At 64.3% G+C, this 230,686-nt stretch carries 193 protein-coding genes, 3 tRNA genes and 1 riboswitch (2 of these 197 cut by a window edge); of the genes, 96 read left to right on the top strand and 100 right to left on the bottom strand.

All coding sequences use genetic code 11. From position 1 onward, the window contains the following. Nucleotides 1-637, bottom strand: the 5' portion of a protein-coding gene (locus tag CHB97_RS01220; protein WP_089286112.1) for an SIS domain-containing protein. Its footprint begins 2,726 nt before the window's first position; only the first 637 of its 3,363 coding nucleotides appear in the window; the start codon lies at nucleotides 635-637; the stop codon falls past the left edge of the window. A gap of 84 nt (nucleotides 638-721) precedes the next feature. After that, nucleotides 722-1,339, bottom strand: a complete 618-nt coding sequence (locus tag CHB97_RS01215; RefSeq protein ID WP_089286111.1) for a YceI family protein — start codon at nucleotides 1,337-1,339, stop codon at nucleotides 722-724. 163 nt (nucleotides 1,340-1,502) lie between these two features. Between CHB97_RS01215 and CHB97_RS01210 the strand changes: the two genes are divergently transcribed. The 5 genes from CHB97_RS01210 (at nucleotide 1,503) to CHB97_RS01190 (ending at nucleotide 8,586) form a co-directional block, all read left to right on the top strand. Beyond that, nucleotides 1,503-2,834 (top strand): MFS transporter, encoded by a 1,332-nt coding sequence (locus tag CHB97_RS01210; protein ID WP_089286110.1) that lies wholly within the window; start codon nucleotides 1,503-1,505, stop codon nucleotides 2,832-2,834. Between the two features lie 171 nt (nucleotides 2,835-3,005). Further along, the gene (rpmB, locus tag CHB97_RS01205; protein ID WP_089286109.1) at nucleotides 3,006-3,302 is read left to right on the top strand and encodes a 50S ribosomal protein L28; all 297 of its coding nucleotides are present in this window, start codon (nucleotides 3,006-3,008) and stop codon (nucleotides 3,300-3,302) included. A gap of 250 nt (nucleotides 3,303-3,552) precedes the next feature. Beyond that, entirely contained in the window at nucleotides 3,553-4,332 is a 780-nt protein-coding gene (locus tag CHB97_RS01200; RefSeq protein WP_089286108.1) for a queuosine precursor transporter, read from the top strand. Between the two features lie 162 nt (nucleotides 4,333-4,494). After that, nucleotides 4,495-5,871, top strand: a complete 1,377-nt coding sequence (locus CHB97_RS01195) for a methyl-accepting chemotaxis protein (protein ID WP_160105458.1) — start codon at nucleotides 4,495-4,497, stop codon at nucleotides 5,869-5,871. Nucleotides 5,872-6,528: 657 nt separating this feature from the next. Beyond that, on the top strand, nucleotides 6,529-8,586 hold the full coding sequence (locus CHB97_RS01190; RefSeq protein WP_160105456.1) for a glycosyltransferase: 2,058 nt from the start codon (nucleotides 6,529-6,531) through the stop codon (nucleotides 8,584-8,586). A gap of 207 nt (nucleotides 8,587-8,793) precedes the next feature. On the opposite strand, the gene CHB97_RS01185 is transcribed toward CHB97_RS01190, so the two are convergent. From CHB97_RS01185 to CHB97_RS01155, 7 genes are all read right to left on the bottom strand, one after another. Then, nucleotides 8,794-9,288, bottom strand: a complete 495-nt coding sequence (locus CHB97_RS01185) for a hypothetical protein (RefSeq protein ID WP_089286105.1) — start codon at nucleotides 9,286-9,288, stop codon at nucleotides 8,794-8,796. Between the two features lie 181 nt (nucleotides 9,289-9,469). Then, nucleotides 9,470-13,000: a chromosome segregation protein SMC gene (smc, locus tag CHB97_RS01180; RefSeq protein ID WP_089286104.1), complete on the bottom strand. Its 3,531-nt coding sequence runs from the start codon at nucleotides 12,998-13,000 to the stop codon at nucleotides 9,470-9,472. Between the two features lie 194 nt (nucleotides 13,001-13,194). After that, nucleotides 13,195-13,860 (bottom strand): thioredoxin domain-containing protein, encoded by a 666-nt coding sequence (locus CHB97_RS01175; RefSeq protein ID WP_089286103.1) that lies wholly within the window; start codon nucleotides 13,858-13,860, stop codon nucleotides 13,195-13,197. A 115-nt stretch (nucleotides 13,861-13,975) separates the two neighbouring features. Beyond that, entirely contained in the window at nucleotides 13,976-14,851 is an 876-nt protein-coding gene (locus tag CHB97_RS01170) for a hypothetical protein (RefSeq protein ID WP_143270660.1), read from the bottom strand. A gap of 2 nt (nucleotides 14,852-14,853) precedes the next feature. Further along, nucleotides 14,854-15,894, bottom strand: coding sequence for a hypothetical protein (locus tag CHB97_RS01165; RefSeq protein WP_089286101.1), 1,041 nt, complete (start codon nucleotides 15,892-15,894; stop codon nucleotides 14,854-14,856). A 145-nt stretch (nucleotides 15,895-16,039) separates the two neighbouring features. After that, a complete protein-coding gene (locus CHB97_RS01160) occupies nucleotides 16,040-20,404 on the bottom strand; it encodes a translocation/assembly module TamB domain-containing protein (protein WP_089367381.1) in 4,365 nt (1,454 codons plus the stop codon). Between the two features lie 17 nt (nucleotides 20,405-20,421). Then, entirely contained in the window at nucleotides 20,422-22,233 is a 1,812-nt protein-coding gene (locus tag CHB97_RS01155; RefSeq protein ID WP_160105454.1) for an autotransporter assembly complex family protein, read from the bottom strand. 465 nt (nucleotides 22,234-22,698) lie between these two features. Here CHB97_RS01155 and typA point away from each other — a divergent pair, with 465 nt between their 5' ends. Then, nucleotides 22,699-24,522, top strand: coding sequence for a translational GTPase TypA (gene typA, locus CHB97_RS01150; protein WP_089286098.1), 1,824 nt, complete (start codon nucleotides 22,699-22,701; stop codon nucleotides 24,520-24,522). Between the two features lie 90 nt (nucleotides 24,523-24,612). Here typA and CHB97_RS01145 read toward each other — a convergent pair whose 3' ends face one another. Together CHB97_RS01145 and gor are read right to left on the bottom strand one after the other, a co-directional pair. Further along, complete coding sequence (locus tag CHB97_RS01145) at nucleotides 24,613-25,500, bottom strand: RNA polymerase factor sigma-32 (RefSeq protein WP_089286097.1); 888 nt, start codon at nucleotides 25,498-25,500, stop codon at nucleotides 24,613-24,615. A gap of 365 nt (nucleotides 25,501-25,865) precedes the next feature. Continuing rightward, complete coding sequence (gor, locus tag CHB97_RS01140; RefSeq protein ID WP_089286096.1) at nucleotides 25,866-27,233, bottom strand: glutathione-disulfide reductase; 1,368 nt, start codon at nucleotides 27,231-27,233, stop codon at nucleotides 25,866-25,868. A 203-nt stretch (nucleotides 27,234-27,436) separates the two neighbouring features. Between gor and CHB97_RS01135 the strand changes: the two genes are divergently transcribed. Then, nucleotides 27,437-28,867 (top strand): nucleoside hydrolase-like domain-containing protein, encoded by a 1,431-nt coding sequence (locus tag CHB97_RS01135; protein ID WP_089286095.1) that lies wholly within the window; start codon nucleotides 27,437-27,439, stop codon nucleotides 28,865-28,867. A gap of 48 nt (nucleotides 28,868-28,915) precedes the next feature. Here CHB97_RS01135 and CHB97_RS01130 read toward each other — a convergent pair whose 3' ends face one another. Then, nucleotides 28,916-29,275, bottom strand: coding sequence for a hypothetical protein (locus tag CHB97_RS01130; protein ID WP_089286094.1), 360 nt, complete (start codon nucleotides 29,273-29,275; stop codon nucleotides 28,916-28,918). Nucleotides 29,276-29,626: 351 nt separating this feature from the next. Between CHB97_RS01130 and CHB97_RS01125 the strand changes: the two genes are divergently transcribed. Both CHB97_RS01125 and CHB97_RS01120 read left to right on the top strand, forming a co-directional pair. Then, nucleotides 29,627-30,658: an aspartate-semialdehyde dehydrogenase gene (locus tag CHB97_RS01125; protein ID WP_089286093.1), complete on the top strand. Its 1,032-nt coding sequence runs from the start codon at nucleotides 29,627-29,629 to the stop codon at nucleotides 30,656-30,658. 156 nt (nucleotides 30,659-30,814) lie between these two features. Further along, nucleotides 30,815-32,341: a hypothetical protein gene (locus CHB97_RS01120; RefSeq protein ID WP_089286092.1), complete on the top strand. Its 1,527-nt coding sequence runs from the start codon at nucleotides 30,815-30,817 to the stop codon at nucleotides 32,339-32,341. 51 nt (nucleotides 32,342-32,392) lie between these two features. Here the strand turns inward: CHB97_RS01120 and thiC are convergent, their stop codons facing one another. Together thiC and CHB97_RS01110 are read right to left on the bottom strand one after the other, a co-directional pair. Next, a complete protein-coding gene (gene thiC / locus CHB97_RS01115) occupies nucleotides 32,393-34,243 on the bottom strand; it encodes a phosphomethylpyrimidine synthase ThiC (RefSeq protein WP_089286091.1) in 1,851 nt (616 codons plus the stop codon). Nucleotides 34,244-34,317: 74 nt separating this feature from the next. Beyond that, a riboswitch (TPP riboswitch) is annotated at nucleotides 34,318-34,446 on the bottom strand. Nucleotides 34,447-34,495: 49 nt separating this feature from the next. After that, nucleotides 34,496-35,335 (bottom strand): ABC transporter substrate-binding protein, encoded by an 840-nt coding sequence (locus CHB97_RS01110; RefSeq protein ID WP_089286090.1) that lies wholly within the window; start codon nucleotides 35,333-35,335, stop codon nucleotides 34,496-34,498. A gap of 232 nt (nucleotides 35,336-35,567) precedes the next feature. Between CHB97_RS01110 and pyrC the strand changes: the two genes are divergently transcribed. From pyrC to CHB97_RS01095, 3 genes are all read left to right on the top strand, one after another. Further along, on the top strand, nucleotides 35,568-36,620 hold the full coding sequence (gene pyrC, locus CHB97_RS01105) for a dihydroorotase (RefSeq protein ID WP_089286089.1): 1,053 nt from the start codon (nucleotides 35,568-35,570) through the stop codon (nucleotides 36,618-36,620). Nucleotides 36,621-36,692: 72 nt separating this feature from the next. Next, nucleotides 36,693-37,352, top strand: coding sequence for an orotate phosphoribosyltransferase (locus tag CHB97_RS01100; RefSeq protein ID WP_089286088.1), 660 nt, complete (start codon nucleotides 36,693-36,695; stop codon nucleotides 37,350-37,352). Nucleotides 37,353-37,407: 55 nt separating this feature from the next. Then, nucleotides 37,408-37,788, top strand: a complete 381-nt coding sequence (locus CHB97_RS01095) for a VOC family protein (RefSeq protein WP_200819768.1) — start codon at nucleotides 37,408-37,410, stop codon at nucleotides 37,786-37,788. On the opposite strand, the gene CHB97_RS01090 is transcribed toward CHB97_RS01095, so the two are convergent. Next, nucleotides 37,782-39,101 (bottom strand): chloride channel protein, encoded by a 1,320-nt coding sequence (locus CHB97_RS01090; protein ID WP_089286087.1) that lies wholly within the window; start codon nucleotides 39,099-39,101, stop codon nucleotides 37,782-37,784. The genes CHB97_RS01095 and CHB97_RS01090 overlap by 7 nt on opposite strands. 168 nt (nucleotides 39,102-39,269) lie before the next feature. Between CHB97_RS01090 and CHB97_RS01085 the strand changes: the two genes are divergently transcribed. Then, a complete protein-coding gene (locus tag CHB97_RS01085) occupies nucleotides 39,270-41,594 on the top strand; it encodes an ATP-dependent helicase (protein WP_089286086.1) in 2,325 nt (774 codons plus the stop codon). Nucleotides 41,595-41,696: 102 nt separating this feature from the next. Here the strand turns inward: CHB97_RS01085 and phaP are convergent, their stop codons facing one another. Next, nucleotides 41,697-42,461: a phasin family protein gene (gene phaP, locus CHB97_RS26735; RefSeq protein ID WP_244559339.1), complete on the bottom strand. Its 765-nt coding sequence runs from the start codon at nucleotides 42,459-42,461 to the stop codon at nucleotides 41,697-41,699. Between the two features lie 292 nt (nucleotides 42,462-42,753). On the opposite strand from phaP, the gene CHB97_RS01075 reads away from it, so the two are divergent. Next, entirely contained in the window at nucleotides 42,754-43,479 is a 726-nt protein-coding gene (locus tag CHB97_RS01075; protein WP_089286085.1) for a peptidase, read from the top strand. A 120-nt stretch (nucleotides 43,480-43,599) separates the two neighbouring features. Here CHB97_RS01075 and CHB97_RS01070 read toward each other — a convergent pair. Beyond that, nucleotides 43,600-43,675: transfer RNA gene (locus CHB97_RS01070), tRNA-Ala, on the bottom strand. Between the two features lie 149 nt (nucleotides 43,676-43,824). Next, complete coding sequence (gene maiA, locus CHB97_RS01065) at nucleotides 43,825-44,463, bottom strand: maleylacetoacetate isomerase (RefSeq protein WP_089286084.1); 639 nt, start codon at nucleotides 44,461-44,463, stop codon at nucleotides 43,825-43,827. A 45-nt stretch (nucleotides 44,464-44,508) separates the two neighbouring features. On the opposite strand from maiA, the gene CHB97_RS01060 reads away from it, so the two are divergent. After that, the gene (locus tag CHB97_RS01060; protein WP_089286083.1) at nucleotides 44,509-45,264 is read left to right on the top strand and encodes an SDR family oxidoreductase; all 756 of its coding nucleotides are present in this window, start codon (nucleotides 44,509-44,511) and stop codon (nucleotides 45,262-45,264) included. A gap of 1 nt (nucleotide 45,265) precedes the next feature. Here CHB97_RS01060 and CHB97_RS01055 read toward each other — a convergent pair whose 3' ends face one another. After that, complete coding sequence (locus CHB97_RS01055; protein ID WP_089286082.1) at nucleotides 45,266-46,285, bottom strand: fumarylacetoacetate hydrolase family protein; 1,020 nt, start codon at nucleotides 46,283-46,285, stop codon at nucleotides 45,266-45,268. Between the two features lie 235 nt (nucleotides 46,286-46,520). Beyond that, on the bottom strand, nucleotides 46,521-47,663 hold the full coding sequence (locus CHB97_RS01050; RefSeq protein ID WP_089286081.1) for a homogentisate 1,2-dioxygenase: 1,143 nt from the start codon (nucleotides 47,661-47,663) through the stop codon (nucleotides 46,521-46,523). Between the two features lie 96 nt (nucleotides 47,664-47,759). Here CHB97_RS01050 and CHB97_RS01045 point away from each other — a divergent pair, with 96 nt between their 5' ends. From CHB97_RS01045 to CHB97_RS01015, 7 genes are all read left to right on the top strand, one after another. Beyond that, nucleotides 47,760-48,218, top strand: coding sequence for a MarR family winged helix-turn-helix transcriptional regulator (locus tag CHB97_RS01045; protein ID WP_089286080.1), 459 nt, complete (start codon nucleotides 47,760-47,762; stop codon nucleotides 48,216-48,218). 154 nt (nucleotides 48,219-48,372) lie between these two features. Then, nucleotides 48,373-49,395, top strand: a complete 1,023-nt coding sequence (locus CHB97_RS01040) for an amino acid ABC transporter substrate-binding protein (RefSeq protein ID WP_089286079.1) — start codon at nucleotides 48,373-48,375, stop codon at nucleotides 49,393-49,395. A 31-nt stretch (nucleotides 49,396-49,426) separates the two neighbouring features. Next, a complete protein-coding gene (locus tag CHB97_RS01035; protein WP_244559338.1) occupies nucleotides 49,427-50,647 on the top strand; it encodes an amino acid ABC transporter permease in 1,221 nt (406 codons plus the stop codon). A 3-nt stretch (nucleotides 50,648-50,650) separates the two neighbouring features. Continuing rightward, entirely contained in the window at nucleotides 50,651-51,745 is a 1,095-nt protein-coding gene (locus tag CHB97_RS01030) for an amino acid ABC transporter permease (RefSeq protein WP_089286078.1), read from the top strand. 129 nt (nucleotides 51,746-51,874) lie between these two features. Then, nucleotides 51,875-52,618 (top strand): amino acid ABC transporter ATP-binding protein, encoded by a 744-nt coding sequence (locus CHB97_RS01025; protein WP_089286077.1) that lies wholly within the window; start codon nucleotides 51,875-51,877, stop codon nucleotides 52,616-52,618. A gap of 274 nt (nucleotides 52,619-52,892) precedes the next feature. Then, entirely contained in the window at nucleotides 52,893-54,371 is a 1,479-nt protein-coding gene (locus CHB97_RS01020; protein WP_160105452.1) for a M48 family metalloprotease, read from the top strand. Nucleotides 54,372-54,422: 51 nt separating this feature from the next. Then, nucleotides 54,423-56,360 carry an adenylate/guanylate cyclase domain-containing protein gene (locus CHB97_RS01015; RefSeq protein ID WP_089286075.1) on the top strand — a complete coding sequence of 646 codons (1,938 nt, stop codon included), beginning with the start codon at nucleotides 54,423-54,425 and terminating at the stop codon, nucleotides 56,358-56,360. 214 nt (nucleotides 56,361-56,574) lie between these two features. On the opposite strand, the gene CHB97_RS01010 is transcribed toward CHB97_RS01015, so the two are convergent. The 3 genes from CHB97_RS01010 to CHB97_RS01000 form a co-directional block, all read right to left on the bottom strand. Further along, entirely contained in the window at nucleotides 56,575-57,867 is a 1,293-nt protein-coding gene (locus CHB97_RS01010) for an adenylosuccinate synthase (protein WP_089286074.1), read from the bottom strand. A 77-nt stretch (nucleotides 57,868-57,944) separates the two neighbouring features. Continuing rightward, on the bottom strand, nucleotides 57,945-59,108 hold the full coding sequence (locus tag CHB97_RS01005; protein WP_089286073.1) for an ATP phosphoribosyltransferase regulatory subunit: 1,164 nt from the start codon (nucleotides 59,106-59,108) through the stop codon (nucleotides 57,945-57,947). 236 nt (nucleotides 59,109-59,344) lie between these two features. Continuing rightward, on the bottom strand, nucleotides 59,345-60,103 hold the full coding sequence (locus CHB97_RS01000; protein ID WP_089286072.1) for a carbonic anhydrase: 759 nt from the start codon (nucleotides 60,101-60,103) through the stop codon (nucleotides 59,345-59,347). A 506-nt stretch (nucleotides 60,104-60,609) separates the two neighbouring features. On the opposite strand from CHB97_RS01000, the gene CHB97_RS00995 reads away from it, so the two are divergent. Beyond that, nucleotides 60,610-61,533 (top strand): alpha/beta hydrolase, encoded by a 924-nt coding sequence (locus CHB97_RS00995; protein ID WP_089286071.1) that lies wholly within the window; start codon nucleotides 60,610-60,612, stop codon nucleotides 61,531-61,533. Nucleotides 61,534-61,710: 177 nt separating this feature from the next. On the opposite strand, the gene CHB97_RS00990 is transcribed toward CHB97_RS00995, so the two are convergent. Further along, complete coding sequence (locus CHB97_RS00990) at nucleotides 61,711-62,610, bottom strand: NAD(P)-dependent oxidoreductase (protein ID WP_089286070.1); 900 nt, start codon at nucleotides 62,608-62,610, stop codon at nucleotides 61,711-61,713. A gap of 85 nt (nucleotides 62,611-62,695) precedes the next feature. Beyond that, on the bottom strand, nucleotides 62,696-63,118 hold the full coding sequence (ndk, locus tag CHB97_RS00985) for a nucleoside-diphosphate kinase (RefSeq protein ID WP_089286069.1): 423 nt from the start codon (nucleotides 63,116-63,118) through the stop codon (nucleotides 62,696-62,698). Between the two features lie 139 nt (nucleotides 63,119-63,257). Between ndk and CHB97_RS00980 the strand changes: the two genes are divergently transcribed. Beyond that, entirely contained in the window at nucleotides 63,258-65,165 is a 1,908-nt protein-coding gene (locus CHB97_RS00980; protein ID WP_089286068.1) for an ABC-F family ATP-binding cassette domain-containing protein, read from the top strand. 143 nt (nucleotides 65,166-65,308) lie between these two features. Next, a complete protein-coding gene (locus CHB97_RS00975; RefSeq protein ID WP_089286067.1) occupies nucleotides 65,309-65,908 on the top strand; it encodes a class I SAM-dependent methyltransferase in 600 nt (199 codons plus the stop codon). Nucleotides 65,909-65,927: 19 nt separating this feature from the next. Here CHB97_RS00975 and CHB97_RS00970 read toward each other — a convergent pair whose 3' ends face one another. From CHB97_RS00970 to def, 8 genes are all read right to left on the bottom strand, one after another. Then, nucleotides 65,928-66,257, bottom strand: a complete 330-nt coding sequence (locus tag CHB97_RS00970; RefSeq protein WP_089286066.1) for a hypothetical protein — start codon at nucleotides 66,255-66,257, stop codon at nucleotides 65,928-65,930. Nucleotides 66,258-66,316: 59 nt separating this feature from the next. Beyond that, nucleotides 66,317-66,826 (bottom strand): DUF1993 family protein, encoded by a 510-nt coding sequence (locus CHB97_RS00965; RefSeq protein ID WP_089286065.1) that lies wholly within the window; start codon nucleotides 66,824-66,826, stop codon nucleotides 66,317-66,319. Between the two features lie 78 nt (nucleotides 66,827-66,904). After that, nucleotides 66,905-67,807: a hypothetical protein gene (locus CHB97_RS00960; RefSeq protein WP_089286064.1), complete on the bottom strand. Its 903-nt coding sequence runs from the start codon at nucleotides 67,805-67,807 to the stop codon at nucleotides 66,905-66,907. A 94-nt stretch (nucleotides 67,808-67,901) separates the two neighbouring features. Then, the gene (gene pbpC / locus CHB97_RS00955) at nucleotides 67,902-69,935 is read right to left on the bottom strand and encodes a penicillin-binding protein 1C (RefSeq protein ID WP_200819827.1); all 2,034 of its coding nucleotides are present in this window, start codon (nucleotides 69,933-69,935) and stop codon (nucleotides 67,902-67,904) included. Beyond that, complete coding sequence (locus CHB97_RS00950) at nucleotides 69,932-74,905, bottom strand: alpha-2-macroglobulin (RefSeq protein WP_089286062.1); 4,974 nt, start codon at nucleotides 74,903-74,905, stop codon at nucleotides 69,932-69,934. Before CHB97_RS00950 ends, pbpC begins: the two co-directional genes overlap by 4 nt. A 92-nt stretch (nucleotides 74,906-74,997) precedes the next feature. Further along, nucleotides 74,998-76,239: an adenylate/guanylate cyclase domain-containing protein gene (locus CHB97_RS00945; RefSeq protein ID WP_244559337.1), complete on the bottom strand. Its 1,242-nt coding sequence runs from the start codon at nucleotides 76,237-76,239 to the stop codon at nucleotides 74,998-75,000. Then, nucleotides 76,236-76,952, bottom strand: coding sequence for a COQ9 family protein (locus CHB97_RS00940; RefSeq protein WP_089286061.1), 717 nt, complete (start codon nucleotides 76,950-76,952; stop codon nucleotides 76,236-76,238). Before CHB97_RS00940 ends, CHB97_RS00945 begins: the two co-directional genes overlap by 4 nt. Nucleotides 76,953-76,975: 23 nt before the next feature. Further along, nucleotides 76,976-77,530, bottom strand: a complete 555-nt coding sequence (def, locus tag CHB97_RS00935; protein ID WP_089286060.1) for a peptide deformylase — start codon at nucleotides 77,528-77,530, stop codon at nucleotides 76,976-76,978. A 211-nt stretch (nucleotides 77,531-77,741) separates the two neighbouring features. Here def and pstS point away from each other — a divergent pair, with 211 nt between their 5' ends. The 5 genes from pstS (at nucleotide 77,742) to rpsU (ending at nucleotide 81,973) form a co-directional block, all read left to right on the top strand. Next, nucleotides 77,742-78,797: a phosphate ABC transporter substrate-binding protein PstS gene (gene pstS, locus CHB97_RS00930; RefSeq protein ID WP_200819767.1), complete on the top strand. Its 1,056-nt coding sequence runs from the start codon at nucleotides 77,742-77,744 to the stop codon at nucleotides 78,795-78,797. Nucleotides 78,798-78,904: 107 nt separating this feature from the next. Next, a complete protein-coding gene (gene pstC / locus CHB97_RS00925; protein ID WP_089286059.1) occupies nucleotides 78,905-79,879 on the top strand; it encodes a phosphate ABC transporter permease subunit PstC in 975 nt (324 codons plus the stop codon). 3 nt (nucleotides 79,880-79,882) lie between these two features. Continuing rightward, on the top strand, nucleotides 79,883-80,734 hold the full coding sequence (pstA, locus tag CHB97_RS00920; protein WP_089286058.1) for a phosphate ABC transporter permease PstA: 852 nt from the start codon (nucleotides 79,883-79,885) through the stop codon (nucleotides 80,732-80,734). A gap of 20 nt (nucleotides 80,735-80,754) precedes the next feature. Then, entirely contained in the window at nucleotides 80,755-81,540 is a 786-nt protein-coding gene (gene pstB / locus CHB97_RS00915; protein ID WP_089286838.1) for a phosphate ABC transporter ATP-binding protein PstB, read from the top strand. A 229-nt stretch (nucleotides 81,541-81,769) separates the two neighbouring features. Next, nucleotides 81,770-81,973 (top strand): 30S ribosomal protein S21, encoded by a 204-nt coding sequence (gene rpsU, locus CHB97_RS00910; protein WP_089286057.1) that lies wholly within the window; start codon nucleotides 81,770-81,772, stop codon nucleotides 81,971-81,973. Nucleotides 81,974-82,378: 405 nt separating this feature from the next. Here rpsU and CHB97_RS00905 read toward each other — a convergent pair whose 3' ends face one another. The 3 genes from CHB97_RS00905 to CHB97_RS00895 form a co-directional block, all read right to left on the bottom strand. Then, on the bottom strand, nucleotides 82,379-84,685 hold the full coding sequence (locus CHB97_RS00905) for a TonB-dependent receptor (protein ID WP_200819766.1): 2,307 nt from the start codon (nucleotides 84,683-84,685) through the stop codon (nucleotides 82,379-82,381). A 153-nt stretch (nucleotides 84,686-84,838) separates the two neighbouring features. Continuing rightward, nucleotides 84,839-85,219: an HNH endonuclease signature motif containing protein gene (locus CHB97_RS00900; RefSeq protein WP_089286056.1), complete on the bottom strand. Its 381-nt coding sequence runs from the start codon at nucleotides 85,217-85,219 to the stop codon at nucleotides 84,839-84,841. A 43-nt stretch (nucleotides 85,220-85,262) separates the two neighbouring features. After that, nucleotides 85,263-86,348, bottom strand: coding sequence for a DUF3089 domain-containing protein (locus CHB97_RS00895; protein WP_160105450.1), 1,086 nt, complete (start codon nucleotides 86,346-86,348; stop codon nucleotides 85,263-85,265). A gap of 262 nt (nucleotides 86,349-86,610) precedes the next feature. Here CHB97_RS00895 and CHB97_RS00890 point away from each other — a divergent pair, with 262 nt between their 5' ends. Together CHB97_RS00890 and CHB97_RS00885 are read left to right on the top strand one after the other, a co-directional pair. Next, a complete protein-coding gene (locus CHB97_RS00890) occupies nucleotides 86,611-88,089 on the top strand; it encodes an NAD(P)/FAD-dependent oxidoreductase (protein ID WP_160105448.1) in 1,479 nt (492 codons plus the stop codon). 104 nt (nucleotides 88,090-88,193) lie between these two features. Then, nucleotides 88,194-90,485, top strand: coding sequence for a TonB-dependent receptor (locus CHB97_RS00885; protein ID WP_160105446.1), 2,292 nt, complete (start codon nucleotides 88,194-88,196; stop codon nucleotides 90,483-90,485). Nucleotides 90,486-90,529: 44 nt separating this feature from the next. On the opposite strand, the gene CHB97_RS00880 is transcribed toward CHB97_RS00885, so the two are convergent. Then, a complete protein-coding gene (locus tag CHB97_RS00880; protein ID WP_200819801.1) occupies nucleotides 90,530-91,189 on the bottom strand; it encodes a superoxide dismutase in 660 nt (219 codons plus the stop codon). A gap of 214 nt (nucleotides 91,190-91,403) precedes the next feature. On the opposite strand from CHB97_RS00880, the gene CHB97_RS00875 reads away from it, so the two are divergent. After that, on the top strand, nucleotides 91,404-91,958 hold the full coding sequence (locus tag CHB97_RS00875; protein ID WP_089286051.1) for an rRNA large subunit pseudouridine synthase E: 555 nt from the start codon (nucleotides 91,404-91,406) through the stop codon (nucleotides 91,956-91,958). Between the two features lie 3 nt (nucleotides 91,959-91,961). Here the strand turns inward: CHB97_RS00875 and CHB97_RS00870 are convergent, their stop codons facing one another. From CHB97_RS00870 to CHB97_RS00855, 4 genes are all read right to left on the bottom strand, one after another. Beyond that, the gene (locus CHB97_RS00870) at nucleotides 91,962-92,168 is read right to left on the bottom strand and encodes a hypothetical protein (protein WP_089367379.1); all 207 of its coding nucleotides are present in this window, start codon (nucleotides 92,166-92,168) and stop codon (nucleotides 91,962-91,964) included. Between the two features lie 64 nt (nucleotides 92,169-92,232). Beyond that, entirely contained in the window at nucleotides 92,233-93,648 is a 1,416-nt protein-coding gene (locus CHB97_RS00865) for an NAD(P)(+) transhydrogenase (Re/Si-specific) subunit beta (protein WP_089286049.1), read from the bottom strand. A gap of 11 nt (nucleotides 93,649-93,659) precedes the next feature. Beyond that, complete coding sequence (locus CHB97_RS00860) at nucleotides 93,660-94,094, bottom strand: NAD(P) transhydrogenase subunit alpha (RefSeq protein ID WP_089286048.1); 435 nt, start codon at nucleotides 94,092-94,094, stop codon at nucleotides 93,660-93,662. A 14-nt stretch (nucleotides 94,095-94,108) separates the two neighbouring features. Continuing rightward, nucleotides 94,109-95,266: a Re/Si-specific NAD(P)(+) transhydrogenase subunit alpha gene (locus CHB97_RS00855; protein WP_089286047.1), complete on the bottom strand. Its 1,158-nt coding sequence runs from the start codon at nucleotides 95,264-95,266 to the stop codon at nucleotides 94,109-94,111. 464 nt (nucleotides 95,267-95,730) lie between these two features. On the opposite strand from CHB97_RS00855, the gene CHB97_RS00850 reads away from it, so the two are divergent. Then, a complete protein-coding gene (locus CHB97_RS00850; protein ID WP_089286046.1) occupies nucleotides 95,731-95,943 on the top strand; it encodes a hypothetical protein in 213 nt (70 codons plus the stop codon). An 80-nt stretch (nucleotides 95,944-96,023) separates the two neighbouring features. Continuing rightward, complete coding sequence (locus tag CHB97_RS00845; RefSeq protein WP_089286045.1) at nucleotides 96,024-96,998, top strand: NADPH:quinone oxidoreductase family protein; 975 nt, start codon at nucleotides 96,024-96,026, stop codon at nucleotides 96,996-96,998. A gap of 66 nt (nucleotides 96,999-97,064) precedes the next feature. Here the strand turns inward: CHB97_RS00845 and CHB97_RS00840 are convergent, their stop codons facing one another. Then, nucleotides 97,065-98,375, bottom strand: coding sequence for an ammonium transporter (locus CHB97_RS00840; protein WP_089286044.1), 1,311 nt, complete (start codon nucleotides 98,373-98,375; stop codon nucleotides 97,065-97,067). 502 nt (nucleotides 98,376-98,877) lie between these two features. Here CHB97_RS00840 and glgC point away from each other — a divergent pair. From glgC to glgA, 3 genes are read left to right on the top strand one after another with little or no spacing between them, the layout of a single operon-like run. After that, on the top strand, nucleotides 98,878-100,167 hold the full coding sequence (gene glgC / locus CHB97_RS00835; protein ID WP_089286043.1) for a glucose-1-phosphate adenylyltransferase: 1,290 nt from the start codon (nucleotides 98,878-98,880) through the stop codon (nucleotides 100,165-100,167). Between the two features lie 57 nt (nucleotides 100,168-100,224). Next, nucleotides 100,225-101,067 carry a type I methionyl aminopeptidase gene (map, locus tag CHB97_RS00830; protein WP_244559336.1) on the top strand — a complete coding sequence of 281 codons (843 nt, stop codon included), beginning with the start codon at nucleotides 100,225-100,227 and terminating at the stop codon, nucleotides 101,065-101,067. 32 nt (nucleotides 101,068-101,099) lie between these two features. Beyond that, nucleotides 101,100-102,593, top strand: a complete 1,494-nt coding sequence (gene glgA, locus CHB97_RS00825) for a glycogen synthase GlgA (protein ID WP_089286042.1) — start codon at nucleotides 101,100-101,102, stop codon at nucleotides 102,591-102,593. Nucleotides 102,594-102,715: 122 nt separating this feature from the next. Here glgA and CHB97_RS00820 read toward each other — a convergent pair whose 3' ends face one another. After that, nucleotides 102,716-102,961, bottom strand: a complete 246-nt coding sequence (locus CHB97_RS00820) for a hypothetical protein (RefSeq protein WP_089286041.1) — start codon at nucleotides 102,959-102,961, stop codon at nucleotides 102,716-102,718. Nucleotides 102,962-103,126: 165 nt separating this feature from the next. On the opposite strand from CHB97_RS00820, the gene CHB97_RS00815 reads away from it, so the two are divergent. Both CHB97_RS00815 and CHB97_RS00810 read left to right on the top strand, forming a co-directional pair. After that, nucleotides 103,127-103,564: a thioesterase family protein gene (locus CHB97_RS00815; protein WP_160105444.1), complete on the top strand. Its 438-nt coding sequence runs from the start codon at nucleotides 103,127-103,129 to the stop codon at nucleotides 103,562-103,564. A 28-nt stretch (nucleotides 103,565-103,592) separates the two neighbouring features. Further along, entirely contained in the window at nucleotides 103,593-104,942 is a 1,350-nt protein-coding gene (locus CHB97_RS00810; RefSeq protein WP_089286039.1) for a class I SAM-dependent RNA methyltransferase, read from the top strand. A gap of 60 nt (nucleotides 104,943-105,002) precedes the next feature. On the opposite strand, the gene CHB97_RS00805 is transcribed toward CHB97_RS00810, so the two are convergent. The 3 genes from CHB97_RS00805 to CHB97_RS00795 are packed head-to-tail and all read right to left on the bottom strand — an operon-like array spanning nucleotide 105,003 to nucleotide 106,928. Further along, the gene (locus tag CHB97_RS00805) at nucleotides 105,003-105,938 is read right to left on the bottom strand and encodes a hypothetical protein (protein WP_089367378.1); all 936 of its coding nucleotides are present in this window, start codon (nucleotides 105,936-105,938) and stop codon (nucleotides 105,003-105,005) included. Between the two features lie 25 nt (nucleotides 105,939-105,963). Continuing rightward, nucleotides 105,964-106,377, bottom strand: coding sequence for a phage holin family protein (locus CHB97_RS00800; protein WP_089286037.1), 414 nt, complete (start codon nucleotides 106,375-106,377; stop codon nucleotides 105,964-105,966). Next, a complete protein-coding gene (locus CHB97_RS00795) occupies nucleotides 106,374-106,928 on the bottom strand; it encodes a hypothetical protein (RefSeq protein ID WP_089286036.1) in 555 nt (184 codons plus the stop codon). Before CHB97_RS00795 ends, CHB97_RS00800 begins: the two co-directional genes overlap by 4 nt. 770 nt (nucleotides 106,929-107,698) lie before the next feature. Between CHB97_RS00795 and CHB97_RS00790 the strand changes: the two genes are divergently transcribed. From CHB97_RS00790 to CHB97_RS00715, 16 genes are all read left to right on the top strand, one after another. Then, nucleotides 107,699-108,319 (top strand): hypothetical protein, encoded by a 621-nt coding sequence (locus CHB97_RS00790; RefSeq protein ID WP_089286035.1) that lies wholly within the window; start codon nucleotides 107,699-107,701, stop codon nucleotides 108,317-108,319. Continuing rightward, entirely contained in the window at nucleotides 108,231-109,139 is a 909-nt protein-coding gene (locus CHB97_RS00785; protein ID WP_371332953.1) for a response regulator transcription factor, read from the top strand. Before CHB97_RS00790 ends, CHB97_RS00785 begins: the two co-directional genes overlap by 89 nt. Nucleotides 109,140-109,145: 6 nt before the next feature. Beyond that, nucleotides 109,146-110,720: a sensor histidine kinase KdpD gene (locus CHB97_RS00780; protein ID WP_089286033.1), complete on the top strand. Its 1,575-nt coding sequence runs from the start codon at nucleotides 109,146-109,148 to the stop codon at nucleotides 110,718-110,720. Nucleotides 110,721-110,890: 170 nt separating this feature from the next. Then, the gene (locus CHB97_RS00775) at nucleotides 110,891-111,346 is read left to right on the top strand and encodes an SUF system Fe-S cluster assembly regulator (RefSeq protein ID WP_089286032.1); all 456 of its coding nucleotides are present in this window, start codon (nucleotides 110,891-110,893) and stop codon (nucleotides 111,344-111,346) included. A 35-nt stretch (nucleotides 111,347-111,381) separates the two neighbouring features. Next, on the top strand, nucleotides 111,382-112,863 hold the full coding sequence (gene sufB / locus CHB97_RS00770) for a Fe-S cluster assembly protein SufB (protein ID WP_089286031.1): 1,482 nt from the start codon (nucleotides 111,382-111,384) through the stop codon (nucleotides 112,861-112,863). Next, on the top strand, nucleotides 112,860-113,150 hold the full coding sequence (locus CHB97_RS00765) for a GIY-YIG nuclease family protein (RefSeq protein ID WP_256387108.1): 291 nt from the start codon (nucleotides 112,860-112,862) through the stop codon (nucleotides 113,148-113,150). Before sufB ends, CHB97_RS00765 begins: the two co-directional genes overlap by 4 nt. Nucleotides 113,151-113,336: 186 nt before the next feature. Continuing rightward, a complete protein-coding gene (sufC, locus tag CHB97_RS00760) occupies nucleotides 113,337-114,092 on the top strand; it encodes a Fe-S cluster assembly ATPase SufC (protein ID WP_089286835.1) in 756 nt (251 codons plus the stop codon). 17 nt (nucleotides 114,093-114,109) lie between these two features. Continuing rightward, complete coding sequence (locus CHB97_RS00755) at nucleotides 114,110-114,994, top strand: GNAT family N-acetyltransferase (RefSeq protein ID WP_089286029.1); 885 nt, start codon at nucleotides 114,110-114,112, stop codon at nucleotides 114,992-114,994. Nucleotides 114,995-114,997: 3 nt separating this feature from the next. Next, nucleotides 114,998-116,344, top strand: a complete 1,347-nt coding sequence (sufD, locus tag CHB97_RS00750) for a Fe-S cluster assembly protein SufD (protein WP_089286028.1) — start codon at nucleotides 114,998-115,000, stop codon at nucleotides 116,342-116,344. Then, on the top strand, nucleotides 116,344-117,249 hold the full coding sequence (locus CHB97_RS00745; protein WP_089286027.1) for a GNAT family N-acetyltransferase: 906 nt from the start codon (nucleotides 116,344-116,346) through the stop codon (nucleotides 117,247-117,249). The genes sufD and CHB97_RS00745 overlap by 1 nt, the downstream gene beginning before the upstream one ends. Beyond that, nucleotides 117,246-118,526 carry a cysteine desulfurase gene (locus CHB97_RS00740; RefSeq protein WP_089286026.1) on the top strand — a complete coding sequence of 427 codons (1,281 nt, stop codon included), beginning with the start codon at nucleotides 117,246-117,248 and terminating at the stop codon, nucleotides 118,524-118,526. Before CHB97_RS00745 ends, CHB97_RS00740 begins: the two co-directional genes overlap by 4 nt. A gap of 11 nt (nucleotides 118,527-118,537) precedes the next feature. Then, complete coding sequence (sufU, locus tag CHB97_RS00735; protein ID WP_089286025.1) at nucleotides 118,538-119,020, top strand: Fe-S cluster assembly sulfur transfer protein SufU; 483 nt, start codon at nucleotides 118,538-118,540, stop codon at nucleotides 119,018-119,020. A gap of 52 nt (nucleotides 119,021-119,072) precedes the next feature. After that, complete coding sequence (locus CHB97_RS00730; protein ID WP_244559393.1) at nucleotides 119,073-119,423, top strand: SUF system Fe-S cluster assembly protein; 351 nt, start codon at nucleotides 119,073-119,075, stop codon at nucleotides 119,421-119,423. 17 nt (nucleotides 119,424-119,440) lie between these two features. After that, nucleotides 119,441-119,785 (top strand): iron-sulfur cluster assembly accessory protein, encoded by a 345-nt coding sequence (locus CHB97_RS00725; RefSeq protein ID WP_089286023.1) that lies wholly within the window; start codon nucleotides 119,441-119,443, stop codon nucleotides 119,783-119,785. 179 nt (nucleotides 119,786-119,964) lie between these two features. Continuing rightward, a complete protein-coding gene (locus tag CHB97_RS00720) occupies nucleotides 119,965-120,792 on the top strand; it encodes a ferritin-like domain-containing protein (RefSeq protein WP_089286022.1) in 828 nt (275 codons plus the stop codon). 81 nt (nucleotides 120,793-120,873) lie between these two features. After that, nucleotides 120,874-121,218, top strand: a complete 345-nt coding sequence (locus tag CHB97_RS00715; protein WP_089286021.1) for a hypothetical protein — start codon at nucleotides 120,874-120,876, stop codon at nucleotides 121,216-121,218. A 14-nt stretch (nucleotides 121,219-121,232) separates the two neighbouring features. On the opposite strand, the gene CHB97_RS00710 is transcribed toward CHB97_RS00715, so the two are convergent. After that, nucleotides 121,233-121,775, bottom strand: a complete 543-nt coding sequence (locus CHB97_RS00710; protein ID WP_160105442.1) for a peptidoglycan-binding protein — start codon at nucleotides 121,773-121,775, stop codon at nucleotides 121,233-121,235. A 201-nt stretch (nucleotides 121,776-121,976) separates the two neighbouring features. On the opposite strand from CHB97_RS00710, the gene CHB97_RS00705 reads away from it, so the two are divergent. After that, the gene (locus CHB97_RS00705; RefSeq protein ID WP_089286019.1) at nucleotides 121,977-123,806 is read left to right on the top strand and encodes a DUF885 family protein; all 1,830 of its coding nucleotides are present in this window, start codon (nucleotides 121,977-121,979) and stop codon (nucleotides 123,804-123,806) included. Nucleotides 123,807-123,818: 12 nt separating this feature from the next. On the opposite strand, the gene CHB97_RS00700 is transcribed toward CHB97_RS00705, so the two are convergent. The 6 genes from CHB97_RS00700 to CHB97_RS00670 all read right to left on the bottom strand — a co-directional run bounded on the left by CHB97_RS00700 (nucleotide 123,819) and on the right by CHB97_RS00670 (nucleotide 134,372). Beyond that, nucleotides 123,819-125,384, bottom strand: coding sequence for a PAS domain-containing sensor histidine kinase (locus tag CHB97_RS00700; protein ID WP_089286018.1), 1,566 nt, complete (start codon nucleotides 125,382-125,384; stop codon nucleotides 123,819-123,821). 202 nt (nucleotides 125,385-125,586) lie between these two features. Then, nucleotides 125,587-126,709, bottom strand: a protein-coding gene (gene prfB, locus CHB97_RS00695) for a peptide chain release factor 2 (RefSeq protein WP_143270659.1) whose coding sequence is annotated in 2 segments (ribosomal slippage) — nucleotides 125,587-126,639 and nucleotides 126,641-126,709 — 1,122 coding nt in all. Because the reading frame shifts where the segments join, the coding sequence is not laid out codon by codon here. Between the two features lie 191 nt (nucleotides 126,710-126,900). Next, complete coding sequence (locus tag CHB97_RS00685) at nucleotides 126,901-127,557, bottom strand: OmpW family protein (RefSeq protein WP_089286016.1); 657 nt, start codon at nucleotides 127,555-127,557, stop codon at nucleotides 126,901-126,903. A gap of 136 nt (nucleotides 127,558-127,693) precedes the next feature. Continuing rightward, nucleotides 127,694-129,940, bottom strand: a complete 2,247-nt coding sequence (locus CHB97_RS00680) for an ATP-binding protein (protein ID WP_089286015.1) — start codon at nucleotides 129,938-129,940, stop codon at nucleotides 127,694-127,696. Nucleotides 129,941-130,156: 216 nt separating this feature from the next. After that, on the bottom strand, nucleotides 130,157-131,374 hold the full coding sequence (odhB, locus tag CHB97_RS00675; RefSeq protein WP_089286014.1) for a 2-oxoglutarate dehydrogenase complex dihydrolipoyllysine-residue succinyltransferase: 1,218 nt from the start codon (nucleotides 131,372-131,374) through the stop codon (nucleotides 130,157-130,159). Between the two features lie 58 nt (nucleotides 131,375-131,432). After that, the gene (locus CHB97_RS00670; RefSeq protein WP_089286013.1) at nucleotides 131,433-134,372 is read right to left on the bottom strand and encodes a 2-oxoglutarate dehydrogenase E1 component; all 2,940 of its coding nucleotides are present in this window, start codon (nucleotides 134,370-134,372) and stop codon (nucleotides 131,433-131,435) included. A gap of 244 nt (nucleotides 134,373-134,616) precedes the next feature. Here CHB97_RS00670 and CHB97_RS00665 point away from each other — a divergent pair, with 244 nt between their 5' ends. From CHB97_RS00665 to CHB97_RS00640, 6 genes are all read left to right on the top strand, one after another. After that, nucleotides 134,617-135,228 (top strand): TetR/AcrR family transcriptional regulator, encoded by a 612-nt coding sequence (locus CHB97_RS00665; protein ID WP_089286012.1) that lies wholly within the window; start codon nucleotides 134,617-134,619, stop codon nucleotides 135,226-135,228. Nucleotides 135,229-135,267: 39 nt separating this feature from the next. Continuing rightward, nucleotides 135,268-136,071, top strand: coding sequence for a hypothetical protein (locus tag CHB97_RS00660; RefSeq protein WP_089286011.1), 804 nt, complete (start codon nucleotides 135,268-135,270; stop codon nucleotides 136,069-136,071). Continuing rightward, complete coding sequence (locus tag CHB97_RS00655; protein ID WP_089286010.1) at nucleotides 136,065-137,339, top strand: hypothetical protein; 1,275 nt, start codon at nucleotides 136,065-136,067, stop codon at nucleotides 137,337-137,339. Before CHB97_RS00660 ends, CHB97_RS00655 begins: the two co-directional genes overlap by 7 nt. A gap of 62 nt (nucleotides 137,340-137,401) precedes the next feature. Next, entirely contained in the window at nucleotides 137,402-138,307 is a 906-nt protein-coding gene (locus tag CHB97_RS00650; protein WP_089286009.1) for a peptidylprolyl isomerase, read from the top strand. A gap of 78 nt (nucleotides 138,308-138,385) precedes the next feature. Beyond that, nucleotides 138,386-138,973, top strand: coding sequence for a Uma2 family endonuclease (locus CHB97_RS00645; protein ID WP_160105440.1), 588 nt, complete (start codon nucleotides 138,386-138,388; stop codon nucleotides 138,971-138,973). Further along, entirely contained in the window at nucleotides 138,973-139,272 is a 300-nt protein-coding gene (locus tag CHB97_RS00640; protein WP_200819763.1) for a DUF6429 family protein, read from the top strand. Before CHB97_RS00645 ends, CHB97_RS00640 begins: the two co-directional genes overlap by 1 nt. An 11-nt stretch (nucleotides 139,273-139,283) precedes the next feature. Here CHB97_RS00640 and CHB97_RS00635 read toward each other — a convergent pair whose 3' ends face one another. The 4 genes from CHB97_RS00635 to ggt all read right to left on the bottom strand — a co-directional run bounded on the left by CHB97_RS00635 (nucleotide 139,284) and on the right by ggt (nucleotide 145,261). Beyond that, nucleotides 139,284-140,318, bottom strand: a complete 1,035-nt coding sequence (locus CHB97_RS00635; protein ID WP_256387107.1) for an ABC transporter substrate-binding protein — start codon at nucleotides 140,316-140,318, stop codon at nucleotides 139,284-139,286. Between the two features lie 218 nt (nucleotides 140,319-140,536). After that, nucleotides 140,537-141,469 carry a 5'-methylthioadenosine/S-adenosylhomocysteine nucleosidase gene (locus tag CHB97_RS00630; RefSeq protein ID WP_089286006.1) on the bottom strand — a complete coding sequence of 311 codons (933 nt, stop codon included), beginning with the start codon at nucleotides 141,467-141,469 and terminating at the stop codon, nucleotides 140,537-140,539. Nucleotides 141,470-141,530: 61 nt separating this feature from the next. After that, complete coding sequence (locus CHB97_RS00625) at nucleotides 141,531-143,399, bottom strand: DUF885 family protein (RefSeq protein ID WP_089286005.1); 1,869 nt, start codon at nucleotides 143,397-143,399, stop codon at nucleotides 141,531-141,533. A 77-nt stretch (nucleotides 143,400-143,476) separates the two neighbouring features. Next, entirely contained in the window at nucleotides 143,477-145,261 is a 1,785-nt protein-coding gene (gene ggt / locus CHB97_RS00620) for a gamma-glutamyltransferase (protein WP_200819762.1), read from the bottom strand. A gap of 179 nt (nucleotides 145,262-145,440) precedes the next feature. On the opposite strand from ggt, the gene CHB97_RS00615 reads away from it, so the two are divergent. The 3 genes from CHB97_RS00615 (at nucleotide 145,441) to CHB97_RS00605 (ending at nucleotide 148,600) form a co-directional block, all read left to right on the top strand. Then, nucleotides 145,441-146,286, top strand: a complete 846-nt coding sequence (locus CHB97_RS00615; RefSeq protein ID WP_089286004.1) for an alpha/beta fold hydrolase — start codon at nucleotides 145,441-145,443, stop codon at nucleotides 146,284-146,286. Between the two features lie 115 nt (nucleotides 146,287-146,401). Beyond that, nucleotides 146,402-147,445: a lipid A deacylase LpxR family protein gene (locus CHB97_RS00610; protein WP_089286003.1), complete on the top strand. Its 1,044-nt coding sequence runs from the start codon at nucleotides 146,402-146,404 to the stop codon at nucleotides 147,443-147,445. A 141-nt stretch (nucleotides 147,446-147,586) separates the two neighbouring features. Beyond that, nucleotides 147,587-148,600, top strand: coding sequence for a LacI family DNA-binding transcriptional regulator (locus tag CHB97_RS00605; protein ID WP_200819761.1), 1,014 nt, complete (start codon nucleotides 147,587-147,589; stop codon nucleotides 148,598-148,600). A 179-nt stretch (nucleotides 148,601-148,779) separates the two neighbouring features. On the opposite strand, the gene CHB97_RS00600 is transcribed toward CHB97_RS00605, so the two are convergent. The 5 genes from CHB97_RS00600 to CHB97_RS00580 all read right to left on the bottom strand — a co-directional run bounded on the left by CHB97_RS00600 (nucleotide 148,780) and on the right by CHB97_RS00580 (nucleotide 153,213). Continuing rightward, nucleotides 148,780-149,106 (bottom strand): RebB family R body protein, encoded by a 327-nt coding sequence (locus CHB97_RS00600; protein WP_089286002.1) that lies wholly within the window; start codon nucleotides 149,104-149,106, stop codon nucleotides 148,780-148,782. Nucleotides 149,107-149,174: 68 nt separating this feature from the next. Further along, complete coding sequence (locus CHB97_RS00595) at nucleotides 149,175-149,603, bottom strand: thiol reductase thioredoxin (RefSeq protein ID WP_089286001.1); 429 nt, start codon at nucleotides 149,601-149,603, stop codon at nucleotides 149,175-149,177. Between the two features lie 62 nt (nucleotides 149,604-149,665). Beyond that, nucleotides 149,666-150,748 (bottom strand): peptide chain release factor 1, encoded by a 1,083-nt coding sequence (gene prfA / locus CHB97_RS00590; protein WP_089286000.1) that lies wholly within the window; start codon nucleotides 150,746-150,748, stop codon nucleotides 149,666-149,668. A 203-nt stretch (nucleotides 150,749-150,951) separates the two neighbouring features. Next, nucleotides 150,952-151,416, bottom strand: coding sequence for a spore coat protein U domain-containing protein (locus CHB97_RS00585; protein ID WP_244559335.1), 465 nt, complete (start codon nucleotides 151,414-151,416; stop codon nucleotides 150,952-150,954). A gap of 306 nt (nucleotides 151,417-151,722) precedes the next feature. Further along, nucleotides 151,723-153,213 carry a HAMP domain-containing sensor histidine kinase gene (locus CHB97_RS00580; protein WP_089285999.1) on the bottom strand — a complete coding sequence of 497 codons (1,491 nt, stop codon included), beginning with the start codon at nucleotides 153,211-153,213 and terminating at the stop codon, nucleotides 151,723-151,725. 279 nt (nucleotides 153,214-153,492) lie between these two features. Here CHB97_RS00580 and CHB97_RS00575 point away from each other — a divergent pair, with 279 nt between their 5' ends. Both CHB97_RS00575 and CHB97_RS00570 read left to right on the top strand, forming a co-directional pair. After that, the gene (locus CHB97_RS00575; protein ID WP_089285998.1) at nucleotides 153,493-154,497 is read left to right on the top strand and encodes an NAD(P)/FAD-dependent oxidoreductase; all 1,005 of its coding nucleotides are present in this window, start codon (nucleotides 153,493-153,495) and stop codon (nucleotides 154,495-154,497) included. Continuing rightward, complete coding sequence (locus CHB97_RS00570) at nucleotides 154,494-154,673, top strand: DUF1289 domain-containing protein (protein WP_089285997.1); 180 nt, start codon at nucleotides 154,494-154,496, stop codon at nucleotides 154,671-154,673. The genes CHB97_RS00575 and CHB97_RS00570 overlap by 4 nt, the downstream gene beginning before the upstream one ends. Nucleotides 154,674-154,720: 47 nt before the next feature. Here CHB97_RS00570 and CHB97_RS00565 read toward each other — a convergent pair whose 3' ends face one another. Further along, on the bottom strand, nucleotides 154,721-156,301 hold the full coding sequence (locus CHB97_RS00565; RefSeq protein WP_089285996.1) for a lysine--tRNA ligase: 1,581 nt from the start codon (nucleotides 156,299-156,301) through the stop codon (nucleotides 154,721-154,723). Between the two features lie 198 nt (nucleotides 156,302-156,499). Here CHB97_RS00565 and CHB97_RS00560 point away from each other — a divergent pair, with 198 nt between their 5' ends. Further along, nucleotides 156,500-158,302, top strand: a complete 1,803-nt coding sequence (locus CHB97_RS00560; protein ID WP_089285995.1) for a patatin-like phospholipase family protein — start codon at nucleotides 156,500-156,502, stop codon at nucleotides 158,300-158,302. Between the two features lie 39 nt (nucleotides 158,303-158,341). Here the strand turns inward: CHB97_RS00560 and malQ are convergent, their stop codons facing one another. After that, a complete protein-coding gene (gene malQ, locus CHB97_RS00555) occupies nucleotides 158,342-159,850 on the bottom strand; it encodes a 4-alpha-glucanotransferase (RefSeq protein WP_089285994.1) in 1,509 nt (502 codons plus the stop codon). A 190-nt stretch (nucleotides 159,851-160,040) separates the two neighbouring features. On the opposite strand from malQ, the gene CHB97_RS00550 reads away from it, so the two are divergent. Continuing rightward, nucleotides 160,041-163,262, top strand: coding sequence for a glycoside hydrolase family 15 protein (locus CHB97_RS00550; protein WP_160105438.1), 3,222 nt, complete (start codon nucleotides 160,041-160,043; stop codon nucleotides 163,260-163,262). 15 nt (nucleotides 163,263-163,277) lie between these two features. On the opposite strand, the gene CHB97_RS00545 is transcribed toward CHB97_RS00550, so the two are convergent. After that, nucleotides 163,278-164,171, bottom strand: a complete 894-nt coding sequence (locus CHB97_RS00545) for a LysR family transcriptional regulator ArgP (RefSeq protein ID WP_089285992.1) — start codon at nucleotides 164,169-164,171, stop codon at nucleotides 163,278-163,280. Between the two features lie 75 nt (nucleotides 164,172-164,246). Here CHB97_RS00545 and CHB97_RS00540 point away from each other — a divergent pair, with 75 nt between their 5' ends. Then, a complete protein-coding gene (locus CHB97_RS00540; protein WP_089285991.1) occupies nucleotides 164,247-164,867 on the top strand; it encodes a LysE/ArgO family amino acid transporter in 621 nt (206 codons plus the stop codon). A gap of 17 nt (nucleotides 164,868-164,884) precedes the next feature. On the opposite strand, the gene CHB97_RS00535 is transcribed toward CHB97_RS00540, so the two are convergent. Both CHB97_RS00535 and CHB97_RS00530 read right to left on the bottom strand, forming a co-directional pair. Next, nucleotides 164,885-165,769: a prephenate/arogenate dehydrogenase family protein gene (locus CHB97_RS00535; RefSeq protein ID WP_089285990.1), complete on the bottom strand. Its 885-nt coding sequence runs from the start codon at nucleotides 165,767-165,769 to the stop codon at nucleotides 164,885-164,887. A gap of 150 nt (nucleotides 165,770-165,919) precedes the next feature. Further along, entirely contained in the window at nucleotides 165,920-166,786 is an 867-nt protein-coding gene (locus tag CHB97_RS00530; protein ID WP_089285989.1) for a chorismate mutase, read from the bottom strand. Nucleotides 166,787-166,967: 181 nt separating this feature from the next. Here CHB97_RS00530 and CHB97_RS00525 point away from each other — a divergent pair, with 181 nt between their 5' ends. The 14 genes from CHB97_RS00525 (at nucleotide 166,968) to CHB97_RS00465 (ending at nucleotide 178,830) form a co-directional block, all read left to right on the top strand. Continuing rightward, nucleotides 166,968-168,188 carry a homoserine O-acetyltransferase gene (locus tag CHB97_RS00525; RefSeq protein ID WP_089285988.1) on the top strand — a complete coding sequence of 407 codons (1,221 nt, stop codon included), beginning with the start codon at nucleotides 166,968-166,970 and terminating at the stop codon, nucleotides 168,186-168,188. A gap of 3 nt (nucleotides 168,189-168,191) precedes the next feature. After that, a complete protein-coding gene (gene metW / locus CHB97_RS00520) occupies nucleotides 168,192-168,812 on the top strand; it encodes a methionine biosynthesis protein MetW (RefSeq protein WP_089285987.1) in 621 nt (206 codons plus the stop codon). A 207-nt stretch (nucleotides 168,813-169,019) separates the two neighbouring features. Then, nucleotides 169,020-169,160, top strand: a complete 141-nt coding sequence (locus CHB97_RS26280; RefSeq protein WP_160105436.1) for a hypothetical protein — start codon at nucleotides 169,020-169,022, stop codon at nucleotides 169,158-169,160. 159 nt (nucleotides 169,161-169,319) lie between these two features. Further along, complete coding sequence (locus CHB97_RS00515) at nucleotides 169,320-169,649, top strand: lipopolysaccharide assembly LapA domain-containing protein (protein ID WP_160105434.1); 330 nt, start codon at nucleotides 169,320-169,322, stop codon at nucleotides 169,647-169,649. Between the two features lie 76 nt (nucleotides 169,650-169,725). Next, a complete protein-coding gene (locus CHB97_RS00510) occupies nucleotides 169,726-170,196 on the top strand; it encodes a MaoC family dehydratase (RefSeq protein WP_089285985.1) in 471 nt (156 codons plus the stop codon). A gap of 162 nt (nucleotides 170,197-170,358) precedes the next feature. Further along, a complete protein-coding gene (locus CHB97_RS00505; protein ID WP_089285984.1) occupies nucleotides 170,359-170,679 on the top strand; it encodes a multidrug efflux SMR transporter in 321 nt (106 codons plus the stop codon). A 74-nt stretch (nucleotides 170,680-170,753) separates the two neighbouring features. Continuing rightward, a complete protein-coding gene (locus CHB97_RS00500) occupies nucleotides 170,754-171,926 on the top strand; it encodes a winged helix DNA-binding domain-containing protein (protein ID WP_160105432.1) in 1,173 nt (390 codons plus the stop codon). A 153-nt stretch (nucleotides 171,927-172,079) separates the two neighbouring features. Beyond that, nucleotides 172,080-173,198 carry a DNA polymerase III subunit beta gene (gene dnaN, locus CHB97_RS00495; RefSeq protein ID WP_089285982.1) on the top strand — a complete coding sequence of 373 codons (1,119 nt, stop codon included), beginning with the start codon at nucleotides 172,080-172,082 and terminating at the stop codon, nucleotides 173,196-173,198. A 64-nt stretch (nucleotides 173,199-173,262) separates the two neighbouring features. After that, nucleotides 173,263-173,487, top strand: a complete 225-nt coding sequence (locus CHB97_RS00490) for an antitoxin MazE-like protein (protein WP_089285981.1) — start codon at nucleotides 173,263-173,265, stop codon at nucleotides 173,485-173,487. Beyond that, nucleotides 173,474-173,803, top strand: a complete 330-nt coding sequence (locus CHB97_RS00485; RefSeq protein WP_089285980.1) for a type II toxin-antitoxin system PemK/MazF family toxin — start codon at nucleotides 173,474-173,476, stop codon at nucleotides 173,801-173,803. Before CHB97_RS00490 ends, CHB97_RS00485 begins: the two co-directional genes overlap by 14 nt. Nucleotides 173,804-173,856: 53 nt before the next feature. Further along, the gene (gene recF, locus CHB97_RS00480) at nucleotides 173,857-175,023 is read left to right on the top strand and encodes a DNA replication/repair protein RecF (RefSeq protein ID WP_089285979.1); all 1,167 of its coding nucleotides are present in this window, start codon (nucleotides 173,857-173,859) and stop codon (nucleotides 175,021-175,023) included. A gap of 53 nt (nucleotides 175,024-175,076) precedes the next feature. After that, nucleotides 175,077-177,626: a DNA topoisomerase (ATP-hydrolyzing) subunit B gene (gyrB, locus tag CHB97_RS00475; protein ID WP_089285978.1), complete on the top strand. Its 2,550-nt coding sequence runs from the start codon at nucleotides 175,077-175,079 to the stop codon at nucleotides 177,624-177,626. A gap of 153 nt (nucleotides 177,627-177,779) precedes the next feature. Beyond that, nucleotides 177,780-178,658: a DNA repair protein RadC gene (gene radC, locus CHB97_RS00470; RefSeq protein WP_244559333.1), complete on the top strand. Its 879-nt coding sequence runs from the start codon at nucleotides 177,780-177,782 to the stop codon at nucleotides 178,656-178,658. A 95-nt stretch (nucleotides 178,659-178,753) separates the two neighbouring features. Beyond that, a tRNA-Arg gene (locus CHB97_RS00465) sits at nucleotides 178,754-178,830 on the top strand. A gap of 279 nt (nucleotides 178,831-179,109) precedes the next feature. On the opposite strand, the gene CHB97_RS00460 is transcribed toward CHB97_RS00465, so the two are convergent. The 5 genes from CHB97_RS00460 to argH all read right to left on the bottom strand — a co-directional run bounded on the left by CHB97_RS00460 (nucleotide 179,110) and on the right by argH (nucleotide 186,746). Next, complete coding sequence (locus tag CHB97_RS00460) at nucleotides 179,110-180,600, bottom strand: DUF5677 domain-containing protein (protein WP_089367376.1); 1,491 nt, start codon at nucleotides 180,598-180,600, stop codon at nucleotides 179,110-179,112. Nucleotides 180,601-180,949: 349 nt separating this feature from the next. Continuing rightward, nucleotides 180,950-183,583 carry a TIGR02302 family protein gene (locus CHB97_RS00455; RefSeq protein ID WP_089285976.1) on the bottom strand — a complete coding sequence of 878 codons (2,634 nt, stop codon included), beginning with the start codon at nucleotides 183,581-183,583 and terminating at the stop codon, nucleotides 180,950-180,952. A gap of 77 nt (nucleotides 183,584-183,660) precedes the next feature. Next, a complete protein-coding gene (lysA, locus tag CHB97_RS00450; RefSeq protein WP_089285975.1) occupies nucleotides 183,661-184,950 on the bottom strand; it encodes a diaminopimelate decarboxylase in 1,290 nt (429 codons plus the stop codon). A 12-nt stretch (nucleotides 184,951-184,962) separates the two neighbouring features. Next, nucleotides 184,963-185,130 carry a hypothetical protein gene (locus CHB97_RS26605; protein ID WP_200819759.1) on the bottom strand — a complete coding sequence of 56 codons (168 nt, stop codon included), beginning with the start codon at nucleotides 185,128-185,130 and terminating at the stop codon, nucleotides 184,963-184,965. 191 nt (nucleotides 185,131-185,321) lie between these two features. Next, complete coding sequence (gene argH / locus CHB97_RS00445; RefSeq protein WP_089285974.1) at nucleotides 185,322-186,746, bottom strand: argininosuccinate lyase; 1,425 nt, start codon at nucleotides 186,744-186,746, stop codon at nucleotides 185,322-185,324. A 108-nt stretch (nucleotides 186,747-186,854) separates the two neighbouring features. Here argH and CHB97_RS00440 point away from each other — a divergent pair, with 108 nt between their 5' ends. Beyond that, complete coding sequence (locus tag CHB97_RS00440; RefSeq protein ID WP_089285973.1) at nucleotides 186,855-187,439, top strand: TlpA family protein disulfide reductase; 585 nt, start codon at nucleotides 186,855-186,857, stop codon at nucleotides 187,437-187,439. Nucleotides 187,440-187,463: 24 nt separating this feature from the next. Here the strand turns inward: CHB97_RS00440 and CHB97_RS00435 are convergent, their stop codons facing one another. Both CHB97_RS00435 and CHB97_RS26275 read right to left on the bottom strand, forming a co-directional pair. Next, nucleotides 187,464-188,015 (bottom strand): DUF1003 domain-containing protein, encoded by a 552-nt coding sequence (locus CHB97_RS00435; protein WP_244559332.1) that lies wholly within the window; start codon nucleotides 188,013-188,015, stop codon nucleotides 187,464-187,466. Between the two features lie 142 nt (nucleotides 188,016-188,157). After that, nucleotides 188,158-188,331 (bottom strand): hypothetical protein, encoded by a 174-nt coding sequence (locus CHB97_RS26275; protein ID WP_160105431.1) that lies wholly within the window; start codon nucleotides 188,329-188,331, stop codon nucleotides 188,158-188,160. 247 nt (nucleotides 188,332-188,578) lie between these two features. Between CHB97_RS26275 and CHB97_RS00430 the strand changes: the two genes are divergently transcribed. Beyond that, nucleotides 188,579-189,643: a hypothetical protein gene (locus CHB97_RS00430; RefSeq protein WP_089285971.1), complete on the top strand. Its 1,065-nt coding sequence runs from the start codon at nucleotides 188,579-188,581 to the stop codon at nucleotides 189,641-189,643. Nucleotides 189,644-189,649: 6 nt separating this feature from the next. Here the strand turns inward: CHB97_RS00430 and CHB97_RS00425 are convergent, their stop codons facing one another. Then, nucleotides 189,650-190,168 (bottom strand): GNAT family N-acetyltransferase, encoded by a 519-nt coding sequence (locus CHB97_RS00425; protein ID WP_089285970.1) that lies wholly within the window; start codon nucleotides 190,166-190,168, stop codon nucleotides 189,650-189,652. A 150-nt stretch (nucleotides 190,169-190,318) separates the two neighbouring features. Here CHB97_RS00425 and CHB97_RS00420 point away from each other — a divergent pair. Further along, nucleotides 190,319-190,404: transfer RNA gene (locus tag CHB97_RS00420), tRNA-Leu, on the top strand. A 168-nt stretch (nucleotides 190,405-190,572) separates the two neighbouring features. Here CHB97_RS00420 and bcsD read toward each other — a convergent pair. The 5 genes from bcsD to CHB97_RS25715 form a co-directional block, all read right to left on the bottom strand. After that, nucleotides 190,573-191,103, bottom strand: a complete 531-nt coding sequence (gene bcsD, locus CHB97_RS00415) for a cellulose biosynthesis protein BcsD (protein ID WP_160105430.1) — start codon at nucleotides 191,101-191,103, stop codon at nucleotides 190,573-190,575. Between the two features lie 28 nt (nucleotides 191,104-191,131). Then, entirely contained in the window at nucleotides 191,132-194,809 is a 3,678-nt protein-coding gene (locus CHB97_RS00410; protein WP_089285968.1) for a cellulose biosynthesis protein BcsC, read from the bottom strand. Further along, on the bottom strand, nucleotides 194,809-199,167 hold the full coding sequence (gene bcsA / locus CHB97_RS00405) for a UDP-forming cellulose synthase catalytic subunit (protein WP_160105429.1): 4,359 nt from the start codon (nucleotides 199,165-199,167) through the stop codon (nucleotides 194,809-194,811). Before bcsA ends, CHB97_RS00410 begins: the two co-directional genes overlap by 1 nt. Before the next feature lie 145 nt (nucleotides 199,168-199,312). Continuing rightward, nucleotides 199,313-199,699, bottom strand: coding sequence for a hypothetical protein (locus CHB97_RS00400; RefSeq protein WP_089285966.1), 387 nt, complete (start codon nucleotides 199,697-199,699; stop codon nucleotides 199,313-199,315). A gap of 352 nt (nucleotides 199,700-200,051) precedes the next feature. Further along, entirely contained in the window at nucleotides 200,052-200,270 is a 219-nt protein-coding gene (locus tag CHB97_RS25715; RefSeq protein ID WP_089285965.1) for a hypothetical protein, read from the bottom strand. Here CHB97_RS25715 and CHB97_RS00395 point away from each other — a divergent pair. Next, the gene (locus tag CHB97_RS00395; RefSeq protein WP_089285964.1) at nucleotides 200,269-201,366 is read left to right on the top strand and encodes a glycosyl hydrolase family 8; all 1,098 of its coding nucleotides are present in this window, start codon (nucleotides 200,269-200,271) and stop codon (nucleotides 201,364-201,366) included. The two genes, CHB97_RS25715 and CHB97_RS00395, sit on opposite strands and share 2 nt — an antisense overlap. Before the next feature lie 171 nt (nucleotides 201,367-201,537). Here CHB97_RS00395 and CHB97_RS00390 read toward each other — a convergent pair whose 3' ends face one another. From CHB97_RS00390 to CHB97_RS00355, 8 genes are all read right to left on the bottom strand, one after another. Next, nucleotides 201,538-202,197, bottom strand: coding sequence for a DUF882 domain-containing protein (locus tag CHB97_RS00390; RefSeq protein ID WP_089285963.1), 660 nt, complete (start codon nucleotides 202,195-202,197; stop codon nucleotides 201,538-201,540). Between the two features lie 203 nt (nucleotides 202,198-202,400). Next, the gene (locus CHB97_RS00385) at nucleotides 202,401-204,173 is read right to left on the bottom strand and encodes a murein L,D-transpeptidase (RefSeq protein WP_160105428.1); all 1,773 of its coding nucleotides are present in this window, start codon (nucleotides 204,171-204,173) and stop codon (nucleotides 202,401-202,403) included. Nucleotides 204,174-205,047: 874 nt separating this feature from the next. Continuing rightward, entirely contained in the window at nucleotides 205,048-207,183 is a 2,136-nt protein-coding gene (locus tag CHB97_RS00380; protein WP_089285961.1) for a TonB-dependent siderophore receptor, read from the bottom strand. Between the two features lie 159 nt (nucleotides 207,184-207,342). Beyond that, a complete protein-coding gene (locus tag CHB97_RS00375) occupies nucleotides 207,343-208,215 on the bottom strand; it encodes a 3-hydroxybutyryl-CoA dehydrogenase (protein WP_089285960.1) in 873 nt (290 codons plus the stop codon). A 144-nt stretch (nucleotides 208,216-208,359) separates the two neighbouring features. Beyond that, nucleotides 208,360-209,301, bottom strand: a complete 942-nt coding sequence (locus tag CHB97_RS00370; protein ID WP_089285959.1) for an electron transfer flavoprotein subunit alpha/FixB family protein — start codon at nucleotides 209,299-209,301, stop codon at nucleotides 208,360-208,362. A gap of 257 nt (nucleotides 209,302-209,558) precedes the next feature. After that, a complete protein-coding gene (locus tag CHB97_RS00365; protein WP_089285958.1) occupies nucleotides 209,559-210,308 on the bottom strand; it encodes an electron transfer flavoprotein subunit beta/FixA family protein in 750 nt (249 codons plus the stop codon). Between the two features lie 389 nt (nucleotides 210,309-210,697). After that, on the bottom strand, nucleotides 210,698-211,291 hold the full coding sequence (locus CHB97_RS00360) for a cob(I)yrinic acid a,c-diamide adenosyltransferase (RefSeq protein WP_089285957.1): 594 nt from the start codon (nucleotides 211,289-211,291) through the stop codon (nucleotides 210,698-210,700). A 68-nt stretch (nucleotides 211,292-211,359) separates the two neighbouring features. Further along, nucleotides 211,360-211,551: a twin transmembrane helix small protein gene (locus CHB97_RS00355; protein ID WP_089285956.1), complete on the bottom strand. Its 192-nt coding sequence runs from the start codon at nucleotides 211,549-211,551 to the stop codon at nucleotides 211,360-211,362. 120 nt (nucleotides 211,552-211,671) lie between these two features. Between CHB97_RS00355 and CHB97_RS00350 the strand changes: the two genes are divergently transcribed. Together CHB97_RS00350 and CHB97_RS00345 are read left to right on the top strand one after the other, a co-directional pair. After that, nucleotides 211,672-212,928 carry a TCR/Tet family MFS transporter gene (locus CHB97_RS00350; RefSeq protein WP_200819758.1) on the top strand — a complete coding sequence of 419 codons (1,257 nt, stop codon included), beginning with the start codon at nucleotides 211,672-211,674 and terminating at the stop codon, nucleotides 212,926-212,928. 14 nt (nucleotides 212,929-212,942) lie between these two features. Further along, complete coding sequence (locus CHB97_RS00345; RefSeq protein ID WP_089285954.1) at nucleotides 212,943-213,794, top strand: DUF4743 domain-containing protein; 852 nt, start codon at nucleotides 212,943-212,945, stop codon at nucleotides 213,792-213,794. Between the two features lie 12 nt (nucleotides 213,795-213,806). Here the strand turns inward: CHB97_RS00345 and CHB97_RS00340 are convergent, their stop codons facing one another. From CHB97_RS00340 to CHB97_RS00330, 3 genes are all read right to left on the bottom strand, one after another. Beyond that, on the bottom strand, nucleotides 213,807-214,280 hold the full coding sequence (locus CHB97_RS00340; protein WP_089285953.1) for a low molecular weight protein-tyrosine-phosphatase: 474 nt from the start codon (nucleotides 214,278-214,280) through the stop codon (nucleotides 213,807-213,809). A gap of 19 nt (nucleotides 214,281-214,299) precedes the next feature. Then, complete coding sequence (locus CHB97_RS00335) at nucleotides 214,300-214,668, bottom strand: winged helix-turn-helix domain-containing protein (protein WP_089285952.1); 369 nt, start codon at nucleotides 214,666-214,668, stop codon at nucleotides 214,300-214,302. A gap of 80 nt (nucleotides 214,669-214,748) precedes the next feature. Next, nucleotides 214,749-215,486, bottom strand: coding sequence for a TerC family protein (locus tag CHB97_RS00330; protein WP_089285951.1), 738 nt, complete (start codon nucleotides 215,484-215,486; stop codon nucleotides 214,749-214,751). Nucleotides 215,487-215,668: 182 nt separating this feature from the next. Between CHB97_RS00330 and CHB97_RS00325 the strand changes: the two genes are divergently transcribed. Together CHB97_RS00325 and CHB97_RS00320 are read left to right on the top strand one after the other, a co-directional pair. Continuing rightward, on the top strand, nucleotides 215,669-217,261 hold the full coding sequence (locus tag CHB97_RS00325; RefSeq protein ID WP_089285950.1) for a peptide ABC transporter substrate-binding protein: 1,593 nt from the start codon (nucleotides 215,669-215,671) through the stop codon (nucleotides 217,259-217,261). Nucleotides 217,262-217,365: 104 nt separating this feature from the next. Then, nucleotides 217,366-218,964, top strand: a complete 1,599-nt coding sequence (locus tag CHB97_RS00320; protein ID WP_089285949.1) for a peptide ABC transporter substrate-binding protein — start codon at nucleotides 217,366-217,368, stop codon at nucleotides 218,962-218,964. 284 nt (nucleotides 218,965-219,248) lie between these two features. Here the strand turns inward: CHB97_RS00320 and CHB97_RS00315 are convergent, their stop codons facing one another. Further along, nucleotides 219,249-219,731 (bottom strand): DUF721 domain-containing protein, encoded by a 483-nt coding sequence (locus CHB97_RS00315; RefSeq protein ID WP_089285948.1) that lies wholly within the window; start codon nucleotides 219,729-219,731, stop codon nucleotides 219,249-219,251. Here CHB97_RS00315 and mutY point away from each other — a divergent pair. Both mutY and CHB97_RS00305 read left to right on the top strand, forming a co-directional pair. Then, nucleotides 219,730-220,860: an A/G-specific adenine glycosylase gene (mutY, locus tag CHB97_RS00310; protein WP_089285947.1), complete on the top strand. Its 1,131-nt coding sequence runs from the start codon at nucleotides 219,730-219,732 to the stop codon at nucleotides 220,858-220,860. The genes CHB97_RS00315 and mutY overlap by 2 nt on opposite strands. A 17-nt stretch (nucleotides 220,861-220,877) precedes the next feature. Further along, nucleotides 220,878-221,576, top strand: a complete 699-nt coding sequence (locus CHB97_RS00305; protein WP_089285946.1) for a DUF1194 domain-containing protein — start codon at nucleotides 220,878-220,880, stop codon at nucleotides 221,574-221,576. Here the strand turns inward: CHB97_RS00305 and mutS are convergent, their stop codons facing one another. The 3 genes from mutS to CHB97_RS00290 form a co-directional block, all read right to left on the bottom strand. Further along, complete coding sequence (mutS, locus tag CHB97_RS00300; RefSeq protein ID WP_089285945.1) at nucleotides 221,577-224,237, bottom strand: DNA mismatch repair protein MutS; 2,661 nt, start codon at nucleotides 224,235-224,237, stop codon at nucleotides 221,577-221,579. Between the two features lie 118 nt (nucleotides 224,238-224,355). After that, nucleotides 224,356-224,889 carry a PAS domain-containing protein gene (locus tag CHB97_RS00295; RefSeq protein WP_160105427.1) on the bottom strand — a complete coding sequence of 178 codons (534 nt, stop codon included), beginning with the start codon at nucleotides 224,887-224,889 and terminating at the stop codon, nucleotides 224,356-224,358. Between the two features lie 98 nt (nucleotides 224,890-224,987). Further along, nucleotides 224,988-226,169, bottom strand: coding sequence for an acyltransferase family protein (locus CHB97_RS00290; protein WP_200819757.1), 1,182 nt, complete (start codon nucleotides 226,167-226,169; stop codon nucleotides 224,988-224,990). A 14-nt stretch (nucleotides 226,170-226,183) separates the two neighbouring features. Between CHB97_RS00290 and CHB97_RS00285 the strand changes: the two genes are divergently transcribed. After that, on the top strand, nucleotides 226,184-227,128 hold the full coding sequence (locus CHB97_RS00285; RefSeq protein ID WP_089285943.1) for a LytTR family DNA-binding domain-containing protein: 945 nt from the start codon (nucleotides 226,184-226,186) through the stop codon (nucleotides 227,126-227,128). A gap of 65 nt (nucleotides 227,129-227,193) precedes the next feature. On the opposite strand, the gene htpG is transcribed toward CHB97_RS00285, so the two are convergent. The 5 genes from htpG to purC all read right to left on the bottom strand — a co-directional run. Next, nucleotides 227,194-229,074 carry a molecular chaperone HtpG gene (htpG, locus tag CHB97_RS00280; RefSeq protein ID WP_089285942.1) on the bottom strand — a complete coding sequence of 627 codons (1,881 nt, stop codon included), beginning with the start codon at nucleotides 229,072-229,074 and terminating at the stop codon, nucleotides 227,194-227,196. A 116-nt stretch (nucleotides 229,075-229,190) separates the two neighbouring features. Next, a complete protein-coding gene (locus tag CHB97_RS00275; RefSeq protein WP_089285941.1) occupies nucleotides 229,191-229,691 on the bottom strand; it encodes a hypothetical protein in 501 nt (166 codons plus the stop codon). Nucleotides 229,692-229,872: 181 nt separating this feature from the next. Next, complete coding sequence (gene purS / locus CHB97_RS00270) at nucleotides 229,873-230,115, bottom strand: phosphoribosylformylglycinamidine synthase subunit PurS (RefSeq protein ID WP_089285940.1); 243 nt, start codon at nucleotides 230,113-230,115, stop codon at nucleotides 229,873-229,875. A 56-nt stretch (nucleotides 230,116-230,171) separates the two neighbouring features. Further along, the gene (locus CHB97_RS00265) at nucleotides 230,172-230,594 is read right to left on the bottom strand and encodes a hypothetical protein (RefSeq protein ID WP_089285939.1); all 423 of its coding nucleotides are present in this window, start codon (nucleotides 230,592-230,594) and stop codon (nucleotides 230,172-230,174) included. Nucleotides 230,595-230,611: 17 nt separating this feature from the next. Next, nucleotides 230,612-230,686, bottom strand: the 3' portion of a protein-coding gene (gene purC, locus CHB97_RS00260) for a phosphoribosylaminoimidazolesuccinocarboxamide synthase (protein WP_089285938.1). Its footprint extends 690 nt past the window's final position; the window shows 75 of its 765 coding nt (coding positions 691-765); its start codon lies beyond the right edge, outside the window; it ends in the stop codon at nucleotides 230,612-230,614.

Raw genomic sequence — 230,686 nt, 5'->3', positions numbered from 1 at the left:
GCACCGTCGCCCCGCCATCCGGCAGGGCATGGGCAACGAAGGCGCCGTCCGTATCATAGCCATCGCGCCCCAACGCTGCCGCCTGCCGGCGCCAGCCGGCCAGCTCGGCATCGGCCAGCGGACCGGGGATGGCAAGCTGCACGGAAATGCCGGCGCTGTCGCGGCCCCGCACCTCCAGCCGGTCCAGATTCTCGATCACCTGTTCCACGGTCCAGGCGGTGAAATGCTGGGCGCGCAGCGGCTGGGCCACACCGGCCAGCAGCGACAAGGTGCGGTCGATATTGGCCAGCACCTCATGCGTCAATTGCCAGCCATAATCACGCAGGCGTTCGGCCGTGCGCTCCACCCGCGGGTCACGCGCATTGTCGGCCACTTTCAAGGCTGCTTCCAGGGCCGCGACATAAGCTGCCGCCCGTTCCACATGGCCGCGCAATGCGGGCTGTTCCACCAGCGCCATGTGCGTGGCAAAGGCCATCAGATCGTTGAAACGGCCATGCAGCGCATCCAGCGCCGTATCGATGGCGTCCAGGTCCGTGGCCTTGGCCGCCAGCAGGCTGGCCGCGATACCATCCACCCAGGAGGCATCCCCCACCTGACGCCAGGAACGACCGGAGAGAAGGCCAGCGATGCCGCACATGGTGATCACCCGAAAGCTGAAGAACAGAAACCTAGATACGCCACCCCGGCACCGGGGTGCAAATGGCTTGGCGGTATGGCCCGATCAAGGCGGGGTGGGTTCCGGCATCAAGCCGGCCGCATCAATCCGCAATGCCACCTTATTGGCAATGAACAGCCCGGCCACCCCATCCACCATGCCGTAATCCCGCCGGTCCAGGGCCCCCTTGGCGGTGATGAACAGCCGGCCGGACGCGGCATCCTGATCCGGGGTGATGGCCACATCCAGCACCAGCGGCCGCGTCACCCCGCGCAGGGTCAGTTCCCCCCGGATGATGCCGCTGACGGGGCCGGTGCGCTCCACACTCAAGCCCTTGAAATGCATGGTCGGGTAGCGCTCGGTCCAGAAAAACCCTTCCCCGCGCAGCCTTGCGTCACGCGCCGGCTGGCCGGTATCCACGCTGTCGGTGCCGATGGTGACATCGATATCGGCCACCTGCCCGCTGTCAGGATCAAAGGTCACATCGCCCTGTACGGCCGGAAAGCGCCCCTCTGCCTTGGCCACCGCCAGATAGCGCACGCTGAAGCCGACGCGCGTATTCTCCGCCCCCAGCCGATAGGCACGCAGGGCCGCCGGTGCCGTTTGCCAGGGCAACAGCGACAGCAGGGCCAACCCCAGGGCAGCGCTGGGATGGCGGACGGTGGAACGGGCGATCAGCCCCATGGCGGCATCCTGGTGGAAGGGCGGTCCATTTTACAGCCTCTGACCAAATCATGTTCCCAGTAAAAAGACCATTATGGCGCTGTCACGGCAAAGACACTTGGCCCGACCCCCCACGCATGACAGGCTGCCCACCCAGCCCACGAAGACGCCAAGGGGATGCCATTTGGAACAGACGCTGAAGGGACGCAAGGCGGCGGTGGCCGGCTGGTGCCTTTATGACTGGGCCATGTCGGCCTTCAACACGGTGATCGGCACCTTTGTCTTCAGCGTCTATTTCACCAAGGGCGTGGCGGCCGACCCCGATTCGGCGTCGGCCGACTGGGCTTTCATGCTGGGCCTCTCCGGGCTGGCCATTGCCGTGCTGTCGCCGGTGCTGGGCGCCATCGCCGACAAGGGTGGGCGGATCAAGCCCTGGCTGGGCGGCTTCACCGCCATTGCGGTGGCGGGGGCCGCCCTGCTGTGGTTCGTGCGACCCGACCCATCTTATGTACTGCTGGCCCTGGTGATTGTCGGCGTCGCCAGCACGGCCTTTGAACTGGCCAATGTCTTTTATAATGCGCTGCTGCCCGGTATCGCGCCGCCCAGCCATCTGGGCCGGGTTTCCGGCTGGGGCTGGGGGACGGGCTATATTGGCGGGCTTTTATCGCTGATGGGCTGTCTGCTGCTGTTGTTGCAGACGGACACGCCATTGTTCGGCCTGCTGGACAAGGCGGATGCCGCCCCGGTGCGCGCCACCTCCGTGCTGGTCGCCCTCTGGTATGGCCTGTTCGCCCTGCCTTTGTTCCTGCTGGTGCCGGACCGGCCGGGCAATGCCGCCCCGCTGGGGCAGATCGTGCGCGACGGGCTGGCCACGCTGGGCCGCACCCTGCGCAGCCTGCCCGGCCATGGCAATCTGCTGCGTTTTCTGGTGGCATCGGCCCTGTGGCGGGACGGGATCAACACCATCACCGCCTTTGGCGGCATTTATGCCGGCATTGTTTTCGGCATGACGGAAGCGCAGCTGATTCTGTTCGCCATCCTGCTGAATGTCTCCGCCGGGCTGGGCGCCATCGGATTCGCCTGGCTGGATGACCGGATCGGGGCCAAGCCGACGCTGATCATTTCCATCATCGGGCTGATTCTCTCTGGTGCCGGGCTGATCGCCATCGGCACACCGGCCTGGGGCTGGGCCCCGGCGCTGAACCTGCCGCTGGATTTCACGCCTGATCAGCAATGGCTGCTGGCCCTGGGTCTGGTACTGGGCTGTTTCTTCGGCCCCGCCCAGGCCGCCGCCCGGTCCATGATGGCGCGGCTGGCCCCGACCGGGCTGGAAACGGAGTTTTTCGGCCTTTACGCCCTGACCGGGCGGGCCGTGGGCGTGCTGGGACCGCTTTTCTATGGGCTCGCCGTCAGCCTGTTCGCCACCCAGCGGGCCGGCATGGGCACGGTGGTGCTGCTGTTCCTGCTGGGACTGGGCCTGCTGCTGCTGGTGCGGGAGCCGGGTCGCCAGGGCTGAAAGCGGCTATGCAGCAATGAAGGCGGCCCGCAGGCTTGACTCAGGGGCGGGTGTCGTCTATCAACGCGGCTTCATCGGCCAGGGGTCGCCCTGGCTGGATTGGTTTTATCGTGTCCGGTGCGCCCGGTAGTTCTCTCGCGGGCCGCCAGCAGCTTAAAGATAGGTGTTTCGATGTCCCGCAAGTGCGCCGTGACCGGCAAGGGTGTGCAGACCGGTAACAACGTCTCCCACGCCAACAACAAGTCCCGTCGGCGCTTCCTGCCGAACCTGCAGGAAACCTCCCTGCTGTCCGACGCGCTGGGCCGCATGGTCCGCCTGCGTCTGTCCACCAACGGCATCCGCACGATCGAGCACAAGGGTGGCCTGGACGCCGCCCTGCTGGATATCGCTGACGCCAAGCTGGACGTTGATGCCCGCAAGGTGAAGAAGCAGATCCAGAAGGCACTGGCCGCCAAGACCGCCGCCTGATTCGGCGTCTGACGGTACCAGTTCGCTGCTGACGGTATTGTCGGCCCCGCGAAACCCCATCCGGGCGTTTCGCGGGGCCGCTGCCGTTTGGGGTTCTGGTATTTACCTGCCCCCTCAAGCGCCGGGCGCTGCCTCCGGCAGCTTGGCTTACGCCGCACGAGCGGCGGGCCGGCGGTCGCCGGCCTCCAACCCGCCGAAAGGTCAACCTTTCGGCGGGTTGGCATCAGTCACCCTTGCCGGTTCGCCTGCCATGTCGCTCTCGCCCGCCGATCTCATCGCTTTCCTTAATCAGGTGCCGCCGGAAGCACTGCTGCTGTTCCAGGCGCTGTTCTGTTTCGGGTCCATCCTGCTGATGGCGCGGCTGTTCGGGGCGGCGGGGCTCTATCTCTACATCGCCGTTGCCGTGATCGGCGCCAATGTGGAGGTGCTGAAGGCCGTGCAGTTTGGCTTCTATGACCATCCCGTGGCCATGGGCACGGTGCTGTTCGGCTCCACCTATCTGGCAACCGATATCCTGACCGAACATTTCGGCCGCGCTGCTGCGCGCCGCGCCGTGTTCCTGTCCTTTGCCGCCTATCTGCTGTTCACCTTGCTGATGATGCTGACGCTGGGTTTCCGGCCCATGAATGCGGAACAGGCCGGCACGGACATGGCCTGGGCTTTGGGGATGCAGGACCATATCGCCGCCCTGTTCACACCGGCCCCGGCCCTGTTCGCCGCCGGCATGACCGCCTATCTCACCAGCCAGCTGTTCGATGTCTGGGTCTATCAGCGCATCCGGGGGGCCACCGGCGACCGGCACCTGTGGTTGCGCAATAATGGCAGCACCATGCTGTCATCGCTGGTGGATAATGTGATGTTCAGCGTGCTGGCCTGGGTAGTGTTCGCGCCGGAGCCGGTGGGCTGGGAGGCGCTTTTCTTCACCTATATCCTGGGCACCTATGGTTTACGTGTCGCCTTGTCTTTGCTGGACACGCCGTTCATGTATTTGTCGCGCTGGGCGCTGGGAAAGCATCTTCCCTCCCGGTGAGATTGCCTTGCGCTTCCCTTTCCATGTCGCTGCGCAACAAATGGGGGGCGGCCCAGCATTCCGAGCAATAGTATAGTTCGATTTTATAAATTTAATTGCCTTAGATAGCGCTACCTTAAAGTGGCGTCAAAATGGGGCAAGAAATTGATGCAAAAAGATAAAATGCTACAGATTGGGGTGGCCGTCGCGGGTTTGGCCATCGCCCTTCTGGTGGGTGGGGGCAGCCTGTCCAGCGGGCTCTTCTGGCTGGGTCTCTTCATCGGGTTGGCGGCCATTCTGGCGGGGTTCTGGATCAAGCCTACAACCCAGACCACGCCTGTCATCAGCGATGATGAAGCGCTGATGGAGACTTTCCGGCGCATTGCCTTTGACAAATCGCCGGACCCGATGCTGGTGGCCAACACCAGCAGCTTCGTCGTCTCCAACGACGCCGCACTGAAATTCATCAAGGCCAAGGATGCCAAACAGCTGCGCGGCGTGCTGCCCGGCGCCTTGTCCCCGGAACGGCAGCCCGACGGCCGCGTCTCCGCCGAGGTGGCGGGCGCCTATCTGCATGAGGCGATCCGCGATGGCTTCCGCCGATTCGAATGGATGCACCGGGCGCTGGATGGCAGCCCGCTGCCGGTGGAAGTGACCCTGATCCCCTTCCCGTTCAAGGGGGAAACCCATGTTCTTGTATATTGGAAGGATATTGCCGACCTCTGGCAATCGCGTGAACGCAGCGGCAAGCTGGCAGAGGAAGTGAATATTGTGGTGGATGGCTTCGCCACCGCATCGGCCGCCCTGCAGGATGCCGCCACCCAGAATGCCGATCTGGCTGAACAGAGCAAAGCCCAGATGGGCGCGGCCAATGCTGCCGCCCGGCGCGTCTCCGCCGACACCCAGGAAGTGGCCGCCGCCGCCGGCCAATTGTCCGCGTCCATTGACGAGATCAACCGCCGCGTGGCAGAGGCGACCGGTATCTCCCGCACGGCGGAAGGGGAATCGCATCACGCCAATGAACTGATCCAGGGTCTGGCCGACATGGCCGGGCAGATCGGCACTGTAGTCAACCTGATCAATGAGATTGCCAGCCAGACCAATCTGCTGGCGCTGAATGCCACCATCGAAGCCGCCCGCGCCGGAGAGGCCGGCAAGGGCTTCGCCGTGGTGGCCGGTGAGGTGAAGAGCCTGGCAACCCAGACCGCCCGGGCCACCGGCGAAATCGCTGAGCAGATTGCCGCCATCCAGAACCAGTCGCAGATGAGTGTGGATGCCATCCGGACCGTCACCAAGGTGCTGGGCCAGATGAACGAAATCTCCAGTGCGATTGCCGCCAGCACCGAAGAACAGGGTGCCACCACGCGCGACATTGCCAGCCGCGCCGACAGCGTGGCCGCCGGTGTCAGCCAGCTGGCCAAGAATGTGGAACAGCTAGGCGAGATGGCGCAGCAGAGCGGGGCGGGCTCTGAAACCATGCTGATGGCGACCGCCGATCTGGACCGCAATTTCCGTCAGTTGCGGGAAAAAGTGTCGGCCTTCGTCGCCGGCCGCCGGTAACACCCGTCCATGAAAAAGGCCGGGGAGGGCGCCCTCCCCGGCCTTTTTTCTGCTTTGCTAGTCCTGATTACAGGCACCACTCCAGCACTTTGATGATATCGCCCAGCAGGATGGTGACATCCGGACCGTGACCGGAAGAGAAAATACCGGCCATTCCCCCAATCCTTGCTTGCGATTTTTGCTTTCATGTTGTTGAAGCATACATGTCTTTTCTTTAAGGTGATGCAAAAATACGGGTGTAAGATAGCGGAGCTTGCTGTCATGTTGTTCCGTCAGATATCCAGAAGGATAACGCTGCGCGCGGTGGAACACCAATCCGCAGCCGATAGTGGCTGAACGACCAATCAGGAATATCACCCCCCGCTGACCAGACTTCGATCAGGTCAGGGGCCCATATTTTTACACTGATTGGATTTTCTATAAATGTCCCAAGTTTTTTGTCATGGCCAAATTGAGCATTATACGGCAGGAGAGCTTGTAGGATGGGCCTGTTGGCCCGACGCGCCGGAGCGACCCATTTTGCTGCTGGCCGTCGTCGATGGATTGCCGCGGGCCGCTTGTTTGGCCAATCTTAAGCGGGGCGATCTGATCGCCGCCGGGATTGGCAATGGTTATCATGGTTTTCGCGTAGCTCTTCGTCTGGTCCCGGGTGAGACGGTGCGCCTGATATCGCCCCATAACGGCCAACCCCTGCTGCCTGCCTTCACCTATCAGGATGAGCTGAATCTGCCGGTTGATGCAGAAGATCAGGCCCCATCCGATCATGGCAATATTGATCAGGTGCAGGGAAGCGTCATCAAAGGCTGGTGCTGGCAACCGGGGGAGCCTTCCCGTCACCTGCGGGTTTCGGCATTGGTGGATGGGGTCGTCGCCGCGCAAACCATCGCCAATGAGGAACGCGGCGATCTGGTCGAAGCCGGGATTGGCATTGGTGACCATGCCTTTACCCTGGAGATGCCTTATGGGTTGCTGGATGGCCGGAAACGACAGGTCGAGATCACGGCCGAAGGCATCGGCAGGCTGCACAATAGTCCGGTAAGCTTTTGCTCCACCGACCAGGGGCCAAACCAGCTGCTGGCCCGGTTGATTGATGCCATTCCGGAGGAGCGGCGGGCTGAGCTGGCGGGCAATTGCCAGCTCCTCACCGCCTATCTGGAAGCAACCGCCGTCACGCATCCCCGTTCCATCGGCTGGGCCCAGTATGAGGACTGGTTGCGCGCGACGCGGGCAATGCAGGCGGCCGCCCCGGAACCTGTGTTGGTATGGACGGCGGAGGGGATCACCCCGCAGGATTGTGCCCTGCGCTATCAGGGACCGGCGGGCGATATGCTGGTTCTGGTGGATGGCGGGGTCCGGCTGCATCCCGGTGCGCTGGATCGAGCGCGGCTGGTTTTCGAGCAAAGGGATGCCGATTTCCTTTATGCTGATGCTGACATGGTGCAGGCGGGGCAGCCTCCCCGCCCCTGGTTCCGCCCGGACTGGAATTATGACCTGTTCCTGGCCCAGGATTATACACGCGGGTTGGTGCTGATCCGCGCCAGCCTGTTTGCCGATGGGATCATTCCGCCGTCGCTGCCGGCCATCAAGATGGCGGCATTGGAACGGGCGCGGACCGATCGCATCCTGCATCTGCCCGAAGTGCTGGCCAGTATCGAACAGCCGGCAGAGAATGCGGCCCTCTGGCAAGAGATCGTCGCCGCCCACCTGCGGGCGCGCGGCTTTGGCGGCGCGGGGGTTGCGCCGCATCCGCGCTGGCCGGATCTGCGGACGATCCACTGGCCCCGGCCTGCCATGACCCCGCCGGTCAGCCTGATCATCCCCACCCGCGACCGGCTGGACCTGTTACGGCCCTGTATCGACAGCATCCTGTCGCGCACCCGCTATCAGTCGTTCGAGATCATCATTATCAATAATCAGAGCCGGGAGGCCGAAACCCTGGCCTATCTGGAACAGGGCCAGCGGCTGGGCTGGTTCCGCGTCATGACCTATGACGCACCTTTCAATTATGCCGATATGAACAACAGGGCCGCAGATCTGGCACGCGGTGCCGTGCTGGGCTTCATCAATAATGATGTTGAGCTGATCACGCCGGATTGGCTGGGCGAAGCGATCAGCCTGCTGTCACGGCCGGAAGTGGGGGCTGTCGGCGCCCGGCTGCGCTTCGCCAATGGCATGATCCAACATGCAGGCGTGATCTTGGGCACCGGTGGATTGGCGGAGAATGCCTTTCAGCAATATCATGTCGATGACGAGGGATATTTCGGCCGCACCCAGGTTGCGGGCAATTATTCCGCGGTCACGGCGGCGTGCCTGTTCTGCCGGCGCCAGGATTTTCTCAATATTGGCGGTTTTGATGCGCAAAACCTGCCGGTAGCTTTCAACGATGTCGATCTTTGCCTGCGTTGGCGTCAAAAGGGTCTTTTGATGGTCTGGACCCCGCGCATTGAACTATACCATTATGAATCGGTCAGCCGTGGACGCGACATGAGCCCGGACCGCAAGGCGCGGTCGGACAAGGAAATGCATTACATGCGCAATCGCTGGTATCGGCAGGCCATGGCCGATCCCTATTACAACCCCAATCTCAACCTGGATGGGCGCCCCTTCCGCGGGCTGGCCCTGCCGGCGCGGCATCAGTGGGGGGGACCGGTGCCGGAAAGCGCCTTTCCGCTCTGGCCTGTTCAACCGTCTCCCGCCTCCTCCACGAAGGCGTAATATCAATCTCCCTTGATCGTGACCGATCCAGGGAGATTTTGCGTTCCCTCAGGCGCCGGGCGGCGGCATCCGCCGCCTTGGCTTACGCGGGCACGAGCCCGCGGGCCAGCGGTCGCTGGCCTCAAATCCGCCAAGGGTCAAACCCTCGGCGGATTGGTATCATCCGCCAGGGAAGGGGCCTGCTGCCCCTTCCCTGGCGGATGCCGATCAGCGCTGCAACTGGCCTTGCTGCGGGATCAGCGCCAGGCAGTTTTCCACGATGCGATAGCACTGGCCCAGCCGCGCGCTCGGCCCCTGGCTGGCGCCGCCATAGACGATGCGCTGCACCACGCCATCCTTCACCGTGAAGGTGGCCTGACAGTCGCGCGTCTCCGTCTCCGGATAATCGAACGGGCCCGGCCCCCAACCATAGCCATACCAGGGCGACCAGGGCCGGTAATAGCCATAGGCGGCGGAGAAGCGCGGGCTGCCCGGAATGGTCACCAGCCGCTCGCTGGTATAGGTGTAATATTCCACATTATCGACCGTGGCTGTCCGCGTCGGCACCCCGGCGCAGGACAGCAGGGTCTGTTTGGGCATACCGACAAAGGCCTGCTGTGCGTAAAGCGCCTGATCGGCCTGCGGGTTGGCGCAGGCGGCAAGGCCCAGCAGCGCGGCCGCGCCGGCGGCCAAACGCACGCCCGTCTTCAGACGAGAAACCATGGTGCATACTCCTCAACATGCGTCCGGGGCCCGATCAGCGGGCCCTGTTTCTGCCGCCCCGTCCGGCCAGCAGACCGGAAAGGGTTGATCCCTCTCCTGATACGCTGACCGACCTGTTTTCCTGTCATGGTAAAATGGCATCGCCAAGGCGGCGTTGCAATGTGACGAAAAGGAATGGTCGTCAGCTCTCCACCATTTCCGCCGCGCGGGCCAGATCGACCGACACCAGTTTGGAAACGCCGCGTTCCATCATGGTCACGCCAAACAGCCGGTCCATGCGGGCCATGGTCAGCCGGTGATGGGTGACGATCAGGAAGCGCGTGGCGCCACTGCGGGCCATTTCTTCCACCATGTCGCAGAACCGGCCAACATTGGCCTCGTCCAAGGGTGCATCCACCTCGTCCAGCACGCAGATGGGGGCGGGGTTGCACAAGAACACGGCAAACAGCAGGGCCAAGGCCGTCAGCGCCTGTTCCCCGCCCGACAGCAGCGACAGCACCTGTAATTTCTTGCCCGGCGGGCTGGCATAGATTTCCAGGCCGGCATCCAGCGGGTCTTCGGCTTCGGTCAGCTTCAGATGCGCTGAGCCGCCGCCGAACAGGCGGGTGAACATATCCTGGAAATGCGCATCCACCTTGGTGAAGCTGGCCAGCAGCCGTTCCCGCGCTTCCCGGTTCAGGCCGTTGATGCCCTGGCGCAGGCGGGCGATGGCGGCGGTCAAGTCCTCTTTCTCCGCCGTCATGGTGCCGATCTGCGCTTCCATCTCCGCCACTTCCTGCTCGGCGCGCAGGTTGACGGGGCCGATGCGCTCCCGCTCCTCCAGCAATTTCGATAGGCGCTGTTCCAATGCCGCCGGGTTGGGCCGTTCATCATCAGCATCGAAATCAATGCCGGTGGCGGCGGCGATCCGATGCGGCTCGCAATCCAGCTTCTCAGCAATGCGTTCGGCCAGGGCCCGCATATGCTGCACCGCCTGGGCAACGGCGGCCTCGGCATGGGCGCGGGCCTCCCGCGCGTCGGCCAGGGCGGTTTCAGCCTTGGTGCGGGCCCCTTCAGCCTCGGCCAGTTCCGCCTCCGCTGCCTGCAAGGCGGCCAAAGCCTCGGCCCGGTGGCGCTCGGCGGTCTGGATTTGCGCGGCCAGCAGGCGGCGTTCCTCCTGGATCGCCAGGGGGCGCTCGGCCAGGGTTTCTAACTCCTCCCGCCCCTCGGCGGCGCGCTGTTCCAGTTCGGCCAGCCGGCTGGCTGCCCCCTCCACGCGCGCGGCCCAGCCCTGTTCTTCCTGTTGCAGCAGCGACAGGCGGCGGCGGCGCTGTTCAGCTTCGCGCAGCAACTGGTCGGCGCGGGCCTGCCGGTTGGCCAGGGCGGCGCGCAGTTCCGACTGGCGGGCGCGGGATTGGGCGATGGCATTGCGGGCAATGGCGGCATCCGGCAGCGCGTCCAGTGCCGCCTGCGCTTCCGCCTCCGCCGTTGCGGCCTCTGCCCGGTCGGTTTGCAGCGCCGTCAGGCTGCCCAGCAGGGCATCCAGCTTGGCCGCAGCGGCGTCTGCCTCCGCCTTGCGCCGGGTCAAACCTTCGCGCGCCTGTTCCACGGCGCGGAAGCCGCCGCGCACGGCCTCGCGCGCCTGCCGGTCACGTTGGGCGGCCTGATCCTGGGCCTGCCGCGCCTCCCCTTCCCGACGGGCCGCCTGTTCGCGCGCACTGGCATGGGCCTCGCGCGCGCTGGCCAGTACCTCCTCTGCCGCATCCAGCTCCATTTCCAGTTCGGCCAAGCGGTTTCGCTGGGTCAGGCGGATGGCGGCAGCGGTAGGGGCACCGGGCTTGCGGGTCAAACCATCCCAGCGCCAGGCCCCGCCATCGCGGGTGACAATCATCTGGCCGGGCAGCAACAGCGCCAACAGGCCTGCAGCCTGGGCGGCATCCTTCGCCACGCCGATCTGCGGCAGGCAGCGGCCCAGCGCCGCCGGGGCCTTCACGAAATCCGCCAAGGCCGACAGCCCGCCCGGCAGGGTCGTGCCATCCGGCAAAGGCGGCAGGTCGCGCCAATAGACATTGGCGGCGGCATCCAGCGGGGCGGTCAGATCATCGCCCAGCGCGGCCGCCAGCGCCTGTTCATAGCCTGCGGTCACCGTCACCGCATCGATCAGCGGCGGGAACAGGTCAGCCTCATCCAGCCCCAGCAGGGCGCGCAGGCCATCGCATTCCGCCTTGATGCGGGTGAAGCGGGATTCCGCCTGGGTCAGCGCGTCGCGGCTGCGCGCCTGGGCGCTGGCGGCCTCTGCCCGCACCCGCTCCAGGGCGCGGTCAGCCTCGCCCTTGGCGGATTCGGCGTTCTCCGCCTCCTCCCGCGTCAGTTCCAGCCGTTCCTCGGCGAGCGCCAGCGCCTCCTCGGCGGCGGCCAGGGCCAGCCCGTCCTCCAGCCCCTGGCGCAACTGCTCGGTCTGGGCCTGCTGGTCGGCCAGCCGGCGGTCCAGCGTGGCCAGCCGCGCCTGCTGGTCGCGCAGGCGGCTCAACTGGGTATTGCGTGCCGTTTCTTCGGCGCCGGCCTGTTCCAGCAGGGCGGCCAGGGCCAGATCGGCCTGTTCCACCGCATCGCGGGCGGTCAACAGGGCTTCCTGCGCCTCCTCCTGGTCCAGCGCCTCCTCGGCCTGGGCATCCAGCAATTGCTGGCGTTCTTCGCGCAGGCGCAGCAGGGCATTATCAGCATCGGTGGCCAGTGCGCGTTCGCGCGACAGGTCGGACGCGATCTGGGCCAGCCGGCGCTGGGTGGCAGATTGGGCTTCGGCAACGCGCGCCTCTTCCGCCGCCAGTTGTTCGCGCGCCAGCACCAGCCGTTGCAGGGCCGCCGCGGCGTCGGCCTCCGCCTGGCGTTTGGGCGGCAGGGTGGCGGCGATGGCGGCCCTGCTTTCAGCCAGGGTCGTGCCCGCCAGCATGGCCTGTCGCACCGCCTCATCCGCGCGGGCATGGCCGCTGCGGGCGCGGGTCAGCGCCCCTTCGGCATCCTGCCAGCGGATATGCAGCAGGCGTGCCTCCGTCTGGCGGATATTTTCCTGCACATTGCGATAGCGGGCGGCCTGCTTGGCCTGTTTGCGCAGGGTTTGCAGCTGGGCATCCAGCGTGCCCAGCACATCTTCCAGCCGGGTCAGGTTGGTTTCCGCGGCGCGCAGGCGCAATTCCGCCTCGTGCCGCCTTGCGTGCAGGCCGCTGATGCCGGCGGCTTCTTCCAGCAATTGCCGCCGGTCCGCCGGCTTGGCATTGATCAGCGCCCCCACCCGGCCCTGGCTGACCAGTGCCGGGCTGTTGGCGCCTGAGGCATTGTCGGCAAACAGGATCTGCACATCGCGGGCGCGCACCAGCTTGCCATTGATGCGGTAATCCGACCCCGACCCCCGTTCCAGCCGGCGGGTGATTTCCAGCTCGTCAAACTCGTTGAAGGGCGGTGGCGCGGTGCGGCCATCATTGCCCAGCACCATGGTCACTTCGGCGATATTGCGCGCCGGCCGGGTGGCGGTGCCGCCGAAAATGACGTCATCCATATCCTCCCCGCGCATCCGCTTGGCTGAGGTCTCCCCCATGGCCCAGCGCAGGGCTTCCAGCAGGTTGGATTTGCCGCAGCCATTGGGGCCGACCACGCCGGTCATGCCCGGCTCGATCAGCAGTTCGGTCTGGTCAACGAAGGATTTGAAGCCGGTAAGGCGAAGCTTGGTGAACTGCACGGGCTGTCGGATTCGCAAAAACGGGAAGGGATGGAACGCAAACGGGGGTGGTGCCAGCGGGCACCACCCCCGTCAAACTATCTCATACCAAGAGCCATGATTCATGGCTCTTGGTATTTGCCAATTCCCTCAAGTGCCGGGCGGCGGCATCCGCCGCCTTGGCTCACGCCGCACTGAAGGCGTTTGAGGAAATGTTAAGAAGCCTTGCGCTTGGCCCCGGCCTTTTGCACGGCCTCCGTCAACTCATCCAGCTTGGCACCCATGACGACGTAATTGTCATCGACGATGAAGGTGGGGGTGGAGTTGATCTGCTTTTCCTGGCTGGCCGTGTACTGGCTCTTGATCAGGAAATCTTCCAGCTGCTTGTTGCTGGTGCAGGCATCGAACTGTTCCTGGCTCATCCCCGACAGCCGGGCGATCTGGGACAGGTGCTTCAGATAATCCTGGTTCAGCCAGCTATGCTGCGACTTCATGATCGCCGTCTTCAGCGCCAGCCCCTTGGCCCCACCGGCACAGCGCATCAGCATATGGGCGCGCAGGCCTGGCGCATTCATCGGGAAATCCCGGAACACCAGCTTCACCTCGCCGGGATCGATGAATTCCTTCTTGAAGGTGGGCAGCATGTTGATTTCAAAATCGGCGCAGTGGGAACAGGCCAGCGAGGCATATTCCACCACCGTCACCTTGGCCTTGGGATCGCCATAGACGATTTCCGCAGTGGCGGCCTTGATGTCAATCGCGGCGGCAGGGGCAGCGGGTGCCGTCTGCGCCCAGGCCGGCAGGGCCGACAGCACGGCGGCACCGGCACCAAGGCCCAGCATGGAACGGCGGGAGAGCGGGGAAAGGTCAAGGCCGCGCACGTCGGGGTGTCTCCTGATCCAAAAAGTCGGCACGACTATAGAACCAGCTTTGCGGCGGCGGCAAGGCGATGTGTGCCGGAACCACCCGCCGGAATCGTGGCTGCGGCGAAACGGATCAGCGCAGTTGCCGCAGATATTCGACCATCATTTGCTTGGTATCCGCATCGCTCTGCGCGGCAACGGCAGCAACCAGGGCCTTGCGTTTGGCCTTGCCCAGATCGCTGTTATAGAAATCCTCCAAAGCCTTCAGCGACGGTTCCGGGAGCCGGAGCAGGATGATCGTCAGCCGCTGTATGGCCAGGAACCGGGCAATCTCGTAACGCGGGGGCGAGTGATTTGCATCCCCTTCCGCGCGCGTCCGACGGGTGAACTGGTCTGCGTAGCGGTCCCGCCCCTGATCGTCCAGCCCCTGCCAAAGGACAGGCTTTTCCAGATGGCGCAAGGCGGCGGCCCCCTGCAGGCGCAGCCCTAACAGGGTGCCTTCCACCTGAATATCCGCCGCTGCCATGGCGCCGGCCAATGCATCAATCCGGCCTTTATCCGCCCGAACCTCATAGGCATCGGTGGCGGACTGTATCACTTTGCCGGGATCAACCCTGCTTTCCGCTTCAACAGCTGATTGAGTCCGGATGAAGTCATTTGCGGCAGCCAGAAATGCGGGAACCTCAGCCCCTCCACCAGCATCCACAGCCTTCAACTCCCGCCGCACCCGCGCCAGCAAATCTGCCGGATCAAAGGCTTTCACCACCGACTGACGCAACAAGGGCAGATCGGCATCAACACCGGCTCCGAATTCCTTCCGGACGTCCCCGCCAACAATATCCACAAGGCCCGGCATGGACTGGTAAAGCGATGCAACCTGCTCCATTTGCATCATCGTTTCATCGGACTTTTCCGCTTCCCCTGAACGGGAGCAGCCGGCCAGCAGCAGGGCCGTCAGCACCAGCAGCAGGCCGGACCATTTCAATAGTGACAGCTCCTGCCCCCGCATATTCATACCCGGGCCGCATCAAGTTGCAGCGGACGCGACGCCTCTGCCAGCCGGTTCAGCGTGGTTTCCGCCCGCACAAGCGCAGGCATCGGACCATTCTGCCCGCCTTGCCAACTGCTGGCAGAGAAGAATTTCTCATTGAAGATGCGGCCGTTCAGTTCATCGATCTTGGTCTGCACAATTGGTCCGGGGCGCTCCACCCGAACACTCTGCTGAGCATGAACCACCCCCAGGGAAGTACGAAACGGTGTCCCTCGCGGATAGTCCGACGCAGAGGGTAATTGTGGTATCGGCCGCTCCTTCGCGCCGAATACAGAGCCAAGTCCCCCAGCCGTGCTCATTTCATGCATCGGGATATCAACCAGAAAATCAGAATCCAGCATGGCCGACATATGCAGCGACAGCTCGATATGGTCGGTCAGCCGTTCCCGCTTGATCTCGTTGACCGGCGGCTTGAACAAGGGCGCCCTCTTCAGGCTGCCCACCAGGATGGCGCGATCCGCTTCCGACAGGGATTTGTCGTCGCGGATGGCAAAGGCCACCTCCATGGCGTAGAGCTGGTTGCTCTCCACATAATTGATCAGATCATTCTGGAGGACGGCCGGATTGGTGACCGCAGGCGTGGGTGCTGAGCGGGTCAGCGTGCCGGCCTTTTCCTCGATATATTTCTTGGCCTTGGCATCGGCGGCATCCATCACCGCCCCCAGGGCGAACATGGCCGCCTTGTTGTTGCTGACCAGATGCAGCGCGTTGAAAGTACGGTTCAGGTTATTGTTGCAAATCACATTCAGGGCGGCCCGGCTGGCCAGCACGCGCAGGGAATTGGTGGCAAAGGCTGCCATCAACACCGTGCTGGAGGCGACCGACAGGGCCAGCACGATCATCTCCGCCTTTTCCTTGTCGCTCTTCTCCTGCGCTGCCCAGGTGGCCTTATACTGGTCATGGGCCAGATGATAGGCGCTGGCATAATCGCGGCAGAAAATCCGCCAGCGTATGGCCTTGGCCTCCAGCTCATCCAGATAATTGCGGATAATATCGCTCATGGCGGTTCCCCGTCCTGAGAAGGCGCCGGGCTGGCGCAGGTGAAGGGCTCTTGCCCTTTATTCCTGCACCAGCGACGGGGGAGCAAGAAGGCGGGGGCGGTACAGCCATTTGGGGCCGCCCTACCCCTTCCGGTGCAGCCCCCGCTCAGTAATCCCACTCAAACTGCACGCCCACCTTGCTTTCCGTGCCCAGCTCACCGCGCGCCTTGATATGCTGGGTGATGCCATATTCAACCGTGGCCTTGCTTTCGCCCGTGCCCAACTGCTGCTCCACCCCGACATAGAGATTGTCGCCGATATAGCGGCCGGCGGCCACCGTGCCCGCCCCGGTGCCATCCTCCGATCCACGGAATTCCAGCCGGTCGACGCCCAGGGAACGCTTCACATTATCCACCAGCCCCGGCCCGCCGCCGAACAGGCCGGTCAGCTGGGCGGCACTCTGGGCCAGTTGCAGCGCCTCCAGGGCCGACAATTGACCGGCGCCCCGGTTGAACAGCAGCCGGGCCAGCACCTCATCCTCCGGATAAGGCGGCTGGGAGCTGAGCTTGACGCTGGGCTTGGACGGGCGGCCGCCGATGGCGACAATGGCCGTCAACTCACCGCGCTGGGTACGCGCCTCCACATCCAGGGTCGGGTCCAGGCTGCCATCAAAGGTGATGTTGGAGCGGGCGATGGTGAAGGTCTGGCCCAGCAGGGCCAGATCGCCCTTCACCAGGGAGATGGGGCCAGCCACGCTGGGATCATCCAGCGTGCCGCGCACCTTCAGGGAGGCTTTCAGTTCCGCATCCAGCCCCCGGCCTGAAACATAAATGCGGTTGGGCGCCTCCACATCCACTTGCAGTTTTACAATCAACGCTTTGGCTGGGGCATTGGCCGGCTGCGCCACCGCAGAACTGGCCCCCGCCGGCGGGGCGATGCGGCGGGGATGGTTGATCTCCACCACCGGCAGGTCAGCCACAGACGTTGGCAGCTTGTCGGGAATGCGGACATGCGCCTCCTCCACATCCACCCGCCCGGCCACCAGAATGTCGGTCAGCGTGCCGGTAACGGCGATTTCCGCCCCGGCCGTCGCCTCCACCATGTCGATCTGGGCCAGCCTGGCCTTGCGCGCCGTCAGTTTCAGGTCGATCTGCCGGTCGCCCCGCTCCGGCCGGAACCCGATGGAGCCGGCCAGGCTGACCTGCCCGCCGCCCGGTGTCTTGCCATCGAAGCTGCGGATCACCAGCCCTTCCGGATCGCCCTGCAAAATGGCCGCAATATCGGTGACCCGCGTGCCCCATTCCTGGTTCTCGTAAGAAGCCTGCAACAGCTCCACGGTGCCGGACAGTTGGCGCTGGGCCAGCGTGCCGGCCAGCGCCAAATCGACCTTCATCTGCCCACCCAGCCGATCCCCGCTGCCAGCCAGGAAATCATTGAAGCGGCGCAGGGCCAGATTGCCTTGCAGCCGGCCGCTGATCGGCAGATCGGTGGGGATAGTTATGGCGGTGGCGCTGCCTTGCATCACCAGCGGCAATTCCCCGCGCGCCGTCAGCCCCACACCGCTGCCCTGGCTGTCCAGCTTGGCAGTCAGGGCCACGCGGCCGTTACGCCAGTTGGCCGCCAGTTCGGCCCCCAGCGGCGTCGGCCCCTTTTCCACCGGCGGGGTGATGGCAAAGCGGTCCAGCTTTAGCGACAGGGTGCCTTCCGGTGCCGCCACCGTACCGCCAATGCTGGCCGTGCCGTTCAGTTCACCATAAAGCGTCAGGGTGGGGTCGATGATGCGGGCCCAGGTCAGCGGCACCTTCACCAGCTCCGCCCGCGCCGACAGAGCGCGCCGGTTCAGGTCGGCATTCATCACCACCCGGCTGTCGCCGGAGACGATAGCCAGATCTTTCACCCGCACCACACCGGTGCCATAGGCCAGCTCCGCCGGCTGCGCCGTCTGGAACCCGGTATCGCCATAAGAACCGGCAAAGCGCGCCAGCAGCAGGCGCAGGATCACCCCGCCGCCTTCCTTATTCTCCGGGGTGGAGAAGGTGCCGGCCAGGGAGACCTTCACCGGGGCCGATGCCTTGCCCGCCAGATCCAGCGTCACCGCCGTGCCGGTCAGCGGCCCCTTGGCGGTGGCGATCAGCGTATCGACATGGGCGTTGCCGGGATCAATGCCCTTGGCCTGCAGGCTGACATCCAGCACCGGCTTGGCCAGCGCATCCTCCACCTTGCTGTCCACCGCCACGGCGGCGATGCGCTGGCCGTGCCAGCGGCGCCAGATTTCCTTGAAATCGGCATTGAACGAAACCTGCTGCTGCCCGCGCACAACGGCCAAATCCAAGCTGAACCGGCCATTGCCCCAGACCTCATCCCCGGCGATGAAACCGATAATGCCTAGGTCCGGCACTGTGCCGGTCAGCTTTCCTTCGGCCGTGCCGGTGGCAAGGTTGGTGCGGATGCCGCCATCGATACGGTTGATGCCGATCACGGCGGACAGATTGTCCAGCGCCAGCCGGTCACCCTGCAGCGCGATATCACTATTAACGGCCAGCCGCTGGCCGATGACGCTGGTTTCCGCCGCCAGGGTGCCGCGCGCTGCTGTCGGCCCGCCCTGACCGGTGAAGGTGACCTGCGCCGCCCCCATCTGCAAACCATCCAACACCAGATTGCTGCCATCCAGCCGCAGGGCCAGCCGGGTCGCCCCCTCCGGCCCCTCCGCCTTGATGCTGGCGGTGACACCGCCCGCCATAGCCATGCCCAGGGCCGGCCCCAGGGGGGAGAGATCATCGATCTTCGCTGTCAGATCACTGGTCAGGCGCTGGCCTGCCAGGGCCACGCCGCCGCGCACATCCAGATGCGGGCTGGTCAAGACCAGATCGCGCAGCTGGATTTCCTTACCCGCCGACAGGTTAACCGACAGGTCCGTCACCGCCCCCAGCAGCGCATCGGCGGCCGGGGTGGCGGTTTTCAGGTTGCGGCCCCGTGCCTTGATGCTGGCCGTCAACTCCCCGCCCGCCCGTTTCAAAGTGACATCCGCCGCCAGTGCCCCCGACAGGTCGCGCCCGACCAGGGGGGACAGGGTGGCAAGATTGGGGCTTTCCAGCACCAGATCGGCTTGGCCCGCCGCCCCCCATTGGCTGAAGGCGCCCTTGCCGCTGGCCTTCAGCAGCGGGCCATCCAGGGACAGGCTGGCAATATTGATGCTTTGCTGCGGCACCCGGATATCGCCCGTCAGGGCCAGGGTACCCCGCTGGTTGGTGATGCCGCCGCCGCGCATCCCTTCCAAGGCACTGGTCAGATCCAGCACGATGCGGTCCAGCGACCCTTGCGCTGCCGCCGTGCCCTTCAGGGTCACGCTGTCAGCGCCGAACTCAGCAAAGCGCGGTGCCTGCACGGTGACATCCGCCGCGACCTTGGGCACCTGCGGTGTGCCGGTGATGGTGATGGTGCCGCGCGCCGTATCGAAGAAGCGGGTCTCCCCCAGGAAAGCGTGCAGGGCCGATTCCGCCGGCACCTGAATCAAGGTGCCGAGATTGACCGCCTTGGTTGTCAGATCATAGGCCCCCCCGCCGGCCAGCGTACCGGCGGCGATCTGGATGGAAACACCATCCAGCACAATCTCCTTGCCGGGATGGATCAGCCCGCCGGCCCCCAGCTTCAGTTCAGGCCCGACCAGGGCGCGCCAGTTGGCCGGCAGCAGCGCCTGGATATTGCCATCCGCCTCCAGCCCGAAGGTCAGCTTGTCGGCCGCCGGACGAATGCGGGCCTGGGCCCGGCCATTCACCACATCGCCCGCCTTGGCGGACAGGTTGCCGGTCCAATCAGTCAGCGGGCCATCGCCCTCCAGCGTCACGGTGAAGGCGGGGCGGCCGGGAATATCCAGCAATTCCGCCACCAGACCATTTTCCGGTTCCGCCGCCACGGCGGCCAGTTTCAGCCGGCTGCCGGGCTGGTAGAAGGCATCCAGCGTCAAGGTGCCCGGCCGGTCATCGATCCGGGCCACGTCCAGATGCACCGTGCCGCCCGGTGCCCCCGCCGGGATATCGGCGCGGCCATCCAGCTTCAGCACCGCCGCCGCTCCCCCCAGCAGATCGGCCCCCAGTTCGGCCCGGCCCACGGCCAGCTGCCGCAGATCAATGGCCACCGGCAGGCGGAAGGGGGCGGCATTGGGGTCAACCGGTTCTTCCGGTCCGGGCAGGGGCTGGCGGGCCACCGCCACCTTGTCGGCCGTCAACAGCTCCACCGACACCCGGCGGGAGAACAGCGCCCAGGGCGACCAGGACAGCCGGGCCCCTTCCACATTTAGCCAGACGCCCTGGGCATCGGCCATGGTCAGCCGGGTCAGGCGCAGGTCGAACAGGTTGCCGCTGGCCCCTTCCAGCCCTAGGCCAGGCACGGACTGGCGCGCCTGCGCCAGCACGAAATCCCGCCCCGATCCGGTGCCCAGCCAGATGATGGCGGCGGTGAAAATCAGCAAGGCCAGCCCGATCAGGCTGGCGAAACCGGCGGCAATCCAGGCCAGCGGTGAGCGCATGTTCATTCCCTCCCCGCCTTTGCTTAGAATGCCTGACCGATGCTGACATAAAGCTGGAAGGCATTATCACCCTTCCGGCGGTTCAGCGGCACGGCGGCATCCACCCGGATCGGGCCGATGGGGGTGTAATAGCGCCCGCCAATGCCGGCGGCATAGCGAAGCCCCTCCCCGAAATCGGGATATTCGGTGGTGTAGACATTGCCGGCTTCGACAAAGGGCACGATGCCGATATTTTCCGTCACCTTGACGCGCATCTCCGCCCCCAGTTCCAACAGGGAGACGCCGCCGGTGGGCTCCCGCTCCGCGTCCAGCGGGCCAACCTTCTGATAACCATAGCCGCGGATGGACCCGCCACCGCCGGCATAAAAACGCTTATCGGCGGGCACATCCAGCAGCCCGCCGCCAATCACTGCGCCATAGACACCGCGCAGCGCGCCGACATAGCGGCCATTGCCGGAAAAATCATGATAGGCCGACCCGTTCAGCCGCCCGATGACAAAGCTGTTGCTGTCCCCCAGCGCTGCCCAATAGGGGGTGACCGTGCCGGAGAGGCGGAAGCCCTCGGTCGGGTCCAGCAGGTTGTTGCTGCGATCCCAGGTCAGCACCAGGGGAAAGCCGATCAGGGTATTGGTGGTGGTCTGCAGATTCTCTTTGATCTTCGATTGTTCGGCGGTGACGCCCAGGCTGCCGGTCAATTGTTTGGAGAAACGGCGATTGACGGCAGCGGTGAAGACCAGCGCGTCGCGGCGATAGGCATCGGGCCGTTCCGACACCGCCTCTGCCGTCAGGTTGAGTGACTGGCGACGGGAGAGGAAATCCGGCTGCTTATAGGTGGTGATCAGGCGGTAATCCAATTCCTTGACGTCGGTGGTGGTGCCGCGCCGGCCGACGCCGGCGATCTCCGCCCCCACCCGGAACTGCTCCGCCCCGCCCAGCAGGTTGCGATGGCCCCAATAGGCATTGGCACCAAAACCATCCTCGGTGGAATAGGCTGAGCCGAAGCCGACATAGCGCATCTCCCGTTCCTGCACATCCACCAGCACGGGGGCCTGGTTCTGCGCATCGGGCTGATCCTCCAACCGCATCCGGACAGAGGAGAAGACGCCCAGTTCCGCCAGGGCCTGGCGCCCCTCCTCCATGGTGGCGGGGTTATATTGGTCGCCCTGGCGCCAGGGCAGGCGGCGCATCACGGCGCGGTTCTCCACCTCCTGCAGCCCGGTGATGCTGACCGGGCCGAAGGCGACGCGGGGGCCGGGATCGACCTTGAAATTCACCGCCATGGTCTGGCTGGCATGGTCCACCACCAGCTTGCGATCCAGGGTACGGGCATAGGCATAGCCCTTTTCGGCGAAACGGGGGACAATGCGCCCCTCTGCCTCCAGGATTTGCGGGCCGTCCGCCGGGGCGCCCTCGGCCAGCCCCAGTTCTGCCGCCGTCACCGTCTGTTCCGGCAGCGGCGCATCCGTGGGACCGGACAGGGTGACCTTGGCGATCTTGTAGCGCTCCCCACGTTCCACCTGGATCACCACCTTGGCGGGGCTGTTCTCCACATCAATTTCCAGATCCAAGATGGCATCGTAATAGCCGGTGGAGCGCAGGGCGGCCACCATGCGGTCCAGATCGGCATCGGCCCGCCGGCGCAGGCCGATGGGCGATGGCGGCGGCTGATCCTTCAGGGAGACCAGGCGGGAGACGTCGTTCAGCAGGTCGCGCAGCGCCGGACGGTCATCAACCCCCTTGATCTCCACCTCATAGGGCGTCTGCTGGGCCATGACAGGCGCGACCGCCAACAGCGATACACCGGCCAGGGCCGACAGCAGGAACCGTTTACGCATCTTCCACATTTCCCAATGGCTTCGGGCTCGGGCCCCATGGTGGCAGGTGACGACCGCCGGCACCAGACGGAACCCGTAACGCCTTGGGGCTACATCTTGTTGCATAAGAGAATAGCGGGGTGCGACTTAAGGTTAGGTATTTCCGGGTGTCCCTGAAACTGCTCCACCGTCTGCGCGCCCGTACCTCTGGAGAGAGGTTCGTGGGATCCGTTGAGCGCAATATTCGAAATGCCGCCCTCCCCGTCGTCACAGAAATTTCACCCACGCGGCGCGCAAGGCAGCCCGGCAGGATGCGCCCTATGCGGCGGCCGGGCGCTTGATTATATTGCGCCGCGACAGACACGCCCGACCCCTGACCTGTGGCCATCGATGCCGCCGGCCCGGTGGCGGGCATTTTTCATGCGCGAACCTCTTTCCGGCGGATCAGGAATGGGCGGCGCGCTCAGGACAGATTCAGGGCCCCACATGGAATTGCGCAATATCGCCATCATCGCCCACGTTGACCATGGCAAGACCACCCTGGTGGACATGCTGTTGAAGCAGTCGGGCACGTTCCGCGAAAACCAGCAGGTCGCCGAACGCGCCATGGACAGCAACGATCTGGAGCGTGAGCGCGGCATCACCATCCTGGCCAAGTGCACCTCCGTCGTCTGGAACGACGTGCGCATCAACATCGTCGACACCCCCGGCCACGCCGATTTCGGCGGCGAGGTGGAGCGTATCCTGAACATGGTGGACGGCGTTTGCCTGCTGGTGGACAGCGCCGAAGGCCCGCTGCCGCAGACCAAGTTCGTGCTGGGCAAGGCGCTGAAGCTGGGCATGCGCCCGATGGTGATCGTCAACAAGATCGACCGTCAGGACGCCCGCCCCGACGAAGTGCATAATGAGATTTTCGACCTGTTCGCTTCGCTGGACGCCACCGACGAACAGCTGGATTTCCCCACCCTGTTCGCCTCTGGCCGCAATGGCTGGGCCGTGAACAACCTGGATGACGAGCGCAAGGATCTGACCCCGCTGTTCGAGCTGGTGGTCAACCATGTGCCGGCCCCGAAGGTGGACAGCGCCGACGCCCCGTTCAAGATGCTGGCGACCACCCTGGAAGCCAACCCCTATCTGGGCCGCATCCTGACCGGTCGTATCCAGTCCGGCCGCATCAAGACCAACATGGCCATCAAGGCGCTAAGCCGTGACGGCAAGCTGATCGAGCAGGGTCGCGCCTCCAAGGTGCTGGCCTTCCGCGGTCTGGAGCGCGTGCCGGTGGATGAGGCGCAGGCGGGTGACATTGTCGCCATCGCCGGTCTAACCAAGACCACCGTGGCCGACAGCATCGTGGAAATGAGCGTCGATGAGCCCTTGTCGGCTCAGCCGATCGATCCGCCGACGCTGGCCATGACCTTCTCGGTCAATGACAGCCCGCTAGCCGGCCGCGAAGGCGACAAGGTCACCAGCCGCATGATCCGCGACCGCCTGATGCGCGAAGCGGAAGGCAATGTCGCCCTGCAGATCCGCGAAACCGCCAATGCCGACGCTTACGAAGTGGCCGGCCGTGGCGAATTGCAGCTGGGCATCCTGATCGAAACCATGCGCCGCGAAGGGTTCGAGCTGTCGATCAGCCGTCCGCGCGTGGTGATGCAGACCGACGAGAACGGCCAGAAGCTGGAGCCGATTGAGGAAGTCGTCGTTGACGTGGACGAGGAATTCTCCGGCGTCGTCGTTCAGAAGCTGAACGAGCGCAAGGGCGAAATGCTGGAAATGAAGCCCTCGGGCGCCGGCAAGCTGCGTCTGGTGTTCCATGTGCCGTCGCGCGGCCTGATCGGTTACCAGGGTGAATTCCTGACCGACACCCGCGGCACCGGTGTCATCAACCGCCTGTTCGCCGATTACATGCCCTATAAGGGCGCCATCCCGGGCCGCCGCAACGGCGTGCTGATCTCCAACTCCGATGGCGAGGCCGTGGCCTACGCCCTGTGGAACCTGGAAGATCGCGGCCCGATGATGATCGAACCCGGCTGGAAGGTTTACGAAGGCATGATTGTGGGTGAACATACCCGCGAGAATGACCTGGAAGTGAACGTCCTGAAGGGCAAGAAGCTGACCAACATCCGCACCACCAGCAAGGATGAAGCCGTCGTTCTGACGCCGCCCATCCGCATGTCGCTGGAAAAGGCCCTGTCCTACATCCAGGATGACGAGCTGGTGGAAGTGACGCCGAAGTCCATCCGTCTGCGCAAGAAGATGCTGAACCCGAACGACCGCAAGCGCGCCGAGCGTGCGGCCGAAGCCGAGTAAGGCTTACCGGTTCTGCTGAAATGAAAAGCCCCCGCCGGAGCAATCCGGCGGGGGCTTTTTCTTTGGCGTAAAAGGAAATGACTGGGGTGCTCACGCCTCCAGCAGCAATTCCCCATGGTCGCGCACGCGCTTCATCATGCTGGCTTTCAGCTTGTTGAGCGCGCGGGTTTCCAGCTGGCGCACGCGCTCCTTGCTCACACCCAGCACGCGGCCCAGTTCCTCCAGCGTCGCCCCTTCATCGCGCAGGCGGCGTTCGGCGATGATCTGGCGTTCACGCGGGCTGAGTTCGCCCAACGCTTCGGCCAGCCAGTGGGAGCGCATCCGGCCGTCGCGCATCCCGATCACCACATCTTCCGGGGAGGGGCGCTGATCGGCCAGCAGATCCTGCCACTCCCCCTCACCGGCCTCGCTCAGCGGATTGTTCAGCGACTGGTCAGCGGCGGCCAGCCGCTGTTCCATTGTCTCTACCTCATGGGTATCGACATTCAGGGTCTGGGCGATCTGGGCCCGGTCCTCATCGCTCAACCCCGTGGCAGAGGGGTTGCCGGCGATGCGTGCGCGCAGGCGGCGCAGGTTGAAAAACAGGGATTTCTGCGCCGCCGTGGTGCCGGTGCGCACGATGGACCAGTTGCGCAGCACATAATCCTGAATGGCGGAGCGAATCCACCAGGCGGCATAGGTGGAGAAACGCACATCGCGTTCCGGTTCAAACCGGCTGGCCGCCTGCATCAGCCCGACATTGCCTTCCTGCACCAGATCGCCCATCGGCAGCCCGTAATTGCGGAAGCGCGTGGCGGTGGCGATCACTAGACGGGTGTAGGAGCGCACCAGCTCATGCAGGGCCCGCTGGTCCCCCTTTTCCCGCCAGCGCCGGGCCAAATCCAGCTCATGATCGCGTTCCAGCAGCGGTTGTTTCATCGCCTGGCGGATGAAGGCGACATTGGCACGCTGGGTTTCGGGATCGTCGATATGGGCCACAGGGAACCTCCGCTCGTATCCGTGTCGCGGCGGGTTGGCCGCCGTCAGATGCGATTGATACGGGGGGAGATTCCGGCTGGATCACCTCTGTTACAGAAAAATTATTCCGAGAGCCATGATACATGGCTCTCGGTCTGTGCATTTTCCCTCAGGCGCCGGGCGCTGCCTCCGGCAGCTCGGGCTTGCGCAGGCACGTGCCTACGGGCCAGCGGTCGCTGGCCTCCAAGAGCCATGAAATATGGCTCTTGGTCTGTGCATTTTCCCTCAGGCGCCGGGCGCTGCCTCCGGCAGCTTGGCTTGCGCAGGCACGTGCCTGCGGGCCAGCGGTCGCTGGCCTCCAAGAGCCATGAAACATGGCTCTTGGATTACTCCGGGTCCGGTGCCTTGGTGCGCATGGTGACGAATTCCTCCGCCGCCGTCGGGTGCAGGCCGATGGTGCGGTCGAAATCCTGCTTGGTGGCGCCCATATTCATCGCCACGGCGATGGCCTGGATCATCTCCGGCGTATCCGATCCCACCATGTGGCAGCCGATCACCTTCTGCGTGGCCCGGTCCACCACCAGCTTCATCAAGGTGCGCTGGTCGCGGCCGGAAAGCTGGTGGCGCATCGGCTTGAAGCTGCTGCGGTAAATATCCACCTCCCGCCCCAGCTTGGCGCGGGCCTGTTCTTCCGTCACGCCGATGGTGGCCACGGGCGGGATGGAGAAAACGGCGGTGGGGATATTGTCGTAATTCACATCGCGCGGGCGGTTGCCATAGAGCCGGTCGGCCAGCACATGGCCTTCGGCCAGGGCCACCGGCGTCAGGTTGATGCGGTTGGTGACATCCCCCAGGGCATAGATGCTGGGCACGCTGGTCTGGTACTGGTCATTCACCTTGATGGCGCCATTGCCATCCAACTCTACCCCGACATTTTCCAAGCCCAGCTTGGCCGTCATCGGCTTGCGCCCGATGGCATAGATCACCGCGTCGCAGGGCAGCGGGGTGCCATCGCTCAGGGTGGCAACCAGACATTCGTCCGTCTTCTCGATCCGCTCCACCACCGTGTTCAGGCGCAGGTCGATGCCGGTCTTCACCAACTCATCCGTCACGAAGGTACGCACATCGCCATCAAAGCCGCGCAGAATCTGGTGCCCGCGGTAGAGCAGCGTCACTTCTGCCCCCAACCCCTTGAACAGACTGGCAAATTCCAGGGCGATATAGCCGCCGCCGGCCACCACCACCCGGCGGGGGAAGCGGGGCAGTTGGAACACCTCGTTCGACGTGATACCATATTCCTTCGCCCCCGGCTGGCCCGGCAGTTCCGGCCAGCCGCCCGTGGCGATCAGGATACGTTCGGCGGTGATATGCTGGCCATTCACCGCCACCGTATGTTCATCCACGATGGTGGCGCGCCCGTCAAACAGGGTGACGCCGGCCCCTTCCAGCAGGCGGCGATAAATGCCGTTCAGCCGGCCGATTTCTTTATCCTTGGCGGCGATCAGGGCTTGCCAGTCATGCACCGGCTTTTCCACCGTCCAGCCGAAACCCGCGGCGTCTTCGAACGCATGGGCATATTCGGCGGCATAGACCAGCAGCTTCTTCGGCACGCAGCCGACATTTACGCAGGTGCCACCATAATAGCGCTCCTCCGCCACCGCCACGCGGGCGCCATGCTGGGCGGCGATACGCGCAGCGCGCACCCCGCCGGAACCGGCACCGATGGTGAAAAGGTCGAAATCATAGCTGGCCATGGCGGGCGTTCATCCTTGGGGTCGCGTCGGGAAGCGGGAATCCTCAATGCGCACAATTGGTCAACCGGGCAAGCGCTTTCCAGCCCCGCAGACCGGATTTGCGCCAACGGCGCCCTGCCTCGCGGGGAAAAAACCAATTGTATGACATATTGCCTGCCCGTACCTTGCCCCCAGCACCCAGAACAAGAATGGCGGGAGGCCCCATGTTGCGATGTCTGTTTCTGGCCCTGGCGGGGCTTCTGGTCCTAGTCCCGGCCAGCCCTGCGCCGGCCCAGGAGGTCACCCCACGCCCTCGCGTGCTGGTGCTGACCGATATTGAGAATGAACCGGATGATGCCCAGTCGCTGATCCGCTTCCTGACCTATGCCAACCAATGGGACATTGAAGGGCTGATCGCCACCACCTCCATTCATCTGCCCGACCATGTGGCGCCGGACCGCATCCGCCAGATCATTGCCACCTATGGCACGGTGCGGGACAATCTGCTGCGACATGAACCGGGATATCCCACAGCCGAACAATTGCTGGCCGTGGTCAGCCAGGGGCCGCCCGTCTATGGCATGAAGGCGATAGGCCAAGCGCTTTCCCCCGGCGCCCGGCAACTGATCGCGGCGGCGGACAAGGCGGATGACCGCCCCCTCTGGGTGCTGGTCTGGGGCGGGGCGAACACCCTGGCCCAGGCCCTGGCGGAGGTGAAACAGCAGCGCAGCCCGGCAGAGCTGGACCGCTTCATCGCCCGTCTGAGGGTCTATGCCATTTCCGATCAGGATGATGCCGGCCCCTGGCTGCGACGCAGTTTCCCCAACCTGTTCTATATTGCCAGCCCCGGTATGCATAAGGGCGGCGGCTATCACATGTCCACCTGGGTGGGCATCAGTGGCGACCGGTTCCTGGGGCGGTTCGCCGGGGGCGATTTTTCCCTGGTATCCCTGGAATGGCTGGAAAAAAACATCATGGCCAAAGGACCGCTGGGGGCGATCTTTCCCAAACCGATCTATATCATGGAGGGGGACACGCCCAGCTTCCTCTATCTGATCCAGAATGGCCTGGGTGACGCCGAGCATCCTGATTGGGGAAGCTGGGGTGGCCGCTATGAATTCTATACCCCGCGCCTGCGCAAATGGTTCCTGGCACCAGAAGAACGCCCTTTCTGGACCGACGCAGAAGATGAGGTGCTGGGGGCGGATGGCCAATGGCACACCAGCAACAAGGCCAGCATCTGGCGCTGGCGCGAAGCCTATCAGAATGATTTCGCCGCCCGCATGGATTGGACCCTCAAGCCCTATGATCAGGCCAACCACCCACCCAAACCGGTTCTGAACCATCCGGCCCGACTGACAGCACGGATAGGCGACCGTGTGACCCTGGATGCCAGCGCCAGCAGCGACCCCGATGGCGACAGCCTCAGCTATCAATGGTTCATCTATGGGGAGGCGGGCAGCTTTACCACCGCCACTGACCGTACCGGCAGCCTGGGCAGCATTGAAAATGCTGACAAGCCGCAGGCCGTGCTGGTGGTGCCATCAAAGCGCGTGGCGCGGACGGGTGACCTGCATGTGATCCTGGCTGTTACCGACAATGGCAGCCCACGGCTGACCCGCTACAAGCGGGTGATCATCGCGGTGACGCCCTAAGGGATGAAGGCTGGTCGGTATGGCAACAGCCGTACCGACCGCCCATCACTACCATTTGCGCTCGGTTTTCAGGCCACCGGAATTCAGCGCATCCAGAAAGGCGTTGCCCGTGCTCTTGCCCGCCCCCCGCACCATGCGCGGGTTGGGGCGACGTTGCGCCTGTTCCATCACCTTTACCGCCGTAGCAGTGGCATCATTTTCCACCCGGCGGCGCACATCGCCATCCAGCGATTCGAAAGCCTGACGGGCGAACAGCAGGGCGTTTTCCGAGCGGCTTTCCACCACCTGGCGCAGCGCATTGGCCGCCATCAAGCATTCCAGCCGGTCAGGGCCTGTCACATCATCCAGCACGCCAGCCAGAATCCCAATCGCCTCCAGGGTCTTGGGATCGTTCAACTCCACAGACATCGCTTCATCACAATGGTTGGGCCCAGGGGCACAGCATATAGTCCCATTCTGTGGCGAAATACGCAACGGACTCTGTGCCGCGCAGCAAAGGCATGGCAGGGTTGGCTTAAATCGCTGCTTTACAAGGGGCGGGCTTCGCGGCATCGTCCCGCCCCATGTTCACCAAGCGCCCCACCACCACTACCACCAAAACCACCACCCTTCGGGGCGGTGCTGTTGGTGTGCGCGTGGCCGGATAAGGCCAGTGACATAACGCCAAACGGTCCCGCCGGGTAAGGTCGGGGCCGCTTCACAGGCGAAACGGAACCCCGACCAGACGGCGACCCAAGCCAAACTGAAGGGTTCCTGATCATGAACAGCCAAGCACAATCCGCCCGCCCCCTGAATATCGCCGTTGTCGGCGCCACCGGTGCTGTGGGCGTTGAAATCCGCAAGTGCCTGGAAGAAAGCGGCCTGAATTTGGGCGAAGTCCGCCTGCTGGCCTCCCCCCGTTCCGCCGGGCAGAAGGTGCCGTTCGCCGGGGGGGAACTGGTGGTACAGGCGCTGGATGAGAACAGCTTCCACGGCATTGATTACGCCCTGTTTTCCGCCGGCAGCGGCATTTCCAAGCAATATGCGCCAGCAGCCGTGGCGGCCGGTGCGGTAGTGATCGACAATTCATCCGCGTTTCGCATGGAAGAGGCCATCCCCCTGGTGGTGCCGGAGGTGAACCCGCAGGCCATCCCGGCCAAGCCCGGCGTCATCGCCAACCCCAATTGCGTGGCCATCATCGCCACTGTCCCGCTGGCGGCCCTGGAACGCCGCTACCGTATCCGCCGGCTGAACATCGCCACCTATCAGGCATCCAGCGGGGCCGGGGCGGCGGCGATGGAGGAATTGCGCGCGTCAACGGCGGCCTATCTGGCCGGTGAGGCCTATCCGCCGCGGGTGATGAAGCACCCCTATGCCTTCAACCTGTTCAGCCATGATGCCGGCATCAACCCTGATACCGGCTATAATGGCGAAGAGGAAAAGGTGGTGGAGGAGACGCGCAAGATCCTGGCCCGCCCCGATCTGGCCATTTCCATCACCTGTATGCGCGTCCCGGTGCTGCGCGCCCACACCATGGCCATCAGCGTTGAGTTTGAAGAGGTGGTGTCGCCGGAAACGGTGAAGACCCTGCTGGCCGATGCGCCCGGCGTGCGGTTGGTGGATGATTGGGCCGCCAACCATTTCCCCATGCCCAACGAGGCTTCCGGCCAGGGCGATGTGCTGGTGGGCCGCATCCGCCGCGACATTGGCGACCCGTCCGGCCGTTCCGTGGCGTTGCTGCTGGCCGGCGACCAACTGCTGAAGGGGGCCGCACTGAATGCGGTGCAGATCCTGCAGCGGCTGGTGGGCTGATCCACCTGATCCGTAGGGGTGGCAGGGGGGCGGCCTGGCACCGCCCCCTTGCGGGAATTATGATGAAAACTACTTATTGGTGTAAATTGATTGCACTTAAAAGTTTTACAGGTTACACTCTCCGCATAATAAAACATTCCAGGAGAGAGGTTCCTCATGTCTTTCTCTCGTCTCACGCTGGGCAGCCTGCTGCTGCCGGCACTGATGGCGTTTGCCCTGCCGGTCGGCGCTGCCGATACCCCGTTTGGGGTCACGCTGCCCAACCCGAATATTCCCGGCTATAATTTCCCAGAGCCGGAGCCGGTGATTCTGGGTTGGGTGAACAACCAGCCCGCGAAATCGTCGAATATCTATCTGCATGGTTGGGGGTTGTGGACATCGCTGAACATGCCCAGCGGCCAATCTACCTTCGGCCTGAAAAACGCCCCGGTCTATCTGACCTGGAAGTCCAAGCAGGAGCTGGAGGCCTTGACCGTGGAGTCGGTGGCAGCCAATGGTGAAAAGGCGGCCAAGCAGAAGCCCGCCCCCCGGCAATTGTCACTGGGGCCGGTGTCCCAGCACCTGAAGTTCGGCATCAGGACCACGCTGGACAAGGCCGTCAAGGCAGCGACATCCACAGCAGCCGAGGCGGCGCCCGTTCCCGCCCCAGCCAACGGGACGACGCCCACCACGCCGGATGCCACGGTGTTTGAAACCGTCTCCTACAGCCCGGATGCCTCTCAGTGGATTCTGCAAGGCGGGCTGTTCAAGCTGTCGACCTTCAAGGCGCTGTACGCCCAGAACCAGAAGGAAATCCCGGTTTTCCCCAACACGGCGGTTTCCCTGAAGCCGGTCTACAAGGTAATCTCCAAAAATGGCGGGCACCTGATCAATGGGCGTTACTACGCCATGCCGGCTTGGCCCGGCACGCCGGAAGTGACGCAGGAAATCATCGATAACGGCTTCCCCGAGCAGAGTTGGAATGCCGGCTGTGTCTATGTCGATATTCAGAACAAAGGCCCGTCGGCCGCCAAGGGCACCGATGCCAGCTGCAAGGTGCCAACCCCGGACAGCACCTATGGGCTGGGTGATTTCGTCACCATTCCCGTCACCGCCGACAATCTGTCCCAGTTGAAGGTGGACGGGCTGGATGTGGCGGTCGGCGACACGCTGATCCTGGTGGCCATGCATGTCACCTCCCGCGAGATCGCGGAATGGACTTGGCAGACCTTCTTCTGGACGCCCGATCCGGCCAATCCGCCCACCCCCAGCGACAAGGCCGTCGCGGCCGCCCGTCCGCTGGGTCAGCTGAAGGGTGCGCCGGCCCATTATGCGGCCAGCTTCGCCTATCAGATGATCGCCCCCAACCAGCCGGTGGATGGCGGCAATAATGTCGGCAAGCCGGTGATCGGCTATAATCCTTACCTGGAGTCGGGCTTTAACGGGGCCGTGTTCGGGGTGAAGGTGCCGGTGATCGATCCTGCCACCAAGGTGGCCTGGGTCGGACAGGTGGGTGTGCAGACCAACTGCATGACCTGCCATGCCATGGCAACCGTGGCCATGGCGCCGGGCGCGCAGAATTACTACACCACCAACTTCTGGATCGGCCGTAACGACCCGCTCTATAATGGTACGGTGCAGGCTGACTTCCTCTGGTCCATCGCCGATGTGGTGGGCTCACAGCAGGCGAAGCAGAATAATTAAGGATAAGAGACGGGCGGCAGGTTACCCCGCCGCCCGTTCTTGCCCCCAACGTCAGTGATGATCGTCGGGCACCGGTCGGTCGGACAGATAGACCTGCCCGCCATTCTCCTTGAATGCCACCGACATTTCCGCCATGCCGGCCTCGGCCTCCTGCGCCGCTGCATAATCACGCACTTCCTGAGTGATCTTCATGGAGCAAAATTTCGGCCCGCACATGGAGCAGAAATGCGCCAGCTTGGCCCCTTCCGCCGGCAGAGTCTGGTCGTGGTACTTCTCCGCCGTTTCCGGGTCCAGCGACAGGTTGAACTGGTCGCGCCAGCGGAATTCAAACCGGGCGCGTGACAAAGCATCATCGCGCTCCTGCGCCCCCGGATGGCCCTTGGCCAGATCGGCAGCATGGGCAGCCAGCTTATAGGTGATCACGCCCACCTTCACATCATCGCGGTCGGGCAGGCCCAAATGTTCCTTGGGCGTGACATAGCAAAGCATGGCCGTGCCGAACCAGCCGATCATCGCCGCCCCGATACCGCTGGTGATATGGTCGTATCCCGGCGCGATATCCGTGGTCAGCGGCCCCAGCGTGTAGAACGGGGCCTCACCGCAATGGGCCAGCTGTTTGTCCATATTGGCCTTGATCTTGTGCATGGGCACATGGCCCGGCCCTTCGATCATCACCTGTACATCATGCCTCCAGGCGATCTGAGTCAGCTCGCCCAGCGTTTCCAGCTCCGCGAACTGGGCGCGGTCATTGGCGTCAGCGATGGATCCGGGGCGCAAGCCGTCGCCCAGGGAGAAGGCGATGTCATACGCCTTCATGATCTCGCAGATTTCCTCAAAATGCGTGTAGAGGAAGTTTTCCTTGTGATGGGCCAGGCACCATTTCGCCATGATGGAGCCGCCCCGGCTGACAATGCCGGTCACGCGCTTGGCCGTCAGCGGGATATAGGGCAGACGCACCCCGGCATGGATGGTGAAATAATCCACGCCCTGTTCGGCCTGTTCGATCAGCGTGTCGCGGAAAATCTCCCAGGTCAGGTCTTCGGCCTTGCCATTGACCTTCTCCAGCGCCTGATAGATCGGCACGGTGCCGATGGGCACGGGGGAATTGCGGATGATCCATTCGCGGATCGTGTGGATATTGCGGCCGGTCGACAGGTCCATCACCGTATCGGCCCCCCAGCGGGTGGCCCAGACCAGCTTGTCCACCTCGTCCGCCACGGAGGAGGTGACGGCGGAATTGCCGATATTGGCGTTGATCTTCACCAGGAAATTCCGCCCGATGATCATCGGTTCGGTTTCCGGGTGGTTGATATTGTTGGGGATGATGGCGCGGCCACGGGCGATCTCATCGCGCACAAATTCCGGCGTCACATAATCGGGGATCGACGCGCCGAAATCCTCCCCATCGCGGGCGGCCTGTTGGGCCAGCTTGGCGCGGCCCAGATTCTCGCGGATGGCGACATATTCCATCTCAGGCGTGATGATGCCGGCCTTGGCATAATGCATCTGGCTGACATTGCGGCCGGGCTTGGCGCGCAGCGGCTGGCGGCTGGCGCGGTCGAACAGGGGCACGGGGCTTTCCTGGCCCACGCGAAGGCCATTATCCTCCGGCTTCACCTCCCGTCCCGCATAGGCTTCCACATCGCCGCGCCCTTCGATCCAGGCGCGGCGCAGTTCGGCCAAACCCTTGCGGATATCGGTCTTCACGGCCGGATCGGTATAGGGGCCGGACGGATCATAGGCCCGCACCGGCGGCTCATTGGCGCTGGGCGACAGGTCAATTTCCCGCATGGCGACGCGGATATCGGGGAACAGCGTGCCCGGCACATGCACCTTGCGGCTGGCCGGCAAGGGCCCGGTGGTGACGCTGAAATCCTGGGGAATGGAAAGACTATCTGGCATCTGGACCTCCCTCGAATGATGGAGATCCGGGCAGCGCGCGTGGCGGCTCTCATAGGCGGGGCAGATATATATGGCCCCTATATGAATCCCATCCCTACGCCGGTACGACCCGGATCAGGTTCTAAGGGTTCCCGCGCCAATGCCGGTTGAACGGCACCATAGCGGTATCTCAGCCCCTTGCCGGGGCTCCCCTTGGACGGTTCGGAAAGTGAAGAATTGCCTTGGCTATGTCAAGCAGATGGGTGGGGCCGGTCAGGGGCCGGATGGCACAAACTGATGGGCGCGGGCGGCCACTTCCGTCACCATACCTTCCATGGGGCGGTGACGGGCCAGCAGGTCGGCATAGAACGGGCTGGCCAACAGGGCTGTATAGGCTGCCTCGAACGCCGTGCGGACCGGGGTGGAGGCAAAGGCGATGCCATAGCCCATATAGGAACGCTGCTCTGAAAGCGTGGGGCCATAGGGCTCAAAACGCAGGGAGGGACGGGACTGCTGAAACCGCGCCACAGCACGCGCATGGGCAACCACCCCGTCCAGCCGGCCATTTGTCAGCAGGTTAAAGGCGATATCGACATTGCGCACCGGTTCCACCTGCGCCCCGGTGAGGCTGGACAAGCCATCCAGCACCGCCCAACCCAAGGGAACGCCTATTCTGCCGGACGGTGGGGGGGCTCCCCCATCGGCCCTTTGCAGCCGGAACAGGCTGATCTGGTCGACATAGAAATAATCGCTGGAAAACACCATCCAGCGTGCGCGATCCGGCGTGAAATAGGGGCCGATCAGAATATCGGCCTGCCCGGTTTCAACTTCCTTTTGCGCGCGGGGCCAGGGGAATTGTTCGAACTGGCAGGAAAGGCCGGCATCCTGGCAAGCGCGACGCGCCAGCTCCGCGCCGATGCCGCTGTCACACCGCTCCCCATCGGACACATAGGGCAGCGGACCGCAGACCACCCGGATGACATCCCCCACCCCGCCCCCCTGGGGCGGGGTGGACGAGGCCATGGAAGGGCGACCGCGCGCGCCAAGCAGCACGGCCGCACAGATCAGCACCACCGCCATGCAAACCCGGCCCCGCCAGACAGGAAGGCGCATCTTCCCCCCATCATCCAAACGCCCATCCCCCGATACGCGCCTTAAAGTTGCAGCGTAAGCATGTGTAAGTAGCTGGTCAATAAGGGTGACCGGAATTTTGCCCCGGCGCGGGCCTGCTCCCCCCGCCGCCGTTCCGTCACTGCAAACCCGTCCTTCCGTGGCGGCGCTTGAGCCGGCGATCCATCCGCCCTAAACATCGCCAGCCCGCCCACCCAAGGATGCAAGCGCCGCCATGACCGATCAGCCCCAGCGTATCACCCTGCGCCGCCCCGATGACTGGCACCTGCATCTGCGCACCGGGGCCATGCTGAAGGTGGTGCTGCCGCACAGTGCCGCCCAATTGGGCCGCGCCATCGTGATGCCAAACCTGGCCCCGCCGGTGGTGGATACGGCACGCGCAGAGATTTACCGGGATGAAATCCTGGCAGCGCTGCCCGCCGGCAGCAGCTTCCGCCCGCTGATGACCGCTTACCTGACCGATGGCACCGACGCCGATGATATTGAAGCCGGCCATGCCAAGGGCGTGTTCACGGCAGTGAAGCTCTACCCCGCCCACGCCACCACCAATTCCGCCCATGGCGTCACCGATTTCGACAAGGTGGCCCCGGTGCTGGACCGGATGGCCAAGATCGGGATGCCGCTGCTGGTGCATGGCGAGGTGACGGACCAGAGCGTCGATATTTTCGACCGCGAGGCGGTGTTCATCGACACGGTGCTGCCCAAACTGATGGGCCGGCACCCGGACCTGAAAATCGTGCTGGAACATATCACCACGGAAGAGGGCGTGGCCGTGGTCCACCAGCATGGGCCGGGCGGCAAGCTGGCTGCCACCATCACCGCACACCATCTGATGATCAACCGGTCCAGCATTTTTGTCGGCGGCATCCGCCCGCATCTTTATTGCCTGCCCATCGCCAAGCGGGAAAAGCACCGGCTGGCCCTGCGCGCCGCCGCCACCTCGGGGGAGCCCTGGTTCTTCTTCGGCACCGACAGCGCGCCGCACCCGATCGGGGCCAAGGAAAGTGCCTGTGGCTGCGCCGGCATCTATACCGCCGCCACGGCGGTGGAGCTTTACACCCAGGTGTTTGACGAGGAAGGGGCGCTGGACAAGCTGGAAGCCTTTGCCAGCCTGAACGGCCCTGCCTTCTATGGCCTGCCGGTGAATGAGAGCTTCATCACCCTGGAAAAATCCGGCCTGATCGTGCCGGACGTGCTGGATGTCGGCGGCAATATCGCCGTGCTGCCCTTCCGGTCGGGGGAGCGGCTGGATTGGCGGCTGGTGTAAAACCGCCGCCACAGCACCCCCGCTTTTCTGCTATTTTCACCCCCAACCCGCCCATCCTTGGAGCCATTTGACATGATCGACGCACAGACCGCCGCCACCCAGGCGGCCCGTATCCTGATTGAGACCAAGTCGGTCCTGTTCAATGCCGAAAAGCCCTTCATCTTCACCTCCGGCCGGGCCAGCCCGGTCTATATCGATTGCCGCCGCCTGATCAGCTTCCCGCGCGCCCGCCGCTTCCTGATGCAGGCAGCCAAGGATCAGCTCTGCCGCGAGGCGGGGTTTGAGGCGTTTGACGTGGTGGCCGGCGGGGAGACGGCAGGCATTCCCTATGCCGCCTTCGTCTCCGACGTGCTGGACCTGCCGATGGTCTATGTCCGCAAGAAGCCCAAGGGTTTCGGCCGCAACGCCCAGATCGAGGGCAACCTGCCCGAAGGCCAGCGCGTGCTGCTGGTGGAGGATCTGGCCAGCGAAGGCACCTCCAAGGTCAATTTTGTCAATGCGTTGCGCCAGGCCGGCAGCATTGTCGAACATATCTGGGTGGTCTTCCATTACGGCATCTTCCCGCAGTCGGAAGCGACCATGGCCGATATGGGCGTGAAGCTGCATTCGCTGGCCAATTGGTGGGACGTGCTGCGCGTGGCCCGCGAAGGGAACTATTTCGACAGCTTCACCCTGAATGAGGTGGAAAAGTTCCTGCACAATCCCGAATCCTGGGTGGCACCCAAGGTTTAAGGGTCATCGGGGCCGGTGCGAAAAGCCGGCCCCCGCTTTCTGGAAATAGACCGCCATGCTGGTGATCGACCGTATCGATCATTTCGTGCTGACCGTGCGCGATATCGACCGTACATGCGATTTCTACAGCCGGGTGCTGGGAATGCAGGTTGTCACCTTTGGCCAGGGGCGCAAGGCGCTATCCTTTGGCCGGCAGAAGATCAACCTGCATCAGGCAGGGCGGGAGTTTGAGCCCAAGGCCAAGGCCCCTACCCCCGGTTCAGCCGATTTCTGCCTGATCACCGAACAGAGCCTGGACAGCGTGCGGGCGCATCTTGATGCCTGCGGCGTGGTGATTGAGGAAGGCCCGGTGCCGCGCACCGGCGCCACCGGCCCCATCACATCCTTCTATCTGCGCGACCCGGACGATAATCTGGTGGAAATCGCAGTTTATTGAGCCGCCGCCTCCCGCTTCTCCGCCTCCGTTGCCTTGGGCAGATAGCGGTGGGCCAGCGCGTGATAGACGGCGGGCGCCCCCGTCATCCGCGAAACGGAAAAGCCGATCAGGCTGGCCATCATCACCGGGGCCGCCATGGCATGATTGCCGGTCATTTCCAGCACAATGACAAAGGCAGTGATCGGCGCCTGCACCACCCCGGCGAAATAGCCCGCCATGCCCAGCAAGGCGGCCGCGCCCAGGGCGTGGCTGTCCAGCAGGCCGGCAATGCTGGTGCCCATGCCGGCCCCGATGGCCAGCGAGGGGCTGAAGAAGCCCCCCGGCACCCCGGTGATGCAGGAAAGCAGCGTGGCCCCGAACTTGGTCAGCATGAAGAGCGGGGAGACATCGCCCCGCCCATCCAGCATCGCCTTGGCCTGTTCATAGCCGGTGCCATAGCTGGCCCCGCCAGAGGCCAGCCCCAGCAATGCCACCAGCAGGCCACAACCGGCGGCGAACAGCACCGGATAGCGCTTGAACCAGCGCCCCACCTGCCCCGGCAGCCCATAGGCGAAGGCCACAACCAGCCGGCTGAACAGCCCGCCCAGCACCCCGCCCAGCAGCCCGCAGGCCAGCACCAGCGACCAATCCTGCCAGCCATGCAGCACGTCCCGCGTGGTGCCGAAATAGGTGTAATCCCCCTGCATGGCCAGCGACGCGATACCGGCCAGCAGCACGGCAGACAGGATCAGATGGGCGGAACGGACCTGAAAGGCGCGGCCCATCTCCTCAATGGCGAAGACCAGCCCGGCCAGCGGCGTGTTGAAGGCGGCAGCCACACCGGCGGCCGCCCCCGCCACCAGCAGGCCGGGCATCCGATCACCCAGGCGGCGGCCGATGCTGTTCATGATGGCAGCACCCACCTGCACCGTCGGCCCTTCCCGCCCGATGGAAGCACCGACGCCCAGCGCCAGCAGCGTCAGCCCCATCTTGCCGGCGGCAATGGGCAGCGCCACCAGCCGGTCACGCAGTTCCTGCACCTTGGTGGCGCGGGCGGCCACCGCCTGGGGAATGCCGCTGCCACCGGCCATGGGGAAGAAACGGCTGGTCAGCCAGGCCGACAAAGCCAGCCCGGCAGGGGTGAGCAGCAGCGGGGCCAGCGGCCAGCGCTGCACAATCTGCTGAAACAGGTGGGAGGCCGCATCCGCCCCCCAGGCGAACAGCACCGCGACCACACCGATGCACAGCCCCCCGCCCCAGAAGACCAGCCGGCGCCGCCAGATATGCGGCGCCACCCATAATTGCCGCCCCCGGCGCGCCACAGCATTCGGCATCACCCCGATCCTTCCATTATGCCAACCATTCACAGGCTTAACGCCGGGCGGCGGCGGCGGGCATCGTTGATCGGGCATGGCAAGCCTGTGCCGGGCGGGAAGCGGCGGATTGGCGCAGCCCCAGCCCCCCTTTCCCATCGGCCTGATTCTGTATATGTTCTCCCTACCATGAGCGATCTCTTCTCCCCTCCCCCGCCGCCGCCCACCCCGGCCCCGCAGCGCCGCCCCTATCTGGACGGGTTGAACCCCGTGCAGCGGGAAGCGGTGGAGGCGCTGGACGGCCCGGTGCTGGTGCTGGCCGGTGCCGGCACGGGCAAAACCCGCGTGCTGACGACGCGGCTGGCGCATCTGCTGCTGTCGCGCCGCGTCAGCCCGTGGAATGTGCTGACCGTGACCTTCACCAACAAGGCCGCGCGGGAGATGCGGGAGCGGGTGGATAATCTGCTGGGCAGCCAGTCGGAAGGCTGGTGGATGGGCACCTTCCATTCCCTGGCCGCCCGCATCCTGCGCCGCCATGCCGAGTTGATCGGCCTGAAACCCAGCTTCACCATTCTGGACACTGACGACCAGATCCGCCTGCTGAAACAGTTGATGGAGGCGGAAAATGTCGATGCCAAGAAATGGCCGGCGCGGATGCTGCTGTCGATCATCGAGCGCTGGAAGGACCGGGCGCTGACACCCGACAAGCTGAAACCGGAGGAGGCGGGCGATGCCGCCAATGGCCGCATCCTGACGCTCTACCGGCAATATCAGGACCGGCTGAAGGCGCTGAACGCCTGCGATTTCGGCGACCTGCTGCTGCACAATATCACGCTGTTCCAGCAGCATAATGATGTATTGATTGAATATCAAAATCGATTCCGCTATATTCTCGTAGATGAATATCAAGATACGAATGTCGCTCAGTACCTTTGGCTAAGACTTCTCGCCCAGTCTCACAGAAATATCTGCTGTGTTGGCGATGACGACCAGTCGATATACGGTTGGCGTGGCGCTGAAGTTGGAAATATACTTAGATTTGAGCATGATTTCCCCGGCGCCACCATCATCCGTCTGGAGCAGAACTACCGTTCCACTGCCCATATCTTGGGTGCTGCCCACGGCATCATTGCCCATAACCAGGGCCGCCTGGGCAAGCAGCTCTGGACGGAGACGGATGGCGGCGAAAAGGTGAAGGTCCGCGGCCTGTGGGACGCGGAGGAGGAAGCCCGCTGGGTGGGCGAAGAGGTGGAGGCCTTGCAGCGCAAGGGCGCCAGCCTGGGCCAGATGGCCGTGCTGGTGCGCGCCGGCTTCCAGACCCGCGAGTTCGAGGAGCGCTTCATCACGCTGGGCCTGCCCTATCGCGTGGTCGGCGGCCCGCGCTTCTATGAACGCCAGGAAATCCGCGATGCGCTGGCCTATCTGCGCGTGCTGGTCAGCCCCGAAGATGATCTGGCGTTTGAGCGCATCGTTAATGTGCCAAAGCGGGGCGTTGGGGCCGCCACCATCCAGCAGCTTTATGTGGCAGCCCGCACCTTGGGTGTGCCGGTGACGGAGGCCGCCTGGAAACTGTCGCAGACGGATGAGCTGAAGCCCAAGATGCGCACCACGCTCTCCGGGCTGATGCAGGATTTCTTCCGCTGGCGCGGGTTGATCGACCGGATTCCCCATACCGAACTGGCCCAGATGGTGCTGGACGAATCGGGCTATACCCGCATGTGGCAGGAGGATAAGACGCCCGAAGCACCGGGCCGGCTGGAGAATCTGAAGGAACTCATCAACGCGATGGGGGAATTCGAGAATCTCACCGGCTTCCTGGAACATGTCTCCCTGGTGATGGAAAATGCCGCCGGGGCCGATGTGGAACAGATTTCCCTGATGACCCTGCATGGGGCCAAGGGGCTGGAATTCGATGTCGTCTTCCTGCCCGGCTGGGAGGAAGGGGTTTTCCCCAGCCAGCGCACCCTGGATGAGAACGGCATTGCCGGGCTGGAGGAAGAACGGCGGCTGGCCTATGTCGGCATCACCCGTGGCCGCCAGCGCGTCTATATCAGCCACGCCGCCAACCGCCGCATCCATGGTACCTGGGCCACCTCCATCCCCTCGCGCTTTGTCGAGGAACTGCCGGAAGAGCATATCGAGACGGAGAATAACCCCGGCATTGGCGGGGCCGGGTTCGGCGGCGGGCGTGGCGAGGGCGGCTATGGCGGTGGATATGGCGGCGGCTGGGGCGGGGGCGGGGGCGGCTTTGGTGATCGCTTCAACCGCATGGGCCAGAAGGCGGCCCAGGCCCCGGCGCGCGGGGGCCGGCTGATCGAGGGCACGGCCCTGGATGTCACGCCGCGATCACGGCCCAACCGGGCCTATAATCCGGGCGACCGGGTTTTCCACAGCAAGTTCGGCTATGGCACCGTGAAGATGGTGGAGAATGACAAGCTGGAGATCAGCTTCGACGTCGCCGGCATCAAGAAGGTGATGGACAGCTTCGTCGTACCCGCCGACAAGGCGGGCTGACCGCAAGTGGACAAAAGAAAACCCCGCGCCAAGGGGGGCGCGGGGTTTTCCATTCTGCCGGGCCGATGCTCCTGAAAGCACCGGCCCGGTATCAGCAGCAGATCAGGCAGCGGCCTTGATCTTGGACAGCTTTTCCACCGTGGCGTTCACGCGGGCGGTGATCGGCTCGGCCGCCTGATTGGCGACCTTCAGGCCGGCTTCCGACACCTTGGTAGCTTCGGCCAGGGCGGCGTCAAAGCTGGACTTGGCGAATTCGGTCTGCAGATCGACCAGTTCCTTCACCGACTTCACGGCCAGCAAGGCCTTGGCGGTGCTGACCGACTGTTCATACTGGCCCTGGGTGAAGGCCAGCAGTTCCTTGGACAGGGCCTCAAAGCCCTTGGCCAGGATGGTGGAGGAAGCCACGAAAGCATCCACATTTTCCTTGTGGAAGCCGGCGACGTCGTCGAATGCGGTGAAGACTTGCTTGCTCATTTTTTCCACCTGCTCCTTGGTATAGGCAACAGCCTGTTCAACAGATTTGGGTTCGAAAGCAGCGGCCAGAGGCTTGGCCGCCTTGGTGATGACGGGTGCGGGCACGGCCTCAACCGCGGCCTGCTTCGTCTCTTCCACAGCGTCGGCGACGATCTCGGCCGTGGCTTCCACCACGGGCGCGGAGTCGGTCACGGGTGCTGCTTCAGCAGACGTGATTTCGGGTACCGGATCGGCCGGCGGGGCAACGGCGGCCGCCGTCTCCTCAACCACCTTTTCTTCCGGCGTCTTGGACGCGGGGGCTGCCGGTGTCCGGCTGGTCCGTCCCGCTGCACCTCTGGGCGTGCGCGTCACCATCATCTTCTCCTTATGCGCGCTGGTGGAGCCGGCCCGCATCAAGCAGCCCCGGCCCCGGTAGCCGCCATTGATCCAGGTCGCACCAGCGGGAAACCTTCCCGCAGACGGCATGGGTCTGCTGCACCGCAGCATTAGCAATGTATATCGGAGCGATTGTTGGTGCGTCAAGCCCCTTTTGTGCAGTGCAACAAGATTATCACGTGTGTCGGCGCCCCAACTCATACAAGTTCAGGAGGTAGCCGCCTTGAAGCGGTCGCACTTTGACCGGCGCGAAAGATCATGACAGGATGCGCCGCCCAGAAGCAAAAAATGGAACGGTAGCGGCTTCATCATGACTTATTGTCTCGGCATCAAGATCAAGGAAGGGCTGATCGCCCTGTCCGACGGACGCATCACCGCCGGCACCCAGGTGACAGCGGCGCGCAAGGTGACGTTGTTGCCCAATGGCAGCGACAAGTTCTTCGTCATGACCTCGGGCCTGCGCAGCGTGCGCGACAAGACGCTGGCCTATCTGCGCCGCGACATGCAGGCGGCCGGACCGAAGCCATTCGACAGCATGTTGGAAGCAGTGAACAGCTTCACCCGCTGCCTGCGCGTGGTGGCCAAGGAAGATAAGGAAGCGCTGGAGGCTTCCAAGCTGACCTTCAACCTGCACGCCATCATCGGCGGTCAGTTGGGCAGCGACCGGGAACCGACCATGTATCTGGTCTATCCGGAGGGCAACTGGATTGAGGTGGATGAGCGCACGCCCTACCTCTCCATCGGTGCCACCGCCTATGGCAAGCCGATCCTGGACCGGGCGCTGAAATTCGACACCAGTATGCCGGCCGCCCTGAAGCTGGCCTATCTGTCGTTTGACAGCAGCCGCTACAGCTCCGCCGATGTCGGCTATCCCATTGATCTGGTGACCTACCATCAGGCCGACCGGCAATGGCGGGAAGACCAGTTCGATTATGATGATCTGGTTGAACAGCGCCATTGGTGGAACCGGCACATTACCGGCCTGGCCGCCCAGCTGCCCGACGGGCCCTGGGTAGAGACGCTGCTGCCGAAGTGATAACCACCCGCCTGAAGCATAAGCTTCAGGCGGGTCGCGGGCCGGCGGATGCCGCCGCCCGGCGCTGAGGGAACATGAAATGCACAAAGGCCCGGTCATTGCTGACCGGGCCTTTGAATTTGGTGGAGCCAAGCGGGATCGAACCGCTGACCTCTACAATGCCATTGTAGCGCTCTCCCAGCTGAGCTATGGCCCCTTAACTCGGTAGCGCTGCCTGGGTCGTCAGCGCTGTGGGCGGGTTTATGGAGAAACTCCGCCACGGATGCAAGGGGAAAATCATGCACCCCCGACAAACCATCTCCGCCCTGCCCCGCAGCCACCGCATAGGTACGGCCGCAAGCGTCCTCATTCCCAATCCGGCTGCTTCTCTGGTGCTGCTTTCTGAAAGGCCGGCAGGGTGCGGCAGCGGGCGTCGATTTCCACCAGACGCGGGAAAGGCGTCAGGTCCAGGTTGAAACGGCGGGCATTATACATCTGCGGCACCAGATGGAGATCGGCCAAGGTGACGCTGTCGCCATGGCAAAATGCCCCCTGTGGCCCCACCAGCCGTTCCAGGGCGGTGAAGCCCCGGCCCATCCAATGATGCATCCAGCCGGTCACCGCCGCATCATCCAGCCCATGTTCCCGGCGCAGGCGGCTGACGACGCCGGAATTATTCAGCGGGTGGATATCGCAAGCCACCACCTGCGCCATGGCCCGCACCTGCGCCCGGCCCAGCGCATCGCTGGGCAGCAGCGGCGGGGCCGGGTGGGTTTCATCCAGATATTCAATGATGGCCAGCGACTGGGTCAGCAGCGCACCATCATCGGTGGCCAGTGCCGGCACCAGCCCCTGGGGGTTGATCGCCAGATAGTCGGGCTGGCGCTGCTGCCCGCCATCCTTGACCAGATGAATCGGCACCGACTCGTAATCCAGCCCCTTCAGCGCCAGCGCGATACGGACCCGATAGGCGGCAGAGGAACGGAAATAGGTGTAAAGGCGCATGATCTGTTATCACCCTTCCTGTGAACCAACAGAGGGACTTTCGGCATGGATCGGCCGCTTCTGGGCAAGGTCGCCCTTGTCACCGGCGCGTCGCGCGGGATCGGCCGTGCCATTGCCGAACGGCTGGCCCGCGATGGCGCCGATATCGCCATCCATTACGGGTCCAGCCGGCTGGATGCGGAGGCGCTGGCGGTCTGCTGTGACAGCATGGGCGTGCGTACGGCGGTGATCCAGGCCGATCTGACCGACCTGTCTGACCAGGGCGGGGCCGTGCGGCTGTTTGCGGAGACGGTGCGGGCGCTGGGCGTGCCGGATATCGTGGTGAATAATGCCGGCACTGGCCGTTTCGGCCCGGTCAGCGACATCACGGCGGACGATCTGGCCAATGTGCTGGCCGTCAATGCCGCCGCCCCGCTGCTGATGGCGCGCGAAGCGGCGCGCCAGATGCGCCCCGGCGGCCGCATCATCAATATTGGCAGCGTCATCACCGACATGCCGGCGGCCAAACGCGCCGTCTATGCCGCCTCGAAGGGGGCGGTCCATGCCATGACGGGCGTACTGGCGCAGGAGCTGGGGCCGTTGGGCATTACGATCAACACGGTGGCACCGGGCGTCACCAATACCGACCGCTTCAAGGTCGGCGATGCGTCCCGTGTGCCCGAAATCACCAGCCGCACGGCGCTGGGCCGGATTGGTGAGCCGGCGGACATTGCCGCCGTCGTCGCCTGGCTGGCCGGCCCGGACGCCGCCTGGATCACCGGGGAGGTGATCCGCGCCAGCGGCGGGCTGCGGGGGCTTTGATTTAAGGCCCCTCATATTTCTGAACCACCTGATCAATCGCCCCGAAAATGCTGGCCCCGTTGCGGTCCTGCATTTCGATTCGCACCCGGTCGCCAAAGCGCAGGAAGGGGGTGCGGGGCTGGCCGTCGCGGATGGTCTCAATGGTGCGGATCTCGGCAATGCAGCTATAGCCCAGGCCGCCTTCCGCCACCGGCCGCCCTGGCCCGCCATCGGCATCCTTGTTGGACACCGTGCCGGACCCGATGATGGTGCCGGCGCACAGCGGCCGGGTGCGGGCGGCATGGGCGATCAGGGTGGGGAAATCGAAGGTCATATCCACCCCGGCATTAGGGCAGCCGAAGGCTTGGCCATTGATCTGCGACAGCAACGGCAGATGCAGCCGCCCGCCATCCCAGGCATCGCCCAGCGCATCCGGCGTCACCGCCACCGGGCTGAAGGCCGTGCTGGGCTTGGACTGGAAGAAGCCGAAGCCCTTTGCCAGTTCCGCCGGGATCAGCCCGCGCAGCGACACGTCATTCACCAGCATCACCAGCCGGATCAGCCCGCGCGCCTGCTCTGGTGTGGCCCCCATGGGCACATCGCCAGTGACCACCGCCACCTCCCCTTCCAGGTCGATGCCGAAGGCTTCATCCGCCATCAGGATGGGATCATGCGGGGCCAGGAAACTGTCGGACCCGCCCTGATAGATCAGCGGATCGGTCCAGAAGCTGGGCGGCATCTCCGCATGGCGGGCCTTCCGCACCAGCTCCACATGGTTCACATAGGCCGAGCCATCGGCCCATTGATAGGCGCGCGGCAGCGGGCTGGCGCAATGCGCCTGCTCAAACGGCAAGGCATCGGCCAGATCGCCCCGGTTGAGGGCCACGGCCAGCTCGGCCAGCGCCGGGGCCACGGTTTCCCAATGATCCAGCGCCTGTTGCAGGGTCAACGCCAGATCGGGCACGGGCAGGCAGCGGGTAAGGTCATCCGACACAATAACCAGACGGCCATCACGGCCCTGCTGCAAAGAGGCGAGTTTCATCGGGGGATCTCTGTGGGGTAGGGGAGGAGTGAGGAACCCAGGGGCAAGGGCAACAACCTTTCCCATCACCACCTGCCTCCCCCGCGAAAGCGGGGGTCCAGGGGCCAAGCGCACCGCGATGTGGGTACTGCCGGCCCCTGGATCCCCGCTTTCGCGGGGGAGGCAAGTCGCGGCAAAAAGTTCAGGTAGCGCCCATAAGTCATTACCAAAATGACCGAAAGGGCAGTTCACCCCCTCACGGCTTCACCCGCCAGCTATCGGCATAGGCGTGGTTTTCCACGCCGTCCGGCAGGGGGGCCACTTCCAGGGCGTCGCGGGTGTCGATCATCACCGCATATTCATCGGTGGCGGGCTTGCTCTGCACAAAGGCCTTTTGCAGCGCCTTGGGGTGGGGGCCGTGGGTGAAGCCGCTGGGGTGGAAGGTCATCATGCCGGCATCGATATTGTCCCGGCTGAAGAAATCCCCCGCATGGTAGAACAGCACCTCGTCATAATCGTCGTTATTGTGGAAGAAGGGGATTTTCAACGCGTCGGCATCCGTTTCAAACGGGCGGGGTGCGAAGGTACAGACGACGAAGCGGTTGGCAACGAAGGTGGTATGGGCGCTGGGCGGCAGGTGATAGCGATGGCTCATCACCGGGCGCACATCCTTCACATTCAGCCGCACCGGGGCCAGATCGCCCTTCCAGCCCACGGCATCCAGCGGGTTGAACGGATAAGTCACGGTGCTGATCGCCCCGCGCCGCTTCACCAGCACCCGCCAGACCCCGCCGGGGCCGGCATCGCCCTGCTGGTCGCGGAAGGCCGCGTCGATGGCGGGCGTATCCAGCATGGCCGGATCGAAAAAGGCGTGCGGCCCCAGCAGGCCCCGGTCGGGCAGCTGATAGCTGGAACCGGTGGCCTCCACCAGCAAAGCGGTCACCGGCTGGCTGGGTGACAGGCGCCACATGGTGCCGCGCGGCAGCACCACATAATCGCCCGCCGTTACCGCCAGATGGCCATAGTCACAGTAAAGCGACCCGGCCCCGGCATGGATGAAGATCAGCTCGTCCCCATCACCATTGCGGGCCAGATGATCCATCGGCGTCGGGCAATGCCACAGGCGCATACGGCAATGCGGGTTGAACAGCACCTCTCGCGCCGCCCAGGGGCCACCGCTGGCCGCGTCATTCAGCCGGTTCAGGTCAAAGGCGCGCGGCCGCAGCGGCCCCTCCCAGCTGATCCAGCCGGTCGGCGGGTGGCGGTGATACATATGCGTCGCCGGCCCAAAGAACCCTTCCCGGCCCATTTCCCGCTCATAGCTGCCCGGCGGCAGGTTGGCATGGGCCTGGCGCGAGGCCTCGCCTTCGATGCGGGGGAAGGAAATGGGACGACGCATGTTTGGCCTCCCTGGCCAACTCGTTTCAACTGAAACAGATATGGGGGATCACGCGACCTCTTGCAAGTCCTGCGTTGTCGGGTGACTTTATGTCCTATGAACGATCTTGATCTCGACCTTGACGGGTTTCTGCCCTACCGCCTGAACGTGCTGGCCAAACGTGTCAGCAAGGAATTGTCGCGCCGCTATCAGCAGGCGTTCGGCATCGCCATTCCGGAATGGCGGGTGATGGCCATTCTGGGCCGGGAACAGCCCTTGTCATCCAACGACATTGTTGAACGATCCCATATGGATAAGGCCAAGGTCAGCCGGGCGGTGAACACGCTGGTGGGGCTGGGCCATCTGTCGCGCGATGTGCATCCGGGTGACCAGCGGCTGCTGCGCCTCTCCTTCACCCCATCGGGCCGGTCGCTCTATCAGCGAATCGCCCCCCTGGCTTTGGAGTGGGAGGCGCAATGGCTGACCTGCCTGCAGCCGGACGAATTGGCGCATTACAAGGCGCTGTGCGATCGTTTGGAGCAGCAGCTGGACGATATGGGGGCAGAGGAGGCGTAAAACGTCGCCCTTTGGTCACGTGCCGCGAAATTTCCATGCGCCTTGCGTGTAACAGGGTTGTTTCAGCGTCGGGTCCGATGGTTAATTGGCGGTCATAAGGGGGCGGCGTCTGACGGATAGGACGCCCCAAACCGTCAACAGGGGACCATAAACGATGAAATCACGCCTTTGGGGTGCCGCACTGGCCGTGACCTGCCTGACGATGTTCGCCGGGACTGCACAGGCCGGGCCGACATTGGATGCCGTCAAGGGCCGTGGGCAGCTTTTCTGCGGCGTGAATGCCGGCCTGCCGGGGTTCAGCAACCCGGACAGCCAGGGCAAATGGACCGGGCTGGATGCCGATACCTGCCGCGCCGTGGCCGCCGCCGTGCTGGGTGATGCCAACAAGATCCGCTTCACGCCCCTGTCCGCGCAACAGCGCCTGACCGCGGTGCAGACAGGTGAGATCGATGTGCTGGCCCGCAACACCACCTGGACCCTGACCCGCGACGCGCAGGGGCTGAATTTCGCCCCCACCACCTATTATGACGGCCAGGGGCTGATGGTGCCGAAATCGCTGGGCGTGACCAGCGCCAAGCAGCTGGATGGTGCGACCATCTGCGTGCAGATGGGCACCACCACGGAACTGAACCTGTCGGACTGGTTCCGCACCCGCAATATCAGCTTCAAGCCTGTGGTGATCGAGGCGCTGGACGAGGTGAACGCTGCCTATTTCGCCGGCCGCTGCGATGTGATGACGGCGGATATCTCCGCCCTGGCCGGCACCCGCGCCACCGTGGCACCCAAGCCGGATGATCATCTGATCCTGCCAGAAGTGCTGTCCAAAGAACCCTTGGGCCCGGTGGTGCGCCATGGCGATGACCAATGGCGCGATATCGTCACCTGGACCATCTATGCCCTGATGGAAGCAGAGGAAAAGGGCGTCACCGCCGCCAATGTCGATGCCAAGCTGAAGGACCCCGATCCCGGCATCCAGCGCCTGCTGGGCGTGCAGGGTGACATGGGGCCGCTGCTGGGGCTGGATAAGCAATGGGCCTATCGCGCCATCAAGGCGGTGGGCAATTACGGTGAAATCTTCGACCGCAATGTCGGCAAAGGCTCGCCGCTGAAACTGGACCGGGGGCTGAACGGGCTCTGGACCAATGGCGGCCTGATGTACGCCCCGCCGATCCGCTAAGCGGCGGCCCCTTACAGCAACGGGGTGCCCGATGACGGATGATCCGCGTATGCAATCGTTTGATGGACGCGCGAAGGCGGATGCCGCGCCGCGCGCCCATCACCTGACGCTTTCCATCAACAACCCGACCGTGCGTGCCATCTTATGGCAGGTCGGGCTGGGCCTGCTGGTGGCCCTGGCCGGCTGGTATCTGGCCAGCAACACCATGGCCAATCTGGCCCGGCTGTCCATCGCATCGGGCTTCGGTTTCCTGGATCGGGAAGCCGGGGTGCAGATCGGCGAATCGCTGATCGCCACCGGCCCGCGTGACAGCTATGGCAATATCTTCGTCGTCGGGCTGCTGAACACCCTGAAAGTATCGGGTGTGGGCATCGTGCTGGCCACGCTGCTGGGCATTCTGCTGGGCATTGCCCGGCTGTCCCGCAACTGGCTGGTGGCCCGCTTTGCCGCCTTTTATGTGGAAACCATCCGCAATATCCCGCTGCTGCTCCAGCTTTTCATCTGGTACGCCCTGCTGACCGAGGGGCTGCCCGGCCCGCGACAGGCGTTGGAGCCGCTGCCGGGCATCTTCCTGTCCAATCGCGGGCTGAAGCTGCCGGCCCCGGCCGATGATCCCGTCTGGGCCTGGGTGGCGGTGCTGTTCGCCCTGGGCGTGCTGGTCACCCTGGCCCTGTCGGCCTGGAACCGCAAACGCCAGCTGGCCACCGGCCAGCGCCTGCCGATGGCCCCCATCGGGGCGGCGCTGATCCTGCTGCCGCCCTTGCTGGCCATTCTGCTGGCCGGGGGCGGGGCGCTGGATGTGCCGGTGCTGCAGGGCTTCAACTTCAAGGGCGGCATGACGCTCAGCCCGGAATTTGCCGCCTTACTGTTCGGTTTGACGCTCTATACCGCTGCCTTCATCGGGGAGATCGTGCGGTCGGGCATTCTGGCCGTGCCTAAGGGGCAGACGGAGGCAGCGACCGCGCTCGGCCTGTCGCGCGGCACCGCCATGCGGCTGGTGATCCTGCCGCAGGCGCTGCGCGTCATCATCCCGCCCACCACCAGCCAGTTCCTGAACCTGACCAAGAACAGCAGTCTGGCCGTGGCCATCGGCTATCCGGATTTCGTGGCGGTGGCGAACACCGCCATCAACCAGACCGGTCAGGCCGTGGAAGGCGTGCTGTCGATCATGATCGTCTATCTGGTCATCTCGCTGGCCCTGTCCGGCTTCATGAACTGGTACAATCGCCGCGTGGCGCTGGTGGAGCGGTAAGCCATGACAGAGATCGTCAACAAAGCCGCCAGCCTGCCCCCCCACCGCCCCCGGTTGGGCCTGTGGGCCTGGGCCAGGGCCAATCTGTTTTCCAGCTGGTACAATACGGCCCTGACACTGGCCTTCGCCTATATCGCCTGGCTGGTGATCCCCGGTCTGGTGAAATGGGGGTTCATCAATGCCAGCCTCAGCGGTGATGCGGCGGCCTGCCGCGCCGCCGGGGGCGCCTGCTGGTCCTTCATTGCCGAGAAATGGCGTTTCATCCTGTTCGGCACCTTTCCGGATGATCAGCAATGGCGGCCGACGCTGGCCATGCTGGCCACCATCGCCACCCTGGTGATCAGCGCTGACCGGCGCACCTGGGGCCGGCCGCTGCTGTTCATCTGGGGTGGTGGGCTGGGCTTTGCCGCGCTGATGATGTTCGGCGGCGTGCTGGGGATGGATTTTGTCCCCACCGGCCTCTGGGGCGGGTTACCGCTGACCCTGGCCCTGTCGGTGGTGGGGCTGGGTGCCTCCTTCCCGCTGGGGGTGCTGCTGGCGCTGGGCCGCACATCCGACCTGCCGGTGATGCGCGGCCTGTCGGTGGTCTATATTGAACTGGTGCGCGGCGTGCCGCTGATTTCCATCCTGTTCATGGCCTCGGTGATGCTGCCGCTGTTCCTGCCGCAGGATGTGCCGATCGACAAGCTGCTGCGCGCCCTGATCGGCATCACCCTATTTTCCGCCGCCTATGTGGCAGAGGTGGTGCGCGGCGGCCTGCAGGCCATTCCGCGCGGTCAGGTGGAAGCCTCCAAGGCTTTGGGGCTGGGGTATTGGCAGCGTCAGCGCCTGATCATCCTGCCCCAGGCGCTGGCGCTGGTGATCCCGCCGCTGGTCAACAGCTTCATCGCCATTTTCAAGGATACCAGTCTGGTCATCATCATCGGCCTGCTGGACCTGCTCTCCACCGCCAAATCGGCGCTGACTGATCCGGCCTGGCGGGGCTTCTACAAGGAAGCCTATCTGTTTGTCGGCGTGATCTACTTCCTGTTCTGCTACGCGCTTTCCCGTTACAGCCGGCATCTGGAAACGGTGCTGGGCCAGGGACGCAAGCGGTGATGTCAAGCTGTCCCCTGCCCCCAAACCCGATTGCCATTAACGTGTCCCTGCCCCCGCAGTTGGAAGCCTATGTCCGCTTGGTCATTCGCATCCTGCACGCAGCCCGAGATATAGACGCGGAGTTCCCCCATGACTGACGCCCCCGTCATTGAATTGAACGCCGTCAACAAGTGGTACGGCGAATTCCATGTGCTGCGCGACGTGAACCTGACGGTGGCCAAGGGGGAGCGGATCGTCGTCTGCGGCCCGTCCGGCTCCGGCAAATCCACCATGATCCGCTGCATCAACCGGCTGGAGGAACATCAGGCCGGCGAGATCAAGGTGAAGGGCGTGCCGCTGGATGATGATGTGCGGCATGTGGAAGCCATTCGCCGCGATGTCGGCATGGTGTTCCAGCAATTCAACCTGTTCCCGCACCTGACCGTGCTGGAAAACTGCGTGCTGGCGCCGATCTGGGTGAAGAAGCTGCCCCGCAAGGAGGCCGAAGAGCGCGCCCGCCATTTCCTGAAGCGGGTGCGTATCCCCGAACAGGCGGACAAGTTCCCGGGCCAGCTTTCCGGCGGCCAGCAGCAGCGCGTGGCCATTGCCCGCGCGCTGTGCATGGAACCGTCCATCATGCTGTTCGATGAGCCGACCAGCGCGCTGGACCCGGAAATGGTCAAGGAAGTGCTGGATGTGATGACCGATCTGGCCGAAGGCGGCATGACCATGCTGGTGGTGACCCACGAAATGGGTTTTGCCCGCCGCATGGCGTCGCGTGTCATCTTCATGGATCGGGGGGAGATTGTCGAACAGGGCCCGCCGGCCGATTTCTTCGACAACCCCAAAAGCGACCGCACCCGCGCCTTTCTGGGGCAGGTGCTCAGCCACTGAACCGACAACCCGCCCCTACCTTTCCCCTCCATCCGCCGAAGGGCAGCATCCCTTCGGCGGACTAGGCTGTTATGCTTCACTTTGCCATCATGGCGTCACAGGTTGCCTGTCTTATCCCGGTCATGGGAATAGAGCGGATCGCCAAAAGGTGAAATCACCTTTTGGCGTGAATCTGCTCGCAGGCAGACTCATCTAGAGCCACCTGCGTTCGACTAAACGCAGGTGGCTCTAGACAGCCCCCGCGCGACAGCCGAGGCCAAGGACAAGAATGCATATGCGCCGCCCCCGCCTTCTCCCCCTTTTGCGCCGCACCGCCCCGCTGGCCGTGGCGGCCTTCCTGCTGCCCGCCTGCACCACCAATCCGGTGACGGGCGACAGCCAGTTCACCGCCCTGATGCCGCCGGAAAAGGAAGCCGCCATCGGTGCCCAGCAACATCCGGAAATGCTGCGGGAGTTCGGCGGCCGCTATGAGGATGCCAAGCTGCAATCCTATATGGACGGGCTGGGCCAGCGGCTGGCGCAGAAGACGGAAAATCCCAATACCCGTTATACTTTCACGGTGCTGGACAGCCCCATCGTCAATGCCTTCGCCCTGCCCGGCGGCTATGTCTATGTCAGCCGGGGCCTGATGGCGCTGGCCAACAGCGAGGCGGAGCTGGCCGGCGTGGTCGGGCATGAGATCGGCCATGTCACCGCCCGCCATTCCGCCGACCGCTATGGCCGCGGCGTGCTGGCCCAGGGCGGCGCCGTGCTGGCCGGCCTGCTGCTGGGCCAGCAGGCGGGACAATTGGCCCAGTCTGGTTCGCAAATGGCGCTGGCCGGGTTCAGCCGGTCGCAGGAAACCCAGGCCGACGGGCTGGGCATCCGCTATATGACGGCCGCCGGCTATGATCCGCAGGAAATGGCCGGGTTCCTGTCCAGCATGGGCCGGCAGGCACAGCTGGAAGCCTTGCTGGCCGGCAAGCCGGGGCAGGCCGACCAGTTCAGCTACCTGCAGACCCATCCGCCCACGGGGGAACGCGCCCAGCAGGCGGCCATTGCCGCGCAACAGGCCGGCGGGGGCGCCAACCTGATGGTCAAGCGCAATGAATATCTGAAAGCCATTGACGGGATGATCTATGGCGACAGCCCGGACCATGGCTATGTGCGTGGCCGGGTCTTCGTGCATCCTGGCATGAATCTGCGGTTCGAGGTGCCGGAGGGGTTCCGGCTGGTGAACAGCGAGGATGCCGTGGTCGGCGTCGGGCCGCAGGGATCGCAGATCGTTTTCGATCAGGTGCCGGGCCAAGGGGCCGCGACGCCGCAGGAATTCATCGCCCGCATCTGGGCCGCTAATGCGCCGCTGGGCCCGCTTTCATCACTGACCATTGACGGGCAGCCGGCGGCCACGGCAGCCACACAGTTGAACACCAAGGCCGGCGCCATGGATGCGCGGCTGGTGGCCATCCGCGCCGGGGGCGACAGTTTCCGCCGCTTCCTGTTTGTCAGCCCGCCCGCCCTGTCCGGCCCGCTTTCCGGCGATTTCCAGGCAACGGCCATGAGCCTGCGCAAACTGACGGCGGAGGAGAAGGGCCGGCTGAAACCCTACCGGCTGCGGCTGGTGCAGGTGAAGGCGGGCGACAGCATGGCCGGATTCGCCAGCCGCATTCCCCTGCGCGACCATGCAGAGGAACGCTTACGTGTATTGAACAATATCCCGCCCGGCACGGAACCACGTCCGGGTGAGTGGATCAAGACCATCGTGGAGGGCTGATCGGGTAGCGGTTGTACAGAGCCTCGGCTCTCCTGTACCGTCCCGGCCATCATGAGTGACCTTGCCAAGATCATCGACACGCAATGCGGCGTGGAGGATTGTCCCGACCGGCGGCGCTGGCGCCTGCCCATCGCCTGGGTGCTGACCCTGGGGTTCGGCGGGTTGATGCTGCTGGCCGTGGCCAGCGTCTTCTGGCTGGGCATCCAGACCTCGGGGCGCAACACCTACAGCCTGCTGCTGGACAAAGCAGAGCTGGCCGTGGGGATCGCAGAGGCACGGGTACGCGCCCAGCTGGACCCCGCCCGCACCCAGGTGGACAAGCTGACCGAACTGCTGGGCCGCGGCGTCGTGGACCCGGATGATGAGCCGCGCCTGGAAGATCTGATGCGCGGCATGGTGGTCACCACGCCGCAGGTGGCCGGCATCGCCCTGATCCGGCCCGACCGCTATCCGCTGGCCGTGCCACAGGAAAACACCCCCCAGGCCGCCACCGCCATGAATAATGGCGCGGAGGCACAGCGGATCATGATGGAGACGATGGGCACCAAGAATGCCCATTGGATTGATCCGGTCTGGGCCGATGGGCTGGGTGCCACCGTCATGCTGGTGAAAGGCCCTGCCCGGCGGGAGGGGCGCTTCCTGGGGGCGGTGCTGTCGGCCGTCAGCTTCACCGGCCTGTCCCGCTTCCTGGCCGACATGGCCAAGGAAAGCGACCTTAACAGCTTCCTCCTGTTCGATGATCATTATGTGCTGGCCCATCCGGCCATGGCGGGGCGGAAATTCAATTTCGCCCATGTGACAGACCGCCCGCCCTTGCCGACACTGGAGGAGCTGGGCGACCCCATTGCCGCCGCCATCTGGTCAGAGGTGGATGCCAATGATATCGCCACCGGCAAGGGGGAGGGCAAGGCCGGCGAAAAGATGGATACCAGCATCGACTGGTCGGGCCGGCGCACCGATGTCAGCTTCCGCCGGGCCCTGGTGAATGGCACCGAATATATCTATCTTCTGAAATCCATCCCCGATTACGGGGAACATCCTTTCACGCTCGTCGTCTCCATGCGCGGCGACGATGTGGATCAGGAAATCGGCCGCTTCACCCATTTGCTCTGGGTCGGGTTCGGCATTCTGATCGTGTCGGTGCTGGTGGCCCTGTGGCTGGGCAAAATGATGAGCCGGCGCATCCGCCGGCTGTCCAAGGCGGCCGTGGCGCTGCGCAACCTGGATTTCCAGAATGTGCCGCGCCTGCCCGACAGCCGGTTCCGGGAACTGTCGGACGCCGCCTTGGCCTTCAACACCATGATCACTGGCCTGCGCTGGTTTGAAACCTATGTGCCCAAGGCCCTGGTACTGCGCCTGATCCAGCGCGATGGCGGCCGCGATCTGGTCTCCGAAGAGCGGGAAGTGACGGTGCTGTTCACCGACATCAAGGGCTTTTCCACCCTGGCCCAGACCATGTCGCCGCAGAATACGGCGGAATGGCTGAACCGGCATTTCACCCGCATCGCCGCCTGCATTGAGGCGGAGGGCGGCACGGTGGACAAGTTCATCGGCGATGCGGTGATGGCCTTCTGGGGCGCGCCCGACGACCAGCCCGACCATGCCGCCCGCGCGCTGCGCGCCGCCCACGCCATCGCGCGGGTGGTGGAGGAAGAAGGGGAGGAAGCGCGCCGCCACGGTCTGCCGCCCGTCTGCCTGCGTGTCGGCCTGCATTCCGGCCCGGTGATCGTCGGCAATATCGGGGCGGCCAGCCGCATCAATTACACCATCGTCGGCGACACGGTGAACATGGCCGCCCGGCTGGAGGCGCTGGGCAGCGAGCTGATCGGCGATGAATGCTATGTCGTGCTGGTCAGCGATGACACGGTGCTGGCCGCCGGCAGCTGCACGGTGGACATGCCGCTGACCCCCATCGGCGCCTACAGCCTGCGCGGCCGTACCGGTCAGGTGGATGTCTGGCGGCTGGTGATGCCGTGTGAGGGGGAATAGGGGCCACACCCCTTAATGAAAAAGGGGGGCGGCCCTTGCCACCCCCCTTTTTTACTTCACACTATGTTGCCTTGATCAGAACCGATCGGTTCTGATCATGGCCCTCAATCGCCGGCGCCAACCTCCGTTGGCTTGGCTTCACGCGGCACGGGCCGCGCGGCGGCAGTCGCCGCCGTACCAAGTTGCAATGAGGTCACCTCATCGCAACTTGGTATCAACCCTCAAACGGGTCTTTCATCAGGATCGTGTCGTCGCGTTCCGGGCTGGTGGACAGCAGCGTCACCGGCGCTTCGATCAGTTCCTCGATCCGGCGGACATATTTCACCGCTGCCGCCGGCAGGTCGGCCCAGGAACGGGCCCCCTGGGTACTTTCGCTCCAACCCTCGAACGTCTCATAGACCGGCTTCACCTCGGCCTGCGCCGTCTGGCCGGCGGGCAGGTGCTGGATCACCTCCCCCTGATAGTCATAGCCGACGCAAACCTTCAGCTCGTCGAACCCATCCAGCACGTCCAGCTTGGTCAGGGCGATGCCGGTGATGCCGCCGGTCTTGATGGCCTGACGCACCATCACGGCATCGAACCAGCCGCACCGGCGCTTGCGGCCGGTAACGGTGCCGAATTCATGGCCACGGATGCCCAGCTTCTCCCCCGTCTCATCCAGCAGTTCCGTGGGGAACGGGCCGGAGCCGACGCGGGTGGTATACGCCTTGGTGATGCCCAGCACATAACCGACCGAACCCGGCCCCATACCCGAACCGGCGGCGGCATTGCCGGCCACGGTGTTCGACGAGGTGACGAACGGATAGGTGCCGTGATCCACGTCCAGCATGGCGCCCTGGGCGCCCTCGAACAGGATGCGCTTGCCCTGGCGGCGGGCTTCATCCAGCCGCTTCCAGACCACGGCGCTGTAGGGTAGCAGGCGCGGGGCGACCTCGCGCAACTGGGCCAGCACCTCTTCCTGCTTCAATTCCTCGGCACCCAGACCGCGCAGCAGGGCATTGTGGTGGAACAGCAGCTGTTCCACCTTCTGTTCCAGCACGGCTTCGTCAGCCAGATCGCAGACGCGGATGGCACGGCGGGCCACCTTGTCTTCATAGGCAGGGCCGATGCCGCGACCGGTGGTGCCGATCTTGTTGACGCCGCGCGCTTCCTCGCGCGCCTTGTCCACGGCGCTGTGCAGCGGCAGGATCAGGGCGCAGTTTTCCGCCACCAGCAGGGTTTCCGGCGTGATGTCCACGCCCTTTTCCCGGATGGCGTCGATTTCCCGCAGCAGGGCCCAGGGATCGACCACCACGCCATTGCCGATCACCGACAGCTTGCCGGGGCGGACGACGCCGCTGGGCAGCAGCGACAGCTTGTAGACGACGCCGTTGATCACCAGCGTATGGCCGGCATTGTGGCCGCCCTGGAAGCGGACCACCACGTCGGCCCGGCTGGACAGCCAGTCAACGATCTTGCCCTTGCCCTCGTCGCCCCACTGGGAACCGACGACCGCCACATTGGCCATGATTCTCTCCGCTCTTTTCGCAAGGGAACAGCCCCCTCGCACCTGGGAGGGGACCGCTCCATGGACATTAAATCAGGTTATAACGCTTCCGGCACGCCCTGGCGCAGCAGGTGGGAGCAGCCCAGCCGCTTCGCCTCCGCCACGGGATCATCACAGGCATCCATGGCCGCCACCGTGTGCCAGCCCTGGGCGCGCAGGGCCGACGCCTCAGCATAATCCGTGCCCAGCGGCAGCAGCACGCGGCGCACCGGCTGGGGGCCGGGGATGGCGCGCAGCACCGTGTCGGTGAAGATGGTGAAACCGATCGCGGGCTCGCCCACCGGGCTGTCGCCGCCGGTGCGGTAACGCCCGCCGCGCCCCACCTCACCGCGCACACCGCGCGCGAACAGGGTGAAGCTGACACCGGTTTGATATTCAAAGCCGCGCATTTCCACCGGATCGATGGTCACGGCCAGATGCGGGGCGGCTTGCCCGATGAGCGCCACCACCTCGGTCAGGCGCTGACGGGCGGCCTCCGCTACCGGCGGCAGCGCGATAGCGGCCAACCGTTCAACAGCGGCCGGGGCCGGACCGCTGGCGCCCAGAATGGCGCTGAACAGATCGGCATGGGGGCCGGCAGCCTCTGCCAGCGCCTTGGCATCCCGGTGATCCAAGGCGGAACGCAGACGGGCGTAATCATCCCCGGTCAGGCTCAGGGCCTGGGCCACGGCCGGCACCAGGGTGGGCACGGTCAGATCGATGGAAACGCCCTTGGCACCCACGGCAGCCAGCGCCGAGGCGGCCAGCAGGACGATTTCGGCATCTGCCTCGGCCCGGTCGGGGCCGATCAGTTCCACGCCCACCTGACCGAACTGGCGTTCCTGGCGCAGGCTGCTGCCCTTCACGCGCAGCACCTGGCCGGCATAGGACAGGCGCAGCGGCCGGGCGGCCTTGCGCAGCCGCGTGGCGGCGATGCGGGCCACCTGGGGCGTCATATCGGACCGCACGCCCATCATGCGCTGGGAGACCGGGTCCATGATGCGGAAAGTCTGGTTGGCCAATGCTGCGGCGGAACCGGAAAGCAGCCCCTCCTCAAATTCCACCAGCGGGGGTTTCACCCGCTCATAACCATGGCGATGGAATTCCTTCAACAGGCGGCCGACAATCTGCGCCTCATGCTCCGCGTCCGGCGGCAGCAGGTCACGCAATCCGGTAGGCAGCAATGCCTTGGCGGCCAGCGCCTTGGTGGGCGTATCGCTCATGGGGCAGGAACCGATGTTTCATACATGCCAATGGCCGGGGGTGGCCCCCCAACACCGGTAACCGGTCTTAGCCCACACCCCGCCTTCACGCAAACGCAAAGGAAGCCCGGTATAGCGCGGCTGCCCTGCGTGCGTGCGGGGCAGATTTGGCGCGCGCCCGCCGTTTCCTGTTTGACACAGATGAAGCCGTAGGTGGGGCCGGCACCGCATGGTGGAGGCCGGCCCCACGTCCCCGATTATTTCTTTTCCGCCGTCTGCAACACGAACCGGCGGTTCTGCGGCTGTATCGGACGGGCATTGTCCGGGAACAAGGCGGCAAAGGCGTCGATCTGCGCCTGCGACAGGGTGATGGGCTGCTTCAGCACCACCCAATGCACCACCTCTGAACAGGGGGGCGTGGTCAGGGAGCCTTCATAGCGGAAATAATCACGGTTGGCCGGCACCAGCTTGGCCAGGTCCAGGGTCAGTTCCTTGTCAGCCTTGCCTTCCTTGGCTGGCATCGCGGCCCAGACGGGGGCCAGGGTGGTGTTTTCCGGGCCCGGTACGATCATCACCCCCAGCACCGCCAACTGGCCGGTCTGGGCATTTTTGTGGACCAGATGCAGTTCCATCGGTGCCTTCTTGTCCGCCACTTCATGCTCACTGGGGTGGTGGAAATGGAACTGCACAAGATCATAGCGCTGGCCTTCCAGGTCGATGGAGGCACCGGGCTGGATATTGGCCTGGATGGTATGGCCATTATTGATGATGCTGGCCGCTTGCTTGGGATAGCTGATGCCGATCGGTCCCAGTTGCGCCGGTACCGCCCCGACAATGTCGATCGGTGATTGGGCTTGACCGGCTTCGCACGCCGCGAAATCGGGCGAAAGCTTGCCCCACGCGGCAGGGCCTTCCGCCCCTTCATAAGTCCAATGGGTATGCGCCCCTTCGGCAAAGGCTGGAGCAGCAAAGGTCAACATCAAGGAAGTGAAAGCGACTGCGAGACGTGGAGACATGGCACACCATCGGCGTGTTAATGGGGAACCTGTTTTAATTCCCCAGACTCATTATGTTGCTGGTTATAATGGTCACACATATTTGGGTTGAACATTTTCATAAGGAAAATTTTTCATTAATTTAGGAATTTTTGGGATAAAATTTGGAATTTTATAGAAAAATTGAATATATTTATGATAATTAAAAGTAACTACAATTAAAAATTAAAATTTAATTTCAATCAGCATACACCAAAAAATCAAAATTTTGCCAATAAACAATATATTGCAGTACGATATTTTTTACCTCAACAGGAGAACAGGCACTGGAATAGTGCCAGCGATCTCCATACGGCAGGTGAGCAGCTCCCCCCAGGGTGCAGCGGCGCTATGGAGATTGTCCCCCCGCCCCCGCCACCGTGCCCCCCACAATCGAGACGGACTGATGCCGGATCGGAAACATTGCAGCAGAATCCCCTGCCCTGCTAATAAGATCACCACATACGCGTGAATGTCTTTCGGAAACAATGATGCAGGGCCGGGTGGTCGCTTTCGTAGGGCTGCTGCTGCTGATCACCGGCCTGGCGGGCTGCCGCCGGGCGGATGACCATGTGGCAACCCCACAGCAACAGGCGGCCGTGGCCGGCGTGCTGGGCGGCAGCTGCGATGGTGTGCGCCCGCAGCCGGAGCAGCTGGAAGGCGCCATCAGTGTCACCTATGCCCATCCCGGCAACCGGGATTTGCAGCTGCATATTTTCCAGCCGACCGAAGCCGCCGGGCCTTCACCCCGGCCGGCCATCCTGTTCTTTTTCGGCGGCAGCTGGCGGGTAGGGGAAATCACAGCTTTCCAGGAACAGGCCGATGCCTTCGTGGCAGCCGGATTCGCTGCCATCCTGGCGGATTACCGGGTGAAATGCCGGGATGGCAGCAACGCATGGCAATCGCTGAATGATGCGGAAGATGCCTATGAATGGCTGCGCCATCATGCCGGCACCTATGGCATCGACCCGAAAAAACTGATCCTGGCCGGCGGATCGGCCGGTGGGCATCTGGCCCTGGCCACAGCGCTGAAAGCGGATGAGGGCGAAAAGCCGGCCGCCTTGGTGCTGTTCAACCCGGTGGTTGATCTGGCCACGCCCGCCCCTTTCTATCTGAAACCGCTGGCCTGGTGGATTTCACCCATCGCCATGGATGTGGGCGCCCTGCCCCCGACGCTGATTTTCCATGGCACCGCTGACAGCAAGGTACCCATCGCCAGCATCCGCCATTTCTGCGCCAATGCGCAGGCTGAGGGGCGCACCTGTCAGGTGATGGAATATGAAGGGGCCGACCATAGTTTCTATACCAGCCACGATCCCGATCCCCGGCTGGGCACCTCCCCCCATGCGCATACGCTGGCAGCCGCACTGGCGTTGGGGCAGGCTGTTGCCCAGGGAATCCGCCGGCCATAAAACAAAAAGCACCTTGTCGTCAGGCTGAAATCAGCCGACGATCTCCGTGCTGGAGAAGAGGTAAACGATTTCGATCTCGGCGCTGTTCGGGCTGTTACAGAGCAAGGCGGGATAACCGGCACTTGGTATCACAGAGGAGAACGGTTGTCGGGATCTTGGTATGAGCAATAACCCTGGTTACTCTGATGTAACATTTCCCTCGGCTCCGGGGGGAAGAACTTCCGAGCTGGCCCGATCCAGTTCTGCCAATACTTCATCCCACCGATAGCGGGGCATCCAACCCAATTCGCTGATGGCCTTGGCCGGATCATAAAGACGGTCAATCCGAAGCGGCAGCCGCCAACAACGCTGGGAAAAGGCGGCTGCGAGATCAGGCGCTGCCTGGGTCAATACAGCCGCCGCGTCGCTACCCAATGACGCCATATCCCCAGGTTCGAATATCGGCTGACCGGATATGATGTAACGCGCGATGTCAGACCCGGTTCGATGCAAAGCCGCGACATGGGCGCTGGCCACGTCGCGTGCATCAATGCCGCGATGCAGACGATAAACCGCCATGATCGGTGCGCTTTCAGGAAAACATCGGGACATGCGCAGTATCGTGACTGTCAGCCCACCATCTTGGGCCATTGCTGCTAAGGCTTTCTCCGCCTGCAACTTGCTGTGATGATAGATACTACGGGGTTGCGGCACCGTATTCTCATCAATCCACAGCGCCGGTCCTTTGCTCGGCACTGCGGAGCCGTAAAGGGCGGTGGTGCTGGTGAATATGAAGGGGGCTATGCCCCGTTGGCGGGCCGCATCCGCAAGGGCAACCGTTGCATCCACATTGATGCGCCGAAAATGATCGTCGGTCACCAACCCGACATGGGGGGCATGAAGGGCGGCCGTATGGATAACGGCCCGCACACCTGTCAACGCCCGTGCCACCAGCGTCGGATCGCCAACGTCCCCAACAAAGGCTGTGGTAGAGGCTGGTGCTCTGTCCAGTCCGACAGGACTGTACCCAGCCCGCCCAAGGGCACACCAGATGGCCCTGCCGATGCGCCCGCTGCTTCCGGTAACCAATACTCGCATGTGCGCCTCCAAAAGCAAAAAGCCCGCCGGGGAGATACTCCCCGGCGGGCTTTTCACCAAAACGCACCTTGTCGTCAGGCTAAAATCAGCCGACGATCTCCGTACCAGCGAAGAAATAGGCGATTTCGATCTTGGCGTTGTCCAGGCTGTCGGAGCCGTGAACGGAATTGGCCTCGATGCTCTCGGCGAAATCCTTGCGGATGGTGCCGGGGGCGGCGTTGGCCGGGTTCGTGGCGCCCATGATCTCACGGTTCTTGGCAACGGCGTCTTCGCCTTCCAGAACCTGCACCACCACCGGGCCGGAGATCATGAAGGACACCAGCTCGCCGAAGAAGGGGCGTTCGCGGTGAACGTCGTAGAACTGCTCGGCCTGCGCCTTCGACAGCTGAACGCGCTTCTGCGCAACGATACGCAGACCGTTTTCCTCGAAGCGGGCATTGATCTTGCCGGTGAGGTTGCGGCGGGTCGCGTCGGGCTTAATGATCGACAGCGTCCGTTCGACAGCCATGGGAATCTCCTGGGCCTAAGCGGTTAAACTTGCGCGGCCTTATACCGATGTATAGGTCCGTCCACAACGTCCAATCTGTGAAAGCTTATATGCGTGCCGCTTCTGCACAGACAGCACCTGTGGTAAAGCCCACCCCATCATGCTGCAGATCACCGACCTCACCTACCGTATCGCCGGCCGGCTTTTGCTGGAAGGCGCCAGCGTCACCATCCCCGCCGGCCACCGCGTGGCCCTGGTGGGCCGCAACGGCACGGGCAAATCCACCCTGTTGCGCCTGATCGCCGGCGAAATCCACGCCGATTCCGGCTCCATCTTCCTGCCATCGGGCCTGAAGATGGGCTGGGTGCGGCAGGAGGCACCGGCGGGATCGACCACGCTGATCGAGGCGGTGCTGGCCGCCGATACCGAACGCACCGCCCTGCTGGCGGAGGCCGAAACCGCCACCGACCCGGAACGGATCGGTGAGATTCATGCGCGGCTGGCGGATATCGGCGCGCATTCGGCAGAATCGCGCGCCGCCCGCATCCTGTCCGGTCTGGGCTTCAATGCCGAGGCGCAGCAGCGCCCCTGTTCGGATTTCTCCGGTGGCTGGCGGATGCGCGTGGCGCTGGCCGGCGTGCTGTTCACCGAGCCTGACCTGCTGCTGCTGGACGAACCGACCAACCATCTGGACCTGGAAGCGACCCTGTGGCTGGAGGAGTACCTTAAGAATTATCCGCACACGATGCTGATCGTCAGCCATGATCGCGGCCTGCTGAACAAGGTGCCGACCAGTATCGTGCATCTGGATCAGCTGAAGCTGACCTCGTACGGCGGCAATTACGACACGTTCGTGCAGGTCCGCTCCATGCGGATGGAACATGCCAAGGCCATGGCCGCCAAGCAGGATGCCCAGCGCGCACACCTGCAATCCTTCGTGGACCGGTTCCGCGCCAAGGCCAGCAAGGCCACCCAGGCGCAAAGCAAGCTGAAGGCCATCGAACGGCTGGGGCCGCGCATTCAGGTGATCGACGACACGCCGGTCAATTTCAATTTCCCCTCGCCCGAGGAACTGGCCCCGCCGCTGATCCGGCTGGATAATGCGGTGGCCGGCTATGGCGACAAGGCGATCCTGAAACGGCTGAACCTGCGCATTGACGGGGATGACCGCATCGCCCTGCTGGGTGCCAATGGCAATGGCAAATCCACCCTGGTGAAGCTGTTGTCCGGGCGCATGGCGCCGCTGTCCGGCGAGGTGTTCCGGTCGGGCAAGCTGCGCGTCGGCTATTTCGCCCAGCACCAGTCGGATGAATTGAACATGGGCTGGACAGCCCTGCAGCAGATGCAGGCGGTGATGCCGCCCGGCACGCTGGAAGGCCAGGCACGCTCGCATCTGGGCCGGTTCGGCTTCACCCAGCCCAAGGCGGACACCAAAATCTCCGGCCTGTCGGGCGGGGAAAAGGCCAAGCTGCTGCTGGCCATGATGACGCGCGACGCGCCGCATATCCTGATGCTGGACGAACCGACCAACCATCTGGATATCGACAGCCGCGAGGCGCTGGTGGAGGCGCTGAATGAGTATGAGGGCGCTGTCATCGTCATCAGCCACGATCCGCATCTGGTGGAACTGACGGCGGATCGGCTGTGGCTGGTCAATGACGGCACCTGCCAGCCGTTCGAAGGCGACCTGGAGGATTACAAGCGCCTGCTGCTGGACAAAAGCCGCGCCGAAAGGGCAGCGGAGAAAAGCAGCGGCAGTGCCGCAACCGCCCCGGCGCGCGACCGCAAGGATGAACGCCGGGCTGCTGCCGAGCTGCGCCAGCAACTGGCCCCCTTGCGCCGCAAGATCGAGGATGTCGACAAGCGCATGGCCAAGCTGACCAAGCGCAAGACGGAACTGGAAGCCAAGCTGGCCGACCCGAAGCTGTATGATGGGCCATCGGACAAGGTGACGAAGATCCAGATTGAGCTGGGGGGCGTGACCGCCGAGCTGGAAGAGGCGGAAATGGAATGGCTGGACCTGTCCGAACAGATGGAAAAGGCAATGGCCGAAGGGCTGGGGGGTTGAGACAAAAAGGGTAAAGCTCTGCCCGGCCACTGCCAGACGGTGTTCTGCCTTAAAGATAACGCACAGCCTTGTCATTGCATTGCGGCAGGGCACATGCCATGTGTGCTGTCCAAACGGTTCAACCACGAGGGTTCAGACCCGAAATGCCGCTAGACCGCGCCGAGGCAGCCGCCCTGCCCAAGGAGCCGAACGCCGCCTGGCTGTTTTTCAAGCGCTGGATGGCGCGGCCGCTGCAAATGGCCTCCATCACGCCATCCTCGCCGCAGCTCTCCCGGCTGATTGCCAGCGAAGCTGTTTTTGGTCCGGATGAGGTGGTGGTGGAGTTCGGTGGCGGTACGGGTGCGATCACCCGCGCCCTGCTGGAACATGGTGTGCCGGCCAACCGGCTTTATACGGTGGAACGCGACCCGGAACTGGCGCCTTATCTGCGCCGGCATTTCCCGGCGGTGAACATCCTGGAAGGCGATGTGGTGGATGTGCGCAAGATGCTGCCGCCGCATCTGGTGGGCAAGGTGGGCAGCGTTATCTGCGGCATCCCGATGATCCTGATCCCCACCGAAGGCCAACGCGCCATCGTGGAGGAGATTTTCGCCATCATGCCCAAGGGTCGGCGTTTCTACGCCTATACTTATTCCGCACGCTCCCCCCTGAAGCGCAAGGAACTGGGCATCCAGGGTGAACGGGTGGGCTTCACCATCGCCAATGTGCCACCGGCCAGCGTCTGGGGCTATTGGCGGGATTGATAAAAACGGACGGGGGCCGTCAGCGCTGGCGGTGCCGCAATGCCGCCAACCCGAAGGGGCGACCCAGCAACCGCGCCCAGATGCTCCACCCCGTCAGCGCGGTGCCCAGCACCAGCAGCAGCGACAGGCCCGCCACCTCCCCCGCCCTCTGCGCACTGGCGGCGGCAGCAAGCGCGAAGGCCACAGCCAGAACGCCCGACAGTTTGGATGTGAAGTAAAGGGCGCTGTGCCAGGGGGCACGGGCCAGCATGTCAGGCTGTTTGGCCGCCTTCAGCAACAAGGGCAGCGGCAGCAATTTCAATGCTGCGAAAACCAGCGTCATCGCGGTGAAGAAATCGGCCATATCCATCCGTTTGCCCCATCAGCGAGGGGCGGCGCGTATGCCGCCCCTCGCTGACTATTTTCCCCTCAGCCCAATTGGCCGATGAAATCACGCTTGCCGATCGCCAGCCCCTGCTGACGCAGCAGATCATAGGCGGTGGTCAGGTGGAAATAGAAATTGGGCAGGGCGAAGCCCAGCAGATAGGTCTGGGCGGTGAACGGCACCTCCCCGCTGGGCAGCTTCAGCACAATGGTCCGCCCGGCATCATCGGAAATATCCGCCGGCTGCACCGTGTCCAGAAAGGCTATGGTGCGGGCAATACGCTGGCGCAGCTCTCCCAGGCTCTGCTCCTCATCCGCCATGGCGGGCGGGACAATGCCGGCCAGCCGGGCGACCGCCCCCTTGGCATTGTCGCTGACCATCTGCACCTGCCGGGTGAGCGGGTGCATATCCGGGGCAATGCGGGCATTCAGCAGGGTGGCCGGGTCGATGCCGGTTTCGGCCACATGGGCCTCCGCCTTGGCCAGCAGATTATCCAGCACCAGCAGGCCCCGGCGCAGGGCAGGCACAGAGGCATCGTAGAAGGAGAGGCTCATTTGGGGCGTTTCCTCAACAGGATGAAGATATGACGCCCGGATGATGCCCATTGCCGGTGGGTTGTAAAGTGGCCGCCATCACTCCCCCGGTGGTGGCGCGGAAACAATGCCCCGCTTGGCCAGTTCATCCACCAGCCGCAGATAATCGCGGACGCGATCATCGCGTTGACGCCACAGATCAGCACGGGGCATGGCGCGCAGCGACTGACAGGCGCGGATCGCGGCCTGCCGGTCATCCTGGCCCGGCAAGGGGCGTAAATGAGCGGCGGCTGCATCCCGAAACGCATCGACGACCGGGGCCGGCGCGGGCGGGCCATTGCGCAGCCAGTGTTCCGCCATCTGAAAACGATCCAGCAGCATCAAGGCGATCATGTAATCCGAGGCTGATTGCAGACAGGGCTCACCGGTTTTGTAAATGCCGATCATCGGCATGAAAGGGGCCAACCCCGGCAGCGCATGGTTGGCGTAAATTTTCATCTGCCAATAATTGTCCGCCGTGCGAATGAAATGGTCGATATCGCGGATCGCCACCAACCCGGATTGGGCCATCGGCAATATCTCAACCTTCGGCTTGGTCGGGGTCACGGTATCGTTGGAGACATCGATATAGAGGTCGCCGAACTGCATGGCGTTCTGAAAATAAGACTCGCGCAGCACCCCCCAGATGCTGCGCACCTTGCCCCCCGCCGTCACAAAGGCGCGGATAGCCGCGAGACCGGCATGGGTCGGGTTATGGATTCGCTTGTTCAGCTCCCCCACCACCCTATTGCTGATTTCCAGGCAGCAGCCCAGGGGATAGGGCTTGCCGAAACGCATGGGAAAGCGCTGGGACAACACCGGATCGAGCTCCGCCCGCAGCCCCAGCAGATAGTCATAGATTGCATCCTGCGCCGGCAGCAGATGCTGCCGTGTCAGGGCTACCTGCTCCGGAGAGGCCGAAATCGGCTGCTGCGGCAATATGACCTTGTCACGATCCATCATCCCCCCTGTCCCGCCGCTCTAATTCAACGGTGGCGCCAGGGAGTTCCCATGTTTCAGCGCAACAGGCAAGGCGGGATCAAAGGGGAACAGGCCATTATTCACCCGGCAAATGCACCCGAATGGCGGCGCTGGCGCGCTGCCCGGTGGCATCCATCACCGTCAGGCGGGAAAAGCCGGCACCCGGCGGCTGCCAGAACCGGCTGTCATCGGGCAGCGGCACATTATCGGCCACCCAGCGGTAAGGCGGGCGACCACCGGATGCGGAAAGCGACACCCCTTCCGCCAGCGCTTCCACCTCCGCGCCATCGGGCGGGAACAGGATACGCAGCGGTTCGGTGCGGGTATTGGCCGCCATCCCGCCGCTATCCAGGCGGGTCAGGGCTGACGGTGGCGGGTTGCGGAACAGGGCATGGTCGGGGTTGGGCAATGGCTTTCCTGCCCCATCCGGCGGCAACAGATCGAAGACGCGGAACATGATGGGGGCGGCGGCCTGCCGCCCCGCCGCACCGGGCCGGGGTGCGCCATCGGCCCGGCCTACCCAGACGGCCACCGTGTAATCATTGGACACACCCACCGTCCAGGCATCGCGGAAGCCAAAGGACGTGCCGGTCTTGAACGCCACCCGCCGCCGGGCGATGCCGGCCCCGCCGGCCAGCCCGTCCGGCATCGGGCTGTCGCGCAGCACGGCCAGCACAGCGCGGGCCGCATCGGCCCCCACCAGCCGCCCGACAGGTGCGGGGGCCGGCTGATCGGCGCGCAGGCGCAACGGCCGGGCCAAGCCATCATCCGCCAAGGCGGCATAGAGCATGGCCAGATCGCCCAGCCTGATCCCGACCCCGCCCAGTGCCAGCGGCAGGCCGGGTTCGGCGGCGGGCGGCAAGGCCAGATCGGCCCCAGAAAGGCGCAGCAATGCCGCCAGCCGCCCCGGCCCCACCCGTTCCAGCACCCGCACAGCGGGGATGTTCAGCGAACGCTGCAACGCCTCCCGCGCCGTCACCACCCCATGGAAGCCATCATCGAAATTATTGGGCAGCCAGTCGCCAAAACGCTGTGGCGCATCATCAATCAGCGTGCCGGGATGCAGCGACAGATCATCAAAGGCCACCGCATAGATAAACGGTTTCAGCGCCGATCCGGGGGAGCGGACGGCGCGCGACAGATCCAACTGGCGCTGTTTCCAGTCAGCGCTGCCGATCTGGGCCAATACGCTGGCATCCCTGTTATCCAGCACCAGCACGGCCATGTCGCCGCCCTTCTCCAGCCGCGCCAGTTCCGCCCGCCCCACCCCTTCCAGGGCGCGCTGCAGGTCGCTGTGCAGGGTGCTGCGGATGCGGGCACCGCCCGGCTGATCCGCCGCCAGCTTTTCCGCCAGATGCGGGGCCAGCATCGGCAGCGGCAGCATGGTTATAGGCAGCGGTTCGGCCTTGGCGGCGTCGGCCACATCGGCGGCGATCAGGCCTGCAGCCACAGCGCGGTCCAGCACCTTGGCCCGCGCCGCCTTGGCCGCCGCCGGGAAGCGATCCGGCCGCAGCCGTTCGGGCGATTGCGGCAGGGCCACCAGCAGGGCCGCCTGGGCCGGGGTCAATTGCCCCGGCTCCCGCCCGAACCAGGCAAGGCTGGCCGCCCGCACCCCCTCCAGCGGGCCACCGAAGGGGGCGAGGGTCAGATAGAGGGACAGCACGCCATCGGCACCCAGCCGCCGGCGCAACTGTAACGCCCGCCCCGCCTCTGCCAGCTTGGCACCGATGGTGCGCGGGCTGGGGGACAGCAGGCGGGCCGCCTGCATGGACAGGGTGGACGCACCGGAAATCACCCGCCCATGCCGTACCCCCTGCGCCCCCGCCCGCAGAATGGCCAGCGGGTCGACACCGGGATGCCAGCCATAGCGGCGATCTTCCACCGCCACCAGCATGGCGCGGTAAAGCGGGTCCACCTGATCGGGATTGGTGGTCAGCCGCCACGCCCCCTCCGCCGTGGGGAAGGGGCGCAGCAGCCGGCCTTCATGATCCAGTATCTCCACCGACCGACCGTCCCAGCGGGACAGGTCGGGCGGCAAGGCCAGATCGGTGGCGAGCAGCCCCAGCGCGAGCACCCCTGCTGACGCTATCGCCACCCGACTTTTCTTCACTCCGCAATCTCCAGCCGGCCCATCGCCGTGCGGGCCTTGATCTTCGGCAGGTACATATGTTCGGCCACTACTGCCGGCATGGCGAAGGAACCGGGCGTCACCGCCCGCACCGCATAGGCAATGCGGAAGCCCCATTTGCCGTTCAACCGCACGCCGTTGGGGCCGGGTGTCGTTTCATTTTCCTCATAGGTGGGCAGGGAGAGGGCAGCAACGAAACGGTCGTCGCGGCCTTCAGCGATGTTGGTGGAGGATATCCGCCCCAGCCAGCCATAGCCGGCCTGTTCCGGGCGGATCACGCCCTCCACCTCCAGCCCGGCGGGCAGCAGGTCCAGCAGGGCATAATCGCCGCTGGCCATTGCCTCTCCGGCATCGCCTTCCAGCACCACGATGATGCGGTCATTCTGCTTCACCTGCGACAGGTCCAGCGCCTCCCCGCTCATGGAGAAGAAGGATTTGCTGACACTGATGCCCGAGGCCTGGGCCGGCACCGGTTCCACCGGCACGCCTTCCACCGACAGGGTGCGGTAGAGCCCGGTTTCCCCCTGATTGGCCAGCACCAGCCCGGTGCGCAGCCGGTCCTGCGATATCGGCAGGGATACAGGGTCACCGGCCCCCGCCGGTTTGCCATCCACTGTCACCGCCAGCTTGGCATTCTTGCCGGTCAGGGCGGATGCGGCGCGCAGCATCCAGGCCTTTTCCTGGGTGTTGGTCTCCTCCGCCCGCGTGTCAAACAATTGGGCCGTGTTCAGCAGGGCCGGCACGGCCGCCCCCCGCCCATCCAGCGCCAGCAGGGAGGCGATGGCATAGGTATCGCGCAGCCGGCTGCCATAGGCATCGGTGCGGGCCGGCAGGTTGGCTTTCTTGCCGGTACGGCGGGCCTGTTCCTGCGCCTGCTGGTCGGCCTCCGCCCGGGCTGCCCATTGCGCCAACTGCTTGCGGGCGGTGTCAAACGCCTGTCCGGCGCGGGCGCGTTCGCCCACGGCATCCAGGGCGGCGGCCAGATGGGCCGAGGCCAGTGCCTGATCCGGCATCCGGCTGTCATGGAAATAACGCAGGTCGCCGGCATTGGCCTGCCCCTTGCGGGCCAGTACCCAGGCGGCATAGGCCTGCACTTCCGCCGGATAGGAGCGGGTGGTGGCCCCGGTCAGCCATTGCCGGCCCAGCGCCAAGGCATCCCCCGGCACCACATAGCCCTGATCAGCGGCCAGGTTCAGGAAATCGAGCGCAAAAACCGACAGCCACGGATTGGCCGCATTGCCATACTGTCCCCACATGCGGAAGCCGCCTTCCGGGTCCTGCATGGTCAGCACACGGTCGATGGCATCCTGGATACGGTCGGCAATCGCCTTATCCTGCTTCACCTCTGTCAGCAGGGCCAGATCGTTGAACCAGAGCAACGGCATGGCGCGGCTGACCGTCTGTTCCAGACAGCCGAACGGGTACCGGTCCAGCCAACGCAACATGCCGGGCACATCCATGCCCTGCCAGCGGGAGATGGAGAGCGCCACCTTTTCCGTTCCGGGTATCAACCCTTCCAACAGGTCCGGCGGCAGGTTGGAAACCTCCCCCGGTGCCAGGGTGGCCACCATTTCGCGCGTCACCGGCAATTGCGGCGGACGCACCTGGATGGGCCAGCTGCGCTGCACCTGGAAGCCGCCCGGCCCGCTGACGGCCAGCGTCACCGTACCGATACCGGCACTGCTTCCCGTCAGCGGCACGGTGAAGACCTGCCGCTGACCGGCAGCCAGATTAATCTCCCGCGTCTCCTGCCCGCCGGAAACGGCATCCTTGGCGGAGATGGTCAGGCGATAGGGGCCCGGCTGGCCCTCCACATTATGCAGCAGCACGGTGGCGCGGCCCTGGTCGGCCGGCGACAGGAAGCGCGGCAGGATCAATTCCGCCACCACCGGATCACGCACCGTCAGCCGCTTTTCGGCCGAGCCCAGCTTTGTCGTGTCCCAGGCCACGGCCATCAGGCGCAATTCACCCTGGAAATCGGGGATATCCAGCGAAATGGTCGCCTCGCCATCGCCATCCAGCGCCACGATGCCGGAGAACAGGGCCACCGTGCGGGTGGGCACCACATCCAGCCCCTTGCCGCCGAACCCGTCGCCGCCCTGGTCATCGCCCTGGCCCTGGGCGCGGATCAGGCGGCCATAATCATCGCGCATGGACACGCCCAGCTCGCGCTTGGTCAGGTAATAATCCTGCGGCTTGGGCGTGGGGAAGCGGGTCAGTTGCAAAATGCCCTGATCCACCGCCGCCAGGGTGAGATAGGCCGACTTGCCGGCCCCCTTCACCGTCACCGGCACCTTGATGGACTGGCGCGGCAGGATCTTGTCCGGCGTGCCGATAGAAACATCCAGGGTGCGGCGCGCCGGGTCCAGCCCCAGCCAGGCCACCCCCACGGCGCGCACCGGCGCATGGCCCAGATCGGCCGTCAACGGACGGTAGAGCGTCACCAGGGCATAGGCCCCCGGCCCCCAATCCGCCCCGATGGGGATATCCACATCCGCCCCACCCGCCGGGACGCTGACGCTGCGGGTTTCATGCACGGTTTCATTGGCGATGACGATCAGCGCCTCGCCCGCCGCCTCGCTGTCAATGCGCAGCCGGGCCGTGTCGCCGGGCTTATACCCGGCGCGGTCCGCGGCCAGCTTCAACCGGTCGGGCCGGTCCGGCCCGCTTTCGCCATACCAGCCGCTGTAAAAGTCGAGAGAGGTGGCCGCCCCGCTGGCGGCATCGGTGACGATCAGGCGGTAGCTGCCCCAACTGACATTTTGGGCCAGACTGGCCGGCTTGTCGGTGCCGATATCCAGCGCCCCGCTGGCAATCACCTTTTCCCGTGGCACGCGCTGATATTTCCAGGTGCCGCCGCTGCGGAACCATTGCCAGGTGGAGCTATCCTTGACCAGCCGCCAGGACAGGCCCTTGGCGGCCACCGCTGTGCCCGCCTCATCCACCGCGATCACATCGAAACCGGCCTCCGCCCCTTCCGGCACCGCATCCTGGAAACGGGGGCGGATGCCGATGCTGACCGGGGTGACCGGCACCGGCACATAAACCTGTTCCGATGTGGCGCGGCCCCCCGGCTCCCGGATGGCGACGGAAATCGCCGCGCGCAGCGGCTGGGTGCCCAGCGGGCCGGCGGGCAGCGACCCCGTGACCACAGTGTCGCCCTTGGCGTCGGTATTATCGACCGACAGGTCCACCGGCTCCACATCAAACCGGTCGGCTTGGATGCCCCAGGTGAAGCCCTTATGGGCCGGGAAGGGGGCCGGGTCCGGCTCCAGCGTCAGGCGCGCTTCACCGGCCAGATCGGCACCGGGCGCGCCATAAAGGAAGCGGGCATTGACATTCAGGCTCAGCTCACCGCCCAGGGCCAGCCGTTCCGGCTTGTTATTGATGGCCAGCGCCAGCCGTTGGGGCACGAAATCCTGCACCTGGAAGCGCACGGAACCCACCGCCGGCCCTTCCGGATCGGCATGGGCGGTGGCTTCCCATTGGCCCCGGCTGGCACTGACCGGCAGCACCACGGACAGGCTGCCCGCCGCCCCGCCCTTGTCGGCCAGATCGAAGCGCTGATGTTCCTTACCGTCGGGGCGACGGATGCGGATGGTCAGATGCCGGCCCGGCAGGGCCGTCGCCTCCCGGTCGCGCAGCAGGGCCGTCAGCTGCACCGTCTCGCCAGGGCGATAAATGCCGCGTTCGGTATAAAGGAAGGCGTCGACAGCGGCAGAGGGGCGGCGGCCCTCTACGCCGCGATCGGACAGGTCAAAGCCGGGACGGCGCAAATCCAGGAAATTGAAATCGCCATCATTTTGATAGGCCATGACCATGACGGGGGCCATGCCGCCTTCCCCGCGCAGCAGCCCGGCATCAAAGCGCACCAGCCCCTTGGCGTCCGTGCGCGCCTCCCCCAGCACCTCATTATTGCGGGCGATCAGGGACAGGCGCACGCCGGCCAGCGGCTTGGCGCTGCCCAGCGACCGGACGGAGAGCGTCAAGCCATCATCGCCGCGAAAGCTGGTCAGCCCCAGATCGGACTGCACCACCCATTGCCCCGCCTGCGGGCGGTAGCTTTCAGAGTAATAATATTCATCCTCCCCGTCATTGCGGGGCGCATCGGGGTTGCGCGCGGTCAGCAGATAGGCGCCGGGTTCGCGTTTGCCGATGGCATCGGCCAGCGGGAACAGGGTGGTGACGGCGGTATTGCGCGGCCCCTTCACCGCCACCTCCCCCTGCCAGACCAGCTTGCCCGTATCCTCCCCCACCTCCCGCGCGGCATAGGGATAGAAGGTGCGTTCATCGACGAAATCCTGCCGCATCCGGGCCAGCATCCGGTCGCCGACACGGTAGAGCTTCACCTCCAGCCGGTCGACATTGACGGTGGTGATGGGCAGGCCGTCGCCCGTTTCGCGCGGCAGGATGAAGCCCTGGCCCAGCGCCACCGCCGGCGCCCGGTCGGAGAGGCTGACGGTGACATTCTGATCATCGGCCAGCTTGGCCCCATCAGCCGCCGGCAGGCCGGCGCGCAACGTCACCTCATGCTCCGCCCCGAAGGCCAGACCGGACAGGCAGAGCTTCGGCCCATCGACCCGGAAACCGGCCGTCACCCCCTCCGGCAGTTGCACATAATCGGCATAATTGACGGCACGGGTGCTGTTCAGGGGGCGGTTGAACACCAGACACGCCTCTGCCACCGCATTGGCGGATTCGGTGGACAGGCGGGCGAAACGGAAGGCGGGGGAATCGGGAACCGGCTGGCTGCTGACGGTCAGCGGCCGCGAATCGGGCGCTGTCGTTCTGGCCGGTTCAGCGGGCGATGCGGCAGGGGGTGGGTTGGTCCCGGTGGCCACCACGCCCCCCCGTTCCCCTGCCGATCCCAGCCAATGGGCAACGCCCCAGCCGGCCACACCCAACAGAATGACGGTGACGGCCGCCAGGGCCATCTGCATCCAAGACCGCATGTTTTCCCACCCCCCGCTTCAGCGTGACAACAGAGTGCCAATCCCATTGTGGCGACACAACGGTCAGTGGTGCCAACGAAGGAGGTAATTCGTCAGATAAGAGCAGGATCGAGCGTGAACAGCTCCTGCGCCCGGCCGACGCCGCGCAGGGCATAGCGCCCGACGGAAACCAGCCGCGCCCGCGCCTCAGGCGGGCTGCTGGCGGCAAAGGCATCGGATGTCACCAGCGACCGGTCCACCGACCGGCACATGGAAACAATACGCGCCACCTCATTCACCGCCGGGCCGACGACGGTGAAATCCAGCCGGTCCTGCCCGCCGATATTGCCATAGAAGACATCGCCGATATGCAGGCCCAGATAGATATCCGTCACCGGCTGGCCCGCCGCCGCCCGGCGCTGCTTCAACTCCCGCAGACGGATGCGCAGATCGGCCCAGGCATCCAGGGCGGCGCGGCAGGCATCGGCCGGATCGTCCGCCTTGAAAATGGCCAGCGTGCCATCGCCGATCAGCTTCAGCACATCCCCGCCGGCATTATGGATGGCAGAGACGGTGACATCGGCATAATCATTCAGCAGCGGGATGATGGCGTCCGGGGCGGCGCTGTCGGAAATGCGGGTATAGCCGCGCAGGTCGGAAAACCACAGCACGGCATTGATCCGATCCGCCACCCCGCGCGAAATCCGGCCCGACAGCACGCGCTGGCCGGCATCGCGGCCCAGATAAACCTGGGTCAGCGTGCCGGCGATGCGGGCCAGCGACAGGGTTTTCAAGGACAGGGCCAGAAGCGGCATCAGCCGGCGCAGCGCCGCCTGTTCGCCGGCGCTGAACCCGTCCATCTGCCGCGTCAGGCAATAGGAATAGACGCAATCCATCCCGCCCATCACCCCATCGGGCGCGAAATGGTGGATGAAGGCCAGGCAGTCGGTGGAGCCGGTGGCCCGCATATCCTCCATATGCGAATAGTCGGGCAGGTCCGGCCCGATCAGCGGGCAGCGCAGTTCCGACAGCGACCGGTTCAGCATGTCCTGAAACATGCTGCGGCGCCATTTCTCCGCCAGTTCCCCGTCGGTGGTGGGGCCATATTCGATCAGCCCCTCTTCTTCCACCCCATCATCGCGCCAGCGGAAGGCGCGGCCTTCAAAGATCGGGTGCAGCGTGTCGATGATGGCCACAGAACGACTGACCGCCACGCCAGCCGCACAGAGCCGCTGGCAGAAGCCTTCCAGCAGTGCCATTTCCGTCAGGCCCGTCAGCCCGGCGGAAACCAGCCAGCCGGCCAGCGCCTCCAGTGCTGCCGCATCGGGTTGCTGTCTTTCCGAACGCCCGTTCAATGGCTGAACGCGCCGCGCAGATGGCGCATGAAGCGGGCTGGTGAGGGCAGATGCACCAGCAGGTCGCCAGCCTTGCCGCTGCTGCCCTTCACCTTGGCAATGCCCTGGCCCACCCACATCACATCATTGATGCGGCGATCCAGGAAGGCCCAGGTATCGGCATGGCCTTCCGAGGCATCATCCAGCCAGTAAAGGGCTGTGGAGCTGACCACGCCGGAGAGCAGCAGTCGCTTGGTGTAGAAATTGAAATCGTTGGACTGGTCGCCCACCGCCTTCCACACCGCATCCACCGTGGCATAAAGCAGGCGGGGGGCCAGGGGCAGGCCATGGGGCATGGCCAGCAGGGCGGCCGCCCGGCGCAGCGCCTCCTTATGGGGTGTCAGTATCTCCAGCCGGGTGCGCACGGCCAGCGCCACGCGCTGGCGCACCTTCAGGGCCGACAGGTCGGTGGTGGCCAGCTTGGCCGCCATCTGCCGGTTGGCCCAGTCGGCCAGATGGGCCACCACCTGCAAGGGGCCGTCGGGGAAGGCTGCTTCGGCTTCCCGCGGGTCGAACCCGGCCTGTTCGGCCCCCCGGCGCATGGCGGCCGGTGTCCAGCCGTCAAAGGTCACATCGGGCAGCATGGCCAGCAGGATGGCATCCCGGCGGGCCTGCAATTCGGCCGTAACACCCGCCAGCGGCGATTCCCCGGCCGTCGTCTCAGTATTGGTCATGGCATTCGGCTCCAGCGCGGGATTCAGCCCTTCAAGGCATCTGCCGTGAAATGGACCATTTCCTCGGTATAGGTCAACTTGCCCAGATCGGGCATCCGATCGAGATAGAGCACACCATCCAGATGATCCAGCTCATGCTGGATGACGCGGGCATGGGTGCCCGTCGCCTCCCGCTCCACCAGATCGCCATCCAGATCGTACCCCCGATAACGGATACGGACGTGGCGTGGCACAATGCCGCGCAGGCCGGGGATGGAGAGACACCCCTCCCACCCCAGCTTTTTTTCATCTGTCAGGGCGACAAATTCCGGGTTGATCAGCACCTGATTGCCCAGTGAGGTGTCACCATCGGCCCCGCTGGCCCGTTCCGCCGGAACGCGGAAAACGATGATGCGCTGGCTGACATCCACCTGCGGGGCGGCCAGCCCGATGCCGGGGGCCGCCAGCATCGTTTCAATCATATCGCCCGCAAGCCGTTGGATTTCTTCCGGGAAAGGCAAACCAGGCCGCACCGGCAGCGCCGTGGCAACGGTGCGCAAGGTGGGATGCCCCATGCGGATGATCGGCAGGACGGCCACGATGCAGGCTCCAGCAATAACGGGAAGGAGGGGATCGACGGGGGCCGATTGTGCCCCGCCACCGCCCGCCGCGCAAGCCACCGACAGGGCCGAAAACGCCGCCCCCAAGTGACAATCACATTAAAGAATGTTTAGGCAAAGGTCACCGAAAGGAAACATTGCGGTCCTACATGAAGCCCTGTTCCCCCTTGTTTCATCCTGGAGAATTTCCATGGGCATCATGTCGCGTTTCCTGGCGGCGCCGGTCCTGGCGGCGCTGGTCGGGTTCGGCATTGCCGGGGTTGCCCCCGCCGCCGATATCAGCGGTGCGGGCGCCACCTTCCCCTATCCCGTCTATGCCAAATGGGCCGACAGCTACAAGAAGGAGACGGGGACCGGTCTGAATTACCAGTCCATCGGTTCCGGTGGCGGGATCAAGCAGATCAAGGCCAAGACCGTGACCTTCGGCGCCTCTGACGCCCCCCTGAAGGAGGAGGAGCTGAAACAGGACGCGCTGGTGCAATGGCCGATGATCATGGGCGGTGCCGTGCCAGCCATCAACGTTCCGGGGCTGAACCCCGGTGAACTGACCCTGGATGGCCCGACGCTGGCCCGCATCTATCTGGGCGAGATCACCAAGTGGAACGATCCGGCCATCGCCGCCCTGAACAAGGGCGTGAAGCTGCCCAACACCGCCATCGCCGTGGTCTACCGTTCCGATGGGTCGGGCACCAATTTCCTGTTCACCAACTACCTGTCCAAGGTGAGCAAGGATTTTGAAGGCAAGGTCGGGGCTGCCGCCTCCGTGCAATGGCCGACCGGCATTGGCGCCAAGGGCAATGAAGGCGTTGCCAACATGGTCAAGCAGACCGCCGGCGCCATCGGTTATGTGGAATATGCCTATGTGAAGCAGAACCACATGAACTATGCCGGCCTGATCAATCCCGCCGGCAAGAAGGTGCAGCCGGAGGCCAAGAGCTTCCAGGCCGCCGCCGCCAATGCCGACTGGGCCCATACACCGGGCTATGCCGTCATCCTGACCAACCAGCCCGGTGCCGAGAGCTGGCCGATCACCGGTGCCAGCTTCATCCTGATGCATGAGAAGGTGGAAGACCCGGCCGCTGCGGCCGAGGCGCTGAAATTCTTCGACTGGGCCTACAAGAAGGGCGGCAAGGAGGCTGAGGCGCTGGATTATGTGCCGATGCCCGCCAGCGTCGCCGACATGGTGCGCAAGACCTGGGCCGAGCATATCAAGGATGCCAATGGCAAGCCGGTCCATGCCGGCTAAGCCGCTGTTGCGGACATCTTGATTGCAGAGGGTTTTCGGGGGTGAGCCGCTGCCACGGCTCACCCCCGGCCTTGTTTTCACCCCAATGACAGCGGGGAGCGGCAGCGATGGCCGATCTGATCATTGCCGAGCCGGCAGCGACCCTGTCCCGTGCAGGACGCTATCAACGCCAGGATCGGTATTTCCAATGGCTGACGGGCGGTTTCGCCCTGTTCGTACTGTTGCTGCTGGGCGGCATCGTGCTGTCCATTCTGGATGGGGCCTGGCCGGCCCTGCGCCAGTTCGGCTTCGGCTTTCTGGTGACGGAGACCTGGAACCCGGTGACGGAGAAATTCGGCGCACTGGCGCCGATCTTCGGCACCCTGGTTACCTCCATCATTGCCATGCTGGTGGGGGTGCCGCTGGGTTTCGGCATCGCCCTGTTCCTGACCGAACGCTGCCCGCCGGTGCTGAAACGCCCGCTGGGCATTGCGGTGGAACTGCTGGCCGGCATCCCCTCCATCATCTATGGCATCTGGGGCCTGTTCGTGCTGGCGCCCTTTCTGCAACACCATGTGCAGCCCTTTCTGATCGACACGCTGGGGGAATTGCCCTGGATCGGGGCGCTTTTCCAGGGGCCGCCCTATGGTATCGGCGTGCTGACGGCGGGGTTGATTTTGGGCATCATGGTGCTGCCCTTCATCACCGCCATCACCCGCGACGTGTTTGACACGGTGCCGCCCCTGCTGCGCGAAAGCGCCTATGGGCTGGGCTGCACCACCTGGGAAGTGGTGTGGAACGTGGTGCTGCCCTATACGCGGGCCGGTGTGGTCGGCGGCATCATGCTGGGCCTGGGTCGGGCGCTGGGGGAGACGATGGCCGTCACCTTCGTCATCGGCAATGCGCACCGGATTTCCGGGTCGCTGCTGGCCCCCGGCACCACCATTTCCGCCGCCATCGCCAATGAATTTACCGAGGCGACAGGGGATCTCTACACCTCTTCCCTGATCGCGCTGGGCTTGCTGCTGTTCGTCATCACCTTTGGCGTGCTGACGGCGGCCCGGCTGATGCTGCGGCATCTGGAACGCCGGCGGGGGGCCTGAGCCATGCAACACAACACGCTCTATCTGCGTCGCCGCATCATCAATGCCGTGATGATGGGGCTGTCATTGGTGGCCACCCTGATCGGGCTGGTCTGGCTGCTGCTGATCCTGGGGATGCTGGTGGTCAAGGGGGCTGGCGCCCTCAACCTGGCCCTGTTCAGCCAGATGACGCCGCCGCCCGGATCATCGGATGGCGGCTTGCTGAACGCCATTTTCGGCAGCCTGGCGATGAGCCTGATGGCCATGCTGATCGGCCTGCCGGTGGGGCTGCTGGCCGGCACCTGGCTGGCCGAATATGGCCGCAAGCAGCCCCTGGCGGAGCTGGTGCGCTTCGTCAATGACGTGCTGCTGAGCGCGCCCAGCATCATTGTCGGCCTGTTCATCTATGAAGTGCTGGTGATGCGCATGGGCCATTTCTCCGCCTGGGCCGGTGCCTGCGCCCTGGCGGTGATCGTGGTGCCGGTGGTGGTGCGCACCACGGAAGATATGCTGCGGCTGGTGCCGGACACGATCCGGGAGGCCGCCGCCGCCCTGGGCGCGCCGCGCTGGAAGGTGATCACCCTGATCTCCTACCGCGCGGCGCGGTCGGGGCTGGTGACGGGCGGGCTGCTGGCCTTCGCCCGCATCAGCGGGGAAACCGCCCCGCTGCTGTTCACCGCGCTGAACAACCAGTTCTGGTCCACCGACCTGAACGCCCCCATGGCCAACCTGCCCGTCACCATCTTCCAGTTCGCGCTCAGCCCCTATGAGGGCTGGCAGCAGCTGGCCTGGGCCGGGTCGCTGCTGATCACCATCGTTATTCTGGCCCTGAACATCCTCGCCCGCGCGCTGTCCGCCGGCGGAAAGGGAAAATGATGCAACAGACAAGCTTGCAGATGGCGCCCCCCGCCCCGGCCACCGGTGCCACCAACGCCAAGGTCAGCATCCGCCGCCTGAACTTCCATTACGGTAGCTTTCATGCGTTGAGAGACATTAATCTCGACCTGCGGGAACGGGAGGTGACGGCCTTCATCGGCGCGTCCGGTTCCGGCAAATCCACCCTGCTGCGGGTGCTGAACCGCATCTATGATCTGTATCCGGGCCAGCGGGCGGAGGGGGAGGTGCTGCTGGACGGGCAGAATATCCTGTCCCCCCGGCAAGATCCCAACCTGCTGCGCGCCCGGGTGGGCATGGTGTTTCAGAAACCCACGCCCTTCCCCATGACCATCCATGACAATATCGCCTTTGGCATCAAGCTTTATGAGCGGCTGGGCCGGTCGGAGCTGGAGGCCCGGGTGGAACAGGCGCTGCGCGATGCCGCCCTGTGGGACGAGGTGAAGGACAAGTTGCAGCAATCCGGCCTGTCGCTCTCCGGCGGGCAGCAGCAGCGGCTGTGTATTGCGCGGGCCATCGCCACCCGCCCCGCCGTGCTGCTGCTGGATGAACCGACCAGCGCCCTGGACCCGATCTCCACCGCCAAATGCGAGGAGTTGATCGACCAGTTGAAGGACCGCTATACCATCGCCATCGTCACCCATAACATGCAGCAGGCCACGCGAATCAGCGACTGGACCGCCTTCATGCATCTGGGCGAATTGGTGGAATTCGGCGATACGGAGCAGGTTTTCACCCGCCCCCGCGAGCGCCGGACAGAGGATTACGTCACCGGCCGCTTCGGCTGAACCGCAGAAAACCGGCTTTCACCCCCCGCATGTCGGCCATTCCGCATGAATCTGACGGGGAACCGCCGCAAGCCCTTCACAAGCGCGGCGGGCATGTGTATAACCCCGCCGACTGGATCGGGCGATGGCACGACCTGAAAGGGTTCCCATTGCCGTTTCTTTCTATGATCAACCCTATCGCGTGACGCCGGCTTGCCGGATGAGCGCATCCATTGGAGTGGAAAGTCCCGTGCAAGTTCTGGTTCGTGATAACAACGTCGATCAGGCCCTGCGCGCGCTGAAGAAGAAGATGCAGCGTGAGGGCATCTTCCGCGAAATGAAGCTGCGCCGCAATTACGAGAAGCCGTCAGAGAAGCGCGCCCGCGAGAAGGCTGAAGCCATCCGCCGTTCGCGCAAGCTGCTGCGCAAGCGTCTGGAGCGCGAGGGCTACTAATCGCCCTTGCGGGTTCCGCCCGCTTGAATTCGTAGCGAAGTTATTCGCATACGGGATTGATCGCCGCCCAGGAATTTTCCGGGGCGGCTTTTGGTCTTTCTGGGGTGGGTGTATCGATTGGGGCGGAAGAGCGGTTGGCTGATCCTCATCCCCCCACCGTCACCCATGACGCGGCCGCCCATAGGTGCGCTAAGTTAATCTCTTGCACCGACCTGCTTTCCCCGCGAAAGCGGGGATCCAGGGGCCGCAAGAACCACGTTTCAGTGCCCTTGGCCCCTGGATCCCCGCTTTCGCGGGGGAGGCAAGGAAGGTACTAACCGCTAACTTAGCGCCTATGGGCCGCAGTATGGGTGACGGTTGAAGAGATCGGGGCGGCAACGTCACCGTCACCGCCCCCTCCCCCACTCAGAACTTCACGGCAAAACTCACCCCCCATTCGCGGGGGCGGCCGTAACTCACCTCTGCCAGGCCGAACGCGGCACTGGCATTGCCAGAGACGAAATAGCGCCGGTCGGTCAGGTTGGTGACAAAGGCCGCCGCCGTCCAGCCATCATCGGCCGAGGTGTAGGTCAGCCGGGCATTGGCAATGCCATAGCCGTCCTGGGCGATCAGTGCGGTATTGGCGACGTCGTTATAGAATTTGCTGTAGGCGGACAGGTCACCGCGCAGGGCCAGCGAGCTGTCATCGGGCAGGATAAAGGTATATTGCAGCCCCGTGGAGACGGTCCATTTCGGCGTCTTCACGAACTTGGCCGTCTTGGTGATGGGCAGAATCTGGGTCGGCCCCAGGCCAGACCCCACCTCATCATAAGAGGCATCGGTGTAGCCGACGGCCAGATCGAAATCCAACCCCTTGGCCGGCCGCGCCCGTACCTCAAGCTCAGCACCCTTGATGGTGCCCTTGGCGGCATTGGCCACGAAGTTGCGCGGCGTCTGGTTCACCGTCAGCTGGATATTGTCATATTTGGACAGATAGGCGGCGGCGTTCAGGATCAGCCGGTTATCGAACCAGCCGGTCTTGGCCCCCGCCTCATAGGTCCAGATGGTTTCAGGCTCATACTGCGTCACCTCTGAGGCATCGACCAACGGGCGGGCATTGAACCCGCCGCTCTTGAAGCCCTTGCCGGCGGAGGCATAGAGCAGCACATCGCGGGTCGCCTTATATTCCAGCCCCGCTTTGGGCGTGAAGGCGTTCCACTTACTGGAGCGCTGCACGTCGGTGAAAATCACATTGTCACGCTGGCGTTGGTTGAAGACGGAAATCCACTTCTTATCCTGGTTCCAGCGGGCCCCCAGCGTGACGCTCAGCTCATCGGTCAGCTTCACATTGCCCTGGCCGAAGGCGGCATAGGAGCTGTTGTCGATATCGTTGCGGATAAGGGTGGCCGGCGACAAAGGCGGCCCCAGCGGCGGCCAGAGGCCCATGGCCAGATCGGCCCGCGCCTTGTCGCTGCCTTCCTCCTTGAAATAATAGAGCCCACCCACCCAGGTGACACGGCCATCGAAACTGTCACCACTGAGCTGAAGTTCCTGGCTGAACTGCCATTGATCATCATCATTGAAGGTTTCGCGGTACACAAAGGGCGTATTATCGCCATCGCGGCCGAATACGGCCGCCAGCTTGCGATAGGCGGTGATGCTTTTGATCTCCGCCCCGCCAACATCCCAGCTCAACGTGCCGGCCACGCCCCACAGGTCCAGATCATTGACATTGGGGCCGGTGCCCCAGCTGGTGAAGGGGCTGTCGGTGACAAAGGAACTGTTCAGCGTGCGCTGGCCATTGGGCGCCACCACCCCGCGCGACGGGGCCACCAGCTGGTTATAATTGGTCAGGAACGGCACACCGGTCAGGCCCGGTGCGGGGGCCACGGCCAGCAGCTTGTTCGGCGCGGAATGCTCGCGCGCGCGGGTCACATCGCCAACGATATGAAAGGTAACATTTTCCGCCAGCTCCGCCTGCATCTGCAGCCGGGCGCTGTCGGCATTGCGGTTGCCCATATCCTGCCCATCCGACAGCCGCTTGGCATAGCCGTCGCGGTTGAGCGAGGAGGCGGAAATCCGGGTCAGCAGCTTGCCATCGGCCAGCGGCACATTCAGCGTGCCCTTGGCATCGAACCGGTTGAAGCGGCCGCCTGTCAATTCCACCCGGCCGCCGAAATCCTCCGTCGGGCGTTGGGTATTGATCAGCACGGCACCGCCGATGGTGTTCTTGCCGAACAGGGTGCCCTGCGGCCCGCGCAGCACCTCCACGCTTTGCAGATCGACCGCATCCATGATGCCGCCGATGGAGCGGGCATAATAAACCCCGTCGACGTAAAAGCCGACGCCCGGATCGCTGAAAATGGCAAAGTCATTCTGGCCGATACCGCGAATGAAGACGGTGGCATTATAATTGCCGCCGGACAGGGCGGCCGCCCCGTCGAAGCGGATATTGGGGGTGAATTTGGCAATGTTATCCAGCGTATCGACATTGCGCGTTTCCAGCGCCTCCGCCGTGAAGGCGGTGACGGCCACCGGGGTGGCCTGAATCGATTCCGACCGGCGGCGCGCGGTGACGACAATTTCATCCAGCGCGCCCTGATCGGCCTGCTGCGCGCCCACCGGGGCAGCGCTGGCCAGGGCCAGACCGAGAATAATCGCTTTGCGGGATGTCATGGCAGACGCACGCGCCCCACCCCCCACCGGCGGGCGCCGATGTTGCCAACTGAACATGATGATCCTCCCTGGACCCTGTTTCTTAATTCAGGCCTCGGCAGACCAGCCTTTGCGGCCGGCCCGATATTTTTGCATAACCATCATGCTTCATTACTATTTACCCCGCAACGGGGTTTGTAGCGGACCAATAGATCAGCCGGTGAGTGTGGCTTATTTGTCCCGGTAGCGCTTACCGGCCTTCACATGATCCTTGGCGCGGAAGGTGACGGCGGTGAATTCCGGCGGCTTGCGCACCACCCAGCGGATGAAGTCGGCAATGTCGGGATGGGCCCGCAGGGCCTCCAGCGTGGTGTATTGCCGCGCCAGTTCCTTTTCCGACAGTTCGGCGTGGATCTTGCGGTGACAGACCCGGTGCAGCATCACCGTATCCCGCCCGCCCTGGCTGCGCGGCAGCAGGTGGTGGGCATCCACGCTGGGACCATCCAGCATGGGCCGTCCGCACAGCCCGCACGGCCCAAGCTCTCGTGCCGTCGGGGCGGCACGGGCGCGGGGCAGCAGATCGGGCGGCGGCAGGGGCTTCAGGCGGTCCATAGGGCTGATTCTGGATCGCCCGGACCGCCCGTCAAGGGGAAGCTTATTTCTGCTTCAGGAACGTATCCACCCGCAGCTTCACATTGGCGCGGATATCGGCATAGAACAGGCCGTAATCATGATAATGCATGGACCCGCCGGGCAGCGGCTGCAGGTCCAGCGCCGCCGCCGGTTCCACAATCAATTCCCCCCGGTCGCACCGCGCGGCCACGGCTTTGGCCTTCAGCGGTTGCAAGCCCCCCTCCCCCGGTGCGCCGGGCACGGCACCCAGCGCCTTGTCGGCCGGTGCCGCAGGCTGATCGGCATCGAAGGTGAGGGGGTTGATGCAGAGAAGCTGCTTGCCGGCATCATCACCATGGCGCTGCACATAGCGGCGTTGGCCCATAGGCAGGATCGCCTCCAGGTTGGCGGTCGGCAACAGGGCGTTCCAGGCCACCACGCAGTTGGTCTGCGCTGGCTTGGCACAGATTTGCAGGTTCTTGTAAGTCTTGGGGAAATCGCCCACCGACAGGTTCACGCCGATAATATAGGCGGCCACCATGCGGCCCTTCAGCGGCGTGCCATCAATCCGGCTTTCCAGCAGCCGCATCAGGTGAAAGCTGCCCTGGCTGTGGCTGGCCAGGATGAAGGGCCGGCCGTTATTATAATGCGTCATATAATAATCGAAGGCCCGTTCCACATCCGTGGTGGCCAGATCGAACGCCTTGCCGCCATCGCCTTCCATGCTGGTGAAGGACAGGGTGGAACCCTGGCGGTAACGCGGGGCGAAAATCCGGCAGCAGCCATTGAACACACCGGCCTGCCGGGCAATCACGCTGGCATCGGTCCAGTCATTGGCCGCCTTGTCGGCAATATCCTGGTTCCAGCGATCCTTGGAGCGATAGGTGGTGGGGTGGACATAGAACACATCCACCACCGCATCCTTGGCCAGGGGCGTGGCCCCCGCCGGCAGTGCCGCCGCAGCGCCCAGCCCATTGGGACCGGCGGCCCAGGATTCCGCCTTGGCATAATCCGGCACCGGCGGCGGGGTCTGCTGGGCGAACGTTTGTACCCCATCGGCGGCCATGGCAGCCCCCGCAACGGACAGGCTGAACCCAAGGGCAAAAAGGCGGACGAAGGCGCGTTTCATGACAGTCCCCGGCATTGTACAGGGGCAGGTTTACCATGCGGCAGGCCCTGGCGGGGCGCCGCAACAGTGAAGCGACCATCTGGCGGTTGTCGTAATGCTGACAAGAATTGATACATTCTCCACACTTCGACACAGATAAATAAATAATGACATTATTTGCGCGACCACCAAATGGATAAAGAAAAAGAATTCTCTTCGATTCAAAAAACAAAGACATGAACCTATGGTCAACAAGAAATTATTTTCAGAACAGAGGCGACATATGTTCTCACGACGCGGATTCCTGGCTGCCACAGCGGCGGTATCGCTCGCCCCCCGCTTCGCCCTCGCCAATGAGCCGGCGGATGTCATCATCATCGGTGGCGGCCTGTCCGGACTGAATGCGGCGCTGATCCTGCGGGAACAGGGGTTGCGCCCCATTGTGCTGGAAGCGGCTTCGCAGGTGGGTGGGCGGGTGCGCACCCACCAGACCGCCGAAGGCCCCATCGATGTCGGTGCCAGCCAGATCGGTCGTTCCTATGCCCGCGTGCTGGATGCCTGCTGGCGCTATAAACTGAAACTGATCCCGGAAGACCGCGACCTGCTGACCTTCGGCACCCATTACAAGGGTGCCTGGATTGATAACGCCACCTGGGAAAGCAACCCGCTGAACAAATGCGTGGGTGAGGAGCGCAAGATCGCCCCCATGATGTTGGGATCACGGCTGTTGGGTAAATACAACCCGCTGAAGGAGTTGGACGACTGGCTGAACCCGAAATTCGCTGACCTGGATATCAGCCTGCGCAGCCTGATGCAGCGCCATGGCCACAGCGAACAGGCCATTGAACTGGCCAGCCTGTCGGCCCCCGGTATCGGTATTGATGAAACCTCCATTCTGCGCATGTGGCAGGAAGAGACACGCGGCGCGCTGGACCGCAAGTTCGGGGCCCCACCGCCGGCAGGGGAAAGCGAACGGTTGCACCCGTTCGGTGAACAGCATCACCGCGATCTGGTAAACGGCCTCACCTCCACGTCCAATATTGAAGGCGGCTGCCACCTGCTGCCCGCCGCCATGGCCGCCGACCTGGGTGATGTGGTGCGGCTGAACAAGCATGTCGCCGCCATTGATCTGACCGATAAATCCGGCACCGTGCGCTGTACCGACGGCAGCACCTATAAGGGCCGTTTCATCATCTCCGCCGTGCCCTTCACCCTGCTGCGCAAGGTGAAGATCACCGGGGCCCCCGGTGGGGCCGCCGCCCAGGCCATCGCCCAGATGCCCTATGCCAACACGGCGCGGGTTTACATGCATGTGGAGCCATTCTGGCTGGAAGATGGCCTGCCGCCATCCTTCAACAGCGACGGGCCGCTGGGCATGTTCTGGGCCATCGACAACCACAAGGGCACCGGCATCCACCGCGCCATGATTGTGATGGTGGGCAGGCGCGCGGCGGAAATCAGCCAGCGCGACCCGGCCCAGGTGGTGCCGTTCCTGGTGGACGAACTGGCCCGCCTGCGCCCGGCGTCCGCCGGCAAGGTGAAGGTGGCCACATACAAGGACTGGGCACGCGACCCGCTGCAACTGGGCTGTGGTTTCAGCCTGGCCCCCGGACAGATCAATGCCTTTGCCCGCGACATGAACAAGCCGTGGCAGGTGATGCATTTCGCCGGCGAACATACCCGCCGCACCGATTTCGGCATGGAATCAGCAATGGAAAGCGGCGAACGCGCCGCCCTGGAAGTGTTGACCCGCGCCGGTTAAGGCTGCGGGCAAACGAAAAGAACCGGTGGCAAAAGGACGGATAAGCCCAGCGCCGGTTCTTTGGAAACAAACTGACCATGTACTTAGGAACAGAAGGGGACATCATGGGATACGCAAAGAATCTGGCCATCGGCACCTGCGCCGCCGCCATATTGTGCAGCAGTCCGGCGCTGGCCCAGCAAAGCCAGGGCGGGGATCTGCTGCTGGAAGAAATCGTGGTGACGGCCCGTCTGCGCAGTGAAACGCTGCAGAATGTGCCGCTGTCCATCTCCGCCGTGACGGAGAAGGAGATTGAGCGGGCGGGCATTGTCGATCTGACCAGCCTGGCCGGCAACACAGCCGGCCTGCAGATCGACACCACCGGCGGCAAGACCACCACCACCCCGGTGGTGCGCGGCCTGTCCCAGGTCTCCCGTTCGGATGACGAGAACAACACGCCCATCTTCATTGATGGCGTCTATGTCTCCGGTCGCGATGGCATTGACGGCAGCCTGCTGGATGTGGAGCGAATCGAGGTGGTGAAGGGCCCGCAAAGCGCGCTCTATGGCCGCAATTCCTATGCCGGTTCCATCAATTATATCACCAAAAAGCCGACCAACACGCCCGCTGGCAGTGCGTCGGTGACCGTCGGCGATGATAACCGCTTCACCGCCAAGGGCTCCGTTTCCGGCCCGCTGGTGGAAGATAAGCTGTTCGCCCGTGTGGCCGCCGCCTATGACCAATGGGATGGTTCCTATGGCGACAGCGACCTGAAGATCGGCGGTTACAAGTCGCGCTTCACCTCTGGCGGGTTGCGGCTGGTGTTGGACAGCGGGTTCGAAGCCAACGCCAATATCTATTATTCCAATGATGATATCGGCCCCGCGCCGCAGATCATGTTTGCCGGCAACTGCCAGACGATTTCCGGTGCCCTGGGTGCCTGGTGCGGGGCCTATCCCACGCCCAGCAACCCGGATTTCAGCGGTTATGACCGCCGGGCCAAGGGCACGGAGCGGGAAGCCATGCGATCCAGCCTGACCATGACGCAGGATCTGGATGGCGTGCGCCTTTCCTCCATCACCGGGTATAACCGGCTGGACACGCGCAGCTATACCGACCTGGACCGGCAATATAAAGGCGTGCCCTTCAACTATACCCTGAATGGCCAGACCGGTACGGTGAACCTGACGGCATTGCAGGGATCGGGTGGCAACAGTTACGACGTTTCCCAGGAATTACGGGTAGAATCCAGCGATGACAGCCCGTTCCAGTGGATTGTCGGTGCCTCCTATTATGGCTACCGACTGAATACCGATTCGCCCTATGCCATCGACACCACGCCGGTGCCGACTGGCGCGCGCCTGACCTCGCTGGGGGCTATCGCCCTGGCGGCGGGGCTGAAAAACATCCCCGACGCCACCTTGCAGGATAGTTTCTTCAGCGCCTATTTCAGCCGCAACCGCAAGGAAACGCAAACCTATGCCGCCTTTGGTGCCGTGCAGTACACCTTTGCCGAGGTGCTGACCGCACGCGCCGAACTGCGCCATACGGACGAATCCAAGACGCTGTACCAATATGCCGCAACCACCACCAAGGTGGACAAGACCTTCAAATACCTGACCCCGCGCTTCACGCTGGATTACAAGGCGGATGACAATGTGCTGCTTTATGCCTCGGCGGCGCGCGGTGCCAAGGCGGGCGGCTTCAACGCATCGGCCCCCACCGCCGATGAAATGCCCTTCGACCCGGAATTCAACTGGACCTATGAGCTGGGCGTGAAAAGCGATCTGCTGGATCGCAAGCTGCGCCTGAATCTGTCCGTCTTCAATGTGGAGATGGAGGGCATCCAGATCACCAACCCGTCCGCCACCTCCCCCACCATCTTCCTGACAAAGAATGCAGGCACCGGTCGCAGCCGTGGCTTTGAGCTGGAAGTGACGGCCAAGCCGGTAGAGGGGCTGACGCTTCAGGGTGCCTATGCCTATGCCGACTCAAAGTTTGTGAATGCCAAGGATGGATCGCTGCGTTCCTACCCGGCCTTTGTCAGCAATTACGATGTGTCCGGCAACCCGCTGCCGCGTCAGGCCAAGCATCTGGCCAATGCCAGCATCCAGTATGAAACGGCGCTGACAGCAGCGCTGGATGGCTATATCCGCACCGATATCCAGTATAATTCAAAGAAGAACGGCTTCACCACGCCGGACCTGGGCTATGTGAAGGGGCGCACGGTGGTGAATGCCAAGGTGGGCGTGATTTATGATCAGGTGGAAGCATCGTTCTGGGTGCGCAACCTGTTCAACAATGACACGCCGGTTCTGGCGCAATCCGCCCTGATCTTGAACACGCTGGGCCGGCAGCCGGTGATGCTGTTGCCCGACCTGCGCAGCCTGGGCGTCACCGTCAGCTACAAGTTCTGATAGTCCGGCGGGCGGCTGCCCATCCATGACAGCCGCCCTTGCGCTCAAATCAACTCACCCCGGCGGATGGCGGCATAGCGGTCATTCACCGCTTTCCAGTTCACCACATTCCACCAGGCCGCCAGGTAATCTGCCCGGCGGTTCTGGTATTTCAGGTAATAGGCGTGTTCCCACACGTCATTGCCCATCAGCACCGCCTTGCCTTCCATCAAGGGCGTGTCCTGGTTGGGGCGGGCAACGATTTCCAGCTTGCCCGCCTTGTCGGCGGTGACGAACACCCAGCCGGAGCCAAACTGCTTGGTGCCGGCTGCGTTGAATGTCTTCTTGAAATCCTCAAACCCGCCCAGGTCGCGGGTGATGGCCTCTGCCACCGCACCGGTGGGGGTACCACCAGCATTGGGGCCCATGATCGACCAGAACATGGCGTGGTTGGCGTGGCCGCCGCCATTATTGCGGATGGTATTACGCACCCCCTCCGGCACCTCTGGCAGGCGGCGCAGCAGTTCAGGCAGGGTCAGGGTTGCCAGTTGGCTATGTTCCGACAGGGCCTTGTTCAGGTTGGTGACATAGGCCTGATGGTGCTTGTCATGGTGCAGCGACATGGTCTGCGCATCAATATGCGGTTCCAGCGCTTCCGGCGCATAGGGCAGCGGTGCCAGGGAAACCGGCCCGCCCGCCGTCTGGGCAAAGGATACGCGCGGCATGGCACCGACAGCCGCCAACACCAACCCGGCAGCCCCGGCCAGCATCATTTCACGGCGTCCGGGTTCCAGGACAAACCGCTTCACTTTGGCATTCATCATCAACCTCTTTGTCCAGTGAACAAAATTAAGGTGGCGTCGGGGGCCGCCGGCTCCCACTATCACGTCCGGTCAGGACCTTCCTGACGAGATTGTAGCTGATTGGGAAACATGGCAGATGGGACGCGTTGTCCTGTTCAACAAGCCTTACGATGTTTTGTGCCAGTTCACCGATGAGGGGACGGGGCATAAAACGCTGGCGGATTTCATCAAACAACCCGGCATCTATCCGGCCGGGCGGCTGGACCGCGACAGCGAAGGGCTGGTGGCGCTGACCGATGATGGCGCGCTGATCGCCCGCATCAGCCAGCCGCGCCATAAATGGCCGAAAACCTATCTGGTGCAGGTGGATGGCGCAGTAACGGAAGAGGCTTTGGCGCAATTGCGCGGCGGGCTGGACCTGAAGGACGGCCCCACCCTGCCCGCCGAGGCCCGCGCCGTGCCGGAACCCGATTGGCTATGGCCGCGCGACCCGCCGGTGCGGTTCCGCAAATCCATTCCCACCAGTTGGGTTGAAATCGTGCTGCGCGAAGGACGCAACCGGCAGGTCCGCCGCATGACCGCCGCCGTGGGCTTCCCCACCCTGCGCCTGATCCGCATCGGTATCGGCGACTGGCGGCTGGACGGGCTGGCACCGGGGGAATGGCGGGTGGCACCGCCGCAATCCCGATAAAAATCAGCCGAAGATGGCCTTGTGGAATTGCGGCAACAGCGGCCCGATATGTTCGGGCCGATAGCCCTTCACGTCGGTCAAATAGGTCTCCAACGACATCTCCCCCCGACGGACACGCGCGCGCATCTCCTCTTCCAGCACCTCGCGGGAGAGGGTAAGCCGCACCATCAAAGGGGTCGGCGCATCGGAGTTACGGGCATTCACGCCCATGATCAGAGCCTCTGTATCAAACAAAAAGGGCCGACCCTGCGGCCGGCCCTTCCTTGGGGACAGATCAATGCCCGCCGCCTGACAGCGCCTTGACGATTTCTTCCGTCATCTTCTTGGCGTCGCCCAGCAGCATCATGGTGTTGGGGCGGAAGAACAACTCGTTCTCCACGCCGGCATAACCGGCACCCATCGACCGCTTGATGAACAACACCGTCTTGGCCTTTTCCACATCCAGGATGGGCATCCCGTAAATGGGGCTGGACGTGTCGGTCTTGGCCGCCGGGTTGGTCACGTCATTGGCACCGATGACATAGGCCACATCCGCCTGGCCGAAATCACGGTTGATCTCATCCAGTTCGAACACCTCGTCATAGGGCACATTGGCTTCGGCCAGCAGCACATTCATGTGACCGGGCATGCGGCCCGCCACCGGATGGATGGCGTATTTCACCTCCACCCCTTCCTTCTTCAGCAGGTCGGCCATTTCACGCAGCGCGTGCTGGGCCTGGGCCACCGCCATGCCGTAACCGGGCACGATGATAACCTTGGCCGCGTTCTTCATAATGAAGGCCGCATCATCGGCCGAACCGGCCTTGAAGGAACGATCCGCCGCCGCACCGCCCGCCGGGCCGGCCGCTGCGGCATCACCGCCAAAGCCACCCAGGATGACGTTAAAGATGGACCGGTTCATGCCCTTGCACATGATGTAGGACAGGATGGCACCCGAGGCACCCACCAGCGAACCGGTGATGATCAGCAATGGGTTTTGCAGCGTGAAGCCGATACCCGCCGCTGCCCAGCCGGAATAGCTGTTCAGCATGGACACGACCACCGGCATGTCAGCGCCGCCGATCGGCAGGATCAGCAGCAGGCCCAGCGCCAGCGCCACGGCCACGATCAGCCAGAAGATCACCGGGCTCTGCGTGATGCAGAGCAGCACGATCAGCAGCAGGGTGGCAATGCCCAGCCCGGCATTCAGCATATGCTGGCCGCTGAACTGCAACGGCTTGCCCGAGACCAGCCCCTGCAGCTTGGCAAAGGCCACCAGGGAGCCGGTGAAGGTGATGGCACCGATGGCCACCCCCAGGCTCATTTCAATCAGGGAGCCGACATGGATGTCCCCCGGCTCCCCGATATTGAAGCTCTCCGGCGAGAAGAAGGCGGCGGCAGCTACGAACACGGCGGCCAGACCGACCAGGGAGTGGAAGGCCGCCACAAGCTGCGGCAGCTCTGTCATCTGGATGCGCTTGGCGATGACATAACCAATGCCGCCGCCGATGGCCAGACCGGCCACGATCAACAGCCAGGCCAGCCCGCCAATATCGGGGGTGACCACCAGGGTGGTGACGATGGCCACGGCCATCCCGACCATGCCGAACCGGTTGCCGGATTGCGCCGTGGCCGGGCTGGACAGCCCGCGCAGCGCCATGATGAAACAGACCGCCGCCGCCAGATAGGCGAGCGAAGCAACGATAACCATGAATCGCCCCCTTACTTGGCGTTGCCGCCGGCAGCCGGCGTCTTTTTCTTGTACATGGCCAGCATCCGCTGGGTGACCATGAAGCCGCCGAAGATGTTCACGGCGGCCAGGATGGTGGCCAGGAACCCGAAGAGCATCGACCAGCCGGAAATCGCAGACCCGGTGGCGATGAGCGCGCCGACAATGATGACGGAGGAAACAGCGTTGGTGACGGCCATCAGCGGCGAATGCAGGGCCGGCGTCACCCGCCACACCACGTAATAGCCCACAAAACAGGCCAGCACGAAGATGGTCAGCCCGGTGACGATGAAGGGCGGGCCGGCGGCCATGGCGGCATGGGTAGCCACGGAGGCGGCCTGATTGGCAATATCGGCGGCATTGTCGGCCAGGGCCTTGGCCTGGTTGGCCAGTTCCGCCGCGTCCTGGGCGTGCTTTTGCGGATCCATATTATCCCTCCCGATCAGGCGGCGGCCGGCTTGAAGGCGGAATGGACGATGGTGCCGTCACGGGTCAGGCCCGTGCCCTTCACCACCTCATCCTCCCAGTTCAGCTTCAGGGTCTTCGTCTCCTTGTCGACGAAGGGGGTGATGAAATTCAGCAGGTTCTTGGCATAAAGCGCCGAGGCATCGACGGCGATGCGGCTGGGCATATTGATGCGGCCGACAATCTTCACGCCATATTTCTCCACCACCTCACCGGCGACGGAACCTTCGACATTGCCACCCTGCTCGCAGGCCAGATCCACCAGGATCGCGCCCTGCTTCATGGTTTTCAGCATCTCGTCCGTCACCAGCACCGGGGCCTTGCGGCCGGGGATCAGTGCGGTGGTGATGACGATATCCTGCTTTTTGATCGTCTCCGCGATCAGGGCCGCCTGCTTGGCCTTGTATTCCGCGGACATTTCCTTGGCATAGCCGCCGGCGGTCTGCGCCTGCTGGAATTCCTCATCCATCACGGCAACGAAGGTGCCGCCCAGGCTTTCCACCTGTTCCTTGGTGGCCGGGCGCACGTCGGTGGCCGAGACCACGGCACCCAGACGCTTGGCCGTGGCGATGGCCTGCAAGCCGGCCACGCCGGCCCCCATCACCAGGGCGCGGGCCGGCGGCACGGTGCCGGCGGCCGTCATCATCATCGGGAAGGCGCGGCCAAATTCGTTGGCCGCCTCAATCACCGCGCGATATCCGGCCAGATTGGACTGCGACGACAGGATATCCATGCTCTGCGCGCGGGTGATGCGCGGCATGAATTCCATGGCAAAGGCATCAACCTTGGCATTGGCATAGGCCGTCACCGATTCCGGCGCGCCATAGGGGGACAGGCCGGCGATCAAGATGGCGCCGGGCTTCAGCAGCGCCAGTTCATCCACCTCGCCTTCGCCGGCGGTCAGCGGACGCTGCACCTTCAGCACGATATCGGCACCGGTCAGGGTGGTGGCGACATCCGGGGTGATCTTGGCGCCAGCCAGGGCAAAGGCATCATCAGTGATGGCGGAGCCAAGGCCGGCACCGGTTTCCACCACCACCTCAAACCCCAGCCCGATATATTTGCGTACCGTTTCCGGCGTGGCCGCAACGCGCAATTCATGCGCACGGCGTTCCTTCGGTATGGCGATCTTCATTGCGATCCGATTCCCCCTCTGGCTTCAGTGACGCCCGGCTTGGCCGGAACCCCGGAGACGGTTGGCCCGCCTGCGACATGATCGGTCCCGGCCGGATTTGTTTTGCATCGGCACGATGCCTGATCCGGTAATCTTTGTGAAGCTTCGCGGGACGTCCGCGCAGTTTCACATCGGCAGAATGGCGGGGCAAAAATACCCATGTCCGGCGTGCGAACACCAGCCGGCCAAGTGTCGCGGTGGACAGGCGGGCGGATCAGAAAGCAAGGATTTACGCCAAATTTCATTGTTCCACCGGTGTCATAGGTAATTTTGCTGCCGAAAATGGGCATCGGCGACGGCCGCCCGCTATGCGCCCATGTGGAACCGGCCCCGCGTCCTGCTGGTTGCTGCAACGGCGAAGACTGGACCAAAGGGGGCGTTACAGCGCAGATTGGACCGCAGGAACCGACAAAGGTGATCAGAGCATGAGTGACGCGACCAACACGGAAAAGCACCCGGTGGCCGAAGCCGCCCGCAGCCTGTTCAAGGAACTGACCGACGCCGGCAAACCCGTTGTCGGCACCGGCATGGGCGAAGGCCGCATCTATCTGCGCGTGGCCGGCCCCGACCATGGCGCACCGGCGGAATATCGCGGCTACCCGGTGGTGGTACTGACGGATGAGGGCATCAAGCGCTGAAAACAACCTTCCCTTGACGGGTCGATATATCCGCCGCACCCTCAAACATGCGTTTAAAAATAAGCATGGAGAGGAAACGGATGCGCGCGCTGTTGTGCAAGGAATATGGGCCGCCCTCGCGGCTGGCCATTGAACCGGTTGCCCCGCTGCCCCTGGGGCCGGGGCAGGTAAGGATTGCCGTTCACGCCGCGGCGATGAACTTCGCCGACACGCTGATGATTGAGGGGAAGTACCAGGAAAAGCCGCCCTTCCCCTTCACCCCCGGCCTGGAATGCGCCGGTGAGGTGGTGGAGGTGGCGGCCGATGTGACCCATCTGCTGCCCGGCCAGCGGGTCATGGCGCTGGCCGCCCATGGCGCCTTTCGCAGCGACACGGTGGCCGATGCCAGCCTGACCCTGCCCTTGCCCGATGGCATGGATTTCCCAAGTGCCGCCGCCTTCCCTGTCGCCTATGGCACTTCGCATCTGGCGCTGACGGTGCGGGCCGGGCTGAAGCCGGGGGAAACGCTGCTGGTGCTGGGGGCAGCCGGCGGCGTGGGGCTGACGGCAGTGGAAATCGGCAAGGCACTGGGCGCACGGGTGATCGCCGCCGCCTCATCTGACGAAAAGCTGGCCCTGGCCAAGGCGCACGGCGCGGACGAGCTGGTGAATTACGCCAGCGATGATCTGCGCGCCCGAATCAAGGAACTGGCACCCAAGGGCGTGGATGTCGTTTACGACCCGGTGGGCGGCGATCTGTTCGACGCTGCCCTGCGCTGCCTCGGCTGGGGCGGGCGCATTGTCACCATCGGCTTTGCGTCCGGCCGCATCCCGCAGGTGCCGGCCAATATCCTGCTGGTGAAGAACTGCGCCGTGCTGGGCCTGTTCTGGGGCGCCTATCGCCAGTATGACCGCACCACCCTGACCGACAGCCTGCGCGATCTGCTGGCAATGTGGGCGGCGGGAAAGCTGCGCCCCCATATCAGCCACCTGCTGCCGCTGGAACAGTATGAAGCCGCCTTTGCCCTGCTGTCGGGCCGGCAATCCACCGGCAAGGTGGTGATGACGGTGGGCTAAAAAAACAACCGCCGCACCGGTTGCCCGGTGCGGCGGTCAAATCAAACCCCGAAGAGGGATCGTTCCTTACTGGATCGATTCGCCATGCAAGGCGATGTCCAGGCCGTCACGCTCGGCATCTTCGTCCACCCGCAGACCGATGGTGAACTTGATGGCATAGAGGATGATGGCGGAGACGACACCAGACCAGACCAGGGTGATCAACACGCTGTAAATCTGGGTCCAGACCTGACCGACATTGCCTTCCAGCGCACCGGCGGTGCCACCGATGGCGGCCTTGGCGAACACACCGGTCAGCACGGCACCGACGATACCACCCACGCCATGCACACCCCAGACGTCCAGGCTGTCATCATATTTCAGCGCGTGCTTGATGGTGGTGGAAGCAAAGTAGCAGATCACGCCAGAGGCCAGACCGATGGCCAGGGCGCCATCCACACCAACGAAGCCGGCGGCGGGCGTGATGGCGACCAGACCGGCCACTGCACCGGAAATGATACCCAGGATGGAGGGCTTGCCCTTCACGCCCCATTCCACAAACATCCAGGCCAGCGCGGCGGTGGCGGCGGCAACCTGGGTTACCAGCATGGCCATGCCCGCACGGCCATCAGCGGCCACCGCGGAACCGGCATTGAAGCCGAACCAGCCAACCCACAGCATGGACGCGCCGATCAGCGACAGCACCAGATTGTGCGGCTTCATGTCAGAGGTGCCATAGCCCTTGCGCTTGCCCAGGATGATACAGGCAACCAGACCAGCGATACCGGCATTGATATGCACCACGGTGCCGCCGGCATAATCCAGCACGCCGTCCCCGAACAGGAAGCCATTGGCCTGCCACACCCAGTGGCAAACCGGGCTGTAGACCAGCAGCGACCAGAGCACGGCGAAAACCAGCAGGGCCGAGAACTTCATCCGGTCAGCAAAGGCGCCGGTGAACAGGGCCGGGGTGATGATGGCAAAGGTCATCTGGAAGGTGATGAACACCGATTCCGGGATGGTGCCATTCAGGCTGCTCACTTCCAGGCCGGCCAGGAAGGCGCGGCTGAGATCGCCGATATACGGGCCGCCGGCCCCAAAGGCCAGGCTGAAGCCAACCACAACCCACAGCACAGAAATCACGCAGCAGATGGCGAACGACTGCATCATCATCGTCAGCACATTGGGCTTGCGCACCATGCCGCCATAGAACAGCGCCAGACCCGGAATGGTCATGAACAGCACCAGGGCCGTGGAAACCAGCAGCCAGGCCGTATTGCCGCTGTCCAGGGTCGGGGTCGGTGCCGGTGCCGCGTCCTGAGCGAGGGCCACGCCTGGCATCATCGCCACGCACGCCGCGAAAAGAAGTTTGTTCAAACGATTCATGTGGCTCCCCATTCTTGTGGGCACGGGGCCGACCGGCCGCCGCACACGCCGTGCTCCCTCTATTCAAAGTCCGTGCCGTCCGTGGAAGCGGCGGAATCCCTTGCGTGCTACCCCCGATGAATCGGCGTCAGCACAGCAGAGAACCGCCCGAAAAGCTCCCATTTGCACAAAAAATAGGCCGTTTTTCTTGTCACAAAAAACGCGGAAACCCCTTGTTTTCTGCGAATAGCTTCCCAGGCGACCAGGGACGAGGCGAATGATTCACCCTCCGCAATTGTCACTGATTATAATTTAGGCAAAAAATCGGGTGATTTGGATCATTGCCAGCCATGCCCGTTGGGGATGACATATTGCCGGAGCCATGCAACCGACCATGGAAGGCGGAACCGATCTGTGCCAGCATCCGTTCCGGTTCAGGTTCCCATCTCATCCAAGCCCACCAACGGGCAGATGCGGCGGGCCGGAACCATGCGCTTGTGACGAGAGGCGTGCATCAGGGGGGAAAGGATCAAAAATGATCAATCATCAGACAGAACAGCGCCTCGACCAGGAACTGCGTCAGGCCCCGCGCAATGCGCTGGCCCTGGTGCTGGCCGGCGGCCGTGGCAGCCGGTTGAAACAGCTGACCGACCGCCGGGCCAAGCCGGCGGTGCATTTCGGCGGCAAGTTCCGCATCATTGATTTTGCGCTGTCCAATTGCATCAATTCCGGTTTCCGCCGCATTTCGGTGCTGACGCAGTACAAGTCCCATTCGCTGCTGCGGCATCTGCAGCGCGGCTGGAACTTCCTGCGCGGGGAAATCGGCGAATTCATCGATCTGCTGCCGGCACAGCAGCGCATTGATGAAACAAGCTGGTATCAGGGCACGGCCGACGCCGTGTTCCAGAATCTGGACATCCTGCGCAGCCATGAGGCCGAATGGGTGCTGATCCTGGCCGGCGACCATATCTATAAAATGGATTACGCCAACATGCTGGCCCACCACATCCGCACCGGTGCGGATGTGACGGTGGGCTGCATTGAGGTGCCGCGCGCCCAGGCCAGCGGGTTCGGCGTGATGGCGATTGATGAGAGCAACCGCATCACCAGTTTCCTGGAGAAGCCGGCCGACCCGCCGCCCATGCCCGGCAAGCCTGATATCTCGCTGGCCAGCATGGGCATCTATATTTTCAATGCCGAGTTCCTTTACGAACATCTGGAACGCGACGCGGGTGAGCAGACTTCGTCGCGCGATTTCGGCAAGGACATCATCCCCTACCTGATCGACAAGGCCAAGGTGATGGCCCACCATTTCAGCGAAAGCTGTGTGCGCAACCGCGCCCAGCCGGGGGAGGCCTATTGGCGCGATGTCGGCACGGTGGATGCCTATTGGGAGGCCAATCTGGACCTCTGCCACGTCTCCCCGTCGCTGGATATCTATGATCCAAGCTGGCCGATCTTCACCTATCAGGAACAATTGCCGCCGGCCAAATTCGTCTTTGATGATGATGACCGGCGCGGCATGGCGGTGGACAGCATGGTGTCGGCAGGCTGCATTCTGTCCGGTTCCGTCGTCCGCCGCTCCCTGCTGTTCAACAAGGTGCGCATCCATTCCTATTGCGAGTTGAACGACGCGGTGATCCTGCCGGAGGTGGAGATCAACCGGAATGTCCGGCTGACCAGGGTGGTGGTGGATCGCGGCTGCGTCATCCCCGCCGGTCTGGTGGTGGGGGAGAATGCGGAGGAGGATGCACGCCGCTTCTATCGCAGCGAACAGGGTGTGGTATTGATTACCCAGGCCATGCTGAAAAAGCTGGAAAGCTGATCAGGATGGGCGGCGACGGCCCGGGCCTTCGCCGCCCCCTGGCGTGGGAGGGGCGTGATGAAGACCTATCCGGGTGATTTCGTGCTAGACCCGATGGGTCGGCGGGTTCCCCTGCATGGGGCCGACGGCTTTGCCGCCATGCGCGCGGCGGGCCGCATCGCCGCCGCCTGCCTGGACCATCTCACCCCCTATGTGCAGCCGGGTGTCAGCACCGGGGCGCTGGACCGTATCGCCGATACCTTCATGCGCGACCAAGGGGCCATTCCCGCCACGCTGGGCTATCACGGGTATCCCAAATCCTGCTGTATTTCCCCCAACCATGTCGTCAATCACGGCGTGCCCGATGATAAGGTGCTGCTGAAGGATGGCGATATCGTCAATATCGACGTCACCGCCATTCTGGACGGCTGGTATGGCGATACCAGCCGCATGTATCTGGTGGGGACGGTGAACCCGCGCGCCGCCCATCTGGTGCGCACCACCTATGATGCCACCATGGCCGGCATCAATGAGGTGGCGCCGGGCAAACATCTGGGCGATGTCGGCCATATCATCGACCGCATGGCCCGCGCCGTCGGCTATTCCAGCGTGCGCGATTATGTGGGGCACGGCATCGGCCGGGTGTTCCATGATGCACCCGATGTGATGCATTGGGGCAAGCCGGGACGCGGCATGAAGCTGGTGCCCGGCATGATCTTCACCGTGGAACCGATGCTGAACCAGGGCGGCCCCGGCCTGCGGCAGCTGGATGATGGCTGGACCAACATTACCCGCGACCTGTCCTTGTCCGCCCAGTTCGAACATACGGTGGGGGTGACAGCGAACGGGGTGGAGATTTTCACCCTGTCGCCGGCCGGGCTGGATTGCCCGGTGGGGGCGATCAAGCCGTTATCCCGATAACGCAACCCGTTTCACAGGCTCTCGGAATCATCATGCGCGTTCTTTTCGTCACGTCGGAATGTCTGCCCTATGTGAAGACCGGGGGTCTGGGGGATGTGGCCGGGGCCTTGCCCGCCGCCCTGCGCGCCGAAGGGGCCGATGTGCGGCTGCTGCTGCCGGGATATCCCGGCGTGCTGGAAAAGCTGGAAAATGTGAAGCCGCTGCGCGACCTGCGCGGGATGCCGGGCCTCACCTCCCAGGCGCCGGCCCGGCTGTTGTCCGGGCGTGGGGTGGATGGCAGCACGGTTTACGCGCTGGATGTACCCTCTTTCTTCGGGCGCAAGGGCAACCCCTATCTGGGGCCGGACGGCAAGGATTGGAGCGATAATCACCTGCGCTTCGCCGCCTTGGGCCGCACGGCGGCCCTGATCGGGCTGGATGGCGATGGCGGGCGTGGACGGGCCGGCTGGAAGCCGGAGGTGGTGCATGGACATGACTGGCAGGCGGGTTTGGCCGCCGCCTATCTGCGCCATCCGCTCTGGCCCTTTGGTGATGCCAAGCGCCCCGGCACCGTCTTCACCATCCATAACATGGCCTTCCAGGGCCTGTACCCGCCCGACCTGCTGCCCACCCTGGGCATCCCCTGGGACAGCTACACGCCCAATGGCTTGGAATTCCATTCCCAGCTCAGTTTCCTGAAGGCAGGGTTGGTCTATTCCGACCGGCTCACCACCGTCAGCCCGACCTATGCCACCGAAATCCAGGGGGAAACCATGGGGTTCGGGCTGGACGGGCTGTTACGCGCCCGCGCCGCCGCCCTGGAAGGCATTCTGAACGGCATCGATACCGATGCCTGGGACAGCCGGCATGACCCGCTGCTGGTCAGCCCCTATGATGCCGACCAGTTGGGGGCGAAAATCCCCAACAAGGCGGAATTGCAGCGGATTTTCGGGCTGGCGCCCGACCTGCACGCCCCCCTGTTCGGCATTGTCAGCCGCCTGACCGACCAGAAGGGCATCGATCTGGTGGTGGAGGCACTGCCCTATCTGGTGGAAAGGGGCGCACAACTGGTGGTGCTGGGCACCGGCAGTGCGGCGCTGGAACAGGCGCTGGCCGGGGCCGCCCGCCGCTTCCCCGGCCGGGTGGGGCTGGTGCTGGGCTATGACGAGGCGCTGTCGCACCGGCTGCAGGCCGGCGTGGATGTGCTGATGGTGCCGTCACGGTTTGAGCCCTGCGGCCTGACCCAGATGTATGCACTGCGCTATGGCAGCCTGCCGCTGGTAGCCCATGTCGGCGGGCTGGCCGATACGGTGACGGATGTGACGGAGGACAGCCTGGCCGCCGGCACCGCCACCGGCTTCACCTTCGCCCCCGTCACCGTGGCGGCCATGCTGCCCGCCATTGACCGGGCGCTGACCCTTTATCACCGCAGCGACCTGTGGCGGCAGGTGCAGCGCAACGCCATGGGGCGCGATGTCTCCTGGGCGGCATCGGCCCGCAATTATGTGGCCACATACAAGGCCGCAATGGAAGCGGCGGGGCAGTAAGGCCCGGATAACAAAACGCCCCGCCGAAAATATCGGCGGGGCGTCACAGCGCGCGTCAGCAACACCCTGACGGGTGCCCATAACGCCTGTCGTTCAGCCTTGCGGCCGTTGTCCGTCGAGGATTACTCCTCGTCACCTTCCTCGGCGTCGGCTTCGATCTGGTCGGCCAGATCGCGCAGCATGTCGGCCACATCTTCATGGCTGGTCTCTTCAACGGCCTGGTTCACCGCTGCTTCGATCATGGCAATCGCCACATAGCCGGAAAGTGCACCACCTTCCTTCATGGCCGCTTCAAGATGCTTCTCGGCCAGGTCGAGCGCCTTGTCGAAAAGCTGCTCGGCGGCGCTGGTGTTGGTCGGTTCGGACATGGATGGACCCCTTCCGGGATTAGAGATTACCGGTAAGCCCCCTTCTAACATCCTTTGCCGCGTCCTGCTTGCCGAAATGTGGGTCACCACCTATGCCCGGGCGGGGCACGCCCCCCGACGTAAGCGGGCTTGACCCGGACGGTGGCTGCCTCTATGCGCGGTGGGATGACGACGATCGATCTGAACCTGTTGCGCGACCCGGCCCGCTTTCGGCACTGGGTACAGGACCATGTGCGCTTTGGCGACCTGGACCCGCTGGGCCATGCCAACAATAATGCCATCAATATCATCATGGAGAATGGCCGGGTGGCGCTGTTGGACCGGATGGAAATACGCCCGCTGGTGCCGGGCGGCCTGATGGTGATCAAAACCACCCGGACCGAATTCAACGCGGAGGTGCATCGCCCCGCCCGGCTGGATATTGGTGTCGGCATCGGAACGGTCGGCACCAGCTCCTTCAGCATCCTGGCCGGTCTTTTCGTAAACGGAACGAACGCGGCCACGCATGAGGCGTGGATGGTGCTGATCGACCGGCAGAGCCGCCGCCCCATGCCGTTGCCACCGGAAGCCCGCGCCATTCTGGCCGACAACATCATTCTATAATTTCGCCCCCGAAACGAAAGTCACCCAAATGGCCGCCCCCCGCCGGCACACCAGCAAGCCCCGCCCCAGCCACCGCCCGCCCGCCAAGGTGCGGCAGGAACCGCCCACCCATGGCCCGGTGGAGGTGACCATCACCCGTGTCGGCGGGCGGGGTGACGGCTTGGCGGAATGGCAGGGCCACCGGCTTTATGTGCCGCAGACGCTGGCGGGCGACCGGCTGATGGTGAAGTTCGGGGAGGCGCGGGCCGATGGCTGGGAGGGCGTGCCCGTCAGCCTGCTGGAGGAGGCACCGGGCCGGACGGATCCGGCCTGCCAGCATTTCGGCAGTTGCGGCGGCTGTGTCGCCCAGCACATGGATGAGGCAACCTATACCGCCTGGAAGCTGGAAATGCTGACCAGCATCCTGGGCCGGGCGGGGCTGCTGGGCGACGATGTAACCTTGCACCCGCTGGCGCGCACAGGCCCCGGCGGGCGGCGGCGGGCCAGCCTGGTGGCGGCCCAGCGCGGCCGGCGGACCTGGCTGGGCTTCAACGAGGCGCATTCGCACAAGCTGGTCGATCTGGCCGAATGCGCCGTGCTGGCCCCGCCGCTGGTGGCCCTGCTGAACCCGCTGCGCGCGGTGCTGAGCCAGATTCTGGCCGATGGGCAGCAGATCGATGTCTCCCTGACCCTGCTGGATGACGGGGTGGACATGGTGCTGGAGGGGCTGCCGGAGCCCGATCTGCGGGTGCTGGAAACCCTGGCCGCCTTTGCCGAATCCGCCGATCTGGCCCGGCTGTGCTGGAGGGCCAAGGAAGGGCGGCCGGCGGAACCCATCGCCATGCGCCGCCGGGGCAGCATCACCTTCGGCCCTGTCTCCCAATCCCCCGCCCCCGGCAGCTTTTTACAGGCCAGCCCCGCCGGGGAGTCCGCCATCATCGCCGCCGCCCTGGCCGGGATCGGGGAGGCGAAAGAGGTGGCCGACCTGTTCGCCGGCAGCGGCACACTGACCTTTCCGCTATCGCAACAAGCCCGTGTTCATGCGGTGGAAGGCGATGGCGATGCCGTGGCATCGCTGCAGGCCGGCGCCCGTATCCGCCCGCCGGGGCAGGTGACGGTGGAACGGCGCGACCTGTTCCGCGACCCGCTGCCCCCCTATGACCTCAATCGTTTCGACGCCGTATTGTTCGATCCGCCGCGGGCCGGGGCCCAGGCTCAGGCGGCCGAACTGGCGAAATCAACGGTGCCGGTGCTGGTCGCCGTTTCCTGCAACCCCGCCACCTTCACCCGCGACGCCGCCTTGTTGATCGAGGGTGGCTATCGGTTGACGGATGTCTGGCCGGTGGACCAGTTCCTCTGGTCCTCGCATCTGGAACTGGTCGGGCGGTTTGTGCGGTGATGCGCATCCCCTTGCCTGCATCCCGGCATCGCCCGGGATACAGGCAAGGGGGAAGAGAGTTTATACCACCCCCGCCTTCAACCCCTGTTCATCGGCCACCGTCTCCGCCTTGCGCGCGGCGGCATCGGCCCCGGCATGGGCGGCTTCCTTGGCCACTGTCGCGGCCTTGTCCGCCGTGCGCCGACCCTTGGCCAGGGCTTCTTCCAGCAGGTCGTCGCGCTGCTTGCCCATCAACTCATCCTCGGTGCGGGTGGCGGGCAGGCAGGCGCCGATGGCCGCCCCCACCGCCAGCCCTGCCAGCCCGGCGGACAGCGGATGGTCATCCACCATGTCCCAGAAGCTGCGGTTGATACGGGCGGCCCGGCGGCGGGCGCGCTGGGCCATGGCCTCGCTTTCGGCGATGATGCGGTGATAGCGGCGGTGGCCCTCCGCATCATCCTCGTAATCAAAGCCATAGGCGCTGTCGCCATAGCTGGCATAGCGCTGCCCCAGCTCGTGCAACTGGCGGGAATGGCGCATCCGGTTCAGCTTGCGCGTGGCGCGGGCCCGCAGGTCAGCGGCCTTGTCGGAAAGCTCATGCGCCGTCTCCTCAATCCGGTGGCCGGCCTCGTGCAGCCCTTCCTCCACCCGGTGCGACAGGTCTTGATACTGGTGGCGCAGCCGGTCCCGCGCCTGGGCCGTGCGCTTCTCCGCCCAATGGGCGGCGCGGTCATAGGTGTCGGTCTTGCGGGCGGCGGAGAACAGCAGCCAGCCGATGCCGACGCCGATCACCCCCAGGGCGATCTTGTGTTCCGACAGCATGGTGCCGATGCCGCGCCCGTGCGGCCGGTGGTCTTCGTCCGCCGCATCGGCCGGATGATCCGGCACGGCACCGTAACTGGCCATGGGATCGGTATAGTTCAGCGAATCGGTATCCGCCTGCGCCTGATTAGAGGAACGGACGGTCCCGGCATAGGCGCTGCCATTGCCGCCATTGGTGCTGCCATAGGTCATCATTGTCTCCTTGCAGAAATCCAGGGGCTCAGCGGGACACCGCGTCAGCCACCTCGTGCGCGTCGGTGCGCAGATTATTCAGGGTCCGGCGGGGGGAGAGGGTCAGCGCCTGCAGCTTGGCCCGCCCCGCCATCATCAGGACCAGACCCAGCAAGATCACCGCCCCGCCCACCACCAGGGCCGCCGCCCAAGGGGGCATCACATGGGCCAGCCCCAGGGTGGCCGCCGCCAGCAGCAGCAGCAGGCCGCAAAAGGCAAAGGCCCCGCCGCAGAGGATCTGCCCCACCCCGCGCCCGGCGGATGCGGCCTTTTCCATCAGCTCGGCCTTGGCCAGCTCCACCTCCTTGCTGACAAGAGCGGTCATGCTGGCCACCAGATCGGTCAGCAGGCTGGTCAGCGGCTTGTCCGCCGGGGCCGTTTCATCCGGCGCATCCATGCTCATGGCATGGCCTGCGGGCCGGGCGCGGTGTCGGTGACGGTGTAATCAAAATTGCCGGTGGTGGGCACGTCGCCCACCGGCGGCACGGGCCGGGCCGGGGGCGCCTCCGTGCGGGGACGGGTGGCCAGATCAATATCACCGGCCATGCGGCGGCGGTTGCTGCTGGCCTTCAGGAAACGGCCGATGGCCACACCGGCCAGCAGCGCACCGCCGACAAACAGTTCCGGCTGGCGCCGTGCCAGCCCTTCCGCCCGGCTTACCAGATCATCCAGCCCATGGTCGCGGACCTGATCGGCCAGCTTGGCGGCCTGATCGGCGGCGGCCTTCACATAATGGGCGGTGCCGCCGCGATCTTCCGATTTCAGCCGGTCGGCGGCATCCTTCAGGGCGCCAGCCACGCCGGAGATTTCATCCGCCGCGCGGCGCTGCTGCTTTTCAAAGCCGCTGCGCACCTTTTCCCGCGCGGCATCCACCATCTTGGCACCAACCTCCTTCACCTGTTCGCCCAGTTCGGCGGCGGTTTTCTCGCTGGATGGGTTCGTCTGGTCCGGCATCTGGCCCTCCTCACCATGGTTGTTGTGCAAAACAAGAAGCCTTGGATAGAGAACAGCCGGACCCGCCCCTCTTGTTCCCTGGCAATTGCAGGCCAAGCCATGTGGCAGGCGGGATGCTTTCGCACCGCGCCATGTGCCGGACCGGGTTGACCGGGAGCCGGCAAGGGCGCACCATTTCTTCATGACGGGGACGGTTTGGATGGCCGGCCCCGCCACCAGACCGACCAGACCGGGGCTTCCCGTGGCTGGCCGGACATTCGGTCGGATCGTTCTGTGGCGAAGCCACCGCGCTGAGGCGGGTTACGAAGGTTTGCGCCCATCCGGCTGAGGCCGACAGGCCGTACAAGAAGAAAGCGGCGGGTGCGTCCCTTGTGGACGCCCCGCCGTTTTCATGTCTGGAACGCGCTTCATACCAATCTCCCCTGATCGTGACCAATCCAGGGAGATTTTGCGTTCCCTCAGGCGCCGGGCGCTGCCATCCGGCAGCTTGGCTTCCCGCGGCACGTGCCGCACGGCGGTCGCCGCCGTGCCAACGGTCATCATGCATGACCGCTGGCATCGCCCTACCCCCAGGGTGGTGCCGGTGGATAAGCGTTACCCCCATCGCCCCGGCCCGTTCCCCCACCCCTGCCATTTTTTCGTCTTAGCTGAACCATGGTGATGCCGTTTCGCGGCGCGATGAACCGTTTTGCGGTTCCGGTTGTTACAGCTTTGTCGCACGTCGGCCGGATGGCCGGCTTGTTAGACGGGATGGATGGAAAGGGCAGATCATGTCGGGCTTGGCCTGGAAGGGCAGAGGCAGGGGAACGGGGCAGGCCCTGCCGGTGGCGCTGCTGGCCCTGCTGCTGTCTGCCTGCGCCACGCCGAAGCCGGACCCGGCCCCCGCCGCTAAACCCAGCCCGCCGGCCCCTGCCGCTGCCACCGCACCGCAGCCATTGGTTCCCGCCACCCCGCTGCCCAAGGTGAAACCGAAACCACCCGCCAGCAAGCCGGCGGCCAAGCCCGCGCCGGTGGTCCCCGACAGTGCGCCGCAGGTGGCGGCCCTGCCGCCGGCTCCCCCCGTTGCTCTGCCACCGGAGCCCGCCCGCCCCGCCTTCAACCCCGACCGGCTGATCGGCCTGTCGGAGGAACAGGTAGAGGCGGCCCTGGGCCAGCCGGGCCGGGTGGAGGAAAGCCCACCCTCGCGCACGCTTCATTACGCGGAGGGGCGCTGCGTTCTGCGGCTGCACCTGTTCATGGAAATGACCAGCCGCAGCTTCCGCACCCTCTCTTACGATCTCAACAGCACGGGAGTAGGCCCCGATGTCGATCAGCAATGCCGTGACTGGCTCCAAGCTCGCTTCAAATCCGCAGCCGGCAGCCCCGACGGGCACGCGGCCAGCCAGCCGTGACGGCACCCTCATGCAGACGGAAAACCCCATCGCCCGTGTGGCCCTGGTGGATGATGACGATCTGTTTCGTGAAAGCCTGGGCCTGAACCTGGCCGATGAAGGCTATGAGGTGATGCCCTTCGACCGCGGCCATACCGCGCTGGATTATTTCAGCAATGGCGGCACCGCCGACCTGATCCTGCTGGATTGGCGAATGCCGCGCATGGACGGGATCGAAACCCTGCGCCAGCTGCGGGCCCGCAATATTGATATCCCGGTCATTTTCCTGACCGTGCTGTCCGACCAGATTTATGAGGAGACGGCGCTGGGCGGCGGGGCGGTGGATTTTGTCGAAAAATCCCGCTCCCTGCCCATTCTGCTGAAGCGGATGCAGTTGATTGTGCAGGGGCGCAAGCCGCTGCCGGAAGAATCCGCCGCCGCAAACGGGGCCGATCCGGCCGGGGCGGGCGGCCAGATGTTCCGGCGCGGGCCGCTGGAACTGCGCCTGGATGTGGCCCGCGCCTTCTGGGCCGGCCAGCGGATCGACCTGACCCTGACCGAATTCAACATCGTCAAGCTGATGGCCACCCGGGCGGGGGAGGATGTCTCCTACCGCGATCTTTATGATCTGGTGCATGGCAAGGATTTCGTCGCCGGCTATGGGCCGGCGGGCTATCGCGCCAATGTCCGCGCCTTCATCAAGCGCATCCGGCATAAATTCCGCGCCGCCGACGCGCATTTTGATGAGATCGGCAATTATCCCGGCTTCGGCTATCGCTGGTCGGACCGCCATCCGGCGGAACTGACCGGTGAGGCGGTGGCGGTCCCGGCGGCCCGGTAACGTCCGATGGCGGCGGCAACCCCCTTTCCCCGTAAAAGGCCCGGCGGGCGGGGCCGCTGGCTCTGGCGGTCACTGGCGACACGGCTGGTGCTGGTGCTGCTGGTTTTTCTGGCCGTGCCGCTGCTGATCTATGAACAGTTCCGCAGTGCCGATGCCGAAAAACAGTCCCTGTTGCTGCGCAGCGCCCAGCAGCAGGGCCAGCTGGTGGCCCGTGCGCTGGAACCGCTGCTGGCCGGGCTGGACAAGCGCGGCCTGACCGGGTTGGGGGAGCGGTTGGCACCTTATGCCGACAGCAACACCTCGGTCCGCCTGCTGCTCAGCCCCTCCATGGGGCCGGCGGTGGCCTCGGCGGGTGCCGCTGCGCCGCTGCCGCCGGCGGGGGCAGAAGGGTTCTTCTATGTCGCCGCCGCCCCCGCCATCCCCACCGACCTGCTGGACCTGGAACGGGACCGGCTGATCGAACAGGGGGTGCTGGACAAGCTGGCCGGCAGTTGTGCCGGGAATTATCCGCTGGCCATCCCGGTGTCACAGGGCGGCGGGGGTTCGGAACTGCTGACCTCCATCACGCCGGTGCGCACGCCGATGGGCTGCTGGGCCGTCATCACCTCCCACCGGGCGGAGGCCTATCTGGGGGCCGGGGCCGGCCGGCCCTATTGGCAGAACCCGGAAGTGCAGGTGGCGGCCCTGATCTATCTCGCCATGGCAGCGCTGGTGATGCTGCTGCTGGTGGAGGTCTGGCGCAACCTGCGCCGTTTCGGCGATCTGGCCCGCGACATCGTGCAGAAAAGCGGCCCCGCCGGCAGCTTTGCCGACCAGAACACCGTGCCCGAGCTGGCGCCGGTGGCAGAAGATTTCGACCGGCTGGTTGCCACCCTGCACAGCAGCGCCAGCAACCTGCGCCGCGCCGCCGAGGATAATGCCCATGCCTTCAAGACCCCCATTGCCGTCATCCGCCAGTCACTAGAACCGCTGAAAAAGCTGGTGCCGGCAACGGAACCACGCGGCCGCCGGGCGCTGGACATGATCGAAGGCTCGGTGGAAAAGCTGGACGGCCTCGTCTCCTTCGCGCGGCGCATGGATGAAACGGCGGCCGACCTGCTGGAACCGCCGCGCCAACGGGTGGACCTGTCCGCCCTGCTGGAACGGGTGCTGAAGGGCTATCGCGGGCTGGTGGAGGAACGCGGGGTTGAGCTGCTGACCCGTGTGGACCCGGACATTGCCGTGCGGGCCGGGGAAGACCTGCTGGAAACGGTGATCGAAAATATCATCGACAATGCGCTGTCCTTCTCCCCCAGCGGCGGGGTGCTGCGCGTCACCCTGCGCCGCCGCGCCAAACAGGCGGAATTCTGTGTGGAGGATGAGGGGCCGGGCGTGGAGCCCTCCAGCCTGGACCGGATATTCGAACGCTATTTCTCCCAGCGGCCGCCCGATTCAGGTGCCGCCGACCCGATGCCGCATTATGGCATCGGCCTATGGATCGTGCGCCGCAATGTGGAAGCCGTGGGCGGCAAGGTGGAAGCCATGAACCGCGCCGGCGGCGGGCTTTCCATGCGAATCACCCTGCCGGCCCTCGCTGGATAGGGGCAGCCGCAGCCGGCTGCCCCCCTTTCTGCATCCCCCCTGCCCGCTTTTCCGCCCATGCATGTCACCTGTGACAAGGCCATGCAGCGTGGTGCTTGACTATCGCCCCTCAGCGGCTCACTTAATCAGTACCAGATTGGTACTGAATTGAGAAGGACTCGCAACAACCCATGCTGAGGCTCAGCAAAATGACGGATTATGCCGTGGTCGTCCTGGCCACGCTGGCGCATGCCGATGGTGCGCTGCATACCGCCACGTCGCTGGCCGACCGCACGGGTTTGCCGATGCCGACGGTCCAGAAGCTGTTGAAGCTGCTGGCACGCGGCGACCTTCTGCAATCCCATCGCGGGGCCACGGGCGGCTATACGCTGGCCAAGGCCCCCACCGCCATCAATGTGGTGGATATCATCGAGGCGATCGAGGGTCCGATCGCCTTGACCGATTGCGTGGATGGCGGCAGCGGGTCGTGCGGGGTGCTCAGCCTCTGCGCCCGCAAGAGTGCGTGGGACAAGGTGAACAGCGCGGTCCGCCGCGCGCTTCAGGATGTGACGCTGGCCGATATGGCCGCACCGTCCACGATTGACTTCATCCACGCCCCGGTCCCGCCGGCGGCGCTGGCCGGTTGATCGGGAACGGAACAGTTTAGGGGAGCTTTCAGGCCATGGCCGCCACCGAACAGACCATCGAACAGGTCCGCAATCTGGCGGAAGCGAAGTACAAGTACGGCTTCTTCACGGATATTGAGGCGGAAACCGCGCCCAAGGGCCTGTCTGAGGAAATCGTCCGCTTCATTTCCGCCAAGAAGGGGGAGCCTGAATGGCTGCTGGAATGGCGGCTGAAGGCCTATCGCCACTGGCTGACGATGGAAGAGCCGGATTGGGCCAAGCTGCACTATCCGCCCATCGACTATCAGGACAGCTATTATTACTCAGCGCCCAAGACGACACCCGGCCCGAAATCGCTGGATGAGGTCGACCCTGAGCTGTTGAAGACCTATGAGAAGCTGGGCATCCCGCTGAAGGAACAGGCCATCCTGGCCGGTGTCGAAGGCGCTGGCGACAGCCCCTCCATCGCCGTGGATGCCGTGTTCGATTCGGTGTCAGTGGCCACGACCTTCAAGAAGAAGCTGGAAGAGAAGGGCATCATCTTCTGTTCCATCTCTGAGGCCGTGCAGAACCACCCGGAACTGGTGCGCCAGTATCTGGGCTCCGTCGTGCCCTATTCGGATAATTACTTCGCCACGCTGAACTGCGCCGTCTTCACCGATGGCAGCTTCGTCTATATCCCCAAGGGCGTGCGCAGCCCGATGGAACTGTCCACTTACTTCCGCATCAATGCGAAGAATACGGGGCAGTTCGAACGCACGTTGATCATTGCCGACGAAGGTTCCTACGTCTCCTATCTGGAGGGCTGCACCGCCCCGCAGCGGGACGAGAACCAGTTGCACGCCGCCGTGGTGGAACTGGTGGCGCTGGATGACGCCACCATCAAATATTCCACCGTCCAGAACTGGTATCCGGGCGACGAGAACGGCAAGGGCGGCATCTATAATTTCGTCACCAAGCGCGCCGCCTGCCGGGGCCGTAATTCCAAGGTAAGCTGGACCCAGGTGGAAACCGGGTCGGCGATCACCTGGAAATACCCGAGCTGTATTCTGCAGGGTGATAATTCGGTGGGCGAGTTCTATTCGGTCGCCATCACCAACAATATGCAGCAGGCCGATACCGGCACGAAGATGATCCATATCGGGAAGAACACCCGGTCCACGATCATCTCCAAGGGTATTTCGGCCGGCAAGGCGCAGAACACCTATCGCGGTCTGGTCCGCATCCTGCCCAAGGCGCAGAACGCCCGCAACTTCACCCAATGCGACAGCTTGCTGATCGGCGACAAATGCGGGGCGCATACCGTGCCCTACATTGAAAGCAAGAACCGCACGGCGCGGGTGGAGCATGAGGCGACAACGGCCAAGATTTCCGAAGACCAGCTCTTCTATTGCCGCCAGCGCGGCTTGAGCGAGGAAGACGCGGTCGGGCTGATCGTGAATGGCTTCTGCAAGGAAGTGCTGAAGGAACTGCCGATGGAATTCGCCGTGGAGGCGCAGAAGCTGGTGGCGATCAGTCTGGAGGGGAGTGTGGGGTGAGCCGGACGTACCACGTTTACATTATGGCGAGTGACCGTAATGGGACGTTGTATGTCGGTATCACCTCCGATCTGGCCCGGCGGGTTTACGAACATCGCCAAGGTGCCATGGCTGGTTTCACAAAGCGCTATGGCGTCAAGCGGCTGGTTTATCTGGAACCCTTCGATGATGTCGAACACGCGCTTCAGCGCGAACGGCAGATCAAGAAGTGGAACCGGAATTGGAAGCTGGAACTGATCGAAAAGACCAACCCGCAATGGTTGGACCTTTATGACCAGTTGGCTTGAATGGGTTGAACGGTGCCTTTGGCGCAAACCTGCCTCCCCCGCGAAAGCGGGGGTCCAGGGGCCAAGGGCACCAAGCGTGGTGATAATCCCCCTGGACCCCCGCTTTCGCGGGGGAGGCAGGGAGAGAGGAGGGGAAAGGTAGTGCCCCTCTCTCAAGCACATTAGGTACGGAGCAGCGTTATGTCCCTGATCGAAATCAAGAATCTTCATGCCTCGGTCGATGGCAAGGCGATCCTCAAGGGGGTTGATCTGACCATCAATGCCGGTGAGGTCCATGCCATCATGGGCCCCAACGGGGCGGGCAAAAGCACGCTGTCCTATGTGCTGGCCGGCCGCGAGGGCTATGAGATCACCGAAGGCAGCGTCACTTTCGACGGCCAGGACCTGCTGGCCCTGGAAGTGGAGGAGCGTGCTGCCGCCGGCCTGTTCCTGGCCTTCCAGTATCCGGTGGAAATCCCCGGCGTCACCAATGCCACCTTCCTGAAGGAAGCGCTGAACGCCATCCGCAAGACGCGCGGCGAATCCCCGCTGGATGCCATGCAGTTCCTGAAGCTGATCCGGGCCAAGGCCAAGGATCTCTCCATGACGGATGAGATGATCAAGCGCGCCGTCAATGTCGGCTTCTCCGGTGGTGAGAAGAAGCGCAACGAGGCGCTGCAAATGGCCGTGCTTCAGCCGAAGCTGGCCATTCTGGATGAGACCGACAGCGGCCTGGATATCGACGCGCTGAAGATCGTGGCCGAGGGCGTGAACAAGCTGCGTTCCCCGGAACGCGGGATGCTGGTGATCACCCATTACCAGCGCCTGCTGGATTACATCGTGCCCGACGTGGTGCATGTGCTGGCCAATGGCCGCATCCAGAAGACCGGCGGCAAGGAGCTGGCGCTGGAACTGGAAGCCAAGGGCTATGCCGAATTCGGCATCAGCGACGCGGCAGCCTGAGGGAAAAGCGACACGCCATGGCCGCCCCCGACACCTATATCAGCCTGGAACGGGATGTGACGGCCTCCAGCCCGGAGGCCGAACCGGTGATTGCCGGCCTGATGGCCTATAACACGGCCCATCTGCCGCCCAGTCACAACCGCTTCATGCTGGTGATCGGTGACCCGGAGACGGGTGCCCCCGCCGCCGGCATGACACTGATCGGCTGGGGCGATACCGCCTATTGCTTCTGGGGTGTCTGGTCCTTGCCCGATGCGGTGGACCATCCGGGGGCTGTGGCCGTGCTATTGGGGCTGGCGGAGCAGGAACTGGCCCGGCGTAACATGGTGCGGATGGAATTCTACATCCGCGCCCATGATGATACCGCTCCCTACCGTGCCTATGGTTTCACGGTGCGCCAGCAGGTGGATGGGCATGTCAATGGCCGGCCCTTCACCGTGATGGAAAAGCCGGTTGTCTACCCGGACAGCCCGCCGAATGCCGAGGGCCTGTCCATTGCCCTGCACGCGCCGCCGTCCCGCCAGTTGGGGCGGGATGCCTGGGCCGTGACCGACCGGCGGCGGCGCGTGATGCTGGCCCAGCCGCTGACCCTGGTGGCAGCCATGGTGCGTGACCAGGCCAGCCATGCCGTGCTGGGCGGGGCACTCTGCTACGCCACCCAGGGCGACTATATGGTCGATATGGTCTGGCTGGATGATCGGCTGCGCGGCACGGGTGTCGGGTTCGACATGCTGGCCCGCGCGCTGGATGAGGGCCGGGCCCTGGGTTGCACGCGGGCGGGGGTGGAAACGATGGATTGCCAGGCCCCCAAATTCTATCCGAAGCACGGTTTCCAGCGCTTCGCCTATGTGGCGAGCCCGGTGCCGGGCATGGGCATGAACTTCTATGAAATGCGGCTTTGAGAGATGAGTGGCGAACTGACCCCGACCCACAGCCCCCAGGGCACCGGTGCTTCCTTCATCGAACAGGTGAAGCAGGCGCAGCCTGCCCTGGCCCCGGTGGCACATCCCTGGCTGGCCTGCTTCCGGGCCGAGGGGATGGAGCGTTTCGCCAAGGCGGGCCTGCCCACCACCCGGAATGAAGCGTGGAAATTCACCAGCCTGCGCGGGCTGGACAAGCTGACCTTGTCGCCCGCCCCGGACGCCAAGTCCGTGCCGGTGGATGCCATCCCCACCGCGCTGGAAGCGCCGGGGCCGCGTTTGGTCTTCATCGGTGGGCAGTTCCGCGCCGACCTGTCACGCACCCAGGGTCTGCCCGATGGCGTGCTGCTGGATGCGCTGTCGGCGCAGATGGCCACGGACCCGCAGGGGCTGGCCGACCGGATGGAGGGGCTGCTGGCCCGCTTCCCCGGTGCCGATCACCCGATGCGGTCGCTGAATGCCGCCTTCCTGGCCGATGGCGCGCTGCTGCATGTGCCGGCGGGCGTGAAGCTGGCACAGCCGGTGGAGCTGGTATTCCTGGCCCCGCCCGGTGTGGCGGCTGCCTGGCATCCGCGTCTGCTGGTGCTGGTGGAGGATGGGGCGGAAGCCACCATCGTGGAACATCATGCCGGCCAGCCGGGGGCGGCCTACCTGTCCAATATCGCCGCCGATGTGGCGGTGGGCACGGGTGCGCGGCTGCACCATTACAAGATCCAGCGCGAAGGCACGGACGCCTTCCACATCGCCACGCTGAACACCCATCTGGCCGATGCCAGCACCTATGACACGTTCGTGCTGAACCTGGGCGCACGTCTGGCCCGGCATGAGGCGCGGCAGGTGCTGGGCGGTGAGAAGATTGAGGCGCGGGTGTCGGGTGCCTATGCCATTGGTGGCGATCAGGTGAGCGACATCACCACCCTGATCGACCATGCCAAGCCCAATTGCACCAGCCGCGAGGTGGTGAAGGGCGTAATCGACGGCAAGGCGCGCGGCGTCTTCCAGGGCAAAATCATCGTCCGCCCCGATGCACAGAAGACCGACGGTTACCAGTTGAACCGCGCCCTGCTGCTCTCTGAAACGTCGGAGATCAACAGCAAGCCGGAGCTGGAAATCTATGCCGATGATGTGAAGTGCAGCCATGGGGCCACGGCGGGGGAGCTGGACGAGGACCAGATGTTCTATCTGCGCGCCCGTGGCGTGCCGCGCGATGTGGCGCGGGTTATGCTGATCGGTGCCTTCCTGGATGAAGCGATGGACGAGATCATCGACGAACAGGTCCGCGCCTATTTCCGTGCCGCCGCAGCGGCCTGGATGGGAACGGAACGCGCCTGATGAACGCCGCCCCCCACCCCGCTTCCCTGGCCGATCTGGCGCTGGAAATCCGCCACCCGGCGGATATGTCGGCGCTGCGCTGGCTGCACGACCGGGTGTCGGCAGCCGAGCGTTCGGCCCTGGGCGTGGGGCGGGAAGATGCGGGCCTGTTCATCAAGGATGAGGCCGGGCACATCGTGGCCGGGCTGGTCTGCTGGCTGCGCGGGCAGGATGCCTATCTGCACATGCTGTGGGTGGATGCCCCCTGGCGTCGCCACGGGCTGGCCGCCACCTTGATGCGCACAGGCGAGGCCCTGGCCGCCAAGCGCGGCTGCAGCCGCGCCCTGGTGAACACCATGCAGTTCCAGGCCCCGGATTTCTATCCCCGCCTGGGCTATGTGCCCATGGGCGTGATGGTGGATTTCACCGGCGGGCATGACCGGCTGTATTTCCGCAAAACCCCGCTGGCCGAGAAGGCCCCGGCACCGGACCTGCCGCCGGGCCTGCGGCTGGAGGTTTCCGCCCCGCCCGCGCATGAGGATGTGCGGCTGGTGGAGGAAGGGCTGGATGCCCATTGGCTGCTGCATATCGACCGGCTTTATACCGAACTGACGGTGATGGCCCGCGATAGCGCGGGCGACCCGCTGGGCGGTGTGATGGGCGTCGTCGACAATGGGTACTTTACCGTGGTGGATTGCTGGGTGGAACCCGCCCAGCGCCGCCAGGGTCTGGGCCGCCGGCTGCTGGCCGCAGCGGAAGCGACGGCGGCGGAGGCCGGCTGTCGTTGGGCCACGGCCTGCCCGATGGCATTCCAGCATCCGGGCTTCTTCCAGGCCCAGGGCTATATGCCCGCGCTGCATATTGAGGATTATCTGTTGGGCCATGGCCGTTACTGGCTGCGCCGGCCCCTGGGGACGACACCATGAGCGATACCGCCACCCTTTCCCCCGCCAGCCTTGGCAATGCGCCCTATGATGTGGAGCGTGTGCGCCAGGATTTCCCGATCCTGACCCGGCTGGTGCATGAACGCAAAGGCCGGCCCGGCAAGCCGCTGGTCTATCTGGATAATGGTGCCTCGGCCCAGAAGCCGCGCCAGGTGATCGACGCCATGTCGCACCTGTTGGAACATGATTACGCCAATGTGCATCGCGGCGTGCATTTCCTCTCCCAGCGCGCCACCGACCTGTATGAGGGCACGCGCGACAAGGTGGCCGCGTTCCTGAACGCGCCCAGCCGGGAGAATATCGTTTTCACCCGCAACGCCACGGAAGCGTTCAACCTGCTGGCCCAAAGCTGGGGCCGGCGGTTCCTGAAGGCGGGCGATGCGGTGCTGATTTCCTGGATGGAACATCACGCCAATATCGTGCCCTGGCAGTTGCTGCGCGACCAGATCGGCATTGAAATCAAGGTGGTGCCGGTGCTGGATGATGGGTCGCTGGACATGAGCGCCTATGCCGCCCTGCTGACCGACAATGTGAAGTTGGTATCCATCACCCATGCCAGCAATGTGCTGGGCACGGTGAACCCGGCCAAGCGCATTGCCCAACTGGCCCATGCCAAGGGCATTCCGGTGGCGTTCGACGGCAGCCAGGCCGCCGTGCATATGCCGGTGGATGTGCAGGCCATCGACGCCGATTTCTATGTCTTCACCGGGCACAAGCTGTACGGCCCCACCGGCATCGGCGTGCTGTATGGCAAGATGGAGCATCTGAACGCCATGCCGCCCTGGCAGGGCGGCGGCGACATGATCTCCACCGTCAGTTTCGCCCACACCACCTACCGCGAAGCCCCCTATCGGTTTGAGGCGGGGACGCCGGCCATTGTGGAAGGTATCGGCCTGGGTGCTGCGATTGATTATGTGACGGCCCTGGGCATGGATGCCATCCACGCCCATGAACAAAGGCTGCTGGCCTATGCCACCGGCCGGCTGTCAGAGATTGAAGGCGTGCGCATCATCGGCACCGCGCCGGACAAAGCCGCCATCATCAGCTTCACCATGGATGGCATCCATCCGCATGATATCGGCACGCTGCTGGACAGCCGGGGCGTGGCGGTGCGGGTGGGCCGGCATTGCGCCGAACCGCTGATGGACCGGTTCGGCGTGGGCGCCACCGCCCGCGCCAGCTTCGCCGCCTATAATACGGAGGCAGAGGTGGATGCGCTGGTGGATGCGGTGTTGGCGACCAAGAGTTTCTTTGGGTAAGGGCTTCCCCCATGTTTGATGAATTGCGTGACCTTTACCAGGAAGTAATCCTGGACCACGGCAAGAACCCGCGGAACTTCGGCAAGCCGGAGACCTATAACCGCACCGCACGCGGCGACAACCCGATGTGCGGCGACAAGATCAATGTCTATCTGACCGTGGACGGGAACGGCATCATCCAGGATCTGCGCTTTGACGGGCGCGGCTGCGCCATCAGTCAGGCCAGTGCCAGTTTGATGACGGAAATCCTGCGCGGCAAGCCGGCGGCGGAAGCCGAAGCCCTGTTCGAGTATTTCCATGATGTCTGCACCAAGGATGATGATGAACAGGGCGTCCATGAGAATCTGGACGAGGATGCGACCGACAAGCTGGCCGTGCTGTCGGGCGTGCGCGAATTCCCCATGCGGGTGAAATGCGCCACGCTGGCCTGGCACACGATGAAGGCCGCCCTGCATGGCGACCCTGTCACTTCCACCGAAAATTCCGCCTTCTGAGGGGGACGAAAAAATGAGCAGCAATCCACGCCCCATCGCCCCTGGCGTTTTCATGGGCAGCCCGGCGGAAGTACCGGAAGATGAGAAGCTTCCCCCCGACGCGCCGCTGGCCGACCGTGTGGTGGAAGCCCTGCGCACGGTCTATGATCCAGAGATCCCGGTGAATATCTATGAACTGGGCCTGATCTATCGCTGTGACGTGGATGGCGAAGGCGATGTTGAGATCGAAATGACCCTCACCGCCCCCGCCTGCCCGGTGGCCGGCGAAATGCCGGGCCAGGTGCAGCAGGTGGTGCAGGCCGTTGACGGTGTGCGCAGCGCGCGGGTCGATCTGATCTGGGAACCCGCCTGGGACCCCAGCCGGATGAGCGACGAAGCGCGCATCGCGTTGAACATGTTTTGATGTGAAGGAGCCCGACCATGGCCCGTCCCCTGCCCAAGGCAATGACCATCACTGACGCCGCCGCCGAGCGGGTGAAGGAACTGATCAGCCGGTCCGACAAGCCGATCATCGGCCTGCGCGTGGGCGTGAAGGCGCGCGGCTGTTCGGGCATGAGCTATTTCGTCGAATATGCCGAGGAAAAGAAGCTGTTCGAGGAGGTGGTGGAGGATAAGGGTGTGACCATCCTGATCGACCCCGCCGCCACCATGTTCCTGATCGGGTCGGAAATGGATTACAGTGACGATAAGTTCCAGTCCGGCTTCACCTTCAAGAACCCGAACGAGAAGGCCCGCTGCGGCTGTGGTGAGAGCTTCATGGTGTGAGTGGGAAGGTAGAGACTTTTACCTTTTTCCGTCATCCCGGCGAAAGCCGGGACCCAGGGGGCAAAGGCCCGACATCTCACCTGTTTTGAAGAACCAGATAATTTCTGGTAGTGCCTGTGGCCCTGGGTCCCGGCTTTCGCCGGGATGACAGAAGGAAAACGAACCTTCATAGGGCACACATGACCCCCACCCTTGCCGACGCCGCCATCGCGGTGCTGACCACGCCGGATGCCGCCGACAAGGTGCGCCTGTCCCGTGCCTTCGCTGCCGACTGGCGCGAGGGGCGGATCAGCGAAATCGGCCAGGGCAGCCCGCCCTCCCGGCCCGCGCGCCCGGCCCATCCGGAACTGCGCCACCCCAAGGATATGCCCAAGCGCGGCAAGGGGCAGAGCATTGCCAACCGCATCGCCCTGCTGCACGCCATCGCCCATATTGAGCTGAACGCCATCGATCTGGCCTGGGACATTGTCGCCCGGTTCCGCACCCTGCCCGATGGCACGGCCCTGCCGCGCGCCTTTTACGATGATTGGGTGCGGGTGGCGGATGAGGAGGCCAAGCATCATGCCCTGGTCGCCGACCGGCTGGCCCATTTCGGCGCGGCTTACGGCGACCTGCCGGCCCATGATGGCTTGTGGCAGGCCAGCGAGGCGACGGCACATGACCTGCCGGCCCGGCTGGCCGTGGTGCCCATGGTGCTGGAGGCGCGCGGCCTGGATGTGACGCCGGCCATTATCGACAGCCTGACCAAGGCCGGCGACCGGAACAGTGTGGCGGTGCTGGAGATTATCCTGGCGGAAGAGGTGGGGCATGTGGCCGCGGGCCGCCGCTGGTTCGAGGTGGCAGCCCGTTGCCTGGGCCAGGATGCCGGCCCTTGGTGGCAACATCTGGTGCGCACTCATTTCAAGGGGGAGTTGAAGCGTCCCTTCAACGGCCTGTCGCGCGAACTGGCGGGCCTGCCATCGGACTGGTACGAACCGCTGGCCTGTGACCCGGCCCACAGCGCATGAACCCTGTTCGGCCCCATGATCTTATGGCAGGGTGAAAGAAAGGCCCAATCATAGGGCCTGTGCGAGACGGCGGTGACAAGAATGACGAAACGGGTGCTGTTCCCCCTGGTGCTGGCCGCCCTGGCCTGGTGCCCGCCCGTGCTGGCAGAGCCAGCGGCAAAGGGCGACAAGAAAGCCGAACAACCCGCCCAGGAAGAGGAAATCATCGTCCGCGGCCGCCGCAATGGGGAGCCCGACTATCAAGAACAATATGAATTCCATCAGAAGGAATTCGAACGGCTTAACAAGATTTACGGCAAGGAAGCCCCGCCCAACCGCCGCCTGGACCGCATGACCGACACGCCCGACCCGGACGCCGGCAAAACCGTTGTGCCCAGTGCGAATAGCGGCACAGTACAGGGCCAGCCCAATGCCCGGCCCTGGTAACGAGCGGCGGAGGTTCAGTTCCGCCGCTTGGACAGGTCGCCCGTCTTCAAATCCCGCAGCAGGGTGGAACTGACCTCCCCGGTCAGCGGGCGGTCATTATCCAGCTCAAACTGGCGGATTGCCTCCACCGTCGTCTTGCCCAGCCGCCCATCCGCCGGACCGGCCCAATAGCCCCGGCGCAACAATTCTTCCTGCACCTGCACCGTTTCCGTCGGCATGGCCGGGCGACGGTCACTATAGACCTTGGGCAGGCCAAAGGACAGGCGCTGCAACAGCGCCTCTGACGGGCAGCCATCCGGCTTCAACCCTGCCAGCTTCTGATAATCACGGATGGCCTGGCGCGTGCCCCGGCCGACGGTGCCATCCGGCTTGCCGGCATCGAATCCGGCAATGGCCAGTTCGGTCTGAATCTGTTTGATCACCGGCGCCGATTGCAGCGGCACCACCCCTTCGGCGGCACAGGCGCGGTGCCATTCCGGCTGGGGGGCGGCCAGGGCGGGGCTAGCCAGCAGGGGGGCGGCGAACAGGGCCATCAGGGCAAGGGACAGGCGGCGCATGGGATTGGGTCCGGCATATTGTGACATCCGATGGCGCCCATGCTGGCCGCCAAGGGTGGCAAGAGAATGGCGAAGAAACGCCCCGCCGTTACAGGCCCGTTACAACAGCAGGCTTGGCGTAAAACCCGATCCGGCTAGGATGGGCGGCATCTGTTCAGCCACCGGCGCCGCTGGCCGCCGTTTCTTGGAGTGAAACCGCCGATGTTGAGCCGCCGCGCCACCCTTGCCGGTCTGTTCGCCCTGTCCGCCACCGCTGCCGCCCTGGATGGGGTGATGGCGCGTCTGGCCTTTGCCGCCGCCCCGGAAGCGGCCACGGACAAGGCGTTCAACGCCTTTCTGGAAAAGGCCTGGCAGGATGAACTGGCGCGCAGCCCGGAAATGCGCACCCGGTTGGGCCTACCCGGCCGCCATGATGCCTGGACCCTGCCCGATGAGGGCTATCAGCAGGAAAGCCTGCGCATCGCCGCCGCCACGCTGAAGGAACTGCGCGGCTTTGACATTAACAGCCTGTCGCCATCGGCCCGGATCAGCCACCGGCTGCTCGAACAGAAGCTGACCACCGGCATTGAATTTTATCGCTGGCGCTTCCACCAGTTCGCCGTCAGCCATCTGGAAGGCGTGCATACCAACATCCCCTCCTTCCTGATCGGCTATCACGCCGTGGAGAAGAAGGAAGATGCCGAGGATTATGTCACCCGCCTGAACGGGGCCGCCACGCTGATCGATATCACCATCGACCAGATGGGCCGGCAGGCGGAAAAGGGCGTGCTGCCGCCTGCCTTCAGCTTCCCCCGCATCCTGACGGCTGCCCGCAGCGTGGTGGAAGGGGCGCCCTTCACCAAGGGGCCGGACAGCCCGCTGCTGGCCGACCTGACGGAGAAGGTGGCCAAGCTGTCCATCCCCGCTGCGGAGAAACAGGCGCTGATCCGTGCCGGGCGCACGGCGCTTGCCGACAAGCTGAAGCCCGCCTATGCCCGCTTCATCGCGGCCGTTGAAAAGTTTCAAAAGCAGCAGACCGCCAATAACGGCGCCTGGGCCCTGCCGGAAGGCGATGAATATTACCGCGCCCAAATCCGTTTCCATACCGGCCTGCTGATGACAGCGGACGACATCCACGCCCTGGGCCTGTCGGAAACCGCCCGCCTGCATGGCGAGCTGCAGCAGGCCATGGCCAAGCTGGGCTTCAAGGGCAGCGTGCAGGATTTCTTCCAGCATCTGCGCACCGACCCTGCCATGCGCTTCCCCGACAGCGAGGCGGGGCGCAAGGAATATCTGGCCACCGCCACCGGCTATATCGAGGGCGTGGCCGCCCGCCTGACGGAGATGTTCGGCACCCTGCCCAAGGCCAAGGTGGTGGTGAAGCCGGTGGAAGCCTATCGGGAAAAGGCCACGCCCAGCGCCTTCTATGAACAATCCTCCCCCGATGGCTCCCGCCCCGGCGTGTTCTATGCCAACCTGTCCGACATGTCGGTGCAGACGCGGCATGATCTGGAGGCTTTGTGCCATCATGAGGCGCTGCCCGGCCACCATATGCAGATCGCCATCGCCCAAGAAACCGACGGCATCCCCACCTTCCGCCGCTTCACCTGGGACACCGCCTATGGCGAAGGCTGGGCCATGTATACCGAGCGCATGACCAAGGATTTCGGCTTCTACAAGGAACCTTTGTCAGAGGCCGGGCGCATTGTCTCGGAACTGTTCCGCGCCGGGCGGCTGGTGGTGGATACCGGCATCCATGCCAAGAAATGGACGCGCGAACAGGCCATTGCCTGGATGGGCGAGAATACCGCCAACCCCATTGCCGACAATGAGAACGAGATTGAACGCTATTTCGTCTGGCCAGGCCAGGCCTTGGGCTACAAGATCGGCATGAACAAGATCCTGGACCTGCGCGAACAGGCCAAGGCCAGCTTGGGCGAGAAGTTCGATATCAGGGGTTTCCACGACACGGTGCTGCAGAACGGCCCCGTCACCCTGCCCATCTTGGAAGAGGTGGTGGCGCAGTGGGTGGACAGCCGCAAGAGCGCCTGAAGGAGATTGCTGTCACGCCGCCGGGCGCTCGCCCGGCGGTTGGGCGATGGCAACGTTGCTGGCCGGGAAGCGGAAGCTGAAGGCCGTGCCTTCGCCCGGCCGGCTTTCCACGGAAACGCTGGCCCCATGCAGTTCCGCCAGCGCCCGCGCGATGGACAGGCCCAGCCCCGTGCCATGCTGATGGTCCTGTACCCGGCCCACCTGTTCAAACGGCCGCCAGATGCGGTGCAGATCATCGGGCTGGATGCCCACCCCGCTGTCGGCCACCACGATGGTCAGGTCGCCATCCGCCTCCAGCCCCACCTTGATGCGGATGGAACCTCCATCAGGGGTGAATTTCACCGCATTGCCGACGATATTCAGCAGCAGCTGGCGCACCGCCCGTTCATCGCCCAGCAGCTGCACCCCCTCCGCCCCGGTCATCTCCAGATCAAAGGCCAGTTCCTTGGCGCGGACCAGCCCCTGGGCGATGCGGCGCACCTGGCGCAATTCATGTTCCAGCGGAATCCAGCACAGGTCCAGCACCAGCCGCCCCGCCTCGATCTTCGACAGGTCCAGCATGTCATTGATCAGGGAGAGCAGATGCCGGGCCGCCATGATGATATCGTCGGCATATTCGGCATGGGGATCATCCGGCCCGGCATCGGCGGCGATCATGCCGGCAAAGCCCAAAATGGCGTTCAGCGGCGTGCGCAGCTCATGGCTCATGGTAGCGATGAAAGCGGATTTGGCGCGCGATGCCTCCTCCGCCGCCAGCCGGGCCGCCTCTGCCGTGGCGGCCTGGGTCTGCGCCGTCACATCCACCAGCGTGGCCTGGATGGCCTTATGCCCATCCCAATCCACAGCACGGGCCAGCACATCGACAAAGATCAAGGCGCCATCCTGACAGCGCAGCATCCGGTTGCGCTGCACCGGCAGCTGATCGCCCGCCAGCAGCCGCTGCCATTCCATCTGCGCGGTTTCCAGCTCGCTGGTCAGGATGATGCTGGAAATACCGGCGCGCCGCAGCGCGCCCAGATCGGCATAGCCGGTCATTTCCAGAAAGGCCGGGTTGGCGAACAGGATATGCCCGCCCTGATGCACCACAATGCCCTGCACCGAGCCTTCCACCATGTCGCGCAGGCGCTGTTCATTGGTGCGCAGGGCGGTCTCAATCTCCCGCGCCTCCGTCACGTCGCGGCCTTCCACCATCAGGCGATGAACGCGCCCGCGTTCATCCAGGATCGGGGTCAGCGCCAGATCGAAGATCAGCGGCGCCATGAAGCCGGGGCCGGTCTGCAAATCCATGCGGATGGTGGCGCCGCGCCGGGCAGAGGCCAGAATGGCGGCGCGCAGCCGTTCCTGTTCCAACGCTGCCCCCTGCCACCAGGGGGTGGACCAGAGGGGACGGCCGATCAGGCTTTGCAGCAGCAGACCACCACTGCGCAGGGCGGCCCGGTTGGCAGACAGCACCAGCCCGTCCGGGTCCAGCAGGATCAGCATCTGCTGGGTCGATTCGAAATAGGCAGCCATCAACCGCCCGTCACCCAGGCCGAACCCGGTCGGGTCAGGAAACCCGCTCGTATCCGCTGCGATCATGCGGCAATCCCTGCGCAAAGCCGAAGACGCCCGCCAGGGGCGACATTCGATGAATTTCGTTTGAAATTTTCCGGACCGGGAACGGAAACCGACAGATTCCCCGGGAAACTGTCAAATGTTGTGCGGCAAAAACAGTCACCCGGCAACATTTTGTTGCCGGGTGACCATCATATCGGATTATGGCCGTCGGAATCAGGGACCGTCAGCCGGCCTGCTGATCCCCATGGCCCTGGATGCGCTGTGCCAGGGCCGCCTGCAGGAACCGGTCCAGATCGCCGTTCAACACGCCGGCGCTGTCGCTGGTTTCCACATTCGTGCGCAGATCCTTCACCATCTGATAGGGCTGCAGAACGTAAGAGCGGATCTGGTGGCCCCAGCCGATATCGGTCTTGGTGGCTTCCAGGGCGCTGGCCGCCTCTTCGCGCTTGCGCAGTTCCATCTCATAGATGCGGGCGCGCAGCATGTCCCACGCCTTGGCGCGGTTCTTGTGCTGGCTGCGTTCCTGCTGGCACGACACCACGATCCCGGTGGGAATGTGGGTGAAGCGCACCGCCGAATCGGTCTTGTTGACGTGCTGGCCGCCGGCCCCGCTGGCGCGGAACGTATCGACCTTCACATCCTTCTCGTTGATCTCGACATTGATCTTGTCGTCGATCACCGGGGTGACGGACACGGAGGAGAAAGAGGTGTGTCGCCGCGCCTGGCTGTCGAACGGGGAAATGCGCACCAGACGGTGAACGCCCGTTTCCGACTTCAGCCAGCCATAGGCATTGTGCCCCTTGATCTGGATGGTGGCGGACTTGATGCCGGCTTCTTCGCCGTTCGTCTCGTCCAGCAAATCCACCTTATAGTCATGCTGTTCAGCCCAGCGCGTATACATACGCAGCAGGATCAGGGCCCAATCCTGGGCCTCCGTGCCACCGGCACCGGCATTGACTTCCAGGAAGGCGTCGTTGGCATCCGCCTCACCGGAAAGCAGGCTTTCCAGCTCCATCTTGGCGGCGCGGTCCTTCAGGCCCAGCAGAGCGGTCTCCGCCTCGGTGATCATATCCTGATCGCCCTCGGCCTCGGCCATCTCCAGCAGTTCCAGATTATCCTTCATGTCGCGTTCCAGCTGCCTGGTGCCGTTCAGGCCCGAATCCAGCTGGTTTTTCTCCCGCAACAGCTTCTGGGCACGCTCAGCATCGTTCCAGAGGTTGGGGTCTTCACAAAGGGCGGTCAGTTCGTCGAGGCGGAAAAGGGATTTCTCCCAGTCAAAGATGCCTCCTCAGCAGGACCAAGGACTGTTCAACAGCCTCGATCACCGCCTGGATCTCGGCACGCATGGGCGGCTCCTGATGATCACAAGGGTGGACCACCCGGGGGCGGCCAACATTTAGGGAGCACTGTATGTAGCGGCGCACGCCCGCCGCGCCAAGCCCTATCACGCCCATGACCGGGCATAGCCGCTGCCCTGAACGCGAAAAGGCCGCAGGGAAAGCCCCTGCGGCCCTTCACATGGCTTAACCCAGCCAAATCAGAAGCGGTAGCCGACGCCGACGCCGATGATCCAGGGGTTGATATCAACATCGGCATTGATCAGGGACGGCAGGCCGGCATTGACCTTCACGTCCGTGTTCAGCCACAGCTTCTTGACGTCCAGGTTCAGCGACCATTTCTTGGTCAGCTCCACATCCACACCGGCCTGCAGGGCATAGCCAAAGCCATTGTCATACTTGGTATCCAGGGCCTGGCCCGGATCTTCGCCATAGAAGAAGGTGTAGTTCAGGCCAGCGCCGACATAGGGGCTGATCTGGCCCTTCGGGTTGAAATGGTACTGCAAGGTCACCGTCGGCGGCAGCAGCCAGACATCGCCCAGATCAACCGAGGCGCCCAGCGGGGTGGCCTTGGCCTTCGGATGGTGATGAGTGGTGCCCAGGATCAGCTCAGCGGCGATATTGTCGGTGAAGAAATAGCTGAAATCCAGTTCCGGCACGACGGACATATCCAGGGAGGCATGGCCGGGAATGGCGGCGTTGCCCAGCTTCAGATCGCTGCTTTCATCCGGCGACACGAAAATCACGCGGCCACGAACGAGCAAATCCCCGGCGGCCTTCTCCGCCATGGCGGGGGTGGCGGCGGACATCAGGAGGGCGGCGCCACCAATGGCGGCAGCCAGGGCAGTCTTTTTCATAACAGAGGCTCCTATATCATGTGCCGGGCGAATATTTCATCTTCCCAGCGGCGCGCTCTCCTTGGCGCGTCCTACAGGAGCTTTTCTATAACTTCATGAACGCTGTTTCTCTGACTTGGATCAATTCGGCGTTTGTTTATGCCGCCGCCTGTTGCGGCCGGGGCAGCCGTGCCTGGGCACCGGCCAGGATGGCATCCATGGCGGCCTGCCCCGTGCCCAGCGGCTGATCGCCACGCAGCAGGGCCAGACAATCGCGCAGGGCCTGCGCGTCTGTGGCCAGTTCCACCACATCCAGCGCATCGGCCAGCCGCAGGGCGATGCCTTGCAGTTCCACCCGATCGGGTGTGGCATCGAAGGCCAGCGCCCGGCGGGCCTGCGCCACCTGTTCCCCGGCGAGCGCCAGCAGCTGGTCGGTGGGGCCATCGCCCAGACGGCCACGCAGGGCGGCCATGGAAGCCGGTGGCGGGGCCACCACGGGGGCCGGCATCTCCACCGGCCCCAACCCGTCCGGCGGCATCACCCCGGCCAGCGCCGTCAACAGCTCCTCCAGCCGGATCGGCTTGGCGATGAAGCCCTGCATCCCGACAATGCGGCTGCGGGCCACGGTTTCCGGCAGCACATTAGCGGTCAGCGCAATCACCGGCACATGCGCCATGGGCCCACCGCCGGCCCGCAGCCGGGCCGTGGTTTCGAACCCGTCCAGCCCCGGCATTCCGATATCCATCAGCACGGCGGAAACGGGCTGCTGGCGCAGCAGCGCCAGCGCCGTTTCCCCATCAGGGGCCTGGATCACCTCCACCCCATGCCGGTTCAGCAATTGCTGGGCGACGAAGCGGTTCACCTCATCATCTTCCACCAGCATCACCTGGGGCCGCCGGGTCCAGCGGGGCAGGCTGCGCGCCGTGGCGCCACCCTGTTGCGGCATCATGGCCAGCGGCATCGGCAGATCGACCGTGAAAACGGTGCCGTGGCCAAGGCTGCTGTCCACGCTGATATTGCCCCCCATCATGCGGATCAGCTTATGGCAGATCGACAGGCCCAGGCCGACGCCGCCATGGCGGCGGCTGTCCCCCGCTTCGGCCTGATAGAAGGGCTCAAACACATGGGCCAGCTTCTCTGGGGCGATGCCGATGCCGGTATCGGCCACGGTGATGCGCAGCGGCACGCCATGCGCCCCGGCCTTGTCGCCCACCGGCAGGGGCTGGCGGGTCACAGCGACATGGATGCCGCCTTCTTCAGTGAATTTCACGGCATTGCCGATCAGGTTCAGCAGAATCTGGCGCAGTCGCGCCGGATCGGTGCTGACATAGCGCGGTACATCGGGCGCGATGGCGATATCCAGCGACAGCCCGTCGGTTGCCGCCCGCCCGGCCATCAGCTCCACCGCATCATAAAGCCGCTGGTGCAGATCGACCGGTTCGCTGGACAATGACAGATGCCCCGCTTCCATCCGGCTGAGATCCAGCAGATCCTCCAGCAGTGACAGCATGGATTGCCCGGCCTTCTCCATCACCGACAGCGCGCGCCGGGTGGCCAGCCGGTCACCCCCGGCCCCGTTCAGAATTTCCAGCCCCCCCATCATGGCATTGATCGGGGTGCGGATTTCATGGCTGACCGTGGCCAGGAACACCGATTTGGACCGGCTGGCCGCTTCGGCCCGCTGGGCCGCCTGATCGCGCTGGCGGGCATAGCGGGCCGAGGCGGAGACCTGCAATTGCAGGCGTCGCTGCAGCCATTCATTGGTCACCCCCATCATCGCCAGACAGCCCAGATTGGCCCCGACGGTGGAGAGCAGCAGGTTCAGCCCATTGCTGGGGCTGGGTGAGAAATAGAAGAGCTGACGGGGACTGAAGACAAGGTCGGTCAGCCGCGCCACCATCACCAGGGCCATGATGACGAAAATGCCGGTCGGCAAAATCCACAGATGCTGACGGGTACGGCGGCCGGAGCGCCAGCTTTCCCAGGCATTGGCGCTGTTGATCCCGCACAGCCAGATGGAGGCCAGGATGGAGCGCAGCACCAGATCGTCCCGCGTCAGCACATCATAAACCAGCACGCCGACCAGCATGAAAAGGGTCCAGAGCGGTGTGGCCCAGCCCGGCGGTCGGCCGGAAAAGCGGCGGATGCCCACCAGCACCAGCACCAGGGCGAACCCCACCAGCAGGTTGCCCAGCATCACCGAGAGCCAGAGCGGGATATAGCCGCGCGCGATGAGGAAGCTGAACCCCAGACAGCCAACGATGCTGGACAAGGTCCAATAGCCCAGGCCGGGGATATTGCGCTGCCGCCACCAATAGACGGCCATGACAATGGTCAGCGACAGGCTGGTGGCGATGAACACCAGCATCAATGTCGGGACATGCAGCTGCTTCAGCAGTTCCATGATGCCGCTGGCCTTCCCCTGAAATCATCCTGCCGATAAAGCGGGTCGCCCGAAGGCGGGCGGGTCCATCTAACCCTAATCGATGCTTCAATCATGTTAACGCATGAATGTCACGGGGACAAAATGATCGGGAGCCTCTCATAAAAGAAGAGGCAAAAGAAAAGGGCCGCCCCTGCGGACGGCCCCTTCCCCACTCACCTGCGACAAGCGCCCGGATCAGACATCCAGCAGGATGCGTTCCGGGTTCTCGATGCATTCCTTGACGCGCACCAGGAAGGTCACGGCCTCGCGGCCATCGATGATGCGGTGATCATAGGACAGCGCCAGATACATCATCGGGCGCACTTCGACCTTGCCATTGACGACAACGGCGCGGTCCATGGTCTTGTGCATCCCCAGAATACCCGACTGCGGGGTGTTCAGGATCGGCGTGGACATCAGGGAGCCATAGACACCACCGTTGGAGATGGTGAAGGTGCCGCCCGACAGGTCTTCCATCGACAGCTTGCCGTCACGGGCCTTCTTGCCCAGTTCGCCAATGGTCTTTTCCACGCCGGCGAAGGACAGCTTGTCGGCATCGCGGACCACCGGAACCACCAGACCCTGCGGCGTGCCGACGGCGACACCGATGTCGTAATAGTTCTTGTAGACCAGATCGGTGCCGTCGATCTCCGCATTGACCGCCGGCAGCTCCTTCAGGGCCACCAGGCAGGCCTTCACGAAGAAGGACATGAAGCCCAGCTTCACGCCGTGCTTCTTCTCGAAAGCGTCCTTCAACTGGTTGCGCATGGCGATCACGTTCGTCATGTCCACCTCGTTGAAGGTGGTCAGCATGGCGGCGGTGTTCTGCGCTTCCTTCAGACGCTCGGCGATGCGCTGGCGCAGGCGGCTCATGCGCACGCGCTCTTCCAGGTCGGCCTTGCTGCGCGGACCGGACGGGGCGGCAGCCTTGGGGGCCGGGGCTGGAGCCGGGGCAGCCTTCGGGGTTTCCAGATGCTGGATCACGTCGCCCTTGGTGACACGGCCATCCTTGCCGGTGCCGGCGAGCGTGGTCGGGTCGACGCCGTTATCCTCGGCCACCTTGCGGGCGGCCGGCATCACGCCGGCGGCGGCGGCGGCCGCAACCGGGGCCGGAGTGGCGACCGGGGCCGGCGCCGGAGCAGCGGCGGCAGCCGGCTTCGGCGCGGCGGCGGCACCGCCCTCGCTGATGGTGCCCAGCAGGGCGCCAACGGCAACGTTGGCACCTTCGCCGGCCACGATCTCCGTCAGGGTACCGGCGGCGGCGGCGTTGACTTCCAGGGTAACCTTGTCGGTTTCCAGTTCAACCAGCGCCTCATCCACCTGAACCGTGTCGCCGACCTTCTTCAGCCAGCGGGCAACGGTTGCTTCCGTCACCGATTCGCCGAGGGTCGGCACCTTGATTTCCGTCGCCATGACTGCGGACCTTTGTCGTTTGCCGTGAAAATACGTTGGATAGGTTGATTGGGATCGATCAGACCGACAGCGCGTCGTTCAGAAGCTTCGCCTGCTCCTGGTTATGACGGCGCAGCAGACCGGTGGCCGGGGCCGCCGATGCCGCACGCCCGGCATATTTCGGACGACCGGCCTTGTGCCCGATGGCCGTCAGCACCTTTTCGATGCGGCGATCGGCGAAGTTCCAGGCACCCTGGTTCTCCGATTCTTCCTGGCACCAGACCACATCGGCGTTCGGATACTTGGCCAGTTCCACCGCCAGCGCCTCATGCGGGAAGGGATAGAGCTGTTCCAGGCGGACGATGGCCACATCTTTGATGCCGCGCGCCTCGCGTTCCTGGAACAGGTCGTAATAGACCTTGCCGGAGCAGAGCACGACGCGGCGCACCTGCGCGCCCGCCACCAGATCCGGGGCGGCATCGCCCAGCACGCGGTGGAAGGTGCTGTCGCCGGTGAAATCGGCCAGCGGGGAGACGCACAGCTTGTGACGCAGCAGCGACTTCGGCGACATCACGATCAGCGGCTTGCGGAAATCGCGGCGCAGCTGACGGCGCAGGGCGTGGAAATAATTGGCCGGAGTCGTGATGTTGCAGACCTGCCAGTTATCTTCCGCCGAGTTCTGCAGGAAGCGTTCCAGGCGGGCGGAGCTGTGTTCCGGACCCTGGCCTTCCATGCCGTGCGGCAGCAGCATGACCAGACCGGACATGCGCAGCCACTTCGATTCGGCCGAGCTGATGAACTGGTCGATGATGACCTGCGCGCCGTTCACGAAGTCACCGAACTGGGCTTCCCAGATGGTCAGCGCGTGCGGTTCGGCCAGGGAGAAACCATATTCAAAGCCCAGCACGGCGGCTTCGGACAGCGGGCTGTCATGCACCTCAAACGTCGCCTGCTGGCCGGGACGGATATGGTTCAGCGCGACATACTTCTCCTCATTGACCTGATCGGTCAGCACGCAATGGCGCTGGGAGAAGGTGCCACGGCCCACATCCTGGCCCGACAGGCGAACCGGGTTGCCTTCCACGGCCAGCGTGCCAAAGGCCAGGGCTTCACCGGTGGCCCAGTCAATGCCTTCACCGGTTTCAATCGCCTGCTGCTTGGCCTTCAGCTGGCGGGCAACCTTGGTGTTGGTGTTGAAGCCGTCCGGCGTGCGGGAAATGGCCAGCCCCACTTCCTTCAGCACATCCACCGGCACCGCGGTGGTGCCACGATTATACTGGGCGCCAGCGGCGCTCAGGCCCGACCACTTGCCTTCCAGCCAGTCGGCCTTGTTGGGCTTGAAGGAGGTGCTGGCCTGGAATTCCTGGTCCATATGGCCCATGAATTCATTGACCATGCCGTCGGATTCTTCCTGGCTGACCACACCCTCGGCCACCAGCTGCTTGGCATAGAGCTGGCGCGTCGTCTCCTGCTTGGCGATGGTCTTGTACATCAGCGGCTGGGTGAATGCCGGCTCGTCGCCTTCATTATGGCCCTGGCGGCGATAGCAGACCACGTCGACCACGACATCCTTCAGGAACTTCTGACGGAATTCGATGGCGATACGGCTGACATGGATGACGGCTTCCGGATCGTCACCATTGACATGGAAGATCGGCGCCTGGATCGACTTGGCCACTTCCGTCGGGTACGGGCCGGAACGGCTGTACTGCGGGGCGGTGGTGAAGCCGATCTGGTTGTTGATGATGAAGTGGATGATACCGCCGGTGCGGTAGCCCTTCAGTTCGGACAGCAACAGCGTCTCGGGCACCAGACCCTGGCCGGCAAAGGCGGCATCGCCATGCAGCAGCACGCCCAGAACCTGGTTGCGGCTTTCGTCCGACGGCGGCACCTGGCCGGAAATCTGGCACTGCTTGGCGCGCACGCGGCCGCAGACAACCGGGTTCACCACTTCCAGGTGGGACGGGTTGGGCGACAGCGACAGGTGGATGGTGTTGCCATCAAAGTCACGGTCGCTGGAGGTACCCATATGGTACTTCACGTCACCGGAACCCTGCACATCTTCCGGGTTGGCCGGGTTGCCCTGGAATTCGCTGAACACGGCCTTGAAGGGCTTGCCCAGCACGTTGGTCAGCACGTTCAGGCGACCGCGATGGGCCATGCCCAGCACAATCTCCTTCAGGCCCAGCTGGCCGCCGCGCTTCATCACCTGTTCGATGGCGGGCACCAGCACCTCGCCGCCTTCCAGGCCGAAACGCTTGGTGCCGGTATATTTCAGCTGCAGGAACTTCTCGAACCCTTCCGCTGCCGTCAGGCGCTGCAGAATGGCCTTCTTGCCCAGGGTCGTGAAATCCGTCTGATTGCGGATGCCTTCGATGCGTTCCTGAATCCAGGCCTTCTGCTCCGGATCCTGGATATGCATGAACTCCACGCCGATATGACCGCAATAGGTGCGCTGCAGCGCATCCACGATCTGGCGCAGCGTCGCCGTTTCCATCCCCAGCACATTATTGATGAAGATGGGGCGGTCCAGGTCGGCATCGGTGAAGCCGTAATGGCGGTAATCCAGCTCCGCGTGCTGGGCGCGCTTGTCCATGCCCAACGGGTCCAGCTTGGCCAGCAGATGGCCACGGACGCGGTAATTGCGGATCAGCATCAGGGCGCGGATGCTGTCCAGCTGGGCCTGACGGACCTGCGCCGGGCTGATGCCGGCAACCGGGGCCGGGGCAGCAGCGGCAGCCTTGTCCCCCTTCGCATCCCCCTTGCCCGGCTTGGCAACGGGCGCATCCGGATCGGCGGCGCCGATGACCTTGGCGGTATTCTTCGCCCAGGAGGCACCATTCAGCTCTGCCAGGATGGCCTGGCCTTCATCGCCCAGCTCGGCGAAGAAGCGCTGCCAGCTGGCATCGACGCTGTTAGGGTCCTGCTGATACCGGGCGTACAGTTCCGCGATGAAGGTGCCGTTGGCGCCAAAAAGGAAGGAATAGCGCTCGCTCGGGGCTTGATCGTAGGGGGCCATTGGGAGTTCCGGTCGATGCGCCCGACATTTTTCGTGAATGCCGGGCCGGGTGCAGTAGCGTAAAATTCCGCGATGGGTTTTACGTCAGGGTTCGCGTGGCTTCAATATGCAGCTCTGCGGTGTCTGCCTTCTGTCTGTAGCACGGTCAGAAACGTTACATTTTTCATTAAACCTTGCTGCCACGGTCACGCGGTACAGATAATGTCGCTTCGCAGAAGGTCCAGGATTTTCGGGAAAAAATCACATGAGCCGTCCGCCGCGTGCCGAACTTGCCCAGGTTGTGCTGCAGGAGGCAAGGCGTCTGGTTGCCGACCAAGGTGTGGGTGCCCTGACGGCGCGGCAACTGGCACTCTCCGTCGGTTGTTCTGTCGGCACGCTGTATAATCTCTACCCCAACCTGGACACGGTAAAGCTGCATCTGAATGCGGCACTGCTGGAACAGCTGGCGACGGCGGTGGGCGCGGCCGATCTGGCGGCGGGTGGTCCCCAGGCCAGTCCCGAACAGCGGTTGCTGGCGCAATCGCGTGCCTATCTGGCCTTCGCCTCTACCCATTTGAACCTGTATCTGGCCCTGATCGATAACCGTCCACCGACAACGGATGAGCCTGCCCCCGACTGGTTTCTGGAAAAAGTGGCCCGACTCCGACGCGGGGTGGAGGCCGCCATCGCCCCGCTGATCCCCGATGGGGACGAGGCGCGGCTGGAACGCGCGGCGACCACCATCTGGGCCTCCGTGAATGGCCTGTGCGAGGGGATCGTGTCCGGCAACCTGGCCCGTGTCTCCCGCACCGATCCCGATCTGTTGATGGAAGAGCTGGTCGCCACCCTTGCCGCCGGGTTGCGGGCGCGGGGATAATGGCGGACGGGCCCTTACCTTGCTGAAGGATTGTCATTGATGCGCCCCATGATCACCCGGCTCGCCTTGCTGCTGTCGCTGCTGGCCGCACCCGCCGCCCTGGCGCAGACGAGCACGGTTCGGGAGGAAATTCAGGTTTCCGTGGCGGGACGGCCCGAGACATGGCGGCTGGTCTGGGATGGGCCGACCCGTCCCTTCTGCGGGCTGGATGATCTGGCAACGGCCGATACAGGCCCCTGCAACGGTTTCGCCTATGGCGAACAGGGGGCGCTGTTTCTGGAACGGCGTGGGGCGGATGGGGGGCTGCTGGATCGGTTGGGCCTTGGCCCCGCCTTCCGGGACAGCGACCTTGCTGGGCTGGATATCGGCAATGCCGCCCTGCCCCGCTGGCCAGTGCAAGACCGGGATGGGAATTTGGCAAAGGCCGGAGCGCCGGAAATCGCCGCCTTCACCGCCCGCGTCCAGGCCCGCCCGCCGGTCCCCATCATGGCGCTGGCTGATTATGACGGCGATGGCAAGGCCCTGGAATTCCTGTTCCAGACCAATGTGCTGCCCACTTCCAAACAATATTACGCCGCTGCCGGCATCGACCCGACCACGGGCCGACTGCACCTGCTGCACTCCACCGCCCGGCCCGACCGCGCCCTGGTGTTGAGCAAGGCGGCCTGGCAGGCCCTGGCCCGGGGCGGGCCGCCGGCGGAAGTCCCCTTCTGGGCCTGCGACGATCATGGCGCCGACATCCGCCAGACCTATTGGCTGGCGGCACAGAAGGGGCAGATTTCCGTGACGATACGCGACTATGATTGCGCCAGTTCAGCCTTGCAGAAGGAAGAGGCATGGTGAGGTTCCGGCAATCTCTAGCGCGGGCGCTGGTCTGTGGCATCACCCTGGTGGCGGCTTTGCCGGTGATGGCGGCGGAACGGCCGGTGGATGCGGCCAAGCTGCTCTCCAACCGGCTGTGTGGTTCGCTGTCCATCGCCGTGGACAGCATCCCCGGCAAAGGCCCCGCCTTCCTGCGCAGCTATGATGCCGCCAGCGGCAGCGGCGCGCCGGCGGAACCGGCCTTGAAGACGGCCGCCTTCACCTATGACAATGCCCTGGCCGTCATTGCGCTGACCGCCTGCGGTGAACGCGCCCAGGCCCGACGGATTGGGGAGGCGCTGCTGGCCGCCACGCTGGAGGATCGGGCCGGGCCGGTGGCGGGGCGGCTGCGCACCGCCTATCGCGCCGGGCCACAGCAGGAACGGCCCATCCCGCCCAATGGCTGGTGGCAGGAAAAGCCGGGCCGCTGGGCGGAAGACGCCTATCAGGTGGGCACCAGCACCGGCAATGTCGCCTGGGCCGGGCTGGCCCTGCTGACGCTGGCGGAATCGACGGGCGACCAGCGGTTTCAGGAGGGGGCCGCCAAGCTGGGCCGCTGGGTGCTGGACAATGCTGCTGATACGCGCGGCCAAGGAGGCTTTACCGGCGGGCTGCATGGCTATGACGTCCAGCCGGTGAAGCTGAACTGGAAATCAACCGAGCATAATACCGATCTGCTGGCCCTGTTCGGCTGGCTGCAACGCGCCGGCACCCCCGGCCCCTGGGCGGATGGCACGGTCAAGGCGCGCGGTTTTCTGGATGCCATCTGGCGGGCGGACAAGGGCTGGTTCCCCACCGGCACGCTGGAGGATGGCGCCACAGTGAATGAGGGCAATTCCGGCCTGGATGCCCAGCTCTGGCCCCTGCTGCTGGCCGATGCGCCGGCGGAATGGCAACGCGCGCTGAGCTATGCCGAACAGGCGCACGGCGTAGAAGGCGGGTTTGATTTCAACGCCGACCGCGATGGCGTGTGGGTGGAGGGCACGGCACAGGCAGCCCTTGCCTATCGCGCCACCGGTCAGGCGGAAAAGGCGGCCGCGCTGCTGGAAAGCCTGACCGGGGATATCAGCCCCGGCGGCTATCTCTGGGCCACGCGGGGGGCGAAGCTCAGCACCGGTTTTGCCATCGGGCCGGACAGCAAGGAGGCGGATTTCTTCTATTTCCGCCAGCCGCATCTGGGGGCCACCGCCTGGGCCGTGCTGGCGGCCAAGGGCTGGAACCCCTTTACCGGCAAAAAGCTGGAACCTTGAGGGAAACCGCCGCTTCTGGGACAGTGGGCAGCACAGCAATCCCGACGGAAAGAATAAACAAAATGCGCCTTGCCCGTAGCCTGCCCCTGCTGACCCTGGCCCTGGCTCTGGCGGCCCCTGCCGATGCGGCCGAAACGCGCCATCCCACGCCCAAGGAGGTGCTGGACAGCTCCCCCCTGGCGGACTGGCGCGAACCGGTGCCGGAGAACACCTTATATATAGAGCTGCCAACGGGCCGGGTGGTGGTGGAACTGGCCCCCGGCTTCGCGCCGGCACATGTGGAGAATATGCGCAAGCTGGCGCGCGAACATTGGTATGACGGCACCGCCGTGGTGCGGGTGCAGGATAATTACGTCACCCAATGGGGGATGCCGGAAGAAACCCCGCGCCCGATGAAAACGGCCAAGGACAAGCTGGCGCCGGAATTCACCGTGCCCGGCGGCGTGGCAAGCCTGCCCTTCACCCCCCTGCCCGACCCGGATGCCTTCGCCCCGGAAGTAGGGATTTCCGATATTTTCCCCGCCGCCCGTGACCGGCAGACCGGCGAAGCCTGGATGACCCATTGCTATGGCATTGTCGGTGTGGGCCGCGACATGGCGGTGGATAGCGGCAGCGGGGCAGAGCTTTACACCGTCATCGGCCACAGCCCCCGCGCCCTGGACCGGGTGATCACCGTGGTGGGAAGGGTGCTGTGGGGGATGGAACATCTGACGGCCCTGCCCCGCGGCACCGGCAATCTGGGCTTCTATGAGAAGCCGGAACAGCGCACCGCCATCAAATCCGTGACACTGGCCGCCGACGTGCCGGCGGCGGCGCGGGAGAGAATCCACGTCCTGTCTGGCCAAAGCGCCAGCTATGGCCAGTGGCTGGAGGCGCGGCGGCAACGGCAGGATGATTTCTTCATCCGACCCGCCGGCCATATCGACCTGTGCAACGCCATGCCGCCGGTGCGGCGGATACCGGGGTAACGCACGTGGCGCCCTTCAGCCTCCCTTCATCCCGGCCCGGTTTCGGCCTATGATGGGGCGAGGATGAGGGAGGCTGGCATGGCCGAGGCACGACGCTACCGCATCAACAGCCGTGATGAGTTCCTGGCCTGGGAAGCCCAGGCGGAGGATCGTTACGAATTTCTGGGCGGCATCATCCGCATGATGGCGGGTGGGCAGGTGGTGCATAACCGCATCGCCGGCAACCTGTTCCTGCTGCTGGCCCCTGCCGCCCGCCAGCACGGCTGCGAGGCGTTCCAGCAGAACCAGAAGCTGGCCCCCGATCACGCCCAGGATGTCGTCTATCCGGATGTATTTGTCACCTGTCGCCCGGTGCGCGATGAAGACCAATTCATCGGCGGCGCCGGGCTGGTGGCGGAGGTTCTGTCAAAATCCACGGCGGAGGATGATTACAGCTGGAAATGGGAACTGTACCGGGAAATGCCGGAGCTGCGGCATTATCTGGTGCTGGACACCAAGGCCGCCCGCATCACCCATTATCACCGCGCCGAAGCGGGCGGCCCCTGGCATATTGATCTGGTGACAAGCCGCCAGCCGCTGCTGCCCCTGGCCCTGCTGGATGTTCAGCTGTCCCTGGCCGATATCTATGCAGGCACCAGCCTGCTGACCGCAGAGGGAGAAGCCTGATGTCTCGCTTTGAGCCCTGGATGACACCGGAAATACAGGCGCTGGTCGATCAGCACCGCGTTGACTGGGACCAGATTGATGAGGAGGCGGTGGCCAAGGCCGCCCTGGCCCTGCTTTATCTGGGGCGGGAGGGGTTGCATCAGACCTGGAAAGGCTATGACTGGTCGGTGCTGGATAAGCTGCACGCCATGGGGCTGATCGATGATGCCCGCAACAAACGTAAAAGCCTGTACCTGACCAATGAGGGATTGGCACAGGGCAAGGCAGCGGTGGCGGCGCTGTTTCAGCGCCGCGGCTGACCCCGGCCCGTTCAGCCGCGGAAATCGCCCAGCGGTTTGGCTGGCGGCAATTGGGCCAGCAGCGGCTCCACCGCAAAGCCGGGGGCGGCGTCGCCCTGGCGGAAACGCCGGTAATCCAGCCTTTCCCAGCCGCCGCCCCCGAAATGCTGGCGGTAAAGGGCCACCCGTTCCCGATCCATCACGGCCAGCTTCACCACTTCACGCACGCCGGTAATGGGGGCCTTCCCGCTGTCATAATGGTCGCGCAGCAGGGCCAGCGCCCAGGCGCCGACCAGGAAATGGCCACCCATGGAAAGGCGCATCCGCCCGTCAGCCACGGCATCCAGCGCTTCCCGCTGCCAGTTCAGGCCGACGAAGAAAATATCGCCGCCGGGGCGCCGGCCCAGATCAATGGCGGCCTGCATGGCCCCCAGCGCCATATCATCATTGGCCGCCCAAACAGCGGTGACCTGCGGCTGGCGGCGCAGCAGGGCCAGCGTGCGCTGATAGGCCTCCTCCCGGCTCCAGTTCACCGATACCTCATCCAGCAGCTGGGCGGCGGGATCGGCGCGTAACACCTGATAAAGCCCGGTCAGCCGATCCAGCGCCGAGGAGGTGGAACGTGTGCCCCCGATGGCAATCAGTGGCACCTTGCCATCCCTGGACAGGCCGGCCCGCCTTGTTGTTTCGATCAAGGCGCGGGCCATGAAACGGCCAGCCCCGAGATTATCCGGCATCAGGGAGCCCAGCAGATAGTGAATCCCGCCGCCATTATTCAGCATGGCAACATCTTCTTCCATCAGGCCGCTGAAGGTGAGAAGGCAGGGGATGTTACGGCGCTGCGCCGCCTGGATGATGGGGACGGCCGTGCGATATTCATTGACCACCAGCAGATAATCGGGCTGCTGATCGACCAGCGCTTCGCCCAAGGCAATGATTCGGCTGCGGTCGCGTTCGCCCCATTCGATGATCAGGTCAATATCCAGATCGCGGGCCGCCGCCCGCATGATCGACGCAGACATTTGCCAAAACGGGTCGGACTGCCGGCCCGGTGCAGCCAGGGCCACCCGCAGGCGGCCCGCATGGGCCCGGGCCGGCAGACCGGAACAAATTCCGGCTGCCGCACCCGTAGCGAGAAAAAAACGGCGGGAGAGGACGGATTGCAACAATTCAACCAGCTTCGCTATTTGTCACCATAGCTTCATTGACTGATTGTAGATCGTTCCCGCCCGGTTTGAAGCCGGGTTTTCCCACCCAATCGGATAGGTAGACACATCTTTACGGATTAGTTCTTACGATCTATGGGCGGCATTTCTGCCAGGAACGCGGTTAGTACCTTGGCGGCATTGCTGGCCGCCAGCCCCAGGAAGGTGTTGATCCGATTGGTATCCGGGTCTGCCCCCGCCAGGTCGGAGACGCTGCGGAAGGCGATGAAGGGCAGATGGTTCTGTTCGGCCACCAGGGCCACGGCCGCCGTCTCCATATCCACCACCCGCGCCTGCATGGTGCGGGAAAGATAGTCCCGCCAGGCCGCATTATCCATGAACGCGGGGCCGGAGACGGCATCGCCGCCCACCACACCCTTGGGCGTGGTTTCCAGGCAGGTTCTGTTGGCGGCACAGCGATCCAGCACCACCGTCGGCACCAGCTTTTCCGCCAGTGCCAACAGGGCGGGATCAACGGCGAACCAGAATTTGCGCTCCGGTTCCGCCTTGCCTTCCCGCCTTACATAGGCGTTGGACGGCTGGAAGACGCCCATCGGCGGATAGGGCAGGCTGGCCCAGGGCACCGGCGCCAGGGAACCATCCGCCGTCTGTCGCACGATATGGGTTTCCAGATACTGGCCCCAGCGGCCGGGCACGGCCACATCGCCAATATGCAGGCCGCCATCCACCCCACCGGCGACACCGCTGAACAGCAGGGCCCGCACATCGAACCGGTCCACCAGCATCTGCGTCGTCATGGCGGCATTGACCATGCTGATGCCGGACAGCACCAGCACCACCTGTTTGCCGCCCAGCGTGCCGGTGGTGAAGTCGATGCCATTGACGCTGTAGGTCTGCTTGTCCCGGGTCGCCGCCAACAGCACCACCAGTTCCGGCGCATAGGCCGACATCACGGCAATGCGCGGTGTGGTGTCCAGCGCCGGGGCGGCAAAGCCAGTTGTCGGCAGGAAAAGGGCCGCCAGCAGAAGAACAAAAGCAAGCAGACGTCGCATCCCATACCCCATAGAAGAAAAACGGCGGGCAATCTGATGCCCGCCGCGTCTGGTTCAATCCTTACGCTTTCTGCGTCTTGATCCAGTCTTTCACCTGTTCGGCCAATATTTCCAGCGGCACGGCCCCGGTGCGCAGCACCAGATCGTGGAACTGGCGCAGGTCGAATTTCTTGCCCAGTTCCCGCTTGGCCTGTTCGCGCAGCTCCATGATGCGCAACATGCCAACATAATAGCTGGTGGCCTGACCGGGGCTGACGATATAGCGGTTCACCTCCCGCTCCACCTGATCGCGGTTCAGCGGGGTGTTGGACACGAAATAATCGATGGCCTGCTGGCGGGTCCATTTCTTGGCATGGATGCCGCTATCCACCACCAGCCGCACCGCCCGCCAGATCTGCGTCGTCAACCGCCCGAAATCGGCATAGGGATCCTGATAGAACCCCACCTCCTTGGGCAGCATCTCCGAATAGAGCCCCCAGCCTTCCACATAGGCGCCATAGAGGCTGAAGCGGCGGAAGCTGGGCACATCCCCCAGTTCCTGGGAAATGGCGATCTGCATGTGATGGCCGGGAATGCCTTCATGATAGATGATGGCATCGGACTGCCATTTGGCCATTTCCTGCATGTTGGACAGGTTGGCATAGAAGATGCCGGGCCGTTTGCCATCAGGCGAGGGCTGGTTATAGAAGGCCGGCGGGGAGGTCTTTTCCCGGTAGGGCTCCACCGCCTTCACCACCAGCGGGGCCTTGGGCTTGGTGATGAACCATTCATCCAGCCGGGCGGTGAAATCGGCCAGCACCTTCTCGCAATGGGCCAGATAGCCGGCGCGGCCGGCCTCATCATTGCTGAAATAGAATTTCGGATCGGTGCGCAGATGCTGGAAAAATTCCTGCAGGCTGCCCTTGAAGCCGACCTTTTCCATGATGCCGCGCATTTCCGCCTGCAACAGGCCGACATGCTTCAGGCCCAGCGCGTGGATCTGGTCCGGCGTCATGTCGGTGGTGGTCTGCAGCTTCACGGCCAGCCGGTAATAGGCATCGCCATCCGGCAACTTCCAGACACCATCCGCTTCGGTCGCCTGTTCCTCCAGCTTGCCGGCGGCCACGTCCAGCGCCTGATAGGCGGGCTTGACCTTTTCCACCAGGATGCGGCGGCAATCGGCCACCAGCTTGTCTTTCTCCGCCTGGGGAATGCTCAGCGCATCCACCTTGGCCTTGAAATCGATGAACAGCATATTGTCATCGCCGCTGTCATCGAAGGGCACGCCGCTGATGATCGACCGGATATCCGGCCGCATCCGGGTCAGGGAGAATTTGGGCGGGATGATGCCCTTGGCGGCACTGTCATAGCCACGATCGATGGTCTGCTGGATCAGCCGGGGAATCCCCTCCAGCCGGGCCAGGTAGGCCCGCGCATCGCCGATATCCGCCACCTGATGGGCATTCACCAGGAAGCTGGGGATGCCGGTATGCCGGCCCCAGAGATGGTTCAGCGGATAATTCCAGGCCCGCCAGCGGTGGGCCGCAATCTCCATCTCGCACTCATTCTCATAGAGCCGGTAATTCAGCCGCGCGGCCGGCGGCAGCTTGGCCGGGTCCCAGCCCTGGCGCAGCAGCTTCAACGCCTGGCGGGTACGGTCGACGGCCAGATCGGCAAAGGCGTCGCTGTCATCATCCCAGCGGTCATAATTGGTTTTGCGCCCGCGATAGGTCTGCGTTTCCGGCGACAATGACAGCGCCGCCTCATACACCTCTTCCAGGAAAGCATTCAGGGCGGCCACATCGCCCTTGTCCTTCGGCGTGGCGGCGGGCGACAGGGTCAGCGGACCGGGGCCGGCGGCCTGGGCAAGGGCGGGAAGCGCGCTGCCGAGGCCCAGCGCCACCGCGGCAACGCCGCCCAGCATGGCGCGGCGGGAGGGGGAAATGACCATGGATTGCCTTCTGTTCTTTATGGTTAACCCGTTACTTTGGCGACAAGATAGCGCAAAGCCGCGCCCCTTGGCGTGCCTCAATAACCCGCCGCGTTGCCATCCACGCGCATTTCCGTGCCGGCATGGTAAACGCCATTGGCATGGTCGCGCAGAATGGCTTCGTAGCTGCCATAATGCAGGCCGGGCTTGATCTCCACCTTATGGCCGCGCGCCTTCAGCGCCGCCACCACATCGGGTGCGATCCCCTGTTCCAGATAAAGCGTGCCGACGCCATCGCCCTTTTCCCCCGTCGGTTCGGGGGAACCTTCATGCTGCCAGCGGGCGGCGTCGCCCGCCTCCTGCACATTCATGCCGAAATCGATGATGTTCACCAGCACCTGCACATGGCCCTGCGGCTGCATCGCCCCGCCCATCACGCCATAGGAGAGGAAGGCCTTGCCATCCTTGGTCACCATGCCGGGAATGATGGTGTGGAAGGGCCGCTTGCCGGGCGCATAGACATTGGGATGCTTGGGATCGAGCGCGAACTGTTCGCCGCGATCCTGCAGCATGAAGCCCAGCCCGTCGGGCACCAGCCCTGATCCCATGCCGCGATAATTGGACTGGATCAGCGCCACCATCATCCCGTCCTTGTCGGCCGTGGTCAGGAAAATGGTGTCGTGGCTTTCCGGCATGATGCCGGTTTCAGGGGCACCCGCCTTGGCCATATCGATCAGGCCCCGGCGCTGCGCGGCATAATCCTTGGAGATCAGCTTTTCGATGGGCAGCTTCACGAAGGTCTGATCGGCATACCAGCGCGACCGGTCTGCGAAGGCCAGCTTCTTGGCCTCTACCGAGACATGGATGAAATCGGCGCTGTTATGGCCCATCGCCTTCAGGTCGTACCCTTCCAGAATGTTCATCATCTGCAAGGTGGCCAGCCCCTGGCCATTGGGCGGGATCTGCCACAGATCATGCCCACGGTAACTGGTGGTGATGGGCTGTACCCAATCGCTGTGATGGGCAGCGAAATCCTCGTAGCGCAGCGGGCCGCCGATGCGTTTCATATAGGCATCGATGGTGCGGGCGATTTGGCCCTTGTAATAGGCATCGCGCCCGCCCTTGGCCACCAGGGACAGGGAATTGGCCAGATCGGGATTGCGGAAAATCTGCCCCGCCACCGGGGGCTTGCCATTGATCAGATAGGTCTTCTTGGCGTTCTCCAATTCCTCGATCACGCTGCCCAACTGGTCGAACCGGCGGAAATTCCCGGCCCAGCCCTTGGCGATGAAAGGCGACAGCGGGAAGCCGTCGCGGGCATAGTTGATGGCGGGGGCCAGTACCTGTTCCATCGACAGCTTGCCGAACTTGCCATGCAGTTCGAACCAGCCATCCACCGCCCCCGGCACCGTGACGGACAGCGACCCGTGCGACGGGATGGGCTTGCCGGGCCCCAGCCGCTGGGTCAAGGCTTCCAGGCTCTGCCCCTTGGGCGCGCGGCCAGAGGCGTTCAGCCCATGCACCTTGTTGGTCTTGGGGTCCCAGACCAGGGCGAACAGGTCGCCGCCCATGCCGCTGCCGGTCGGTTCCATCAGGCCCAGCGTGGCATTGGCGGCAATGGCCGCATCCACGGCCGAGCCGCCCTGCATCAGGATGGCAATCGCCACCTGGGTAGCCAGCGGCTGGCTGGTGGCCGCCGCGCCATTGCGGGCGATCACCTCTGACCGGCCGGCGAAATTGGCCCCGACCAGCCGGTCACCCCGGCCTGCCTGGGGAATGCTCCCCGCTTCGGCCGCGACGGCCAGATCGCCCATGATGGTCGGCATGAATGTCGTCGCCCCCAGCAGCAACAGCGCCCGCCGGCGCGAATGGATGGATTGCATCGTCCGAAAAACCTTCCCTGTGCATGGACGGGGCTGTGCCCCTTTTGTGATTATGAAAGCAGTTGTGCAGATTTTACGGTGCCGCCTTGGGTGCTGCAACCATTGCCCTGCCCAACGCGCTGTGCCAGCCTGTCCCCTTGGCAATATGACCGATTGCAGGAGTATGTCCCGTGCGGGTGATGGTGAATGGTGCGCCGATCTGGTTCGATGTGGAAGGCGCCAAGCTGGTGCCGGATGGCGAGACGATGCGGGCGCGGCCGACCCTGATTCTGCTGCATGGCGGGCCGGGGTTCGACCATGCCTCCTTCAAGCCGGCCTTCGGGGCGTTGGCGGACGTGGCGCAGGTGATCTATATCGACCATCGCGGCCAGGGGCGCAGCGGCGGGGATGATCCCGCCACCTGGACGCTGGCGCAATGGGCCGATGATGTGAAGGGCTTCTGCGACGCGCTGGAAATTGAGAAGCCCTATGTGCTGGGCAACAGTTTCGGCGGCTTCGTCGCCCAGGCCTATATGGAACGCCATCCCGGCCATGCGGCGGGGGTCATCCTGTCTTCCACCGCCGCGCGGATGCGGCTGGACCTGATCATCAACGCCTTTGACCGCCGCGCCGGGGCAGATGTCGCCGCCGCCGCGCGGGATTTCTGGACCGACGTGCGGGCCGACAAGGTGGCCGCCTACAGCAACAGCTGCATGGGTTGTTACACGGTCAACCCCGCCCCCGGCGGCATTATCGGGCGTGCCCGCTCCATCGTCCGGCCGCAGGTGCTGGAACATTTCTCCGGCCCTGATGGGGAGATGTGGGGAATGGATTTCCGGAAAAGCCTGGGCAAGGCGCAATCCCCCGTGCTGGTGCTGGCCGGTGACGATGACCCCATCACCCCCTGGGAAGCGGCGGAAGAGCTGATCGCCCATCTGCCCAAGGCGACATCGACGCTGAAACGGTTTGCCGCCTGCGGGCATGGCACCTTCCGCGACCAGCCGGCGGGAACCTTCGACCTGCTGCGGGAGTTCATGCAAGTCTGACGGCGGCAGCGCTGCTGCGATGGCAGTGCAGTGATGCCGGTCATAGCCCTGGACCGGCATTACCCGCATTGCCGTTACCTGAACAGCGCTCAAAATCACGGAAGTGACGCCGACCATGCGCCAGCGCCCCCGCCTGCCCGCCCTCCTGTCCTGCGCCCTGCTGCTGGGCACGGCCCCTGCCCTGGCGCAAAGGGGACCGGCAGACCCGGCCGCCCCGCAGATCAACACCCCCACGGCGGGGGCGGAAACAGGCACGCTGACGCTGATCCTGGAAAACGATCTGTTCTATAATATCGACCGGCACTACACCAACGGCGTGCAGGCGGTCTGGACGACGGCGCGCGACGGGGTGCCGGACTGGACCAAGGATTGGGCCCGGCTGGTGCCCTTCTTTGCCCAGGATGGCCATTTGCGCGCCGTCTTCGCGCTGGGCCAGAACATGTACACCTCCAGCGATATCAAGATCGCCGATCCGCCCCAGACCGACCGGCCCTATGCCGGCTGGCTGCATGGCTCGGTCGGGCTGATCAATGAGAACAACAAGCGGATGGACCAGTTGCAACTGACGCTGGGCGTCATCGGCCCGGCCTCGCTGGCGGAGCCGGCGCAGAAATTCATCCATAAGCTGATCGATTCGCCCAAGCCCATGGGCTGGGACACCCAGTTACATAATGAACCGGGGCTGGTGCTGACCTATCAGCGCAGCTGGCGGCAGGATCTGTTGGGCGGTGCTGGATTCGGCATCGATATGATGCCGCATGTCGGCGGGGCGGTGGGCAATGTCTCCACCTATGCCGATGCCGGGCTGATGTTCCGCGCCGGCTGGCACCTGCCGGCCGATTTCGGCCCGGCGCGCATCCAGCCATCGCTGCCCGGCAGCGGCTTCTTTGAACCGGATGCCGCCCATCCCATCGGCTGGTATGTGTTCTTCGGCGCGTCCGGCCGGGGCGTGGCGCGCAACATCTTCCTGGATGGCAATACATTCCGCGACAGCCGCAGCGTCGACCGAAAATTCTGGGTCGGCGACCTGCAGGCCGGCATCGCCATCAATATTTATGATGTGCGCCTGACCTATACCCATGTGTTCCGCAGCCGCGAATTCACCACCCAGGATAAGGGTGACCAATATGGTGCCGTGGCGCTGACCTGGCAGTGGTAGCAAACTTCCAGAATCATCTGGCAATTTTTCGCAATAAAACTACCGAATCGGACCTAGCGATCGGTAACTTCCGGCGACATCCACCTGATCTGGTTGTATGCTGTTTAAAAAGGGTGGAACGCGAAGAAGGCGGCAACAGGCATGGCAGTACCGATCAAGATGGCGGATATCGCCCGGCTGGCGGGGGTATCGGTGTCCACCGTTTCCCGCGCGCTGGCGGGCAGTTCCCTGGTCCCCGCCGCAAAGCGGGAAGAGATATTGGCCATCGCCCAGGCCCAGGGTTACGTCATCAATGAACAGGCCCGCAACCTGCGCCTGAAGAAAACCCGCACCATCGGCGTCGTCATCCCGCTGGGGCATGAGGTGGGGCAGCTGATCTCCGACCCGTTCTTCATTGAACTGTTCGGCCGGCTGGCTGATGAAATCACCGCGCGCGATTATAATGTGCTGCTGAGCAAGGTGGCCAAGCCGGAGCCGGGCTGGCTGGACCGGCTGATCCAGTCGCAGCGCACCGACGGGCTGATCGTCATCGGGCAGAGCGACCAGCATGAGGCACTGAACAACACCGCCCGCACCCATCTGCCCCTGGTGGTCTGGGGGGCGCATATGCCCAACCAGCTTTATTGTTCGGTCGGGTCGGACAATATCGGCGGCGCCTATACAGCGGTCAGCCATCTGATTCGCCAGGGGCGCCGCCGCATCGCCTTTCTGGGCATGGCCGATGTGCCAGAGGTGAGCCTGCGCCGCGAAGGCTATCTGCGCGCCCTGGCCGAAGCCGGGATCGCCGCCGATCCCGCCTTGATGGAACCGGCGCATTTCACCCTGGATACGGCCTATGACAGTATGCGCCATCTGATTGACAGCGGTATCGGCTTTGATGCCGTGTTCGCCGTGTCGGACGTGATCGCCATTGCCGCCATGAAGGCGCTGGCCGCCGCCGGCCGCCGGGTGCCGGACGATGTGGCCGTCATCGGCTTTGACGATATCACCGTCGCCGCCTATAGCAGCCCGCCACTGACCAGCGTGCGCCAGGATCTGGCGCGCGGGGCCCGGGTGATGGTGGACCTGCTGTTCCGCCGGATGGAGGGGGAGGACACACCTTCCGCCACCATGCCGGCCGAACTGGTGCTGCGCCGGTCCTGCGGGGCGGCGTGATGCCGCCCGGCCTCAAAGTTCGTCCAAGAACTTTTATTTCTTTTCCAATCTCTTAACCGTCATTCCCGCGAAGGCGGGAATCCATACGACAGCTCGGATTTTGGATTCCCGCCTTCGCGGGAATGACGGTGGAGAACGGGCAAGGTTTCGAAAGTCTGGATAACTTTCCGGACAGACTCTCAGGACTGGCCGTTGCCCCCTTTGAAGGCATTCAACACAGTCAGCAGGCTGGTCAGGTTATCGGCAACCCCGGTCTGCGCCACCCTTTCGGTCGCCGCAGCGGCTGCTGCCTTATCAATGCTGTAAATCTCCGTGACGCCCATGGTGTCCATCGGGATCTGCATGTTCTGCTGCGCGCTGGCGGCATTTTCAAACTGGATGCCGGTGGAATGGGCCTCGACCTGAGAGAGGCTGCCCAACGCCACGGCGGGGGCGTCCCCCACCACCTTCACATTGCTCTGCGTCACGGCATCGGTGATCTGCGCATTAACCGGCTGACCGGACATGGTTACCCTCTTTGGCTGTGTGGCATCTGCCATTCACCATCTTAGCGGGATTTCAGCCGTATGTCTGCCTATCCTTTCACCAGGGTCAGATAGGGCCGGTGCCCATCATGGCTGGCGGGCGGATGGGCACCCAAAGCGGCAATCTGCCGCCCGATGGCCTGGGTGAATTCCCCCAGACCGGGCCAGCTGGTGATGCGGCCCATCAGCTTGGCCCCCCGAAAGACGAAGAAGACCGGGATGCCGTGCAGGGCGAACCGGTGCGCCATGTCTAGGTCGTCATAGACATTATCCTGCAGCCAGCGCACCTCCGGCCAGGTAAAGCGCTGCGGCGCCGACAGCATCGCCTGCTTGGCAATATCGCAATTGGGGCAATCGCGGCCCCAGAGGAACAGAATGGTCAGCGGCGGGGCATCGGCCTCCGCCAGCGCCGCATCCAGTTCAGCCGCCGTCACGCGGCGCATGGGAAATTGGTCAAAAAACAGCGGTACGGCGGACATGGGCGTGTCTCCCCATTTGGGACAGGGTGTTACCAGGGTCGCCAACGCCGCGGCAGGGCCGCCTATTGCAGTTCGGCCAGTCGCTCCGCCTCTTCCTGGGCGATCAGCGCATCGACCACCTCGTCGATCTCGCCAGCCATGAACCGGTCAATCTTGCCATAAAGCGTTAAATTAATTCTATGGTCGGTGATGCGTCCCTGGGGAAAATTATACGTCCGGATACGTTCGGACCGGTCGCCGCTGCCGACCTGGCTTTTGCGGTCGGCGGCACGTGCGCTGGCCAGCCGCTGGCGCTCCGCCTCATAAAGCCGGGCGCGCAGCACCTTCAGGGCCTTGGCCTTGTTCTTGTGCTGGCTTTTCTCATCCTGCTGGCTGACCACGATGCCGCTGGGCAGGTGGGTGATGCGCACCGCACTGTCGGTGGTGTTGACCGACTGGCCGCCGGGGCCGGAGGAGCGGAACACATCAATGCGCAGGTCGCGTTCATCGATCTGCACATCCACCTCCTCCGCTTCCGGCAGCACGGCCACGGTGGCGGCGGAGGTGTGGATACGACCCTGGGTTTCAGTGGCCGGCACGCGCTGCACCCGATGCACGCCGCTTTCGAATTTCAACTGCCGGAAGACGCTGCGCCCGGTGATGGTGGCGCTGGCCTCCTTATAGCCGCCGATACCGGTCTCGCTGATCTCCATCACCTCGAACCGCCAGCCGCGCAGGCCGGCATAGCGCTTATACATCTCGAACAGCTCAGCGGCGAACAGGGCCGCCTCATCCCCGCCGGTGCCGGCCCGCACTTCCAGGATGGCGTTCTTCTCGTCCGCCTCATCCTTGGGCAGCAGGGCCAGCATCACCTGGCGTTCCAGTTCCGGCAGACGGCGTTCAGCGTCGGCCAGTTCTTCCTGCGCCAGGGCCCGCATCTCCGCATCCTCACCTTCCGCCATGGCGGCAAGGTCGGTCAGGTCGGCACGGGCGCGGCGCATCTCGGCAATGGCGGCGGCCACCGGTTCCAGCTCGGCATATTCCTGGCTGGCCTTGACGAAGGCATCGCCCACCAGGGCACCCGTGGCCAGCCCGTCGCGCAATTCATCAAAGCGCATCATCACGCGGGCCAGCGGCTCACCAAATCTCTGTTCAAAATCGGACAAGGAACGGCCCCCGGACACGGCAACAGCAAATGACAAAGCGGTGACTGGATATAGGCGATCCGGCGGCCCCGGTCACGCCCCTTGGCATGGCATGTGGCTTGGCCCTGTCTTCCAGCACGAAAAAACCCCCGTCCTGGGCGGGACGGGGGTGAAGGGATCCACGCGGCACACCGGCCGCATGGCCGATGGAGACCGGGGGCGCCTTACTTGGCGGCGATGGTGACGGTGATGGTGTCGGAATAGTCGCCGGCAATGTACTGGTCAGAGGCCGGGACGGTAACCTTCAGGTCGGACTTCTTGTTGAACTGGGCGTTGGCGCGGTCGACCACCATCTGGGAGGTCAGGCCACCGCCCTGGTTGTCGTAATTGACCTGATAGGTGATCTCGTTATTGCCGGACTTCAGCTTGCCGGCATTGGTGGAGGCCAGCGTGATCTTGTAGCCATTGCCGGAATTGCAGGTCTCGGTGACATTGCCGACCGTCTTCTGGTTCTCACCATTCTTCAGGGAGAGCGACTGCGACAGGTCGGTAACGGCGATGGTGCAGGACAGGGCGACATTGCCGCGCAGCTGGATGGTGCCGTTGGCATTCTGCGCCAGGGCCGGGGCGGCGAAGGCAGCGGCGGTGGCAACGGTCAGGACAGCGGCGCGGGCGAAAGTCTTCAGCATGGTCAGCTCCATCGGTTCAGTGTGTCTGAGGCGTTATCGCCTTCATGCCGAGGAAGGATTGCACCTGCGATGCCAAGAGGGTGGCACACCATAAACGATTGAAATTATGCATGTCTCCAGATAGAAACGCTAAAGGGAAAGTATTGCAATATGCAAATTGTTGAATTTTGCAATTGCATGAATATAAACTTTGCTAAATGCAACGGGTCATACTCTGTTGTCACTGCGCGTGGCACAGGGGTATAACCTAACCTTTCAGTTAGGTATTGGCGTTCAAGAGGCTTTTTGGGACAGGTGGGGCGGGTTTCAGCCGCCAATGCCGGCCAGGAACAGATGCGGCTGATCCTGCACCCGGTCGGCGGGCAGCCAGACGGTGACGGTGGTGCCCTGGCCCAGGCGGCTTTTCACCAGACAGCCGCCGCCATGCAGCCGGGCCAGCGCCTGTACCAGCGGCAGACCCAGCCCGACACCGCCAGCCTGGCGTGACAGGCTGCCTTCCACCTGGCGGAAGGGTTCCAGGGCCTTGGCGATATCTTCTTCCCGCATCCCGATGCCGGTATCGCGTACCACCAGTTCCAGCCGCCCGCCTTCCCCCAGCCGGGCGCCACAGGTGACGGTGCCGCCGGCCTTGGTGAATTTCACCGCATTGGTCAGCAGGTTGGAGAGGATTTGTTTCAACGCCACCTCATCGGCGCGCACGGGCGGCAGGCTTTCGGTCATGTCGGTTTCCAGGGCCACCCCGCCCTTTTCCGCCCGTTCGCGCACCAGCCGCAGGCTGGCCCGGACGATGCGGGGCACATCCACCACCCGTTCCTGCAATTCTTTCTTGCCGGCCTCGATCTTCGACAGGTCCAGAATGTCGTTGATCAGTTCCAGCAGCATCAGGCCGCTATCATGAATATCCTGGGCATATTCAACATAATTGGCATTGCCCATCGGCCCCAGCGCCTGGGTGCCGATAATCTCGGAAAAGCCGATGACGGCATTCAGCGGCGTGCGCAGCTCATGGCTCATATTGGCCAGGAATTCGGATTTGGCGCGGTTGGCCATTTCCGCCGCCGCCAACGCCTGTTCCAGGGCCAGACGGTCCAGCCGGCGTTCGGTGATGTCGCGCGCCGCGCCCTGAAAGGCGATGGGGGTGCCGGCAGCATCGCGGATGATGCGGGCCGTCAGGGCCACCCAGATGGGGGTACCATCCCGCCGCCTGACCTCCAGCTCCATACTGCCGGTGAAGCCCTGCTTCAAGACGGTGCGCGTGATCTCCGCCCGGTTTTCCTGATCGACATACAGGTCGGCGGAAGCATTGGCGATGCGGCTTTTCAGTTCCGCCTCGCTCTCATAGCCCAACAGGCTGACCAGGGCCGGGTTGGCGGACAGGAAGCGGCCTTCGGTGTCGGTGATGAACAGCCCTTCCAGGGCGCTTTCATACATGTCCCGATATTTGCGCTCCGCCGCGGCCAGTTCGGCCTTTTCGGCCTCCAGCTGGGCGATGCGGGCGGCCAGTGGTTCCAGCGCCGCTTGTGTCCGCGCCTGGGCGCGGGTGGCCAGTTCCAGCCTCAACCCATGGGCCAGCACCGCCACCAGCACGCCCAATGCCAGACAAAAGAAAATATCGGCCAGCGGATGCCAGCGCAGCAGGTCCGGCAATTCATGGCCGCCTGACGGGACTAGCGGCACGGGGATCAGCCCCTGCACTGCCACCCCATGGGCCGCCACCAGGATCAACAGGGCCAAAGACAGCGCCAGCCCCACGGCCAGCCCGACAGGGTGTCCGATCAGGCCAAACAGCCGCGACACGGGCCGGGACCCGTTCCCGCGATCGGTCCTACGCTTGTCCTGCAACGGAAAGTTCCTGGGACGGGGGGTGGGAAGGCGGGGTATCTGGAATTATAAGTAGCACTCAATCGGGCTTCGGTTAATGCCCATGCGTATCCACAAAGTAGAAAAACCATCGCCCCCGTTTGCCACAGTGGAAAGTCAGTATGCAGCAGCTGGCGGTCACACACGGGCGACCTATTATCAGAATATGCGCGGGGCTTGCCCCTATCATATGGCTCCCCTTAAAGGACATGCACCATGCCGCACGCAATCGCCATCATCGGGGCCGGTTTGGCCGGTCTGGCCGCCGCACGGCGGCTGGCGGCGGTGGGGCACGCGGTGTCGCTGTTTGACAAGGGGCGCGGGCCCGGCGGGCGGCTTTCCACCCGCCGGGCCGGCGATTGGCGGTTCGATCATGGCGGGCAGTTCGTCACCGCCCGCGATCCGGCCTTTCAGGCCGTGATGGCCGGGCTGCTGCGCGCCGGCCATGCCGCCCGCTGGGAGGGGCGCATCGTGCGGCTGGAAAGCGATGGCGGCATCAGCCCGCATCCGGTGGAACGGTTTGTCGGCACGCCCGGCATGAACGGGCTGATCCATGGCTTGGCCGCCGACCTGCCGGCCGCCTGTGCCCCACGCTGGGGCACGCGGGTGGCCGCCATCAGCGGCGGGCCGGGTGACTGGCACCTGCTGGGGGAGGATGGCGGCGATCTGGGCCATTTCGGCCGGCTGGTGCTGGCCATCCCGGCCCCGCAGGTGGTGGACCTGCTGCGTGCCCCCGCCCCGGCCCTGGCCGAACAGGCGGGAACGGCCATCCTGGCCCCCTGCTGGGCGCTGATGCTGGGCTTTGCCGGGCCGGTGCCGGATATTGGCTGGGATGCCGCCTTCATCGCCGCCGCCGGCGGGGAGAATCGGCCGCTGTCCTGGATCGCCCATGATGGCGCCAAGCCAGGGCGCGGCGGGGCTGCCAGTTGGGTGGCCCATGCCAGCCCCGACTGGTCACAGCGCCATCTGGAAGAAACCGCCGAGCAGGTGACAGGGCCGCTGCGGGCCGCCTTTGCAGCCGCCACCGGTATTGACGCCGCACCGGCCTTCATCGCCGCCCATCGCTGGCGGTATGCCCTGCCCAGCCGGCCGCTGCGCGATGGCTTCCTGTTCGATGAAACACTGGGCATCGGGGTGGCAGGGGATTGGTGCCTGGATGCCAGGGCAGAGGCCGCCTTCCTCAGCGGCCATCACCTGGCCGGGGCGATGGGTGCGGCATGAACATCCCCGACCCGGATGATTATGTGCCCAGCCCCTGCCAGCGCCGCTGCGCCCTGGACCGCCAGGGCCGTTTCTGCACCGGCTGCCGCCGCACGGTGGCAGAGATCACCGGCTGGGGCAGCATGACCCCGGATGAACGCCGCGCCGTCTGGGCGGCGCTGGAAACACGAAAGTAGAAAACACCTCCCGGCGGGGTAAACCCCCGCCGGGAGGGGATGAACACTCAGCCCAGCGTCTTGTCGATCAGGGCGACCGTTTCAGTCACGCCATAGAGCGCGATGAAGCTGCCCATGCGCGGACCAGTGGTCTGGCCCAGCAGCACCTCATACAGGGCCTGGAACCAGGTGCGCAGCTCGGTGAAGCCGTGCTTCTTGCCGACCTCGAACACCTGATTTTGCAACTGGTCGGCCGGCGTGTCGGCAGCAAGCCCGGCCAGCACACTGCGCAACTCGGCAATGGCAGCGCGTTCCTGTTCCGTCGGGGCGCGGTACTGTTTCGTCGGCTTGACGAAATCCTGGTAATAGGTGACGGCATAGCCCACCAGCTTATCCAGGAACGGTGCCGTCTCCGGGCTGGCACCCGGCGCATAGCGACGGATGAAGCCCCACATCACATCGGCACTTTCGGCATTGGCCGCACCGGCCAGATTCAGCAGCAGGCCAAAGGTCAGGCCCGCCGTGCCCTTCACCGCGTTCGGCACCATGCCGTTATGGATATGGTGGACAGGGCTTTCCAGCTTCTGCGCCGGTTCGGCCGCGTCGAACTTCTCCACAAAGGTCAGGTAATCATCCACGGCGCGCGGGATGACATCGAAATAGAGCTTCTTGGCCGCGCGCGGCTTGTTGAACATGTAAAGCGCCAGGCTCTCCGGCGGGGCATAGCGCAGCCATTCCTCCATCGTCAGGCCATTGCCCTTCGACTTGGAAATCTTCTGGCCCTTCTCATCCAGGAACAGCTCGTAATTGAAGCCTTCCGGCGGGGTGCCGCCCAGGATCTTCACGATCTTGCCGGCCAGTTCGACGGACGGGATCAGATCCTTGCCGGCCATTTCATAATCAACGCCCAGCGCGAACCAGCGCATGGCCCAGTCCGGCTTCCATTGCAGCTTCACATGGCCGCCGGTAACCGGCACCTCAACCTTTTTGCCGTCTTCATCCTCAAACACGATGGTGCCGGCATCCACATTGCGTTCCAGCAGCGGCACCTGCAAAACGCGGCCCGAGGAGGGGCTGACGGGCAGGAAGGGGCTGTAGGTGGCCTGACGTTCAGCACCCAAGGTGGGCAGCATCACCGCCATCACCTCGTCATAGTGGCGCAGCACGGCCAGCAGGGCATGGTCGAAGCGGCCGGACGTATACCAGTCGGTGGCCGACTGGAATTCATATTCAAAGCCAAACCGATCCAGGAAGTCCCGCAGCATGGCGTTGTTATGATGGCCGAAGCTTTCATGCGTGCCGAACGGGTCCGGCACCTTGGTCAGCGGCTTGCCCAGATGCTGGGCCACCATATCGCGGTTGGGGATATTGTCCGGCACCTTGCGCAGGCCGTCCATATCATCGGAAAAGGCGAACAGGCGGGTGGGCACGCCAGGGGCCATGCGTTCAAACGCGCGGCGCACCATGGTGGTGCGCGCCACCTCGCCAAAGGTGCCGATATGCGGCAGGCCCGACGGGCCGTAACCGGTCTCGAACAGGACATAGCCTTTGGACGGGGCTTTGCCGCCAAGGCGCGCGACCAGTTTGCGCGCCTCCTCAAACGGCCAAGCCTTCGCCGCCAATGCCAGTTCCTGATCGCTCATCGTCATCACCAATGACCAAGGGGTTGTACATAACGCCCGCACCCTAGGTCGGCTGCGCCCGACGGTCAATCACCGCCCGAGCCGGGGCGGGCATACCCGGACAAGGGGTACAGCATGACCAATGATTATCTGGGGTAGCAAAAATATTGCAATCATTCCCGTCTTATAAAAGAATGGAAAGCAGATTGAAGGGGAGGGACCACAATGTCCGGGGTTATTCTTCGCGCATCAGAACAGGAACGTGATTTCCCCGTGGCGGAGCTGTCGCCGCCGGTACGGCCACAGCCCAACCTGCCCGACGATCCCTATGAGCTGGGGTTGACCAGTGCCGGGGCGATCTCTGCCGGGGCCTATATTGCCGGGGTGATGGATTTCCTGGTGCAGGCGCTGGATGCCTGGCAGGCGGCGATGGACGATCCCGCCATGCGCGATCTTATCCCCGACCATAAGGTGCTGGTGCGGGTGCTGACGGGGGCATCGGCCGGTGCCATCAACGCCGCCCTGCTGGCCGTGCTGCGCGACCGTGATTTCAAGCATTTCGCCAGCGACCCCAATCCCGGCGGCGGGGAACAGCCCACCGGCAACCCGATCTTTGATACCTGGGTCAACCGCATCGGCATCGCCAATCTGCTGGCGGACACGGATATCGCCAAGGGACAAGCGCCGCAGTCGCTGCTGGATGGCAGCGTCTTGCCCATCATCGCCCAGCGTGCCCTGGCCGATGCCAGCACCCTGCCCCCCATCAAGCGGCGCTGGCTGGCCGACCCGCTGCGGGTGATCCTGACCCAGACCAACAGCCGCGGCGTGCCCTATTTCGTGCCCTTTGCCAACAGTACCGCCGGCCAGGGCATGATGCAGCATGGCGATCAGGCGCGCTTTGCCGTGGCGGTGCCGGGCAGCCCGCAGCAACAGCCGGCCTTCCCCGATGAACAGCCCCTGTCCGGCCCGCCCAGCCCCGGGGGCGACTGGACCCGGCTGACCGATGCGGCCATTGCCAGCGGCGCCTTCCCCATCGGCCTGCCGCCGCGCCAGATGCAGGCCAAGCCGGAAGATTACACCTATCGCGTCTATTTCCCCGACGGCGATGATCTGGTGGTGGTGCCGCCGCAGGGCAATGACTGGCCGGGCCGGACAGACCCCGCCTATACCCAGCCCCGCCCCTATGCCGGCATTGATGGCGGGGTGATCGATAATGACCCGTTCGGTGTGGCACATGATATCCTGGCCGGCGGCTGCGGGCAGAACCCGCGGGAGGGGAACGAGGCGACGCGCAGCGTGCTGATGGTGAACCCCTTCCCGGAAGTGCCGAATTACGGCCCGGCAGAGGCGTCAGCCCTGACCGTCACCCGTGCCCTGGTCAATCTTCTGTCGGTGATGAAGGAACAGGCCCGCTTCAACGCCAAGGATCTGATCCTGGCCAATGTGGAAAATGTCTTCAGCCGCTTCATCGTGGTGCCCAAGGCGGGCAAGCCGGTGAAGGGAAAATACAGTCTGGCCTGCGGTTTTCTGGGCGGGTTCGGCGGCTTTATTTCCCGCCGGCAGCGGGTGCATGATTTTATGCTGGGCCGCCGCAACGCGCAAAAGCTGCTGCTGGATCATATGGTCCTGCCGGAAGACAATCCGCTGTTCAAGAACTGGAAAGACAAGCCCTTTGCCGCCGCCTATTACGCGCTGGATTATGATGGCAAGGTCGCCTTGAACGAACATGGCAAGCGCTTCCTGCCCATCATCCCGCTGCTGCGCGATGGCGGCGGGGTGAGCATCGATCCCCGCTACAAGATACCCGAACAGAAGGAAGAGCCTTGGCCGGTCGGCGCCGTCGACCCCGCCGCCGTGGCCAAACAGGTGGAACGGCGCGCCCGCGCCCTGGGTACGGCGCTGACGGCCGGCTTCGGCTGGCTGACCCGCACCCTGGTGCGCCTGGGCCTGTCGCTGTTCGGCTATGGCGCGTTGCGCCGCGAGGCGGAGGAATATCTGACGGCGCAGAAAAAGGAATGGGATCTGTGATGCCGTAGAGCCGGGGGCCGGGCAGCCGGCCCCCAGCCCTCACACCCGCCCGGCCGCCGCTGTCAGCTGGCGCAGATATGTCAGGTGCCCGTCGGTCAGCAATTCCGCCTGCAACCGCCAGCCCCAATTGCCATCGGGCAGGCCCGGTATATTCATCCGCGCCTCTGTGCCCAGGCCCAGCACATCCTGCAAGGGCGTGATGGTCAGGCGGGAATTCACGCCCAGGGCAAAGCGGATGAAATCCCATTGCGGGGCCCAGGCGTCGCTGCCCAGATAATGCAGGATGGTGCGGCCGCGATCACTGTCGCGCCCGCCCAAACTGTTGAACCAGCCCATGATCGTGTCATTGTCATGCGTGCCGGTATAGAAGACGCTGTTGGCGCTGTAACGGTTGGGATCGTACTGGCCGGGATCGAAATGATCGCCCCATTCAAAGGGCAGCACCCGCATTCCGGGGAAGCCGAAATGGTCGCGCAGCCGCTCTACCTCGGCGGTGATGATGCCCAGATCTTCGGCGATGATCGGCAGTTCGCCGAACCGGTCGCGCAGGGACTGGAACAGCTCATAACCCGGTGCCGGCACCCAACGGCCATTAATGGCGGTTTCCTCTGATGCCGGGATTTCCCAATAGCTTTCGAAGCCCCGGAAATGGTCGATTCGCACCATGTCCACCGTTTCCAGCGTCTTCAGGATGCGGCGGTGCCACCAGGCGAAACCCTCTGCCCGGTGCGCGTCCCAGCGGTAGAGCGGGTTGCCCCAGCGCTGGCCGGTGGCGCTGAAATAATCGGGCGGTACACCGGCCACCAGGGTGGGGCTGCCATCCTCTGCCATCTCGAACAGATGCCGGTTGGCCCAGACATCGGCACTGTCGCCGGCCACGAAAATCGGCAGATCGCCCATGATGCGGATGGATCGGCGGTTGGCCTCCGCCTTCAGCCGCTGCCATTGGCGGAAGAACAGGAACTGGATCACTTTCACCTTGGCCAGCTCATGGCCCAGCGCTTCCCGCGCCGCGTCCAGTTCCACCGGATCGCGCGTGGCCAGCAGCGGTTCCCAGCCCATCCAGGCGGAGCCGCCATGGCGTTGCTTCAACACGGTGTAAAGCGCGAAATCATCCAGCCATTCAGCCTCGTTGCGGGCCAGGAACAGCTCAAAATCGCCCCATTCCGCATCTTCCGGCGGACGTTTCAGAAAGGCATCGGCCACCTGATCCAGGGCTGCCAGCTTGGCACCGGCCACCCGGTCATAATCCACGCGCGGGGCCTCATTCCCTGGCAGCCCGTCCAGCAGGCTGGCAGGGGCAAAACCATCGGTCACCAGATCGTCGAAACTGATCAGCAGCGGGTTGCCGGCAAAGCTGGACAGGGCGGAATAAGGGCTGTTGCCCATGCTGGTGGGGGCCAGCGGCAGGATCTGCCAGACCGTCTGCCCCGCCATTTCCAGCTGTTCCAGAAAGCGCCGGGCCGCCGGCCCCAGATCGCCAATGCCATGCCCGCCGGGCAGGGAGGTCGGATGCATCAGGATGCCACTGGCGCGCTGGTCGATCATCTGCGGGCAAGCTTTCCGGGACAGGGGGAAGGGAGGCGGATGAATGAACGCTGCCGGCGCGCGATCCGCCCCGGCACCCCATGATTTCGTATCGCATGGTGCAATGCAACGGTTGCACGCATCGGTTTCCTGTTACAGTCTTCTTTACAGCCGGAATAATGGTACCGGAACGGGTTTGAGGGGATGGGGAATGGTGGATGGACCCTTGCCGCGTGGGGTGGGCAAAGCCGGGGTTGAAGCGTCTAAGCAGGCGCTGGACCGGCTGTTCGACCATGTGAACCGGGTGATCTTGTCCCGCCAGCACCCGGTGACCGGCCTGCTGCCGGCCAGCACCGCCATTACCGTGCATGGCAATTACACCCATGCCTGGGTGCGCGATAATGTCTATTCCATCATCGGGCCCTGGGCCTTGGCGCTGGCCCTGCGCCGCCGGGGCGACAGTGCCGCCCGCGCCCGCCTGCTGGAACAGAGCGTCATCAAGACCATGCGCGGCCTGTTGCAGGCCATGATGAAACAGGCCGCCAAGGTGGAGCGGTTCAAACATACCCAGGCGCCGCTGGACAGTCTGCACGCGATATATTCCGCCGCCACCGGGGAAGCGGTGGCGGCCGATGATGGCTGGGGGCACCTGCAGATTGATGCCACCTCCCTGTTCCTGCTGATGCTGGCGCAGATGACGCGCTGTGGCATGAACCTGATCTACACGATGGACGAGGTGGCCTTTGTCCAGAACCTTGTGCATTATATCGGCCCGGCCTATCGCATCGCCGATTTCGGCATCTGGGAGCGGGGGCGCAAGATCAATGACGGCGCGGTGGAGCTGAATGCCAGCTCCATCGGCATGGCCAAGGCCGCCCTGGAGGCCATTCAGGGCCTGGACCTGTTCGGGGAGGATGGCGGCCGCGTGGCGGTGATCCATGCCGTGCCGGATGAGATCGCCCGCGCGCGCGCCACGCTGGAAGCCCTGCTGCCCCGCGAAAGCGGATCGAAAGAGGTGGATGCCGCCCTGCTGGGCGTCATTGGCTGGCCCGCCTTCGCCGTGGATGTGCCGGAGATTGTGGAGCGTACACGCGCCGAAATCCTGGGCAAGCTGGCCGGCCCCTATGGCTGCAAGCGATTCCTGCGCGACGGGCACCAGACCGTGCTGGAAGACCATGCCCGCCTGCATTACGAGGCGGGCGAACTGGAGCGGTTTCGCGGCATTGAAAGCGAATGGCCGCTGTTCTTCACCTATCTTTATGTCACCGCCCTGCTGACGGGCGATGCCCGCAGCGCCGCCGATTACCGGGACAAGCTGGAAAAGCTGCTGGTGCAGCGCGACGCTGACGCCCTGCTACCGGAACTGTTCATCGTACCGGAAGCAGCGGTGGAGGCTGAACGTGCCCATCCCGGCAGCCAGGCGCGCATCCCCAATGATAATGTGCCCCTGCTCTGGGCGCAGAGCCTGTTCATCATGGGGCTGCTGCTGGATGAGGGGTTCCTGTCCGCCAGCGATATCGACCCGCTGAACCGCCGCGCCAAGCTGAAGCCCAAACCACCGGTGCCGCTGCGTCTGGTGGTGCTGGCCGAGGATGCGGAGGTGCGGGGCAAGCTGCGTGACCATGGGCTGTGGTGCCAGACGCTGGATCAGGCCGGCCAGTCCATCCATATCTGCCATGCCGATGTGCTGGTGGGCGCGCTGGCGGAGCTGGGGAGCTGCCCGCCGCTGGGCCTGTCGGGCCGGCCGCCGCGCCGGCTGGGCACGCTGATCACCGGCTGCGGCTATCGCTTTGCCGGGCAGCCCACCGTCATCATCCCCACCTTTGTCGATGAGCAGGATGGGTTCTATTTCACCTTCGATAACCGCTTCCTGGTGGAACGGCTGCTGTCGGAGGTGGCCTATATCAACCGCACCTGGACCTTCACCAAGCCGCCGCTGATGGTGTTCCCCGTCACCCGCGCCATGGCGACTGGGGGGGCGTTTGAGGAGCTGGCGCGCACCCTGACCGACCTGTGCAACGGCAATGTGCCGGATACGTTTGTGCGCGGCGGCGATCTGGCGGACAGCTATGCCGCTGCCCGCATCGTCTCGCTACAGGATACCGCCCCCTCCTGCCCGGTCACCGCGCGGCCGGTGCGGCCGGCGCCGGTGGGGGATGTGTTTGATCTGGCGGCCCCGGCGCTGACGGCGGAGGAAAAGACCCGGCTGGAGGAGGCGGATACGCCCTGGCTGGCCCATAACCTGCCGGAGGAACGGCATGTCGGCCGGCACTTGGCGATGCTCAGCCTGCTCTGGCACCGTCAGGGGCGGGATTTCCAGCCGCATCCGGGTGGGCCCAGCCTGCTGGTCATGGCCGAACGGCTCTACCGGGCGGCCGGCGGGGCCGACCGCTGGGATATCGTGCGCCCGCTGGCCTTCCTGCTGGGCCGCCATGATGAGCGGTTGCAGGATGCGGTGAAGGAAATCGTTGTCCGGCAGAAACATGTGATGTTCGGGGCCTGGCACGATCACGGTTCCCTGGTTGACCGGCCGGTGGACAATGCCACCATTGCCAACCGGCTGGCGGCCCTGGGCGGCGATGGTGCCACCATCATGCTGCGGGAAGAAATGCTGCTGTTCAGCGGCATGTTGATCAAGGCCAGCCCGGAACTGTTCCGCTACACGCTGTCGGCCCGCCCGGCGGAGCTTTTGGGGTTGCTCTGCCGGTCCCTGGCCCGCCAGCGCGGCCTGTCGGACGCCCAGGCTTTGGAGCTGCTGAAGGCGGAGGGGCCGCACGCCATGCTGACGCGGCTGCGCCGGCTGATTTCCCGCTGCCCTGGCATGACGGGGGATTTCTGCCTGCCGGTGCTGGCGCGCAATTGCGCGGTGGAACGGCCGGAATTCGCCCTGGAAAGCGACCATTGGGCCGCCCATGCCCTGGCCGGGGGCGATTGGTGGGGCTGGCGCGATGTCACCGGCACGCTGTTGCCGGTGCCCGATGAATTCTTCATGCGCGTCTGGGCCGTGCTGCGCCATTGCGAGGAACTGGCCATCGCCGACGCCTCCCAGCCCGACCACCGGTTGAGCAGCGCCACCCTGCGCGCCGACAGCACCCCGGCGGAACGCGATTTCGCGCGGGAGGTGGAATGGCGGCTAGACCGTATCCTGAACCCCGAATACCGGCAATTGACGGTGGAGGCGCTGTGGGCCATGTCGGAAGTGCTGGCCGTGCATCAGGCGGTGCGCTGGCCCGGCCTGCTGTCAACCGACAAGGTAATCGCCGAGGCGGTGGCCCGCCATTGGCGCCTGCTGCACCCGCGCCATGACGATCCCCTGGGCGCCCTGGCCTGGAAGTCCTTCTACAACCTTTCCCCCGTGCTGGCCGCCGAACATCTAGCCATGGCCGCCTTGACGCTTGCCGGCGTGGTGGCGCCGGTGGCCAGTGCGGCGTGAAAGCGGGGCTATGACCTACCCCTCCAGCCCCTCCCCCGCCGCCTTGCGCACGGCGGCGGTCAGGGCCCGCAGGGGGGCGGCCTGCAGGCGGGTGACGGTCCAGTAAAGCTGCACATGCACCGGTCGGCGCGGCGGCAGTTCCACCAGCCGCCCAGCGGCGAGATGCGGGGCGGCCAGCATCAGTGGGTGCATCCCCCAGGCCAGCCCCGCCAGGGTGAAATCCAGAAAGCCTTGGGTGGAGGGCACCCAGTGCGGCGGGGCGGAAAGCTCCATGCCATAGGCATCGCGGGCCCAGCGCGCCTGCAAATGGTCCCGCCGGTCGAACCGCATATTAGGGGCCTGGGCCAAACTGGCGGCATCCACGCCCTGGGCGAAATAGCGCGCCATGAAGGCGGGGCTGGCACAGGCGATATAGCGCAGACGGCCCAGCGGCAGGGTCTTGCAGCCCTGCACCGGTTCCGGGTCGGCGGTAACGGCGGCCAGCACGTCGCCGGCGCGCAGCCGTTCGGCCGTATGCGCTTCATCATCCAGGGTCAGGTCCAGCAGGGCGGCATTGTGGCAGGCGAACAGGCCGGCGGCAGCGGGGAACCATGTCGCCAGACTGTCGGCATTCACCGCCAGCCGCAGCGTGGGCGGGGCGGCCGCCCCCTGCACCTCCGGTTTCAGCAAGGGGGCCAGATCGGCTTCCAGAAGGCGCACCTTGTCCATATGGGCAACCAGGGCGCGGCCCAGATCGGTGGGAATGCAGGGCTGGCCGCGCACCACCAGGATGGTGCCCAGCCGTTCCTCCAGCCCGCGCACGCGCTGGGACACGGCGGACGGGGTGATGCCCAACGCCGCCGCCGCGCGTTCAAAGCTGCCTTCATGGATGATGGCGGCCAGAGCGGCCAGGGCCGGGTAATCAAGCATGGATGAAGCATGGCTTCATCAGGGTAAGAAAAACAAGTTTTACTGAACCACTCTGTCGGCATTACCGCTGGGGTCATGACATACAGCCTCGCCCCCTTCCTCACCGGTTTCGCCTTGTCCGCCGCCCTGATCATGGCGATCGGGGCGCAGAACCTGTTCGTGTTGCGCCAGGGGTTAAGACGCCAACATATCGGCCCCATCGTGCTGTTCTGCGCGGCGGCGGATGCGCTGCTGATCACGGCAGGTGTGTTGGGGCTGGGGGCTTTCCTGGCCGCCTTGCCACAACTGGCCGACCTGCTGGCCATCGCGGGCGCGGGGTTTCTTGGCTGGTACGGGCTGCGCGCCCTGGGCCGGCTGCGGGCGGGGGAGGCCATGGCGGTGGGCGAGGGCGATGGGGTGACGCTGCCCCGCGCCCTGGCCGCCACCGCCGCCTTCACCCTGCTGAACCCGCATGTCTATATGGATACGGTGCTGCTGATGGGCGCCGCCGGTTCCGCCCAGCCGGAAGCACTGCGCCCCCTGTTCATTGCCGGGGCGGTGGCGGCCAGCTTCTGCTGGTTCACCGCCCTTGGCTATGGGGCGCGGATGCTGACACCGATGTTCGCCCGGCCAGCGGCGTGGCGGGTGCTGGATGGGCTGGTCGGGCTGACCATGCTGGTACTGGCAGCGTCGCTGGTCTGGCGGGTGGTCGGGTAAACGCCCTGCCTGCAACTTCACGCCTGCTTTGCGTCGATGATCGACCGACGGATGGCGCGGGTGCGGGTGAACAGTTCTTCCAGCTTCTCCCCCTCGCCCCAGCGGATGGCACGCTGCAGGGCGGTCAGGTCTTCGGTGAAGCGCTGGATCACCTCCAGCACGGCTTCCCGGTTATTCAGGAAAATGTCGCGCCACATCACCGGATCGCTGGCGGCGATTCGGGTGAAGTCGCGGAAGCCGGAGGCGGAAAACCGGATCACTTCCGATTTCAGATGTTCTTCCAGATCGGTGGCCGTGCCGACAATGGTATAGGCGATCAGGTGCGGCAGGTGGCTGGTGATGGCCAGCACCCGGTCATGGTGGCCCGGTTCCATCAGCTCAATCTGGCTGCCACAGCCGCGCCAGAAGGCGGCCAGCTTTTCCACTGCCGCCGCATCGCTGTCGGGTACCGGGGTCAGGATGCACCAGCGATCCTTGAACAGGCTGGCAAAGCCGGCATCCGGGCCGGAATGTTCCGTACCGGCCAGCGGGTGGCCGGGCACGAAATGCACACCATCGGGCACATGCGGGCCGATATCGCGCACCACCGACTGTTTCACCGAGCCCACATCGGTCAGGATGGTGCCGGGTGTCAGATGCGGGCCGATAATGGCCCCCAGATCGGCAAAGGCCCCGATGGGGGTGGCCAGCACCACCAGATCGGCACTGGCAACCAGGGCCGGATCGGTGCTGGCGGCCGCCGCAATGCCCAGTTCCATCACCCGGTCGCAGACGGTCTGCGACCGATCAATACAGACCACATCCTTGGCCAAGCCCGGATATTCCGCCACGCACCGCGCGATCGAGGAACCGATCAGGCCAAAGCCGACAATGGCAACGCGGGAAAAGAGCGGGCTGGTCATGGGAAAACGCCTGGTGGGAATGGAGCCATGGTCAGTACCATGGGCGACAGGCGGTCTCAAGCAGGCTGGCAGGTGACCAGCAACCTCAACCCAGGCTTGGCCCTGTTCTGAAAAGGGGTGGTTGCCTTTGCAACCAGCCCCGTTCTCACATCACCCCTTGGGCAGGGTGATGGGGGTGGCATAGGCGCCGATGGGCAACATGCGGGTGGCGCTTTCGCCCAGCTTCAGCGTCGCCGCATCCAGGCGCGCGTCCCCGGCATCCACGAAGCCCTCCACCTCCACCAGATGCACGGCACCGCCGCCACCGGGTAGATGGTGGGTGCGCAGCTGCAGGGTGGCAAAGCCGGCCGCTTCCAGCACATCCTTCAGCCGGCCACGGCTGACATCCTGGCCCACTTCCACCGCCAGCAGGGTGCGGTCATCGCCCGTGGCTTCCGCCGGGACGGCGGCCAGCACCAGGGCGTCGCCGCCCTCACGGCCAACCTGCTGCCCGGCTTGGCGCAGGAAGGGCAGGCGGGCAATGATGCGCGGGGTCTTGGGATCGGGGGAGACGAGGAAACGCCACCAGGCGTCGTTATCATCCTCTTCCGGCCAGGGCACCACAGCGACGGTCGCCGTCCCCTCCGACACGGCGCGCAAGGCGGCCATGGGGGTATTGACGGCGATGGTGGGGGTGGCGCTGCCGAAATGGTCACGCGCATTATCCCAGAGCGGGCTGCGCTGGTCATCCGGGCAGACCACGGCGACGCCCAGCGGCCCCTGCACGCGGGTAAAGGCCGATACCATCTCCCGCCAGATGCGGATCAGGGCCTGCAACGGGAAGGGGCCGCTATGGCGGGCCACCAGGGTGCGGATAATCTCCGCCTCCCGTCCCGGCCGGATGAAGGGACGGCCCGGAGGCTTCACCCGCCCCACCTCCTGCACCACCTCGGTGCGACGCAGCAAAAGGGCGTGAATCGCCGCATCGATCTCATCGATCTCGCGGCGCAGATCATCAAGCGTGGGGGTCGGGGACATGGATGGCCGGAAATTTGTCCGTGCAGGGCCGGATAGTAGTAGTCGCCACCCCCGGTAAAATCAAAGAAAACATTGACACCCGTGCCCCCCCTTTCTAGCTCTACTTGCCCAACCGGACCCGTGCATCCCCTGCCCGGCCGGCCCTGCCCGTTATCGCCGCCGCTTTTTGCGTGCGCCTTCGATGGAACGCCCGGTGACTGAAACGCCCGCCCTTTTCCGCGATTGTGGCCCGGCAGAACCCGCCCGTTCCATCGTGCTGGGCAAGGATACCCCGCTGAGACTGGATAGCGGGGTGGAGCTGGGCTGCTTCCGTCTGGCCTATCAGACCTATGGCACGCTGAATGCCGACCGCTCAAACGCCGTGCTGGTCTGCCATGCGCTGACGGGGGATCACTTCGTCGCCGAAAAGCATCCGGTGACGGGCAAGCCCGGCTGGTGGAACCTGATGGTCGGCCCCGGCAAGCCGATTGATACTGACCGATTCTTCGTCATCTGCTCCAACGTCATCGGTGGGTGCCTGGGCAGCGAGGGGCCGAAGGAGATCAATCCCGCCACCGGCCAGCCCTGGGGCCTGTCCTTCCCCGTCATCACCATCGCCGACATGGTGCGGGCGCAAAAGATGCTGGTGGAGCATCTGGGCATCCGCCAGCTGTTCTGCGTCATCGGCGGCTCGATGGGCGGGATGCAGGTGCTGCAATGGGCCGTCTCCTACCCGGAGATGGTTTATTGCTGCCTGCCCATCGCCACGGCGGCCCGGCACAGCGCCCAGAACATCGCCTTTCATGAGGTGGGGCGACAGGCCATCATGGCCGATCCGGAATGGCGCGGCGGGGACTATCTGAACCAGAATACAAGGCCCACCAAGGGGTTGGCGGTGGCGCGTATGGCCGCCCACATCACCTATCTGTCCGAACCGGCCCTGCATCGGAAATTCGGGCGCAATCTGCAGAACCGGGCCGCCATCACCTTCGGCTTCGATGCGGATTTCCAGGTGGAAAGCTATCTGCGCCACCAGGGCATCAGCTTTGTTGAGCGGTTTGACGCCAACTCCTATCTCTATATCACCCGCGCCATGGATTATTTCGATCTGGCCGCCGACCATGGCGGGGTGTTGGCCAATGCCTTCCGGGTGAAGGGGGCAGACGGGGTGGAACGGCCCACCCCGGTGCGATTCTGCCTGATCAGTTTCTCCAGCGACTGGCTGTTCCCCACCAGCGAAAGCCGTGCCGTGGTGCACGCGCTGAACGCGGTGGCGGCCAATGTCAGCTTTGTGGAGGTGGAGACAGACAAGGGCCACGATGCCTTCCTGCTGGATGAGCCGGAATTCTATCAGGTCGCGCGCGGTTTCATTGAAGGCAACGCCCAGCGGCGCGGCCTGACCAGCACGGCCAAGGGGGCCTGAGCCATGGCGATTTCCGGTCCCCATATTCGCACCGATCTGGAAAGCATCACCGCCTGGGTGGATGAAGGCGCCCGCGTGCTGGATGTCGGCTGCGGCGAAGGGGAGCTGCTCTATGCCCTGGTCCATCGCAAGAAGGTGGATGGGCGCGGGCTGGAACTGTCGATGGACGGGGTGCGCCGCTGCGTCGGCCAGGGGCTGGCCGTCATCCAGGGCGATGCCGATACGGATCTGAAGGATTACCCGTCCAACAGCTTTGATTATGTGATCCTGTCACAGACCTTGCAGGCCACCCGCCAGCCACGGGAAATATTGGAACAGCTGGTGCGCATCGGCCGGCACGCCATCATCTCCCTGCCCAATTTCGGTTATTGGCGGGTGCGGATGGAATTGCTGCTGAAGGGGCGGATGCCGGTTACCGATCGGCTGGGCTATGATTGGTACAACACCCCCAATATCCATTTCTGCACCATCCGCGACTTTGTGATGCTGTGCCGGGAGATGGGCATCCGCATCGAACGCAGCCTGATTTTAGGCGCCGATGAAAAGGTGATCGACGCCCCCGCCGATAGTGGGCGGGCCAATTGGTGGGGCGAACAGGCCCTGTTCCTGTTGCAGCGCACATAATATCATTTCGTATAGTCCATACAAAAGGTCATGTTCGAACCCTTGCCGGGGGCCGGGAATGGGCGCACAGTTCCATTACGGTCTGGTTGCAGTTGGGTGACAGGTTAGGCCCCCCAGCAACTCCCCTCCCTCCTGTGGCCAGACCGCCATTTATTTCCCGCCATGACCGGCGCAGGCCGACATGGCGGGGTGGAAGGGAGGTTCAGGATGCGTCGTCACGCTTATGCTTACACCGAAATCACCAGCTCGCTGCGCCAGGCGCGGGAGCGCCTCGAACGTCTGGAACGCATCTCCACCGCCCTGCTTGGTCTGTCTTTCGCCCTGCTGATTGGCGCGGCGATCATGTGACAATCCGCCTGTCCCCCATGGGCGGCATTGACCGGGGTATGCCGGTTGTCTCCGTACCGAGCGTATTTCCTGGAAACTTTCGACGGCCCCGGCGTTATGCTCGGGGCCGTTTCTTTTGGGCCGTTCCGCCGGCCCCGTCCAAATGGGGAGCATGAACCCGTGCGTTATCTTTCCTGGATCGTCACCTTGCCGCTGGCGGTCATCGCCATTTCCTTTGCTGTCTCCAACCTGACCCCGGTGCAGCTCAGCCTTTGGCCCCTGCCCTTTTTCGTGGAAGCACCAGCCTTTGCCCTGGTGCTGGTGACCCTGGTGGTGGGTTTCCTGCTGGGCGGGCTGACGGTGTGGATCGGCCAGCATGGCCACCGCAAGGCGGAGCGCAAACATCAGAGCCGGGCCGACAAGCTGCAAAAGGAACTGGATCTGCTGCGGGCGGAAAAGGCGGCTGGCACGCCGGGGACAACCATCGGCCAGACCTTGCCGCACGCCTGATCCCCCTTTTCGCCCCATCCGATTTCGCGTCATAGTGCTGGCTTGAGGCAAACAAACGTTTGAGCGGAGAGGCATCATGGCGGCACCGGTTATTCCCCTGGCCGATTATCCGGGGCTGGTCGGCACGGAGGTTGGCGTGTCCACCTGGGTGACGGTCGATCAGGCGATGATCGACCGATTCGCCGATCTGACGGGCGACCGGCAGTTCATCCATGTCGATCCGCTGCGGGCGGCCCAGACGCCGCTGGGCGGCACCATCGCCCATGGTTTCCTCACCCTGTCCCTGCTGGGCGGCATGGGGATGGAGATCATCCCATTGCCCGCCGGCATGGCGATGAGCATGAATTACGGTTTCGACAAGCTGCGTTTTCTGGCGCCCGTGCGCAGCGGCGCCCGCGTGCGCGGGCGTTTCACCCTGGCGGGTCTGGAAGACAGGGGCAAGGGCCAGCATATGCTGCATTATACCGCCAGCATGGAGATTGAGGGGGAGACCAAGCCGGCCCTGGCCGCCGACTGGCTGATCATGGTGGTGATGGCCCCCCGCTGAGGGCAGACCCGCCCCGCCGGTCACCGGCTTGACCTGGCAGAAGTCTGAAACCATATGGCAATCACGACATTTCCCCTGCACAGGCGATCCGGGACGGCCCGGATCGCCGGGGAAAGCGCCATAGCGGGGACGGCCCCTTCAACAAAGGGGGAGGTTCCCTCCATGGCGTGGTTTTACCTGCTGGCCGCCGGCCTTGCCGAAATCGGCTGGGCCATCGGCCTTAAATATACGGACGGTTTCACCCGTCCACTGCCAACAGCCCTGACGCTGCTCTCCATGCTGGTCAGCATCCTGCTGCTGGGGCTGGCGCTGAAGACATTGCCGCTGGGCACTGCCTATGCAATCTGGACCGGGATCGGCACCGTGGGCACGGTGCTGGCCGGGATGCTGCTGTTCGGGGAACCGACCGATGCCCTGCGGCTGGGCTGCATCGCCCTGATCGTGGCGGGCATTGCCGGGTTGAAATTTCTGGCCCCTGGGTGATTTGTTCCCCCATTGTTCCAGCCCCTGATTTACGTCATGCTGCACCGATACAGGGAGAACAAAAGGCCACCCACGTGACAACCACCCAGCTTGCCATCGGCCTTGAACAGGCGCTGGCCTTTCGTCTGCACCGACAGCATCTGCTGGAACCGGCGGCGGATGGGCTGGCGGCGGCGGGCAGCCTGATCGGGGCGCAGGCGCAGGTTCATTCCGCCGCCCTGTTGCAACTGCGTGCCCGCGCCGCCGCCGGGGTGGATGATGCGGCGCTGGAGCGGGCCCTTTATGCTGACCGGTCGCTGGTGAAGCTGTGGGCCCACCGGTCCACCCTGCATTTGTTGCCCGCCACCGACCTGCCCATGGTGCTGGGGGTGCGGGGGCTGCACAGTGACGCCTATCAGAAATGGTACAGCCGGGAGGGGCTGCCGCCGGAACAGGTGGCGGTCTTGATCGCCGCCATCAGCCAGGCCCTGGCCGACGGGCCGCACAGCCGCATGGATCTGTCGCGCCGGCTGGTGCCGCAACTGGGCGATTGGGCCAAGCCGTGGCTGGAACATAGCTGGGGCGGGGTGCTGAAACTGGCCTGTGCGCTGGGCCATCTCTGTCATGGTCCGGCCATGGGGGCGGAAAGCGAGGGGGAAGCCGGCCTGCGGGAAGCGCGTTTCGTGCGGCTGGAAAGTTGGCTGCCACCCGGCACGCCCATTACCCCGATGGCGGGGCGGGCGGCGGTGGCAGCCTTGCTGCGCCGTTATCTGGCCAGTTTCGGCCCCGCCAGCCCGGCGGATTTCCGCAAATTCAGTGGCCTGCCCGCCGGCCCGGTGCATCAGGGCTTTGCCGATCTGGCGGGAAAGATCACCCCCGTTGCCATCGCCGGCAAGCCCGGCTTCTTCATCCTGGTCGATGATGGGGAGGCGTTGCACCAGGCCGAGCATGTGCCCGGCCACCTCACCACCCTGCCCTTGTTCGATCCCTGGCTGCTGGGCCATCAGGATACCGGGCAATATCTGGACGACCGGCACCGCCCCGCCATCTATCGCACCGCCGGCTGGATCAGCCCGGTGGTGCTGCGCCAGGGCCGGGTGGTGGCGCATTGGAGCCACCGGCGGGTCAGCGGTGGCAGGCAGAGCAAACCGCACTGGCAGGTGACACTGACCCCGCTGGAAAAGCTCTACAAGAAAGAGATGCCGGCCATCACCCGGGCCCTGCGGCGGCTCTCCGGCGGGCTGGCGGTGGATCTCGTCAATCCATAAGCCATGCGATGCAGCAAAGCCCTGTCATGCGCGCAAGCTTGTGCTATGGTGTCGCCCCCTTCTCTGGCCGCCGGGGTGGCCGGGTGGGGATTCGTGTAACCATTCCCCTGTCCCTTGGACCGACCATGGGGCGACAAACCGACCGGGTTCAGGATGAAGATCACCATCGAACGTGCCGCCCTGCTTCGCTCCCTCGGGCATGTGCAGAGCGTTGTCGAGAGGCGCAACACCATCCCGGTCCTGTCCAACGTGTTGCTGCGCGCGGAAAATGGCGAGCTGTCGCTGACCGCCACCGACATGGATCTGGAGATTGTGGAAAGCGTGCCGGCGGATATCACCCGCCCCGGCTCTGCCACCGCCCCGGCCCACACGCTGTATGACATCGCCCGCAAGCTGCCCGATGGCAGCCAGGTGGAGCTGGATGCCTCAGGCGATGTGCTGACGCTGCGCTCCGGCCGTTCTAACTTCAAGCTGGGCACCCTGCCGGTGGATGATTTCCCGCAGATGACCCAGGGCGACCTGCCCCACCGGTTCAGCCTGACGGTCGCCGCGCTGAAGGGGCTGATCGACAAGACCAAATTCGCCATCTCCACCGAGGAGACGCGCTATTACCTGAACGGCATCTATATCCACGCCACCAAGCCCAAGGCCGGTGAAACCGCCGCCCTGCGCGCCGTCGCCACCGACGGCCACCGGCTGGCGCGGGTGGAAGTGGGCCTGCCGGCAGGGGCGGAGGCCGTGCCCGGCGTCATCATCCCGCGCAAGACCGTGCTGGAAGTGCGCAAGCTGCTGGACGAAGCCGCCGACAGCATCGAGGTGCAGCTGTCCGACACCAAGGTGCGCTTCGCCTTTGACAGCATCACCCTGACCTCCAAGCTGATTGACGGCACCTTCCCGGATTATGAGCGCGTGATCCCCGCCGGCAATGACAAGACGCTGGAAGTGGATGCCAAGCTGTTCGCCGCCGCCGTGGACCGCGTGGCCACCATCTCCACCGAAAAGTCGCGCGCCGTGAAGCTGGCCCTGGGCAAGGGCGTGCTGACGCTCTCCGCCACCTCCCCCGATGCCGGTTCGGCAACGGAAGAGATTGAAGTGGTCTATGAGCAGAGCGCGCTGGAGATCGGTTTCAACAGCCGCTACCTGCTGGATATCACCTCCCAGATCGAAAGCGGTGTCGCCAAATTGCAGATGGCCGACAGCGGTTCGCCCACCATCGTCCGCGATGCGGCGGATGGTTCGGCGCTGTATGTGCTGATGCCGATGCGGGTGTGACCCGCTGCTTGCCCAGCCCCTGCGTTACGCGTTACACTAATGCGTAACGCAGGAGACTCTTCTGATGGGACAGGCGGCTGAACGGGTAAAGGCGTTTCGGGAGCGCAAGCGGGCGCAGGGGTTGCGGGAAATCCGGCTGTTCATCCCGGATGCCCGTTCCCCCCAGTTACGTGCCCGGATCGCCGAACAAGTGGCCCGCCTTGATCCGGTCGCCGAGGCTGATGCCATGGACTTGATCGAGTCTGTCAGCGATTTTGATAATGAAGACCTGACGGATGCAACGCGGTGATGTGGTGGTGGTCGCCACCAATGGCGACGATGGGAAGCCGCGCCCGGCGGTGATCCTGCAAACCGATGCGTTACCGCCAACCCATCAGTCCGTTATCCTTGTTCAATTCACCAGTGATTTGGCAGACGCCGATTTCCGGGTAACGATTGAACCCCATGCTGATAACGGATTGCAATCCCGTTCCCAATTAATGGCAGATAAGCCGATCACGGCGCGCCGCGACCGCATTCAGCAGGTAATCGGACACTTATCACGGGAAGAAATGGCGGAACTGACACGGGCCGTCGCCTTTGTGATCGGTCTGGCAGACGCATGATGCAAAGCCACGCCCATCATCACTCCGCAGCCGCCAGCGAATAGCCACCCTTGATGCCAGCCCACCCCACCCTCGCCGTCACCCGCCTGACCCTGACGCGCTTCCGTTCCTACGCCTCTGCCCGGCTGGAATGTGATGCGCGGCCCGTTGTGCTGACGGGGGAGAATGGGGCCGGCAAGACCAATCTGCTGGAAGCGGTCAGCTTCCTGGCCCCCGGTCGCGGGATGCGCCGGGCCAAGATTTCGGACGCGGAGCGGATCGGTGACAGCAGTGCCGCCGACTGGACCGGCGGCCCCGGCTGGGCCATCGCCGCCCAGGTGCAGACCCCGCTGGGCCCGGTGGAAATCGGCACCGGCCGCGACCCGGCAGGCGGGGAGAGCGAGCGGCGGCTGGTGCATATTGATGGACGCCCGGCCAAAAGCCAGATCGCGCTCGCCGACCATGTTTCCGTCGTCTGGCTGACGCCACAGATGGACCGGCTGTTTCAGGAAGCGGCATCGGGCCGCCGGCGCTTCCTGGATCGGCTGGTCTTCGGCTTTGATCCCGGCCATGCCGGGCGGCTGACCAAATATGAAAATGCCCTGCGCGAACGCGCCCGCATCCTGCGCGACGGGCCGGTTGATCCGGCCTGGCTGTCCGCCTTGGAAGACCAGATGGTGGAAACCGGCATCGCCGTGGCCGCCGCGCGGGCGGAAATGGCGCGGCGGCTGGAAGCGGCGGCCGCCCAGGGCGTCGGCCCCTTCCCCTCCCCCGGCATCCGCATGGATGGCGGGATTGATGAGCTGCTGACCGACCGCCCGGCGCTGGAAGCCGAAGAGGGCTTCCGCCGCGCGCTCGCCGAGGGGCGGCGGGTGGATGCGGTGGCCGGCGGTGCCGGCATCGGCCCGCATAAATCCGACCTTGCCGTCACCTATCGCGCCAAGAACATGCCGGCCGAACTGGGCAGCACGGGCGAGCAGAAGGCCCTGCTGATCGCCATCGTGCTGGCCAATGCCCGGCTGATGAAGGCCGAAACCGGCACCCCGCCGCTGCTGCTGCTGGATGAGGTGGCGGCCCATCTGGATGAAGGCCGCCGACAGGCCCTGTTTGACGAGATTCTGGCCACCGGCGCGCAAGCCTGGATGACCGGGACGGATGCCGAAATCTTCCGCCCGCTGGGGGAACGCGCCACCCATATCCAGGTCGCCCAATCGCAGCTAAGCCATGCGGAAATTTGGTAGGCTGAATACGCTTTTACCCCTCTTTTTGCGCCCTTTCTGATAAACTCCGCCCCATGACCCAGACTGATCTCCCCCCCAACGAACCCACGGCCCCGCAGCAGTCGGAGGAGTATGGCGCAAGCTCCATCAAGGTCCTGAAAGGCCTGGATGCGGTGCGCAAACGCCCCGGCATGTATATTGGTGACACCGATGACGGATCGGGCCTGCACCACATGGTCTATGAGGTGGTAGACAATGCCATCGATGAGGCATTGGCCGGCCATGCCGACAAGGTGGAAGTACGGCTGAACGCCGATGGTTCGGTGACGGTGCGCGACAATGGGCGTGGCATCCCGGTGGATATCCACAAGGAAGAAGGCGTGTCGGCGGCAGAGGTCATCATGACCCAGCTTCACGCCGGCGGTAAGTTCGACCAGAACAGCTATAAGGTGTCGGGCGGCCTGCATGGCGTGGGCGTGTCGGTGGTGAACGCGCTCTCGGAAATCCTGGACCTGCGCATCTGGCGCCAGGGCCGGGTCTGGGCAATGCGCTTTGCCCATGGCGATGCCGTGGCCCCGCTGGCCGATGCGGGCGAGGCGCCGGTGGTAGCCGAGGGCCCGCGCAAGGGCCGCCACCTGACCGGCACGGAAGTGACCTTCCTGCCGTCCAAGGCCACCTTCACCAAGACGGAATTTGATTTCCAGACCCTGGAACATCGTCTGCGCGAACTGGCCTTCCTGAATTCCGGCGTGCTGATCCTGTTCACCGACGCGCGCGGGGCCGAACCGCGCACGGTGGAACTGTATTACGAGGGCGGGCTGGAAGCCTTTGTGCAGTATCTGGACCGGTCCAAGACCCCCCTGCACAAGCCCGGCATCTATGCCAAGGCCGAACGCGCATCGGAAGCGGGCGTGCCCATCGGGGTGGAAGTGTCGTTGCAGTGGAACGACAGCTACCACGAGACGACTTTGTGCTTCACCAACAACATCCCGCAGCGCGATGGCGGCACCCATCTGGCCGGCTTCCGCGCTGCGCTGACCCGCACGGTCAATAAATATGCGGAAGAAAGCGGCATCCTGAAGAAGGAGAAGGTGGCGCTGGCCGGCGACGATATGCGCGAAGGCCTGACCTGCATCATCTCCGTCAAGGTGCCGGACCCGAAATTCTCCAGCCAGACCAAGGACAAGCTGGTCTCGTCCGAAGTGCGCCCGGTGGTGGAAGCCATCTGCGCCGACGCGCTGTCCACCTGGTTTGAGGAACATCCCGCCGATGCCCGCAAGATTGTGGGCAAGGTGGTGGAGGCTGCCGCCGCGCGCGAAGCCGCCCGCAAGGCCCGCGAACTGACCCGCCGCAAGGGCGCGCTGGACATGGCCAGCCTGCCCGGCAAGCTGGCCGACTGTCAGGAACGCGATCCGGCGCTCTCCGAACTGTTCATTGTGGAGGGCGACTCGGCCGGCGGTTCGGCCAAGCAGGGCCGTTCGCGGCAGAATCAGGCCATCCTGCCGCTGCGCGGCAAGATCTTGAATGTGGAGCGGGCGCGCTTTGACAAGATGCTGTCCTCGGCCGAAATCGGTACACTGATTGCGGCCCTTGGCACCGGTATCGGGCGCGATGAGTTCAACATCGAAAAGACGCGCTATCACAAGATCATCATCATGACGGACGCCGATGTTGACGGCGCCCATATCCGTACCTTGCTGCTGACCTTCTTCTATCGGCAGATGCCGGAGGTGATTGAGAAGGGCTATCTCTATATCGCCCAGCCGCCGCTTTACCGGGTGAAGCGCGGTACAGCCAAGGAACGGTATCTGAAGGATGACCGGGCGCTGGAAGATTACCTGATCGGCCAGGGCACGGATGACGTTTATCTGGTGGGCCCGATGGGCGACCCGCGCGGCGGCGATGATCTGCGCGGGCTGGTGGAACAGGCCCGCGCCGCCCGTGCTTCGGTGCAGACGCTGGCCCGCAAGGCCGGCAACCGCGATGTGGTGGAACAGGCTGCCATCCTGGGCGCGCTGACGCCCAAGCTGCTGGATGACATGCCGCGCGCGCTGGAACTGGCGCAGAATCTCGCCGGCCGGCTGAACGAGCTGGCCCGCCGCCGGGCGGTGACCAGTGGCGACGCCCTGGCCAGCGACACCAACGCCGCCGCCATTGGCGGCTGGACGGGTGATGCCGGCATTGACGGGCTGATCCTGTCGCGCACCCGCCGGGGCGTCACCCACCGCCATGTGCTGGATATTGACCTGCTGAAAAGCGTGGAGGCCCGCCGCCTGGACGCGATGCAGGAGCATCTGGCCGCCACCTATACCGATGAAGCCACCCTTCGCCACCGGTTGAAGGATTTGCGCGCAGTCACCGGCCCATCTTCCCTGTTCGAAGGCGTGATCGACCAGGGCCGCCACGGCCTGACCATCCAGCGCTATAAGGGCCTGGGCGAAATGAACCCGGATCAGCTGTGGGAAACCACGCTGGACCCGTCCAACCGCTCCCTGTTGCAGGTGAAGGTCAGCCACGCTGACGAGGCGGAGGATGTGTTCAGCACCCTGATGGGCGACGTGGTGGAACCCCGCCGCGCCTTCATCCAGGAAAACGCGCTGAAGGTGGCGAATCTGGACGTTTGATGGGGGGAACCGCCCCAAACCCGCTGCATCGGCTGACCGGGCGCTACACCTCTGCCGGGTAACCAGCGCGGTTTTTACACCTACCCCCTTGCCCGTCCCCGCCGACGCTTGTAATCAAGTATGCAGCGGGGCGGGCAAGCTGGGGTTTTGCGCATGACGGGCAAACAGGGTGCGCTGGGCGAGGCGATGGCCGCGTCGGTGGAAGCGGACGATGACCTGCTGGCCCGCATGTTGGCCGGCGGCGGCGATGCCCCCGCCCGCCGCAAGGCGAAACCCGCCAAACCCGCCGCGGCTGCCAAATCCCCCCCGCCAGACCCGGCCGCGGAACCCGCCGCCGATACCGGGGCAGAGGCGGAAAAGCCGCATTATCACGGTCACCGCGACCGGCTGCGGGAACGGTTCCTGTCCGCCGGGCCGGATGCCTTGCCGGATTATGAATTGCTGGAACTGCTGCTGTTCCAGGCCATTCCCCGCCGGGATGTGAAGCCGCTGGCCAAGGAACTGCTGACAGCGTTCGGCAGCCTGTGGGCCGTCACCCAGGCCAGCCCGGAACAGTTGAAGGCCCGCTTCGGCTTTTCCGATGGCATCATCGCCGCCTTGCGGGTGGTGGGGGCCATTGGGCTGCGCATGGCGCGCCAGCAGGTGATCGGCCAGCCCATCCTGTCATCCTGGCAGAAGCTGCTGGATTACTGCGCCGGGGCCATGGCGCATGAACCGGTGGAACAGTTCCGCCTGCTGTTCCTGGACCGCAAAAACACCCTGATCGCCGACGAGGTGCAGCAGCGCGGCACGGTGGACCATACGCCCGTCTATCCGCGAGAGGTGGTGCGCCGGGCGCTGGAACTCAGCGCCTCCGCGGTGATTCTGGTTCACAACCACCCCAGCGGCGACCCCACGCCCAGCCGGGCGGATATTGAGATGACCAAACAGATCATGGCCGCCGCCACGGCCCTGGGCGTGGTGGTGCATGACCATGTGATCATCGGCAAGGGTGGCCGCTATGTCAGCTTCAAAAGCGCCGGCCTGATGTGACGCCGGGGCCGCCGCTGCGGCAGGGAAGGGTGATTTTTTGACAGTTTCACCCTTTCGTCCCCCGCCGAATGACGCTATATCGTCCCTCGTGGTTTGCGTCCGTAGCTCATCAGGATAGAGCGCCGGTTTCCTAAACTGGAGGCAGCAGGTTCGAGTCCTGCCGGGCGCACCACGATTTTTCTGACATGGTTGGCGGCTGGGGTGGGGCGGGCTTTACCGCCAGTTGGAGGTATTTGCGTCTGACGGATGGACGCGGCAATGCTGAAAGCCATGGAGATCGCTGCGCCGTTCGGACCTCAGGGGTAAATCTGTGTAGCTGGTGATGAGAGGGAGAAAAGGGCCCCATTCCCGTCAATCTGCGGGGCAGGTTCCTGATAACGGCCCTTACTCCTAAGGCGTTGACTGCGGCCATCTAATGCGGGAAACGACCTGCGCTGTGGACAAATGGCTTCTAGCCTTCAACAGAGCCTTCTTTGTCGGAGTCTAGCGGAGCCTCACTCTTGGCCGGCCCCGGCTTTTTCACCCGCGACTTGAAGCTCGGGTACGCCATGTTGAGACTGTCTAATAGCATATTTACAAGGTGGAGGGCGTCTATAGCTACGCTACCCATGAGCCTTTTAGGAAGTGAAGGAATTCGGTGGTAGCGGTGCAATGGATTGAGACACAGGTCGAACACAGTGTCTCGTAGTGCGCCCCACTGACCATGAACATATCCAGAAGGCCAGCCATAATACTTATCATATACGTCTATGAGACCAGCCTCTTCGCTCATTTTGCGCAAATCCATACCGGCCCAGTTGCCTAGTTCGATAGACGTAAATTCTTGCCAAATGTCTTCATTAGCAAACATCTCAATTTCATCGAGGTCGATGTAATCAGGGAGTTCCGATTCAAAGTCTATCATTTTGAGAAAAGTTAGTTTTGCCTGACCGCTACCATGTGAACGAAACTTCTGCCAAAGATTCGGGTTGTCTCGTTTTAGCAGAAAGCTAAGAGTGATCACGATCTCGGTAAGGGTTCGAATGGCCAAGCGTCCTTCAACTCGCCTATGCGCCGTTCCATGGTTTAGGGTCATGGCAAGATTGATGCCGTAGAGAACCATGCCGAAAACCGCATCCAATCTTGGGTTGATATCGGTTGTTTCACACACCGAAAAGAAATGATCCCCAACTAGGGCATAAAGTTCGATGAGTTGACGCGCCACCCCTTCGGCTTGGCCCGACTCTGGCTCGCGCTGCGGCGCTGGTACACAGTCTGTCTTATCCCAGCACTCTTTCCAAAACGCTGCCGGCCACTGATTCTGCTCCTTGTCTGGCATACTGCTAAGCGCAATCTCTGCCGCCCTGATAGATGGTCGTACGCTCCGCATGTCACCAATGCGTGGGAATCCGATGATTGGCCGCGCCAACTCGGTTGGCATTTGCATCATGCCAGCTGCCATCATGAAGACAAGCTTAAGCCAGCGACAATCCGTGGATGCTTCAGATTGATGGTCGAGAGTGCGCGCGACAGCCTGAGCAAGACTTTGCAGCGCTTGCTCATAGTCAAGGAGCGTTAAGTGCCTCATCCAATGCTGGCGGTCAGGCAGGTTCTCAAACAGAAGTAGGGGAGTCAGTGCGTTTAGGACACCGGCATCTGCAAACAGTGGGGCGAACAAGGAGTCAAACTGTCGTTCTGTAAGCTTTGCGCCATCGGAATGGAGAATGCCCATCTTCAAGTCAGACTTGTAAGCCGCGTCAACGACCAATCTGAAATACGAAAGGTACTCGTCTCTCGGCAGAGCGCTAGTAAGCAGCACGGCCCACAGGACATCGGGCATTCGTTCGTCCCGCCATGACGAAGAGTTCATGTTCGGGAGAGAAGCGAGCGGCGGCGTCAGGGTCTTTCCCGACTGTTTATGCTGCTTGAGGGTGGAATAGTTACCTTTTTTCTTCTTAGACATTTCATCGCCATAGGTAACTTGTCATCGGTAGTAAGTAATTACTATAAAACAATTATATGAACAATTGGGAAAAATTGCAATGGAATTCGCTCGCTTTTCCGGAGAGTAATTAGTTTACGCCACGCCTTGAAACTTGTTTGTGGGCGCGTTTTAAAATATTTTTTCTTTGGAAAAACCTCTATAGGTTGGGGGTTTGCCCAGCTTCCCCCATCCGCGCTCGGAATCCGACCGACCACTTCCAGCCCCAACTCAGCAATAATTTATACTACCCCTGACTGCTGTGTTAAGTGTTCCAGAGTCAAACCACACACCTGCGGCGCTGAGTAAATCAGGCGTAACTGCCCCCCCATCACCCCCCATTAAACCGGTTCAGCAACCGGTCAATATAATCCCGCTCCTGCTTCGGCCGGTTCTGTTCCCCCGCACGCCGACGCAGTTCTTCCAGGATTTCGCGGGCGCGCTGTACATCGCCCTGGGTGGGGATTTTCACGTCTTCGCCGCCCATATTGCCATTGCCGGGCAGCGGGCGGCCCAGCGGGTCGCGGCCTTGCTGGCGGCCGGTCTGGGTGCGCTGGCCGCCGGATTGGCCCTGCTGGTTGGCCATTTGCTGCTGCATGGCTTGCAGGGTTTCCTGCAATTGCTGCAGGGCCTGATTCTGTGACGGGATGGCCTGGGCGGCATTGCCCTGGCCCAAGGCCTGCTGGGCCTCCCGCATCGCGCGTTCGGCATCGCCCAGCGATTGCGGGATTTGGCCGTTGCCCATCTCCCCCAACTGGCGCATCACCTCGCCCAGTTGCTGGCGCAGGGCCTGCTGCCGGGCGGCGGCATCGCCGGTTCCCTGGCCCTGGCCTTGCGCCCCCTGGCCGGGTGGTTGGCCACCGGGCTGGCCCTGCTCCCCCTGTTGCGGGCTGGGGCGGCGGCCCTGGCGGTTGGGCAGGCCGAAGCCCGGCATCTGCATGTTCTGTTCTGGCGGGGCGGCTTCCTGCGCCTGCCGGAATGTCTCATCCAGCAATTCGCGCTGCTGGCGCTGCACGTCCTGCAGCTTCTGCGACAATTGCTGCATGGCCTGCTGGCGGGCGGCATCTTCCGCCGTCTGCGGCGGCGGGGGCGGGGCGCCGTTTTGCAGATTTTCCATCATCTGCTGCAATTGCGACAGCATTTCCCGCGCCGCCTCCCGGCCGCCGGCCCGCGCCATGTCGCGCATCTGCTGCACCATCCGTTCCACATCCTCCCGGCTCATCACCTGGGTGTTGGGATCGGTGGGGGCCTGGGCTTGCGGCGGGGGCTGGCCGTTGCGGGCCTGTTCCAGCGCCTGGCGTTCCAGCGCGTCCATGAATTGCTGCATCGCCTGTTCCAGGCGCTGCATGGCCTGTTCCACCTCTGCGTCAGAGGCGTTGCGGTCCAGTGCCTCCATCAATTCCTGCTGGGCACTGCGCAGGTCGCGTTCGCTGAGCGCCACGCCGCCATCTTCAATCCGCAGCGCCACATCCCACAGCAGGGCCACCGTGCTGGGCAGCGCGCCGGGCGACTGGTTCAGCATCAGCCGGGCAATGGCGGCGCGCAGCCCCATGAAGGCCACCGGGTCGCCATTATAGGCACCGGGGCGGGCGGAAATCTCGTTCAGCTCCCGTGCCGCCATGGGGCGGGCGGCGTCGCCGGCCTGGATCAGCGCCTTGCGCTGGTCGATGATGGCGCGGGCCACCGGGTGGTTGAACACCCGTTCCGGCAGCACCAGCTTGCGCTCACTGCTCTGCCCCGTCTGCCCGGCGCCATCCTGGGCGCGCAGGCGAATCTGCACCGGCAGCCCGGCCCAGGGATGGCCGGTCAAATCCTCATAAGCCACGCCGGAGACTTCCCGCTTGTTGCGGGCCGGCACGGGCAGGGTGATGTCGATGGGGGTGCGATCGATGGTGGGGGCGATATCGTCGCTGTCCAGCGTCACCGTGGCGGTGACGCTGGTGATGCCGTAATCATCGGCGGCCGTATAATCCAGCCGCACGGCTTGGCGTTCCGTCACCGACGGCGGGGTGCGGAAGGCGATGCCGGGGCCCGTATCGGGCACCACCTGGATATCCCAGCCCGCCACCTCCCGCCCGGCCTGACGGATGGCGATACGCTCGCCCTCCCGGACGGCCTGTTCAACCTGCCAGCCGCCACCGGCCACCGGCTGGAACGGCACCTCTTCCCCATTGACCTTCAGCTTGGGCGTGCCATAGCCGCCGGTCAGCCGGGCGGTGAAGGTGCTGCCCTGCGGCAGCGCCACCGGCCCCGGCTCCCCGCCATCGGCCGGTTTCTGCCGGGTCAGGAAGATCGGCGGCTGGCCGGTATAATCGGGCGGTTTCACCCAGGCATCCAGCGTGGTGGGCACGCCGATCTGCGACAGGCCGACACTGGGCAACAGGGCGGATGTGAAGCGGCTGCCCAATTCCCCCCAGCCCAGCGTGGCACCCACGGCCAGCAGCAGCACGGGGATGGCGCGCAGGCCCCAGGGGTCGCGCGCCGTCACCACCGGGCGGGGGGCGCCCAGCTTTGTATGGGCCGCCTGTTTGCGGGCGCGTTCCTGTGCGGCCCGCCACAGGGCATGGGCCAGCGGATCGCCGGCCCCGCCGGCAATGCCGTCATTCAACTGGGTCAAGGGCCGGTGCGGCAGGGCGCTGTCCTGCTCCAGCCGGCGGCGCGCTTCCTCCACCGTGGCACGGCGGACTCCGCGCAGGTCACGCCAGCCCAGCCAGCCGATGCCGCCCAGCGTGCCCAGCAGCATCATGGCGTGCAGCCAAGCCGGCATGGCGATGAACAGGCCCATCCAGGCCAGGGCCAGAAACAGGCCGCCCGCCGTCAAAGGCCGCCAGAGGCCGCGCCACAAAGCCTCCGCATCCAGCACCAGCCGGGCCAGACGCAGGCGGCGGACCGCCGGATCGCGCGGGGCCTTTGCGGGCGTGCGCGTGATGCTGGCGGCCTTTTTATCTTCGGGGCGACGGTCCATTTCGATCCGGCTGTCATGGGCTGCCGGTTTGGCACCGACAGCCCCTTATTACGTACCGAAACAACCTACCGCGCTTTTCAGCCGCGCGGCGAGAGCCATTCCGGCATTTTTTCCAGCGACAGGCTTTCCTGGAAGCTGGGGCGGCGGCGAACGACCGCATATTCCGCCCCGGATACCAGCACCTCTGCCACCAATGGACGGGAATTATATGTCGAAGACATGGCAGCGCCATAGGCACCGGCCGTCAAAAAGGCCAGCAGGTCGTCCGGTGCCACCGGCGGCATCGGCCGCTGGCGGGCAAAGGTGTCGCCCGTCTCGCAGATCGGGCCGACAATATCCGCCGGTTCCAGGGCGGCATCGGCGGCGGGCTGGGCCACCGGCACCACACTGTGCCATGCCTCATACATGGCGGGGCGGATCAGGTCATTCATCGCCCCATCCACCACCAGGAAGCGGCGATGCAGCCCTTCCTTGACATGGATGGTGCGGACCAGCAGCAGACCAGCGGCGGCCACCAGCGACCGCCCCGGCTCCAGCGTCACCCGGCAGCCCAGATCGCCCACCGTGTCCGCGATGGCCTGGGCATAGGCCGGGTAATCCGGGCTGGCATCGTCAGGCTTGTAGGGCACGCCCAGACCGCCACCGAGATCGATGCGCGACAGCGGTACGCCCTGGGCCTGCAGCTCCCGCACCAGCCCGGCCAGCTTGCCAAAGGCCTGGCGGAACGGCGTGGTCTTCAGCAATTGGGAACCGATATGCACGGCAATGCCCACCGGGTTCAGCCCCGGCAGCGCCATGGCCTTGGCATAGGCGGCAGAGGCATGGCCGTAATCGATGCCGAACTTGTCTTCCTTGCGGCCCGTGGCGATCTTGCCATGGGTTTCGGCATCCACATCCGGGTTGATGCGGATGGCGATGGGGGCCTCAATGCCCAGTTCCACCGCCACGGAGGACAGCATGTCCAGTTCGGGCAGGCTTTCCACATTGATCTGGTGGATGCCGGCGCGCAGCGCCTCCGCCAATTCATCCCGCGTCTTGCCGACGCCGGAAAAGACGATCTTGTCCGCCGGGATGCCGGCGGCCAGCGCGCGGTGCATTTCGCCCGACGACACCACATCGCCGCCCGCCCCCAACTGGGCCAGGGTGCGCACGACGGCCAGATTGGAATTGGCCTTCAGCGCGTAGCAGATATCCACATCCCGGCCGGCAAAGGCATCGGCATAGGCGCGCCACGCCGCTTTCAACCCTTCGGTCGTATAGACATAGGTGGGCGTGCCGATCTCCGCCGCGATGCGGGAAAGCGCCACGCCCTCGGCATGAAGGGTGCCGTCGACATAATGGAAGCCGGGGGTGGGGAAACAGGTCATTGCGGCAGTACCTCAGTCGGCTTGGGACGGGTTGGTCGGGCTCTTGGCCGGCTTGGGATCGGTGGCCGGATCGGGGTAGGTGCGCGGCGGCGGGCTGCCCGGCGGCGCCTTGGGGAAGTTGGGTTTCATGCCGCAACCGGCCAGCGCCAGCAGGGCGATGAGGATAAGGGTGGTGCGCATGGGCGGGTTCCTGGTTGGGGGGTAAGAGAGATAGCGATCAGGCCGGCTGACTTCATCATCACCGTCACCCCGGCGAAGGCCGGGGTCCAGTTCGTAGAGCAAAGCGCCCTTTGAGTCTGGACCCCGGCCTTCGCCGGGGTGACTGTGGTTAATTACTCAACCCTTGTCCCGAACGCCTAGGGAGCAAACCCTCACAAAAACCGCGCCTTCGCCATCGCCACGGCGGCCTTCACCCGCTCCGGTGCAGTGCCGCCAAAGCTGGTGCGGCTGTTGACGGAGGCTTCCAGGGTCAGCACGGCGTAAACGCCTTCATTGATGCCGGGATGCACCGCCTGCATCTGGTCAAGCGGCAGATCGGCCAAGCCGCAGCCGGCCTGTTCCGCCAGCTTCACGATGCGGCCGGTAATATGGTGGGCATCGCGGAAGGGAATGCCCAGGCTGCGCACCAGCCAGTCGGCCAGATCGGTGGCGGTGGGGAAGCCCGCCTCCACCGCGCGGCGCATGGATGCCGGATCGGCCACCATGTCGCGGATCATGCCGGTGGTGGCGGCCAGACACAGGGCCAAGGTCTCATCGGCCATGAAGACCGGTTCCTTATCTTCCTGCATATCCTTGGAGTAGGCCAGCGGCAGGCCCTTCATCACGATCAGCAGCCCGTTCAAGGCGCCGATGACGCGGCCCACCTTGGCGCGTACCAGTTCCGCGGCATCCGGGTTGCGCTTCTGCGGCATGATGGAGCTGCCGGTGGTGAACGCATCGGACAGGCGGATGAAGCGGAACTGCGTCGTGCACCAGATGACAATCTCTTCCGCCAGCCGCGACAGGTGCGTGCTGGCGATGGAGGCGACCGCCAGATATTCCAGGGCGAAATCGCGGTCGGACACGGCATCCAGCGAATTGGCGGTGGGGCCGTTGAAGCCCAGCAGGCCGGCCGTCATCTCCCGGTCAATCGGATAGGGCGTGCCGGCCAGGGCCGCACTGCCCAGCGGGCATTCGTTCAAACGGGCGCGGGCATCGCGGGCGCGGGACCGGTCGCGGCCCAGCATTTCCACGTAGGCCAGCAGATGGTGGCCGAAGGTCACCGGCTGGGCCGTCTGCAAATGGGTGAAGCCCGGCATGATCGTGTCGCAATATTCTTCCGCCCGGTCGATCAGGGCCGCCTGCAAGGCCTTCAGGTCGCCATCCAGCCGGTCCAGCGCATCGCGCACCCACAGCTTGAAGTCGGTCGCCACCTGATCATTGCGCGAACGGGCCGTGTGCAGCCGGCCCGCCGGTTCGCCGATAATCTCCTTCAGGCGGGATTCCACATTCATGTGGATATCCTCATTCTCCACCGTGAAGGTGAACTGGCCATCGGCGATTTCCTTGGCCACCTGATCCAGCCCGGCCAGGATGGCATCACGGTCGGCGCCGCTGATGATCCCGCGAGAGGCCAGCATGGTGGCATGGGCCTTGGACCCGGCAATATCCTGCGCCCACAGCTTCTGGTCAAAGCCGATGGAGGCGTTGATCTGCTGCATGATGGCGGCGGGGCCGCTGGCGAATCGCCCACCCCACAGCGCATTGGCATCGGCTGCATTGGCGGCGGTCGGGGCGGCTTTGCTCTGGTCAGACATCGGGATCGGTCGCTTCCGGGGTTGACGTCGGGGGACGATGACACGAACTCTGTCACGCGGGCAGGCCAAATGGTTCGGCCCCCCGCGCAACGGTTTCAAGAGGGCAGAATGGCGATTTTCCGACGCATCGCAACAATCGTGGCTGCGGGTACAGCAATTCTCTTAGCGGGGGGCTCTGCCCTGGCGGCGGAAAATTCCACATCCGCCGGCCCGCTGCCGGCCTTTCAGGGGGAATCCCGACCCTTCGTGCCCAGCCCCGACCGGCCTGCCCTGCCGGCGCTGACGGTCAATGATGCCAATGGCCAGCCCATCGCCTGGGACGGGTTCAAGGGCAAGGTGCTACTGGTCAATCTCTGGGCGACCTGGTGCGCCCCCTGCATCAAGGAAATGCCGTCGCTGGATAGATTGCAGGGCGAATTGGGCGGCGACCGGTTCCAGGTGGTGGCCATTTCCGTGGACCGTGCCGGCATCAATGTGGTGAAGCCCTTCTTTGAGAAGGCGGGCATCCAGCATCTGCCGGTCTATCTGGACCAGAAAATGACCAGCATGAAGGCCTTCCCGGTGAAGGAAGGGCTGCCGCTGACCATCCTGGTGGATGCCAAGGGGAACGAGGTCGGCCGTCTGGCCGGCGGCGCCCATTGGAACAGCGAGGAAGCCAAGGCCCTGATCCGCAAGGTAATGGCAGAGGGTTAAGTATAATGGGGGGCGTGGCCCCCCTCACCCCAGATGCAACCGTTCCACCGCCGCCCGCAGCAGGGCGATTTCTTCCTGCTGCTGGCTTAACATCTGCTCCACCTGATCGGTGCGCATCCGGTCCAGCTTTTCATGCAGGGCCATGATTTCCAGCTCGGCCTTCAGGTTGATCTCGTAATCCATATTGGCTTGCGCCCGGTCCTTGGCGGCCTGGCGGTTCTGCGACATCATGATGATGGGTGCCTGCAGGGCCGCCAGGGTAGAAAGCATCAGGTTCAGCAGGATATAGGGATAGGGATCCCAGTCGAAACCCAGCCAAGCCGCGTTCAGCGCTATCCAGGCCAGCATGAAGATGCCGAAGCCGATAACAAAGGCCCAGGAACCGCCGACCCGGGCCACCTGATCGGCCATCCGGTCGCCCAGCGGCATCGTGGCTTCGAACTCCCCCCGGGCATTGCGGCTGATGGCGCGGCGATGGGCGATGCGGGCCAGCACCCGCCGCTCCTTCTCGGATAGTCCCGATTCACCGTTTTCCAGAAGCTGTTCGGCCAATTGCCGGATTTCGCCATTCATCATTGCACCTTGGGGCTGATTTCCGGGACCACATCATCGGTCGAAAATCCCGACCGGTGGCATCACTCTATCAGTGGCCTTGCCCGATACTGTGTCGAAACGCACAGGCAAGACCCGGCAATGTGTGAACGCAGCGGCTCACCATTCAGCTCAAGGGCCCCACAAAACGATAGAGCAAGCCAGCCCCCAGAAACAGCACCAGCCAGGCGACAATCTTCCACAATAATCCTTCCCGTGGAAAGCTGCGCCAATTCCTGAATAGCAGGAAGGCCAGCAGGGCCAGGGAGGAAACAAGGGCGAGTATCTGGTTTTCGGTCATGGCCCTGATGTGGGGTGCCCCGCCTCTCCCATCAAGCCCGCGCCACCCGAAAACCCTGGTCAGCAAACGGCATGTGGGTTGCATATCCCGATTCATCCTCCCCGTCAGAACGGGGGTCCGGGACAAGGTCTTTATGGGGGAAGCCGCCGGATCAGCTGAAATCTCCCCCTTCCCCGCCAGGGTGTGGCCGGCAAAGCCTGCCCCCTGGTGATGGGCAGAATTTGCCCGGCAGCAGCAGGAAATGACCATGGATATCCGGTCCTTGCTCGCCAGCCGCACGCGCTGGCAACCCGCAACGGAAACCGCCGCCACCAAGGCCAGCCAGGGGGTGGCGGATACCGGCACCAGTACGGGCCCCAGCAGCACCAGCGGCGTGAGCGGTGACACCAGCAAGACGGGCCAGAATGGGGGCGTGACCGGCACCGGTGGCAGCACACTGGGGCCCTTGACGGCGCTGGCCATGCCCTCCGCCGACAGCGTCGCCGCCGATAAGAAGCAGCTGGGGGATGAGCTGAGCATGACGCTGGCCATAGCCGGCATCAAGACCAGCCCGCCCATTGAATTTTCGACCGACCCGAGCGGCAATGTCACCGTCTCTGACAGTGACCCGCGCGCCGGTGACATCCGCAAGGCGCTGGACAACCAGCCGGAGCTGAAACAGCGCCTGAACAAGCTGGTTTCCGACGCCCAGTTGATGGAACATGGCGATGCTGTTCTGGGTTGGTACAAACAGGTAAACGCTGGCACTTCCGGCACCCAGGCCAACAAGAACCTGATCGCCGCCGCCGAACGCATTGATGCGGCTAAAGGCTTCACCCTGAACAGTGAAGGGTTGACCCTGGATGTGGAGGGGTTGGGGGCCAAGCTGATGCAGCCCGACAAGGTTCCCCCATCCGATGATGAAAAAATGTGGCGGGAAACCCTGCGCCTGACCAACCGGGCAAGCGGCGGTGTTGTCGCAGCCGCCGCCCAGGATCGGGAGAGGGAAGCCGCCGAGAGCAGAAACCCCGAACCCAGCACCAAGGGCAGCAACGTTACCACCACCGCAGAACAGGAAAGCGACCTGCAGGCCGCCCAGCGCAGAAATCAGGCCCGCCAGCAGGGCCTGAATATTGGCGATGATGAAGATAAACGGTTCGGGGACAGGAAGGACGGCACAGAAGCCGAACAGCTGCAAAAAAGGGTTAACGAGATTTTCCGCAAGACCTCGCTGGGGTTAGCTGCCATAGGCCCCGCCCCCCTTCCCGCCACGCCCGCCGAAACCGGGGAAGGCGCAACCGCCCCCAGCGGTGGCAGCAATACCGCCGGCTGATCGCCATCAACCCAGCGGCTGCGGATTCTCATCCAGCAGCAATTGCAGGAAGGCCAGGTCCAGCCAGCGGCCGAACTTGACCCCCACCTGCGGCATCAGCCCCACCTGGCGGAAGCCCAATTCCAGATGCAGGCGGATGGAAGCGGCATTGCCCGCCTCGATCCCCGCCACCATCACATGTTTGCCCAGATCCCGCGCCCGCCCGATCAGGGCCAGCATCAGGGACCGGCCGACGCCGCCACGCCGCCGGTCACTGCGCACATAGACGGAATGTTCCACCGTGTGGCGATAGCCATCAAAGGCCCGCCAGTCGCCGAAAGAGGCATAGCCCAGCACGGCGCCATCCGTTTCATCCACTGCCACCAGCACCGGATAGCCCAGCCGCTGCCGGTCTGCCATCCAGGCCACGCGATTGGCCGCATCCACCAATGTTTCATTCCAGATGGCGGTGGTATGGGCCACGGCATCATTATAGATGGCGGCAATCGCCCCGGCATCCGCCGGGTTGGCATCACGAATCAACATGGTGTTGGGGGCTCCCCGGTTGCTGGCCGATGCCCCATCTACCCCGGCGGGGCGATGGATGCGACGGGAAAACGAGGGTTGCAGCACTTTCCCCCATCACACGCTCTTGCCATCGCCCCACCGGTTCGGCTACGGTCCCGCGCCATGGATGCCCGCTTGGCGGAATGGTAGACGCCAGAGACTTAAAATCTCTTGCCCTCCGGGGCGTGCCGGTTCGAGTCCGGCAGCGGGCACCAGCCTTCTTCTTATACCAATCTCCCTTGATCGTGACCGATCCAGGGAGATTTTGCGTTCCCTCATGCGCCGGGCGCTGCCTCCGGCAGCTTGGCTTACGCCGCACGTGCGGCGGGCCGGCGGTCGCCGGCCTCCAACCCGCCAAGGGTCAAACCCTCGGCGGGTTGGTATTATACCTCCTCAAACCGCCCGACATCGAACAGGAAGGGCGTTCCCGCTTCGGCGTCCAGGTTGCGCCAGCGGGCGACAAGGCCATCGCCGCCCAGCTGTTGCAGCCAGCGCGAATAGGTGCCTTCCAGCACATGGGCCAGCCAGGATGGCATCTCGGCCGGCTGGTCGGGCAGCATCGGCACCGGATAGGCACCATGGGTGATGTGCAGCACATTGCCCGCATCGGTGAATTCCACCCAACCCCAGCCGATTTCCCGCCACAGCACTGATGCCGCCATCTGCACCTCTGACAGGCTGGTGCAGGGCGGCAGCGGCGTGACATCGGCCAGCCGCGTGCCCACTGTGCGGTAAAAGCGCGTCTGCGCCTCCGGCAGGTCCAGCAGCAGGGCGACATCCTGGGTCAGCACGGCCAGCAGCGTGCGCCATTGCGGCGAGCAGGAATGACTGACGAAATGCGCCAACGTGCGAACGCTCCCCTCATCCAGCGACGGGACGGTCGGGCGCTTGTTGAACAGCATCTTCTCAAACATTCCCTGCATCCTCATGTGACCATGACCGTCAATCCCCGATGGAAGCGCGCAGCCCGACCAGCCCCGCCCCTTCCGTCCAGTCGGCGGCCCGGCGCAGCTTCACCGTGCCGGTCAGGGCAATGCCCGTGGCCAGACGATATTCCAGCGAGCCTTCCAGATTATAGCCGATACCGGTGCTGGATTGGCCAGCATAGCCGGTGGCAAAGGCCGGGTCGGTTGTCACCCGGTCCGGCACCAGGGCCAGCAGGGCCTTCTGCCGGTTGCTGTCGGTGGGGAACAGTTCCACCCCATCTTCGCGGAAATAGCGCATCCCGATCCCGGCCCCCAGCCGGTATTTCAGATCGCCTTCCTGGCCGCGATATTCCACCGGGAAGGTGACGGCATAGAATTCCTGCGGGCTGAAATAGCCGCCATGGCCGAAGCTGAAATGGCGCAGATTGCGGTCATAGGCCATGCTGGTCAGGTTGGCGCCCAGCGTCAGCTCTGAAGTGGGCGTGCGCAGCAGGCGCAGGAAGCCGCCCAGACTGGCCTCCAGCTTGTCATTGTTGGCGACATTGATCCCCTTCAGGCTGGCATAGTTGATATCAGCATAGAAGCCGATCAGACCGGTATCATAGACCGCCCCGATGCTGCCGCCCGTGCTGTCGATGGCACCCCAGCGTTCCCCTGTCAGCGGGTCACGCGCGCCACCATAGGAGAGCAGACTGTCGGTCACCGGGCGGCGTTCGGCCTTCAGCCGCAGCTGCAGCGCGTCCGTCAGGTGCGGCTGCCAGCTGATCCCGCCTTCCAGCCGGGTCTTTTCCAGCCCCAGCGGGGTGGAACCGACATCCAGCTGGAAGCTGCCACGCTGATAAGCCAGATTGAAGGCGACACCCTGATCCTGCTGATCGGCCGGTTTCAGGGCATTGTCAACATCCCGGAACATTCCGCTGCCGAAAAGACGCCAGGCTTCCGCCCCATTGCCAAAGCCGCCGGCATCCAGCCGCACGGCGGTTGCCTTGGCGGTCAGCCGGTCACCGCCGAACAGCGGCAGGGAGGCGCCGGCCGTGGCCGTCATCTCCATCAAACGACTGCTGCCGCCGCTGCCGGACCGGGTGCGCAAGCCCCCTTCGGCGAAAAGCTGCGGGGCCAGGGCGGAACGGGTGGCCTCCCGTTCCGTTTCGATGGCCACCAGCAAGCCATCTTCCGGCACGGCGGCCGCAACGGATTCCGCCTTGTTGCGGAACGGGTTATTGGGGGCGCTCTGTGGTGTCGCCCCCGTATCGGTCAAGGTTGCCAGCCGTTCATTACGGGCCCGGTTCAAACTGGCCAACGCCGCCCGGTCATTGCCATCGGCGCGCAGCAACTGGGCCTGACGCAGCATCAAGGCGGCATCATCCGGCGCGCGGCGCAGGGCGGCGGTGACGATGGCCTGGGCGCGGGCCGGCTTGCCCGCAGCCAGCGCCGCGTCGGCGGCGGCCTGGGCGGCATCCACATTATCCGGTTCCCGACGCAGCAGCCCTTCATACAGGGCCAGCGCGTCGCCCGGCCGATCAGCACTCTGATACAGCCGGGCCAGGGCCTGGGTCAGCACCGGATCGCCGGGCCGGTCGCGGAACAACGGGGCCAGCGCATCAAAGGCATCGGCGTAATTGCGCTGCTGGCGTGCCTCGTCGGCACTGTCCACCGCCATGGCCGTGCGCAGGGCGTCCACCGCCTCCCGCTCCGTGGCAGACAGGTCAGCGCGGGCATCCAGCTGGCGCAGGATGGCGGCAGCATCCGGCCGCTGTTTCGCCTTCAACAGCAGCAGCGCATATTGCACCTGTGCCGCCGGGGAGACCTGGGGCCGCAGCAATTCCGGCCGCAGCAGGGCCAGCCCTTCCGGCATAGCACCGGCATCGGCCAGGGCTGCCGCCAGGGCGCCGCGCGTTTCCGGCCCCGTGGCCTGGGCGCGCAGGGCCAGCAGCCGGTCACGGGTCATTGGGCCAAAGCGCTTGGCCTCAGCAATCGCCGCTTCCATCTGGGATCGCTGGCGCAGGTCGCGCAATTCGGGCGTCATTTCACGGGCTGGAATCCGGTCCAGCAGCGGCCCGACGGCGGCCCAGTTGCGCCGCTCGCTCTCAAACAGCGCAACGGCGTGCAGGGCGGCGGCATCAGCGGGCCCGCTTTCCGGCAAGGCCAGCGCCATCAGGTTTTCCGCCATGGCCGCCTCATTCTGGCGCAGCAGCAGGCGGGCATAATCCAGCCGCAGCCAAGCGTCACCCGGCGTGATGGCCAGCGCCTCGGCATAAAGGCTGCGCGCCCCGGCCGCATCACCAGCCGCCGCCTTGGCCATGGCATCGGCGCGGATGATGCCGGCCCGCATCCGTGGATAGCTGGGCAGGCGGGCGGCAACAGCAGGCGACAGGCTGGCCAGCAGGTCGCGCGCCTCCCCGTCCCGCCCTTGCCGCAGCAGGCTGCCGCTCAGCCCGTTCAACGCATCGGCATTGTTGGGATCAGCGGCCAGCACGGTGCGCCAGGCCCGTTCGGCCGCCGATCCGTCGCCGCGCCGTTCCTCAATATCCGCCAGCAGCAGCCAGGCGGCGCGCCCATCAGCACCCCCCTTTGCCGTCAGCGGGCGCACCTTGGCTGCCGCTTCATCCAGCCGGCCGGCATCGCGCTGGCTGCGCGCCTGGGCCATGGCTTGCCAGAATCCGGCGCTGTCCAGCGCCGCGCGCCATTTGGCTGCTGCGGTCGGTTCGGCCTTGGCCGCCGCCTCCAGCAGGTCACGCGCCTCCGCAAAGCGTTCCTGGCGCAGGCGCACCAGCCCCAGCCCGGCGCGCGCCTCCGCATCCTTGGCATCCTCGCTCAGCGCGGCGTTGAACTGGCGGTCGGCCGTCGCCAGATCGCCTTTCTCCAGCGCGGCATAGCCGGCGGCACGCGACCGCCCGGCCACGGAGACCGGGCGTGTCGCCTGGGCCAGCCGGTCCGCCACCGGCTTGTCCCCCGGCACCATGGCCAGATAGGCATCATAAAGTGGGCGGTCGCGTTCCTGCGCCTCCAGCCAGATCAGCGCCTCCCGCCAGGCCCCCTTGGCATCGGGCGACAGCGGCCCGTTCTGGGCCAGGGCGGCCAGCCGGGCGATCCCGTCGCGGCGACTGGCCTCGCGGTAGGTCAGCACCTTGGCATAGGCCAGCTTTTCCGCCTGCCCCGCCTTGGGCGCATCGGCCAGACGGGCCAGCCCGTCACGCGCCTGATCCCAGCCGGCCGGGGTGCCGGCCAGGGTCTGGTAATATTCCAGCGCCAGCCCGGCCGGCACCTCCGGCCCGCCAAAGCTTTCCTTGTACTTGGCCACCGCCCCGGCAGCATCGCCGGTGCGGGCCAGCCGCCGCGCCTCTGTCAGCAGAGATTGGCGGTTGGTCGCCAGATTGACGGCCTGGCTGGCAGCGCGCTGCGTATCCCCGCCTACCGGCTGCTGGCGGGCCAGTTCGCCCAGCAACGCATCGGCGCGGGCGCGGTTACCTTGGTCAGCTTCCAGCTCTGCCAGCCGGGCCAGCGCCTGGGCATTGCCCGGATCGGTGGTCAGGATGGTGTTCAGCGCCTCCCGCGCCAGATCGGGCCGGTCGCGGCGCGACCAATATTCGGCCTTCTGCAGCAACAGGCCGATGGCATCATCGGCAGCCAGTACCGGCAGCGGCGCCCCGATCAGCAGCAGCGAGAGCAACAGGCCGACAAATAGCTTCTTCATTACTGCCTCTCCCGGGCGGCGAACGCGGCCAGCCGTTGCCGTGCCCGGCGCCGCAACAGCACCGAAGCGGTCAAGGTAAACAGCGCCACGCCCAGCAGACTGGTCAGCAACGCCAGCGGCCAGTGACGCGAGGCGAACCAGAGCGCCTGGGTCCAGGGATCCAGCTGGCCAACCCAATAGCGGGGGCCGAGCTGGAAGCTGCGCAATTCCCCGCCATTCAGGATCACCAGATCGCCCTGCACCTTTTCCGCCTGGCTGGGCTGGCGTAGCGCCCCCACCAGACGCGGCAGCAGCGCCGGTGACGTGCCGGTGACGGCCACCACCGTCCGCCCCGCCGTCACGGGTGACTGGAAGGACATCAGGATACCCAGATCGCCCGTCTGATCCACCAGGGCGCGTTCGGCCTCCTGCCGCGTGCCGTTGCCGGCCGCGACCGGATCGTCATTCAGGGCGCTGCTGATCCGTTCCAGCGGGCTGATGGTGTTCAAGGCCACGGCCCCGCCCTGGGGACGCGCCGGCGCCCGGTCGGCCCAGCGCTGCAACAGCGGCTGGCGGGCGAAATCGCCGATCAGCACCAGATCGCGGTCCCGCAGCACAGAATCGCTAACGGTGCCGCGACGGAACTGCACCCGCGTCACCGGATAGCCGGTGGCCGCCCCGGCCAGCCCCAGGAAATCCAGTGCGGCTTCTACATCCGCCGCCTGCGGCTGTTCGGGCAGCAGCAGCAGCGTCTCCCCCAGATCGGCCATGCGGGTATAGGGAAAGCCGGCCCCGGCCAGCAGCGACAGGTTGGGCAGGGTGGTGAAATGCGCCACGTTGGACAGGTCGATTTCCGTATCGGGATCGATGACGGTGCGCAGATTGTCCGGGATGGTCGGCTGGCATTCGCCCCGATTGACCGGATAGAGATTGTAGAACAGCTCCAGCCGGTTACGGCCATAGAACAGGTAGGGCGGCAGCCGCACCGGCCGTTCGCGGCGCTGGTAGTCATCCAGCAATTCGGTGCGGAACCAGTCGGTCAACCGGTCTTCGCGCAGTTTCAGGCTGTCGACATAGACCCCGTTCAGGGAGATATCCAGCCGCGACTGCGCCAGATCCAGCCAATTGCCACCGGGATAGCGATAGCGCACGGTCAGCGGCACGCCCCGCCCGCGCCAGACGAACAGGTCGGGCGCCATGGCAAAGGAAATCCGCACCGGGCCGGGCCGCAGCCCCTGGCCTTGCAACTGGCTGGGCGTGGCCAGCTCGCTCAGCCGCACGGTGCGGCCGGTGGGAATCCAGCGCGGCGCATCATAGGGCTGCCGGGCGGAGGGTACAGGGGCGCGCACCGTGGCCCGTTCCCCCGTCAGCCCGCCGGCCCCGCCCAGCGCCAGCGCCAGGGCGGCGGCCGTCATCTCCTCCTCCGTGCGGCCCAGCACCAGCAGCAGCCGGTGGTTGGGCGACAGCGGGTTGGGGATAACGGCAATGGTCGGCCCTTCCACCGGGCCGGCATCCAGACCGGGCGGCAAGGTCTGCGGCATGGCGACGATCACCCCATGATCGTCGGGCAGCTGATCGCCATAGGCGGGGAAATGGGCCGGGCGGAAATCCGCTGCCGCACCAAACCAGGACGCCACAATCCCCGCCGCCCGCAACACCGCATCCGATGGATTGGCCCCCAGCACGAAGGGCAGGTTCAGGGCCCTTCGATCATGATCATCAAAGAAGGGCCGGGGCAGCAGCGACAGATCGGTGGTCAAGGCCAGCCGCTGCAAGGACAGGCGCAGGGCGGAATTGGCATTGACCATGGCCCAGAGGCTGGAATGCTGGGGATCTTCGCAACCATTGGTGTAATGGCCGACAAATTCCAGCCCGATGCGGTTTTCCTGGCGCAGTACCATCGGGTCGATGGGGATTTCCACCACCTGCCCTTCCGCCGTTTGGGGGGAGAAGGCGACATTGCCCACCATCTCCCCATTCACCGACACTTGCAGGTGGCTCAAGGGCGACAGCAGGGCCGGGGAATTGCCCAGGCTGAGGCGCAGGGCGGCCGCCGTCACCACCTCATCCCGGCGGACGGTGAAATCCAGCCCGCGCCGGTCCAGCACGCCGCGCAGCGTCAGCGCGCCTTCCGGCGCCATGCTGGACAGGGGCAGCACCTCCTGCCGGCTGTTGGCGGTGGCCAGCGGATCGGCCGCCCCGGCCGCCAGGGCGGCGGGCGGCAGCGCCGCCATCAGGGTCAGCAGCCCCAGACCGGCCAGCAGGGCGGCCGAGGCCCGGCCGGCGGGCCGGCGCAGCCAATGCGCGAACAGGTCAATGGCACTGGACAGGATGCGCCGCAGCGACCGCATCGGCCCCGCCTCTTCCACCTGATCCCAATCCAGCCAGGCATCGGCCCGGCCAAAGGTGGCCAGCACCAGCAGACGCAGATGCATTTCATCCAGATCGGCAAAGCGCAGGCGGGTGGCGTTGGTGGCATCGGCCATCACCTGGGCCGGCAACAGCAGCGGACGCCCGCGCAGGTTCAGCTCCACCTTGATCTCCGTTCCGGCGGGGGCCGGTGGCTGTTTCATCGGCAGGCAGAGATTGGCCCCACCCATGGAAATATCATTGGCCACCCCCTGCACCTGCCGGCCATCGGGCAGATGCAGGATCAGCGGCAGACGCAGGCCAATGCGCACGTGCCGGCGGGCCTGGCGTTTTTCCAGGCCGGTGGCCGCCGCCGCCGCCAGGATCATGATGTTGAACCAGGCCCAGAACATGTTGATCAGCAGCACGCCCAGCTCGCCTTCCGCCAGCCCGTCGGTGGCGGCGCGGAAAATACCCCAGCCATAGCCGGCCAGCAGCAGCAGGATGGTGACGATCTGGGGCAGCACGGAGCGGCGGTCAAAAAAGCCAAAGCCCAGCAGCCCGCCCTTATCCGTGACGTTGAACCGCCCCTTCTTGGGATTGATCAGGGTCACCAGCGTCGGGATCAGCAGATGGAAGGCCAGGATCGTCTCATAGACCTCCCCCCAGAACAGGCTGCGATAGCGGCCCTGAAGCCGGTGGTTGGTGGCCACCGCCATCAACAGATGCGGGCCGGCATAGCCCACCACCATCACCGCCGAGGCCACCATGATATTGATGTTCAGCACCAGATAGGCCAGCGGTGCCGTCAGCACGACGATGCGCGGCAGGGGGAAGAAGAAATGCAGCATCGCGTTCAGATAACAGAGGCGCTGCCCCCAGTTGAGGCCACGGCCGAACAGCGGATTATCGGTGCGGAAGATCTGGTTCATGCCGCGTGCCCAGCGCGCCCGCTGGCCCAGATGTGCCGACAGGGTTTCCGTCGCCAGGCCGGCGGCCAGCGGCAGCCGCAGATAGGCGCTGGTCCAGCCATGGCGGTGCAGGCGCAGGGCGGTGTGCGCATCCTCCGTCACCGTCTCTACGGCGAAACCGCCAATATCCACCAGGGCCTCGCGCCGCAGCACGGCACAGGAACCGCAGAAAAAGGCGCTGTCCCACAGGTCATTGCCATCCTGCACCAGCCCATAGAACAGCAAGCCTTCATTGGCCAGCCGGCGGCCGGGCTTCAGGTTGCGCTGCACCGGATCGGGCGAATAGAAATGGTGGGGCGTTTGTACCAGGGCCAGCCTTTGTTCATTCAGGAACCCGCCCATGGTCATCTGCAAGAAGGCCCGGTTGGGCACATGATCGCAGTCGAAAATGGCAATGAAGGGCGCGTCGGTCTGGGCCAGCGCATGGTTGAGATTGCCGGCCTTGGCATGGCGATTATCCGGCCGCGCGATATAATTCACCCCACAGCGGGCGGCGAATTCGCGGAATTCCGGCCGGTCGCCATCATCCAGCAGATGCACATGCAGCCGGTCGCGCGGCCAGTCCATATCCAATGCGGCCCAGACCGTGTTGCGCACGATCTCCAGGCTTTCATTATAGGTGGGGATCATCACATCGACATGCGGCCAGGCGGCCAGATCGGCCGGCAGCGGCACCGGCTTGCGCCCCAGCGGCCAGGCGCTTTGCACATAGCCCAGCAGCATCACCACCCAGGCATATATCTCCGCCAGCAGCAGCCCGATACCCAGCAGGGTCTGGGTGCCATCCGCCATGCCCATGGTTTCGGTGATGCGCCACCACAGGTATCGGGAGCTGAGCAGGGCGGAGACCGCCATCATCAGCAAGCTCCAGCGCCGACCGGCCCGGCGCGACAGCACCAGCAGCAGGGCCACCGCCCCGAAAGAAACCACCATCTGCGCCGGCAGCGGCATCGGCACGGCTATCAGCGGGATGGACAGCAGCAAACCCAGCAGCAGCAGCACCCGCAGCAATGCCGGCCGGTCGGCCCAGCGTTCAAACAGAAGGGTCATTGCTTTCATGGGACAAGCACCGCCAGGGCAAAATGCAGGCATCCGGCCTGGAACCACCGGGCCGGTACCTTCTGAAGGGATCGATCAGAGCCAGCGGATGGACCGCCACCCCTGCGGCCGCACGCCAATAGGTGACGCTTTTCCGCGATCCGCTCTAACGCAGTCTGGCGAACAGGGCCGGCAGTTTCTGATCCGCCCCCTCCCCACCACCGGTGGCCAGCCGATGGAACAGGGCATCAATGGGCCGGCTGGCTGTGCGGTCAGTCGGCCGGTCGGCGCGGGACGGCTGGGCACTGCGCCGCACCCCCTCCCCCCGTGCCGCTGCGGGGGCGACCGGCCGGATGAAAACGGGCCGTTGCGGTGCCGGCACCGGCGGTTCGATCACAGGCAGGGTTGCCGCCGGCGTTTCCACCGGTGCCGCCATGGCCTTCAGCTTCTCCTCCAGCCGCAGATCGAAGGCGGAGGCGAAATCCCTGTATTCAAAGCCGTCAACGTCAGATTGCGCCAGAAGTCGGGCAATATCAGAGCCGGTTCGTCCCATTACCATCCTCCTTCCTTTATCTGTGTTTACGGTATATTAACAACACGGCACACCAATTCAGGTGTAAATGCGTTATTAATTGATCTATTTCATTTGTTTATAGTGAATAAAATTAGACTGTTTTCGATGATGAAGTTGGGAATAAGTGTCATGCGATCGACGAATGGTGCATTTATGGTTAATTATCTCTTAAAATTGATGAAATACCAGTTTGAGGTTAACTTGTTTACCTAAGCAACATGAACAAGCGGCGCATTTCATCATTAATGGAAATTAAATTCAATTTATATTGATTTAAATGTAATTATATTACAAAATTGAGAGGCGTCGTTAATGAATTCATTTGAATGTATTAAATATCAGAAATTTGGATCGATTTTCCAAACAGGCTGCAAAGCAAGATATATAAAATGTCAATAAAAAGCTTTGGGAAACCCTGACCACTCTGCAGCGCCAGAAATATCTGTACGATATATCCGACTGACGCACATCTTTCGGCCATATCATCGACCGAATTGGCATGTTTATAGTCTGTGCTGTATCCACCCGCCTTTGGAAACGTCACGACCATGATCGTCTCCCCCTCCCGCCGTCAGCTGCTGACCCTGCTGGCCGCCCTGGCCCCGGCTGCGCTCACCCCCGGCGGCCGCGGTTGGGCACAACCGGCAAGTGTGGTGACCGGCAGTGATTTTGCCGCCGCCTGGGCTGTCTATCGCCGCCGCTTCGTGCGCCTGGAAGGGCGGGTGGTGGATAGCGGCAATGGCGGTGTCAGCCATACGGAGGGCCAGGGCTGGGGGATGCTGTTCGCGGAGGCGGCCGGTGACCGGGAGAGTTTCGACAGCCTGTGGAACTGGACGCAGACCAATCTGCGTCGGCCAGAGGATGGGCTATTCAGCTGGCGCTGGCTGCCCGATGCCAACCCGCCTGTTGCCGATCGCAACAATGCCAGCGACGGCGACCTGCTGATCGCCTGGGCGCTGCTGCGCGCCGGTCGCCGCTGGCAGAACAGCGCCTATCAGCAGGCCGCGCTGGAGCTTTCAGCCGCCATTCAGGACACATCCCTGCTGCGCGATGGCAAGAAGGCGGTGCGCGCCCTGCTGCCGGCCCGGCAAGGGTTCCAGCGCGATGGCGGCACCATCGTCAATCTTTCCTATTTCGTCTTCCCGGCTTTCCGGGAGCTGGCGGCGGCGGAAAAGCAGGCCGGGCGGGCAGAGCGGGCGGCGCTGTGGCAGGCGACCATCCTGGCCGGCCTGTCCCTGCTGCGTCGCGCCCGCTTCGGCACCTATCAATTGCCGCCCGACTGGTTGTTTCTGGGGGATGATGGGGAGTTGTTCCCCGCCCCGGACTTCCCGCCCCGCTTCGGGTATGAGGCGGTGCGCATCCCGCTCTATCTGGCCTGGGCCGGGCTGCTGGGAGGGGAACTGGCCACCCCCTACCGCACCCTATGGGCCCAGTCGATCCCCGGTTGGGTCAACCTGCACAGCGACGCGCAATCCGATTATCAGGAACATAATGGCTTTCGCGCCGTGGCAGCGCTGGTGCTGCCGGCCGACCATCTGCCGCTGTTGGCACCGGCCGACGGAGTGCCGACGGCGGAGGATAATTATTATTCTGCCAGCCTGCTGCTGCTGGCCGCCCTGGCCCGGCGGGAACAGGGCGGGCCGTAAGCCGGATCAGCGGCAGGGCTCATAGCAATCTCCCGTGATCGTGACTGATCCAGGGAGATTTTGCGTTCCCTCAGGCGCCGGGCGGGCGCATCCGCGCCCTTGGCTTACGCGCCATGTGGCGCGGGCCGGCAGTCGCCGGCCTCCAAGGGGCATGTCCCATGCCCCTTGGTATCAGACGCCCCAGTGGCGGACGCGGCCGGTATCAACATGCACGAAGCTGGACTTGGTATAGATACCGACACCCCCCAACTTCAGATCAACCGCTGCCTGACGGATACGGGCCAACTGGCGGCTGGGCAGATCGATATCGATGGCCTTGCCTTCCATATGCAGGCTCTTGGTCGCCACCCCTTCGGTCTTGGCCGCCAACATGGCGTTGGTCTTGGGGCAGCGATAGCCGGAGATGACCTGGAACGGTTCTTCCGTGCGCAGGCGCTGGCGCAACTGGAACAGCAGGTCCAGCAGCTTGGGGTCCATGCGGCCTTTTTCGCCGGTGCGCCAGTCGCGCAGCATTTCATTCACGTCCGCCAGGGCCGTGGGCAGGTAACGCCCGTCAGCGAAATAGGTGACGCGCAGCTTTTCCCTTGTATGGGGGGAGACGAAGGAGACGGTGCGGCGGGTGGCACCCAGCGGGGCGGCGGCGGCGCGGTCGGTGATGATGGTCGGCAGCGCAATGGCGGCACCCGCCGCCATCATAAAGCCACCAAGGGAGCGCAGAAAGCCCCGACGGGAAGCCTCCGGCAAGGGGGAAGAGGTGTCACATGAATGAGACGAATCGCGTCCGACAAGATTATTGACGCCCAGGTCGGTCGTGTTCGGCCGTTCTACCATGCCCCTCACCCTTTCCCGATCTCTCTGGCCCCCTGCAACCGTGGCGCTGGGGACACTCCCTTGTCACAAACAAAGCGTTTACCCCGCGCCAATCGCGGGGCACGAATGCAGTGATGGCAGATCGAGGCGGGGGAGGCAAGCAACAAATTGCCCCAGGGATTAATCCGTCTGAAACCGGGAACAAAACGTAAAAGCAAGCACAATCAAGGGGTAACGCTACCCATTCCGCTGACGGCAGGTGCCGGGTTCAGGCCGGGTGCCGGATTGGCCGGCTGTTGGGGGGCGGAAGCCGGTGCCGTGCGGGCCTCTGCCTCCACCGCATCCAGCTTCACCCGGCTGGCCCGCATGGCGGCGGCCAGCTTGCGGTCGCGGCCATAGATGTCGGAACGGAAATCCACCGTGCCATCATCCTCCACAAAGGCGGTGACATAGGTGATGTGGATGGGAATTGGCTGTTTCAGCCGCACGATGGTGCGTTCCCCGGTCTGAAGCGCCGCATCCAGCTTGGCCCGGTCCCAACTGGTGGTGTTGGTCAGGCGCAGGATGGTTTCCGCCACATCGAACGGGTTCTCCACCCGGATGCAGCCATGGCTGAAGCTGCGATTCGCCCGGTTGAACAGGCCCTTGGACGGCGTGTCGTGCAGATAGATGTCGAACTCGTTGGGGAACATCATCTTGATGCGACCCAGGCTGTTCTTGTCGCCCGGCTTCTGTCGCACGCGATAGGGCAGGCCCTTCATATGGGCCCAGTCCAGGGTGGCGGGATCAACCGCGACGGCCCCTTCCGTGCCATTGGCCAGCAATTCGTAATCATGCTTGGCCAGATAGGACGGGTCTTTCCTGGCCTTGGGGAAAATCTCGTCCCGCACGATCTTGGCGGGCACATGCCAATAGGGATTGACCTCCAGATAGCTCATATTGCGGGAAAATACAGGGGTGCGGGTGCTGGTGGTGCCCACCACCACCCGGGCCGAATGCACCACCTTGTCATGTTCAAAGATGGACAGGCCGAAGGCGGCCAGATTGACCAGGATGTAATTCGGCCCCAGATCGCGCGGCATCCAGCGCCAGCGCTCCAGATTCATCATGATCTGGGCGGCGCGCTGATCGGCCGGCACATTCAGGGTCAGCACCGTCTGCTTGCCCATCACGCCATCGGGTTCCAGCCCGTGGCGGCGCTGGAACAGTTTCAGCGCCTGCACCGTCGCCTCGTCGAACAAGGCCGGGTCTTCCGGCACCGGGGCATTGGCCGCCAGCTCCCCGGTGACGCGCAGCCGGTCGCGCAGGGCCGGCAGGCGTTCGGCATCGCTTTCCCCCGGTTTCAGGGAAACCTCCACCATCGGCACCGGTTTCCAGCCGCCAGCGGCCGCCAGGGCGCGATATTGGGCGAGCGCGGTGCGCAGGCGGGCATATTCCGGGCGCGAGGGGGCCAGCGGCAACAGCACGCCCGCCGGATCGGTATTGTCAGCCAGCTTCGTCAGCAGCAACTGGCCGTCAATCTCCCGCTTATCCATGTAGAGTTCGGTATCCACCTCGCTCGGCTCCAGCCGGCCGGTGGCCAGATCGCGGCCGAAATCCAGGGCGCCGTGCGACAGCAGCACTTCCAGTTCGGCCTGGGCATCGGGGCTGTCGCCCCGTTCCATCAGGGTCTGGATGCGGGCGACACCATAATGGCGCGAATCCAGCCCATCGGCATCGGCCCCCTGCAACAGGGCCAGCAGGGCGGAGGCGCGCGGTGTGGGATGGCCATCCACCACCCAGAGCGGGGCCAGCTTGCGCCCTTCATAGAAGCGACCCAGGATTTGTAAATCCTGCCCGTCACGGTCAGTCTTGGGCGTGCCGACACCGCCCACCAGCCGCTGCTGCAGGGCCTGGCCAAAGTTCCGCGCCGGGGCAGCAGCCGCATCGGCCAGCGGTGCCAGCAACAGCAGACCTGCGATCAGGCCCGCCCGCATATTGGTGGAAGAAACCAGCACCGCCCCCGCTCCCGTTTGATTGCACATACCCTTATCAACGAAGCTATGCCGCAAAAGGGCAGCGCCGTCGCCCGTTTAAAAGATCAGGACAACATGGCGTTTTGGTGATGGGGGGCCAGATATGCGGGGGCCGCAGGGGATTTGCAGCCGCATCATTTTCATTGCTGAGTATCAGTCTGAAAGATTTTTATTCATTCTCAATACCTTACCGCATCCTCACGGTCACCCCGGCGAAGGCCGGGGTCCAGGGGCCACAGGCGTTTCGCTCTACGATACTGGACCCCGGCCTTCGCCGGGGTGACGGTGATACAGAAAGTCCAAACATGTAAAGCATTGAAATAATATAAAATTTTCCGTACAGGCAATTAGTCTACAGCCATGATTTTAAACTGAGATATTTTATAATAAAAAATCAAAAAACATATAATGAAACCAAGAAAAAATGACAAAACATGCGTCAATATGGATTTCATACTCACACCCTCCTTACGAACAGAGAGAAATGCATTGTCGCTTTATTTTTTATTGAAAGAAGCACCCTGTCTTCCCCTCACCCGCCAATGGCGTTCCTTCGTTTCATAGAGCCCGTCCGGAAAGTTTCACATTATCTCAACCTCTGACACGTCTTATCTTTAAACGCTACCGTCACCCCGGCGAAGGCCGGGGTCCAGAATCACAGGCGCTTTGCTCTACGAACTGGACCCCGGCCTCCGCCGGGGTGACGGGATTAAAACATTAAAATGTTGATAAAGAAGGAAAATTTTTCAGACGGACTCATGGATGTAATGAAATAAAAATGGCTTTTATATGATGATCAGGGCCACATAGGAGAGGTCCACAGGGGATTTGCCATCCCCTGCGGCTGCTCGGCGGATCAGAACCGATAGGTGGCGCTGACCGTGTAGTTACGCGGCTTGCCGTAACGGTACTGCGAATAGAAACCGGTCTGGCTGTAATAGGTCTTGTCGAACAGATTCTCCACATTGAGCTGAAGCTGCACATCCTCGGTCACGGCATAGCGGGCCATCAGATCGACCAGCACATAGCCATCCTGCTGGAACCGGTACGCCAGACCGGTCACCGGGTTGGTGCCATCGAAATAGACCTTGCTGCGATAATTGACGCCGCCGCCGATGGTCAGCGCCTCCAGCGCGCCCGGCAGCCGGTAGGTGGTGAACAGCTTGAACAGCTTACGCGGCTGGTTGGTGATGACCGCCGCCCCTTGGGCATTTTCGGCGATGAACTGGCTGTAGCCGACGCTGATATTCCAGCCCTCCAGCGGCTGGCCGGAAGCCTCCAGCTCAAACCCGCGGCTGACGGTGCCTTTGGCGGCCTTGTAGGTCTGCTGCGGCAGGCCGCCGCCCGGCGGCACCAGCATGATATCGGGCTCGGCCAGATTATCCTGTTCGATGCGGAACAGCGCCACGGAGGTCTGCAGCGCCTCATCCAGGAAGGCGCTTTTCAGGCCGATCTCATAGGATTGGCCCTGCAACGGGTCCAACTGGGCCAGGGTGCGGTCCCGTTCCGGCTGCGGCCGGAAAATTTCCGTGAAGCTGGCATAGACCCGGTGCTGCGGCGTCAGATCATAGAGGGCGCCGGCATAGGGGATGAAAACATTCTTATCGCCATAATCGCTCTGCACCAGATAGCTGACGCCCTTCTTCTTCCAGGTGGACAGCCGGCCGCCACCGATCAGCTTCAGATCATCGCTGATATTCAGGCGCAGCGCCCCGTAATAGCCGGTCTGCTCCGTCTGTTCCTTTACATCCAGGTTGGCGGTATTGCTGAAACCGGGGTCGGGATAGGCCGCCCCGTTCCAATGTTCAAAATCCTTGCCCGGCGGATAGCTCAGGGCCGCGAAACTATAGGTATGGCGCTTCTGCTGGCTATGCAGCGCGCCCAGCACCAGTTCATGGTCGCGGCCAAACAGCGGCACCTGCCCCTTGAGCTGGGCGTCATAGCTGTTCTGGATGCTCTGCCCGTCATCCTTGTAGGGATAGCTGAACTGGATATCGCCCGTCGCCTTGTCGACCAGCCCGGAGAGATAGAGCAGCTTGCTCTTCTCCGCATTGCGCATCCGGTTGTAATTGGCGACCAGGCTCCAGCGGTCACTGAATTCATGCTTCAGGGAGACGAACAGATTCTCGTTCGTCGTGTCCCAATAGCTCCAGCTTGCCGAGGCGCTTTTGGAGCGTGGCCAGTCGGTCAGCGTGCCATCGGCATAGAAGGTAGGCAAAGCGCCCCAGGAGGGAGCGCTTGGCTCCCCTTTCTGGCGGCTGAACCCCACGCGCAGCAATGTTGCTTCCGTCACATCCACATCGGCCGTGCCATAAAGGGCCAGCTTGCGATTCTCATAGAGATCGACATTGCTCTCCCCCTCCTCATAGCGGACAACGCCGCGCACCCGCACGCGGCCATTATCGGTGACAGCACCGCCAATATCGCCCGAGAGGTTCCAGTTGCTCCAACTGCCATAGCCGGCGGCGGCATAGCCCGTCCAATCCTTGCTGTCGGCATGTTTGCGCACCAGATTGACGGAGGCCGAGGGCTCCCCCGCCCCGGTCAGCAGGCCGGTGGCGCCGCGCACAATCTCCACCCGTTCATAAAGGGAGACATCGGCCATGGTCTCCCCGGCCCCGCCGCCCAGCGTCCAGGCCAGCGGCACCCCATCGACCTGATAATTCCGGATCTCAAACCCACGGGCATAGAATTCATTGCGGACATCATCGGTTTCCAGCGCCGAGACGCCGGCGGCCCGGTCGATCACATCGGCGATGCTGACCAGATTCTGGTCCAGAATGCGCTGTGCGGTGATGATGCTGACCGATTGCGGCGTTTCCCGCATGGTCAGCCCCAGGCCGGTGGCCGTATCGATCTTGTCTGGCATTGTATAGGTGCCGATGACAACAATCTCTTCAACCTTGTCGCCGTCGCGGGCCTGCTCCGCCCCCGCAACATTGCCATAGGCGGCAAGCGCACCGCCCAGCAGCAACGCGATCTTCCACTTCATGTCCAGCCCCCGCAGCGTTCAACATGCCATGGCTGCTGCTGATAATTTAACTAATAATTATTATCAATAGCCTCATGCGAAAAGGCAGAAATGCATTGCCTTGCGCCGCGCAAACGCGCCGCCCCGTTCTGGCAGGGCGGCGCCGAGAGACCCGAGCCGTCAGCGCGTCGGGCGCGGGGTGGGGCCGGAATAATCATAGAAGCCGCGCCCGACCTTGCGGCCCAGCCAGCCAGCCTCAACATATTTCACCAGCAGCGGGCAGGGGCGATACTTGCTGTCCGCCAAGCCCTCATACAGCACCTGCATGATCGACAGGCAGGTGTCCAGACCGATGAAATCCGCCAGTTCCAGCGGGCCCATCGGGTGGTTGGCACCCAGCTTCAGGGCAGTGTCGATGGCCTCCACCGACCCGACGCCCTCATAGAGCGTATAGACGGCTTCGTTGATCATCGGCAGCAGGATGCGGTTGACGATGAAGGCGGGGAAATCCTCGGCGATGGCCGCCGTCTTGCCCAGCTTCAGCGTCAGCGCCTTGATGGCCTGGAACGTATCATCATCGGTGGCGATGCCGCGGATCAGCTCCACCAACTGCATCACCGGCACCGGGTTCATGAAATGCATCCCCATGAACTTGCCGGGCCGGTCGGTGGAAGCCGCCAGCCGGGTGATGGAGATGGAAGAGGTATTGGTGGCGATGATGGCCGACGGCTTCAGGTTCGGCACCAGCATCTTCAGGATCTGGCGCTTCACATCCTCGCTCTCCGTCGCCGCCTCGATCACCAGATCGCAATCGGCGAAGATGGCGTGGCTGGTGCCGGTTTCGATCCGGGCCAGGGCGGCGTCCTTATCCTCGGCCGACAGCTTGCCCTTGGCGACCTGCCGGTCCAGGTTCTTGCCGATACCCGCCACAGCCTTGGCCAGTTGGTCGGCGGAGATATCGGATATCTTTACCGTCAGGCCTGCCACGGCGCAGACCTGCGCAATGCCGCTGCCCATCTGACCCGCACCGATAACGCCAACTTTCTCGATCATCACCTAATCCCCCGCGCCGGGTTGGAAACCTATGCGGCTATTCTGCCACGGATGGGGGCGAATTGGCCCCGCGACAAATGTCCAATATGGAAGTGCGCCGCTGCACCTTGCCCCTTAGGGGCCGGATGCAGCGGCCACAGCGCTTTACTTTGCCAGAGCGGCGGTCAGTTCCGGGACGATCTTGAACAGATCGCCGACGATGCCGTAATCGGCCACCTGGAACATCGGCGCCTCTTCATCCTTGTTGATGGCGACGATGACCTTGCTGTCCTTCATGCCGGCCAGATGCTGGATGGCACCGGAGATACCGACGGCGATGTACAGTTCCGGCGCCACGATCTTGCCGGTCTGGCCGACCTGATAATCGTTGGGCACGAAACCGGCATCCACCGCCGCGCGGGATGCGCCCACGGCCGCGCCCAGCTTGTCGGCCAGCGCGTCCAGCAGCGGGAAATTCTCGCCCGACTGCATCCCACGACCGCCGGAGACGATCACCCGCGCCGCCGTCAGTTCCGGCCGTTCGGACTTGGTCAGTTCGGCGCCGACAAAGCTGGACAGGCCAGCATCGCCCGTGGCGGCCAGGGCCTCCACCGCACCGGCACCGCCCGTCTCTGCCGCCGCCTCAAACGCTGTGCCGCGCACGGTGATCACCTTGATGGCGTCGGCTGACTTCACCGTGGCAATGGCATTGCCGGCATAGATCGGGCGTTCGAACGTGTCGGGCGACACCACGCCGCTGATCTCGCTGATCTGCTGCACATCCAGCAAGGCCGCCACGCGCGGGGCCAGATTCTTGCCGAAGGTGGTGGCCGGGAACAGCACATGGCCATAGCCACCGGCCTTCACGGCCGCCACCACCAGCGGGGCAAAGTTCTCGGCCAGCGGCTGGGCATATTCGGCGGCATCGGCCACCAGCGCCTTGGCCACACCGGCGGCCTTGGCGGCGGCTGCACCGGCGTCAGCCACGCCCTGGCCGGCCACCAGCACATGGGTTTCCCCGCCAATCTTCGCCGCCGCCCCCAGGGTGGTCAGCGTCGGCTTCTTCACAGCGCCGCTCGTGGGTTCGGCGATTACCAGAATGCTCATGATGGGTGTCTCCTCAATCGGGGGGAGCGGCTTTGCGGCGGTAGTTCTGGCATCGACGGGGAAGATTTGTTGCCTCGCTCTCGTCTCTCTCAACCGTCACCCCGGCGAAGGCCGGGGTCCAGGGGCCACAGGCGCTGTGCTCTACGAAGCTGGACCCCGGCCTGCGCCGGGGTGACGGGAGAGATTTTGAAAAGCGGGGTGGAACCCTCGACAGCCAGAAACAACCGCCCACAAAACCGTCAGGCGTTACAGCAGGCTCAGATCACGCGCGCTTCATCGCGCAGCTTGGCAACCAGCTCGTCCACGCTGGCGACCTTGATGCCGCCCTTGCGCTTGGGCGGTTCGGTCACTTTCAGCGTGGTCAGGCGCGGGGTGATATCCACGCCCAGCGCGTCCGGCGCCAGCACCTCGATCGGCTTCTTCTTCGCCTTCATGATGTTGGGCAGGGAGGCATAGCGCGGCTCGTTCAGGCGCAGGTCGGTGGTCACCACCGCCGGCAGCTTCAGTTCCACCGTCTCCAGACCGCCATCGATTTCGCGCGTCACCGCAACCTTGCCATCGGCCGGCGCCACCTTGGAGGCAAACGTCCCCTGGCCCCAGCCCAGCAGAGCGGCCAGCGCCTGACCGGTCTGGTTGGCATCATCATCAATGGCCTGCTTGCCCAGGATCACCAGATCGGGCGCTTCCTTGGCCACCACGGCCTTCAGCAGCTTGGCGACGGCCAGCGGCTGCACCTCCGCGTCGGTCTGCACCAGAATGCCCCGGTCACCGCCCATGGCCAGACCGGTGCGGATCGTCTCCTGCGCGCCCGCCGGGCCGATGGAGACAACCACAATCTCTGTCGCCTTGCCGGCTTCCTTCAGGCGAACCGCCTCTTCAACCGCGATCTCGTCGAACGGGTTCATCGACATCTTCACATTCGCAAGCTCGACACCGCTCTCGTCGGGCTTCACGCGGACCTTCACGTTGTAGTCAACAACGCGCTTTACGGCGACCAGGAGTTTCATTCGGCGATCCCCTTGCTTCATGTCTGACCGGGAAGGACAGGCATCCCGGCCGCGTATCAGGCATTCAGCCTTATGTTCGGGGGCATAAGATTGGGCATTCGTCGCCTGCCGTCCAGCCCGCATAAACGGGCGGGAAGATAGGATTGCTGCGGCGCACCTGTCAATAGAATGCGCCAAAAACCGCCAGATTGAAATTTTATATCCAATCCAGCCGCAAGCACCCCGCCGATACCGGCAACCCTGCCACCTTACGCACCCTATGCCCCACCATTATGCTGCATCGCAACATTTCTGATGGAGCATTACGTTTACGTAATAGGAAGATATTAGCCAAATTCGTTTCAGATGCAAGGGTGCAATGCATGGCACACGGGATTGCCGGTGCGGGATCATTCCCCGCGCGTCAAGCCCGGCACCCACAGCACATCGGCCGCCCCCTTGTCGTTCAGGTAGCGACCCAGCACAAACAGATGGTCGGACAGACGGTTGATATATTTCAGCGCCGGGGCGCCCACCGCCTCATGCAAGGCCAGCTCGGTCATCTCCCGCTCAGCCCGGCGCACGATGGTGCGGCTCAGATGCAGGAAGGCGGCAGCCGGGCTGCCGCCGGGCAGGATGAAGCTGTTCAGCGGGGAGAGCTGTTCATTCATGTGGTCAATCTCCGCCTCCAGCCGGTCGACCTGCCGGTCGATGATCCGCAGCGGCGGATAGGGCGGATTTTCCTGTTCCGGGGTGCAGAGATCGGCCCCAAGATCGAACAGATCGTTCTGGATACGGCCCAGCATGGCATCGGCATCGACCAGCACCGGATCATCGGGCCGGCCACCGGTATGCAGCCGGGCCAGCCCCAGGGCGGCATTGGCCTCATCCACCGTGCCATAGGCGGCGACACGCAGATCATGCTTGGGCACGCGGCTGCCATCGCCCAGGGAGGTCTGGCCCTTGTCCCCGCCACGGGTATAGATGCGCGTCAGCCTGACCATGGAAACCCCGCCTCAATGAACTGGTAATGAACTGCTGCCGCAGGAGATAGAGGGCGGGGCGGCCCCAATCAAGATGCGATGAAGACCAGCGCGAACAGAACCAGCGCCAGCACCTGCAGGCGCACGCGCCACCACATCAGGCGGTTGCCATATTTGGCGTTGAAATCGCCGCCCCGCGCCATGCCAAACAGGCCGACGATCAGAACGGCCAGGGTGGCAATCATGGCCAGGACCATGAGGAAGATCAGTATCGCGCTCATGCGATCTGATATAGCGCGGTGAGAGGCCGGCGCACAGGCCCAAAATCCGAAAAAGCGATGGCTGCGGCGCCGGGCCACCTCTGCTATCAAGGCGCACCCTCGCCCGCCTGGATCGCCCCCATGTCGCACAGCAAGCCCGCCCGTCAGGCCGGCATCCCCTTCATTCTGGTCACCATCTTCCTGGATGTGCTGACCTTTGGTCTGGTCATTCCCGTGGTGCCGTCGCTGGTCCGGCATTTCAGTGCCGATGATGCCCATGCCGCCTGGTGGATGGGGATGATGGTGGCCAGCTTCTCCATCATGCAGTTCGCCTTCGCGCCGGTGCTGGGGGCTTTGTCCGACCGGTTCGGCCGGCGGCCGGTCATCCTGGCCTCGGTCGCGGGGGCCGCCATTGATCAGTTGTTCATGGCCTTCGCCCCCGGTCTGGGCTGGCTGCTGGTGGCACGGCTGGTGGCCGGGCTGACGGCAGCCAATATCACGGCCGCCAATGCCTATATCGCGGATATCTCCACGGCGGAGAATCGGGCCAAAAATTTCGGGCTGGTCGGGGCCGCCTTTGGGCTGGGCTTCATTGCCGGGCCGGCGCTGGGCGGGCTGCTGGGGGAAATCCATCTGCGCCTGCCCTTCATGGTCGCCGCCGGGCTGGCGGCGGTGAATTTCCTCTATGGCTTGTTCGTGCTGCCCGAATCACTGGCCCCCGCCAACCGCCGGCCCTTCAGCTGGCGCCGGGCCAACCCGGTGGGCAGCCTGACAGCGCTGGCCAAACACCCGGCCGTGCTGGGGCTGGCAGCATCGCGCACCTGTTCGGTGCTGGCCATGGGCGTTCTGCAAACCATCTGGGTGCTGTACACCACCAAGCTGTTCAAATGGGGGGAGCTGGAAAACGGCTTGTCCCTGGCCGCCTTGGGCCTGGCCACGGCCGTGGTGCAGGGCGCTTTGATCAGCCGCATCGTCCGCCGGCTGGGGGAAACCCGCACCGCCCTGCTGGGCCTGACCATCGAGGCATTGGCCTATCTGGGCTATGGCATGGCGGGCAGCGGCGCCCTGTTCGTCGGGGCTATCCTTATCCATGCCCTGGCCGGCATCAGTTCCCCCGCCATCCAGAGCGTGGTGACACGCTCGGTCGGGGCCAATGAACAAGGGTCGGTGCAAGGTGCCTTTGCCAGCGTGCAGAGCCTGACCTTCATCTTCGCCCCCCTGATCGGGGCGGAGCTGTTCGGCCTATTCACGGCGGGCGAAAGCGCCCACAGCCTGAAAGCCGGCATTCCCTTCCTCTTCGGGGCAGGTTGCCTGCTGCTGGCCGGGCTGATTGCCATCTGGGCCTTGCGGCGGGCCGCTCCCTCCCCCATCATCGCGCGCACCGGCGAAACAGCCTGAGAAAAGCCAGAACCATGCCCAGCGGCTTCCTGCGCCATATCCAACGCTGCAACAGCCACGATATGGCAGGCTTTCGCCCCTTTCGGGTGGAAAACCATCTGGTTGGGTGGATGCGTCCGGCATTCCGTGACCGGTTACTGGCCTTCCCCGATGTTTTTAAGTCAGAGGGCGAGGGAGTAAGCCTGTCCCCCGCGCTGGACCAGCCGGACCAGCGCACCGAGGCTGTCGGTTCGGTGCTGAAACATCTGGTGGCGGATGGCGTCATCCCCCGCCTGCGCCGGGAAATGTATGGGGTGCAGACGGCATGGGGGGCGGCCCCCTTGCTGGCCATGGATCGCGCCGCCATCCCGTTTTTCGGCGTCACCGCCTATGGCGTTCATATTAACGGCTTTGTCCGCCGGGCCGATGGCATTCACCTGTGGGTCGGCAAGCGGGCCATGGATCGCGGCGTGGCCCCCGGCCAATATGATAATCTGGTCGCCGGCGGCCAGCCGCTGGGCCTGAGCTTGCAGGAAAATCTGCTGAAGGAAGCGCGGGAGGAAGCCGACCTGCCGCCAGACCTGGCCCTGCAGGCCCGGCCAGTGGGGGCCATCACCTATGTGATGGAACAGAAAAAGGGCCTGAAGCCGGACGTGTTGTTCATCTATGACCTGGAACTGCCCGCTGATTTCATCCCCCGCAATACCGATGGGGAGGTGGAACGGTTCGAACTCTGGCCGCTGGAGAAGGTGGCCGCCGGCATCGCCCAGACGGATGAGTGGAAATTCAACGTCAATCTGGTGGTGATCGACTTCCTGATCCGTCATGGCTGGCTGGGGCCGGACCATCCGGAATATCTGGATTTATGCCGGGGTTTGCGGCGATAGAATCGTTACCGGTCACGCCTGAGAAGTCAGAACTTTGATCCAGGCCCGGCTGCCGGCTTCCACCATATCCAGCACCTCCCCGAAATGGCGTCCCTCCCCATAATAGGGGTCGGGCACGTCGCGGTTGGTCAGGGGGGCTTGGGCTTCGGCCATGAACAGGGCCAGCCGCGCCGTCGATCCCGGCGGCTGCTTGCGCCGCATAATCTCCAGATGCCCGCGATCCATCGCCAGCAGCAGGTCAAACCGGTCATAATCGGCCGGCACCAGCACGCGCGCCCGCAGATCCGACAGGTCATAGCCGCGCCGGGCGGCGGCGGCGATGGAACGGTGATCCGGGCTTTCCCCGACATGATAGGCATGGGTGCCAGCACTATCGACCGACAGCCGGTCGGACAGGCCTTCCTTGTCCACCAGATGCCGGAACACGCCCTCCGCGGTGGGGGAGCGACAGATATTGCCCGTGCAAACAAACAGGATATTGATCATTTTATCGTGACCGGTAACGTTATTTCTTCGGGATTTCGTGCGCTTCAGCCGGGTTCAACATGGCATCGATCCGGCCCAGCGCACCGGCCCCGGCGCCGCTGCTGCTGGCCTCCAGCCCGCGATAAAGCGTGACCAGTTCGCGCCCCCAGTCGGTCAGGGCCGTGCCGCCGCCGCCGCTGCCCCCGGTTTGCCCGGCGACGGCGGGCTGGGTGAAGGCTCGGTTGATTTCATCCAGCAACAGCCAGGCCCGGCGATAGGACATGCCCAGCGCCCGCCCGGCGGCAGAGATGGAACCATGTTCGTCAATCGCTTCCAGCAGCCGCACCTTGCCGGGGCCCAGCCGGTGACCATTGGCGAAATCCAGACGCAGGGTAAGGCGGATCGGCATAGGGAACCGGCGGTGACGGGGCAAAGAAAAGGGGGCGGCCGAACGCCGCCCCCTTCACATAGCACAGGATAGGCAAAGGGTCAGTGGCCCGCCGCCCCTTCCTTGCGCCGGCGGCGCTTGGAGGCTGCCAGATTGAGCATTTCCACCGCCACCGAGAAGGCAATGGCGAAGTAAAGATAACCCTTGGGAATGTGGAAATGCAGCCCGTCGGCGATCAGCGCCACCCCGACCAGGATCAGGAAGCTGAGGGCCAGCATCTTCACCGTCGGGTGATTCTGCACGAAACGGCTGGTGGGGCCGGCGGCAAACAGCATGACGGCAACGGCGATGACCACGGCGGTGATCATCACCGGCAACTGGCTGGCCATGCCGACGGCGGTAATCACGCTGTCCAGGGAGAAGACGATATCCAGCACCATGATCTGCATGATCACGCCGCTGAAGGTGGCCGCCGCCCGCGCCGGCCCGCCATCTTCGGCATGGCCTTCCATCGTGTGGTGGATTTCCGCTGTGCCCTTATAGAGCAGGAACAGACCACCGAAGAGCAGGATCAGGTCACGGACCGAAATCCCCATATCAAAGACGGTAAAGATCGGGTCGGTCAGCTTGACGATCCAGGCGATGGAGGCCAGCAGCGCCAACCGGCTGATCAGGGCCAGCGCCAGACCAAACTGGCGTGCCTTGGCCTGCTGATGTTCCGGCAGCCGGTTGGCCATGATGGAGATGAAAATAATATTGTCGATGCCCAGCACGATCTCCAACGCGGTCAGCGTCAACAGGCTGGCCCAGGCATTGGGGTCGGACAACCATTCGAACATGATGTTTCCTGCCAAGGAAGGGAGGGGAGAAATTGGGTTGGTTGTGCGGGAGCTTAGCATAATGCGCAATTTTGTCGCGGGCCCCGTTGTGCAACGCCGAATGCGCCCTTTCGGCAACCATATGATTGCGCGGGGCCACGGTTGCGCTTAGCGTTTCCGGCAACCGCCCCGACCGAGAGGCCATGATGCAGCATTCCGTTTCCCGCCGTTCCTTCCTGGCAAGCAGCGCCCTGACCCTGGCGCTGGCCGGTACCATCCCCCCCGTTTTTGCCGCCGATGGCAAGGTGCTGCGCCGGGGCACCGGCCCCGCCCCCGATACGCTGGACCCCGGCAAGGCGGAACTGCATAATTCCTCCCTCATCATCTACGATCTTTATGAAGGGCTATTGACCCCCGGCCCCGACGGGGAGCCCAAGGCGGGGGCGGCAGAACGCTGGGAGGTCTCGCCCGATGGCAAGACCTATATTTTCCACCTGCGCGCCAATGGCAAATGGTCCGATGGCAGTGCCGTGACGGCGGGCGATTTCGTCTATGCCTGGCGCCGGCTGGCCGACCCGAAAACCGCCTCCCCCTATGGCTATTTCGTCTGGGTGCTGGAAAACGGGGCCGATGTGTCCGCCGGGCGCAAGCCGCTGGAGGCGCTGGGCGTCACCGCGCTGGATGACCGCACCTTGAAGGTCAGCCTGAAGGAGCCGGCCGCCTATTTCCTGGGGCAATTGTCGCACCAATCCCTGTCACCGGTGAAGCCGGGGGCGGAAGGGGCCAAGCCGGTTTCCAACGGTGCTTATCAACTGGCGGAAATGATCCCGCAGACCCATTACAAGCTGGTGCGCAACCCGCATTATTATGATGCGGCCGCCGTGAAGATCGACACCGTCTATCATTTCGTGACCGAGAATCTGGATACGGAGCTGAAACGCTTCCGCGCCGGCGAACTGGACACGACCTATAGCCTGCCGGTCACGCAGGTGAACTGGGCCCGCACGGAGGCCAAGGACGCCTATACGCCGACCCCCACCTATTCCACTTTCTATCTGGCCTTCAACCTGACGCGTGAGCCGTGGAAGTCAAACCCCAAGCTGCGCGCCGCCCTGTCGCTGGCCATTGACCGGGAGGTGATCACCGAAAAAGTGATGAATGGCGATCTGCTGCCGGCCTACAGCTTTACGCCCAGCGGCAAGGTGGCGGGCTATGAACCGCCCCAGCCGGACTGGCGCGCTAAAACACAAGCCGACCGCAACGCGATGGCCAAGAAGCTGTTCGCCGAGGCCGGTTATGGCCCTGGCGGCAAGGTGCTGCCGGAAGTGGAGGTGCTGCATTCCACCAATGAGAATTCCAAGCGCATCATGGTGGCCGTCTCCGCCATGTGGAAGCAGGTGCTGGGTGTGCAGACCAACCTGAACAACCAGGAATTCCGCGTGGTGGCCAGCATCGGCAACCAGAAGAGCTACAAGGATATCATCTATTATGGCTGGGTCGGCGATTTCCCCGATCCGATCAACTTCCTGAAACTGCTGCGCAGCGATGTGGAACAGCAGAATCTGGCGGCCTATAAGAACCCGGCCTTCGACCAGAAGCTGGATGAGGCCAATGCCAGCCTGGATCCGGCCCGCCGCGCCGCCCTGCTGGGCGAGGCGGAGCGGATGTATCAAGCGGATTTCCCGGTCGCCCCCATCATCCATAATAACCGCCGCCGGCTGGTTTCGCCCAAGGTGAAGGGCTGGCAGCCGACCCCGCTGGACCAGAACCCGTCCCGCTGGCTGGATATCGGCTAAGACCCCGTCCCCCAACCCCGGCCGGCAAGGCCGGGGAACCATCCCAAAATAACAGCGGCAGTTGTCCCGTCCCCCCAGAAAAACCCCAGTTCTTGAGTGATCCCATGCCCATGAAACGGACAATAATTGCCGCTGTCGGTCTGGCCGGCATCCTGTTGACGCAGCCGGCCACCGCAGAGATGATCTATCGCCGTGGCACCGCCGCCGCCCCCGACACGCTGGACCCCACCAAGTCGGAGATTCAGCCCGCCGCCTTCATCATCTATGATCTGTTCGAAGGGTTGTTCACCCTGGATGCCAAGGGCGGCCGTCGCAACGGCGTCGCCGCCAGCTATGAGCTGAGCACTGATGGCAAAATCTATACGTTCAAGCTGCGCGCCGATGCCAAATGGTCCGACGGCAGCCCGGTGACGGCGGCGGATTTCGTCTATGCCTGGCGCCGGCTGGCCAACCCGAAGACGGCGTCGCCCTATGGTTACTTCGTCTGGCCCATGGTGAATGGACAGGAGATCACCAGCGGTAAGAAGCCGCCGGAAAGCCTGGGCGTGGAAGCGCTGGATGATCACACCCTCAAGGTCACCCTGACCAAGCCCACCGGCTATTTCCTGGCCTCGCTGCAGCATGTGGCCCTGTTCCCGCTGCACCGGGCCAGCCTGGAAAAATATGGGGAAAGCTTCACGGCCCCCGGCCATCTGGTCAGCAATGGCGCCTATATGCTGGCCGAGAATGTGCCGCAGAGCCATATCAAGGAAGTAAAGAACCCCTATTATTACGACGCGGCCAAGGTGAAGATCGACACCGTCTTCTCCTACCCCATCGATAACCAGGAAACGGAATTCAAGAAGTTCCGCGCCGGCGAACTGGACAGCACATCCACCCTGCCCAATGCCCAGATCAAATGGGCACAGGAAAATCTGAAAGATGCCTATATCGCCGGCCCGACCTATTCCACCTATTACCTGTCGTTCAACCTGACGCACGAGCCGTGGAAATCAAACCCCAAGCTGCGCGCCGCCCTGGCGCTGGCCATCGACCGGGAGGTGATTGCCGAAAAGGTGATCGGTGGCGGGGAATTGCCGGCCTGGAGCTTCACGCCCCCCGGCAATGTCGGCGGGTATGAGCCGCCGCGCCTGCCCTGGACCAAACAGACCCAGGCCGAACGCGACGCCATGGCCAGGAAGCTGCTGGCTGAAGCCGGTTACGGCCCCGGCGGCAAGCCGCTGCCGGAAGTGGAGGTGCTGCATTACACCAGCGACAATGCCCGCAAGGTGAATGTCGCCGTGGCCGCCATGTGGAAGCAGAAGCTGGGCGTGCAGACCAACTTGAACAACCAGGAATTCCGCGTCGTCGCCAATATCGGCAATGAAAAAGCCTATAAGGACGTGCTCTATTACGCCTGGATCGGTGACTATCCGGACGCCAATTCCTTCCTGCAATTGTTCCGCAGCGACGTGGAGCAGCAGAACCTGCCCGGTTACAAGAGTGCCGATTACGACCGGTTGCTGGATGAGGCGAATATCCAGAGCGACCCGGCCAAGCGCGCCGAACTGCTGGCCAAGGCGGAAACGCTGGCCCTGGAAAGCAACAGCATCATCACCCTGCACCATAATACCCGCCGCCGGCTGGTCAGCCCCAAGCTGAAAGGCTGGGTGCCCAACCCGACGGACTTTAACCTGTCGCAATATCTGGAACTGACGCCATAAGGGCGGGGAAAGGTTGACCATTGGGTCAAGGGAGAGGGGCTTGCCTCCTTGCCCTTGACCCGTTCTGGCCCCATCAGCATCCACCTTCTACCACCGTCACCCCGGCGCAGGCCGAGGTCCAGTTTCGTAGAGCAAAGCGCCCGTGGCCCCTGGCCCCCGGCCTGCGCCGGGGTGACGGTGGCGAAATGGCCAATGTCGTCAGTCAACCCCGATGCATGGCGCAAAAAACAGCGGCGCCAGTGGAAACCCCACCCCCAACTCCACGTGAAACATTGAACCAAGCCTCAAACCCCCGTGGCCCCCAAGGCCCGGCCCAGCCGTTCCAGCGCCTCGCGCAGTTCCGGGTCTTCCACGCCGGCCGTGCTGTCATGCAGCTTGGCTTCGGCCACCGGGGAAAGCCGGCGGACCGGGGCGATGGTATAGCTTTTGGTCTTGAGAACCGGGGCGCCATGCACCAGTTTCAACCGCGCCACCGCCCGCCAGCCCATGAAGGCGTTGATCTTCTCGATGATCAACGGCTCCTCATGCTGAACCAGCAGGGCGGCGGGGCCGGTGACGCGCAGATGCAGGGTGGCATTGTCCCGCTGTGCCGCCGGGAATGCCAGTTTCAGCGGTGACGTCTGGTCCGCCAGACGGGAACCGACGATGCTGGGCCAATCGGTCAGCAGTGCGCCAAAGGCAAGCCCGTGCTTGCCAAGCGCCTTGCCGGCCACATCTTTCAAGGTGCGGCCCAGCCGCACCGGTGCGTTGCGGTAGGTTTCATTCATGGTTATCGCTTCCAAGCCCAAGGCCACCATCAAAGCAAAGCCAGCCGCCCTTGACCAGGGGCAAGGCGGGGATGGTGCCCTGCCGCCGCTGCTGCTGGCATGGTATGACCGGCACCGTCGCGTGCTGCCCTGGCGCTTTCTGGCCGGGGAGGTGGCGGACCCGTATCGGGTCTGGCTGTCGGAAATCATGCTGCAACAGACGACCGTGGCCACCGTCGGCCCCTATTTCCAGGATTTCCTGACCCGCTGGCCCCGCGTCACCGATCTGGCCGCCGCCGATCTGGATGATGTGCTGCGCGCCTGGGCCGGGCTTGGCTATTACGCGCGGGCCCGCAACCTGCATAAATGCGCCCAGGTGGTGGCGACGGAGCATGGCGGGCACTTCCCGATGGCGGAGGCCGCACTGTTGGCCCTGCCGGGCATCGGCGCCTATACGGCCGCCGCCATCCGCGCCATCGCCTTCGACCAGCCAGCCACCGCCATGGATGGCAATGTGGAACGGGTGATGGCGCGGTTATACGCCGTTACCGATCCGCTGCCGGGATCAAAGCCGATTCTGAAGGCCCATGCCGCTTCCCTGGTGCCCGACCGGCGGCCCGGTGATTATACCCAGGCCCTGTTCGATCTGGGGGCCACCATCTGCACCCCGCGCAAGCCGCGCTGCATCCTCTGCCCCTGGGCGGAACCGTGCCAGGCCCGTGCCCTGGGCATTGCCGACGAACTGCCGGCCAAACAGGCCAAGACCGCCAAACCGGTGCGCCGGGCCGTGGCCTTTGTCCTGAGCGACGCGCAAGGCCATATCGCCCTGCGCCGGCGGGAGGAACGCGGGCTGTTGGGCGGCATGATGGAGGTGCCATCGACCCCGTGGGAGGCAGCGCCCATGCCGGGAAATGCCCAGGCCCTGCCCCATGCCCCGCTGGCCGGGGTGGCATGGCAGCCGTTGCCGGGACTGGTGCGTCATACTTTTACCCATTTCGAGTTCGAGATTGCCGTCATGGCCGGCCGCATCAAGACCAGCCCGCCCGCAACGGATTTGCGCTGGGTCGCGCCCGATGCGCTGGGGGAAGAGGCATTACCGACCGTGATGCGGAAAATTCTGCGCCACGCCCTGGCCAAGGGCGGCGCCTGACCCCAGGGGAAGCCATCTTGGCCCCGACAAGACGCGCGTTTCTGACCTCCCTGGCCCTTGCCCCGGCGGCCCTGTCGCTGGCAGTGCCTGCCCGCGCCCAGGATCGCAGCCTGGGACGGGTGGATGTGGCGCTGATGCTGGCGGTCGATGCCTCGGCCAGCATCGACCCGCGCCTGCTGGATTTCCAGTTGCGCGGCCATGCCGCCGCCTTCCGCAACCCGGCCGTGGCCGGTGCCGTGGGCGATGGGCGCAACCGTGCCATCGGAGTGATGCTGGCCCAGTTCGCCGGGCCGGAATCGCTGACCACCCTGGTGCCCTGGCGTCGCCTGCACAGCCCGCAGGATTGCAGCGATTTCGCCGCCGCCATCGATGCCGTGCCCGGTGTCGCCATGGGCGGTTCCACAGCTTTGGGCGATGCGGTGGTGCAGGCCGTGGCCCTGCTGGACAAGGCACCGTTTGAAACCGAAAAGCGCACGCTGGATGTCGTCTCCAACGGCTTCAGCAATGCCGGCATCGATCCGCGCTCGGCCCGCGGCTATGCGGCGGCGGCCAATGTCGGCGTCAATGCGCTGGCCATTCTCAACGAATATGACTGGCTGGAGGATTATTATACCGACCAGCTCATTACCGGTCACGGCGCTTTCGTGCGCAGCGCCGATACGCTGGACTCCTTCGCCGCCTCTTTCCTGGGCAAGCTGGTGACGGAGATTGCCTGATTACCCCTTGGCATCCCCCAGCAACCCGCGCAGCCGGTAAAGTTCCTCCAGTGCCTGACGCGGCGTCAGCTCATCCGGGTTCACGGCGCGCAGGGCCTCTTCCACCGCTGACGGTTCGGCCGCTGTGATCACCGGGGCCGGCGCGGGGCGCATGTTGAGGGCGGCAAACAATGGCAGATCATCAGCCAGCCGGGCCGCCGCACTGGCCTGATCCCCCTTCTCCAGGATTTTCAGCACCTGTTCGGCCCGCTGGATCACCGCCGGGGGCAGGCCCGCCAGCCGGGCGACATGGATGCCATAGGAACGGTCGGCGGCACCGGCCGCCACCTCATGCAGGAACACCACCTCGCCCCGCCATTCCTTGATCCGCATCGTGTGGCAGGAAAGCTCGGCCAGCTTGGCGGCCAGCGCCGTCAATTCATGATAATGGGTGGCGAACAGGCCCCGGCAGCGCGCCACCTCATGCAGATGTTCCACACAGGCCCAGGCGATGGAAAGCCCGTCAAAGGTGGCCGTGCCGCGCCCGATCTCGTCCAAAATCACCAGCGACCGGCGGGTCGCCTGGTTCAGGATGGTGGCCGTCTCCACCATCTCCACCATGAAGGTGGAGCGGCCGCGCGCCAGATCGTCCGCCGCCCCCACACGGCTGAACAGCTTGTCCACCACGCCGATATGGGCGCTGGCCGCGGGCACATAGGCCCCCATCTGGGCCAGAACGGCGATCAGCGCATTCTGGCGCAGGAAGGTGGATTTACCGGCCATATTGGGACCGGTCAGCAGCCATAGGCGCTGGCCGGGCGACAGGCCGCAATCATTGGCGACAAAGGCCCCGCCGCCCTGTTCGGCCAGCGCCTCTTCCACCACCGGATGCCGGCCGCCACTGATCTCAAAGGTCAGGTCGTCGCTCAGATGCGGGCGGCACCAGTTTCGGTCCACCGCCAGCTCGGCCAGGGCTGCCGTCACATCCAGCGTGGCGAGCGCGCGGGCGGTGGCGGCGATGAAATCGGCCTTGGCCACCACCTCGGCCACCAGCTTGGCAAACAGGTCCAGTTCCAGCGCCAGCGCCCGGTCACCGGCCTCCGCCACCTTGCGTTCCAGTTCCGACAGGGCCACGGTGGTGAAGCGTACCGCCCCCGCCATGGTCTGGCGGTGGATGAAATCGGCCCGGTGCTTTTCCGACATCAGCTTGTCGGCATGGGTGGCCGTAACCTCGATATAATAGCCCAGCACGTTATTGTGCCGAATCTTCAGGGACTGGATGCCCGTCTGGTCGGCATATTGCGCCTGCAGCCCGGCAATATGGCGGCGGCTGTCGTCGCGCAGCCCCTTCAATTCATCCAGCGGGGCGGAATATCCCGCCGCGATGAAACCGCCGTCGCGGGCCAGCAGCGGCAGTTCCGGCCCCAATGCCTGGGACAGCAGGTCGATCAGCGCGTCATGATCGGCCCCGGTTCCCCCCAACAGCCCATCGGCGACGCGGGCCAGACCTTCCGGCAGCGGCCCGGCATCGCCATAGGCCAACCGCCCCCGGATGGCCACGGCGCGGGCCAGACCGTCACGGATATTGGCCAGATCGCGCGGGCTGCCACGATCCAGCGTCAAGCGTGACAGGGCACGCTCCATATCGGGTGTCTGGCCCAGTTCGGCGCGGATATCCAGGCGAAGATGCGATTGTTCGACCAGCAGCGACACCATGTCCAGCCGGCGGGCGATGCGTGCCGGATCGGTCAACGGCGCTGAAAGCCGGGCGGAAAGCAGGCGTGCACCGGAACCGGTCACGGTTCGATCGATGGCGGCCAGCAGGCTGCCGCGCCGATCGCCCGTCATGGTGCGGGTCAGTTCCAGGTTGCGGCGGGTGGCGGGATCGATTTCCAGCACCTGCCCCGCCGCCTGCCGGCGCGGCGTGTCAAAGCGCGGCAACCGGCCTTTCTGGGTCAGTTCGACATAATCGACCAGGGCGCCGGCGGCGGCCACCTCGGCCCGGGTGAAGGCGCCGAACGCATCCAGCGTGCCGACGCCATAGAGCGATAACAGGCGCTGGCGGCCATTTTCGCTGTCGAACCGTGCATTGGGCTGGATGGTCAGCCGGTTGCGCCATTCCGCCCAGACGGGTTCCAGTTCGTCCGCCTGGGACAGCCGTTCGGGCAACAGCACCTCCCCCGGTGCCAGCCTTGCCAGGGCGGCCCCCAGCCCGGCGCGTTCCACCGGGGCCAGGGTCAGCTCGCCCGTGGACAGGTCCAGCCAGGCCAGCCCGGCCTCGCCACCGGCCTCGGCCAGGGCGGCCAGATAATTGTTGGACCGTGCATCCAGCAACCCATCCTCGGTAATGGTGCCGGGGGTGACGACGCGCACCACCTCCCGCCGGACAACGGATTTGGAGCCGCGCTTCTTCGCCTCTGCCGGGTCTTCCGTCTGTTCGCAGATGGCGACGCGGAAACCCTGGCGGATCAGCCGCAGCAGATATTGTTCATGGGAATGCACCGGCACGCCGCACATGGGGATTTCCTCCCCCTGATGCTGGCCGCGCTTGGTGAGCGTGATGTCGAGCGCTGCCGATGCCTGCACGGCATCGTCAAAGAACAGCTCGTAAAAATCGCCCATGCGATAAAAGAGCAGCGAACCCGGATGCTGCCCCTTGATGTCCAGATACTGGGTCATCATCGGGGAAACGGGGCTGGCGGCGGCGGGGGCGGCTGGGCTGGTCTGTCGCACTTGGGGTCTGGGTCCGTCGGATGCCGGGGCGGAAAGGCGCCAACCTAGCACCGCAGACGGGCCCGCTTCAAACCTCCAGGCGGTGGGCGCTGAATTCCACCAGACTGGGCGCCACGGGGCGGGGCCGCCGCCCTGTACCGGGAAGCGGTAGCCCCCCCAGGGCAACGCAACCGCAGATCAGCTTGTCGATATGGTCGCCATCGCCGGACAAAGGCAGTATCACGCCCTGCATCACCAGCCGGGTGCGCGGTCCGGCCAGCGTGGCCTGCACCAGCATCGGCGCCCGCTGGTCACAGGCATGGCGCAGCCAGGACAGCAGGGTCAGTTCCAGCGGCTGGGTGGAATCATGATCCAGCAGCAGCCCGGTCAAGGGGCGGCCGCAGATAGCCTCCAACCCTGTTCCGGCCAATCTTGTCTGAAAACCGTGATCGGTCACATCCAGGATGGACAGCCATGGCAAAAGATCCGGAATATCTACCGGGTCCAATGCGGCACGCGGCGGGGCGATCCGGTCACCCCGCCGCGCGCGCCAATAATCCACCAGCTGGCGCAGCCGGTTGTCCGGCAGGTCGGCCAAGGCCGTATCCGTTCTCTGCACCATTGCCGCCAAACCCAAGATGAAACCCCGCGCCATTGCCGCCCTGCGGCCTTCCTGGGGACAGTCTGGAACGCCATCCGTAAAGATTTGCTTAGCCGACCCTAACCTTTCGCATAAGGCAGACCGAATAGCGGTCGCAGCAGGGGGACACGGCGGATGATTTCATAACAACCCAGGCAGGTAGCAAGGGTAACCGCCACCAAGGCGGCAAATTCCCACCCCGCTGGCAGCCCCAGCTTTTTCAGCCCATGCCCGGCACAGACAATCACGGTCTGATGCAGGATGTAGAAGGGGAAGACCCCGCGTGACAAATAGGGGAGAATCGGCGGACGCCGGTCCAGATGCCGCCGGGCAAAGCCCAGGATGGCCAGAATGAAGCCCCATTGCTGGGCGGCATAGACGCACCGCATGGCGGCGCGCAGGGTCTCTGGTGGGTCGCGGTCGGCATAGGTTGCGTAATAGAGCTGCAAACCGGCATAGGCGGCGAGGCCAAGGGCCAGGGCCGGCCAGCGCAACTGTTGCGCATTCTCCCAAACGCCGGTCCGGCGGGCGAGGACAAAGCCGAACAGGAAGGCCGAGAATGACAGGGCATGATTGTACCAGTCATCTACCAGCGCATGGGTGATCGGGAAGATCGGCGCCAGCCCCAGGCGCAGCCCTGCCAGCACCAACCAGGGAAGGAACAACAGCAACGCCCCCTCCGTCCAGCGAAGAAACGGATTTAAACGTGACCAGTCACGGTTTATGATCAATATCGCGTCAAGGATCAGCGTATAGACCAGCAGATAGGCCACGAACCAGAGATGGTTCCAGGTCGGCAGGATCAGGCAGTCACCATCCCGGCAGAAGCCCTGATAGAATGTCAGATACTGGCCCCAGAACTGCCAATAGCTGCCGGGATAGGCGATCTTCTCCACCACCTCGACATAGGATTGCGGTGGCACCACCACGGCCATCCCGAACAGCAGCGGGATGCCCAGCCGCGTCAAGCGTGACCGGGCCAGTTTTCCAGGCAACAATCGGTCGGCCATGAAGCGGGTGGCGATGCCGGAGACCAGAAACAGCAGGGTCAGCCGCCAGGGGCTGGACAGCATCATCAGCGGTTCGGCCCAGGGGCTGGCATGGTCGCTTTTGGCGTGCCAGTCCCAACTCACATAGAACATGCCGATATGGTAGAAGATCAACAGGCCGAACGCCCCCACCCGGACCCAATCCAGGAAATCCAGCCGGGTGGGGGCGCCATCAAAAACGGGGGCGGGTGAAGGTGCGGTTGCCATGGTCATCGCAAGGGTCTGGTGTGGTTGCCGATGGCCCTGACTGGCGCGGCAACGCCCCTGCCGGCAAGGCTGACGGGATGCCGGGCACTGCGGCGGTGATGGCAGGGACAGGCGGCACCCGCTGGGGGACGGGCGGCAACCCGTTCCGCCCCCGCCCCTATCTGCTGCTGGCCCTGTTGATCCTGCTCTCCAACAGCTTCAACGTGATGACGGCGGTGCAGGAAGGGGAATGGGCCGGCAAGCCGCTTTCCTGGTGGTTTATCGCCATGCTGGAAGGCAGCAGCGGCATCATGATCCTGGCCACCAGCATCCTGCCGGCCCTGGCGCTGGCGCGGGCACCGCTGTCAGCGCCCTGGGGGCGGCAGGCACTGGCCCATCTGCCGGCCTTGCTGCTGTTTTCCACCCTGCATGTGGTGGGAATGGCGGGTTTGCGGGAACTCTGTTCCTGGCTGTTCGACCTGAATTACCATTTCCGCCTGTCGCCTGACGTGATGCTCTATGAATTCCGCAAGGATGCCATCACCTATATCGTCTTCGCGGCGATCTTCGTGGCGACAGGTTTGGGACGTGTCAGGCCAGAAACTGACACAGGAATGCCGTCACCGGTCACGACATATGCGCCCACTCCTATAGCGCCAGCCCAATTTGATATCCGTGACGGGGCGCGGCTGTGGCGGGTGCCGGTGGTCGATATTCTGGCCGTGCGGTCGGCCGGAAATTATGCGGAATTTCTGCTGGCCGATGGCCGCGCCCTGCTGATGCGGGCCACCCTGACCCAGGTGCTGGCCGACCTGTCGCCCCATGGCCTGGTACGACCGCATCGGTCCTGGTTGGTGAACCCGGCCCATGTGCGGGCGGTGCTGCCGGATGGTTCCGGCGACTACAGCCTCACCCTCTCCGACAGCCGCACCATCCCCGCTTCCCGCCGCTATCCGGCGGCGCTTGCAACGCTGCGGGGAGGATGAAAAAACGGCGCCGGCTGTGCAGGCCGGCGCCATCTTATTTCAGGCAATCATCCGTTGCCCAACAATCAGCCCAAGCCGCGCTCAACAAAGCTGGCCATGCGGCGGGCAAACGCCACCGGGTCGGGCAAGGTTTCGCCCTCCACGATGCGGGCCTGATCCAACAACAGATAGGCGGCATCCTCCAGCGCGTCCGCCGCCCCATCCTGCCCGGCCTTTTCTGCCAGTCGGCGGATCAGCGCATGGCTTGGGTTCAACTCCAGCACCCGCTTGGCGCTGGCATCGGCCCCCAACTGGCCATGCTGCTTCAACAGGCGCTGCAGGTGGATATCCATGTCGCCATCATCGGCCACCAGACAGACGGCACTGTCGGTCAGCCGCTCCGACCGGCGGACATCCTTCACCGCCTCGCCCAGCGTCAGTTTCAGCAGGGCGATCAGGGAAGACAGATCGCCTTCTGCCGGCTTTTCCGCCTCGTCCTTCTTTTCCTCGCCGTCCGTGCCCTTGATCTTGGACAGGTCGGCCCCGCCACGGGTGACGGACTTGAAGGCCTTGCCCTGGGCTTCCCGCACGGAACCCAGCCAGAATTCATCCACCGGGTCGGTCAGCAGCATCACCTCCACGCCCTTGGCGCGGAAGCCTTCGATCTGCGGGCTCTTGGCCAGGGCGGCTGCATCCTCACCGGTGATGTAATAGAGGGCGTCCTGGCCTTCCTTCATCCGCCCGATATAGGTTTCCAGGCTCACCAGCTCGCCATTGCTGGCGGTGGTGCGGAAGCGCAGCAGCTTCAGCAGATCGTCGCGGTGGGTGAAGTCCTCATAGAGGCCTTCCTTCAGCACCGGGCCGAAGGCATCCCAGAAACGGGCATATTCGGCGGCCTGTTCGGGATCGGCGGCCTTCTTGTTCAGGTCGCCCAGCACGCGCTTGACGATGCCGGCCTTCAGCTTGGCCAGCACCGGATTGTGCTGCAACATCTCGCGGCTGACATTCAGCGGCAGGTCTTCGCTGTCCACCACGCCGCGCAGGAAGCGCAGATAGGGCGGCACCAGCCCTTCCGCCTCATCCGTGATGAAGACGCGGCGGACATAGAGCTTCACATGATGGGCGCGGCGCGGGTCGAACAGGTCGAATGGGCGCTGCTGCGGCACGAACAGCAGCCCGGTATATTCGATCACCCCTTCGGCACGCCAATGCAGGGTCAGCCACGGATCATCGAAGCTGTGGCCGACATGGTGATAGAATTCCTTATACTGCTCTTCGCTGATCTCCGACTTCGACCGGGTCCAGAGCGCGCTGGCAGCATTGACCGAATCCGCCTCTTCGCCCAGCAGGATGGGCACGGCGATATGGTCGGAATATTTCTTCACCACCGACCGCAGCCGGTGTTCATCCAGGAAATCCTTTTCGTCCGCCTTCACATGCAGCACGATGCGGGTGCCACGGGCCGGCGCATCGGCGCTCTCGGCCACGGTGAAGCTGCCCTTGCCATCGCTGCTCCACAGCCAGCCATGCTTTTCACCGGCACGGGTGGAATAGACATCCACCTTGTCGGCGATCATGAAGGCGGAATAGAAGCCGACGCCGAACTGGCCGATCAGGCTGACATCCTTCTTGGCATCGCCCGACAGGTTCTTGACAAAGGCGGAGGTGCCGGACCGGGCAATGGTGCCCAGATTATCCACCAGATCCTGCCGGTTCATGCCGATACCATTATCGGTCACGGTCAGCGTGCCGGCATCCTTGTCGATCACCAGACGGATCTTGAAATCAGGGTCGCCTTCCATCAGCGCCGCATCGGTTTGTGCTGCATAGCGCAGCTTGTCGCAGGCGTCCGATGCGTTGGAGATCAATTCCCGCAGGAAGACTTCCTTGTCCGAGTAGAGGCTGTGGGCCACCATGTCCAGCAGGCGGCTGACCTCGGCCTGGAAACTAAGCCGTTCCTCGCTCATCGCTTCTCGTCTCTCATCATGTGGTCATGCAACAGGCGGCCGGAATGGGCCGCAGCCGGGTGTCGATATGGGACAGCCGGGCGTGCAGCGCAAGGGGTTTGGCACAACCGTTGGGGCTATTTAGCGCGGGAAACCTTGATCAGCGCCTTGATGCCTTCGATGCGCAGGTTATAGCTGCCCAGGATGGCTTTCTCGACCGTCACCTTGCGACCGGGCTTCACGCCATAGAGGGTCTGCGTCACCACCTGCTGCCAGACCTGACCATTATCCAGGGTGAAGACCCAGCGGCCGGGGCTGCGTTCATAGGCATCCTTCAAGGTGGCGGTGATGGTTTCCACATCCTCCGCCATGGCGGCCGGCTTGTCTTCTTTGCTCAGCCGCCCGGCCCCGAAACGCTGTTCCGGTGGCACCGGTGGTGCGGCGGGGGTGGGCGGGGCAACCGTGACAGCCTGTGGCGGCAGGGCGCGAAGGCCTGGGACGGTGCGGTCATAGCAGGCCAGCCGGGCGGTATCATCACGCACTTCCGCGCATTTCAGCACATCGGCGGGTGTAGCGTTGGCAAGGCTGCCCAGCAGCAGCGTGGCAAGCGACAGCGGAGCAATGACGGCAGCGCGCATGAAACCCCATCCTTGATAACGGCAGGCCGGCACCCCGGCACAGGCCCTTTAACCATCGTCTCTACGCTGAAGCGGCCGCTTTCTCAATCTCATCGACACTGAAATGGAAAAGGCGCGTCCAGCCGGTGCCGGACGCGCCCCTTATCACGTGCTTCCCGCCGACCAGGGCCGGCTTGGGAAATCAGCCCACCAGCTCGACCGAATAATTCTCGATCACGGTGTTGGCCAGCAGCTTGCGGCACATTTCCTCAATCTGGGCCTTGGCCTTGACCGGGTCGGTCTCCGCCACGTCCAGTTCGATCAGCTTGCCCTGGCGAACTTCGCCCACGCCGTCGAAACCCAGATTGGTCAGCGCATGGCCAATGGCCTTGCCCTGGGGGTCCAGCACGCCGTTCTTCAGGGTGACGATGACTTTGGCCTTCATGGGGGCACCCGCTGTCTTGAGGCAGAAATCGATGGCGGTGGGATAGCAAAAACCGGTCAGCTTGGCGACCTGGAAAGATAGCGCCGCAACGCAGGGAAGCCTTGCCCCAGATGGAGAAGCGCCAGCGCCGTGCCGGCGGCATAGATCACCGGGCAGGCGATCTTGACCCCCTCCCCCCAGGGGACGGACAGGCGGATGGCAGCGAAAAAGCCGATGATGGCCAAAACATAGAGCGCCAGAGCCCGCAGATGCCGCGCCAGATGCCCCTTGGCCCCCGCCGCCGGCCATATCGCCATGGCCAGCCAGCAGAAGGGCAGTGGCACCAGCAGCCAGCCCCGCCCAGCGGTCAGGATATTCAGCGTCCAGTCGGTGGCCGGCAAATGCAAAAGGGCTGGAACGGCAAAAGCCAATTCCAGCCCCAGCATAAGCACAAAATCAACATAGGCCAGCAACAAAGGCAGGGGCCGCAACCGGTCCATGCCCTGCCGCCTGTCCCTTACTGCACCAGCTTGGGTGCCGTATGGTCGCCGGGGCCGGCTTCCGGCAGAATGCCCAGACGGCGGGCCACTTC

The sequence above is a fragment of the Azospirillum sp. RU38E genome (genome assembly GCF_900188385.1).
In the GTDB taxonomy this organism is placed as follows: Bacteria; Pseudomonadota; Alphaproteobacteria; order Azospirillales; family Azospirillaceae; genus Niveispirillum.
The sequence above is the reverse complement of the archived record's forward strand: the minus strand, read 5'-3'. Positions and strand labels throughout refer to the sequence as shown.

Bases quoted from the DNA above. Each gene is read 5' to 3' on its own strand.
- CHB97_RS01015 (WP_089286075.1), top strand. From the start codon at position 54,423: ATGAGTGACCTTGCCAAGATCATCGACACGCAATGCGGCGTGGAGGAT.
- maiA (WP_089286084.1), bottom strand. From the start codon at position 44,463: ATGCGCCTTTACACCTATTTCCGTTCCTCTGCCGCCTATCGGGTCCGT.
- CHB97_RS00455 (WP_089285976.1), bottom strand. From the start codon at position 183,583: ATGGACCGTCGCCCCGAAGATAAAAAGGCCGCCAGCATCACGCGCACG.
- pyrC (WP_089286089.1), top strand. From the start codon at position 35,568: ATGACCGATCAGCCCCAGCGTATCACCCTGCGCCGCCCCGATGACTGG.
- glgA (WP_089286042.1), top strand. From the start codon at position 101,100: ATGCGCGTTCTTTTCGTCACGTCGGAATGTCTGCCCTATGTGAAGACC.
- CHB97_RS01215 (WP_089286111.1), bottom strand. From the start codon at position 1,339: ATGGGGCTGATCGCCCGTTCCACCGTCCGCCATCCCAGCGCTGCCCTG.
- CHB97_RS01005 (WP_089286073.1), bottom strand. From the start codon at position 59,108: ATGAGCGATACGCCCACCAAGGCGCTGGCCGCCAAGGCATTGCTGCCT.
- ggt (WP_200819762.1), bottom strand. From the start codon at position 145,261: ATGCAATCCATCCATTCGCGCCGGCGGGCGCTGTTGCTGCTGGGGGCG.
- CHB97_RS00545 (WP_089285992.1), bottom strand. From the start codon at position 164,171: ATGCTTGATTACCCGGCCCTGGCCGCTCTGGCCGCCATCATCCATGAA.
- CHB97_RS00795 (WP_089286036.1), bottom strand. From the start codon at position 106,928: ATGCCGGACCAGACGAACCCATCCAGCGAGAAAACCGCCGCCGAACTG.
- CHB97_RS00430 (WP_089285971.1), top strand. From the start codon at position 188,579: ATGGATATCCGGTCCTTGCTCGCCAGCCGCACGCGCTGGCAACCCGCA.
- map (WP_244559336.1), top strand. From the start codon at position 100,225: ATGAAGACCTATCCGGGTGATTTCGTGCTAGACCCGATGGGTCGGCGG.
- CHB97_RS00540 (WP_089285991.1), top strand. From the start codon at position 164,247: ATGACATACAGCCTCGCCCCCTTCCTCACCGGTTTCGCCTTGTCCGCC.
- CHB97_RS00370 (WP_089285959.1), bottom strand. From the start codon at position 209,301: ATGAGCATTCTGGTAATCGCCGAACCCACGAGCGGCGCTGTGAAGAAG.
- CHB97_RS00330 (WP_089285951.1), bottom strand. From the start codon at position 215,486: ATGTTCGAATGGTTGTCCGACCCCAATGCCTGGGCCAGCCTGTTGACG.
- CHB97_RS01060 (WP_089286083.1), top strand. From the start codon at position 44,509: ATGGATCGGCCGCTTCTGGGCAAGGTCGCCCTTGTCACCGGCGCGTCG.
- CHB97_RS00755 (WP_089286029.1), top strand. From the start codon at position 114,110: ATGGCCGCCCCCGACACCTATATCAGCCTGGAACGGGATGTGACGGCC.
- CHB97_RS01120 (WP_089286092.1), top strand. From the start codon at position 30,815: ATGTCTTTCTCTCGTCTCACGCTGGGCAGCCTGCTGCTGCCGGCACTG.
- CHB97_RS00355 (WP_089285956.1), bottom strand. From the start codon at position 211,551: ATGAGCGCGATACTGATCTTCCTCATGGTCCTGGCCATGATTGCCACC.
- CHB97_RS26280 (WP_160105436.1), top strand. From the start codon at position 169,020: ATGCGTCGTCACGCTTATGCTTACACCGAAATCACCAGCTCGCTGCGC.
- radC (WP_244559333.1), top strand. From the start codon at position 177,780: ATGACGGGCAAACAGGGTGCGCTGGGCGAGGCGATGGCCGCGTCGGTG.
- htpG (WP_089285942.1), bottom strand. From the start codon at position 229,074: ATGAGCGAGGAACGGCTTAGTTTCCAGGCCGAGGTCAGCCGCCTGCTG.
- bcsD (WP_160105430.1), bottom strand. From the start codon at position 191,103: ATGTTTGAGAAGATGCTGTTCAACAAGCGCCCGACCGTCCCGTCGCTG.
- CHB97_RS00650 (WP_089286009.1), top strand. From the start codon at position 137,402: ATGCGCCTTGCCCGTAGCCTGCCCCTGCTGACCCTGGCCCTGGCTCTG.
- CHB97_RS00605 (WP_200819761.1), top strand. From the start codon at position 147,587: ATGGCAGTACCGATCAAGATGGCGGATATCGCCCGGCTGGCGGGGGTA.
- CHB97_RS00610 (WP_089286003.1), top strand. From the start codon at position 146,402: ATGCGCCAGCGCCCCCGCCTGCCCGCCCTCCTGTCCTGCGCCCTGCTG.
- CHB97_RS00530 (WP_089285989.1), bottom strand. From the start codon at position 166,786: ATGTCCCCGACCCCCACGCTTGATGATCTGCGCCGCGAGATCGATGAG.
- CHB97_RS01075 (WP_089286085.1), top strand. From the start codon at position 42,754: ATGACTTATTGTCTCGGCATCAAGATCAAGGAAGGGCTGATCGCCCTG.
- metW (WP_089285987.1), top strand. From the start codon at position 168,192: ATGGCGATTTCCGGTCCCCATATTCGCACCGATCTGGAAAGCATCACC.
- CHB97_RS01170 (WP_143270660.1), bottom strand. From the start codon at position 14,851: ATGCGGGGGCAGGAGCTGTCACTATTGAAATGGTCCGGCCTGCTGCTG.
- CHB97_RS00840 (WP_089286044.1), bottom strand. From the start codon at position 98,375: ATGGGGAGCCACATGAATCGTTTGAACAAACTTCTTTTCGCGGCGTGC.
- CHB97_RS00710 (WP_160105442.1), bottom strand. From the start codon at position 121,775: ATGCGCCGCCTGTCCCTTGCCCTGATGGCCCTGTTCGCCGCCCCCCTG.
- CHB97_RS01095 (WP_200819768.1), top strand. From the start codon at position 37,408: ATGCTGGTGATCGACCGTATCGATCATTTCGTGCTGACCGTGCGCGAT.
- CHB97_RS01055 (WP_089286082.1), bottom strand. From the start codon at position 46,285: ATGAAACTCGCCTCTTTGCAGCAGGGCCGTGATGGCCGTCTGGTTATT.
- CHB97_RS00320 (WP_089285949.1), top strand. From the start codon at position 217,366: ATGCCCATGAAACGGACAATAATTGCCGCTGTCGGTCTGGCCGGCATC.
- CHB97_RS00900 (WP_089286056.1), bottom strand. From the start codon at position 85,219: ATGGACCGCCTGAAGCCCCTGCCGCCGCCCGATCTGCTGCCCCGCGCC.
- CHB97_RS01030 (WP_089286078.1), top strand. From the start codon at position 50,651: ATGACAGAGATCGTCAACAAAGCCGCCAGCCTGCCCCCCCACCGCCCC.
- CHB97_RS00560 (WP_089285995.1), top strand. From the start codon at position 156,500: ATGTCCGGGGTTATTCTTCGCGCATCAGAACAGGAACGTGATTTCCCC.
- CHB97_RS00380 (WP_089285961.1), bottom strand. From the start codon at position 207,183: ATGAAGTGGAAGATCGCGTTGCTGCTGGGCGGTGCGCTTGCCGCCTAT.
- rpmB (WP_089286109.1), top strand. From the start codon at position 3,006: ATGTCCCGCAAGTGCGCCGTGACCGGCAAGGGTGTGCAGACCGGTAAC.
- CHB97_RS00360 (WP_089285957.1), bottom strand. From the start codon at position 211,291: ATGGTCAGGCTGACGCGCATCTATACCCGTGGCGGGGACAAGGGCCAG.
- CHB97_RS00820 (WP_089286041.1), bottom strand. From the start codon at position 102,961: ATGTCCGAACCGACCAACACCAGCGCCGCCGAGCAGCTTTTCGACAAG.
- CHB97_RS00630 (WP_089286006.1), bottom strand. From the start codon at position 141,469: ATGCGACGTCTGCTTGCTTTTGTTCTTCTGCTGGCGGCCCTTTTCCTG.
- glgC (WP_089286043.1), top strand. From the start codon at position 98,878: ATGATCAATCATCAGACAGAACAGCGCCTCGACCAGGAACTGCGTCAG.
- CHB97_RS00395 (WP_089285964.1), top strand. From the start codon at position 200,269: ATGATCGTCTCCCCCTCCCGCCGTCAGCTGCTGACCCTGCTGGCCGCC.
- CHB97_RS00670 (WP_089286013.1), bottom strand. From the start codon at position 134,372: ATGGCCCCCTACGATCAAGCCCCGAGCGAGCGCTATTCCTTCCTTTTT.
- CHB97_RS00950 (WP_089286062.1), bottom strand. From the start codon at position 74,905: ATGCGGTCTTGGATGCAGATGGCCCTGGCGGCCGTCACCGTCATTCTG.
- CHB97_RS00740 (WP_089286026.1), top strand. From the start codon at position 117,246: ATGAGCGATACCGCCACCCTTTCCCCCGCCAGCCTTGGCAATGCGCCC.
- CHB97_RS00425 (WP_089285970.1), bottom strand. From the start codon at position 190,168: ATGTTGATTCGTGATGCCAACCCGGCGGATGCCGGGGCGATTGCCGCC.
- CHB97_RS01165 (WP_089286101.1), bottom strand. From the start codon at position 15,894: ATGAGCGATATTATCCGCAATTATCTGGATGAGCTGGAGGCCAAGGCC.
- CHB97_RS00325 (WP_089285950.1), top strand. From the start codon at position 215,669: ATGATGCAGCATTCCGTTTCCCGCCGTTCCTTCCTGGCAAGCAGCGCC.
- CHB97_RS01100 (WP_089286088.1), top strand. From the start codon at position 36,693: ATGATCGACGCACAGACCGCCGCCACCCAGGCGGCCCGTATCCTGATT.
- CHB97_RS00375 (WP_089285960.1), bottom strand. From the start codon at position 208,215: ATGATCGAGAAAGTTGGCGTTATCGGTGCGGGTCAGATGGGCAGCGGC.
- CHB97_RS00975 (WP_089286067.1), top strand. From the start codon at position 65,309: ATGCCGCTAGACCGCGCCGAGGCAGCCGCCCTGCCCAAGGAGCCGAAC.
- CHB97_RS00645 (WP_160105440.1), top strand. From the start codon at position 138,386: ATGGCCGAGGCACGACGCTACCGCATCAACAGCCGTGATGAGTTCCTG.
- CHB97_RS00800 (WP_089286037.1), bottom strand. From the start codon at position 106,377: ATGAGCATGGATGCGCCGGATGAAACGGCCCCGGCGGACAAGCCGCTG.
- CHB97_RS01185 (WP_089286105.1), bottom strand. From the start codon at position 9,288: ATGGTTTCTCGTCTGAAGACGGGCGTGCGTTTGGCCGCCGGCGCGGCC.
- CHB97_RS00575 (WP_089285998.1), top strand. From the start codon at position 153,493: ATGCCGCACGCAATCGCCATCATCGGGGCCGGTTTGGCCGGTCTGGCC.
- CHB97_RS00625 (WP_089286005.1), bottom strand. From the start codon at position 143,399: ATGGTCATTTCCCCCTCCCGCCGCGCCATGCTGGGCGGCGTTGCCGCG.
- CHB97_RS26605 (WP_200819759.1), bottom strand. From the start codon at position 185,130: ATGCGCACCACCCTTATCCTCATCGCCCTGCTGGCGCTGGCCGGTTGC.
- malQ (WP_089285994.1), bottom strand. From the start codon at position 159,850: ATGATCGACCAGCGCGCCAGTGGCATCCTGATGCATCCGACCTCCCTG.
- sufU (WP_089286025.1), top strand. From the start codon at position 118,538: ATGTTTGATGAATTGCGTGACCTTTACCAGGAAGTAATCCTGGACCAC.
- CHB97_RS00970 (WP_089286066.1), bottom strand. From the start codon at position 66,257: ATGGATATGGCCGATTTCTTCACCGCGATGACGCTGGTTTTCGCAGCA.
- mutY (WP_089285947.1), top strand. From the start codon at position 219,730: ATGGTTATCGCTTCCAAGCCCAAGGCCACCATCAAAGCAAAGCCAGCC.
- CHB97_RS00790 (WP_089286035.1), top strand. From the start codon at position 107,699: ATGTCGGGCTTGGCCTGGAAGGGCAGAGGCAGGGGAACGGGGCAGGCC.
- CHB97_RS00335 (WP_089285952.1), bottom strand. From the start codon at position 214,668: ATGCCGATCCGCCTTACCCTGCGTCTGGATTTCGCCAATGGTCACCGG.
- CHB97_RS00655 (WP_089286010.1), top strand. From the start codon at position 136,065: ATGGTGAGGTTCCGGCAATCTCTAGCGCGGGCGCTGGTCTGTGGCATC.
- CHB97_RS01045 (WP_089286080.1), top strand. From the start codon at position 47,760: ATGAACGATCTTGATCTCGACCTTGACGGGTTTCTGCCCTACCGCCTG.
- pstS (WP_200819767.1), top strand. From the start codon at position 77,742: ATGGGCATCATGTCGCGTTTCCTGGCGGCGCCGGTCCTGGCGGCGCTG.
- CHB97_RS00345 (WP_089285954.1), top strand. From the start codon at position 212,943: ATGCCCAGCGGCTTCCTGCGCCATATCCAACGCTGCAACAGCCACGAT.
- CHB97_RS00350 (WP_200819758.1), top strand. From the start codon at position 211,672: ATGTCGCACAGCAAGCCCGCCCGTCAGGCCGGCATCCCCTTCATTCTG.
- CHB97_RS01125 (WP_089286093.1), top strand. From the start codon at position 29,627: ATGAACAGCCAAGCACAATCCGCCCGCCCCCTGAATATCGCCGTTGTC.
- CHB97_RS00845 (WP_089286045.1), top strand. From the start codon at position 96,024: ATGCGCGCGCTGTTGTGCAAGGAATATGGGCCGCCCTCGCGGCTGGCC.
- CHB97_RS00980 (WP_089286068.1), top strand. From the start codon at position 63,258: ATGCTGCAGATCACCGACCTCACCTACCGTATCGCCGGCCGGCTTTTG.
- CHB97_RS00585 (WP_244559335.1), bottom strand. From the start codon at position 151,416: ATGCTGAAGACTTTCGCCCGCGCCGCTGTCCTGACCGTTGCCACCGCC.
- CHB97_RS00880 (WP_200819801.1), bottom strand. From the start codon at position 91,189: ATGCCGCGCGTATCCTTTGCCCAGACGGCGGGCGGGCCGGTTTCCCTG.
- CHB97_RS00660 (WP_089286011.1), top strand. From the start codon at position 135,268: ATGCGCCCCATGATCACCCGGCTCGCCTTGCTGCTGTCGCTGCTGGCC.
- CHB97_RS00780 (WP_089286033.1), top strand. From the start codon at position 109,146: ATGGCGGCGGCAACCCCCTTTCCCCGTAAAAGGCCCGGCGGGCGGGGC.
- CHB97_RS00995 (WP_089286071.1), top strand. From the start codon at position 60,610: ATGATGCAGGGCCGGGTGGTCGCTTTCGTAGGGCTGCTGCTGCTGATC.
- CHB97_RS00720 (WP_089286022.1), top strand. From the start codon at position 119,965: ATGACCCCCACCCTTGCCGACGCCGCCATCGCGGTGCTGACCACGCCG.
- phaP (WP_244559339.1), bottom strand. From the start codon at position 42,461: ATGCGGGCCGGCTCCACCAGCGCGCATAAGGAGAAGATGATGGTGACG.
- CHB97_RS00685 (WP_089286016.1), bottom strand. From the start codon at position 127,557: ATGAAAAAGACTGCCCTGGCTGCCGCCATTGGTGGCGCCGCCCTCCTG.
- CHB97_RS00870 (WP_089367379.1), bottom strand. From the start codon at position 92,168: ATGGGCGTGAATGCCCGTAACTCCGATGCGCCGACCCCTTTGATGGTG.
- CHB97_RS00600 (WP_089286002.1), bottom strand. From the start codon at position 149,106: ATGTCCGGTCAGCCGGTTAATGCGCAGATCACCGATGCCGTGACGCAG.
- CHB97_RS00865 (WP_089286049.1), bottom strand. From the start codon at position 93,648: ATGGTTATCGTTGCTTCGCTCGCCTATCTGGCGGCGGCGGTCTGTTTC.
- bcsA (WP_160105429.1), bottom strand. From the start codon at position 199,167: ATGAAAGCAATGACCCTTCTGTTTGAACGCTGGGCCGACCGGCCGGCA.
- pstA (WP_089286058.1), top strand. From the start codon at position 79,883: ATGCAACACAACACGCTCTATCTGCGTCGCCGCATCATCAATGCCGTG.
- CHB97_RS00440 (WP_089285973.1), top strand. From the start codon at position 186,855: ATGGCGATTTTCCGACGCATCGCAACAATCGTGGCTGCGGGTACAGCA.
- CHB97_RS01155 (WP_160105454.1), bottom strand. From the start codon at position 22,233: ATGCGTAAACGGTTCCTGCTGTCGGCCCTGGCCGGTGTATCGCTGTTG.
- CHB97_RS01200 (WP_089286108.1), top strand. From the start codon at position 3,553: ATGTCGCTCTCGCCCGCCGATCTCATCGCTTTCCTTAATCAGGTGCCG.
- CHB97_RS00875 (WP_089286051.1), top strand. From the start codon at position 91,404: ATGGGACGCGTTGTCCTGTTCAACAAGCCTTACGATGTTTTGTGCCAG.
- odhB (WP_089286014.1), bottom strand. From the start codon at position 131,374: ATGGCGACGGAAATCAAGGTGCCGACCCTCGGCGAATCGGTGACGGAA.
- purS (WP_089285940.1), bottom strand. From the start codon at position 230,115: ATGAAGGCCAAAGTCATCGTCACCCTGAAGAACGGCGTGCTGGACCCC.
- CHB97_RS00265 (WP_089285939.1), bottom strand. From the start codon at position 230,594: ATGGACCGGTTGCGGCCCCTGCCTTTGTTGCTGGCCTATGTTGATTTT.
- CHB97_RS25715 (WP_089285965.1), bottom strand. From the start codon at position 200,270: ATGGTCGTGACGTTTCCAAAGGCGGGTGGATACAGCACAGACTATAAA.
- CHB97_RS00785 (WP_371332953.1), top strand. From the start codon at position 108,231: ATGTCGATCAGCAATGCCGTGACTGGCTCCAAGCTCGCTTCAAATCCG.
- CHB97_RS01130 (WP_089286094.1), bottom strand. From the start codon at position 29,275: ATGTCTGTGGAGTTGAACGATCCCAAGACCCTGGAGGCGATTGGGATT.
- CHB97_RS00850 (WP_089286046.1), top strand. From the start codon at position 95,731: ATGAGTGACGCGACCAACACGGAAAAGCACCCGGTGGCCGAAGCCGCC.
- CHB97_RS00940 (WP_089286061.1), bottom strand. From the start codon at position 76,952: ATGACCAATACTGAGACGACGGCCGGGGAATCGCCGCTGGCGGGTGTT.
- argH (WP_089285974.1), bottom strand. From the start codon at position 186,746: ATGTCTGACCAGAGCAAAGCCGCCCCGACCGCCGCCAATGCAGCCGAT.
- CHB97_RS00700 (WP_089286018.1), bottom strand. From the start codon at position 125,384: ATGATCGCAGCGGATACGAGCGGGTTTCCTGACCCGACCGGGTTCGGC.
- gor (WP_089286096.1), bottom strand. From the start codon at position 27,233: ATGGCCAGCTATGATTTCGACCTTTTCACCATCGGTGCCGGTTCCGGC.
- CHB97_RS26275 (WP_160105431.1), bottom strand. From the start codon at position 188,331: ATGACCGAAAACCAGATACTCGCCCTTGTTTCCTCCCTGGCCCTGCTG.
- ndk (WP_089286069.1), bottom strand. From the start codon at position 63,118: ATGGCTGTCGAACGGACGCTGTCGATCATTAAGCCCGACGCGACCCGC.
- CHB97_RS00490 (WP_089285981.1), top strand. From the start codon at position 173,263: ATGGGACAGGCGGCTGAACGGGTAAAGGCGTTTCGGGAGCGCAAGCGG.
- CHB97_RS00485 (WP_089285980.1), top strand. From the start codon at position 173,474: ATGCAACGCGGTGATGTGGTGGTGGTCGCCACCAATGGCGACGATGGG.
- CHB97_RS00905 (WP_200819766.1), bottom strand. From the start codon at position 84,685: ATGTTCAGTTGGCAACATCGGCGCCCGCCGGTGGGGGGTGGGGCGCGT.
- CHB97_RS00525 (WP_089285988.1), top strand. From the start codon at position 166,968: ATGGAACGCCCGGTGACTGAAACGCCCGCCCTTTTCCGCGATTGTGGC.
- CHB97_RS00290 (WP_200819757.1), bottom strand. From the start codon at position 226,169: ATGACCATGGCAACCGCACCTTCACCCGCCCCCGTTTTTGATGGCGCC.
- CHB97_RS00705 (WP_089286019.1), top strand. From the start codon at position 121,977: ATGTTGAGCCGCCGCGCCACCCTTGCCGGTCTGTTCGCCCTGTCCGCC.
- CHB97_RS01025 (WP_089286077.1), top strand. From the start codon at position 51,875: ATGACTGACGCCCCCGTCATTGAATTGAACGCCGTCAACAAGTGGTAC.
- CHB97_RS00775 (WP_089286032.1), top strand. From the start codon at position 110,891: ATGCTGAGGCTCAGCAAAATGACGGATTATGCCGTGGTCGTCCTGGCC.
- typA (WP_089286098.1), top strand. From the start codon at position 22,699: ATGGAATTGCGCAATATCGCCATCATCGCCCACGTTGACCATGGCAAG.
- lysA (WP_089285975.1), bottom strand. From the start codon at position 184,950: ATGACCTGTTTCCCCACCCCCGGCTTCCATTATGTCGACGGCACCCTT.
- dnaN (WP_089285982.1), top strand. From the start codon at position 172,080: ATGAAGATCACCATCGAACGTGCCGCCCTGCTTCGCTCCCTCGGGCAT.
- CHB97_RS01110 (WP_089286090.1), bottom strand. From the start codon at position 35,335: ATGCGCCTTCCTGTCTGGCGGGGCCGGGTTTGCATGGCGGTGGTGCTG.
- CHB97_RS00805 (WP_089367378.1), bottom strand. From the start codon at position 105,938: ATGATGACCTATGGCAGCACCAATGGCGGCAATGGCAGCGCCTATGCC.
- CHB97_RS00365 (WP_089285958.1), bottom strand. From the start codon at position 210,308: ATGAAACTCCTGGTCGCCGTAAAGCGCGTTGTTGACTACAACGTGAAG.
- CHB97_RS00665 (WP_089286012.1), top strand. From the start codon at position 134,617: ATGAGCCGTCCGCCGCGTGCCGAACTTGCCCAGGTTGTGCTGCAGGAG.
- CHB97_RS00295 (WP_160105427.1), bottom strand. From the start codon at position 224,889: ATGGTGCAGAGAACGGATACGGCCTTGGCCGACCTGCCGGACAACCGG.
- CHB97_RS00815 (WP_160105444.1), top strand. From the start codon at position 103,127: ATGACGACGATCGATCTGAACCTGTTGCGCGACCCGGCCCGCTTTCGG.
- CHB97_RS01050 (WP_089286081.1), bottom strand. From the start codon at position 47,663: ATGCGTCGTCCCATTTCCTTCCCCCGCATCGAAGGCGAGGCCTCGCGC.
- mutS (WP_089285945.1), bottom strand. From the start codon at position 224,237: ATGATGACCCAGTATCTGGACATCAAGGGGCAGCATCCGGGTTCGCTG.
- CHB97_RS00340 (WP_089285953.1), bottom strand. From the start codon at position 214,280: ATGATCAATATCCTGTTTGTTTGCACGGGCAATATCTGTCGCTCCCCC.
- CHB97_RS00895 (WP_160105450.1), bottom strand. From the start codon at position 86,348: ATGAAACGCGCCTTCGTCCGCCTTTTTGCCCTTGGGTTCAGCCTGTCC.
- CHB97_RS00535 (WP_089285990.1), bottom strand. From the start codon at position 165,769: ATGACCAGCCCGCTCTTTTCCCGCGTTGCCATTGTCGGCTTTGGCCTG.
- CHB97_RS00855 (WP_089286047.1), bottom strand. From the start codon at position 95,266: ATGAAGATCGCCATACCGAAGGAACGCCGTGCGCATGAATTGCGCGTT.
- CHB97_RS00715 (WP_089286021.1), top strand. From the start codon at position 120,874: ATGACGAAACGGGTGCTGTTCCCCCTGGTGCTGGCCGCCCTGGCCTGG.
- CHB97_RS00435 (WP_244559332.1), bottom strand. From the start codon at position 188,015: ATGATGAATGGCGAAATCCGGCAATTGGCCGAACAGCTTCTGGAAAAC.
- CHB97_RS00640 (WP_200819763.1), top strand. From the start codon at position 138,973: ATGTCTCGCTTTGAGCCCTGGATGACACCGGAAATACAGGCGCTGGTC.
- CHB97_RS00505 (WP_089285984.1), top strand. From the start codon at position 170,359: ATGGCGTGGTTTTACCTGCTGGCCGCCGGCCTTGCCGAAATCGGCTGG.
- CHB97_RS00595 (WP_089286001.1), bottom strand. From the start codon at position 149,603: ATGTCCGCCGTACCGCTGTTTTTTGACCAATTTCCCATGCGCCGCGTG.
- sufD (WP_089286028.1), top strand. From the start codon at position 114,998: ATGAGTGGCGAACTGACCCCGACCCACAGCCCCCAGGGCACCGGTGCT.
- CHB97_RS00885 (WP_160105446.1), top strand. From the start codon at position 88,194: ATGGGATACGCAAAGAATCTGGCCATCGGCACCTGCGCCGCCGCCATA.
- CHB97_RS01000 (WP_089286072.1), bottom strand. From the start codon at position 60,103: ATGTCTCCACGTCTCGCAGTCGCTTTCACTTCCTTGATGTTGACCTTT.
- CHB97_RS00390 (WP_089285963.1), bottom strand. From the start codon at position 202,197: ATGGTAGAACGGCCGAACACGACCGACCTGGGCGTCAATAATCTTGTC.
- recF (WP_089285979.1), top strand. From the start codon at position 173,857: ATGCCAGCCCACCCCACCCTCGCCGTCACCCGCCTGACCCTGACGCGC.
- CHB97_RS00565 (WP_089285996.1), bottom strand. From the start codon at position 156,301: ATGACGATGAGCGATCAGGAACTGGCATTGGCGGCGAAGGCTTGGCCG.
- CHB97_RS01085 (WP_089286086.1), top strand. From the start codon at position 39,270: ATGAGCGATCTCTTCTCCCCTCCCCCGCCGCCGCCCACCCCGGCCCCG.
- CHB97_RS00860 (WP_089286048.1), bottom strand. From the start codon at position 94,094: ATGGATCCGCAAAAGCACGCCCAGGACGCGGCGGAACTGGCCAACCAG.
- CHB97_RS00615 (WP_089286004.1), top strand. From the start codon at position 145,441: ATGGTGAATGGTGCGCCGATCTGGTTCGATGTGGAAGGCGCCAAGCTG.
- CHB97_RS00275 (WP_089285941.1), bottom strand. From the start codon at position 229,691: ATGCGCGCTGCCGTCATTGCTCCGCTGTCGCTTGCCACGCTGCTGCTG.
- pstC (WP_089286059.1), top strand. From the start codon at position 78,905: ATGGCCGATCTGATCATTGCCGAGCCGGCAGCGACCCTGTCCCGTGCA.
- CHB97_RS01160 (WP_089367381.1), bottom strand. From the start codon at position 20,404: ATGAACATGCGCTCACCGCTGGCCTGGATTGCCGCCGGTTTCGCCAGC.
- CHB97_RS00890 (WP_160105448.1), top strand. From the start codon at position 86,611: ATGTTCTCACGACGCGGATTCCTGGCTGCCACAGCGGCGGTATCGCTC.
- CHB97_RS00410 (WP_089285968.1), bottom strand. From the start codon at position 194,809: ATGAAGAAGCTATTTGTCGGCCTGTTGCTCTCGCTGCTGCTGATCGGG.
- CHB97_RS00460 (WP_089367376.1), bottom strand. From the start codon at position 180,600: ATGTCTAAGAAGAAAAAAGGTAACTATTCCACCCTCAAGCAGCATAAA.
- pstB (WP_089286838.1), top strand. From the start codon at position 80,755: ATGGCGCCCCCCGCCCCGGCCACCGGTGCCACCAACGCCAAGGTCAGC.
- thiC (WP_089286091.1), bottom strand. From the start codon at position 34,243: ATGCCAGATAGTCTTTCCATTCCCCAGGATTTCAGCGTCACCACCGGG.
- CHB97_RS01035 (WP_244559338.1), top strand. From the start codon at position 49,427: ATGACGGATGATCCGCGTATGCAATCGTTTGATGGACGCGCGAAGGCG.
- CHB97_RS00550 (WP_160105438.1), top strand. From the start codon at position 160,041: ATGGTGGATGGACCCTTGCCGCGTGGGGTGGGCAAAGCCGGGGTTGAA.
- CHB97_RS01020 (WP_160105452.1), top strand. From the start codon at position 52,893: ATGCGCCGCCCCCGCCTTCTCCCCCTTTTGCGCCGCACCGCCCCGCTG.
- CHB97_RS00965 (WP_089286065.1), bottom strand. From the start codon at position 66,826: ATGAGCCTCTCCTTCTACGATGCCTCTGTGCCTGCCCTGCGCCGGGGC.
- CHB97_RS00810 (WP_089286039.1), top strand. From the start codon at position 103,593: ATGGCCGCCCCCCGCCGGCACACCAGCAAGCCCCGCCCCAGCCACCGC.
- CHB97_RS00725 (WP_089286023.1), top strand. From the start codon at position 119,441: ATGGCCCGTCCCCTGCCCAAGGCAATGACCATCACTGACGCCGCCGCC.
- CHB97_RS00570 (WP_089285997.1), top strand. From the start codon at position 154,494: ATGAACATCCCCGACCCGGATGATTATGTGCCCAGCCCCTGCCAGCGC.
- CHB97_RS00730 (WP_244559393.1), top strand. From the start codon at position 119,073: ATGGGCAGCCCGGCGGAAGTACCGGAAGATGAGAAGCTTCCCCCCGAC.
- gyrB (WP_089285978.1), top strand. From the start codon at position 175,077: ATGACCCAGACTGATCTCCCCCCCAACGAACCCACGGCCCCGCAGCAG.
- CHB97_RS00960 (WP_089286064.1), bottom strand. From the start codon at position 67,807: ATGATGGATCGTGACAAGGTCATATTGCCGCAGCAGCCGATTTCGGCC.
- CHB97_RS00745 (WP_089286027.1), top strand. From the start codon at position 116,344: ATGAACGCCGCCCCCCACCCCGCTTCCCTGGCCGATCTGGCGCTGGAA.
- CHB97_RS00990 (WP_089286070.1), bottom strand. From the start codon at position 62,610: ATGCGAGTATTGGTTACCGGAAGCAGCGGGCGCATCGGCAGGGCCATC.
- CHB97_RS01010 (WP_089286074.1), bottom strand. From the start codon at position 57,867: ATGGCCAATGTGGCGGTCGTCGGTTCCCAGTGGGGCGACGAGGGCAAG.
- sufB (WP_089286031.1), top strand. From the start codon at position 111,382: ATGGCCGCCACCGAACAGACCATCGAACAGGTCCGCAATCTGGCGGAA.
- CHB97_RS01090 (WP_089286087.1), bottom strand. From the start codon at position 39,101: ATGCCGAATGCTGTGGCGCGCCGGGGGCGGCAATTATGGGTGGCGCCG.
- CHB97_RS00510 (WP_089285985.1), top strand. From the start codon at position 169,726: ATGGCGGCACCGGTTATTCCCCTGGCCGATTATCCGGGGCTGGTCGGC.
- CHB97_RS01135 (WP_089286095.1), top strand. From the start codon at position 27,437: ATGTTGCGATGTCTGTTTCTGGCCCTGGCGGGGCTTCTGGTCCTAGTC.
- CHB97_RS00400 (WP_089285966.1), bottom strand. From the start codon at position 199,699: ATGGGACGAACCGGCTCTGATATTGCCCGACTTCTGGCGCAATCTGAC.
- CHB97_RS00315 (WP_089285948.1), bottom strand. From the start codon at position 219,731: ATGAATGAAACCTACCGCAACGCACCGGTGCGGCTGGGCCGCACCTTG.
- CHB97_RS00680 (WP_089286015.1), bottom strand. From the start codon at position 129,940: ATGGAACTGCTGAAGCAGCTGCATGTCCCGACATTGATGCTGGTGTTC.
- CHB97_RS01195 (WP_160105458.1), top strand. From the start codon at position 4,495: ATGCTACAGATTGGGGTGGCCGTCGCGGGTTTGGCCATCGCCCTTCTG.
- CHB97_RS01040 (WP_089286079.1), top strand. From the start codon at position 48,373: ATGAAATCACGCCTTTGGGGTGCCGCACTGGCCGTGACCTGCCTGACG.